Source organism: Stenotrophomonas sp. AG209 (assembly GCF_003550055.1).
Lineage (GTDB): Bacteria > Pseudomonadota > Gammaproteobacteria > Xanthomonadales > Xanthomonadaceae > Stenotrophomonas.
In genome coordinates this window covers 1,994,931-2,220,196 of record NZ_QXDB01000001.1, presented here as the reverse complement: position 1 = coordinate 2,220,196, position 225,266 = coordinate 1,994,931, and the positions used below count along the sequence as shown (strand labels likewise).

The following is a 225,266-nucleotide window of genomic DNA, read 5'->3' as shown; positions in this document are numbered from 1 at the left end:
GCGCGATCAGGAACAGGGTCGAGGCGGTGACGTTGAACACCACGTAATGCAGGCCGATGCGCATGCGCAGGCCGCGGCCGCCACTGAGCAGCAGGCCGTAGGAGGCGATCAGCATCACCTCGAAGAACACGAACAGGTTGAAAATGTCGCCGGTCAGGAACGCACCGTTGAGGCCGACCAGCTGGAACTGGAACAGGGCATGGAAGTGCGGTGCGCGCCGGTCCCAGCCCGAGCAGGCATGCAGCAGGCAGGGAATGGCCAGCAGCAGGGTGGTCAGCAGCATCCATGCCGACAGCCGGTCGGCCACCAGCGCGATGCCCAGCCGCGACGGCCAGTCGCCCAGCAGGTAGACGTTGATGTCACCGCTGGCGGTGGTGGCGAACAGCAGGCCCACCGCCAGCGCCAGCGCCGACAGCGAGGTCCAGGCCACCGCGCGCTGCACCCTGGGGCCATAGCGGCGGTGTTCGACGAACAGCGACAGCGCAGCACCCAGCAGCGGAATCAGGATCGGCAGGATCACCAGGTGGTTCATGCGCGGTCCTCGCCCTGGCGCGGCGGCACACCCTCATCCTGCAGGTCGTCATCCGGCTCGTGGGCGTCCACGTGGTCGCTGTGGTTGTCGCTGCGGCTGCGCATGGCCAGCACGATGCTCACGGCGGTCATCGCGAAGGCGATCACGATCGCGGTCAGCACCAGCGCCTGCGGCAGCGGATCGGTGTAGTTGCCGAGGTGGCTGTCCACGCCCTCCTGCAGCACCGGCGCCTTGCCCAGCACCACGCGGCCACCGGCGAAGATCAGCAGGTTGGTCGCATAGGACAGGAAGGTCATGCCGAGGATCACGTCGAAGCTGCGCGCACGCAGCAGCAGGTAAACGCCGATGGCGGTCAGCACGCCGATCGCGGAGGCCAGGGCCAGTTCCATCAGTGCATCTCCCCGGTGCGTGCCGAGCGGCGTTGCAGGTCGATCTCGCCCTTGCGCGCGGTGCGGGTACGAGAGGGTTTCACGGTGGCCATCATCGACAGCATCAGCATCGCGCCACCGAACACCACCAGATACACGCCGATATCGAAGCCGATCGCGCTGGCCAGCGGCACGTCGCCGATCAGCGGCAGGTGCAGGTCGAGGTGGCCGCTGGTCAGGAACGGCACGCCGAACAGCATCGACGCGCTGCCGCTGAGGATGGCGATCAGCAGGCCCATGCCGATGCAGCGGATGTAGTCGAAGCCGAAGCGCGATTCCACCGATGCGGTGCCCTGGATCACGTACTGGATCAGCAGCGGCACCGCCAGCACCAGGCCGGCGATGAAGCCGCCGCCCGGCGCGTTGTGGCCGCGCAGGAACAGGAAGATCGACACGGTCAGGGTCAGCGGGAACATGATCTGCGCCAGGTCGGCCGGCACCGGCAGCTTGATCGGCGGGCCGGGCATGATCTGCTCAGGTGCCATCCGCGTGCGCCGCAGCAGGGCATGGACCACCAGCGCGGCGATGCCGAACACGGTGATCTCGCCGAAGGTATCGAAGCCGCGGAAGTCGACCAGGATCACGTTGACCACGTTCTGGCCGTAGGCCTCGGGCAGCGCCCGGCCCAGCAGTTCGCCGGCCATCGTGTTCGGCGGAAGGGTCATCGCGGAGTACGCCAGCGCGCCAAGGCCGGCACCGGCGATGATCGCGATCACCGCGTCACGGCGCTTGCGCCAGCGCGGCCGCTCCGGCCCGGACTGCGCAGGCAGGTAGTTCATGCCCAGCAGCATCAGCACCAGGGTCACCATCTCCACCAGCAGCTGGGTCAGGGCCAGGTCCGGCGCGGACAGGAACACGAAGGTCAGCGCCACCATCAGGCCGACGCCGCCGACCAGCAGCACCGCCAGCAGGCGCTGCTTGTAGACGCGCAGGGTGGCGACCGCGCAGGCCATCATCACCAGCCACAGTGCCCAGCCCAGCAGCGGAATCGGCTGCGGTGCGGTCCAGTTCGGCGAGGCCGGGTTGGCCACGAACGGCGCGGCGGCGACCACGATCGCCACCAGCACCAGGCCCAGCAGCATGCGCTGCAGGCTGCCATTGGCGATGCCGTTGGTCAGGCGCATGGCGAGCGCGGAGATCGCATCCAGCTGCGCATGGAACACGTTGCGGCCGGTGGTGCGGGTTTCCACGCCGTGCAGGTTGATCAGCTTGCGCAGGCCGAAGTACAGCGCCACGCCGCCGACCACGCCGATCGCGCTCATCGCCAGCGGCAGGTTGAAGCCGTGCCATACCGCCAGGCTGTACTCGGGCATGGCATTGCCGAGGATCGAGGCCGCGGCGGCATGCAGCACCGGCGCCACGGTCAGCGCCGGGGCCACGCCCACCGCAATGCAGATCACCACCAGCAGTTCCACCGGCACCTTCATCCAGCGCGGCGGCTCATGCGGCACGCGGTCGAGGTCGTGCGGGCCGGGGCCGAAGAAGGTGTCGTGCACGAAGCGGAGGCTGTAGGCCACGCCGAACACACCGGCCAGCAGCGCCGCGATCGATACGGCCGTGCGCATCGCGCCTGGGCCGCCGCCAGCGGTCAGCGCTTCGGCGAACAGCATTTCCTTGGACAGGAAACCGTTGAGCAACGGGATGCCGGCCATCGCCAGCGAGGCGATGATCGCCAGCGCGCTGGTGAACGGCATCAGCCTGCGCAGGCCTCCCAGCTTGCGCATGTCACGGGTGCCGGTCTCGTGGTCGATGATGCCGGCGGCCATGAACAGCGAGGCCTTGAAGGTGGCGTGGTTGAGGATGTGGAACACGCCGGCCACGACTGCCATCGGCGTGGACAGGCCGAACAGCAGGGTGATCAGGCCCAGGTGGGAAATGGTCGAGTACGCCAGCAGGCCTTTCAGGTCGTGCTGGAAGATCGCGTTCCAGGCACCGATCAGCAGGGTCAGCGCGCCGATGCCGCTGACCGTGTAGAAGAACAGGTCGCTGCCGGCCAGTGCCGGATGCAGGCGCGCCAGCAGGAACACGCCGGCCTTCACCATGGTGGCCGAGTGCAGGTAGGCCGAGACCGGGGTCGGCGCCGCCATCGCGTGCGGCAGCCAGAAGTGGAACGGGAACTGCGCGCTCTTGGTGAAGATGCCGGCCAGCACCAGGAACAGGGCGTAGGGGTACAGCGCGCTGGCGCGGATCTGCTCGCCGGCGGCCAGCACCACGTCCAGGTCGAAGCTGCCGACGATGCGGCCGATCAGCAGCACGCCACCGAGCAGGGCCAGGCCACCGCCGCCGGTGATCACCAGCGCCATGCGCGCGCCTTCGCGGGCGTCCTGGCGGTGCGACCAGAAGCCGATCAGCAGGAACGAGCTGATGCTGGTCATTTCCCAGAAGATCATCAGCAACAGCAGGTTGCCCGACAGCACCATGCCCAGCATGGCGCCCATGAACAGCAGCAGGTAGCAGTAGAAGCGGTGCGCGTTGTCCTGCTGGCTCAGATAGTAGCGCGCATACAGCACCACCAGCGCGCCGATGCCGAGCACCAGCCCGGCGAACATCCAGGCCAGGCCGTCCAGGCGCAGGGTGAAGTCCAGGCCGATCTGCGGCAGCCAGGGCACCAGGGTGCGGACCACCTGGCCATCGAGCACCGACGGGGTCAGCCAGCCGAGGATGGCCAGCCCGCCCAACGGCGCCAGCGCCGCCAGCCAGGCAGCAGTCGAGCGCGAACTACGGGGGAAGGCCGCAACAGCCGCTGCCATCAGGAACGGCAGGGCCAGCAGCAGGGGCAGGCTGGGGAGCATGCAGGGAATCCATGATTCACGAGCAGGTCAGGGAGGATAACAGGCTGCGAAATGTCGCCGAAACCCATCGAACAGCGATCAATTGCATGTAACGTTCGCTGATTCATTTTTTCTGCGGCGCAACATCACGTTCCTGCATCACTTCCCTGGTTGCCCTCGGGGGACACCCTACGCCCACGCAGGGAGACCGCAGGCCCTGTCGCACAGGGGCTGCCGTCGACGGGCGGGCGATGGGGAGCGGATCACCGGCGCAGGCTGGCAGGGCTCCCGTGGACTACGGGTGACGGAATCCGCCCGTTCAGGAAACGACGGCCGCTGTCGGCCGCCGCCAGGTCAGTAGCGCCAGTCAAGCTTGCGGTAGAACTTGGCCATCACCCAGGCCGGTCCGATCAGCAGATAGGTCAGGTCGGTCAGGAAGCTGGGCTTGCGGCCCTCGAACTTGTGGCCGATGAACTGCGCGATCCAGGCCACCACGAACACGCCCACTGCCAGCCAGCGCAGGGCATGCAGGCCGATCTCGGCCTCCAGCAGCCGGCACAGGCAGCCGAACACGAAGAACTGGATGAGCATGCCGATGCCCAGCGGGCGCGACAGCTTGTTGTAGAAGCACCAGGCGCTGAACATCGCGAACGCCGACCAGATGCCGTACTGGAACCAGGTGATCAGCGGCGGCAGGCACCACAGCAGGGCCACCACCGACCACAGGATCGCCGGGACCGCCACCACGTGGATGCGCTGGTTGATCACATTGCGGTGGTCGTCGGAGTAGCTGGCGAAATAGCGGTCGATCGGCCGCGCAAGCTCGGTGGATGTCTGCATGCGGCCAGCATACTCCCGCCGGGCCCGTCAGTAGAGCCAGGCCATGCCTGGCTGCAGGTGTTCGCTGAGGTTGCCGGCCAGCGGCCGGCACTACCGCATTCAGAACGCCCCCCGCCTTTCCGGCCGGGGGGCGCAGGCGGATCAGTCGACGCTGATCCCGGCCAGGCGCTGCAGCGCCTCGGCGTACTTGGCGCGGGTGCGCTCGATGATCTCGGCCGGGATGCTCGGGCCCGGGGCGGTCTTGCCCCAGTCCAGCGTCTCCAGGTAATCACGCACGAACTGCTTGTCGTAGCTCGGCGGGCTGGTGCCCACTTCGTACTCGTCGGCCGGCCAGTAACGCGAGGAATCCGGCGTCAGCATCTCGTCCATGATGTACAGGCGGCCATCGGCATCGGTACCGAATTCGAACTTGGTATCGGCCAGGATGATGCCGCGCTCGCGGGCGTAATCGGCGGCGAACTTGTAGATGCGCAGGGTGGCGTCGCGCACGCGCTCGGCCAGGTCCGCACCGACCTGCTTCACCATCGCATCGAAATCGATGTTCTCGTCATGGTCGCCGACGGCGGCCTTGGTCGAGGGGGTGAAGATCGGCTCCGGCAGCTGCTCGGCCTGGCGCAGGCCATCGGGCAGGTCGATGCCGCTGACCTTGCCGGTGCGCTGGTAGTCCTTCCAGCCGCTGCCGATCAGGTAGCCGCGGGCGATCGCTTCCACCGGCACCGGCTTCAGCTTGCGGGTGACCACCGCGCGCTTGGCGTACAGGGCCGGGTCCACGCCTTCGGGCAGAACGCTGGCCACGTCGATGCCGGTCAGGTGGTTGGGCATCAGGTGCGCGGTCTTGGCGAACCAGAAGTTGGAGACCTGGCAGAGCATCTCGCCCTTGCCCGGAATCGGGTCGGGCAGGACCACGTCGAACGCCGACAGGCGATCGGTGGCCACCATCAGCAGGTACTCGCCCGGCGGGGTTCCGGCTGGCAGCCGCTCGCGCGGGATATCGAACACATCACGCACCTTGCCGCGATGGCGCAAGGGCAGGCCGGGGAGATCGGATTGCAACAGCGTGGTTGGCACGGGCACTCCTGGGGCGTTGTCGATACGGCTGCTGCCCAACGGACCCGGCGGGCCCGCTGACCAGCGGGCGGCCTAGTGTAAAGCGGTCCGGGCCCGCTGTGACGTAAAATGAGCGTCCATTTCGTCGGTCGACCCCGGAGCGCCATGCGCTGGTACGGAAAACTGCTCGGATTCATCGCCGGCGCCCTGCTGTTCCGGCCCAATCCGCTGTTTGGCGCGGTGGTCGGCCTGTTGATCGGCCACGCCTTCGACTCGGACTGGTTCCGCCTGAACAAGGAGAACCCGTACCGGGAGCTAGGGCTGACCTCCGAGGCCACCGATGCCGAGGTCGAGCGCGCCTACCGCAAGCTGATCTCGCAGTACCACCCCGACAAGCTTGGCGGCGCCGCCCCCGAGCTGCAGCAGCAGGCCGAGCAGAAGTCGCGGCGGATCAATGCCGCCTACGACCGCATCAAGACCCTGCGCAAGCGCTGATTCCAGAGTCCCGCCTGCGGGCGGGAGAACCTTTTCCCCGTTCCGAAGGCCCCGGCCATGTCCAACTGCCTCATCGCCCCCTCCATCCTGTCCGCCAACTTCGCCCGCCTCGGCGAGGAAGTCGACAACGTCCTCGCCGCCGGTGCCGACTGGGTCCACTTCGACGTGATGGACAACCACTACGTGCCGAACCTGACCATCGGCCCGATGGTCTGCCAGGCGCTGCGCAAGCACGGCGTCACCGCGCCGATCGACGTGCACCTGATGGTCGAGCCGGTGGACCGCATCATCCCGGACTTCGCCGAAGCCGGTGCCACCTACATCAGCTTCCACCCGGAAGCGAGCCGCCACGTGCACCGCACCATCCAGCTGATCCGCTCGCTGGGCTGCAAGCCGGGCATCGTGCTCAATCCGGCCACGCCGGTGGACATCCTCGACTGGGTGCTGGACGACCTTGACCTGGTGCTGCTGATGTCGGTCAACCCGGGCTTCGGCGGACAGGCCTTCATTCCCTCGGCGCTGGACAAGCTGAAGGTGGTGCGCAAGATGATCGATGCCAGCGGCAAGGACATCCGCCTGGAGATCGACGGTGGCGTGAAGGCCGACAACATCGGTGAGATCGCCGCTGCCGGTGCCGATACCTTCGTCGCCGGTTCGGCCATCTTCAACGCCAAGACCAGCTACCAGGACGTGATCGCGCAGATGCGCGCCAACGTCGCCGCGGCACGCTGACAAAAAGGGGGCGGAGGGGATTAAGCTCGCTTGGTCCCCTCCGTCCCCCTTTTCGCCCATGGCTCTGTTGAACATCCGCCCGGCCACCGTCGCCGATGCGGGCCTGATCCTGCACTTCATCCGCGAGCTGGCCATCTACGAGAAGGCCGAGCATTCGGTGCAGACCGATGAGATCGGCATCGCTGAAAGCCTGTTCGGTGCCGATGCCACGGCGCGCGCACTGATCTGCGAAGCCGACGGCGAGGCCATTGGTTACGCCGTGTATTTCTACAACTACTCCACCTGGCTGGGCCGCAAGGGCATCTACCTGGAAGACCTGTATGTCAGCCAGGAAAAGCGTGGTGTGGGCGCCGGCAAGGCACTGCTGAAGTACATCGCACGCCAGGCCGTGGCCGAGGGTTGCGGCCGCTTCGAATGGTCGGTGCTGGACTGGAACACCCCGGCCATCGAGTTCTACACCGCCGTTGGCGCCACGCCGCAGGACGAGTGGACCGTGTACCGGTTGCAGGGCCAGGCATTGCACGATTTCGCCAACGGTTGAGGCGAAGTGCATCCACGCATGGCGTGGATCTACCAACCGGGTGGGTGCGAACCGCAACCCGGTAGGTGCGAACCTTGGTTCGCACTCCCTGCGAACGCCAAAAAAAAGCCACGCCAATCACTGGCGTGGCCTTGCTGCATGCGTGGGAGGCTGATCCTGCCTCCATCCGTCGTCCCTGCTATGGCCTTCCATTCTCCAGCAGCTGAATGACACCTGCGTGACATTCACTGCGGACAAACAGTGCATTGCTAGCCTGTGCCGCCCCCTCCTGGAAGCTCCGCATGACCGCACCGCGCTGGCGCCTGATCCTCAATGGCAAATCCGCAGGCAACGAGGAACTGCGCGAGGCTGTCGGCCATTGGCGCGGGCAGGGCGTGCAGCTGGAAGTGCGGGTGACCTGGGAGGACGGCGATGCCGAGCGCTATGTGGCCGAGGCCATCGATCACGGCGTGGACGTGATCGTTGCCGCCGGTGGCGACGGCACGCTCAGTGCGGTGGCCGAAACCCTGGCGCACCGTGAGGAAGCGGCGGGTGCGTTGCCCTCGCTGGCGCTGATCCCGATGGGGACCGCCAACGATTTCGCCACGGCTGCGGGCATTCCGACCGAGCCAAAGGCGGCATTTGCGTTGATCGGACAGGCCACCCCGCATGCCATCGATCTGCTGCGCGTGGACGCCGATGGCACGCCCTGGTGGTGCGCCAATCTCGCCAGCGGTGGCTTCGGCACGCAGGTGACGGTGGAGACCGATGCCGGCCTGAAGAAGATGCTGGGCGGGCTGGCCTATGTGATCACCGGTATCGCCAAGCTGGGGCGGATCGAGCCGATCCATGCACGCCTGTCGGGTCCGGATTTCGCGTGGGAAGGCGACTTCATCGCGCTCGGCATCGGCAATGGCCGGCAGGCCGGCGGTGGCCAGCAGTTGTGCCCGCAGGCACTGATCGACGATGGGCTGCTGGATGTAACCGTGCTCCCGGAGCTGGAAGGTGAGGTCACCGCCACCCTCGGCCAGATGCTGAAGTCCGGCACCCAGGCGGCGCTCGAACAGCTGGCCACGCGCGCGCGACTGCCGTGGCTGCAGGTGGAATCCGAGCGCCCGTTGACGCTCAACCTGGACGGCGAACCGGTTCAGGCCCGCCAGTTCCGCATCGCGTGCGTGCCGGGCAGGGTGCGGATGCATCTGCCGGCCAGCTGTCCGCTGCTGGGCGGGGTCTCCGCTGCGAACGCCCCGGCGTAGCGCTGGTCTCTGCGGCCGCCTAGGGCGTGCCGTGGTTCAGTTTGGCGGGGTTCCCCTCCCGCCCCGGCTGCGATACAGTCAAGGGGTGTCCAGCCTGACGACCCCGCATACCCTTTCTTCCGCACGCCGTTGGTGGCGATGGTGGCCCGTTGCCGTCGTCCGCCCCCATAACGCTGTGTCCCGGAAGGAAAGTCGTCTTGAACTCGCACGCTCAGTTTCAGCTGCAGGCCGCTGAAGGCCATACCCATATTCCCGTCGTCCGTGAAGTGCTGTCCGACCTGGACACGCCGCTTTCGGTCTATCTGAAGCTCGCCGACGGCCCCAATACCTACCTGTTTGAATCCGTCGAAGGCGGCGAGCGCTTTGGTCGTTACTCGATCATCGGCCTGCCGGCACGCCGCGTGTACGCCTTCCATGGCCACACGCTGACCGTGCGCGAAGACGGTCAGGTGGTGGACACCCGCGAGGTGGCCGACCCGTTCGCCGAAGTCGAGGCGCTGCGCAGCGCCCACTCGGTGCCCAAGCTGGAAGGCCTGCCGGGCTTCACCGGCGGCCTGGTCGGCTGGTTCGGTTTCGAGTGCATCGGCTACATCGAACCGCGCCTGGCGCCGCCGGCCGGCCGCGATGAGCTGGGCACGCCGGACATCCTGCTGCTGGACTCCAACGAGCTGGCGGTGTTCGACAACCTCAAGGGCCGGTTGTACCTGATCGTGCATGCCGACCCGCGTGTCGACGGTGCCTTCGAGCAGGCCCAGGCGCGCCTGGATGCGTTGACCGCCAAGCTGCGCGCACCGGGTGCCGGCTATCCGGCGCCGCTCAACAGCGACGTGCTGGACGAATCCGATTTCGTTTCCGGGTTCACCCGCGAAGGCTTCGTCGATGCGGTCCAGCGCAGCAAGGAATACATCCGTGCCGGCGACATCTTCCAGGTGGTGCTCAGCCAGCGCCTGAGCGTGCCGTTCAAGGCGCGCCCGGTGGATGTGTACCGCGCGCTGCGCGCATTGAATCCCTCGCCGTACATGTATTTCCTCGATGTCGGCGACCTGCAGGTGGTCGGTTCTTCGCCGGAAATCCTGGTGCGCCTGCAGGATGGCGAAGTCACCGTGCGTCCGATCGCCGGCACGCGTCCGCGCGGTGCCACCGTCGAGCAGGACCTGGCGCTGGAAGCCGAGCTGCTGGCCGATCCCAAGGAACGCGCTGAGCACCTGATGCTGATCGACCTCGGCCGCAACGACGCCGGTCGCGTGTCGAAGGCCGGCACCGTGGAAGTGGGCGAGCAGTTCGTGATCGAACGCTACAGCCACGTCATGCACATCGTCAGCGAAGTGACCGGGCAGCTGCAGCCCGGCCTGAGCTATGCCGATGTGCTGCGTGCCACGTTCCCGGCCGGCACCGTCAGCGGCGCGCCGAAGATCCGCGCGCTGGAAGTGATCCGCGAGCTGGAACCGATCAAGCGCAATGTCTACGCCGGCAGCATCGGCTACATCGGCTGGCACGGCGATGCCGATACCGCGATCGCGATCCGCACTGCGGTGATCAAGGATGGCCGCCTGTACGTGCAGGCCGGCGCCGGCATCGTCTACGACTCGGACCCGGACAAGGAATGGGACGAGACGATGAACAAGGGCCGCGCGCTGTTCCGCGCCGTCGCCCAGGCCGCCAAGGGCCTGTGAAGTTCCCCGTGCCGTGGCCTGCGCCGCGGCACCCTCCGCTGTTCCCATTCAAGACAAGGAGTACCGCATGAAGCTGCTGAGCGCATTGCTGTGGTCGTCACTGCTGGCCACGATGGCCCCGTCTGCGTGGGCGCAGGCCAACACCATTCCCTCGCAGCCGCATCTGCTGGTGAAGGGCGAGGCGCGCCGCGAGGTGATGCCTGACCGGTTCGGCCTGCAGTTGAACATCGAAGAGACCGACATGGACGCAGATGCGGCGCGGCGCCGCGTGCAGGACAACGTTGCCCGCGCGCTGGCGCTGTTCAAGCAGAACAAGGCGGTGGAGGGCAGCGTGCGTGCGGACAACCTGCGGATCGGCCCGGCGACGCGCTATGAGCAGAACCGGCAGGTCTTCATCGGCACCCGCGTGTCGCGCCAGTTGCGTGCCAGCTTCGCCAGCGTGAAGGCGATGCAGGACGTGCTGGGCGCGCTGAAGGCCAACGAGAACGTGCAGGTCAGCAGCGTGGCCCCGATCTACTCGGGTGAAGTGGCGCTGCGACGTGAACTCAAGGGCGAGGCCGCGGCCAAGACCCGCGAGTCCGCGCAGGGGCTGGCCAAGGCCTATGGAACGAAAGTGCGTGGCCTGTACAGCATCTCCGACGTGGCGCCGGACTTCGCCTACGGCATCCAGGCCGGGCAATGGCCGCAGCCGGGCGAGGATGGTGAGTATCTGGACAGGATCTCGGTGACCGGCAGCCATGCACCGGCCTCGGCACCTGCGCCCGGTGCACCGGAGTCCATCGAAGCCGGCCCCATCACCTACACCGAAAACGTATACGCCATTTTCCTGATAAGCGACGGAACCTGACCATGTTGTGGATGATCGACAACTACGACAGCTTCACCTACAACCTCGTGCAGTACCTGCAGACGCTGGGCGCCGAGGTGAAGGTGGTGCGCAACGATGCGATGAGCGTGGACGAGATCGCCGCGCAGAAGCCCGAGCGCATCGTCATTTCGCCCGGCCCGTGCACGCCCAACGAAGCGGGCGTGTCGCTGGAGCTGATCCAGCGCCTGGGCCCGACCACGCCGATCCTCGGCGTGTGCCTGGGCCACCAGGGCATCGGCCAGGTCTACGGCGGCACGGTCATCCGTGCCGGCAACATCATGCACGGCAAGACCTCGCCGATCCGCCATGAAGGCAAGGGCGTGTTCGCCGGCCTGCCGGACCGCTACCAGGCCACCCGCTACCACTCGCTGGTGGTGGACAAGAACCGCCTGCCGGACTGCCTGGAAGTGACCGCCTGGACCGAGAACGACGACGGCTCGATCGAAGAGATCATGGGCCTGCGCCACCGCCAGTTCCCGGTGGAAGGCGTGCAGTTCCACCCCGAATCCATCCTCACCGAACACGGCCACGCCCTGCTGCGCAATTTCCTGCAGCGCCCGGCGGCCTGATCCAAGGAGCATTCCCATGAGCTTCTCCCCCCAGGAAGCCCTGCAACGCACCATCGAGCACCGCGAAATCTTCTTCGACGAAATGGTCGACCTGATGCGGCAGATCATGCGCGGCGATGTATCGCCGATGATGACCGCCGCCATCCTCACCGGCCTGCGCGTGAAGAAGGAAACCATCGACGAGATCGCTGCGGCGGCCACGGTCATGCGCGAATTCGCGCTGGCGGTGCCGGTGGCCGACAGCACCCACCTGGTTGACATCGTCGGCACCGGTGGCGACGGTTCGCACACCTTCAACATCTCCACCTGCGCGATGTTCGTCGCCGCCGCGGCCGGTGCGCGCGTGGCCAAGCATGGCAACCGCAGCGTGTCATCCAAGTCCGGCAGCGCCGATGCGGTGGAAGCACTGGGCGCGGCCATCGAGCTGCAGCCGGCCCAGGTGGCCGCGGCGATCGAGCAGACCGGTATCGGCTTCATGTTCGCGCCGATCCATCATCCGTCGATGAAGGTCGTCGCGCCGGTACGCCGCGAGATGGGCGTGCGCACCATCTTCAACATCCTCGGCCCGCTGACCAACCCGGCCAGCGCGCCGTCGGTGCTGATGGGCGTGTTCCATCCCGATCTGGTGGGTATCCAGGCGCGCGTGCTGCGCGAACTGGGCACCGAGCGTGCCATGGTGGTCTGGGGCCGCGACAACATGGACGAAATCTCGCTGGGTGCCGGCACGCTGGTCGGCGAGCTGCGCGACGGCAAGGTGCGCGAGTACGAGATCCACCCGGAAGACTTCGGCATCGCCATGTCGGCCAGCCGCAACCTGCGCGTGGACAGCCCGGAGCAGTCCATCCAGATGCTGCGCGCGGTGCTGGACAACGAGCCCGGCCCGGCGCTGGACATCGTGGCGCTGAACGCCGGTGCCGCGCTGTACGTGGCCGGCGTGGCCAGCGACATCGGCGACGGCCTGGCCCGCGCCCGTGCCGCCATCGCCAACGGCAGCGCCCGCCAGCGCCTGCAGCAGTATGTGGAGACCACCCGCGCGCTGGTTGCCTGAGCGCGCGGTTCAGCCTGACCCCCTTGATGGCCGATAATGGCCGTCCTCACCGCCCCCGCACTGAACCGAAGACGATGAGCGACATCCTGCAGACGATCCTGGCCCACAAGGCCGAAGAAGTGGCCCAGCGCCGCGCCCAGCGCCCGCTCGAGGCGCTGCAGGCCGCCCTGGCCAGTGCCCCGCCGGTACGTGGCTTCGTGCGCGCCTTGCAGGCGGCGGTGGCCAACGGCGACCCGGCGGTGATCGCCGAGGTGAAGAAGGCCAGCCCGTCCAAGGGCGTCATCCGCCCCGACTTCCGCCCGGCCGACATCGCGGTCAGCTACGAATTCGGCGGCGCCAGCTGCCTGTCGGTGCTGACCGACGTGGACTTCTTCCAGGGCGCCGACGCCTACCTGCAGCAGGCGCGCGAGGCGTGCACGCTGCCGGTGCTGCGCAAGGACTTCGTCATCGATGCCTACCAGGTGTACGAGGCACGCGTACTGGGCGCCGACTGCATCCTGCTTATCGTGGCGGCGCTGGACGACACCCAGCTGGCCACCCTGTCCGAACTGGCGTTGTCGCTGGGCATGGACGTGCTGGTGGAAGTGCACGACATCGATGAACTGGAGCGCGCGCTGCAGGTGCCGGCGCCGATGATCGGTATCAACAACCGCAACCTGCGCACCTTCGAGGTGTCGCTGCAGACCACGTTGGACATGCAGAACGCTGTGCCGCGTGACCGCCTGCTGGTCACCGAGAGCGGCATCCTCGGCCCGCAGGACGTGGCGCTGATGCGTGACGCCGGCATCCACGCCTTCCTGGTCGGCGAAGCCTTCATGCGCGTGGAAGAGCCGGGCGAGGGCCTGCGTCAGCTATTCTTCGCGGCATGACAACGCACTATCCAACGCCGCGCGAGGATGCGCCGCTGGTGGTCTTCGACTTCGACCACACCCTCTACGACGGCGATTCGGGCACCCACCTGTTCGCCTCGCTGATCAAGCGCAACCCGCTGCGCATGCTGGCGGCGCTGCTGGTCACGCCGATTGCCGGGCCGATGGTGGCGATGCTGCCGACCCGTCGCGCGGGCATCTCGGTCTATGTGTGGATCGGCAGCTTCGGCCTGCACCGTGCGCGTGACTTCAACAAGGTGATCGACGCCTACGTGCTGCGCAACCAGGCGCAGATGCGCGCCAAGCTGCTGCCGCAGGCGCTGGAGGTGTTCGCCGCGCACCGCGCCAAGGGCGACCGCGTGGTGGTTGCCACGGGTGCGCCGCCGGAGCTGGCCCGCGCGATCCTGGCTTTCGTCGCCCACCAGGACGTGCCGGTGATCGGCACCGAGGTCGGCCCGCGGCTGGGCGGCGTCGGCCCGACCCGCCACTGCCACAACGAAGAGAAGATGCGCATGCTGCGCGAGCGCGGCTACGGCGATATCGACATCGCGTATTCCGACAGTACTGCCGACCTGCCGTTGCTGCTGGCCGCCAAGGCGCCAGTGGTGGTGAACCCGAAGCCGGGCCGCGTGGACTTCTTCCGCCGCGTGCTGCCGGCCGGCACCCGCATCCTCAACTGGGGCTGCGTGGACCGCGGCGGCGACAAGGCGTAGCCCGGGGTCAGATCCCCGTAGGGGCTCTGACCCCATCGCACGGTGATGGATCTGCCGGCCAGCGGCCGGCACTACCCCTTTTCCGTCCAGGTAGTGCCGGCCGCTGGCCGGCAAACGCTCAGCGCGCCAGATACCCGGTCAGTGCATGGCCGATCTGGAACAGGCTGATGCCCAGTACCAGCACGCCGACGGCCACCAGTACCCAACGCTCCTTCAGGCGCTTCACCAGCAGGGCGGCCACCGGTGCGGCCATCATGCCGCCGATCAGCAGGCCGGCCACGATCTGAAGGTGATGCAGCCCCATCGACAGCAGGAACGTTGCTGAAACCGTCAGGGTGACCACGAACTCGGCCGCGTTCACCGTGCCGATGGTGGTGCGCGCCTGGCCGCCGCGGGCGAGCAGGGTGGAGGTGGCCACCGGCCCCCAGCCGCCCCCGCCGCTGGCATCCAGGAAGCCGGCCACGAAGCCCAGCACGGGCACCCGCTTGACCTCGCCCTTGGGCATCAGGCGGCCGGCGGCACGTGCCAGGATGATGATGGCCAGCACCAGCAGGTAGAGATAGATGAGCGGGCGGATCACCTCGCCGGGCAGCTGGGTCAGGCCGTAGGCACCTACGGCGCCGCCCACAGCGCCGGGCAGCGCCAGGCGCAGGAACAGGCGCTTATCGACATTGCCGGCGACCAGATGCGACACGCCGGAGGCGCCGGTGGTGAACACCTCGGCGGTGTGGATGGCGGCGCTGGCCTGCGCGGGCGGAATGCCCATTGCCAGCATCACCGACGACGACACCAGGCCGAACGCCATGCCCAGCGCGCCGTCGACCAGCTGGGCGCCGAGGCCGATGAGGATGAACCACCAGAATGCGCTGCTCAGTTCCATGTACCGAGCCTAGCGCGCGAAGGAGTGCGGACCAAGGTCCGCACCCACCGGGTGCTCAACGGTCAACGGGTGCCGTACAGCACCACGGTCTTGCCGCGGGCATGCAGCAGGCCGTCGGTCTGCAGCTTCTTCAGCACACGGCCGGCCATTTCACGCGAGCAGCCGACCAGGCGTGCCAGCTCCTGGCGGGAGACGCGCAGCTGGCTGCCCTGCGGATGGCTCATCGCCTCCGGTTCCTGCGCCAGGTCGTGCAGGGTGCGCACGATCCGGTCGGTAACGTCCAGGAATGCCAGGCGGCTGGCCTTGCGGCTGGTGTCGAGCAGGCGCTTGGAGATCTGCTGGCCCAGCGCATACAGCAGGCGCGGGGCATCGGCCGACAGCGGGCCGAGGAACAGCTGATGCAGGCGCTCGTAGCTGATTTCAGCCAGCTCGCAGGCGGTGCGGGTCCGCAGGATCACCTCGCGGCGGTCCGATTCGACGAACAGGCCCATCTCGCCGACGAACTCGCCGGCACCGAAGTAGCCCAGCACAAGCTCGCGATCGTCATCTTCCTCGGCCATGATCGAAACCGAGCCGCTGATGACGTAATACAGGGTTCCCGCCGGGTCACCGGGTCGGAAGACGTCGGTACGGGTGGGATATCGCCGCCTGTGGCTGTGCGCCAGGAAACGATCGATTGTGGCGATATCCAGGGCCAGTGGACTGCTAGCTAGGCGCACGGTTGACACGATAGGGGCGCTCCCTCTGCGCATGAACGGATTCACGGGGTCGATAGCGGAGCTTAACCAGCGCAATTGTTAAGGGCAAACAGTGTGCCAGAACTCTTGCGTCTTCACGTTCCCCCCGAGGGCAGTTTGCCCCATAATTCCTCCTTTCCCTTCTTACACAGGAATCGACCGCCGTGGTCAAGCCGTTGCCTCGCCTGAGGCTGCAGGGTTTCAACAACCTCACCAAGGCGCTGAGCTTCAACATCTATGACGTGTGTTACGCGCGCACCGAAGAGGAGCGTCAGCGTTACATTGAATACATCGATGAAGAGTACAACGCCGACAGGCTGACTCAAATCTTGACCGATGTCGCCGAGATCATCGGCGCCAACATCCTGAACGTGGCCCGCCAGGACTACGACCCGCAGGGTGCCTCGGTGACCATCCTGATCTCCGAAGAACCGGTGATCGACAAGAAGCAGGCCGGCAAGGAGCTGATCTCCGACGCCGTGGTCGCGCACATGGACAAGAGCCACATCACCGTCCATACCTACCCGGAAACCCATCCGCAGGAAGGTATCGCGACGTTCCGCGCGGACATCGACGTGGCCACCTGTGGTGTCATTTCGCCGCTGAAGGCCCTGAACTACCTGATCGAAAGCCTGGAATCGGACATCGTGATCATGGACTACCGTGTCCGTGGCTTCACCCGCGATGTGAAGGGCAAGAAGCACTATATCGATCACAAGATCAACTCGATCCAGAACTTCCTGGCCAAGAACATCAAGTCGCGTTACGAGATGTTCGACGTCAACGTCTACCAGGAAAACATCTTCCACACGAAGATGCACCTGAAGGACTTCGACCTGGACCAGTACCTGTTCGAGGAAAAGGCCAAGAACCTGTCGTTCAAGGAACGCATGAAGATCGAAGCGCTGCTGAAGCGCGAGATCGAAGAGCTGTTCCACGGCCGGAACCTGTCCGAGTAAGCCCCATGCGCGATGCCTGCAGGCATCGCCGCCCAGGCGGGACGACCCGCCCCGTGGAACCAGTGCCCCGCACGCGTTACAGTTCCACGGTGATGTACCGACCCACGGCCCGGTGTGAAAACACCGGGCCGTTTCGTTTTTCTCAAAAAAGGTAAGGAGCCCCCACCCATGCCCTGGATCTACCTGCTGCTGGCCGGCCTGTTCGAGATCGGTTTCGCCCTCGGAATGAAGTACTCCGAAGGCTTCAGTAAACCCCTGCCCACCGTTGCCACGGTGGTATCTGCCCTGATCAGCCTGTACCTGATGAGCCAGGCGATGAAGAGCATCCCGGTCGGCACCGCCTATGCGATCTGGACCGGCATCGGTGCCATGGGCGTGGCGGTGCTGGGCATCTACCTGTTCAACGACAGTGCGTCGCCGGCCCGCCTGGCCTGCGTGGGCCTGATCGTGGCCGGCGTGATCGGCCTGAAGCTGGTCTCGCCCAATTAATCGGTAGTGCCGGCCGCTGGCCGGCAACCTCCTGATCTTCTGCGGCGCCCGCGTGGTTGCCGGCCAGCGGCCGGCACTACCTGGCGGTCACAGCCGGTAGGCGATGGTCTTCATCACCTTGGAGGCCAGCGCCATCGCGCCCGGGATCGGGAACGGCAGGCGGCGTGCGCCGGCCTGCTCGGCGTGCTCCGCGTGGCGGGCCTCGTCTTCCTTCATCACCTGGATGACCGCGCGGCTGCGCAGGTCGCCGGCCGGCAGGTCGACCAGGTGCTCGTCCAGGTGGGCTTCCACCTGGCGCTCGGTCTCGACCACGAAGCCCAGGTTCCAGCCATCGCCGCGCAGCCCGGCCAGGGTGCCGATGGTGTAGCTGCCGGCGTACCACAGCGGATTGAACAGGCTGGGGCGGCTGTCCAGTTCACCCAGCCGGGTGGCGCACCAGGCCAGGTGGTCGGTCTCTTCCTGGGCCGCTTCCAGCAGGTGTTCACGGGTGGCCGGGTCGCGGGCCACGGCCGCCTGGCCGAAGTACAGGCCCTGTGCGCAGACTTCGCCGACGTGGTTGATCCGCATGAGGCCCGCCGCGTGGCGGCGCTCGGCGTTGTCCATGCCCGGCTCGCCGGTGTCCGCAGCCGGGTAGGGGCGGGCCGCCGGTGGATTGCCGAACACCGTGTCCAGGGCGCGCTGCGCTTCGGTCAGCAGGTGGTCCAGCGGAGTGGTCTGGCGGAGCACGGTCATGGCGGTACGCGGTGGGGCGGAAGACCCGCCGATTCTCGCCCGCCCCCGTCCCCCTGCCAACCCGGGGCAGGGCCAGCTTGCACCGGGGGCTTGACCTGCGTACAATCCCGCCTCTTACGCTTCACCTTTCACAACGCGTGGCAGAGTTCCGGCGAGTCGTTCGCCGCAATGAGCCCGACCTAACCTAGAGTTCTTCATGAGCACTTTCACTGCCAAGAACGAGACCGTCCAGCGCGACTGGTACCTCGTCGACGCCGAGGGCAAGACCCTGGGCCGTCTCGCCACCGAGCTGGCCCGCCGTCTGCGCGGCAAGCACAAGCCGGTCTACACCCCGCACGTTGATACCGGCGACTACCTGGTCGTCATCAATGCAGAAAAGATTGCCGTCACCGGCAAGAAGCTGCAGGACAAGATGTATCACCGTTTCACCGGCTACATCGGCAACCTGAAGACCGAGTCCCTGGCCCAGGCGCTGGAGCGCCACCCGGAGCGCGTGATCGAGATCGCCGTCAAGGGCATGCTGCCGAAGGGCCCGCTGGGTCGCCAGATGTACCGCAAGCTCAAGGTCTACGCCGGCACTGAGCATCCGCACGCCGCACAGCAGCCGCAGGTTCTGGATATCTAATCATGGCTATCACTCAAAACTACGGCACTGGCCGCCGCAAGTCCTCCACCGCTCGCGTGTTCCTGCGCAAGGGTTCGGGCAACATCACCGTCAATGGTCGTCCGCTGGACGAGTTCTTCGGTCGTGAGACCGCGCGCATGATCGTGCGCCAGCCGCTCGAGCTGACCAAGAACACCGAAAGCTTCGACATCCTGGTCACCGCCGCTGGCGGCGGCACCACCGGCCAGGCCGGTGCGATCCGTCTGGGCATCGCCCGTGCTCTGGTCGAGTACGACGAAACCCTGAAGTCCGAGCTGCGCAAGGCTGGCTTCATGACCCGTGACGCCCGTGAAGTCGAGCGTAAGAAGGTCGGTCTGCACAAGGCCCGCCGCGCCACCCAGTTCTCCAAGCGCTGATTCACCGCGCCTGGTTGTGCTCCTTCGGGAGCCCGCTGGTTGGAAAAGCAAAAGCCCGGCTTCGGCCGGGCTTTTGTCGTTCTGGGGTTGCGCATTTCGAGGTTGCCGGCCAGCGGCCGGCACTACCCGGGGCGTCGCATGTCAGCAGGATGGGATCGTGCAGAAAAGGATCCGACCCCGGGCCCCTCTCTGGAGAAGAGCCCCCTTGTTGTTCAAGGGGGCGCGCCGACAGGCGCGGGGATAAGGTGGAATGCGCGACCAAATTAAAAGCAAAAGGCCAGATCTTTCGATCTGGCCTTTTGCTTTTAATTTGGCTGCCCCGGATGGATTCGAACCACCGAATGCCTGAGTCAGAGTCAGGTGCCTTACCGCTTGGCGACGGGGCAAAACGTGCAACTATTTTCTCACTTTTCACACTGAAAAACAACTTGATTTTCAGCGTGGTGGCTATGGGTGGACTCGAACCACCGACCCCAGCATTATGAGTGCTGTGCTCTAACCGGCTGAGCTACATAGCCTTGGTGAGCCCGCTATTCTGCGGATGTGTATCGCCCCTGTCAACACTTTTGTGTCGTGCTTGTGGGCCGACAGAGGGCATGGGATAGTCCCGACCAGTAGATTTTTTAGGAGTCCGCATCGTGATCGATCCGGACGGCTATCGACCGAACGTCGGCATCGTGCTGATGCGGCAGGATGGCCAGGTGTTCTGGGCACGACGCGTGCGCCGGGACGGCTGGCAGTTCCCGCAGGGTGGCATGAACACCGACGAGACGCCTGTCGAGGCCATGTATCGTGAACTGCAGGAAGAGATCGGCCTGCTGCCTGAGCATGTGGAAGTGCTCGGGGCGACACCCGGCTGGCTGCGCTACAAGCTGCCGGCGCGGGCCATCCGCCGCAACGAGCGGCAGGTCTGCATCGGCCAGAAGCAGGTCTGGTTCCTGCTGCGCCTGACCGGTGACGAATCCCACGTGAAGCTGGACCACACCGACTCGCCCGAGTTCGACCACTGGCGCTGGGTGGACTTCTGGTACCCGGTAGAGCACGTGGTGATGTTCAAACGCGGCGTCTATGCGCGTGCCCTGCGACACCTGGCGCCACTGGCGCGCGGCGTGGCCGGGCAGGGCGTCACCGCCATGCCCAAGAGCGCCGCCGAGGCCTGGATGCCGGGCCACACGGCCGGGCACGACCGCCCGCGCAAGCGCCCGCGGACCCGGGGCTACTGGCCGAAGAAGGCCACGGGCGACGGCCCGGCCAGCTGACCGGCTGAACGGTATCGAGAATGGTTCAGGTCTCTGATTGACAACCATTCTCGTTTCCATTGGAATAGCCAACAGGCCGCTTCTGGCCTGTCAGCCCGGTTCCCGCCTGTGTACGTCTGCATCTGCAACGGAGTCACCGACCACCAGATCCGCGAAGCCGCCAGCCATGGCGTCAGCACGGTGGCCGAACTGACCATGCGTACCGGTTGTGGTGCCACCTGCGGTTCCTGCCTGGACATGGCCGGCGACCTGCTGGCCAAGGCACGTGCGACCCATGATCTGCCGCTGCCGGTATTGGGCCTGGCCCAGGTCGCCTGATCGCTTTTCGCGGCGCGTTGACGCCGCGCTTTCGCATTCTTCACGTGCGGCCGCGCAGGCCAATGCGCACGATTCGCGTTCCTTCACGACCGCACGCAAGGCGTTAAAGTGCCTGCGTTTTCAGCGTGCAGGAGCATCCCCATGAAGGGCGACACCAAGGTCATCGAATTCCTCAACAAGGTCCTCTACAACGAGCTGACCGCGATCAACCAGTACTTCCTGCACGCCAAGATGCTGAAGAACTGGGGCATCAAGGAACTGGCCGAACACGAGTACAAGGAATCGATCGACGAGATGAAGCATGCCGACATGCTCGCCGACCGCATCCTGTTCCTTGAAGGCCTGCCGAACTTCCAGGCGCTGGGCAAGCTGCGCATCGGCGAGAACCCGACCGAGATCCTGCAGTGCGACCTGTCGCTGGAACGCGATGGCGTGGTCACCCTGCGCGAGGCCGTGGCCTATTCCGACTCGGTTGGCGACTACGTCAGCCGCCAGCTGTTCGTGAAGATCCTCGACTCGGAAGAAGAGCACATCGACTGGCTGGAAACCCAGCTGGACCTGATCGAGCGCATCGGCGAGCCGAAGTACCTGCTGAGCAAGCTGGAAGAGTGAGTCAGCCGCCCTGGCCGGCGCGATGCTGTGCCAGGTAGCCCGTCAGCGCCACGCGCGCGCGGGCGAATTCCGCAACCAGCAGCGCCACTGCCACGGCGGGGCGCTGCAGGCTGCCGCTGCGGGCTTCATGCTCGATCCGCTGCGCGATCGCCGACAGCGACAACGCGCCCACGTTCGCACTCGATGATTTCAGGCTGTGCGCAATGGCCTGCAAGCGCGGCTCATCGCCGTTCTGCGCGGCCAGCTGCAACTGCTGCACCATCACCGGCGCATCTTCAAGAAAGACCATGACGATCTGGGTGGCAGCGTCGCCGATCACGGCGTGCAGTTCATCCAGCACGTCGCGGTCGAGCACCGGTTTCGGCATCGCGCCGACCCGGCTGTCATCGCCTGGTAGAGCCGAGCCATGCTCGGCTGGCAGGACCCGACGGGCCACGGGTGTGTCGCCATCGAGCAAGCGTGACGCTGCGACATCGCGCGATCGCTGCACCCAACGCTGCAACAGCGCATGCAACGCGGCGCGCGCGATCGGCTTGGACAGGTAATCGTCCATGCCCGCCTGCAGGCAGCGCTCGCGGTCACCGGCCATGGCGTTGGCGGTCATTGCGATGATCGGCAGCCGCGCGCGCCCGTTCTCTGCTTCTTCGGCGCGCCAGCGGCGCGTGGCGGCATAGCCGTCCAGCACCGGCATCTGGCAATCCATCAGCACGATGTCCACGTCGCCTTCGCGGAGCGCGGCCAGTGCCTGCTCGCCATCGGCGGCGTTGCGCACTTCGCACTGGAACACGCGCAGCAGCTGTTCGGCCACCATCCGGTTGACCGTATTGTCCTCCACCAGCAGCACGCGCAGATGCAACGGCGGCAGCGTGGCAGCGGGTTGCTCGTTGTCCGCGCTGGCCAGCAGCGCAGCGGGGCGGGCGGGGGCAACCGGTGCAGCCAGCAGTGCATGCAGGGCCGCATCGTCGAACTGCGGGGGCAGCTGGCGCTGGCGCGGGCGTTGCGGAAGTGCGCCCTCCTGCAGCCACAGCACCTGCAGTGCATCGTCGTCACCGCGATCATTCAGCGCCAGCTGCAGCGTGGCCTCACCGTTGCGGCGTGCGCGGGCATCGACCAGCAACCATGCCGGTGCCGGTTGCCCGGGCCGCGCGGGAGCGCGCAGGCGCTCGACCACGGCATCCAGCTGCGCCAGCACCTGCACCTGCAGCCCATGGTGGGCGGCGATGCGCTCGATACGTGTCTGCAGCGTTGCGTCGGCACTGAACAGCAGCAGTGGTGCCGGCGCGCGCGCCATCGCCGGCAGGTCGCCAGGGACCTTCAGCAGCGGGATCTCGAACCAGAAGGTCGCGCCCTGACCCGGCGTGGACTGCACGCCGATGTGCCCGTGCATCAGGTCGATGATGCGCTTGCAGATGGCCAGGCCCAGGCCGGTGCCGCCATAGAGGCGGGTGGTGGACGCGTCGGCCTGGCTGAAGGACTGGAACAGGCGTGCCTGCAGCGCGTCGTCGATGCCGATGCCGGTGTCGATGATCTCGAAGCGCAGCTGGTGCTGCGCGGCACCTTCGCCCAGGCGCAGCACGCGCAGCTGCACCTGGCCGCGGGCGGTGAACTTGATGGCGTTCGCCAGCAGGTTGCTCAGCACCTGGCGCAGGCGCACCGGATCGCCGCGCACCGGCAGGCGCACCGATGGATCCAGTTGCAGGCCCAGGGCCAGGCCCTTGGCGTCGGCGGCCCGCTGCATCAGCTGCACCACGCCATCGAGCAGGTCGCGCAGGTTGAAGCTGGTGATCTCCAGTTCCAGCGCCTGCGCTTCCAGCCGGGAGTAGTCGAGGATGTCGTCGACGATGCGCAGCAGCTGTTGCGAACTGGCCGAAGCGGTGGCCAGCATCTGCCGCTGGTCTTCGCCCAGCGGTCCGCGCGCGATCAGCTCCAGCATCGGCAGGATGCCGTTGAGCGGGGTGCGGATCTCGTGGCTCATCGTGGCCAGGAACTCGCCCTTGGCCAGCACGGCCGCCTCGGCGGCCTGCTTGGCCTGCAGCAGTTGCTGTTCCAGCTGGCCCTGGCGTTCGGTGGTACGGCGAAGCTGGTCGCGTTCGGCGGCCAGCGCAGTGTGCGTGCGCTGCAGCTGGGCCAGCGCATGGTTGCGCGCGCGCAGGCGCAGTCCCAACAGCAGCGCGATGGCGGCCGCAGCAAGGGCAACCAGCAGCACGCCCCACAGCGGCACGTCAGAGCACCGCGTTGTGGAAGTCGAAGTTCAGGTCGCTGCCGGCCGACTGCACCATGTTGCCCTGGATGTAGTCGACGCCGCCGACCCACATCGCTGCTGCAGCCTGCGGGTCCTCGATCTGCTGGCCGATGATCTGCAACCCGGCGGTATGGGCCTGTTCGATCGCCTTGCGCAGTTCCTCGCGCGTGGCCGGATTGGAATGGCTGCTGGAGAAGCGCGCAGCCATGCGCACGAACGACAGCGGCAGCTGGGTCAGCAGTGCATCGGCCTCGCCGCTGGGCTCGAACTGGCTCAGGCAGAAGCGCACCCCCGCGCTGGCCATGCGCTGGCAGAACTGCTGCAGCGGCACGGTGTGGATCAGTGCGTCGGGCAGGCGCACGTCGATCACCAGCGCACTGCCGGGCAGGTCACGCTGCTGCAGTGATTCCAGCAGCCAGTCGGCGAAGGCATCGCGCTGCAGGGTACGCAGCGACTGCGAGACGAACAGGTTCAGCGGCTGCGTTGCGTGCCGGTACAGATCCAGCAGGCCCAGTGCGTGGTCCATCACCTGCTGGTCGAGGTCGGCGATGCGTCCGGCGGCTTCTGCGGCCGGGATCACCTGGCCGGCCGCCAGCACCGTGCCATCGGCCTGGCGCAGGCGCAGCAGCAGCTGGTATTGCGCGGTGTTGCCACCTGCCACGGCGACGATCGGCTGGTAGGCCAGTTCCAGCTGGCCTTCCAGCAGCGCCAGGTGTTCCTGTTCGGTGACCGCCTGGCGATGCACGTGGCCCGCCACGCCGGCGCTGAGCAGGCGTGCCTGCAGGGTGGTGCGCTCAACCGCTTCCAGCGCACTGTTGGCATCCTCGAAACCCGGCGACAGCGGCGCATAGCCGACTACGCCGCGCAGGTGCACGGATTCGTCGTCGCGGATCACGAAGGCGCGTGCCGACAGCTGCTCGCGCAGGGTGGCGGCGATGCCTTCGAGGGCGTCCTCGTCGGCGTTGCGGGCCAGCAGCAGGAAGCTGTTGTCGTTCAGGCGAGCCAGCAGGTGCGGATGGCCGGCTTCGGCCAGGCGCTGCCCGGCCTGCACCATCAGCCGTTCAAACGCGGCATAGCCATAGCGTTCGCGCAGGCCCAGCGCACTGGCCACTTCGATGAAGAACACGCCGCCCTGATCGCGGTGGGCGAGTGCGGTGTTGAGCTGCTGCAGCACGTGGTGGCGCGTCGGCAGGCCGGTTTCCGGATTGCTGGTGGCCGGTGCGCCGGTGGCGCCCGGCAGGGTCGCGGCCTGGGCACGTGCGCGGCGGATGCGGTTGGCCACCGCTGCGATCAGGTGGCGGGGCCGGATCGGCTTGCTCAGGTAGTCGTCGGCGCCACTGTCGAGCACCTCGAACTGCCGTTCCGGATCCGGATCGCCGCTGAGGAACACGATCGGCAGCAGCTGCAGGCCAGGCTGCTGGCGGATCAGCGCGGTCAGGCGCATGCCGTCCAGCCCGGGCAGGTGCAGGTCCATCAGGATCAGGTCGGGGCGGTGCTCCTTGATCGCCTGCAGCGCGGCATCGGCATCGCTGTGCACGATCGCCTGCATGCCGGCGCCGTGCAGCACGCTCTGCGCGAACAGCGCCTGGGCGCGATCGTCTTCCACGATCAGCACGCGGTAGGGCGAGTCCGATGGCGCTGGGGCCAGGTCGTTGTTGCCGGCTTCGGCCAGTGCGATCGGGCCGGGCAGTGGCGGCGGCGCGCTGTTGCCCGGCGCCGGGGCATCGGTCGCGATGGGCGGCGGGGTCGCAACCGTCGGTGCCGCCACAGCGAGGCCTGCCGCCTCGGGCGCCCAGCGCTGCCAATGATCGGCCGGAGGGGTTTCAGCGCGTCCCGGGCGGGCGCCCGCGGGGGATTCGTTTGCGGCCATCGGTGCTCCTGGTGTTCGCGTCCATTATGCGACAAGCCCGGCGCTCAACCGGTACCGGCGTGCCCTGGCGGTGGTGCCGATGCACCGCGCGCCAGCCAGCGCACGCCCTTCCACAGTGCGCGCCAGACCAGCCACACCAGCAGTGCGCCGGCCAGGCTGCAGGCCAGCACCACCACCAGCGCGATCCACGGATGCGCCAGGGCCAGCGCCAGTCCGCCGATCACTACGGTGTCTTCGGCGGCGGAGGCGACCCAGTTGCTGGCCGGTTCCGGCGAGGTGTTGAGCAGGGCGCGGGTACCCGCCTTCAGGCCATGGCTGGCGAGGGCGACGCCGGCACCGGCGGCGAGCGCACCGGTGCCCAGCTGGCCATCCGGCGACAGTGTGGCCGCCGCGAGGAATGCGCCGGCAGGTACGCGCGCGAGGGTCTGCACCAGGTCCCAGACCGAGTCCACGCCGGGGATCTTGTCGGCGAAGAACTCGGCGATGGCCAGCGCCGCCGATGTGCCCAGCACCCACCACGATTCAGTGGCCTGCAGGGCGGGCGGCAGGTCGACCCAGCCGAGCAGGCCGGCCAGGCCGACGCCGAACACGGTGAGGTAGACGCGGATGCCGGCCAGCCAGGCCAGCAGGATGCCGATCACGAACAGGTGGGCTTCGGTCATGGCGGTGCTCCGGCGACGGAACTGTGCAGGGGGCCACACTATCGACGATGGCGTGCCTGAACGCCACAGACCGTGGCCGGCCACTGCGCAGGAAACCCACCCGTCCTGTCATACACTAGCCCGTCGTTTGCCACAGGGGCCGTAACGGTGTCGCCCTCGCGATACCCCGGAAACCACCCATGACCAACCGTCCTCCCATGCGCGTGCAGGTGCGCCTGCCCGGCGCGCCGCGACCGCCTGTCGACCGCCGCCGCCTGCTGGTGATCGGCGGCATCTGGCTGCTCAGCCTGGTGCTGGCGGTGCTCGGCGGCTGCTGGATGGCCACGCCGCGTGATGCCCAGGGCCAGCGCCTGCAGGCCGCCGAGAAGCGTGCCGAGACGCTGCAGGCGCAGCTGACCGAACTTCGCCAGAAGCAGGCCACGCTGGAAGCCTCCGACCGCATCAGCCGCGCCGCCAACACCGAGGTGCAATCCTCGCTGGCCGAGCGCGATGAGGAAATCGCCGGCCTGCGCGCCGACGTCGCCTTCTATGAGCGGCTGGTCGGTTCGACCAGCCAGCGCAAGGGCCTGAACACCCACTCGATCGAGTTCAGCCCGGAAGCGGCCGGCACCTGGCAGTACACCGCTGTGCTGACCCAGAACCTCAACCGCGGTGCCATCAGCCAGGGGCAGATGCGCTTCACCGTGGAAGGCGTGAAGAACGGCAAGCTGGCCACGATCAGCTGGGATGATCTGCACCAGCGCAGCAAGGTACCGGGACAGGATTACTCGTTCCGGTACTTCCAGCAGATCACCGGCAGCGTGATGCTGCCGGCTGACTTCACCCCGCAACGCGTGCGGGTGACATTGGGGAGTGGTACGGGGGGTACCACCCAGGTATTCGACTGGAAACAGGCCGGCGCGCCGGCCAGCAAAGGGGAGTAGGCAGATGTTCGGAAGCAGCAAATCCAACCGGGAAGGCCAGCTGGTGGTGGATGCCCTGATCGGCAACCAGGTGGTGATCCGCGGTGATGTGGAATTCAGTGGGGGCCTGTATGTGGAAGGCCGCATCCACGGCAAGGTGATTGCCGCCGAAGGCGCCAGTGGCGCGACCCTGACGGTCGCCGAGCATGGCGTGATCGAGGGTGAGATCCGCGCCCAGGTGGTGGTCATCAGTGGCCGCCTGGACGGCGATGTGCACGCCACCGAGAAGGTCGAGCTGACCCCGAGCGCACGGGTCAATGGCAACGTCCACTACCAGGTGGTGGAGATGAATGCGGGTGCCCAGCTGAACGGCCGCCTGATCCATGCCAGCGCGCCGATGGCGGCCTTGCCGGCGCCGGAAGGCGACGACGCCAATGATGGCAAGGGCGACACCGCCGCACGCCGCAAGCTGGCCGAGGCGATGGCTTGAAAGCCATCGTCGGCACCCCCATGCTGACACCATGAGCACGCTAGTCTCCCTGCCCGGCGCCACCCCGGTTGCCGCGCCCGATTACCAGTCGCTGGAGCGCCCGCTGAACTTCACCGAGTCGGCGGCCGCCAAGGTCAAATCCCTGATCCAGGAAGAGGGCAACCCCGACCTGGCCCTGCGCGTGTACATCGAGGGAGGCGGCTGTTCGGGCTTCCAGTACGGGTTCGAGTTCGACGAGAACCGTGCCGAGGACGACCTGGCGGTACAGACCAGCGGGGTGACCCTGCTGGTCGACCCGCTGAGCCTGCAGTACCTGATGGGCGCCGAGGTGGACTACACCGAGAGCCTGACCGGTGCCCAGTTCGTGATCCGCAACCCGAACGCGAAGACCACCTGCGGCTGCGGCAGCAGCTTCAGCATGTAGTAGATCCACGCCATGCGTGGATGCGCGGTGCCCGCAACCTCGCCCGTGGAGCACACGGGCAAACTGCGCACAGTGCCGACCTTGCCACCCGCATCGATTGGCGGCACGCTTGCCGGATGCCCAATACTCCTTCGCCGCTTTCCGGTTTCGCCTTCGTTGGCGAACCGCTGGAGCGCGCCGATGCCCTGCGCGAGGATGCCGATGCACTGGCGCGCCTGTGGCCGGGTGCGCGCATTCTCGTGCTCGATCAGGACGGCAGCGCCTTCACCGGCGATGACGATCAGCCGCTGGCGCTGAGCGGTGCCGACATCGGCGGCGGCCCGGGTGCCGCGATCTTCCTTGGCCTGCGCGGGGAGCAGGCGTGGTTCTCGGTTGAAGCCGCCAACGTCACCATCAGCGCACCACGCCGGCTTGATCTGCGCCAGGCCGCGTTGCTGTGGTCGATGGCCGATGCGACCGCTTTCAGCTATGCCCGCGGCATGTCCTACTGGCACTCGCGCACCCGCTTCTGCGGCGTGTGCGGCGGCGCCGTGGCGTTTGCCCGTGGTGGCTTCGTCGGCCGCTGCGGGCAATGCGCCACCGAGCACTATCCGCGTGTCGATCCCGCCGTGATCGTGGCCGTGGAGAACCAGGGCCGGTTGCTGCTGGGCCGGCAGTCGAACTGGGCACCGCGTCGCTACTCGGTGCTGGCCGGCTTCGTCGAACCGGGCGAGACCTTCGAGCAGACCGTGGTGCGCGAAGTCCATGAGGAGAGCAAAGTGCGGGTGACCGCCTGCCAGTACCTCGGTTCGCAGCCGTGGCCGTTCCCCGGCGCACTGATGGTCGGCTTCCGTGCACAGGCGCAGGATGACCTGCCGACCGTGGATGGCGAACTGGAGGACGCGCGCTGGTTCAGTGCCGAAGAGGTGGGCGCTGCGTTGGCACGCGATGTCGAGGACGATGGCCAGGGCATCCGCCTGTCGCCGCCGATCTCGATTTCGCGGGGCCTGATCGAACACTGGTACCGCCAGCACGCGGGCTGAACCCGGCCGGCTGCGGCGCCTGTATTGCCGCCACCTGAACACGGCCCGGGTTACAGTGCGGGTCATCGCGGAGGGCGCCGCTGCGACAGGTAAGGTAGCGGCGCCGAGCGTTCTGTTTCGTAGGGAGACCTGCCATGTTCACCACTCTGGCCGCCGTGCTGGTGGCACTGGCCCTGGGCCATGTTGCCCCGGCCGCTGCCGCCTCGCTGCGCCGTTTCGACGGCTTCCGGCGATGGCTGGGCTGGCTGGACGCGCATGGCGGCAAGGCCTGGCAGGGCGCGGCAGGCGTGGCGCTGGCGCTGTTGCCGCCGCTGCTGCTGATGGGCCTGCTGGCCTGGCTGCTGCGCGGGGTGTTGTTTGGCCTGCCGTCGCTGCTGCTGGGCGTGGCGGTGCTGGCCTGGTGCTGGGGGCCGCGCGACCTGGACCGCGATATCGAAGCGATCATCGATGCGGACGACGCCGCGACGCGGCAGGCTGCGGTGCGCAACCTGCAGGCCGCCGGTGGCAGCCTGCGCGAGGACGTGCCGTCGCTGGTCGAGGCGACCGTGCTCAACGCGCTGCGTCGCTGGTTCGCGGTGCTGTTCTGGTTCCTGTTGCTGGGCCCGGCGGGCGCGCTGGGTTACCGGCTGCTGGCATTGATGGCGGAGAGCCCGATGCGTGCACGCGTGCCGGTGGAGCCGCTGGCGCTGGCGCAGCGCCTGCTGGGCTGGATCGAGTGGCCGGTGGCGCAGCTGATGGCGTTTTCGATGGCGCTGGTGGGCAACTTCGATACGGCGTGGAAGGCCTGGCGCCAGGCCCATGGCGAACGCCTGGCGGGCAACATCGGATTCCTGGGCGCGGTGGCGCGGGCCAGCGTCAACGCCGAGCTGCGCGAGGATGCGCACGATTACACCGAGGCGGGGTTGCTGCCGGTGTGGCAGCGGCTGCCGGACCTGCGCGATGCGATGAGCCTGGTGTGGCGGATGTTGCTGCTGTGGCTGGCGATCCTGGCCCTGCTGGTGATTGCAGGCTGGGTGACGTAGTTGTATTGCAGGGCTTGCAGCCCTGCACCTGCAGAGGCAACAGCAACAGCAACAGCAGCTCTGGATTGCTGAGGGTTGGGTGGGGCGGTGTGGGGTTGCAGGACACGCCGTAAACCCGTCCCTGGGGGCTCGATGGCGCCATCCTTGGCGCCAACGGTCCTGCAGCCCCACACCGCCCCACCCGCGACAGATTTCCGGTGACGGTGGGTGAACTGCGATTGCCGGTAGGTGTCGACCTTGGTCGACACGGTAGATCCACGCCATGCGTGGATGCAGAGCGAAGCGATCCGCTTCCGCTTTTGATCTTCTCTTTCTTTTCCGTGGTGGACGCGCACGGAAACTGTCCGTGGCCGGGTGGGATGGGTTTGCGGGGGTGTCCGCGGCATGGATGCCGCGGCCAAGCCTCCATGGACGGATTCACGGCGTCCCCCGCAAATCCATCCCGCCCGGCCAACCCCCAGGCTTCTGCCTTCAGATACGGACCCACCACGAGGGGCCGCGCCGTTGGCTGGAAACCTAGATCGGTGCCAGCGCGGTGAACGGTGCCCACGGCAGGTTGCGCAGCAGCGCATACCCGGGCAGCACCCAGAGCCAGAACGTGGGATTGGCCAGTACCCGCATCAGCGGGTCGAGCACGCGCGGACGGATGCCGGCGACGTTCAGCAGCATCAGCAGCAGGAAGGGCAGGCTGATGACCAGCAGCGGGTTCATCGCCATCGCGCCGGGCAGGTCGAAATGGACCAGCGAATACAGGCAGCGGGTGCTGCCACAGCCCGGGCAGTACAGGCCGGTCAGCGCGTACAGCGGGCAGCTCGGCAAGGGATTGCCGGCGACATACGGATTGACGTTGCGCAGCACCACTGCGGCACCGGCGGCCAGGCCGGTGGCGGCCAGCAGCGGTGCCCAGCGGGCGAATCGGGAGCGGGCGGGAAGCGCGGACATTGCAGCAACGGATCCGGCGCGGGCGCCGGATCCGTCCACGCGGATCAGTAGCCGCTGTTGTTCATCGCACCCATGCCGCCGACAGCGACGATCAGGATGCCGTACAGCACGCCGACCACGACGGCGGCGATGGCCGACCAGATGGCCCACTTCTTGGCCTTGGCGGCGGAGTCCTGGGCACCGGCGATGTCGCCAGCGGCCAGCTTGCCGTTGACCTGGGCGGCGTAGACGATCGACACGATGCCGGCCGGCAGGCAGCAGAACAGGGTGCTCAGGATGGCCCAGACCAGATTGTTCGGGACCTGCGGAGTGGCGGTGTTCATGGGTTCAAGCTCCTTGATGGGTGGTGGTGGTGAATCATTGGTCGGAAAGAGCGCCCAGTACGGCCAAGCCGCCGAACAGCCCGAACCACAACAGCAACAGGACCGGCAGGGCCACGGCCGAAGCCACCGCCCACCAGCCCGCCTTGCGCGACGCGCTGTAGGCCCCCGGCAGGTCGCCGGCCGCGCGGCGGCCATCGACCTGGGAGGCATAGACGATCGACACCACGCCCAACGGCAGGCAGCAGAACAGCGTCGTCAGGATCGCCCAGACCAGATGGTTGGGGATGTAGACCGGACGGCTGAGCGGTGGCGGTTGATTCAAAGCGAGACTCCATTCCTTGGTGGCCGGCCATGTTGAAACGGCCGAACCTCCCCCCTGTGGGTGCGTAATCTACCTCAACCCGCGTTGCATGTATGCGTTTACAGCCACGGCATGCCGTGTTCGCCACTGGACGCTGGCGTATGTGGAGAGGTCACCCGGCCCGCTGGACGGGCCGGTTCCTTCAGGCGTGATCACCACGCAGGGCCCGCACCTGGGCCTCCAGCACCGGGGCGCTGGTGGTGTGGCCATCGACGGCCGGCGCTGCCACCACCTCGACGGTGGCGCGGAAACGGCGCGGCACGCGCATGCGGCCGAGGCGGCTGTCGCGGCGGCTCCACATGCTCGACCACATGCCGCGCAGCGCCATCGGCACCACCGGCACCGGCCGTCGCTCGAGGATCTTCTCGACGCCGGACTTGAACGGCGCCATCTGCCCGTCGCGGGTCAGGGCGCCCTCGGGGAAGATGCAGACCAGTTCGCCCTCGGCCAACGCGGCGTCGATCTCATCGAACGCGCGCTGCATCAGCGCCGGGTCTTCGCGCGCCCCGGCAATCGGGATGGCCTTGGCCGTCCGGAAGATCCAGCGCATCACCGGGATGTTGAAGATCTTGTAGTACATGACGAAGCGCACCGGGCGCGGGATGGTCGCCGACAGGATCAGTGCGTCCATGTAGCTGACGTGGTTGCAGACCAGCAGTGCGGCCCCTTCGTCCGGCACGTTGGCCTCGATGCCGTGCGGGCGCAGCCGGTACAGGGTGCGCACCATCAGCCAGCTAAGGAAGCGCATCAGGAATTCGGGGACGATGGTGAAGATGTAGATCGCCACCAGTGCGTTGGCGATGGCCAGCGCCAGGAACTGCTGCGGAATGGTCCAGTGCAGCAGCTTGTGGGCGGCCAGCGACAGCAGCGCCGCAGCGACGATGAAACCCGAGTTCTGGATGTTCAGTGCGGCGAACACGCGCGACATCTGCGCCTTCGGCGTGCGGCTCTGGATCAGCGCGAACAGCGGCACCACGAAGATGCCAGTGAACAGGCCGATGCCGATCAGGTCGATGACGATGCGGATGCTGCCGGGCTGCTGCAGGAACGGCCCGATGGTCAGCCCGTGCACCGTCGCTTCGCCGCTGCGGGCAAAGTACAGGTCGAGCAGGAACGCAGTCATGCCGAACGCACCCAGCGGTACCAGGCCGATTTCCACCGTGCGGGCCGACAGCTTCTCGCACAACAGCGAGCCGACGCCGGTGCCGACCGAGAACAGGGCCAGCGCAAAGATGTACAGGGTCGGCTGGCCACCCAGGTTGGTCACCGCGTAGGCCGGCAGCTGCGAGGTCAGCACGGTGCCGACGAACCAGAACCAGGACACGCCCAGGATCGAGTTGCGCACGGCCTTCTGCTGGCGCGCCATGCGCAGCACCGCCAGCGATTCCGGCAACGGATTCCAGTTGATCTTCAGGTTCGGGTCGCCGGCATCGACCTTGGGAATCAGGCGGGCGGCGATGTTGCCGCAGATCGCCAGGGCGATGATCGCGCACGCAGCCACCACTGTGCCGTGGCTGCCGGCCACGGTGAACACCAGGCCGCCGACGATCATGCCGGAGAGGATCGACATCGAAGTGCCCATCTCGACCAGGCCATTGCCGCCGGTCAGCTCTTCGGGCCTGAGCACCGACGGCAGCACCGAATACTTCACCGGCCCAAACAGGGTCGACTGCATGCCGGTACAGAACAGTGCGACCAGCAGCACCGGCAGGCTCTGGGTGAGGAAGCCGGTGGCCGCCAGCGACATGATCACGATCTCCATGGTGGTGGTGATCACGATCAGCCGCGATTTTTCCAGTTTGTCGGCGATCTGCCCGGCCAGCGCCGAGAACAGGAAGTACGGCAGGATGAAGATGGCCGGCGCCAGCGTGGCATACAGCCCCAGTTCTTCCTCCGGCACGGCCATGAACAGCAACATGCTGATGATCGCCTGCCGGTACACGTTGTCGTTGAACGCACCGAGCGCCTGGACCACGAAGAACGGCAGGAAACGGCGCTGGCGCAGCAGGGCGAACTGGTTGTGACCGGACATGGAACCTCCTTGACCGGCGCAGCCTAGCATTCCTGCCCACCCGTCGGGACCATGGCGGGATGCATCCACGCATGGCGTGGATCTACTGAAGCCCCACGACTGTGGGTGCGGACGGTTGGTCCGCACACCTGTCGGCACTCTCAGACGATATCGTCGACCACGCCGCCATCCACGCGCAGCGCAGCACCCGAGGTCGCCGAGGCCTGTGGCGAGGCCAGGTACACCACCATGTTGGCCACTTCTTCGACCGTGGCAGTGCGCTGGATCACCGAGGACGGCCGGTGCGCCATCACGAACTCGCGGCCGATCTGCTCCAGCGGCTTGCCGCTGCGCTGGCGTTCATCCTCGAACATCGCCGCGAAACCATCGGACAGGGTCGGGCCGGGCAGCACCGCGTTGACGGTGACGCCACTGCCGGCCACGCGCTTGGCCAGGCCGCGCGACAACGACAGCTGCGCGGTCTTGCTGACCCCGTAATGGATCATGTCGGCGGGGATGTTGCGTGCCGATTCGGAGGAAATGAACAGCACGCGGCCCCAGCCGGCATCGACCATCGCCGGCAGCAGCGCACGCGACAGGCGCACGCCGGACATCACGTTGGTCTGCCAGTAGCGCTCCCAGGTCGCGTCATCGGTTTCGAAGAAGTCCTGTGGGCCGAAGATGCCGGCGTTGTTGACCAGGATGTCGACCTTGGGCAGGCCGGCCAACAGTGTTTCGACACCGGCTCCCTCAGAGAGGTCGGCGGCGATGCCGAGCACGTCGGCTCCCGGCACGGCGGCGAGCAGGTGCTGGCGGCCGCGCTCGACGCTGTCGGTGCTGCGGCCATTGAGAATGACGCGCGCACCTGCGGCAGCCAGGCCCTGGGCGATGGCCAGGCCGATGCCGGCGGTGGAGGCGGTCACCAGCGCGGTGCGACCGCTGAGTTCGATTTTCATGGCGATGATCCGGAGCGGGGGATTGCCCAGTATCCGCGTGGCCGCGTGATCGAACTGCAGCGCTGGATGCAATGCGCCGTTGCACACGGCGCAGCGGATCCACGCCATGCATGGATGGCGTGCCCGATTCAGCGATGAGGGATCAGGTCAGGCTGGTCACCGCTTCATTGGCCGCTGCCCGCACCTTCGGCAGCATCCGCAGCACCAGCGCCATCTGCGTGCGGATCAGCTGCAGCTTCGGCGGCATTGCCTCGTCGATCTGCTCCAGCTCGGCGGCCACTGCGCGGTCGGCGTCATTGTCATCTTCCGCGACCGGTTGCCGCGCGGTCAGGGCCGAAGCCAGCTGCTGCAGTGCCTTGCGCACGCGCTCGCCGGCCGCCAATGCCAGCGGGTCGCCAGCATAGCTGTCCACCTGGTCGCGATGCGCGCCCAATGCCGACAGATGGCCGAGCAGCGTGTTGGACAGCGCCAGGAAGTGGAAGCCGGCATCCAGATTGCGGCGCACATGGCCGGGTTCACGCAGCATGTTCGACAGTGCGGTGGACAGCGCGGCATCCGCGTTGTGCATGTCGCGCCGCGCGATGCGGTAGGCCAGGTCGTCTCGCATGCCGCTGCGGTACTGGCCCAGCACCGAATCCAGGTAGCGAGCCGCAGTGTCCAGCACGCGTGCCAGGACGAGATGCAGCTGCCGGCCCTGCCAGTCAGGCAGGATCAGGAATGCTGCCGCCGCTGCGATCGCGCAGCCCAGCACCGTATCGACCATGCGCGGCACGATCAGCACGAAGCCATCGCCGATCAGGTTGAAGCAGGTCAGTGCCATCACGGTGATCGCCGCCGACGCCACCAGGTAGCGGTCGGTGCGGGTGAAGAAGAACAGCAGCGCAGAGAGCAGGGCGATCAGCAGCTGCACGTGCAGCTGCGGGAACAGCTGCAGCAGCGCCCAGGTCAGTACCAGGCCGGCCAGGGTGCCGACGATGCGTTGTGCCAGGCGCTGGCGGGTCGCGCCGAAGTTGGGCCGGCACACGAACACGATGGTCAGCAGCACCCACGAACCGTTCTGCGCATTGAACAGGCGGATCGCTGCAAAGCCGGCGATCAGCGCCAGCGCCATGCGCAGGCCGTGGCGGAACAGCACCGAACCGGGCGTGAGCTGCTGGCGGATGCGCACGCCCATCTCGCGCAGGGTGTGCGGGTTGCTGTCGCGCAGGCGGGTATCGACGTTGTCCAGGCTGGCTTCGGAGCGTTCGGCATCCAGCAGGCGCCGTTCGATGCTGCGCAGGTTGTGCACCAGCAGGTCCAGCGAGCCCAGCAGGCGCTGCCATTGCGGCCGCTGCTGGTCGCGCAGGTAGGCCAGCGCATCGGCCAGGTCGCGCCCGGCCTGCTGGTTGCTTTCGCCGTATACGAACGGACGGCGCAGGCGGATCGCCTCGCCCAGGCGGGCACAGGCCTGCCCCTGCAGGTCGAGCAGGCGCTGGCAGCGATACAGCACGTCGCTGTGGAAGAACGCGTCCACCAGCGCGCCATACGGGTAGTGCGAAGAACTGGCGCGTTCGTGGAAATCCTGCGCCATGTAGTACAGGCGCAGGTACAGGCCGGAGTTCACGCCGGGGCGGCCGGAGCGGCCGAAGCGGGCCAGGATCGCGGTCTTGGCCTCGTTCAGTGCACCGACCACACGACGGTTCTGTTCGGCAAGATCAAGCTGGCGACGTTGCAGGTCGGCTTCGCGCACCGGCTCGAACAGCGCGGCCTTCAGCTGCAGGTAGCGGCCCAGTTCCTGGTAGAGCCGCGCCACGCGCTCACGTACCGGCCGGTTGGCGAACAGCGCGGTCCACAGGATCGACAGCAGGCCATACCAGACTGCGCCGGCCAGCAGGTGGCTGACCGCGTCCAGCGCGCTGTGCAGGTCGCTGGCACCGTGCTGTTCCAGGCCGATCATGGTGTAGATCGCCAGGGTCACCGTGGCCTGGGCAATGGACGCATAGCGCTCGCCGAGCGCGCCAAGCAGGGTCAGCCCGAAGGTGGACAATGCCAGCGCGCCGATGAAGATCCACGGCCATGGGAACAGCCAGATCACCGAGGCCGCAGCAATGCAGAAGCACAGCAGCGACAGCGCCACGGCCTTGGTCCGGCCCCACCAGTTGTCGTCGGTCTCGGCGATGGCGCTGGCGATGATGCCCAGGAACACACCGGGCAGGGCGGTCAGCGCATCGAACTGCCAGCACACGGCAACGGCCGTGGCCAGCGCGATGAACACGCGCAGGCCGTAGCTGGCCTTTTCGTGGGCCCAGAGGCGGCTGAGGCGGGACTGTCGGGCGGGCATGCAGGCTCGGTGGAAGGGTCCTCCAACATTATTGCGGGTGTGGGGTGAAATATGGAGTGCGGACCAACCGTCCGCACCCACCGTCCATGTGCGGGCCCGTGGTCCGCATGGACGGCGGGGACCGGCACCTTACATCTCCCAGCGCACGCTCACAGCGAACGTGCGCGGCAGGCCGGCGCCGGCGTTGGACCAGTACTTCCGGTTGGCCAGGTTCTCGACGCTGGCGCGCACGGTCACCGGGTGGCCGGAGGCGAGCAGGCGATAGCCGATGCCGGCATTGACCAATGTGTAGTCGGGCAGCTTCAGGGTGTTGTCGGCGTCATACCAGACATCGCCGTAGTAGCGCACGGCGGCGTAGGTCTCCAGCCCATCAACCCATGGCAGTTGGTAGGTGGCATGAAGTACCCCGCTCCAGCGCGCAGCACCGGCGGTACGGTTACCTTCCTGTGCGGCGCTGGTCGGGGACAGCTTGTCGTAGGTCGGGTCAAGCCAGGTGACGCCACCGCCGATGCTCAGTGCATCGTTGAGGTGCAGGTCGGCACTGGCTTCGATGCCTTCGTACAGTGTGATGCCGTCCTGAACCAGGCGCTTGCCGGCAGGTGTGAGTTCATCGATGTTGGCGCCACGCTCCAGCCGGAACGCCGCCACGTTCGCATTCCAGCGTGTCGCCTCGACCTTCGCACCGATCTCGTACTGCTTGCTGATGGTCGGGTCGAGCACGTCGCCGGCGTTGACGTAGCTGTTGCCTACGCGGTTGCCTGCTTCCAGCGATTCGATGTAGCTGGCGTAGAGGGTGACCGCCTCGCTGGGCTTGAACATCACGGCGTAGGTCGGGGTGACCGGGTAGGTGTGGTAGCGGCCCTTGGTCTCATAGTCGTTGTAGCGCCAACCCGCCAGTGCCGACCAGCCGCTGCCGAGACCGACGGTATCGCTTGCGAACACCGCCTGCTGCACGGTCTCGTCGCCACGGGTCATCACCCGTGAACCGACAGCGTCATGGCGGATGGCGTGGCGCTGGTAAAGGTTGGCGCGGCCGATCAGGTTCCATTCGTAGGGGCGGTCCCAGCCCAGTCCGGTCTGGTGGCTGATGCCCGCCACCACCTGATGCTGCAGGGGGCCGGTGCGGAAGCTGCCCTGCAGCATCGCCTGGGCCAGCTTCCACTCGCTCTTGCCGCCCAGCTCGTAGACATTGACGTCATAGTCACCGTTGGGCGAGTCGATGTAGGCGAAGATCTTGTTGACGTCATTCCATGAGGTGGTGACGCCGTAACTCAGGCTGGCTTTCCAGTCGTTGTTGATCTGCCAGTTCAAGCCGGTCGACAGCAGGCTGGATCGGGTGTCGTAGTAGGTGCCGGGAACACTGTTGTCGGCATCCCCGGCAATCGGTCGCGGCAACGATGTCACGCCACGGAAGTAGTACTGCGGCGATTCCTCGCGCAGTTCGCGTGATTGGAACACGCCGTCGAAGGTCCAGATCAATGCATCGCTCAGGCGTGCGTCCAGCGACAGTGCGCCCACCTTGCGATCGACGTGGCCACCATTGAAGGTCTCGCCCTTTTCCTCGAAAGCATTGAAGCGGTAGCCGAACATCTGCTCGTTGCCGAAGCGGCCGCCAACGTCGATGCCGCCGCTGACGATGCCCTGTTCGCGCCAGCCGAGCTGGGCGGAGAACGTGGGTGTGTCGGTCGGCTTCTTGGTGATGTAGTTGACGATGCCGCCTGGAGTGCCGAAGCCATACAGGAAGCCGCCCGGCCCCTTCATCAGATTGACCTGCTCCATCACCTCCAGCGGCCACTCGGTACCCCACGAGGAAACCTGCAGGCCATTGACCCGATAGCTGTCGTAGTTCAGTTCCAGTCCGCGGTTGCGGATCGGCGAGCTCCAGCCGCTGGCATAGGCACTGACCTGGGTGCTGACCGAAGGGTCGAGCAGGAAGGCTTCGCCCAGTGACACCACCTGGCGCTGCTCGATCTGCTCGCGGCCCACGACGGTGATCGCAAACGGGGTATCGCGCAGGGCGCGATCGCCAAGGGCGCCGGTGTCGGCGTGGGTGCGTTCGGCGGTGACCTTGACCGCATCCAGCTCGGTGGTACTGCGGTTGCGATTGGCGCGCTCTGGTGTGGATTGGGCATGCGCGGCACAGGCCAGCGAGAGGGAGACGGCAAGCAGGGCCGGGCGGCAGAGTGGGTGCAGGAGCATGGTTCAGTCATCCTCGGCGAACGGCCACGCGCCATCCGCCCACATGTGGGGGAAAGTTTGATGGCTGGGATCACGCAGGCTTGCCGGAGAGGGCAGCGGGGCGCCGCGAAGGGGCGCAGGACCATGGCTGGATGGGAATTGTTCTCTTTTCGTTATGGCACGTCAAACCCACCAGCGTGCGGACCAACGGTCCGCACCCACCGTCCGCGCCCACGGTAGTGCCGGCCGCTGGCCGGCAGATCCAATCAGGCCCGCTGCGCGCGCTTGAGCAGCTTCGCTTCGCGCTTGCGTGCGCGGCGTGCGCGCCAGCGCTCGGCCAGGCACGAGAAGATCACGTACAGCGCCGGCGTGCTGAGCAGGGTCAGGCTCTGCGAGAACAGCAGGCCGCCGATCATCGCGATACCCAGAGGGCGGCGCAGCTCGGACCCTTCACCCAGGCCGATCGCCAGCGGCACGGCCGCCAGGATCGCGACCATCGTGGTCATCATGATCGGGCGGAAGCGCACGATGCTGGCCTCGCGTGCGGCATCGCGCGGCGCCAGCCCATGCTCGCGCTGCGCCACCAGTGCGAAGTCGATCATCATGATCGCGTTCTTCTTGACGATACCGATCAGCAGCACCAGCGCGATCATCGAAATCACCGACAGCTCGGTGTTGGTGCCGAACAGCGCCAGCAGCGCACCGACGCCTGCCGCCGGCAGCGTGGACAGGATGGTGACCGGGTGGATCAGGCTCTCGTAGAGCATGCCCAGCACCAGGTACACGGTCAGGATCGCCGCCAGCACCAGGATCAGCATGTCGCTGGGGTCGGAGTTGAAGCCGAAGCCCGCATCGTCGGCCAGGCGGATGTCGCCGGGCATGCGCATGCCGGCCACGGTGGCATCGATGATCGCCTTGGCCTCACCCATGCTCACGTTGGGAGCCAGGTTGTAGCTGAGGTCCATCGTCGTGTACTGGTTTTCGTGGGTGATCTGCGAAGGGGCCAGGCCGGGCATCTGGGTAGCCACCGCGGTGATCGGCACCATGTCGCCGTTGCGCGCACGCACGTACACCTCATCCAGCGCCGACGGGGTGGCGGTCTGCGAGGGCAGCGCATTGACCACCACGCTGTATTGGTTGATGTCCGAGTAGATGGTGGAGATCTGGCGCTGGCCGAACGCACCGTACAGCGCGCCGTCGATGGCACCGACGGTGATGCCCAGGCGCGCGGCCTTGGCGCGGTCGATCTGGATGTTCTGGCGCAGGCCGGCATTGTCCACGTCGGTGCCGACGTCGCGCAGCTTCGGGTTCTTCTTCAGTTCCGCCTGCAGCTTGGGCAGCCATTCCTGCAGTGCGGCCAGGTCGTTGCCCTGCAGGGAAATGCGGTACTGCGCGCCCTGGCTGGAACCTCCGCCATCGTTGCTGGGCAGGTCCTGGATCGCACGCAGGCGCAGCTGCAGGTCCGGGTAGCGGTCGGCCTTGGCACTGAGTCGCGCCAATGCATGTGCCGTGGTTTCGCGGCGGCCGTCACTGCGTGACTTCAGCTCGATGTTGAACTGTGCGCTGGAGCCCTGGCGGCCGCTGCCCAGGCGCACACCCACGGTCTTCACTGCCGGGTCGGCCATCAGCATGTCGGTGATGCGGCGCTGGCGGGCGACCATGTCCTCGAAGGACACCGTGGCGCTGGAGTTGGCGCGGCCCCAGATCAGGCCGGTGTCCTGCGGCGGGAATGCACCCTTCTTCACCGCCCCGAACAGGAACACGGTGACGCCGATCAGGATCAACGGGGTCAGCGACATCAGCAGCGCGTGGCGCAGCGAGAAGTCGAGGAACACGGTGTAGATGCGCAGCATGCGCTCGTGGCCGGCATCCAGCCAGCGGCCGAAGCGCGACGGTGGCGCGCTGTGGTCGTGCGCACTGAGGAAGCGGCTGCACAACGCCGGGGTCAGCGTCAGCGAGACGATCATCGAGACCACGATGGCCGCGACCAGGGTGACGGTGAACTCGCGGAAGAACGCGCCCATCATGCCGCTGGCGAACAGCAGCGGGATGAACACCGCCACCAGCGAGGCGGTGATCGAGACGATGGTGAAGCCGATCTCGCGGGCACCGGTCAGCGCCGCCTGCATGCGCGGCATCCCCTCGTCGAGGTGGCGCATGATGTTCTCGATCACCACGATCGCATCGTCCACCACGAAGCCGATCGCGATCACCAGCGCCAGCAGGCTCAGGTTGTTCAGGGTGAAGCCCATCACGTACATCACCAGCGCGGCACCGGCCAGCGACAGCGGCACGGTCACCGCGGCGATCAGCGTCGGTGCCAGCCGGCGCAGGAACAGCGCCATGGTCAGCACCACCATCGCCAGGCTGATCAGCAGGGTGATCTGTACTTCATGCAGCGACGAACGGATGGTCGGCGTACGGTCGAAGTACGGCGTCATCGTGGTGCCCGGCTGCAGGTAGTCGCGCAGGGTCGGGATCTGCGCCTTGACCCGGTCCACGGTCTCCACGATGTTGGCGCCGGCACGGGTGAACACGTACATCACCACCGCCGGCTTGTGGTCGAACCACGCGGCCTGGTAGGCATCCTGCTGGCCGTCGTAGACGTTGGCGATGTCCTTCAGGCGGATCACCCGGCCGTCGCCCTGGGTCTTGACCACCAGGTCGGCGAAGTCGGCGGCACGTGCCACGGAGTCGTTGGCGATGATCGCGGTGGTGGTGTTGCCATCGCTGAGGAAGCCGGTGGGCGAAGTCACGTTGGCCGCGCGCACGGCGTTGCGCAGGTCATCCGCAGTCAGGCCCAGCGCGTTCATCAGGCGCAGATTGACGTCCACGCGCACCGCTGGCGTGGAAGCACCAGCGATGTCGACCGAAGCAACGCCGCTGATCTGGCGGATGCGCTGCGCCAGCAGCGAATCGGCGACGTTGTACAGCTCGTCGGCCGACTGCGTCTGCGAGGTCAGCGCGATGGCGATCACCGGGTCGTCGTTCGGGTTCGCCTTCTGGTACATCGGCGAACCCATGCCCGAGGGCAGGTCGGCCTGTGCCGAGTTGATCGCGGTCTGTACGTCCAGTGCCGCCGAATCGACGTTGTGGCCGCTCTGGAAGATCATGAACACCAGCGAGCTGCCTTCCGAGCTCGACGAGCGCATGCGGTCGATGCCCGGCAGCTGGCCGAGATGGCGTTCCAGCGGCGCGGTGACCGTGGAGGCCATGGTCGCCGCGTCGGCGCCGGACTGGCTGGCATGCACGAAGATCACCGGGATCTCGATGTTCGGCAGTGCCGACACGCCCAGCCGCAGGTAGCAGATCAGGCCGACCATGAACAGGCCGATGGCCAGCAGCGCGGTGCCGATGGGGCGGCGGATGAAGGGGCCGGACAGGTTCATCGTGCGGCCCCCCGCAGCAGCGGGGCGTGGATCATGCCTGCGGCTCCTGCAGCGAACCGTTGCGCAGCGCACGCTGTTCGCGGCGGCGGGCAAGCCACTCGGAGAAGCGTTCCATGTACAGGTAGATCACCGGCGTGGTGTACAGGGTCACCAGCTGCGACAGCAGCAGGCCGCCGACGATGGCGATGCCCAGCGGGCGGCGCAGCTCCGATCCGATGCCGGTGCCCAGTGCCAGCGGCAGCGCACCGAGCATGGCCGCGGCGGTGGTCATCATGATCGGGCGGAAACGCAGCAGGCAGGCACGGCGGATCGCCTCGTGCGCGTTGGCACCGGCGCGGCGCGCCTCGATCGCGAAGTCGACCATCATGATGCCGTTCTTCTTGACGATGCCGATCAGCAGCACGATGCCGACGATGCCGTCCACCGACAGGCTCAGGCCGCACAGCATCAGCGCCAGCAGCGCGCCGACACCGGCCGGCGGCAGCGTGGAGATGATCGTGATCGGGTGGATGTAGCTCTCGTACAGCACGCCCAGCACGATGTAGATCACCACCAGCGAGGCCAGCAGCAGCCACACCACATCGGTCTGGCTGCCGGTGAATTCGGCGGCCTTGCCGATGAACTCGGCATGCAGGTGGGTCGGCATGTCCAGGCTGTCCTTGGTCTCCTGGATCGCACGCACGGCCTCGGACAGCGAATAGCCCGGCGCCACGTTGAACGACACCGTCACCGCCGGCAGCTGCTGCTGGTGGCTGACCACCAGCGGCGCACTGCTGACCTTGCCTTCGGCCAGCGCCGACAGCGGGATGATGTTGCCGGCGCCGACGGTGATGCCGGTGTTCTGCGCGCCGATGCCGGTGGCGGTCGACGAGTTCGACGAGGTGACCTGGCCGAAGCTGGTGGCATTGGTGCCGGTCAGTGCGCCGGCACCGTTGGAGGCCACGGCCAGCTGTTCCATCAGCGCGGTGCTGGTGCGGAACTCCGGCGCCACTTCCAGCACCACGCGATACTGGTTGAGCTCGGTGAAGATGGTCGAGATCTGGCGCTGGCCGAACGCATCGTAGAGCGTGTCATCGATGGTCTGCATCGGCACGCCCAGCACGCTGGCCTTGTCGCGGTCGATGTTCAGCTCCAGGGCGCGGCCCTGGTTGGACAGGTTGTTGTCGACGTCCGCCAGTTCCGGGCGCTTGCGCAGCGCTTCGGTCAGGCGCGTGGCCTGGGTGGCCACCGTCGCCGAATCCACGTCCGACAGCGAGTACTGGTACTCGGTAGCGGCCACGCGGGTATCCAGGGTCACGTCCTGCACCGGCTTCAGGTACAGCGCCACGCCCGGAATGCCGGCCACTGCCCTCTGCAGGCGCGGCAGGATCTCGTCCAGGCCATCGCGCTGGCTGCGCTCCTTCAGCACGATCGACAGCTGGCCCTGGTTGAGCGTGGGGTTCATGCTGCCGGCACCGATGAACGCCGATACGCCGGTCACATCCGGATCGTGCCGCAGTGCCTCGGCCACCTGCTTGGTGCGCTGTTCCATCTGCGGGAAGGCGATGTTCTGGTCGGCCTGGACCACGCCGGTGATCAGGCCGGTGTCCTGCTCGGGCAGCAGGCCCTTGGGAATCAGCACGTACAGCAGGACGGTCAGCACCAGTGCGCCGCCGGCCACCGCCAGGGTCAGGCGCTGGTGGCCCAGCACCCAGTCCAGGCTGTGTTCGTACAGGCCGACGGTGCGCGTCCACAGGTTCTGCTTGCCGGCCGCCGCCGCACGCTCATGCGCGTCCTCGCCCTCGGGCAGGGCGTCTGGCTTGAGCAGGTAGGCGCACATCATCGGGGTGAGCGTCAGCGAGATCAGCATCGACAGCACCACGGCGATGCTCAGCACCCACGCGAACTCGTGGAACAGGCGGCCGGTGACGCCGGGCATCAGCAGCAGCGGCAGGAACACCGCCACCAGCGAGACCGTCAGCGACAGCACAGTGAAGCCGATCTGGCGCGCGCCGATCTCGGCCGCTTCCTTGCCACTCTTGCCCTGCTCGATGTAGCGCACGATGTTCTCGATCATCACGATCGCATCGTCGACCACGAAGCCGGTGGCCACCACCAGCGCCATCAGCGAGAGGTTGTCCAGCGACATGCCGGCGAAGGCCATCACCGCGAAGGTGCCGGCCAGCGACAACGGCACCGCCACTGACGGAATGATCGTGGCCCACAACCGGCGCAGGAACACGAAGATCACCGCCACCACCAGGCCGATGGTGAGGATCAGGGTGAACTGCACTTCATGCACCGACGCGCGGATGGTCTCGGTGCGGTCGTTGAAGATCTCCAGGTGCACGTCGGCCGGCAGCACGCCCTGCAGCTGCGGCAGGATCGCGCGGATGCGCTCGACGGTCTGCACGATGTTGGCACCGGGCTGGCGGCGCACTTCCAGCAGTACCGCCGGCTTGCCGTCGGCCCAGGCGGCCAGCTGGTCATTCTCCACGCCATCGATCACCTCGGCCACGTCCGACAGCCGCACCGGGCGGCCGTTCTTGTAGCTGATGTTGGTGTCGCGGTACTCGGCGGCGCTGGCCAGCTGGTCGTTGGTGCCGATGCTGTAGGACTGCGTCTTGCCGTTCAACGAACCCTTCGGCGCATTGACGTTGGCCTGGGTCAGCGCGCTGCGCAGCTGCTCAAGGGTCAGGCCCATGTTCGACAGCTGCGCCGGGTTGACCTGGATGCGCACGGCCGGTCGCACATTGCCGGCGATCGAGACCAGACCCACGCCCTGCACCTGCGACAGGCGCTGGGCCAGGATGGAATCGGCGTAATTGTTGACGTCGCGCAGCGGGCGCGTGTCAGAGGTCAGTTTCAGGGTGACGATGGCCGCGTCGGCCGGGTTCACCCGGTTGTAGACCGGCTGGTAGGGCAGCGACGAGGGCAGGGTGGCCTGGCGGATCGCCGCCTGCACGTCCTGCGCGGCGATGTCGATGTCGCGGTCCATCGAGAACTGCAGGATGATCGTGGACAACCCGGCCGACGAATCGGAGGTCATCAGCTCCAGCCCGGAAATCTGCCCGAACTGGCGCTCCAGCGGCGTGGTGACCAGCGAGGCCATGGTGGTGGCGTTGGCGCCGGGGTACTGGGTGGTGACCACCAGGCTGGGCGCATCGATTTCCGGCAGTGCCGACACCGGCAGCTTGCGGTAACCGAGGATGCCCAGCAGCAACAGGCCCGCCATCAACAGCGAGGTGGCGATCGGGCGGCGGATGAAGATCGTCGAAAAGCCCACGGACTGATCCTTGCTGGCACTTCAATGTCGGCGCCGGCAGGGTCGCCGGCGCGAGGGAGATCAGTGGCCTGCGCTCAGCGCGGGCCACCACCGCGACGGCCACCGCCGCCTGCGTTCTTCTGCTCGGCCGCCTTCAGTTCGGCCTCGGTCGGTGCGGCAGGGGTCTCGCCCGGCTTCAGCGCGGTGACCTTGCTGCCTGGCTTCAGGCGGAACTGGCCTTCACTGACCACCCGCTCGCCGCCCTTCAGGCCTTCGGCGATCTGCACCTGGCTGTCGCCCACTTCCACGCCGCTGCGCACGGTCTGCATCTTTACCGTGTTGTCGCCCTGCACGATGTAGACGTACTCGCCGTCCGGGCCACGCAGCACCGCCTGGGTGGGGATGACCACGCCACCGCCGATCGTGCGCAGCTGCATGCGCACGTTGACGAACTGGCCCGGCCACAGGCCGTTGTCGGTGTTGTCGAACAGGGCACGCGCCTTGAAGGTGCCGCTGTCGGCACTGATCAGGTTGTCGACCACGTCGAGCTTGCCGTCGCCGGACAACACGTGCGAATCGGCACGGTCCAGCGCGGCCACCGGCACCGTACCGGCGGCCTGCGCCTGGCGCACGTCGCCGAGCTGGCGCTCGGGCAGGTTGAACAGTACGTGGATCGGATGGATCTGGGTCAGCGTGACCAGTGCGGTGCCGGCGTTGACCACGTTGCCCGCATCGACCGCACGGATGCCGGCGATGCCGGTGATCGGTGCGGTGACCTTGGTGTACTGCAGCTGCACCTGTGCCGAGCGCATGCTGGCCTCGTTCGCTGCGACCGCGCTTTCGTACTGTGCCACTTGGTTTCGCTGTGTATCCAGATCGGTCTTGGCGACGTACTGGCGATACTCCGGCGCGTTCGAGCGCTGGAAGTTGGAGCGCGCGGTGGCCAGCAGGGCTTCGTTCTGGCGCTTGGCCGCGGCGGCCTGGTCATAGCTGGCCTGGGCCGTGCGCGGATCGATCACCGCCAGCACATCGCCCTGCTTCACTTCCTGGCCTTCGCGGAAATTCAGGCTCATCAGCTGGCCGCCGACCTGCGGGCTGACGGTAACGGTGTTCATCGCGGTCACCGTGCCCAGCGCGCTGGCATACACCGGCACGTCCTGGCGCGTGGCATCCACCACGGTCACCGGTACGGGACCGGCATTCGGATCCTCGCCGCCCTGGCGCGCCCCCGCAGCCGCACCACCGGCCTTGTCCTTGCCCCCGCCCATGACGCGCAGGCCGACCACGGCCAGCACCAGCACTGCCACGACCAGCAGCACGATCTTCCAAACACGTGACATTACGAGGACTCCGAGAGGGCTGGACCAGGCGGGACGCCGGGGCAATGCGCAAAGCATACCTGTGCCACATCACGTTTCCTGCATGACGGATGGGACGGGCGCTAAGACCGGATCCAGCGCCGGAGGTTCCCGTGGCGGCGGTGTTGCCCTACATTCAGCTGGAACCCTTCTGCTGTGGAGATTGCGATGCGCCGTTCGCTGCTGCTGTCCGCCCTGCTGCTGGCCCTGCCGGCCCTTGCCTACGCCCAGGACGGGCAGCGCCCGGAGGTGACCGCCGCCGCGCAGCGGCTGCAGGCCAAGGTGGTCGAATGGCGCCGGGACTTCCATCAGCATCCTGAGTTGTCCAACCGCGAGGCGCGCACCTCGGCCGAGGTCGCCAAGCGCCTGCGCGCGATGGGCCTGAAGCCGAAGACCGGCATCGCCCATCACGGCGTGGTGGCGATCATCGAGGGCGGCAGGCCAGGCCCGAAGATCGCGCTGCGCGCCGACATGGACGCGTTGCCGGTGACCGAGCAGACCGGCCTGCCGTTCGCCTCGAAGGCCACTGACCAGTACCGCGGTCAGACCGTGGGCGTGATGCATGCCTGCGGCCATGACGCGCATACCGCCACCCTGCTCGGCGTGGCCGAAGCACTGGTGGCGATGAAGAAGGACCTGCCGGGTCAGGTGATGCTGATCTTCCAACCGGCCGAGGAGGGCGCACCGCCGCCGGAGGAGGGTGGTGCCGCGTTGATGCTCAAGGAAGGCCTGTTCGCTGATTTCAAGCCGGAAGCGGTGTTCGGCCTGCACGTGTTCTCCAGCGTGCAGGTAGGGCAGATCGCCGTGCGCGGCGGCCCGTTGATGGCCGCCTCGGACCGGTTCGGGATCAAGGTGATCGGGCGCCAGACGCACGGCTCGGCGCCGTGGAACGGTGTCGATCCGATCGTCGCCACCGCCGATCTGGTCGGCACCGCGCAGACCATCGTCAGCCGCCGCGCCAACCTGTCCAAGCAGCCGGCGGTGCTGACCTTCGGCGCGATCAACGGTGGCATCCGCTACAACATCATTCCCGATGAAGTGGAGATGGTCGGCACCATCCGCACCTTCGACGAAGGCATGCGCCAGCAGATCTTCGCCGACCTGCGCAACGTGGCCGAGCACACCGCTGCCGCGCACGGCGCGAAGGCGGTGACCGAGATCTACGAGGCCGATGGCAACCCGGCCACGGTGAACAACCCGGCACTGACCGCGAAGATGCTGCCGAGCCTGCAGGCGGTGGTGGGCAAGGACAACGTGTACGAGCCGCCGTTGCAGATGGGCGCGGAGGATTTCTCGCTGTACGCGAAGGAAGTGCCGGGCATGTTCTTCTTCGTCGGGTCCACCAGCGTTGGGATCGACCCGGCGACGGCGCCGGCCAACCATTCGCCGAAGTTCCTGCTGGATGAGAAGGCGTTGGATGTTGGATTCCGCGCGCTGCTGCAGGTGAGCCTGGATTACTTGAACGGTGCCGGCACTCCTGCTGGCTGAGGGTTTCCGGCAGGACTGCGCCCTGCACCCGCTTGAATCAACGGCAACGGCAACGTCAAAAGTGGGCATTCCTTGGGATGGCGGGGTGGGTCCGGTTGAGGGGGACGCCGTAAACCCATCCCTGGGGGCTTGGCCGCGGCATCCATGCCGCGGACACCCCCTCAACCGGACCCACCCCGCCTTCGACAGTTTCCCGCGGCTGTTGGTGCCCGCTGCTGTTGGTGGGTGCCGACCGTTGGTCGGCACGGCGGACGTCATGAACGTCTGAAGGATCGGATTCTGATTTTGATTTTCTGATCTTTCCCGTGGTGGCGGCCGCGTGCAGGGAACTGTCAGGGGCCGGGTGGGTAGGCGGGGCGGGGGTGTCCGCGGCATGGATGCCGCGGCCAAGCCCCCAGGGACGGGTTTACGGCGTCCCCCGACCCGCCTACCCACCCGGCCAAGCCGATAGACCGCCTTCCACGACCAACCAACAAAACCACCACGGAGGGGCTCCGCCGTTGGCCGGCCCGGCCGAAGGCCCGCCCTTCGCGCGATACAATGACCCCCATGAACACCCCACAGGATTCCAGCCTCGGTCGCGAGGTCAGTTACCCGTCGCAGTACGATCCCGGCCTGCTGTTCCCCATCCCGCGCATCGGCGCCCGCGCCGAGATCGGCCTCGATGACGCCGCGCTGCCGTTCGTCGGCCACGACCGCTGGCATGCCTTCGAGCTGAGCTGGCTCGACCCGCGTGGCAAGCCGCAGGTGGCCGTCGCCACCGTGCAGGTGCCGTGCACCTCGCCGCGGCTGATCGAGTCGAAGTCGTTCAAGCTGTACCTCAACTCCCTCAACAGCACCCGCATCGACAGCGCCGAGGCACTGCGCGAGCGTCTGGTGGCTGACCTGTCAGCCTGCGCCGGTGCGCCTGTCCAGGTCGAGTTCGGTCTGCCGGGCCTGCGCGAGACGCCGCTCGGTGAATCCGTCGACGGGCTGGATGTGGAGATCGACTGCTACGGTCCGCCGCAGGCGGACTTCCTCACCGCCGATGCGCATGAAGTGGTAGAGGAGACCCTGGTCTCGGCGCTGCTGAAGTCCAACTGCCCGGTCACCGGCCAGCCGGACTGGGCGACGGTCAGCCTGCGTTACCGCGGGCCGAAGATCGACCGTGCGGGCCTGCTGCGCTACCTGGTCAGCTACCGCGAGCACGCCGAGTTCCACGAGCAGTGCGTTGAGCGGATCTTCAGCGAAGTGTCCGCCCGCTGCCAGCCGCAGTGGCTGGAAGTGGAGGCCCGCTATACCCGCCGTGGTGGCCTGGATATCAATCCCTGGCGGGCCAGCCCCGGCATCGTTGCACCGGCTGCGACCTACCGCGAACTGCGGCAATAAATAACCGCCGCAGGCGGTTACGGGCAGTGCCGGCTGCTGGCCGGCAACTGCAGGGAACCCGCATCCAGGGCAAGGGCAGGCCGGCCAGCGGCCGGCACTACCGGGCACCGGCTCTCCCGATTGTTCAGCCGCCCCCGGGGGCGGCTTCACATCTGCACCATCCCCATTTAACAACCGCCATGGCAACGTGCGAACCACGTAGTCATGCAGACGGGAGTTGTGGATGAGTACCGAGAAGAAAGCCGATTTCTCCGGCGTCAGTGGCAGCGTCGACAGTACCGCCGAGCAGGTGCCGAAGGCGGACTTCTCAGGCGTAAGCGCTTCGGTGGACAGCACCGCCGACGTTGTCAGCGGCGGCACCTACACCGTGCAGAAGGGTGACTCGCTGTCGAAGATCGCCAAGCAGCATCTGGGCGACGCCAATGCCTGGAAGAAGATCTTCGAAGCCAACCGCGATGTGCTTGATGACCCGGACAAGATCTTCCCGGGCCAGACCCTGAAACTGCCGCCGAAGTAAGCCGGCGATCGAACGCCGTCCGACAATCCCTGGGAGGAACCCCGAATGATCAAGACCACCCCGCTCCAGACCGCCCTGATCGCCGCCCTGCTGGGCAGCGTTGCCCTGGTCGGTTGCAAGAAGAAGGAAGAGTCGACCGACAGCAACGCCGCACCGGCAGTTACTGCCCCGGCCGAGCCGGCGGCACCGGCCCCGATGACCGGCGCACCGCCGCCGATGGCCGAAGCCGCTGCAGTCAGCGTCTCGGCGGTCACCGTGGGCAAGACCGCAGCCGCCGACAAGTCGGTTGCGACGACAGCATTGTTCGCACCTAAGGATGACGTCATCGTCTCGGTCAAGACCGATGGCGCTGCCAACAACGTCACCGTTGGCGCGAAGCTGACCTACCAGGACGGCCAGGTGGCCGGCGAGCAGAACGCGACCCTGAACACCAGCGGCGCGGAAACCACCAACGTCACGTTCAAGAATGCAAAGGGCTGGCCGGCCGGCAAGTACCGCGCCGAGGTCACCGTCGATGGCAAGGCGGCTGGAACGCCGCAGGAGTTCGAGGTCAAGTAAGTCCTGCCGACTCTCTCCCGGCAGGGCTCACGATGGACGCAGCCGCGAGGCTGCGTCCTTTTTTATTGGGTGGCGGTTGGCCCCATCACGCATGGCGTGGATCTAGTCACAACCGGGCCGCGCTTCATCCACACCGGGCGTGGATGGATCACAGCGTTGCCGGCATGCAGTACCGCCGCGTATGGCGCGGCTTTGCCCCGCGCGGCTGAAAACGCGACAATGCAGGGGTTTCCCCGCCGCGCGCCCACCCTGACGGCGACGGGGGAAAGCGCGGGGCCCGGCCCCGCGCGCGACACGGTTGCACGTGGCCCGGCGTTGGCGCCGGCCTTCCCCTGAGCATCGCTACAGAGTCCAAGTCCCCCATGTCCAAGATCCTCTACACGCTGACCGACGAAGCACCGTTCCTGGCCACCCAGTCGCTGCTGCCGATCGTTGGTGCCTACACCGCCACTGCCGGCATCGTGGTGGAAACCCGTGATATCTCGCTGTCCGGCCGCATCCTGTCGCTGTTCCCGGAACTGCTCAGCGACGCGCAGAAGGTCAGCGACGACCTGGCCGAGCTGGGCCAGCTGGCGACCACCCCGGACGCCAACATCATCAAGCTGCCGAACATCTCCGCCTCGGTGCCGCAGCTGAAGGCGGCCATCAAGGAACTGCAGGACCAGGGCTATCCGCTGCCGGATTACCCGGAAACCCCGGCCGACGACCAGCAGCGCGACTACAAGGCGCGCTATGACAAGGTCAAGGGCAGTGCGGTGAACCCGGTGCTGCGCGAAGGCAACTCCGACCGCCGCGCACCGCTGTCGGTGAAGAACTATGCGCGCAAGCACCCGCACCGCATGGGCGCCTGGGCGTCGGATTCGAAGTCGCACGTCGCGCACATGGCCGCCGGTGATTTCTACGGCAGCGAAAAGTCGGCCACCCTGGCCAACGCCGGTGCGCTGAAGATCACCTTCCACGGCAAGGACGGCAGCACCGTCGTGCTGAAGGAAAAGACCGCAGTGAAGGCCGGCGAGATCGTCGATGCCGCGGTGATGAGCCGCAAGGCACTGGCCGCCTTCATCAGCGAGCAGATCGCCGATGCCAAGGCCCAGGGCGTGCTGTTCTCGCTGCACCTGAAGGCGACCATGATGAAGGTCTCCGACCCGATCATGTTCGGCGTGGCGGTCAACGAGTTCTACAAGGACGTGCTGGCCAAGCACGCCGACGTGCTCAAGCAGGCCGGTTTCGATGCCAACAACGGCATCGGTGACCTGGCCGCACGCCTGCCGTCGCTGCCCGAGGCCACCCGTGCGGCGATCGAAGCCGACCTGGCTGCCGAGTACGCGCAGCGTCCGGGCGTGGCCATGGTCAACTCGGACAAGGGCATCACCAACCTGCACGTGCCGAGCGACGTGATCGTCGATGCCTCGATGCCGGCGATGATCCGTGACTCCGGCAAGATGTGGAACGCCGAAGGCAAGCTGCAGGACACCAAGGCGGTCATTCCGGATCGCTGCTACGCCGGTGTGTACCAGGCCGTCATCGACGACTGCAAGGCGCACGGCGCTTTCGACCCGGCCACCATGGGTTCGGTGCCGAACGTCGGCCTGATGGCGCAGAAGGCCGAAGAGTACGGCTCGCACGACAAGACCTTCCAGATCGCTGCCGATGGCGTGGTCAAGGTCACCGACGATGCCGGCACCGTGGTGTTCGAGCACGCCGTGGAAGCCGGTGACATCTGGCGCATGTGCCAGACCAAGGACGCGCCGATCCAGGACTGGGTGAAGCTGGCCGTCGAACGCGCCCGCCTGAGCAGCACCCCGGCCGTGTTCTGGCTGGATGCCGCCCGCGCCCACGACGCGCAGGTCATCGCCAAGGTCGAAACCTACCTGAAGAACCACGACACCAACGGCCTGGATATCCGCATCCTGCCGCCGGTGGAAGCCACCGCATTCTCGCTGGACCGCATCCGCAAGGGCGAGGACACCATCTCGGTGACCGGCAACGTGCTGCGCGATTATCTGACCGACCTGTTCCCGATCATGGAGCTGGGCACCAGCGCCAAGATGCTGTCGATCGTGCCGCTGATGGCCGGCGGTGGCCTGTTCGAGACCGGCGCCGGTGGTTCGGCCCCGAAGCACGTGCAGCAGTTCGTCGAAGAGGACTACCTGCGTTGGGATTCGCTGGGCGAATTCCTGGCCCTGGCAGCGTCGCTGGAACACCTGGGCAACCGCTACGACAACGCCGCAGCCCGCGTGCTGGCCAAGGCGCTGGATGAGGCCAACGGCCAGTTCCTGGACAACGACAAGTCGCCGTCGCGCAAGCTGGGTGGCATCGACAACCGCGGCAGCCACTTCTACATCGCGCTGTACTGGGCCCAGGCCCTGGCCGCGCAGAATGAAGATGCCGCGCTGAAGGCACGCTTCGCCCCGCTGGCCAAGGCACTGACCGACAACGAGCAGAAGATCGTCGAAGAGCTGATCGCGGTGCAGGGCAAGGCGGTGGACATCGGCGGCTACTACCGCCCGGACGTGGCCAAGGCCAGCAAGGCGATGCGCCCGAGCGCGACCTTCAACGCCGCGCTGGAGCAGCTGCGCGGCTGATCCAGCGCCGCTCGGCCGTGACACCGGAACCCGCGCTTCGGCGCGGGTTTCTTTTTTTGCGGCCTTCGGGGTCAGATCCCTTTTGCATGGCAGAAGGGATCTGACCCCGAAGGATGAAACCGTGACATCCGTCGGCTGTCGGAATGCCGTCAAAGGGGCATGAAACTTGCCCGCGATGGCCGTCGCAGAACCGATAGGAGGCGGACTGCAGCCGCCCTCAATCTGAGCAGTCGATCACGACGGCCCTCGTCGGCAATGCCCTAGCCTTGGCGACGCGAGACCACCGGGGAGGTGGTCGCTCGGGGAACACGGATGGCACGCGTGCTGGTAGTGGGAACCGATATCCAGGGCGAGCAGGCCCTGCTGCAACGGTTGCGCCTGGCCTCGGCACTGCCGGATGGCCAGGTCCGCCGCAGCCAGGATCTGGACGATTGCGATCTGCTGGTCATCCGCGATACCCCGGCGCTGCGCAACGCCGCCCAGCGCATGCGACAGCAACGACCGCGCCTGCAGTGCTGGATCGAGGACATCGGCGGCCAGCTGCGTGATGGCGACGGGCATCAGGACGTGCTTGATGACGGTGCCATCGGTCGCGCGCTGCGCCGCATGCAGTTGGCACCGGAGCCCCTGGCCATGCAGACACCTGCACCGATCCGCCTGGCAGATGGCGCGCACGCCATCACCCGCCTGCTGCGCGAGCGGCTGCCTTTGAGGCAAGGGCAGGCATTGTTGAGCGATGCAGGCGAGCCTCTGCTGCTGATGGATCTGGAGCAAGACCAGGCCGTGCTGTTGCAGGAACCCGCGAGCGCGCTGGTGGAGCGCCTGGCCGATGCCTTCGAACGCCTGCAGCTGGATGCGCTGACACCCGCGCGCCTGCAGGCCCTGGCCGGCGAGCGGCCACGCCAGCCGCTGCGGCCGCTGCTCTGGCAATGGGCGCAACGCAGCCGCCATTGGCAGGCGCTGGACGAGCGCCTGCGCGGCGCCTCGGTGAAGCTGCTGCGCTGGCCGGATTTCCGCGTGCTGGGCCATGACCACGATGGCTTCCGCCTGTGCTCATTGCTGCTCAAGCGCGCGTGCACGGTTGAAGAATGCGCGATGCTGCTCGAACTGCCGGCGGCGGCAGTTCGCGATTTCATCCATGCCGCCTACCTGTGTGGCTACGCGCAGCTGCAGGCCGCCCCGGCGGCGCCGATGATGGCGACAGGTGGCACCCGCACCGACAACGGATTGCTTGCCCGCCTGTGGCGGCACCTGCGCGGGAGCGAGCGCAATGCGTGAGCACAAGGTGGTCGTGCTGGGCGGCATGGGCAGCGGCAAGTCGACCCTGGTACGCAGCATCGCGGCTGGCGCGGTGGTCGACACGGATGTGGCCAACAGTGATCGCCTCGGCGCCGACAAGGCTTCCACCACCGTGGCGCTGGACTACGCAGACATCGACCTGCCCAACGGCGAACGCCTGCGGCTGTACGGAACACCCGGCCAGCAGCGTTTCGATTTCCTGTGGCCGATCCTGCTGCAGGGCGCGCGTGGCGCGGTGCTGTTGCTGGACGCGCGCCGCGCCGGCGTAGCCAGCGAGCTGGAGGGCTACCTGCAGGTGCTGCAGCCGTTCGCATCATCCCTGGCACTGGTCGTGGCGGTCACCCACCTGGACCAGGCGCCACAGGCCGCGCTGGATGACTGGGCCGCCCGTGCCTGCCTCGATGACCAGCCGCTGCCGCTGCTGGCCGTGGATGCCCGTGACCGCGAACAGGGACTGCTGCTGATGGATGTACTGATGAGCGAAATGGAAGCGCACGCACTGGTGGCTGCACATGGCTGACGGGCAGATGGCGGTACTGCCCGATGCCGGTCAGCGTGAGCGCCTGCAGCCCCTGCTGCAGGACCTGCAGCAGCGGGTCGAAGGCGTGCGCACGGTAGTGCTGGCCAGCGTCGATGGCTTTGCCCTGGTCAGTGCCGGCGCCGAAGGGCGTGGCGAACGGCTGGCGGCGATGACCAGCGCGATGCTGGCGCTGGCCGCGGCGGTCGGGCGCGAACTGGTACTGGGCGATCTGCAGACACTGATGCTGGAAGCGGCGGGCGGCAAGGTGCTGATGCTGGCGATCCAGGCCGAAGGGCGCGCACCGCTGCTGCTGATGGCGGCCTGCGACCAGCGCAGCGTGATCGGCCAGGTGCTGTGGCAGAGCAGGGAATGTGGCCAGGCGATCCTGGCCGAACTCGGCGGATCGTGAGCCCGGCCGCAGGGGAACGAGGGGCTCGAACCAACATCGACAAGAGGTGCGACGTGGCTGGATTGAATGAATCGTTGAACGCACTGATGGGCATCGACGGCGCGCAGGCAGTGGCGCTGGTCGACTATGAAAGCGGCATGCTGCTGGGCGAAGCCGGTGCCGGCATGGACATGGAAGTGGCCGCCGCCGGCAACACCGAAGTGATCCGCGCCAAGATGAAGACCGCCGCGTCGTTGAACCTCAACGACAGCATCGAGGACATCCTGATCTCGCTGGGCAAGGCGTACCACATCATGCGCCCGGTGGCGAAGAAGAAGGGCCTGTTCTTCTACATCGTGCTGGACCGTACCAAGTCCAACCTGGCATTGGCCCGGCGCAAGGTACAGGACGTGGAGGCTGAACTGGCGATCTGAGCCATCGGTTCCAGTAGAGCCGAGCCATGCTCGGCTGCTTTCAGCCGAAGCAGCCGAGCACGTTCGGCGCTGCTTTCACTGCGGTGGAAGCAGCAGCGTGGTCACGAACGAAAGCGCTTTGTTGTCGCGCTTGGCGAAGTACGCCGGCGCCTTCTCAGGCAACCACACTTCGTTGAAGTGGCGGCGGAAGTCTTCGTAGAGCTCGTTGGGATACAGCTTGGCTTGCACCGTGCGCCCATCCGGGTAGGAGTGGTCATACGTGGGCAGTGCATCGGTGTTGATACCCCGATGATCCCTCAGCCATTTGCAGAACAGGCGGCCTTCGGAGATGTCCGGCACCAGCGCCTGCGGGAGCGTGTAGCCTGCCTGCTCGAGCGGCGCGATCAGGTTCAGGGTCAGCTCGTTGAGCATCGAAAAGTGGGTATAGGGCACCTTGGCGCGGTTCTGCATGTAGCGGTCGATGTGCGCTGGCATCACCGCGTTGGCGCGACCCTGCTGCCATTCCACCACCCACTGCGAGACCTTCACTGAGAACTTGCGCGACAGCCACTGGCCGAGGTGGATGGCGAGGTACGGGTGGATCCAAGTGCCCTGCATCGCCGGGTTTCCACCGGATACCGCGTGGATCAGCTCATTCTCGGACAGCTTCGTCTGCGCCATGAGCTCCTGCAGGAACTCCTCCGTCGATTTCAACGCCCGGTAATCGGACCAGCGCTTGCCGACGGACTGGCAGAGGGCGGTGGCGCTGATGTAGCCGTCGCGGGCGCGCTGGGGGATTACGTTGCCTTCCTCCACGCGTGGAATAAAGGTCATTTGCTGCATGCGTCACCTCGTGCCGTTGTTGGGCCTGAAAGGGTAGGCAGCGGGGAGGCATCGGGTCTGTAGGAATCGTTGCGTTTGTCGCGGCACGCAGTGGCCCTACACAAGCCACCCCACGCCAGCGTATGGTGAAGCCGGTCCTCCCGGGTGAGTCCTGCATGTCCGAGCCTGACATCGCTGCCGAGCTGGCGTTGCGCATCGCCTGCGCCATCCACGCCGGCTTCGAGCAGTACCACGCCCGCTTTGCGGCGATCACCGCCCGTGCGCGGCAGCGCTTCGAGCAGCGCGACTGGGCGGGCGCGCGCCAGGATGCAGTCGAACGCATCGCGTTGTACGACCTGTGCATCGCCGAACAGATGGATGCGCTGCGGCGTCTCGCCGGCGAAGCGATCGGGGAGCGCGCGCTGTGGCTGCAGGTGCATGCGCGCTACAGCGCACTGCTGCGGGGGCTGATCGACGCCGAACTGTACAAGACCTTCTACAACACGCTGTCGCGGCGCTTGTTCTCCACCCGTGGCGTGGACCCGGAACTGGAGTTCATCGCCTTCGATGTCGAGCCATCCGATGCGATCACCCACCCGGTCGCACGGCATACCTATGCGGTCTCGCCGACGCGGCCGGTGGAGGCCCTGCAGCGTGTGCTGGCCGATTACCGCTTCGACATTCCCTATGCGCACCAGCTGCGCTGCGCGGCGGCCATCGCCGTGCGCCTGCAGGATGATCTGGCCCACTGGGGCGATACGCCGGTACGCAGCATCGAGCTGCTGGACACCGTGTTCTATCGCGAGCGCCGCGCCTACCTGGTGGGTCGCGTGTTCGGCGAGCATCGCTTCTCACCGTGCGTGATTGCCCTGGTCAACGATGGCCAGGGCCTGCGTGCCGATGCGGTGCTGACCCGGCGCCGCGACGTCGCCCACCTGTTCGGCGTGTCGCGCAGCTATTTCCAGGCCGACCTTGCCACGGTCGGCGATGCGGTGGTGTTCCTGCGCAGCCTGCTGCCAGGCAAGCCCATCGATGAGATCTACACCGTTCTGGGCCGGGCCAAGCAGGGCAAGACCGAGCGCTACCGGACCTTCTTCCGCCACTTCAACGAACATCCGCAGGAGCGGCTGGTGCCCGCCGAAGGTACGCCGGGCATGGTCATGGCGGTGTTCACCCTGCCCAGCTATCCGCTGGTGTTCAAGCTGATCCGCGACCGCTTCGCCTGGCCCAAGGCGATGTCGCGGCAGCAGGTGGAAGAGAAGTACGCGCTGGTGTTCAATCTCGACCGGGTCGGCCGCCTGCTGGATGCGCAGCCGTACCGCCATCTGCGTTTCCCACGCGACCGCTTCGCACCGGCCTTGCTGGAAGAGCTGCTCGAGCAGTGCGCGCAGAGCGTGCGCGTCGATGGCGACCAGGTGGAAGTCGCACTGTGCTACGTGCAGCGTCGCTTCCGTCCATTGAACCTGTACCTGCGCGAGCAGGGCGGCGAGGCGGTGCGCGCGGCGGTACTCGACTACGCGCAGGCGATCACCGACATGGCGCGCAACAACATCTTCCCCGGCGACATGCTGCCGAAGAACTTCGGCGTATCGCGGCATGGTCGGGCCGTGTTCTACGACTATGACGAGCTGTGCCTGGTCAGCGACTGCGTGTTCCGCGCCTGGCCGCAGCCGCGTACGCCGGAGGAAGCCATGGCCGACGAACCCTGGTTCCATGTCGGGCCACGCGATGTGTTTCCCGAGCGTTTCGGCCCGTTCATGGGCCTGCCGGCGGGCGAGCTGTCCGCGGTGCGCGAACATTATCGGCACCTGTTCGATCCCGCGTGGTGGCAGGGCCTGCAGGCGCGCTTCGCCGGCGGTGACTATCCGGATACGCCGCCCTACGCGGTGGCCCATCGCCTGGCCTGAACGGATTGGCGTGAACCGCCTGCCGGTCCCGTCCAGACTGGGGTACGCTCTGGGTTCACCTCATCACCATGGATCCGGCAATGATGCGCTCCCCCCTGTTCCTTGCCCTGGCCCTGGCGTTTACCGCCGGCGCTCCCCTGCTGCCGGCCGATGCCGTTGCCCAGAACGCGCGCGCCGTGCGCGCCACTGCCGAGATGAGCATGGCGCTGTCGGGCAGTATCGATGTGGCGGCCGACGGATCGGTCAGCAAGCTGACCCTGGACCAGCAGGCGATGCTCGCACCGGGCATCGCATCGTTCGTGGAAGGCACTATCCGTGGCTGGCAGTTCGAGCCGACGCTGCGCGACGGCAAGCCGGTGGCCACCCACGCGCCGCTGCGGGTACGCCTGCGTGGCAAGGAGCAGGACGACGGCAACTACCAGATCAGCATGACCAGTGTCGATTTCAGTGAATATGATCCGAAGGCTACCGATTCGGTCACCCGGAAGAACATGCCGCCACCGCGCTACCCCGAGGATGCCTTCCGCAATGGTGGGCAGGGTGACGTGCTGCTGCTGGTCCAGGTAGCGCGCGACGGCACCGTCGCCGATGTCGTTGCCGAACAGGTGAACATGACGGTGGTCGCACCGGAACGGACCATGTCCAAGATGCGCGACATCCTCGCCAAGGCCAGTATCAGTGCGGCCCGCAAGTGGACCTTCGTGCCGCCGACCACCGGCGAGGACAGTACGCGTGACTCCTGGACCGTGCGCGTGCCGGTCACCTTCGCCCTGAACAACAGCGACAACGGCCAGCCGGAACGCTATGGCCGCTGGCGTGCCTTCATCCCCGGCCCGCGCCAGGCCGCACCGTGGCGCAAGCCGGACGCTGCCGAGCAGGTGGGCAGTGATCTGCTGCCCGCCGGCGGCGTGTACATGGTCGATGGCACCCAGCGCGGCCTGCGCCTGCTGACGCCGCTGGCCCAGCGCTGAGCCCGGCGCGGTGAGGCGGTTGGCCAGGCCGGCCGCTTCTCAGTCCGCGTACGGGTAGACCACCACCCGGTTGCGGCCCTGTTCCTTGGCCATGTACAGGGCCTTGTCGGCCAGCCGCAGCGCCTGCTCGGCATCGACATGGAAGCTGGGGAAGTGGGCCACGCCCAGCGACACGGTGATGGTGCCCACCGGCTCGAATGGATGACCGGCGATGTGCTGGCGCAGGCGCTCGCCGGCCTGGCGTGCCGAGTCGGTACTGATGCCCGGCAACAGCAGCAGGAACTCCTCGCCACCGGCGCGGCAGAGGATGTCGCTGTCGCGCGAGTAGCGGCGCATCTGGTCGGCGATATGGACGATGGCGGCATCGCCGACGTCATGGCCGTGGCTGTCGTTGATCGATTTGAAGCGATCGATGTCCAGCGCCAGGATCGCGAACGGGATGCCCTGCACCTGCAGCGCATCCAGCGCCTGCTGCAGGCCGCGGCGATTGAGCAGGCCGGTCAGCGGATCGGTGCGGTTGGCGCGGTTGAGCGTACCGATGCGGTCCTGCAGGGCGTTGAAGCTGTGCAGGACCGCCTGCTTCAGCTGGGCAACCTCGAAGTACCACGCACGGATGCCGCTGACGTGGTTGATCGCGTTGCCGGTGTCCTCGCCGCCCTGTACGTTGCGCGCCAGCTGCCACAGCGGCATCGAGATGCGCCGGGCGAACCACCAGGTGATCAGCAGTGACAGCAGGCCGAGCGGGATCGCGTTCCAGATCACCGCAGTCATCAACCGCGACAGCGGCTGCAACGTGGCCTCGGTCGGCCGCTGGGCGATGATGCCCCAGCCGGTGGCCGGTACCGGCGCATAACCGGCCAGCATCGACACGCCCAGGTTGTTGCGGACCTGCTGCGCGCCGCGTTCGCCGCGCACCACCGCCTTCACCGCCGGGTTGCCGACCACGTAGTCGCCGACCCGCTTGCCGTCGGCGTGGTACAGCAGGCGGCCATGGCGGTCGACCACGTACAGGTAGGAGCCGTCGCGATAGTAGTGCTTGCCCAGCAGCGTATGCAGCGCGCTGCGCTGGCGCAGGTACAGGGTGCCGCTGACGTAGCCGCGGTAGCGGCCCTGGCGGTCGAAGATCGGGTGCGACAGCGAGACCAGCAGTTTGCCCGTGGCCGACTGGTAGGGATCGCTGATCATCGGCTGGCGCGCGGCCAGTGCGGCGTTGTTGCCGACGCTGTGCAGGATCTCGCCCTGCAGCTGCAGGGTCTGCGGCGAGGTGGCGATCACCAGGCCGTCGGCGTCGACCACCAGCGAGGAGTTGAAGCTGTTGGTCTGCAGCTGCAGGCGGCTGGCTTCATCCTGGGCCTGCTTCGGATCCAGGTCGCTCTGGCCGAGCCGGGTGGCGGCGTAGGCCAGCTCCTGCTGTGCGGCCAGCAGGAAGTTCTGGGTGGTCTCGGCCAGCTTGGTGGCATAGACGCGGTTGGCTTCCAGGGTATTGCCGACCAGCTGGTCGCGCTGCACGCGGTAGCTGGCCAGCAGGGTATTGGCCAGGGCGATGATGGCGCTGAGCAGGGCCAGGGCGAGGATCAGCTTGCCCAGGTTGAGGCGGGGAGACAGCGTTCGCATGCGTCGACGGATCCGGCAGGAGGCTGGACCCGACCGGTTCTCCGGAAGGGGCGACAGCGGGAGTCGGTGGCCACGCCCGCAGGGCCGGGCAGGGTATCGGGCGAATTATCGCCAAAAGTCGGCGGCGGCAAAGTGAAGTGGGTCGCCCTGCAGGCAAAAAAAAACCTGCCGCAGCGAGCGGCAGGTTCTTTTCGATGCAATGCCGTGGATCAGCGCTTCATCGAACCGAAGAACTCGTCGTTGGACTTGGTGTTCTTCATCTTGTCCAGCAGGAACTCCATCGCGGCCATTTCATCCATCGGATGCAGCAGCTTGCGCAGGATCCAGATCTTCTGCAGCAGCTCCGGCTCGATCAGCAGGTCTTCGCGGCGGGTGCCGGAACGGTTGATGTCGATGGCCGGGAACACGCGCTTTTCAGCGATACGACGGCTCAGGTGCACTTCGCTGTTGCCGGTGCCCTTGAACTCTTCGTAGATCACCTCGTCCATCTTCGAGCCGGTGTCGACCAGCGCGGTGGCGATGATGGTCAGGCTGCCGCCTTCTTCCACGTTGCGCGCGGCACCGAAGAAGCGCTTCGGGCGGTGCAGGGCGTTGGCGTCCACACCACCGGTCAGCACCTTGCCCGAGCTCGGCACCACGTTGTTGTAGGCGCGGGCCAGGCGGGTGATCGAGTCCAGCAGGATCACCACGTCCTTCTTGTGCTCGACCAGGCGCTTGGCGCGCTCGATGACCATTTCGGCCACCTGCACGTGGCGCGCGGCGGGCTCGTCGAAGGTCGAGCTGATGACCTCGCCGCGCACGGTGCGCTGCATTTCGGTCACTTCTTCCGGGCGCTCATCGATCAGCAGCACGATCAGGTGCACGTCCGGGTGGTTGGTGGTGATGGCCGTGGCGACCTGCTGCATCATCATCGTCTTGCCGGCCTTCGGCTGGGACACGATGAGCGAACGCTGGCCCTTGCCCTGCGGCGCCATCAGATCGAGGATGCGGCCGGTGATGTCTTCCGACGAACCGTTGCCACGCTCCAGGGTGAAGCGGCGGCGCGGGAACAGCGCGGTCAGGTTCTCGAACAGCACCTTGTTCTTCGACGCTTCGATCGGCTCGCCGTTGATGGTGTCGACGATGTTCAGCGCGAAGTAGCGCTCGCCGTCCTTCGGGAAGCGGATGCGGCCGGAGATGTGGTCGCCGGTGCGCAGGTTGAAGCGGCGGATCTGGCTGGGCGAGATGTAGGTGTCGTCCGGGCCGGCCAGGTAGCTGGCTTCGGCCGCGCGCAGGAAGCCGAAGCCGTCCGGCAGGATTTCCAGCACGCCATCGGCGGCAACGCCGTCGCCGTGGCGGGTCAGCACCTTCAGCAGGGCGAAGATCACGTCCTGCTTGCGGGCACGGGCCACGCCTTCGGAGATCTGCAGCTGCTCGGCGATTTCCAGCAGCTTCTGTGCCGGCATGCGCTTGAGGTCGCTCAGCGAGTAGACCGGGAAGCCTTCCGGCACGTTGGCGTGCGGGCGCGGCACGAAGGGCTGCTGCTCGCCGCCGTCCTGCGGCATGCCGTCATCACGGCCACCGCGGTTGCGGTCACGGTCGCGACGGTTGCGGAAACGGTCGCGGCGATTGCCCTGGCCCTGCTGGCCGTTCTGGTTGTAGGGGTTGTTGTTCTGACCCTGGCCCTGGTTCTGGCCACCGCCCTGGTGGTTCTGCTGGCGCTGTCCGGATTCGCGGCCTTCGCCACCCTCACCGCCGCCGGAGGCGGGGGCTTCAGTGGCAGGCGCGCTCGGCGCGGGGGCGGCTGCAGCCGGTGCCGGCGCTTCGGGCGCGGCTGCCAGCGGCAGGGTCGGTTGCGCCGGAGCGGCGCTGGTTTCGGCGGCTGCCGGGGCGGCGGCCTTGCTCACGCGGGGCTTGCGCACGCGCTTTTCGGCGGGCGCATCGGCGCTGCCGGTTTCGGAAGTGTTATCGGACAAGAGCGTTATTCCTCGCTTGAAGGTGCGAGCGCCCGGCTGGGGCGGCGAACGTTGGGAATGGGTCTGGAAGAAACTGCGTCCAGAGGGTGCGGCACGCGAACGCGGCCGGATATGCCGACACTATCATCGGCCTGCGGCGGCTTGCAAGGGTCGCCGGGAACAGCATTCATGATGGACGCGGGGCGCCCGCCGGCAGCCGCGGGGCGGCGGCTGCCGGGAACAACGGGATCAGGCCAGGGCCTTGTCCAGCAGGCCGGCCAGCTGGGCCTTGCCCACCGCACCGATCTGCTCGCCGACCTTCTCGCCGTCCTTGAACACGACCAGGTACGGAATCGAACGCACGTGGTACTTGGCGGCCAGCGCGCGGTTGTGGTCGACGTTGACCTTGGCGATCTTGGCGCGGCCCTGGTAGGCATCGGCCAGTTCGTCCAGCGCCGGGGCGATCATCTTGCAGGGGCCACACCACTCGGCCCAGAAATCGACCAGCACCGGTTCCTTGGAGTTCAGCACTGCGCTATCAAAGTCGGCGTCGCCGACATGTACAACCTTGTCGCTCATCTTGGTTTCTCGTCTTGGATTGCACCCGGCGATGCCGGAGGTGGGTGAACTGGGCCATGCCCGGTGGCGCGACCCTCGTCGTTGCCTCGCGGCGCACTGCCGCGGTGCGTTCGGCGGGATGCCTGGACGCTCACGGCCGGCAGTGTACCCCTATCGCAGGGCAGGGACAGGCGCCGGCTGGAACCCAGCGTATCGTGATCGCTTCGATGGCCGGTATGTGTCGGATTTCACTGTCTTCCTGTACATGGGGCTGGCAGTGGGCGACACCAGCGACTCCGGGCAGGCCGTTCAAGTCCGGTGTGGCTGGGTGAAGGGCGCCGTCTCTTGACTTTATGAGACAGGTCATTCCGGTTTGCTGGCCCGAGTGCGTTAAACTGGGGCATTGTGCGGCGCGCGGACCGGGTGGTCCCAGCCTGCCAACCCGCCGCAGGGGCCGCAGTTTGCGACGGTGCCCCTAGACGATGAAGTGCCAGCCGCCCCACGGGCCGGCGGCCATACCAAGACGGACTCATGAGCGACAAACCGCTGACCGATTTGACCTTCTCCTCCTTCGAGCTGCATCCGGCCCTGCAGGCCGGCCTTGAAGGAGCCGGATTCACCCGCTGCACCCCGATCCAGGCGCTGACCCTGCCGGTCGCGCTGCCCGGTGGTGATGTTGCCGGCCAGGCCCAGACCGGCACCGGCAAGACCCTGGCCTTCCTGGTCGCTGTCGTGAACCGCCTGCTGACCCGCCCGGCCCTGGCCGACCGCAAGCCGGAAGATCCGCGCGCGCTGATCCTTGCCCCGACCCGCGAACTGGCCATCCAGATCCACAAGGATGCGGTGAAGTTCGGTTCCGACCTGGGCCTGCGTTTCGCGCTGGTCTACGGCGGCGTGGATTACGACAAGCAGCGCGAGCTGCTGCAGCAGGGCGTGGACGTGATCATCGCCACCCCGGGCCGCCTGATCGACTACGTCAAGCAGCACAAGGTGGTTTCGCTGCACGCCTGCGAGATCTGCGTGCTGGACGAAGCCGACCGCATGTTCGATCTGGGCTTCATCAAGGACATCCGCTTCCTGCTGCGCCGCATGCCGGAACGCACCATCCGCCAGACGCTGCTGTTCAGCGCCACCCTCAGCCATCGCGTGCTGGAGCTGGCCTACGAGCACATGAACGAGCCGCAGAAGCTGGTGGTCGAAGCCGAGACCATCACCGCCGCCCGCGTGCGCCAGCGCATCTACTTCCCGGCCGACGACGAGAAGATCCCGCTGCTGCTGGGCCTGCTGTCGCGCAGCGAAGGCGCGCGCACCATGGTGTTCGTCAATACCAAGGTGTTCGTCGAGCGCGTCGCCCGTTCGCTGGAAAAGGCCGGCTACCGCGTCGGCGTGCTGTCCGGCGACGTGCCGCAGAAGAAGCGCGAGAGCCTGCTCAACCGCTTCCAGAAGGGCCAGCTGGAGATCCTGGTGGCCACCGACGTCGCCGCGCGCGGCCTGCATATCGACGGCATCAAGTACGTCTACAACTACGACCTGCCGTTCGACGCCGAAGACTACGTGCACCGCATCGGTCGTACCGCGCGCCTGGGCGAAGAGGGTGATGCGATCAGCTTCGCCTGCGAACGCTACGCCATGGGCCTGCCGGACATCGAGGCCTACATCGAGCAGAAGATCCCGTCCGAGCCGGTCACCAAGGAACTGCTGACCCCGCTGCCGCGTCCGGAACGCCCGGCCCCGGCCGCTGGCGAGGAAGGTGAGGAGAACGAGAGCGTCGGCCAGATCTTCCGTGAAGCGCGCGAAGCCCGCGCCGCCGAAGAAGAGCGTCGTGGTGGTGGTCGCAGTGGCGGCCGCTCCGGCGGTGGCCGTGGCGAGCGTCGCGACGGTGAGCGCAGCGGCGAGCGCCGTTCGCGTGGCCCGCGCAAGCCGCGCGTGGAAGGCGAGCAGGCCGCAGCTGCGCCGGCCGAAGGTGCCGAAGCCGCTGTCGCCCAGGCCCCGCGTCCGCCGCGCCCGCCGCGTGCCGAGGGTGCACCGGAAGGGGCCGTGGATGGCGAGCGCAAGCCGCGCAAGCGCCGTCGTCGTCGCCACGGCCGTCCGGTCGAGGGTGGCGAGGGCGTGCAGGCCAACGCCGGCAACGGCGCCAGCCCGGTGACCCCGGTGCAGGTGGTGGCCAAGCCGGTCCGTACCGCGGCCGATACCGGTGATTCGTTCCTGACCCGCATCGGCCGCAAGATCCGCCGGATGCTGTCGGGCAACTAAGCCGCCGATGGTGGGTGCGGACCTTGGTCCGCACTGCCCCATGGGGTGGGGTAGTGCCGGCCGCTGGCCGGCAACCCACACAGCTGCCGGCCAGCGGCCGGCACTACCGATCGCGCGACCGTCTCCACGACGTCGCGCCGCTCCTGCATAATCGGGGCATGAGTGTCCTGCGCTTCGACAATGTCAGCAAACAGTACGCCGGTGGCCACGAGGCACTGACCGATGTCAGCTTCGAGGTCGCGCCGGGCGAGATGCTGTTCGTCACCGGCCATTCCGGTGCGGGCAAGAGCACCCTGCTCAAGTTGATCCACCTGGACGAGCGGCCCAGCCGCGGCGCGGTGGTGTTCGACGAGCGCAACCTGCTGAAGGTGCGCGGTGGCGACGTGCCCCGCCACCGACGCGCGGTGGGGGCGGTCTACCAGGACCACCGCCTGCTGATGGACCGTTCGATCGCCGAGAACGTGGCGCTGCCGCTGATCCTGCGCGGTACCCGCCGTGGCGACATCAACAAGCGCGTGCGCTCGGTGCTGGAACGGATGGGCCTGGGCCACCGCGAGAAGGCGCTGCCTTCGCAGCTGTCGGCCGGCGAGCAGCAGCGCGTCGGCATCGCGCGCGCGATCGTTGGTGAGCCCAAGCTGCTGGTGGCCGATGAGCCGACCGGCAACCTCGACCCTACCCTGGCGGCGGAGATCATGGCCCTGTTCGCCGAGCTGCCCTCGCGCGGCACCAGCGTGCTGGTGGTCAGTCACGACCTGCCGCTGCTGCGCCGCATGCGCAAGCGCGTGCTGATCCTCGACCACGGCCGGCTGGTGGATGACATCTCGCCGCAGGACCTGGCGGAGTAACCGATGGCGAAGAACGAAAACAGCGAAGCCGCCGCCCCCTCGCGTGTGGGTGTCTGGTTCCAGCACCACGTGCACAGCGTGGTGTTCAGCCTGGGCCGCGCCTGCCGCAAGCCGTGGGCGACCCTGCTGACGGTGATGGTCATGGCGCTGGCACTGGCCCTGCCGCTGGGGCTGTCGATCGCGCTGGACAACCTCAAGCAGTTCGCCGGCAGCGTGCAGCAGTCGCGCGACATCAACGTGTTCCTAAAGGGCAACGTGGATGGGCCCGGCGCGCTGCGCCTGGCGGGCCAGCTGCGCGACCGCGACGACGTGGCCGAAGTGAACGTGCGCACGCCGGAGCAGGGCCTGCAGGAACTGCGCGATGCCGGCCTCGGTGAGGCCATCGACGCACTCAACGACAATCCGCTGCCCTCGCTGCTGGTGATCACCCCCGGCCAGGGCAAGGATGACGCACGCCTGGCGCGCGCGCTGGAAAGCCTGCCCGAGGCCGACCTGGTGCAGCACGATGCGCTGTGGCGCCAGCGCCTGGATGCCTGGCTGGCCTTCGGCGCGCGGCTGGTGCAGGTGCTGTCGGTACTGCTCGGCGTGGGTGCCGCGCTGGTGGTCGGCAACACCGTGCGCCTGGACATCCAGGCCCGCCGCGAAGAGATCGGCGTGCTGCAGCTGCTCGGCGCCAGCGATGGCTTCATCCGTCGCCCGTTCCTGTACCTGGGTGCGTGGTACGGCCTGGGCGCCGGCGCGGTGGCGCTGGCCCTGATCGGCGCCGCCGGTGCCGCCCTGCGCATGCCGCTGGCCGAACTCTCGCGCAGTTATGGCAGCCCGTTCGTGCTGCACGGCCTGGACCTGCTGCACGGCGGCCTGGTCCTGCTCGGCACGCTGCTGCTGGGTTGGCTGGGCGCCTGGCTGGTCACCGGCCACTTCCTCCGCCAGACCCGCCCGACCGACACCTGAGACCGGCATGCAACCGCAAGCGCTGAAGCACCTTGAAGGGCCCGCGACGCGGGTGATGGTGGTCGATGGTTCGAAGCTGGTGCGCAAGCTGATCGCCGACGTCCTGCAGCGTGACCTGCCGGGCGTGGAGGTGATCGGCTGCGACAGCATCGAGGATGCGCAGCAGGCGCTGGCGCAGGGCCCGGTGGACCTGGTGACGACCTCGCTGACCCTGCGCGATGGCGACGGCCTGGCGCTGGCGCGGATGGTGCGCGAAGCGGCCGGCCAGGCCTATGTGCCGGTGATCGTGGTCTCCGGCGATGCCCAGCAGCACCTGGAGCAGCGCCGCTTCACCGAGTACGTCACCGACTATTTCGACAAGGCGCTGGGCCACGAGGCACTGGCGACCTTCATCCGCGGCTACGTGCAGCCGCAGACCATTCCCGGCGCCACCATCCTCTATATCGAGGACAGCCGCGTGGTGGCCGAGGCCACCAAGCGCATGCTGGAACGCCAGCAGTTGAACGTGCTGCACGTGGTCAGCGCCGAAGAAGCGTTCACCCTGCTCACCGCCGAGTCGCTGGGCCGCAGTCGCCACCGCATCGACCTGGTGCTGACCGACGTCACCCTGAAGGGCGAACTGAGCGGTCGCGACGTGGTGCAGCGCGTGCGCGTGGACTTCGGCTACGGCAAGCGCCGCCTGCCGGTGCTGGTGATGACCGGCGATGGCAATCCGCACAACCAGACCGGGCTGCTGCAGTCCGGTGCCAACGACCTGGTGCTCAAGCCGATCGAAGAACGGCTGCTGGTCACCAAGGTGCTGTTCCAGCTGCGGCTGGCCCGATTGAACGATGGACCTCTGTTGCGATGATGGATGAAGTAGCCGACACCCCGACGATCCAGCTGGAACCGAGCTGGAAGCAGCATGTCGGCGATTACCTGTTGCAGCCGCAGATGCGCGAGCTGTCCAGCTTCCTGCGCCAGCGCAAGGCCAGTGGCGCGGCGGTGTTCCCGCCCGGCCCGCAGATCTTCGCCGCGTTCGACGCCACGCCTTTCGAGCAGGTGAAGGTGGTCATCCTCGGGCAGGACCCGTACCACGGCCGCGGGCAGGCGCACGGCCTGAGTTTCTCGGTGCCGCCGGGCGTGCCGGTGCCGCCGTCGCTGCTGAACATCTACAAGGAGATCGAGAGCGATCTCGGTATCCCGCGTCCGGACCACGGCTGCCTGATCCCGTGGGCGCAGCGTGGCGTGCTGCTGCTCAATGCGGTGCTGACGGTGGAGGAGGGCAAGGCCGGTGCGCACCAGGGGCGTGGCTGGGAAGGCTTCACCGACCACGTGGTGGACGTGCTCAACCGCGAGCGCGAAGGGCTGGTGTTCATGCTCTGGGGCGCCTATGCGCAGCAGAAGGGCAAGGTCATCGATACCCGCCGCCACCGCGTGCTGAAGTCGCCGCATCCGTCGCCGCTGTCGGCCCACCGTGGCTTCCTCGGCTGCCGGCATTTCTCGATGGCCAACGAGTACCTGCAGCGCCGCGGCCAGGCCCCGATCGACTGGTCGCTGCCGCCACGCTCGGCGCTCTGACCGCCGGTGGGTGACCGGGGCTGAACGCCGGGCAACGTTTCCGGGCCTGAATGGGTCCTGCGGACGGCCCGTTCAGCTCCGCTTGACCGGAATTGGCCGGTTTCCAGTAGGTAATTGCTTGAATTCCAAGGGATTGTGAATCCCGAAAAGCATGCTCGCCACTGTCATCAAATCGCGCTACGGTAGGGCTCTGTTTGGGACCAGTGTTGCATCAATGGGACGCTGGAACTTTTTCCTCCTTTAGCAGTCCAAATGCCGGACTGCTAAGATGGGTGCCTATGAGCCAGAACACCTCTACTGCCCTTGTGGCAAACAATCTCCCGATTCCCAGTGCGCTCGGTTCGCTGGACGCCTACATCGGTGCCGTGCACCAGATCCCGGTGCTGTCGGTCGATGACGAACAGGACCTGGCCCGTCGCTTCCGCGACGGTAACGATCTGGACGCCGCCCGCGAGCTGGTGCATTCGCACCTGCGCTTCGTGGTGCACGTGGCCCGCGGCTACAACGGCTACGGCCTTGCGCTGGGCGATCTGATCCAGGAAGGCAACATCGGCCTGATGAAGGCGGTCAAGCGCTTCGACCCGGACATGGGCGTGCGCCTGGTCTCCTTCGCCGTGCACTGGATCCGTGCCGAGATGCACGAGTTCATCCTGAAGAACTGGCGCATCGTGAAGGTCGCCACCACCAAGGCGCAGCGCAAGCTGTTCTTCAACCTGCGCAAGTCGAAGACGCGCCTGGGCTGGATGAACGCGGCTGAGGTGAGCGCGGTGGCCAAGGACCTGAACGTGTCCGAGCGCGAGGTCATGGAAATGGAGTCGCGCCTGTCCGGTCGCGATATCGGTTTCGATGCGCCGACCGACGAGGACAACGAGCACGCGCCGCCGTCGCCGGCTGCGTTCCTGGTCGCCAACGATGAAGACCCGTCGATGGCCTACGAACGTGCCGACAGCGAAGACAACCAGATGCAGCTGCTGCGCGAAGGCCTGGCCGAGCTGGACGCCCGCTCGCGCGACATCATCCGCCGTCGCTGGCTGGACGCGGACAGCAAGGTGACGCTGCAGGAGCTGGCCGACGAGTACGGCGTGTCGGCCGAGCGCATCCGCCAGGTTGAAGCGAATGCGCTGAAGAAGATGAAGGCGCTGTTCACCGCGTAAGCGGGGTGGCGTTGAAGCGATGAAAAGGCCCGGCATTGCCGGGCTTTTTCTTTTTGGTGGCGTTCTCATCCACGCATGGCGTGGCTCTAGTCTGACGCCAAAGCGGTGATTGCGCCGACCGGATCATGTGCTGGATGCTGATGTTCACGCCGTACCACGCAGTGGCACGGTATGATCATGCCACGCGTCTTCCGCACACGAAGTTTCAATCGCAGCATGCGCAGGACCACCCTGTCCGACGCTGCGCTGTACCGGTCGGTACGTGAAATGGAAGGGGGTCTGGTGGATGCTGATCTTGGCGGCGGAATCTTCAAGAAGCGCGTTGCCTTGCCGGGGCGAGGAAAGCGTGGGAGCGTCCGAACCATCGTCGCCACACAGCGAGGCGGGCATTGGTTCTTCCTTTTCGGCTACGAGAAGAATGAACGTGCTGCAATCACGAATGCGGAACGCGATGCGCTGCAGCTGTACGCATCGGAGTTCTTGAAAATGAGTACGGCGCAGCTGAATCGTGCCGTGCAGTACGGGGATCTACAGGAGATCAGCCATGACGAAGACCCCTGAGCGACGGCGCGCGAAAAGTGCGCTTCTTGAGGCGGTGCATGATGCGGCTGTGAGTCTGCACGCACATGGCTTCATCGATAAACGTCGATTGAGCAGCTACGAAGCGCTTTGCCTTGAGCCGGTCCCTGAATACAGCAGTGCCCAGATCCGTGCCCTGCGTGCGTCATTGCAGCTCAGTCAGCCGGTCTTTGCTGGAGTTCTCAATACCAGCGTTTCCACCGTACGCAGCTGGGAACAGGGCGAGAAGAAGCCCAGCGGACCATCACTGAAGTTGCTGAACCTGATTGATCGGAAGGGACTCGAAGCAGTCCTGTAAAGCAAAGGCCCGGTTCTGCCGGGCCTTTGCTTTTCCGAGGTGTTCAATCCACGCGTGGCGTGGATCTACCCCGGCGGTGTGGCGCCTGTAGAGCCACGCCATGCGTGGCTGCGGCGCCGGACCTCAGCCCTCGCGTGCGATCGCGCGCCAGCCGATGTCGGTGCGGTGGAATTCGTTGGCCCAGGTCACCTTGGCCACGCCGGCATAGGCCTTTGCCTGCGCATCGCGCACGCTGTAGCCAAGCGCCGCCACGCACAGCACGCGGCCGCCGGCACTGACCACCTGGCCCTGCGCGTCCAGCGCGGTGCCGGCATGGAACACCTTGGCACTGGCCGGCACGTCGTCCAGGCCGGAAATCACGTCGCCGGTGATCGGCGCTTCCGGGTAGGGCTTCGCGGCCAGCACCACGCCCAGCGACGGGCGTGCATCCCACTGTGCTTCTACCTGGTCCAGGCGGCCGTCGATGGCGGCTTCCACCAGCTCCACCAGGTCCGACTGCAGGCGCAGCATCACCGGCTGGGTTTCCGGGTCGCCGAAGCGCACGTTGAACTCGATGACCTTCGGTGCGCCGCTGGCGTCGATCATCAGGCCGGCATAGAGGAAGCCGGTGAACGGGATGCCGTCGGCGATCATGCCCTGCACGGTGGGGTTCACCACCTCACGCATCACGCGTGCATGCACCTCCGGCGTCACCACCGGGGCCGGCGAATAGGCGCCCATGCCGCCGGTGTTCGGGCCGGTATCGCCGTCGCTGACGCGCTTGTGGTCCTGCGAGGTGGCCATCGGCAGCGCATGCACACCGTCCACCATCGAAATGAAGCTGGCTTCCTCGCCGTCGAGGAATTCCTCGATCACCACGCGTGCGCCGGCATCGCCGAACGCGTTGCCGGAGAGCATGTCTCGCACCGCGTCTTCGGCTTCGGTCAACGTCATTGCGACGATCACGCCCTTGCCGGCGGCGAGGCCATCGGCCTTGACCACGATCGGTGCGCCCTTCTCGCGCACGTAGGCCAGCGCAGCGTCCACGTCGCTGTGCACGGCGTAGAACGCGGTAGGGATGTTGTGGCGGGCCAGGAAGTCCTTGGCGTAGGCCTTGCTGCCTTCCAGCTGCGCGGCAGCGGCGGTCGGCCCGAAGATGCGCAGGCCGGCGGCGCGGAAGCGGTCGACCACGCCGGCCACCAGCGGTACTTCCGGGCCGACCACGGTCAGCGCCACGCCTTCAGCCTGGGCCAGCGCCAGCAGACCGTCGATATCGGTGACCTTGACCGCCACGTTGCGGCACTTGTCTTCGCTGGCGGTGCCGGCGTTGCCGGGCGCCACGATCACTTCGGTGACACGGGAGGACTGGGCCAGCTTCCATGCCAGGGCGTGTTCGCGGCCGCCAGAGCCGATGACAAGTACGTTCATCACGAGATTCCAGATTGCGTGGGAAGGGAGGATCGATATCCCCGGCGGCGCGCGTGGTTCACTCGCAGCCTTCGCGTCGCAGCGATTCGGGGAAGGAGTAGGCCCAGGTCTTCGGGTCCAGGGTAAAGCGGTGCTGCTGCCGGACCTGCTTGCCACCACAGGTGATTCCGGTTTCCTCGATCAGCAGTGGCCAGACGCGCGCGCTGCGGTCGCTGTCGTCGAAACGCAGGGCGAAATCGATGCTGAAGCGGCGGGTGCGGCAGTCGTTGGTCGTGTCGGGGTCGGTGCTGGCATCGACCGTGTCGCACTCGTACTGGGCGTCATTGTCGATATGGCTACGCACGCTGCCACTGGCCACCAGGCCGTTCGGGCCCGGCAGGATCAGCGACTGCGAGAGCAACGAGAAACCCTGCCCGAACCAGCCGTCCTCGACGCGGAAACCATAGAAGTCGCTGCCGGCGCGGATGATGCTGGCGGTGCCGGGCTGGCCGCCGCTGCCGAAGCGCTGGCCGGTCAGTTCGCTGGCCACTTCAAAGCCCTCGCCATTCGGGCGCAGCACGAAGAACTCGATGGTTCCCGGGTCGATGTGCGCGCCATCGACCAGCGCACCGCACACGGCCAGCAGCTGTTGCCAGCTGTCACCGCTCACCACCGGTTGTTCCGCGCAGACCTGCCAGTCCATCGCATGGGTGTCGCCATCGTCGGTCCAGCTGCCGCGCCATTCACCGGAGAGCTTGGCGTTGCTGCCGTAGCGCTGGACCAGGAAGGCCTGCAGCCGTGCGGTGCGGCTGACATGCTGCGCCGGTGAGGCGGGGGCCACCGGCGGCGCATCTGCCTTCGGGCCCGTGCTGGGCTCGGCAGCAGGCTTGCAGCCCGCCAGCACGGCCGCACCCGCGAGGGCGAGGGCGGCCAGCGATTTCATCGAAACTGTGGACATCCGTGTCGCTCCAGGATCAATGGCGGAAGTGGCGCACGCCGGTGAACACCATGGCCAGACCATGTTCGTCGGCGGCGGCAATCACTTCGGCATCGCGCATCGAACCGCCCGGCTGGATGACCGCCTTGATGCCGGCGGCAGCGGCGGCGTCGATGCCGTCGCGGAACGGGAAGAACGCGTCGGAGGCCATCACCGAGCCCTCGACTACCAGGTTCGCATCGGCGGCCTTGATGCCGGCGATGCGGGCCGAGTACACGCGGCTCATCTGGCCGGCACCGACACCGATGGTGCGGTTGTCCTTGGCATAGACGATCGCGTTGGACTTCACGAACTTGGCCACCTTCCAGGCGAACAGCAGGTCGGTGAACTGCTTGTCGGTCGGCGCCAGCTTGCTGACCACCTTCAGTTCATCACGGGTCATGCCGCGGTTGTCCGACGACTGCAGCAGCAGGCCCGAGCCGACGCGCTTGCTGTCGAAGTTGTTCAGGCCATCGCCGTGCGGGATGCGCAGCACGCGCACGTTGGCCTTCTTCTGCGCGTATTCCAGCGCAGCCGGCTCGTAGTCCGGGGCAATCAGCACTTCGACGAACTGGCGGTCCAGGATCACCTTGGCAGTGGCGGCGTCCAGCGGTTTGTTGAAGGCGATGATGCCGCCGAAGGCGCTGGTCGGGTCGGTGGCGTAGGCCAGCTCGTAGGCATCGCCGTTGCCAGCACCGACGGCCACGCCGCATGGGTTGGCGTGCTTGACGATGACGCAGGCCGGCGCATCGAACTGGCGTACGCATTCCCACGCCGCATCGGCATCGGCCAGGTTGTTGTAGCTCAGTTCCTTGCCCTGCAGCTGCTGGAAGGTGGCCAGCGTGCCCGGCACCGGGTACAGGTCGCGGTAGAACGCGCCGCTCTGGTGCGGGTTCTCGCCGTAGCGCAGGTCCATCACCTTCACGAAGGTGGAATTCATCTGCGCCGGGTACTCGGCACGGGCCGGCACCGCGGCGTCGGTGGCGGTGACCGCCGACAGGTAGTTGCTGATCGCCGCATCGTACTGGGCGACGCGGTTGAACGCGGCCACCGAGAACGCGAAGCGGGTGGCAGCCGTCAGCTGGCCGTTGTTGGCCTCCAGCGAGGCCAGCAGCTCGGCGTACTGCGACGGGTCGGTGGCCACTGCCACGCGGGCAAAGTTCTTGGCCGCCGAGCGCAGCATGGCCGGGCCGCCGATGTCGATGTTCTCGACCGCGTCGGCCAGGGTGCAGTCGGCCTTGGCGGTGACCGACTCGAACGGGTACAGGTTCAGCACCAGCAGGTCGATGGCACCGATGCCGTGCTCGGCCATCACTGCATCATCCAGGCCCGAACGGCCCAGCAGGCCGCCATGCACCATCGGGTGCAGGGTCTTGACCCGGCCGTCCATCATTTCCGGGAATCCGGTGACCTCGGCCACGTCCTTCACGGCCAGGCCCGCATCGCGGATCGCCTTGGCGGTGCCGCCGGTGGACAGCAGCTCCACGCCGCGTGCCGCCAGCGCAGTGGCCAGCTCGACCAGGCCGGTCTTGTCGGAAACGGAGAGGAGGGCCCGGCGGACGGGCAACAGATCAGCAGTCATGGGACAGAATCGGCAGCGGAGCGGGGCCGATATTGTAGGCGGTGGGGGCCGGTGGCGGGCGCTGGAAGGGGTAATTGGCCTCGGCAATCGGTGCATGGCCGCGTCAGGCACATCGATCCGACCGGATCCGGTGGCGGGGCTGCGGGCCGGAGCCGGGTTGCCGGAATCTGTCGACGATGGGGTAGGCTGTGCCCGCACTGCCAAGGATTAGCGGGTACAGATCGTGTCGATCTATGCATTGAAAGGACGTTTCCAGGACCTGTTGCGTCCGGCCGTACGCGGTCTGTACCGCATGGGAATCACCGCCAACGCGGTGACCGTGGCCGCCGCCGTGGTCTCGCTGCTGGTGGCCGCCGCCGTCTGGTGCTGCGCGCCGGCCCAGCCCCTGCTGTACCTGCTGCTGCCGCTGTGGATGCTGCTGCGCATGGCGCTCAACGCCGTGGACGGCATGCTGGCCCGCGAGTTCGGCCAGCAGTCGCGGCTGGGCGCCTACCTGAACGAGCTGTGCGATGTGATCGCCGACGCGGCGCTGTACCTGAGCCTGCTCAGCGTGCCGGGCGTACGCCCGGAGGCGCTGTGGCTGCTGGCCTGGACGGCGGCCCTGAGCGAGTACGCCGGCGTGCTGGGGCTGATGGTCGCTGCCAGCCGCCGCTATGACGGCCCGATGGGCAAGAGCGACCGCGCGTTCGTGATCGGTGCGCTGGGCCTGCTGCTGGCGTTTGAGTGGGTTGGCGCGATGACGGTCACTGGCGTGGCCGCGGCCATGGCGGCGATGTGCATGCTGACCATGATCAACCGGGTCCGTCGCGGACTGCGGGAATCGGCGGTTTCGCCGAATTAATCAAGCAGATACAAAAAGACAATCAGGAGATTGCATGCGTCAGGCGCAGGAACGGGAATTCCACAGCTTCGACCAGGTACCGCTGTTCTACCGGTACTGGGCGGGCACCACCGCAACGCCGGCCACCAAGGCCATCGTGCTGCTGCACCGCGGCCACGAGCACTCCGGGCGTGTCACCCACCTGGTCGATGAGCTGGACCTGCCCGACACCGCCTTCTTCGCCTGGGATGCGCGCGGCAATGGCCGTTCGCCGGGTGCGCGTGGCGATGCACCGGGCTTCCCGGCGCTGGTGCGCGACCTGGACAGCTTCATCGCCCATATCGGCGCCGAGCATGGCATCGCGGTGGAAGACATCGTGGTGATCGCGCAGAGCGTGGGGGCGGTGGTCGCCGCGACCTGGGTGCACGATTACGCGCCGCGCCTGCGTGCGCTGGTGATGGCTTCGCCGGCGTTCAAGGTGAAGCTGTACGTGCCGTTCGCGCGGCCGGGCCTGGCCTTGATGCAGAAGCTGCGTGGCAACTTCTTCGTCAACAGCTACGTCAAGCCGCAGTGGCTGACCCATGACCCGGCGCGGGTGGAAAGCTACCGCACCGATCCGCTGATCACCCGGCCGATCTCGGTGCGCGTGCTGCTGGGCCTGTACGAAGCGGCCGACCGCATCGTGGCCGATGCGCAGGCGATCAGCGTACCGGTGCAGCTGCTGGTGTCCGGCTCCGACTTCGTCGTGCACCGTGGCCCGCAGGACCGCTTCTACGAGCGCCTGTCCAGCCCGATCAAGGAGCGCGTGCACCTGCCGGGCTTCTTCCACGACACGCTGGGCGAGCGCGATCGGGCGCCTGCGCTGGCACGCATCCGCAGTTTCATCCAGGCGCGTTTCGCCGAGCCGCTGCGCGAGCTGTCACGGCGCGACGCGCATCGCCATGGGCCGACCTTCGAGGAATCGGAGATCCTGGCGTGGCCACCGGAGCGTAACAGCCTGGCCGACCTGCGCTGGCGCGTGGTACGTGGCGGCCTGCGTTTCGGCGGTACGTTGTCCGAAGGCATCGCGCTGGGACTGCAGACCGGTTTCGATTCGGGCAGCACGCTGGACTACATCTATCGCGACGAAGCGCGTGGCAAGGGCCCGCTGGGGCGGATGGTCGACCGCAACTATCTGGATGCGATCGGCTGGCGCGGCATCCGCATTCGCGGCCAGCACCTGCAGGAACTGCTGCGCGACGCTGCCCAGCGCCTACGCGGGCAGGGCACGCCGGTGCGCGTGCTGGATGTGGCTGCCGGCCATGGCCGCTACGTGCTGGAAGCGCTGGGCCAGGGCGAACAGCGCGCCGAGCGCATCGTGCTGCGCGACTTCAGCGATCTGAACGTGACCCAGGGCCAGGCGTTGATCGAGCGCCTCGGTGCGGCCGACATCGCACGCTTCGAGCAGGGCGATGCGTTCGATCCGTCGCAGTTGGCCAAGGTCGATCCGTCGCCCACGCTGGCGGTGGTGTCCGGCCTGTACGAACTGTTCCCCGACAACGACGCCGTGCTGCGCTCGCTGCAGGGCATCGCCGCAACGGTGCCGGTGGGTGGCTACCTGGCCTACACCGGCCAGCCCTGGCACCCGCAGCTGGAGTTCATCGCACGCGCATTGACCAGCCACCGGGGTGGCGCAGCGTGGGTGATGCGCCGCCGTACCCAGCAGGAAATGGATGAGCTGGTGCGCCTGGCCGGGTTCGAGAAGGTGGCGCAGCGCATCGATGACTTCGGCATCTTCACCGTGTCGCTGGCTCGCCGGACCGCGTGATGGCGACGCTCGCTGCAACCCCGCTGGCCGCGGAAGGGCGCCCCTGGCGGCGCGCCCTGCTGTGGCTGGCGCTGCTGGGCCCGTTCTTCTTCGCCAGCTATGGCTTCGCCAACTGGATGGCCGGCCGCCATGCCGAACTGCCGGTGATGGCGTTCGGATGGGAAACGCAGATTCCGTTCGTGCCCTGGACGATCGTGCCGTACTGGTCGATCGACCTGTTCTACGCGATCTCGTTCTTCCTGTGCCGGCGTCGGCTGGAACTGGACCGGCACGCGCTGCGGCTGTTCAGTGCACAGCTGATCGCCGTGAGCTGCTTCCTGCTGTGGCCGTTGCGCTTCAGCTTCGAGCGGCCGGAGATCGGCGGCGTGTTCGGTTGGCTGTTCGATGTGCTGCTGGGCTTCGACAAGCCGTTCAATCAGGTGCCGTCGCTGCACATCGTGCTGCTGATCGTGTTGTGGGTGAAATTCGCGCAGTACCTGCAGGGTGCCTGGCGTTGGGTGCTGCATGTGTGGGCGCTGCTGATCGGTGTCTCGGTGCTGACCACGTTCCAGCATCATTTCATTGATATCCCGACCGGCCTGCTGGCCGGTTGGCTGTGCGTCTGGCTGTGGCCGGAGCAGGGCACGCCGCCATTGCGCGCCTGGCGCACCGTGCGTGATGCCAAACGTTGGCGATTGGCAGCGCTGTACCTGCTGGGGGCCGCTGTATTGCTGGTACCGGTGGTGCTTCTGCGTGGCGCGGCGTTGTGGCTGCTGTGGCCGGTGGTGTCGCTGCTGCTGGTAGCGCTGGCCTATGCCGGGCTGGGCACGGTGGTGTTCCAGAAGCGCGCTGATGGGCGCCTGACCATGGCGGCGCGCTGGTTGCTGGCGCCGTACCTGGGCGCGGCCTGGATCAATTCGCGGCTGTGGACGCGGCGTGCGCCGCAGCCGGTGCCGGTGATGGATGGCGTGTGGCTGGGGCGCATTCCCTGTGCTGCGTTGCCAGCCCCCTTGGTCGGCGTGGTCGATGCCTGTGCTGAACTGTCCTGTCGTGCACCGGGCGCGGCGTATGCCAGCGTGCCGATGCTGGACCTGGTGGTGCCCACGCCGGAACAGCTGCGCGCGGCGGCCGAGGCCATCGAGCGCCTGCACGTGCAGGGGCCGCTGCTGGTGTGTTGCGCGCTGGGCTATTCGCGCAGTGCTGCCAGTGTGGCGGCCTGGCTGTTGCGCAGTGGTCGTGCCGCCGATACCGATGCTGCGGTGGCGACCGTGCGCGCGGCACGTTCCGGCATCGTGCTGGGCACGGCGCATCTGCGTGCCATCACCGCCGCAGCGGGGCCACGCACGTGAGTACGGTTCCCGATCTGGCGACCATGCAGCTGCTGCTGCGGCAGGGCCGTTGGCCGGCGTTGCTGTCGTTGGGCCTGTTGCTGGTGGCGTTGCTGCTGCTTGGCACCGAGCCGGGCCTGGCGATGGTTGCTGCCGGCCTGCTGCTGGCCAGCGTCGTCGTCGGGCTCGCACAGGCCTACCACGCATGCCGGGTCGGGCTGGATGCCAGCCTGCTGCAGCTGCTGCGCGATGAAGCCCTGGAGGGTGACGCCGCTGCGCGCCGTACCGACCAGCTGCTGCACGACAGCGGCCTGCGCCGCGCCGCGCCCGACGCGCCGCTGCGCGGGTGGGACCTGCGCTGGGCCGGCATGCGCCGCCTGCTGCTGTGCCAGTACCTGCTGACAGGGGTGCAGGTGGTGTTGCTGGTGCTGGCCGTGGTGTGGCCGCAGACGTGAACGGGAGGAGCTGATGTTCGCCGAACTGATTGCCCGCGCCTGCAGTGGCGCGATCCACGTGGTGACCGGTGCCCGCGCGCTGTGGATCGGCTGTGCGCCGTCCAGCGAACGCCGCGTGTACTACGGCAACCACGCCAGCCATGGTGACTTCGTACTGATCTGGTCGTCGATGCCACCGGCATTGCGGCGCCAGGTGCGCCCGGTGGCCGCAGCCGAGTACTGGCAGCGCGACGGCCTGCGCCGCTACCTGATCGATGCGGTGTTCAACGGTGTGCTGGTCGAGCGCGAGGCCGGCCATCGCCAGCAGGATCCGCTGCAGGTACTGCGCGATGCGGTGGACGAAGACTGCTCGCTGATCCTGTTTCCGGAAGGCACGCGCAACGTCGGCGATGAACCGTTGTTGCCGTTCAAGAGCGGCATCTACCACCTGGCGCGGCAACGGCCGGAGCTGGAGTTCGTGCCGGTGTGGATCGACAACCTGAAGCGGGTGATGCCGAAGGGCCGGTTCCTGCCGCTGCCGCTGCTGTGCACGGCCACCTTCGGCACGCCGCTGCGGTTGCAGGCCGACGAGGATAAGGCTGCGTTCCTTGCGCGCAGCCGGCAGGCGCTGCTGGACCTGGCGCCTAATGGAGGGCGCGCATGAGTTATCTGATGGATGTGTCCGGCGACCTGGCAGCGCGCAGCGTGGGCCAGCAGACCGGCCTGCTGTTCGCCGGTGTCGGCGCGGTGCTGGTGCTGGCCACGCTGGTGGCCGAGACCCTGCGCTGGCGCCAGCGTGGGCGGCCCAGCGCGGTGATCGCAAACCTGGTCTCGCGCATCCGCGCGTGGTGGGTGATGGCGATCGTGGTCGGGCTGGCGCTGTTCTTCGGCCGTGCCGGGGTGATCGTGCTGTTTGCGATCATCTCGCTGTTCGCGCTGCGCGAGTTCATCACCCTGGCGCCGACCCGTTCCGGCGACTACTACGCGCTGCTGGCCGCGTTCTACATCGTGCTGCCCTGGCAGTACTACCTGGTGTGGATCGACTGGTACGGCATGTACACGCTGCTGATCCCGGTCTATGCGTTCCTGTTCCTGCCGATCCTGTCGACCATTGGTGGCGATACCACGCACTACCTGGAGCGCACGGCGAAGGTGCAGTGGGGGTTGATGATCTGCGTGTTCTGCATCTCGCACGTGCCGCTGCTGCTGAACCTGCACGTGCCCGGCCATGACCCGTCGCGCAACGTGTTGCTGTTCGCCTTCCTGGTGATCGTGGTGCAGTCCTCGGACGTGCTGCAGTACATCTGGGGCAAGCTGCTGGGCAAGCACCTGATCGCGCCGAAGCTGTCGCCGTCGAAGACGGTGGAGGGCTTCGTGGGGGGCGTGCTGAGCGCCAGCGCGCTGGGGGCGGCGCTGTGGTGGATCACCCCGTTCACGCCGCTGCAGGCGTTCGGCCTGTCGCTGCTGATCAACCTGATGGGATTCTGGGGCGGCCTGGTGATGTCGGCGATCAAGCGCGACCGCGGCATCAAGGACTGGGGCCACATGATCGAGGGGCATGGCGGCATGCTCGACCGGCTGGATTCGGTGTGCTTCGCCGCGCCGGTGTTCTTCCACGTGGTGCGGTACTACTGGAAGGCGGGCGGCGGCGGCTGATTCCGCGGGGGCTGCATCCACGCATGGCGTGGATCTACTGGACGGGCTGGGGGCGGTTGATCGCCGGGGCTGCATCCACGCATGGCGTGGATCTACTGGACGGGCTGGGGGCGGTTGATCGCCGGGGCTGCATCCACGCATGGCGTGGATCTACTGGACGGGGCGGGGCGGTTGATCGCCGGGGTGGCATCCACGCATGGCGTGGATCTACTGGAGCCGGTAGTGCCGGCCGCTGGCCGGCAACGGCAACATCCTGCCATCGTTCATGGGGTTGCCGGCCAGCGGCCGGCACTACCCGCGCGCGCTTACGCGCTGATGCCGTATTCCTTCAGCTTCTTGCGCAGGGTGGCGCGGTGGATGCCCAGCATCGCGGCGGCACGGCTCTGGTTGCCTTCGCAGTGGTTGAGCACTTCCACGAACAACGGGATTTCCATCTCGCGCAGCACGATCTCGTAGACATCGTCCGCGTCGCAGCCATCGAGGTCACGCAGGTAGCGGCGCACGGACTGGGCGACGTGTTCACGCAGCGGTGGCCGGGGAGCGCCACGACTGTTGTCAGGACGAGAGAGGACAGCGTTCAAGGGGGTTCCCGATCTGGTTGGCCCGTGCGCGCGGAGCGCGCGGCCGGACGAGGTGGTGGCGGCCAGTCTAGCGCGAGCGTGCCCGACCTGCCACGGCTGGTCGCCTCTACCCTGGTCAGAGGAAGTCGAAGGTGAATGCGACGGTGGACGCGGCAGGCTCCTGCACGCGGAACGCGATGCGCGCACTCTGGCCCGGTTCCAGCAGGGCCGCGCCGGGGGCTTCGCCGAGGTACTGCGCCGGTGCGAACACGCCGCTGCCGATCACCCGGCCATCGGCATCGGACAGCGACAGGCGCAGGTCCGGCCAGGCCTGTGCCCAGCGCGCATCGTTGCGGATGCTGGCCTGCACCTGCAGCACGCCGGCCTGGCCCGGCAGCGGTCGGATTTCGCGGCTGGTCATGGTGAACGCGGTGGGCTCGTGCCAGGCCGGCAGGTTGCAGCGCAGTGCGCCGCACAACGCGCCCAGCCAGGCGCGGTTGCCGGCGTCGGCGGCCAGTCGCGCACGATCGGCCAGCACGCTCTGCAGTACCAGCAACAGTGCCAGCCCGGCGATCAGCACCCAGTGCCAGCGCGGCGTCGGCAGCGTGCGCGGCCGCGAAGTGCCCAGGAAGCTCGGCGCATCGCCGGCCACGGCCTGCGCGGCCGGGACGGCAAGGGCGGGTTCGATCACGGCCGCTTTGTCGAGGATGACGGTGTCATCGATCTGTCGCGTCTCCGCCATTGGCGGCAACGCCGCGTCGATCGGATCGCCCGGATCGCCGCTCTCCGCGGCAGGGATGTCATGCACCGCCGGGTCGGGCGTGCGCGCATCGGTCGCAGGTGCGGCCTCGCCTTCCGACGCGGGGCGCAGGAAGGTGGCCAAAGGGCGGCGCGGCGGGTTCGGCTCGGACATGCTCAGGGCGCGGGCTCGGATCCAGCGGTCATTCAATCACGATCAGGCGCGGCGTACGCCGGTGATGCGCATCCAGTCGCCATCCTGGGTGGCCTGCAGATCGTCGAACCACGCGGCATAGCGCTGCAGCAGTTCGCCTTCCTGGCCATGCAGGATGCCCGACAGGGCGATGCGACCGCCGGCGGCGACGCGTGCGGCCAGCAGTTCGGCCAGCGCATCCAGCGCCGAGGCGAGGATGTTGGCGACCACGATCGGATAGGTGGCGACCGGTTCGTCCTGCGGCAGGTACACATGCATGCGGGCCTGCTCGCCATTGCGCTCGGCATTGTCGGCGGTGGCGACCAACGCTTGCGGGTCGTTGTCCACGCCGATCGCTTCGGCGGCGCCCAGCTTCAGTGCGGCCAGCGCGAGGATGCCCGAGCCGCAGCCGAAGTCGAGCACGCGCTGGCCCTGCAGTTGGCCCTCCACGGCCAGCTGGTCCAGCCAGCGCAGGCACAGGGCGGTGGTCGGGTGGGTGCCCGAGCCGAAGGCCAGGCCCGGGTCCAGCCGCACCACGGCGGCATCGGCGGCCTGCGCGGCGTCCGGCAGTTCATGGTTCCACGGCACGATCCAGGTACGGCTGCCGAAATCCATCGGCTGGAACTGGTCCAGCCAGGCGCGTTCCCAGTCTTCGTCTTCGACCGCGCGGAAGCTGCCATTGCTCCAGTCCAGCTCCGGGTCGAAGGATTCCAGTGCGGCCAGCAGCAGCAGCGCATTGCTGTCGGCGGGGAACAGCGCGCTCAGCACCAGAGTGTCCCACAGCGGCGTTTCACCCACGCCGGGTTCGAGGATGGCCTGTTCGTTGCTGGTGTCGGCTTCGGCATCGAGCAGGGTCACGGCCAGTGCGCCGACGTCCTCCAGCGCATTTTCATAGCGGGGCTGGGTGGCTTCGGTGCAGCGCAGGGTCAGTTCCAGGAACGGCATGGCGGTGGGGACAGTCGCGGGAAAGGGGGCCATGCTAGACCATCGGGGCGTCTCCGTATTGCCTGAGATGCTGCCTTGAGATGAACGGGGGCAGTTCAGACAGGCCTGTCAGGCCTTGCTAAACTCGGCGCTTTCCTGTGTGCCGTGAACGCTCACACCCGCCGATGGCCTTCGCTCCGACCCTGAAAACCTGGTTGCTCGTACTGCCGGCGGTGGCCGTGCTGGGCGTGGCCGGGTATCGGGCCAGCGGCCATGCTGCGGGCGAGGCATCGCCGTCGGCGTCGCCGGACCTGCCGCTGGCCGTGGCCAGCCATGACAGCGGAGCGCCGCTGCCGGTGGTGCCGGAAGCACTGGCGCGGCGGCTTGCGGCCTTCGAGCGCGGCAACACGCTGCCGTCGGGCCTGCCGCTGGACCTGCGCGCCGACATCGAAGATGCCAGCGACCTGTATGCCTACGCCCAGCGCCTGCGCGCACAGGCCGACAACGGCAATCACGAGGCGCGCTGGATGCTCAGCCGCGTCTATGACTATTGCGCGCAGTACGCACTCGATCCGGGCGGCTACCGCCTGGACAACAACGTACTGAGTGGGTTGGGCCTGACGGCGGCGCCGGCGATGATCGAGGCGCGTGAGCGCGTGGCGCAGCGCTGCGGCGGATTCGTGCCGGGCGACAAGCTGGGTGCGGCGCTGGTGCTGTCCGAGCGCCGCAAAGCGGCCGCACAGGGCAACCTGGCCGCGGAAGCAGCGCTGTTCGCCGAAGGTGAGCCGCTGAAAGACAGTGCCGAATACCGTCGCGACCTGGTCGAGCGCGTGCGTACCTCGCGCGACCCGGAGGCCTACATGGCCATCGCGCCGGCCATGGGCGTGCGTGCTGCCGGTGACCGCGCGCTTGACGGCCTGGTGGCGGGCGAGCAGCTCAGTGAACTTGCATGGCGGCTTGCGGCCTGTGAACTCGGTCTGGCCTGTGGAGCGGACAGCGTGCTGGTCAACAATTTTTGTGCGAACGGAGGGATCTGTTCGCAGGATGGAGCGCAGGATTTCCGGGATTTCGTGTATGACGCTGCGGTATCGCGGCAAGGTGCTGGGAAAATGAAGGAATGGATCAAGCGATTGGTTGGAAAGAGGGACGGGCGATGAATTACCGTCGATTCCTGCATGGGGCCAAGTTCTGGTTCTGGGTGGCGCTGTTCGTGGCCTACTCGGCCGGCGCGGTCGGCCTGTTGATGATCGATACCTACGAGGACCGCTACCGGCATCTGTCGAAGGTGGAGCTGACCACGGTGAAGGCGCAGGAAGACGTGCGCCGTGCCGGTGCCAGCCAGGTCGCTGCGGTCTATCGCGCGCAGAGTGGCATGCCATTCGCTTCACTGCCGGCCGGCAGCACCTTCCAGGTGGTGTGGCCCGATGGTTCCACCGAAACCATGGTGATCGTCGACCCCACTTCGCCCAATGGCGTGCGGCCGCTGGCCAACTCGCAGATCCCGGCGACGGCGGCGGACGCGCGCTGAGCCTGCCTGGGTAGAGCCGGGCAGGCCCCGGCTGTGCTTTCCGGCAAGCCGAGCATGGGCTCGGCTCTACAGAAACAGAAAAGGGCGGGGAGATCCCCGCCCTTTTCATGTCCAGCACCTGGCGCCGATCAGGTCAGTGCGATCGGCTTGTTCTTGCGCTCGGCAAGGCGCTTTTCCAGGTAGTGGATGTTCTGGCCACCGGCCTGGAAGCCCTTGTCACGCATGATCCGCTGCTGCAGGGCGATGTTGGTCTTGATGCCATCGACCACCATTTCGCTCAGTGCCACCCGCATGCGGGCGATGGCGGTTTCGCGGTCCGGGCCGTGCACGATCAGCTTGCCGATCATCGAGTCGTAGTTCGACGGCACGCGGTAGCCACTGTAGATGTGGGTATCCACGCGCACGCCGGGGCCACCCGGCGGATGGAAGCCGGTGATGGTGCCCGGGCTCGGCACGAAGGTCTCGGCGTCTTCGGCGTTGATGCGGCATTCGATGGCATGGCCGGTCAGCACCACGTCGCTCTGCTTGATCGACAGCTTCTGGCCGGCGGCGATCTTCAGCTGCTCGGCCACCAGGTCGATGCCGGTGACCATTTCGGTGACCGGATGCTCCACCTGGATGCGGGTGTTCATTTCGATGAAGTAGAAGCGGCCGTCCTCGTACAGGAACTCGAACGTGCCGGCACCGCGGTAACCGATGCGCACGCAGGCTTCGGTGCACACCTTGCCGATCTGCTCGCGCTGCTCGGCGCTGATGCCCGGTGCCGGTGCTTCTTCCACCACCTTCTGGTGGCGGCGCTGCATCGAGCAGTCACGCTCACCCAGGTGGATGGCGTTGCCCTGGCCGTCGGCCAGCACCTGGATCTCCACGTGGCGCGGATTTTCCAGGAACTTCTCCATGTAGACCTCGCCATTGCCGAACGCGGCCTTGGCCTCGCTCTTGGTGGTTTCGATCGAGGTCTTCAGCGAGGCTTCGGCGTGCACCACGCGCATGCCGCGGCCACCGCCGCCACCGGCCGCCTTGATGATGACCGGGTAGCCGATCTCACGGGCGATCTTGGTGTTGGCGACGATGTCCTCGCCCAGCGGGCCGCCCGAGCCGGGCACGCACGGTACGCCGGCGGACTTCATCGCGCGGATGGCTTCGACCTTGTCACCCATCATGCGGATGGTGTCGGCCTTGGGGCCGATGAAGATGAAGCCGGACTCTTCCACACGCTCGGCGAAGTCGGCGTTCTCCGACAGGAAGCCGTAACCCGGGTGGATGGCCTGGGCGTCGGTGACTTCCGCCGCGGCGATCAGTGCCGGGATGTTGAGGTAGCTCTGCGGCGACGGCGCCGGACCGATGCAGACCGACTCATCGGCCATGGCCACGTGCTTGAGGTTGCGGTCGACCGTGGAGTGCACGGCCACCGTGCGGATGCCGAGGGTATGGCACGCGCGCAGGATGCGCAGCGCGATTTCCCCTCGGTTGGCGATGACGACTTTGTCGAGCATGGCGTGCCCCTCAGCCGATCACGAACAGCGGCTGGTCGAATTCCACCGGCTGGCCGTTCTCGCCGAGGATGGCGACGATGGTGCCGGACTTGTCGGCTTCGATCGGGTTGAACATCTTCATCGCTTCGATGATGGCCAGGGTTTCGCCTTCCTTGACCTGCTGGCCAACGGTGACGAAGGCCGGCTTGTCCGGGGCGGACGAGGCGTAGAAGGTGCCGACCATCGGCGAGCGCAGCACGTGGCCTTCCGGCAGCGCCGGGCCCGGCTTGGCGGTGCCGCCGGTGGAGGCTTCGGTCGGCGACTGCATCGGCATCGCCTGCGGCGCCGGAGCGGCCGGAGCGGCATACACCGGGGCCGCAATCGGGGCGGCATAGCCGGCCACCGGGGCGCGCGACAGGCGCACCGACTCTTCGCCTTCCTTGATTTCGATTTCAGCCAGGTTCGACTCTTCCAGCAGGTCGATCAGCTTCTTGATTTTGCGGAGATCCATGGTGGCCTCTTTGCTCGTGATGTCAGTGTGGTGGGAAGCGCATCGCGCTCGGGTCAAAGCAGTTCGTAGAACTCGCGCAGCTGCCGCGTACGGTCGCGCGCGAGGGTGGTCAGGCAGCGCATCTGTGCGCCGTTGCGTGCCGTGCCATCGGAATTGAGGGCATAGACCGCGTTGCAGTCGTGGTCGCGCAGCTGGATCCAGGCACGCTGGGCCAGTACCAGCTCCTGCTCGGCATCGCCGCAATAGCTGCAGGTGCCACCGCGGGCCGGGGTACGCAGCTGGCGACGCGCCTGTGCATAGACGGTATTGAGTTCGGCATCAGCGGCGGCGGCCACGTCCGAGGCGCACAGGTCGCTCTCCATCGTGGTACCCGGATGGGCGCAGTCGATGCCTTCGTCCTTGCGGTCGAACGCGGCGGCGGCACCGTAGATGCCGGCCCACGCCACAACGCCGGCGAGCACGCGCGGCAGCATCTTCACGCGCTGGCCGCCTGCACGCGCAGCAGTGCCGCGTCCATCGCGTAGCGGTAGCTGTCGGCACCGAAGCCGCATACCACGCCCACGGCCTTGTCACTGAAGTAGCTGTGCTGGCGGAACGGCTCGCGGGTATGCGGGTTGGACAGGTGGATCTCGATGAACGGCACCGCCACCGCCGCCAGCGCATCGCGCAGGGCCACCGAGGTGTGGGTGAAGGCGGCGGGGTTGATCAGGATGAAAGCGGTTCCGTCACTGCGCGCGGCCTGCACGCGGTCCACCAGCACATGCTCGGCGTTGGACTGCAGGCTGTCCACGGTGTGCCCGGCGGCCGATGCCTGGGCAGCCAGGGCCTGGTCGATGTCGGCCAGCGTGGTGTGGCCGTAGACCTCCGGCTCGCGGGTGCCGAGCAGGTTGAGGTTGGGGCCGTGCAGGACCAGCAGCTTCGCCATGGGATCCGGAAGACGGGAAAGGGCGGCAGTCTGGCGGAACCGGCGGATGCTGTCCAGTTCGGCGAAGTTTGCAGCGTTTCAATCGATCGTTTGAAATCTGCCGGAGGGCTTGTGGCCGTATGGCGGGCGCTGGATCAAGGCGCGCTGAACGTGGTGCTGGCCGGGGATGCTGGCACGTAGGCCGACGATGCCGGCAAGGCTGGGCGCTGACCGATGCCGCAATGGGCCGTGATGCGGCGGATCCACGCCATGCGTGGATGAAGGAAGTTCGGTGCGCAGCAAGCTACGCACCCACCGAGGGGCAGCCCGAGGCGCGCTGCACGCCACCCACCGCCCCCGCCACGCACCCGCTCAGGTCTCCAGCGGCACCGTCGGCACCACGTTCGGGAACACCTCCTCCAGCGGCTCCCGTTCCCCCGGCTTCGGCGTCGGCCAGTTGTAGGCGTTCACCGGCTGCGCGCGATTCACCCATAACGCGTAATACAGATGGTCGGCGCGGCCATCACCGGTGTTGGGGTGGATCAGGATGGTCAGCCCCAGGCTGTTGAGCTGCAGCCAGGGCACCAGCACCGGCAGCAGGTCGTTGGTGAAGCCGAAATAGAACGAGGGAGTGACGTGCGGTCCGCGCGGCTCAAGGTTCCAGTTGCCCAGCTCGACCGGGAAGCGCTCGGCGGCCCAGCGCCGCAGCAGCGCGGCCTTCTCGAAGCTGTCCTCGTCGAAGTAGATATGCGCGTGGTAGCTCTTGATGGCGGTGTAGGCGCGTGGCCGGGTGGGCAGCGTGGCCTCGCCGGGGCGCACGCTGGCCGGGCGCGGGGTCGGTTCGCTGGCGGTGGCCTGGCCCCAGGGGCTGCGGCCCTCCGGCGCCGGCGGGATGATGGTGCGGAAGCCAGGGCGCCCGGGTTCGGTGGTGTTCACCGTGCTGTCGCTGCGCGCGGCTGCGGTGGCGGTCGACGCGCTGGCCAGCCCACCGGCGGCCAGTCCGGCCGAGGCGATCAGGCGACGCCGTGCGGGCGAGAGCAGGTCGGCCCAGTGGGCGTCATCGTCGCCGGCGTCGATGAGGGTCGGCGGGTCCGGGTGCATGAAGGGCTCCGTGGCGGCATTGTGTGGGCAGGCAAGCACGCTCGGGCACCTGCATCCACAGCGTCCAATAAGCAGGCGGCATCACCTCATGCACGGCTGCCTTCATCGCCATTGAGCGCGACCGGGCGGCGGGCTAGGGTGCAGGTCTGCCGCCCCGGAGCCCGCCATGACCTCGTCCGATGCCGATACCCAACGCAAGCGCGCGGCCTTCCGCCAGCTGCATGCAGCAGGGTGCTTCGTCCTGCCCAATCCGTGGGACGTGGGCAGTGCACGCTACCTGCAGCGGCAGGGCTTCCAGGCACTGGCCACGACCAGTGCCGGCTGCGCCTGGAGTGAAGGGCGGCCGGATGGGGCGGTTTCGCTGCAGGCCACGCTGGAACATCTGCGGCTGATGGCGGCAGCGACACCGCTGCCGTTGAACGCCGATTTCGGTGATGGCTTCGGCGCCACGCCACAGGCAGTGGGGGAGGCGGTGGCGGCGGCGATCGATACCGGCATCGCGGCGTTGTCGATCGAGGATGCCAGTGGCGTAGCTGATGCGCCGCTGCGGCCGATCGGGCAGGCGGTCGAGCGACTGCGCGCGGCACGTGCGGCCATCGACCACGCGGGTGGCGATGTGCTGCTGGTCGGGCGGGCCGAGAACTTCTTCGTCGGCGTGCCGGATCTGCAGGACACCCTGCAGCGCCTGCGCGCCTACGCCGAGGCCGGCGCCGATGTGCTGTATGCACCGGGCATCAGCACGCGTGAACAGATCAGCGCGGTGGTCGCCGCTGCGGGGCCGAAGCCGGTGAACCTGCTGGTCGGTGGACCGACACCGCTGAGCCTGCAGGACATCGCCGCACTCGGCGTGCGCCGGGTCAGCCTGGGCGGTGCGCTGGCGCGTGCGGCGTGGGGTGGGCTGATGCAGGCGACCCAGCCGATCGCGCAGGACGGCCGCTTCGATGGCCTGCAGCAGGCGGCCTCGGGTGCGGCGTTGAACGCGCTGTTCCGTTGACGGAAACCCCGGTGCGGACTCTGGCCAGCAGGGACAGTGGATCCACGCCATGCGTGGATGGATGCGCCTACGCCTACAGCGCTTCCGTCTCACTCTCCGGCAGGACCACGCCCGGTTCCAGGTCGGGCAGCAGCTGCTGCAACAGCCCGGGGTTGTCCGGCAGCGCGGCGCCATCCAGATAGCGCCATTGCGTGGTACCGACGCTCCGCACAGCGACCATGAATGACGTGCTGCGCATCGGCGCCTCGCGCACGCGCAGCAGCGACTGGCGCGGTACGAAGCAGACTTCCTCGTCACCGGCCGCATAGGTGCGGCCTGGCACGCCCGCCTCGTCGCTGATGATGGTGACGCCGGCCTTGCGCAGCGCCTTCACCGTGTCGCGGGTCGCCCGCGCAAAGGCCTCGTCGCCGCCAGCCAGCTGCTTCAGGCTGGGATGGGTGCGCGCGATGATCAGCTCGGTATCGCCCCGGGCGAAGGCGTCCATCATCGCCTGCACCTCCTTGCGCAATGCAGCCGAGTCTTCCGGACTGAGTTCACCGGCCAGCGCTGGCGCAACGGCCATTGCCATGGGCAGGGCCAGCAGAAGGGCAAGCAGATATCGGTGCATCGTCGGGTATCTCAGCGGGAACCGCCGCACTATACGGTGGATGCGGAAACAGCGTCCCACGCATGGTGCTGGTATCCCGGGCGTCACTACTTACTATTGGTAGTTAGTGAATTCCGGACATCCCCCATGCACACCCTCATCGTTACCGCCCATCCTGAATCCGCCGCGTTGACCCATGCCATCGCCAGGTGCATCGGCGAAGCCATCATCGCGTCGGACGCCGCCAACCGCGTGACCCACGCCGATCTGATGGCCGAAGGCTTCGATCCGCGCTTCAACATGCAGGACCACGCGCTGTTCCGTGGCACCGGCGCAACGCCGGCCGACGTCGCCGCCGAGCAGGCGCGGCTGGAGGCTGCCGACACGTTGGTACTGGTCTACCCGTTGTACTGGTGGTCGTTCCCCGCGCTGCTGAAGGGCTGGATCGATCGTGTGTTCACCCAGGGCTGGGCCTACCAGGACGGTGCCGATGGCAAGGTGCAGAAAAAGCTGCAGCGGTTGCGCGTGCACCTGGTCGGCATCGGCGGGGCCGGCGCGGACATGATCGAACGGCGCGGCTACGGTGCGGCGATGAAGACCCAGATCGACATGGGCATCTTCGACTACTGCGGCGCGCGCGTGCTGTCGTCCGACCTGCTGCTGGACGCCGATTCCGGTACAGCCGAAGCGCATCTGCAGACCGCGCTGGCGATCGGCCGTAAAATCGGTACTCCGATGCGCTGACCGCCGTGCTCCACCGATGCCTGCCAACGCCGCACCCACGCGCCGCCGATTGACCCGTGAGCAACGCGCCCGCCAGTTGCTGGACGTGGCCTGGGCGCTGGTCGGCGACGAAGGTACCGATGCGCTGACGCTGGGGCGGCTGGCCGAGGCTGCGGGTGTGACCAAGCCGGTGGCCTACGATCACTTCGTGACCCGCAATGGGCTGCTGGCCGCGCTCTACGATGACTACGACGGTCGCCAGACGATGGTCTTCAACGAGCGCATCGGCCGCGCCCGGGCGCAGTTGGCCGATCGTGCGGCGGCAATCGCCTCCGGCTACATCGACTGCATCCTCAGCCAGGGCAGCGAAGTGCAGGGCATCCTTGCCGCGCTGGTCGGTGCACCCGAACTGCGCGAGGTGAGGCGGCGCTACCAGCAGGATTTCATCGACAACTGCGACATCTGGCTGGGCCCATTTGCGGCCGACGGCACGGTGCCACTGGCCGGGTGCTGGGCGATTCTCGGTGCGGCCGAGGCCCTGTCCGAAGCCGTGGCAGCAGGCGCGCTGGACAAGGCCGACGCCGAGGCCGAGCTGCAGCGCTTGATCGTGGCGACGGTCAAGCGGCGCTGAGCCGCTCAGGCGTCGGCGGTGTTGCCGGCCAGCGCTGTGAACCCGGCGGCCAGACGCTCGCGCACAAGGGCATCGCGTGCGTCACGGCTTTCAGAACCCAGCACCACGGTGATCAGGCGTACCGGCTGATCCCGCCCGGGCACTGACCGGCATGCGGTGGCGGCCAGGCAGAAGCCTGCTGCCTGGGTGTAGCCGGTCTTCAATCCATCCACGCCGTTTTCGCCAAGCAGGGCGTTCTGGTTGCTGCGGCTGAAGCTGCCATGCGCGAACGCGCGCTGCGCGGTGATTGCCAGTATCTGCGGATGGTCATTCAGCAGGCAGGCGGCGAGTACCGCCATGTCGCGCGCGCTGGAGGCATGGTGCGCGGTGGTGATGCCGGACACGCTGGCGAACCACGTGCTGCGCAGGCCGAGCTGGCGCGCGTGCCGGTTCATGCGGTCCAGGAATGCGGGTTGTGATCCGTCCAGATGGCGCGCGATGGCCAGCGCCGCATCATTGCCGGAGACGATCATCAACCCTTCCAGCAGGCGTGCCAGGCTGACCGTTTCGCCGGGCGCCAGGCCCATGCGCGTTTCATCCTCGGCCACCGCGTGCACATCTTCGGCGGCGATGGTTACCACTTCGTCCCACGCACGAGCGTTCTCTTCGACGCATTCGTAAGCGGCGTAGGCGGCCATCAGCTTGGTCAGCGAGGCCGGTTGCCGCGCGATGTCCGCGTTGTGCTGGTGGATCACCGCGAAGGTTGCCGCATCGAGAGTGATCGAGGACAGCGACGCGCGCGCAGGAGCAGGAGACGGCATGGATGCGGCGATGGAGGAGGGCCTGCAGGATAGCCCGCGGTGGCTGCATGAAGCTGCAATATTGAAACGATATAACGTACCGTCATTGTGGGCCGCCGCTGGCCCGACGGGATCTCTGATGACTGCACGCCTGCCACGCCGCTGGCTCCATTCCTCGCTGCTGCTTGCGCTGGCCGCGCTGGACGGCTGCCAGCCCAACCTACGCGCCGAGGCTGCTGCTTCCGCCGAAGCGCGCCCGCACAACGTGATCGTGATGATCAACGACGGTGCCGGTTGGGGTACCTGGGATGCCGCCGCCTACTGGCAATACGGCAGCCGCGAAGGCGCGCCATATGCGGATTTCCCGCAGCGTCTGGCGGTCACCACCTTCCCGTTGAACGCCAGCAGCCAGCCGACCCGCGACAACGCACAGACCCTGGGCTACGACGCGGGCAAGGCCTGGGACAGCGAACCGGTGCCGGCGCAGGACCTGCCGTTCGTCGGCTACCAGTATCTGGCGGCGGTCGCAACCGACAGTGCTGCGGCCGGTACGGCGTTGTCCTCGGGCATCAAGACCTACAACAACGCCATCAATTACAACAACGATGGCAATCCGGTCGAGTTCAATACGCTGCGCGCCAAGCGCCTGGGCATGGCGACCGGCGTGGTGACCTCGGTACCGTTCGCGCATGCAACGCCGGCTGCGTTCGCGGCGCAGAACGAATCGCGCAACAACTATCACGCCATTGCGCACCAGATGCTGGCACAGGGCCACATGGACCTGGTGATGGGCACCGGCGGTCCCGGCTACAGCGTTGATGGTCGCGCCTGTGACGAGGGTGCCGGCGTGGCGAAGGCCGAGGGCTGCGCGAACCCGTGGGAATGGGTCTCCCCGCAGGACTGGCAGCAGCTGGAAGCGGGCAGCACCATTGCCGGCAACCCGGCGGGGCCGTGGCGCCTGATCCGCAGCAAGGATGAGTTCGCCGCGCTGGCGCAGGGACGGATGCCGGCCGACCGGCCGCTGATCGGCGTGCCGCGCGTGGCCAATACGCTCCAGCAGGCGCGCCAGCTGCAGGTGCTGGACAAGGATGCGGCCACGCCTTCCGGTGTGAGGAAGATCGACAGCGTGCCCGATCTTGCGACCATGACGCGTGGCGCGCTGCGGTTCCTGCAGCAGCGTTCGGCCAAGGGCCTGTTCCTGATGGTGGAAGGCGGTGCCACCGACTGGGCCGCGCACACCAGCGCCTGCGGCACCGAATGGCACTACGGCCAATGCAGCGACCAGCCGCAGTACGGCCGCCTGATCGAGGAAACCGTGGAGTTCAACGACGCAGTGGCAGCAGTGGTTGAATGGATCGAGCGCAACGGCGGTTGGGAGCGCAACCTGCTGATCGTCACCACTGACCATGACAACAGCATGCCGATGGGCCCGGATGCACAGAACGTTGCCTTCGCGCCGGTACGCAACAACGGCCGTGGACGCATGCCGGGGATGAGCTTCCGGCCCACCGGCAACCACTCCAATGCGCTGGTGCCGCTGTGGGCCAAGGGCGCAGGTGCGGAGCTGCTTGGAAAGCGCGTACGGGGCGTCGATGCCGGTTACCGCCAGCACGTGCGCTGGAATGACGGCAGCTACATCGACAACACCGACGTGGCTGCGGCGGTGCAGGAGGCACTGCAGCGTCCACGGTAACGCCCGGTTGCACCCGGGCTGTCGTCGAGGCAGCCTGCGCACATGCAGTCGGATATCCGCATCGACGGTCGTGTCTTCGCCTACGTCTTCCCCTGTGCGTGGGAAGACTACGCGAAGATCGGTTTCTCGCGTGATCCGCTCGGACGCATCAGCGCATTGCACCGGCGTTGGTTCGAGTTCTTCGATCTCGACGCCGGTGCACTGGTGGAAGCGGAAAGCGAGCGCGATGCAAGAGATCTGGAACTGCAGCTGCGTTCGCCGTTCAAGGCGCACCGCGCGCCGGCGCCGATGACGGTCCAGGACAAGGCTGGGGGGCGCACCGAATGGGTACGTGGTGCCAACCAGGCTTTGTCGCTTGCGATTGCCGCGTTGGGCGAACAAGGCTATCGCTGTTATCCATTGAAGGCGTGGCTGCGGGCCGCCCTGCGCCTGCGCCTGGATCGGCTGCACGACTGGGCTGCGGTGCAGCTTCCGGAAGAGGAGGGCCTGCGGATGCCCGGTGGCCCCGGCGAGGGCGTGCTGCGTGACACCCTCGACGGTTGTCGGGCATTGGATATCGATCCGACCCCGTGGCTGCCTGAACACGTCCAGCGCTGGTATGCAGGCTGAGGGGCGCTCAACGGGCTCGCGGCGGCTGAACCGGCGCAGCCGGTTGCCGCGGGCACTGCGGGGCAGGTGTGGACGGGCTGGCAAGCTGCCGTGCCAGCTCGGCGCTGGCCACGTGGCCGTGCAGGAACAACAGGCTGCCGTAGATGTTCATGAGCGTGCCTCCACTTGAGTGGATTGCACGATACGGGCAGCATGGAAGGGCAAAAAGCGACATTTCCGCAAGCATGCCTTGAGAGGAATTCAAGCCTTATGTCCCGTCCGCCCCTTCATGCCCTGCAGGGTTTCGTGGCTGCCGCCCGGCTCGGCAACCTGTCGCGCGCGGCGGCGTCGATGAACCTGACCGTCAGTGCGCTCAGCCATCAGATGCGCCAGCTGGAAGAGCGGCTGGGGCAGCCGTTGCTGGTCCGCCAGCCGCGTGGCGTCACCCTCACGCTGGAGGGGCAGCGCCTGCTCGACCAGGTCGGCCCGCATCTGGATGCGATCAACGAGGCCTTCCAGCCCTATGCCGCACGCGCCGAGCACGTGCTGACGATCAGCGCGGTACCGTCGATGGCGTCGGCGTGGCTGGTGCCGCGGCTGGGGCACTTCGTGGCCGAGCACCCGCAGATCGAGATCAACCTGCAGTCAAGTGAGCGCCTGGTTGATTTCGAGCGGCAGCGCCAGTTCGATGCCGCGCTGCGGCTGGGCAGCGGGCAGTGGCCGGGCCTGGTGGTGGAGCCGCTGTTCGACGAGTGGCTGCTGCCGATGGCCAGCCCGGCGCTGATCGAACGCATGGGAGGGATCGACCGCGTGCCGCTGAACCAGTGGCCGCTGTTGGGGGATCCCGATGGAGCGTGGGGCGCCTGGTTCGCGCTGAGTGGACAGAACCCGCCGCCGCGCTTCGTGGCGGTGCTGGATGATTCGGAGGCGCACCACCGCGCGGCGCTGGACGGGGTAGGCGTGGCGCTGGGACGGGTGACGCGGGCGCGCCTGCTGCTGGATTCCGGCCAACTGGTGGCGCTGTCCAGCCTGCGACTGAAAACCGCCTGGCCGCATTGGCTGGTCTACCCGCAGCGCTCGGCCCGCCATCGTGGCTTCCTCGCGTTCCGCGACTGGCTGCATGCGCAGGCCGCCGAGCACGTGCGGCACATGGCAGACGCACATCTTTAGCGTTGGGCCATGCTCGACTGCGTGTGCGCGGCATTCACCGTACCAACGTAACCGCCTGCCCGGCACGGGCGAAGGCTTCGCCCAGCAACGAGCCTGCCTTGATCGCCTCCACGTCCTCGAACAGCGCCTGCAATGCATCGGCCGGGCGCGAGGCCGGCGCCGCGACCGCCTGCTGGATCGCGGTGAAGCGGTCGGCCAGTACGCGGTGGCCGGGATGGGCCTGTGCCCATGCCGCCAACGGTTGGCGCACGCCGGCGGCGGCATCCAGGCGCTGCTGCTCGAACAGGGTGATCGCCGCCGCCGACGTCTCGGCCCGCTCGATCTTGGCGTGGCGCAGTTCGCGGCTGAGGAACAGGTCGTAGGCCGCGCCACGACCGACCGCGATGCGCAGGCCATCGCGGTCCAGGTCGGCCACCTGCTGCGCAGGGCTGTCCTCGCGCACCAGGTAGGTGCCTTCGATCTCCACATAGGCGGCACTGAAGGCGATGCGGTCGGCACGCGCCGGATCGATGGCCAGGAAGGCCAGGTCCCAGGCATCCTCGCTGGCCGCAGCGACCACCGAGGCCGCTGAGTCGTGGCAGGTGAAGCGTGCCTGCACGCCCATGCGCTGCGCCAATGCCGTGGCCAGTTCCAGCGACGGCCCGCGCGGGGAGCGCGCATCGCCCTGTGCCAGCACCGGGTTGCCCAGGTTGATGGCCACGCGCAGGTAGCCCAGCGGTGCCAGCGCACTACGATGATCGGCCAGGGACATGCAGGACTCCGCGGGGAAAGGGCGCCCCAGCATGCCAGTGCCGCCCTGCAAGGCCGTGTCAGTATCCGGTTATCCTGCGGCGATGAACCCCATCCTGCACGTTGAGATACCGGTCACTGACCTGGTCCGGGCCATCACGTTCTACCAGCAATGGCTGCAGGTGGCGGTGGACGAACCGATCCTGCTGCATGACTGCAGGATGGCGTACCTGCCGTTTGCCGATGAGGCCGCCGGCGCCAGCATGTCGCTGGTGCAGGGTGCGGACTACCGGCCCTCCGAACAGGGCGCGCGCATCTATATCGGCGTCGATGACCTGGATGCCAGCCTCGAGCGTGCGCTGCAGGCAGGGGCCGAGCTGCGCTTCGGCCCGGCCGATGCCGGCGACTGGCGCGTGGCCGAGATCCGCGACAGCGAAGGCAACCGGATCGCATTGCAGGCGCGCGCGGTTCTGTAGCGTCGAGCGATGCTCGACTGACGCGTTCCCCGCGCCGCCAACAGCAGTCGAGCATGGCTCGACGCTACACGTGGGTCGCGGCACGCGAGCGCTGCAGCCAGTCGTTGATCGCCGGATCCAGCCGTGGATCGTCCGGCAACTGCATGCCGAAGCGTTGCTGCAACACTTCGCGCACGTCGCCAACATCATGCAGCGGGCGCTTGTCCGGTGCCTGGCCAGGGCGGTACTCGGTGTAGTTGCCGCTGCCGATGGTGCGTCGCCAGTCCGGCCCGGTCAGTGACGCGCGCAGCTGGCCGGGGAAACTGGAATCGGGATGGGTGCACACGTACCAGTTGCCCACCACGTTGTCGATCGGTGCCGGCGCGTGCAGGTCGAAGCGATACATCGCCCGCCAGCCATCGCTGGACTCGGCGGACAGCACGAAATCCCCCTCGCCGGGCAGGCGCTGCAGCAGGAAGCGCTCGTGAGGCGTGGCCTGCGGCTGTGGATCACGCAGGCGCAGCGGCACGGTCGGGGTCAGGCTGCCGAAACCGGCATCCACCAGCCAGTCATCGCCGTCCACCTGCACGCGCAGCAGCAGGTGGGTCCGTGCGGTCAGTTCGCCGTCCTGGGCGGCCAGCAGCACGCGCGCGCTCAACGGCTGCGCATCGAAGCCCAGCGCCTGCAGCAGCGCCAGCAGGCCGCCATTGAGTTCGAAGCAGTAGCCGCCACGGTGGTCGTCGAGCAGCTTGCGCTGCACGCTGTCCAGGTCGATCGGCACTGCATCGCGCAGCAGGCAGCTGAGGGTTTCGAACGGCAGCAGTGCGTTGTGGCGCTGCTGCAGCAGCGTCAGGCCCGCCAGCGTCAGCGGTGGCGGTGCATCCAGCTGCAGGCGTTGCAGGTAGCGGGGGACATCGAGCGTCGTCATGGGGGCACCGGGCGGGGAGGGAGGTCCACTGTGCTCCCCCAACCGGGGTTGAGGTCAAGCACTGCGCGGGTGTCATCCCCCCGTCGCCTGTGCCGGGTACAAAGGCCGCGTCCGCCAGCAATCGGTGGAACTGCACCAAGAACGCCCTAAAGTTGCTCCATTTCCAGCCGATACAGGTGCGTCCTTCCGCCTGGAGTCTGTCATGTCGGCCGTTGCCCCCCACCTCCGGTCCCTGCGCATGCGGCTTGCCGCGCTGCGCTCGGCGTCCCCCGGCCTGCTGCTGTGGCTGCAGCCGCACCGGCTCAGCGTAGCCAACAAGCTCAAGGCGACCCTGTGGGTCTGTGGCCTGGGCCTGATCGCGATCGCTGCGGTCTACGCCTGGACCGGCCATGCCAGCACGCAGGCGGCACGCAGCCAGGCCAGCTACCAGCACGGCAGCGATCTGGCCGCGAGCCTGGCGACACGGGTGGCCGAGGCGCGTCGTCTGCAGACCCAGTATGCACGCAGTTTCGACGATGCCGACCGCGCGCAGCTGCTGGCGACGCAGAAGGCGCTGCAGGCCGATCTTCAGGCGCTGCGCGCGATGCCGATGGATGCCGGCCGGCGCAAGGCGCTGCAGGCGCTGACCGAAGCTGCCGGTGCATTCTCGCAGGGTGTGGCCGCCCTGTTCGAACGCGTCGATGAGATGGGTCGTGGCGATGCCGGCCTCGCCGCGCAGCTGCAGCAGGCCGCCGACACCCTGCAGGCGCAGGTGGATGCGCTGCAGCGGCCTTCGTTGGCGTTGTCCCTGCAGAAGATGCGCCGACAGGAGGCGCTGCTGCTGCTCGATGGCGATTCCACCCATGCCGACCGTGCGAGCGAAGAGAAACTGCCGTTCGATCTCGCGCTGGTGGGCCTGCCGACCGATGCGCAGGATGCCCTTCGCAACGGCATGGAGGCCTATCAGGTCGCGTTGCTGGGCTATACCGCCGCCCGCGTTGGCCTGGATGTGGAGGCGCAATCGTTGCTGGATACCGCCGCAGGCGTGGCGCCGGCGCTGGCCGCCTTCCAGCAGGCCCAGATGGCGGTGCTGGCCGAGGCACAGGCGCGCCAGCAGGCCGGCACGCGCACCATGAGCGTGCTGTTCGCAGTGACCCTGCTGCTGGTCGCCGGCGTGTTGATCACCAGCCTGGTGCTGGTGCTGCGTGCGGTGCGCCAGCCGATCCAGGACACCCTGCGTTTCGCCAGCGATATCGCCGACGACCGCCTGGATACCACCCTGCGCGTGTACAACGCCAACGACGAGATCGGACAGCTGGCACAGCGCCTGGTCGACATGCAGCAGCGCCTGCGTGCGCGCATCGAGACCGAGCGTGCCGGTGCGCGCGGCAATACCCGCGTGCGCCAGGCGCTGGACAGCGCGCAGACCGGGCTGATGGTGATCGATGCCGAGGGCCAGGTGGCCTACGTCAATCCGGCACTGCTGCAGCAACTCGAACGCCAGCTCGAAGACCTGGTGGGCAGCGATGCAGTGCGCCTGCATCCGGCGTTGGCCAGCCTGGCCGGCGTGCGTCAGCGCGAGGAGCGCGAGATCGGTCATGTCGGTGTGCGCTACCAGCTGATTGCCAACCCCATCATCGACGAAGGGCAGTTCCTCGGCGTAGCGGTGGAATGGCGCAGTCGTGCGCTGGAGACGCTGCTGGAAACCGAAGTGGCTGCCCTGGTCGATGCGGCGGCACACGGTGACCTGCATGGCCGTATCGCGCTGGAGGGCAAGCAGGGCTTCGTGCGCACGTTGTCGACCAGCATCAATCGCCTGCTGGCCACCTTTGAAACCAACCTCGGTGACCTGCAGGCACTGCTCGCTGCACTGGCCCGCGGCGACCTCAGCGTGCGCATGGAGGGGGACCTGCAGGGCGTGTTCGCGCGCATGCGGGACGATGCCAATGCCACCGTCGCGCAGCTGGGCCGCATCGTCACCCGCATCCAGCAGGCCACGTCCAGCCTCGATACCGGTGTCGGTGAGATCGTTGCCGGTCATCACGATCTGTCGCAGCGCACCGAGCAACAGGCCGCCAACCTGGAAGAGACCGCAGCGTCGATGCATGAGCTGACCGACACCGTTGGCCGCAACGCCGATGCCGCCGGTCGCGCCGATGCCCTGGTGCAGGGCGCGGCAGCAGTGGCGCAGCGCGGCGGTGAGGCTGTTGGCCAGGTGGTGGCAACCATGCATGGCATCAGTGAAGCGTCACGGCGGATCGGTGACATCACCCAGCTGATTGATGGCATCGCCTTCCAGACCAACATCCTTGCGCTCAACGCGGCGGTGGAAGCGGCGCGCGCCGGCGAGCAGGGCCGCAGCTTCGCCGTGGTGGCTGCCGAAGTACGCCTGCTGGCGCAGCGCAGTGCCGAGGCGGCCAAGCAGATCAAGGGCCTGATCGAGGATTCGGTGGCGCGCGTCGGGCAGGGCAACCGGCAGGCCGAGCAGGCCGGCACCACGATGGGCGAGATCGTCGGCAGCGTGCAGCAGCTGGCCGACCTGCTGGCTGGCATCCGCAGTGCGTCGCAGGACCAGCATGCCGGCATCGCCCAGGTGAACCAGACCATCGTGCAGATGGAAGCCAGCACCCAGCGCAACGCCAGCCTGGTGGAAGAGGCCGGTGCCTCGACTGCGCAGATGCAGGCGCAGGTACATGCCCTGGCCGAAGCAGTGGGCGCGTTCCGTCTGCAGTCGATACCGCAGGCGCGTGCGGCGGCCTGAAGCTGCCCCGGTAGTGCCGGCCGCTGGCCGGCACCACCCTTGTGGCTCAATACACGTCGCGGCGGTAGCGCCCGTTTTCCAGCAGCGTTTCCACCACTTCATCACCCAGCGCGGTACGCAGCACCTGGTCCACGCCTTCGGCCATGCCCTGCAGCGAGCCGCAGACATGGATCACCGCATCGCGCTGCATCCACTCGCGCAGCGCATCGGTGGCCGCCCGCAGGTAATCCTGCACGTAACTACCCTTGCCATCGCGTGAGAACGCCAGGTCCACCCGCGTGAGATGGCCCTGGGCCCGCCAGGCCTCGATCTCGTCGGCGAACAGGAAGTCGTGTGCGCGCTGGCGCTCACCGAACAGCAGCCAGTGCCCGTGCTCGCCTGCGTGGGCGGCTTCGCGCAACAGGCTGCGCAGCCCAGCGATGCCGGTGCCATTGCCGATCAGCACCATCGGGGCGCCACTGACACGATGGAAACCGGGGTTGCGATGCACACGGGCAACGATGCTGGCACCGATCGGCGCATGCAACGACAGCCAGCCCGAGCCCAGCCCGGCTCGACCGGAGGCGTCATGCACCAGCCGCACCACCAGCTCCACCACGCCATCATCCGTGCAGGAGGCGACCGAATACTCGCGGCTGGGCAGCAGCGGCAGCCCGGCCAGCCACAGGCAGGCATCCTGCACCGCCAGCGCAGCATCGGCCTCGGGCAGCTCGCGTTCGCTGGCCAGCGCCAGCAGCGTGCGCGGATGGCCGTCGACCAGCAGTGGCTGCAGCGGGTCCAGCCCATGGGCCTTCAACACGGCACCGGCATGCCGCGCGTTGTGGCGGGGCGCGATGTGCAGGATGTCACCCGCCTGCCACTGCATGTCGGCCGGTGCGGCAAGACGGATACGCCAGATGGCTCCGCCGATGCTGCCCGGGTTGAGGCGGTCGCGGCCGAGCAGCCGCCACTCATGCATCTGCGTTGCCGCAGGCAGCACGCTGTCATCGGTGGTGATGCCGGTCAGCGCACCCAGCTGCTGCTGCCACTGGCGCAGCGCCGGCACCGAAGCGGCATCGACATCGATGCGCTCGAACAGCGGACACGCGCCGTTGTCGATCAGCCAGCCATCGAACTGGCGGCCGAAGCCGCAGTAATGAGGGTACTGGCGGTCGCCCAGCGCAAGCAGGCCGAACTGCAGGCACGACAGGTCCAGGCGTTGTGCGAGCAGCAGCCGCGCGGCGCGGCGCGCCGCATCCGGCGGCTCGCCATCGCCGAACGTGCTCAGCACCAGCAATGCCTGGGAGGTGGCCTGCAGCTTCGCGGCATCGACGCGGGCCAGCGGCAGCACCTGCACCGCATGACCGGACGCCTGCAGCTGCGCGGCCGCACGCCACGCCAGTTGTTCGCCCAGTCCGCTCTGGCTGGCATGCACCACCAGCCATGGCGAACCACCGCCATCGGTGGTCGTTGTCGGCAGCGACCGGCGCAGCCCTCGCGCCGCACGTTGGCTGCGGCGGCGGTCCAGATACAGCATCCAGCCGGTGATGAAGAACAGGCTCATGCCCAGGCTGCTGAGCATCACCACCACCCGCCCGGGCACACCGAAGTAGCTGCCCGAATGCAGCGCGAACACGCTGGTGGCCAGCTGCCCGCCCGCACCCTGGCGTGCGTACGGACGGGCATCGAGAATCGCGCCGCTGGCCGGATCGAGCTGCAGCAGGTCATGCGCACGATCGTGGTGGCCGCCGCGCTGCGACGGATCGCCGGCCATCACCCGCACGTTCAGCGCCTGCCCCGGCTTCTCCGGCAGGCGCAGGTCGATGAAGCCGGTGCGCACGCCGGGCAGCGCGTACAGCGTGGCCTCGATGCGATCCAGGTCCAGTGCCGCGTCGGCGGCCACCTTGTGCTTTGCCGCCGGCGCCACGCCCAGCAGCGTGTTGGCCGCGGTGCGGTACCAGTCGAACGACCACCACAGGCCGGTCAGTGCACTCATCAGGTAGATCAGCAGCACCCAGGTGCCGATCACCGAGTGCAGGCTCCACAGGAAGCCACGGCCGCTGCGCGTCCACTCCACCGCCAGCCAGCTGCGCCAGTGCCACCAGCGCCGTGGCCAGCGCAGGTAAAGACCGGACAGGGTGAAGAACAGCAGCGCGATCGCACAGCTGCCGGTGATCCACTTGCCGCGCTCACCGGCGGCGAGGTGGCGATGCAGGTCTTCGACGAAGTCGAAGAACGCCTGCCCGCGCAGGGCGCTGAAGCGCTCGCCGCTGTACGGATCGAAGTACACCCAGTGGTCCTTGCCGCCGGCAAATCGCGCAACCGACGGCCGCTGTCCAGTGGCGTCCACGCGCAGGCGTTGCAGGGGCCGCTCGCTGCCGGCCTGCAGCAACGGCACCAGTTCACTGAGTGCAAGGGGATGCTGGCCGTCCGCATGGTGCTCGGCGATTTCGGCGAAGCCGGGATTGGCCGCGCGCAGCAGCTCGTCCTCGAAGGACAGCACGGCGCCGCTGAGGCCCATCACGGCCAGGACGGCACCGGCGGTGATGCCCAGCAGCCAATGCAGTTGGAACAGGACGTTCTTGAACATCGAAGGAGAGGGGCCCGGGAGGCTGCCGCCCGCATCCTGCGCAACAGCAAATGAGAATTAGTCGCGGAATTCTCCGTGGCGCCCTGCCTGCGGTCAAGCGGAGGGATCGGCCGGGCGGCGCCCGGCACCCGCCGAGGCAACGTCAACGTCAACGTCAAAAGCGGGCTATCCGTGGGTTGGCGGGGTGGGTCCGGTTGAGGGGGGCGCTGCAAGTACCCCTCCGGGGCCCGGCCCAGCCGCTGGCGGCTGTGCCGGACCGCGGAGCGGGGTTTACGGCGTGTCCTGACCACCTACAGTGCCCCGCCATCCCACGGAATGCCCGCTTTGGCTTTGGCTGTTGCCGTTGCATTGAGCAGGGTGCAGGGCTGCAAGCCCTGCAAAAAAACACCCTCACTTCACCCAGCGGTCGATCTCGCCGTGTTCGAAAGGTCCCACCTTCGCCTTCACCAGCCGCCCCTGTGCATCGAACAGCGCGCTGTAGGGCAGCAGGCCCTGCATATTGCCCAACTGCACGCTGGCATCGCGTGGCCCCGGCGTCTCGACCACGATCGGGTAGTCCACCGGCACCCGCAGCAGGAAAGCGCGCACGTCGTCCGGGGTATCGAGCGCAATGCCCAGCACCTGCACGCCGTTGTCGCCCTGGGCATCGGCGAAGCGCGCCAGTTCGGGCATCTCTTCCACACAGGGCGCACACCAGCTGGCCCAGACGTTGATCAGCAGCGGGCGGCCGGCGAAGCGAGCGCGCAGGTCCAGCGGCTGTCCCGCCAGGTCCGGCAGCGTCAGCGCCGGCAAGGGATCACCCACCTGCAGCGGGGGCGTCACGGCCGTCGCCGTGGAAGCCGTCGCTGGCGCGGCCGGTGCAGACGGGCCAGGTGACAATCGATGCCCGGCCCACAGGCCGAGGCCGGCGGCCAGCACCGCTGTCCACAGCAGCGCTGGCCGTTGCCACTTCATCGTGCGGTGCGCAGCAGCGCTTCCTCGACCACCGCCTGGGTCAACAGGGTCGGCAGCACGGTCGGCGGCGCGCCGGGGCCATACACCACGTACAGCGGCACGCCCACGGCCTTGTGTTCTTCCAGGAACGTGGTGATCTGCGGGTCGACATTGGTGTAGTCACCGCGCATGTACACCGCGTTGGTGCGCTTGAGCAGTTCCTTGAACTCCGGCCGCGACAGCACGGCGCGTTCATTGGCCTTGCAGCTCACGCACCAGTCGGCGGTCATGTTGACGAACACCACGCGGTTGTCGGCGCGCAGGCGGTCCAGCAACTGCGGCGAATACTCGACCACGTTCTCGCTGGCCGCCTGTGCGGCCCGTGCCGGCGGTGCCAGCTGGGTCACGCCCCAGGCAGGAACCAGCGCACCAATCGCCAGCAGCACGCCGAGCAGGGTCACCGCGCGCGAGCCGGTCCAGCGGTTGCGTTCAAACAGCCACAGGCCGAAGGCGAACAGCAGCAGGCCGCCCAGCACCAGCGCCATGCCGTCCACGCCGCGCTGCTTGCCCAGTACCCACAGCAGCCACAGCGCGGTGGCATACATCGGGAAGGCCAGCACGTGCTTGAGCGTTTCCATCCACGGGCCGGGCTTGGGCAGGCGGCGTGCCAGCGCCGGCACGAAGCCGATCAGCAGGAACGGCAGTGCCAGGCCCAGGCCGAGGAACAGGAACACGGTCATCGCCTTCAGCGGCGGGGCAATGAAGGCATAGGCAATCGCCCCGCCCATGAACGGGCCGACACAGGCGCTGCCGACCAGGCAGGCCAGCGCACCGGTGAAGAAATCACCGGCCGGGCCGCTGCGGCTGGCCAGCGACTGGCCGAGGTTGCCGATGCCACCGCCGAGGGTGAACACGCCCGACAGGCTCAGGCCCACCGCGAACATGATGTACGCCAGCGCCGCCACCACGCCCGGGTGCTGCAGCTGGAAGCCGATGCCGACGGCGTTGCCGATCGCGCGCAGGCCCACCATCAGCGCACCGATCACCGCGAAGGCGACCAGCACGCCCAGCGTGTACCAGAGGGCATGGCTGCGCGCACGCTCGGGGCTTTCGCCACTCTGCGCCAGGCTCAGCACCTTCAGCGACAGGATCGGCAGCACGCAGGGCATCAGGTTCAGCACCAGGCCGCCGGCCAGCGCCAGCAGCAGCACCCAGACGAACGAGCGGTCCGGATTCGGCGTGGTCACCGGTGGCCGCGTGCGCAGGGCGTTGCCATCGCGCGCGTCGGCGGCGAACTCATTGCGTGCGCCCTCACTGCCGCTGGCGGCGGGAGCGGCGCTGCCGTCGTTGGGCACGGTCGGCAGCAGGCGCAGCGGTGCGCCGTTGGCGGATTCACGTGGCGCGCCGGCGGCGCGCAGCGGGCTGATCACCTCGTTGCGTGCTGGCGCCTGGTCAGTGCTGGCGGAGAGCTTGCCCGCCGGAATCGACAGCTTCACCCGGCGGGTCATCGGCGGGTAGCAGATGCCATCGGTCTGGCAGCCCTGGAAGGTCACCACCAGGGTGCTGTCGACCGCATCAGTGACAGTGCGGCGCAGCGGCAGCGGCACTTCCACCTGGTTGAAGTAGACCGAGACATCGCCGAAGTGCTCGTCGCGATGCGATTGCGCGGCTGGCCAGCGCGGCTTGTCGGCCAGCACGCCTGCGCTGCCTTCCAGCTTCAGCGAAGTGCGGTCGCGATACAGGTAATAGCCGGGCGCTGGGCTGAAGCGCAGCAGCAGGGTGTTGCCGTCACTGGCGATGGCATCGAAGCCGAACGCCTGTTCCGACGGCAGCGGCAGGGCCTGGCTGTTGTTGGCCGCGCCCGGCAGGCGCAGGCCACCGCTGTTGCCGGCACCGGCCAGCGGGTTGTTGAACGGGCTTGCCGCACCGGCACGCGCGGCAGGCACCGCGGCCGCCGCACCGGCGCCCGGCAGGGTGACCTGCACCACGCGCTTCTGCGGCGGGTAGCAGACACCGGCATCGGCGCAGCCCTGGTAACGCACTTCCAGGCTGATGGTGCCGGCGGCGTCGGTCGGCGTGCCGGGCAGGGTGGCCTGCAGACGCTCGCGATAGGTCTCGACCTCGCCGAAGAAATCGTCGTGGTGCCTGTCGCCCTTGGGCATCTGCAGCGCGCCGGCGTTGAAGGCCGGGTCGGCCTTGACGCTGGTGCGGTGGCGATACAGGTAATAGCCCGGTGCGATCTTGAACTGCAGTTGCACCTGGCCCCGTTCGGGGGCACTGGCGGTCAGCGCGAACGCCTGGTCCACCGGCAGCAGGTCCTTCTCATCCAGCGCGAAGGCCGGCAGCGAGAGCCACAACAGGGCGCACAAGGCGGCGCCGCGCGCAAACAGAGTCTTCAATCAGTGTCCTCCCGGGTCTGTGCCCGGATCCAGTCCAGATACGCCGGCAGGCCGGCCCGGGTTTCGACCGCGATGCACTCCGGGAGTTCATACGGATGCAGTGCGACGATCCGGGCAATCGCGTCATCGACGCGGCTCGCGGTGGTTTTCACCAGCAGCTGCAGTTCGGCGTCGGTGGTCACCTCGCCCTGCCAGCGGTAGGTCGACTGCGCGCCATCGAGGCGGGTCACGCACGCCGCCAGGCGCTCGCCGACCAGCGCGTGCGCGATGCGCTCGGCACTGGCCCGGTCCGGGCAGGTGGTCAACAGCAGCAGGACGGGATCGACGGTCGACATGACCGTCGAGTATAGGGCCGCCGCCGGGTCAGGGCCCGGCGGCGGCAGTGGACCGCTGCGTTGCGCGGTCAGTTGGCCAGCTGGCAGGTGGCCGGCTTGGCCGAGGTGAACAGGGCCGGGGTTGCCCACTCGGGGTGGTCGATGAACGGATTGCGGTTGCCCTGGAAGCTGTAGACCACGTCATTGCGCGCACGCTCGGCATCATCCGGCGGATCGGACAGGTGCCAGTCGATCAGCGTCGACAGCAGGCCCATGTAGGCGGGCGAACTGCTGGTCTTGACGATCTTGCTGCGGTCGTCGGTCAGCTCCAGATCCGGCTCGGACTGGCCGGTGGCCGCATCCTTGCCGCCCTCGTAGCGGATCGCCATGTACATCACCGCACGCGCCATGTCGCCCTTGCGCTTGCCCCACACCTCGAAGGTGCCGGTGTTGCCGTCCGGCGTGCGCACCCAGTTGGAGTTGCCCGGATAGCCACCGCTGCCGCCGCCCTGACCGTTGTTGGCCTCGGTGGCGCGCTCGCCGCAATTGGCGTCGCACTTGCCGAACGGCTTGTTGCCACGGTCGGCGTTCCACTGCGCGTCGGTCAGGTACAGCATGTGGGTGTCGGTGTACGGCGCGTAGGGCAGGCCCTTGTCGCCGGTGGTGCTGGCAAAGCCCAGCGAGTTCGGCCAGGTGTGCTCGCGGTTGTACTTCAGGCCACTGCCGCTGCCGGCGCGATCGGTCACCTTGGCGTAGCTGTGGTTGCGATACGCATCCAGGATCCTGCCGGAATTGTTCGGATCCTCGTCGGCGATTTCCAGGATGGTCCAGGTACTGGTGCCCGAGCCACTGTACGGATAGGCGGTGTGGCCCTTGATGGTGGCGTGCAGCGAGCAGCGCAGCTGGCTGGGGCTGCTGGTGTTGACCTTGGAGTAGTAGCCGGCCGGCACGCCCGGGTTGCCCGGGTCCGGATTGCCGCCGGTGCTGGCCACGGTGAAGGCGATGCGGCTGTCGGCGGCCGGGTGCGCGCCCTGCAGGTCGGTGATGCGCGCGGCACGGATATCGAAGCGGCAGGCTTCACCGGCCACCAGCGCGGTGTTGGTGGACAGCTTCACGCTGCGGCCGCTGGCCGGGAAAGTCAGCGGCACGCTGCCGGAGGTGCCGCAGCTCAGGGCGAAGGCGCCACTGGCCAGGTTCACCGTCTCGCTGAACACCACTTCCAGGTCGGCGGCGGCCGGGAAGGTGCTGCTGCCCTGCGCCGGGGTGGTGGTGGAGACCGACGGCGGCGTGTTCGGGCCCGGGGTGCCACCGCCGCTGAAGGTCTGGCCGTTGTTGCAGCTGCCAAACGTCTGCTTGGCCGACTCGGCCCAGGTGAAGTGGGCGTACTGGCTGCCGCTGCCGGTCAGCTGCAGCGAGGTGCCCGGCGCCGTGCTGTTGGTCTCGGCCACCGGGATGTTCTGGCTGGTCATGCCGGCGGCAGGGCCGCCGGAGGCGGTGATGGCGCCCTCGTAGCTGAGGAACTGGACCACCTTGCCGCTGGCATCGACCAGGGCGATGCCGTCGTTGGGGCCGTTCTGGATGCCGTTGGTCGGGTAGTTGACCACGGCGATCGTGGCGCTGCCGCAGCCGGCGGCGCTGCCAGCCGGCACCGGCTTGTTGTCGTACACCACGGCGGCCGAGGCGTTGGCGCCGTTGTACAGGTACAGGCGGTAGCCGGACAGGTCCTCACCGGCGGTGGCCACGACCTCGATCGCTTCGCCGACGTCACCGGCGGCGGTGCTGTCGTCGTAGTGCAGTTCATTGATGAAGACCTCGGCCTGGGCCGGCGCGGCGGCCAGGGCCAGCAGGCAGGCGGCGGCAAGCGGGGACAGCAATCGCATCGACTACTCCTTGTGATTGGGAATGCGTGGCCGAGCCTAAGGCCGATCCAGTGACACTTTGTCGTAAATGAACGTCAGATATCTGACAGTGCGACGCGGGTCACCAAATGTCGAGGGTTTTGGGCACGGGGTTGTCGCGTTGCACCGGCCTGAATGCCTTCACGCAGGGCGGGAATCCGCGCATCCCGGGGCGGCGAAAATTTTTCCTCGCCCGGCCTTGAAAGGTCCGGGCGCAGCTCCATCTCTGTCCTGCTCCCGATTCATCGGGCTTTTTCGCGAGCAATGCTGGCAGTCACCTGGGGTGAGTGCTAACATCGCCAGACTTTTTCAGACCAATCAATAACTTAAGAGGTCTCTCATGAGCATCAAGCCGCTGCACGACCGCGTTGTGGTCAAGCCGATCGAAGCCGACGAAATCTCCGCCGGTGGCATCGTCATTCCGGATTCGGCCAAGGAAAAGTCCACCAAGGGTGAAGTCGTGGCCGTCGGCCCGGGCAAGCCGCTGGACAACGGCAGCGTGCGCGCTCCGTCGCTGAAGGTCGGCGACAAGGTCATCTACGGCCAGTACGCCGGCAGCTCGTACAAGAGCGAAGGCGTCGAGTACAAGGTCCTGCGCGAAGACGACGTGCTCGCCGTCATCGGCTGAGCCCCGGCGCGACCTGTTTCAACCTGATCCCCAAATCCCAGCCGCCGGGCCTCGTCCGGCGCTACCAATGAGGTAAATGCAATGGCTGCCAAGGATATTCGTTTCGGTGAAGACGCCCGTTCGCGCATGGTGCGCGGCGTCAACGTTCTCGCCAATGCCGTCAAGGCCACCCTGGGCCCGAAGGGCCGCAACGTCGTGCTGGAAAAGAGCTTCGGCGCGCCGACCATCACCAAGGACGGCGTCTCCGTCGCCAAGGAAATCGAACTGGCTGACAAGTTCGAGAACATGGGCGCGCAGATGGTGAAGGAAGTTGCTTCGCGCACCAACGATGACGCGGGCGACGGCACCACCACCGCCACCGTGCTGGCCCAGGCCCTGATCCGCGAAGGTGCCAAGGCGGTTGCCGCCGGCATGAACCCGATGGACCTGAAGCGTGGTATCGACAAGGCCGTCGTGGCCGCCGTTGCCGAACTGAAGACCATCTCCAAGCCGACCGCCGACGACAAGGCGATTGCCCAGGTCGGTACCATCTCGGCCAACTCGGACGAGTCGATCGGCCAGATCATCGCCGACGCGATGAAGGAAGTCGGCAAGGAAGGCGTGATCACCGTTGAAGAAGGCTCGGGCCTGGACAACGAGCTGGACGTGGTCAAGGGCATGCAGTTCGACCGCGGCTACCTGTCCCCGTACTTCATCAACAACCAGCAGTCGCAGACCGCTGATCTGGATGACCCGTTCATCCTGCTGCACGACAAGAAGATCTCCAACGTCCGTGACCTGCTGCCGGTGCTGGAAGGCGTCGCCAAGGCCGGCAAGCCGCTGCTGATCGTGGCCGAAGAAGTTGAAGGCGAAGCGCTGGCGACCCTGGTGGTCAACACCATCCGTGGCATCGTCAAGGTCGTGGCCGTCAAGGCTCCGGGCTTCGGCGACCGTCGCAAGGCGATGCTGGAAGACATGGCCGTGCTGACCGGCGGCACCGTGATCTCCGAAGAAGTCGGCCTGTCGCTGGAAAAGGCCACCATCAAGGACCTGGGCCGCGCCAAGAAGGTGCAGGTTTCCAAGGAAAACACCACCATCATCGATGGCGTGGGTGACAAGGCTGCCGTCGATGCACGCGTCGGCCAGATCAAGACCCAGATCCAGGACACCTCCTCGGATTACGACCGCGAGAAGCTGCAGGAACGCGTGGCCAAGCTGGCCGGCGGCGTTGCCGTGATCAAGGTCGGCGCGTCGACCGAAATCGAAATGAAGGAAAAGAAGGATCGCGTCGACGACGCCCTGCACGCCACCCGTGCAGCCGTTGAAGAAGGCGTGGTCCCGGGCGGCGGCGTGGCCCTGGTTCGTGCGGTCACCGCACTGGCCGGCCTGAAGGGTGCCAACGAAGACCAGAACCACGGCATCCAGATCGCCCTGCGCGCGATGGAAGCCCCGCTGCGCGAAATCGTGGCCAACGCCGGCGAAGAGCCGTCGGTCATCATCAACAAGGTCAAGGAAGGCACCGGCAGCTTCGGCTACAACGCCGCCACCGGCGAGTTCGGCGACATGCTGCAGTTCGGCATCCTGGACCCGACCAAGGTGACCCGTTCGGCGCTGCAGAACGCCGCTTCGATTGCTGGCCTGATGATCACCACCGAAGCCATGGTTGCCGAAGCTCCGAAGAAGGACGAGCCGGCCATGGGTGGCGCCGGTGGCATGGGCGGCATGGGTGGCATGGGCGGCATGGACTTCTAAGTCCACGTCCCCGGCAGTCGTTGCCGACCCTGGTCGGCACGCCTTCCCGATGCAAGGAAGAACCCCGCCGCGAGGCGGGGTTTTTCGTTGCCCGGTTGCTGCCGCCGCAGCGCATCGCTACGCTCGGTGGCCATGCCTACCTCGTTCATCATCGTTGACGACTTCCTTTCTCCTGCCGATGCGCAGGGGTTGCGCCAGGCGGCGCTGGGCCTGACCTATCCCGTGCAGGAGGGCGCGTTTCCCGGCCGCAATTCGCAGCAGCGGCTGGATCTGGATGGACTGTCCGGCGCGGTCTCGCGGCTGGTCAACGAACCGCTGCGGCCGGTCAACCCGCTGCAGTCGCACGGCAAGTTCCGGATCACCCTGGCCGGTGATACCGGCCGCGCCAAGGTGCACGCCGACCACTCGCACTGGTCGGGCATCCTCTACCTGAGTGCACCGGAGCACTGCGAGGGCGGCACCGAGTTCTTCCGCCACCGCCGCACCGGCACCGAGCGCATGGCCCTGGATGCAGCGGAGCTGGCCGCATTAGGCTATGCCAACGGCGGCGACATGCATCGCGACATCATCGAGCGCGACAGCAACGACGACAGCCAGTGGGAAATGACCATGCGCATCCCGATGCGCTTCAACCGGCTGGTGCTGCTGCGCCCCTGGTTCTGGCACACCGCCGGGCCCGCGTTCGGCGACTGCCTGGAGAATGGCCGGCTGGTGTACCTGATGTTCTTCGAACAGGCGCGCTGAGCGGGGCAGGCATCCACGCATGGCGTGGATCTACAGGTGCACGGTTTCGCTGGTAGATCCGCGCCATGCGTGGATGCACCCGTCCAGCCGCACTTGCCATGCAGGCGTCAACGCGCCCTCATTCGACGAATGCCTTCGCCACGCCGTACTCCCACTGCCATGGCACGCCGGTATCGCCCAGCACGAACGCCACCAGTGCCGGGAACGTAGCCTCCGCCCGTACATCGTTGCCCAGGATCACCACGCAGCGTTTGTGCCGCTCGATGCACACCAGGGTGTTGCCGACCGCATCGTCGTGGCCGCCCTTGTAGAAGCCTGCACCCTGGGGACCACGGAAGGTCACTACGCCCAGGCCCGCGGCCAGATCCCTGTGCTGCTGCGCAACGGGCAGCTCCGGCTGCAGTGTTGGGAACTGGCTGGCGGTGGTGATCGGTAGCTGTGGCCGCACCAGCTCCCTGCGCATTGCCGGGGACAGCCCATCGCCGCGCACATAGCCGGCGGCGAAGTGGGCCATGTCGGTGATGGTGGTATCCATCGACCCCGCCGCCCGCACACGGCTGCGTTCATCGTGCGGCTCTGAATTGCCTTCGGCCGTCCAGCCATCGGCCAGGTTGCCGGCGAAATCCGCGCGCCACACCATGCTGGTGCGCGCCATGCCGAAGCGATCGAACACGCACTGCTGCATCAACGCACCCACATCCTCGCCCAGTCGCCCGCGTTCGATCACGAACTGCAGCAGGATCAGGCCCTCACCGGAATAGGCGTAGCGGCTGCCGGGCTCGAAGTGGAACTTCAACCGGCCATCCGGTTCGAGAAAGCCGAAATTGGCAAAGCCGCTGGCGTGGTTGAGCAGCAGGCGTGGCGTGAGCTGGCGCCAGCGGGCATCGCTGGCCAGCACGCTGTAGTCGGCGTACTTCTTCGGTTCCGGTGGATAGTCCGGCAGCGGTTTGTCCAGGGCGGTAGCAATGCTGGCGTCCAGATCGATACGCGCGTCCTGCACCAGTTGTGCGACCAGGTACCCGAACGCCATCTTGGTCAGCGATGCGGCGTACATCACAGTGTCGGTGCGCAGCGGCTCGCCCGCGGCGTTGCGTTCACCGTAGGCGGCCACGTGCACCACCTTGCCGTCGTCGATCACCGCCAGCGCCATCCCGCGCGCATGGGCCGCCTGCATCAGCCGCTGTGCTTCGGCATCGATGCGAGCCGGCGTGGGCACGGGTGGCGGCGCGGCCAGTACCGCCAGCGGGAGCAGCGTCAGCAACATCAGGGTGGCACGGCACATGCGTGGAACTCCTGGTGGGGCGCACGGCGATGCTACGCCAGGCTGCCGCTGGCGTCATTGCCAGATGTCAGCTGGCCTGCGGCCGGCGCAGGCAGATCCGGGCCGCGCCGGCACCGAAGTCCACCTGGCCTCCGCGCATTGCATCGGCACCGAGGATCAGCGCCGGCCGCGCCTCCAGGCCGATCGCCTTGAACACCGGTAGTTCGCTGATGCGGACCTCCATCGACGGGTGCTTCCAGCCGCTGCCGGTCATCCCGGGCAGGGTGTACAGCCAGGTGGCCTGCGCGCCGCCGCCCAGCCCCTCGGTGCCCTTTTCGCGCATGCTTACCCGTGCGTCGCTGCCGTCGGTGCGCAACCCCAGTGCGCGGGCCGCTTCAGCGTTGAGAACAGTCTGCGCCGCGCCGGTGTCGACCACGGCAATGGCCTCCACACCCGGCGTGCCCAGTGCCAGTGTGATGAAGCCGAACTGGCGCAGGCTGGCAGTGCGCTCGGGCAGCGCATTGGGCTGGCAACCCGGTCCTTCCAGGTTCAATCGGCCAGGCGTCCATAGCGCCAGGCGATTGCCGCCGAAGTCCCAGCGCGTGTCCCAGCGTCCGGTCAGGTCATTGCCGATCAAACCGTCGATGGCCGGATCATCGTCCTTGGCCAGGGAGGACAGGTCGACCTGCATGCCACGGGCCTGCAGCTGCCAGCTGCCCAGCTGCCAGGACGTGCTGCGCGTGCGCTGCAACCGGGCCGCCTTCGCACTTGCGCCCTGGGCGTGCGATACCACCGCATCCGCATCCTCCAGGCCATAGCGCCTCGCCACACGGGCATCGACCAGCGTTGCCCCGGCGGCACTGTCGACCACGAAGCGCAGCGGTTCGGCGCGTCCGTCCAGCAGGACGGCCACCGCCGGATGACCACCCTGCATCCACATTGGCAGCACGTGTTCGGGGGCATCGGACGCCAGCGCAGGCAGCGGCGCAGCAAGCAGGGACAGGAGGATGAGGCGCAAGGGAAATCTCCGCAGTGATCATGGGCGCCCATTGGCGCGCAGCGGCGTATCGCGGGAATATCGCTGTTGATACCGTCCTGATACAGACCGGCCCGATACTGCCCGCATGACGACTCCCGCCCGTGTCATCGTTGTCGATGACGACGCCAGCATCCGCGATGCCATCGCCGATTGCCTGTTGCTGCATGGCTACCAGGTGCGGGTGGCCGCGGACGCGACGGCGCTCGACATGGTGCTGCAGAGCGAACGGCCCGACCTGATCATCCTTGACTGGATGATGCCCGGCGAGGACGGGCTTTCGGTCTGCCGCCGGCTGCAGGCACGCGCCATCCCGATCCTGATGCTGTCGGCGATGGGCAGCGCGCCGGATCGGGTGATCGGACTGGAGATGGGTGCGGACGACTACCTGGCCAAGCCGTTCGATCCGCGGGAGCTGCTGGCACGGGTACGCGCGCTGCTGCGCCGCCAGCACAAGCTGCGCGCGCAGGTGGCCAGCGAACTGCGCTTTGCCGGTTGGCGGCTGCTGCCTGATCAACGTCGCCTGTTCGCGCCGGACGGAAACGAACTGATGCTCAGCCGCGGTGAGTTCAGCCTGCTGCTGGCGCTGGCCGAACGTCCCGGGCGGGTGCTGGGGCGTGAGCAGCTGCTGCAGCTGAGCCGCGGTGAACCCACCGACAGCGTCGATCGTGCGGTCGACCTGGCGATCAGTCGGCTGCGACGCAAGCTGGGGCAGGCCTCACCCGGTGCTGAAGCCCTGGTGCAGACCTTGCGCGGTGAAGGCTACCGCTTCGACGCCGAGGTACAGGTGTTGTGAGCAGCCGGTGGCCGACCGCGCGCTGGATCGCGATGCTGGCCCTGGCCAGCCTGCTGCTGGCGACATTGGTCAGCGTGGCCGTGGTTGGCTGGATGCCCCGGCCCGCGCCTCCGCCGATGCGGTTGGACCAGGCCGTGCAGGTGCTGCGCGGCGAACAGGCCGCAGCGCCATTGGGCCTGCATCTGGCGACACAGGACGCACCACCACAGGGCAGCGCCAGCGACTGGCTCACCCAGTTGGCGGCGCTGCAGATGGGTTTGCCGGCGAAGGAGGTACGCCTGGTCTGGAGTGGGCAGGGCAAGGCGCCGGACGTGCAGGTCATCGAGGGGGGTACCGTGCTCGATGCCACGGCGCGGGCCGGTGTACTGAAGGCGCAGGCGGCGGTACTGACCGCCATGCAATGGCCGCCGTTTGAACTGGGCGTACGCCAGGCCGATGGCCGTTGGCAGGTGGTCGGCAGCGATCACAGCGATCTGGCGGCCTGGCGCCGCCAGGTGGTGCTTGCGCTGCTGGGTGGTGCGGTCCTGCTGGCGCCGCTGGCGGCGTGGGCATCGATCCGGCTGGGACGCCCGCTGCACCGCCTGGCCGAAGCCAGCGCACGGGTGGACCTGCAGGCCGCAGCGCCCTTGCCGGATGACGGCCCACGCGAGGTACAGATGCTGGCCGCTGCGATCAGCACCGGTCGCGATCGCCTGCATGCGCAGGCACAGGACATGACCCACATGCTGGCCGCAGTGGCGCATGATCTGCGCACGCCGTTGACCGGCCTGCGCCTACGCGCCGAGTTTGCGCCTGCGCCACAGGCGGCACGGATGGTGGCGGACATCGAACGCATGGATACGATGATCGAGCAGGTGCTCGACTACGCACGTGGTGAACTGCAGTCGTTGCAGATGCACTCGCTGGATCTGGCTGCGCTGCTGGAGGAGTGCGTGCAGGCGGCGCTGCTGCGCGGAGCCGGCATCTCCATCCAGGGGCCGGACACGCTGCGCTGGAACGGCGATGCGCTGCTGATCCGGCGCGCGGTCGACAATCTCATCGACAACGCCGAGCGCTACGCCGGGGCCGTGGAGCTGCAGCTCGCCATGGCCGGCCACAGGGTGCAGCTGGATGTGATGGACCGCGGCCCGGGCATCGCCGAGGCCGACCGTGCACGCCTGCTGCAACCGTTCCAGCGCAGCGAGAGCTCGCGCAGCCGCGCCACCGGTGGCGCCGGGTTGGGGTTGGCTGTGGCCGCCAATGTGGCCAGGCGGCACGCAGGCGAACTGCAGCTGCTGCACCGTGAGGGCGGCGGGCTGATCGCACGCCTGTTGCTGGGGACGTTCTCCTGAAAATCGGTGTAGTTCATGGATGACTTATTTTTATAATATGATTAGGCGGCTAATCATATTGGAGGGGTGCCATGATCGAAGCCAAGCACCATGCCCTGATGGATGAGGCGCAGCGACGCGGCCACGCCAACGTCGCGCAGCTGCGCCTGTGTTTCCAGCTGCTCTCGCTGGCCTCGTCGATCGATCGCGACTGCGCTGCCCGGCTTGCACCGCACGGGCTCAGCGAGGGCCGCTTCATCGTGCTGTTCCTGCTACACGGGGCGGGCGGCACGCTGCCGCCCCATGAACTGGCAGAGCGTGCCGGCGTGACCCGTGCCACCATCAGCGGCCTGCTCGACGGCATGCAACGCGAAGGCCTGCTGCAGCGTCGCAGCGATGCCGAGGATGGCCGCCGCCTGCAGATCGTGTTGACCGCAAAGGGGGCGCGCCTGGCCGAAGCGCTGTTCGAGCAGCACACACAGTGGATCGGCGGCCTGTTCAACGGCCTGGATGCGGATGAACAGCAACAGCTGTCACGGCTGCTGCACAAGGTCTGGCAGCACACGGACGCCGGGCGGGAATCCGCAGCATGAGCACGCCCATTCCAGCGGAACGGCGGCGCGCACTCAACAGCGGCAACGCCGCCGCTACCCATCTGGCCGAATGCCTGGCAGTGGATTTCGCCGAGCTGTTGCAAGGGGTAGCGCCTGCGCTTGAACCCGAAGCGCTGCACCGCATGCACGAAGCCTCAGGCAAGGGCATCACCCAGCGCATGGCCTTGGCCGCGCAGTTGCTGCGCGGGGCGGGGCAGGGCGCGCCTGCACTCTGGCAGCATCACAGCTCCGATACCGTGCGCGGCTGGGCCTGTTATCTGATCGGCAGCGATGCTCGCGCAACGTTGGCAGAGAAGCTGCAGCAGATGCGCACGCTGGCCGACGACCCACACTTCGGAGTGCGCGAATGGGCGTGGCTGGCGCTACGCACGGACATTGTTTCCGCGCCGGTGCAGGCGCTCGGGTACCTGCAACCGTGGACACAGGAAACATCGCCGTACCTGCGCCGCTTCGCCTGCGAAGCACTGCGCCCGCGTGGTGTCTGGGCCACGCACATCGCCCTGTTCAAGCAACATCCGGAACATGCAGTGGCGCTGCTGGAAGCACTGGCCGATGACCCGGAACGCTATGTGCAGGATTCCGTCGGCAACTGGCTCAATGATGCCGGAAAGACAAAGCCGCAGTGGCTGCGCGAAGTCTGCGCGCGCTGGCAGCGCGAGCACGACAGCACCGCCAACGCCTACATCCGCAAACGCGCGATGCGCTCGCTTCGGTAGTGCCGGCCGCTGGCCGGCAACCCCAGGCCATTCAAGCGAGCATGGCACATGCGCCTGTCACCCGGACGCGGTAAACAGTGCATTGCCCATGTCCATCCGCAGGGAAGTTGATCATGCAGAGCACGCTCCAGGTCACGCTGTTCGGCCCGCTTGGCGACAGCCCGGCATTGCAGTTGCCGGGGCTGGAAGGGCCGTCGGTCGCCATCCCGGAAGCGGCCCTGCGGCGGTTGGTCTCCGACCTCTACACCGCCCGTTCCCTGCTCAACCCCGAGCAGCTGGACGAGGCCAGGCAGGAGCTGGATCGCGTGCTGGAACGCTGGGCCGACATCCACGAAGGCCTGCTGCTGGACGTGGAAGTGCATGGCAAATGAGCGACTCTGCGTGGCTGCTGCCAGGTAGGCAGCGCTGGCGCGCACCTCGCTGAACCGGGTCCCCAGTTGCGGATGAAACATTTTGCACTGCGCAAAAGCTGTGCTATCAATACACCCCATGAACGCAGCCGCTACCCGCTTTTACTGGTATTACTTTCCGAAGCCACTGGCGGAGGAAGGACTGCGCTCACCCTGAAGAAAGCTTCAGACGCATTCCCGAAAGCCGCCAGCGAACCTGGCGGCTTTTTTCATGCCGCCACGCTGGGGACCCCCAACGTTCCGGAGATCTCCTGCAATGCCCCCGCACACCGACGACCTGCGTATCCGCACCATCGAACCGCTGACACCGCCCGCCCAGCTGCTGGCGATGCTGCCCTGTGACGATGAAGCCTCCGACACCGTCAGCGCCTCGCGCGCGGCCCTGCACCAGATCCTGCATGGCCGTGACGATCGCCTTGCGGTGGTGGTGGGCCCGTGCTCGATCCACGACCCGAAGGCCGCCATCGAATACGCCCAGCGCCTCAAGCCGCTGCGCGACGCGCTGGCCGGCGAACTGGAAATCGTCATGCGCGTGTACTTCGAGAAGCCGCGCACCACGGTGGGCTGGAAGGGCCTGATCAACGATCCGGACCTGGATGGCAGCTTCAGGATCGACAAGGGCCTGCGCATCGCCCGCGGCCTGCTGCGCGACATCAACAAGCTCGGCCTGCCAGCCGGTGTCGAGTTCCTTGACGTGATCTCGCCGCAGTACATCGCCGACCTGGTGGCGTGGGGCGCGATCGGTGCACGCACCACCGAAAGCCAGGTGCATCGCGAGCTGGCGTCGGGGCTGTCGTGCCCGGTCGGCTTCAAGAACGGCACCGATGGCAACGTGAAGATCGCCGCCGACGCGGTGGGTGCAGCGTCCAATCCGCACCACTTCCTGTCGGTCACCAAGCAGGGCGGTACCGCCATCGTATCGACCGCCGGCAATCCGGATTGCCATGTGATCCTGCGCGGCGGCAAGCAGCCGAACTACGACGCAGGCAGCGTCGCCGACGCCTGCCAGGTGCTGGCCAAGGCCAGGCTGCCGACGCGCCTGATGATCGACGCCAGCCATGCCAACAGCCTGAAGAATCCGGAAAACCAGCCGAAGGTGATCGAGGACATCGCCGTTCAGTTGGAAGACGGCGAACAGCGCATCGTTGGTGTGATGATCGAGAGCCATCTGGTTGGTGGCCGCCAGGAACTGGTGGAAGGCCAGCCGCTGGTCTACGGGCAGAGCATCACCGATGGCTGCATCGACTGGGACACCACCGTGACGGTGTTGCAGCGACTGGCTGCGGCCGTGCGCGCCCGTCGCGACGTGAAGGTGTCCGAAGCCGCTTGAGTGCGGCACGTGTGTGGATGGCGGCCAGCGCCTGCGGGGGTGCGGCCGCGATCAGGGCCGGCCGGAGTTGGAGACCGGCCCATCTGCACCGGCGATGCGCCTGGCGCTGCGCATGAGCGACAGCGCCAGGTACATCGCCGGGGTGGTGCAGTAGATCCGCGCCAAGCCTGGAACCCCATGCTCGGCGAACGCGAACCTCAATGCACTTCGTCGTGGTACACGAACTTCGGCATTTCCCAGCGGTAGTGGATCGCCAGCAGGCGCAGCGCGAAGCCGCCGCCCAGGCAGCACAGGATCGCAGTGGCATCGGCCACGCCCCAATGCAGCAGCAACAGATAGGCCGCGCCGGTCAGCAGCGCGATGATCGCGTACAGCTCCTTCTGGAAGATCAGCGGCACCTCGTTGCAGAGGATGTCGCGCAGCACGCCGCCGAACGCGCCGGTCAGCATGCCGGCGATCAGCACGATCGGCATCGCATGGCCGGCCTCGCGCGCGATCGAGCAGCCGATCAGGGTGAAGGCGATCAGGCCCAGGCCATCGAGCACCAGGAAGGTGCGGCGGAAGTGGTGCATCCAGCGTGCGACCCAGGTGGCGATCAGCGCCGCGCATACGGTGAAGCCCAGGTACTCGGGATGCTTCACCCAGCCCAGCGGGTAATGGCCGAGCAGGATGTCGCGCAGCGAGCCGCCGCCGAGGGCGGTGACGCAGGCGATCATGACCACGCCGAACAGGTCCATGCGGCGGCGGCCGGCGGACAGCGCGCCGGTCATGGCTTCGGCGGAAATGGCGATCAGGTAGATGATGGACAGCAGCATGGGGCAGGCTCCGGGCGCGGTAGGGCCGGCCATGCGCGTATACCGCCACTGCCTGCGCAATGACGGGATGACGATGACCGGTGCCGCTCCCGCTGTCCTTTTGCCTGAGAGTTCAGCGGCGTGGGCCGCGTGCCCCTTCGGCGGATCGTCCCGGGCGTGCCCGGTGACCTCTCTCCAGCTCGGCGAGTCGAATGCATGGTTGGTGGGATTCCAGCCCACCGGCCTGAGCGATCATGGGAGCCTGCGCCTTCGGCGGGCGCCAGCGCGGCGCCTCTCTCCTGCATTCGGGCGCCAGTATATCCGCTGCAGTGCAGCACGGCATAATCCGGGCATGGCCCCGTCCCTCCGCCCGTGGTTCCTGTACCTGCTCGAATGCCGCGATGGCAGCTATTACGCCGGCATCAGCACCGATGTGGAGGCGCGTTTCGCCGCCCACCAGGCCGGCAAGGGCGCGCGCTACACCCGGGCACGGCCACCGCTGCGCGTGCTGGCCGTGCGCGAGTACCCGGACCGGGCCGCCGCCTCACGCGCCGAGTGGCAACTCAAGCAGCAGCCGCGCGAACGCAAGCTGGCCTGGCTGCAGGCACCAGCCGAGACGCTTCTGTAGATCCACGCCCACGCTCGGCTCCGGCCTGCCGACATCGCCGGTCCCAGTAGAGCCACGCCATGCGTGGATGGGCTGCCCGGCCCATGCGATGATCGCCCCGCGCCCAGCCCTGGAGACCCGGATGTCCACGATCGCCCTGCTGTTCGCTCTCTCCGCATCAACAAGTCCCGCCGCAGACCCGGCCACCATCGCGGCCATCGAAGCTACCTGCCACGATTACGTCGACGGCCAGCTGGAGGCCGACCCGCAGCGCGTCGCCCGCTCCCTGCATCCGGATCTGGCCAAGCGCGCGGTCCTCGGCGATACACCCGATGAACGCCTGGGCCTGCGCCGGATGTCGAAGGAAGAGCTGGTCTCGCTGACGAAGCAGGGCGCGTTGAAGACGCCGAAGGATCAATGGGACCGCCGCTGCACGGTGCTGGACGTGACCGGCAACGCGGCCTCGGTGCGGCTGGAAACCCCGTGGTTCGTCGACTACTTCCACATGGGGCGCTTCGACCAGCGCTGGGTCATCGTCAACGCACTGTGGTATCCAAAACCAAAGGCGAAGTGAGCGCGATGCGCGCTGCTGGCAAGGCATTGATCTCCGTCGTCGTAGTGGTCGCCGGTATCGCGCTGCTGCCTGGCCTGCTGTACCTGCTCGGACTGGCGCTGGTGGAAGGCCGGCCGAAGCCGGCGGACCGCGCGCCCAGTGGTGTGGCTGCGTGCAGTAGTGAACCACGGGCGGGATACCAGCCGATGAACCCCTGGCGCTTCGCCGCGCAGTTCTTCGACAAGGACGTGATGCAGAAGAAGGTGCCGGAAGTGGAGCGGGAGGCCTTCTGGATTGCCCGACGCCATCTGTGGCGACAGCCTCGGCACGGCATGCTGCGCTGGCATCTGAGCAGCACCGCGTTGACGATCTGGATCACCCGGCATTGGAGTACCGCGCAGATTGCCGATACCGCAAGGAAGGAGGACTTCTGCCGCACCTGGTCGAAACGGCGGGTGCCAGGTGGCCCGATGAGGCAGTAGAGCCACGCCATGCGTGGCTGAGCTCGATGCGTCCTGCACAGACATTCATCCACGCATGGCGTGGATCTACTCCCAGGCAGAGAACCCGTGTCCGTCTTCGGCCCTAGCGCTTCGGCCGCCGGTCATCCTGGTCATCACCGAAGATGATGCGCGCGCTGCGCTGGTAACTCCAGTACGCGACCGCCCAGTTCAGCAGCACCACGATGCGGTTGCGGAAGCCGATCAGGAAGAACACGTGCGCGGCCAGCCAGAACCACCAGGCCAGGATGCCCGACAGCTGCAGCCGGCCCAGGTGCACGATCGCGGCCATGCGGCCGATGGTGGCCAGGTTGCCGTAGTCGGCGTACTTGAACGGCCCCGGTGCCGCCTTGGCATGCAGCCGCGCGCGGATCACCTCGGCCACGTACTTGCCCATCTGCTTGGCGGCAGGCGCCACGCCGGGCACCGGCTTGCCGTTGGCCTGGTTCAGTGCGGCCAGATCGCCGGCCACGAACAGCTCCGGGTGGTCGGGCAGGGTCAGGTCCGGTTGCACCTGCACGCGGCCGGCGCGGTCCAGCGGCACGTCCAGCGTGCGCGCCAGCGGCGAAGCAGCCACGCCGGCGGCCCACACCACGGTGCGTGCCGGCACGAACTGGTCACCGAGCTTGAAGCCCTGGCTGTCGATGTCGCTCACCGGGGTACCGGTCAGCACTTCCACGCCCAGCTTTTCAAGCTGCCGGCGCGCCTTCAGCGAAAGCACTTCCGGGAACGAGGACAGCACGCGCGGGCCGGCCTCGACCAGCCGCACCTTGGCGCTGGCCGGGTCGATGTGGCGGAATTCGTTGCGCAGCGTATGCCGCGCGATCTCGGCCAGGGTGCCGGCCAGTTCGACGCCGGTGGGACCGCCGCCGACCACCGCGAAGCTCAGCCATGCCGCCTTCTTCGCCGGGTCCGGTTCGGCCTCGGCGCGCTCGAATGCCAGCAGCAGCTTGCGGCGCAGCGCGATGGCATCGTCCAGCGTCTTCAGGCCGGGTGCATCATCGGCCCACTGGTCGTTGCCGAAGTAGGCGTGGGTGGCGCCGGTGGCCAACAGCAGGCTGTCGTAGTCCAGCGTGCTGCCATCGGCCATGCGGATCTGCCGGGCCTGCTTGTCGATGGCGACCACTTCGCCGAGGCGTACTTCCACGTTGCGCTGGTGGCCGAGGATGTGGCGCAGCGGCGCGGCGATATCCGGCGCGGACAGGCCGGCGGTGGCCACCTGGTACAGCAGCGGCTGGAACAGGTGATGGTTGCGGCGGTCGACCAGGGTGATGCGTATGCGCTCGCGGGCCAGGGCACGGGTGGCCCAGAGGCCGGCAAAACCGCCGCCGACAACAACCAGGTGGGGAACGCGCTCGCGACTCATCGACTCACTCCAGTGGGGGCATTGGGGGAAGCGCCTGGCATCTTCGCACGGCGGCTGCCTGTCACGTCAGCGCCCGCGTGGATCGGCGATACTCGGGTTCAGGCAACGGCCCCTGAGGAGCCCATGAGCGAACCGGAAAAGCGCATCGCCCTGTTGATCGACGCCGACAACGCGCCGGCCTCGAAGATCGACGAGGTCCTGGCCGAAGTCGCCCGCTACGGCGTGGCCAACGTGCGCCGTGCCTATGGCAACTGGAAGAGCCCGCGGTTGAAGGGCTGGGAAGCGGTGCTGCACGAATATGCGATCCGCCCGATCCAGCAGTTCGCCTACAGCAAGGGCAAGAATGCCTCCGACATGGCGATGGTGATCGATGCCATGGACCTGCTGTACGCGCGCAATCTTGATGGGTTCGCCATCGTGTCCAGCGATGCCGATTTCACCCCGATGGTGATGCGCCTGCTGACCGATGGCGTGAAGGTGTATGGCTTCGGCGAAAAGAAGACGCCCGAACCGTTCGTCAACGCGTGCTCGAAGTTCACCTACCTGGAAGCGCTGGGCCAGACCCATGCCAGCGTGCCGGATGCCGAGCAGGCATCGAGCGAGCAGGCGTCGAGCGAGCCCGTCGCCAATGATGATGCACGCCCGCGCAAGAGCGGGGCGGAGATGCGCAGCGATACGCGGCTAGTGAAGATGCTGCGCCGCGCGGTGTCCTCGGCCGAGGGCGAGGATGGCTGGTCGCACCTGGGGCCGGTCGGCAGCCAGATCGGCAACCAGGCCTCGTTCGATCCGCGCAACTACGGCTACGGCAAGCTCAGTGATCTGCTGGCAGCAATCGGGCTGTTCGAGCTGAAGAAGGACGGCAAGTCGTCCTACGTGCGCGCGCTGCCAAAAAAGAACAGGTAGTGCCGGCCGCTGGCCGAAAAGGAACCGGTAGTGCCGGCCGCTGGCCGGCAAGCCCCAGATGCCTGATCCCGCATCCGGCACGCACATCTCCACTCCGATCAGGCGTATCGTTGCCGCTCGCATTGCCCGCAAGGAAAACCCGCATGTTGAAGATCTGGGGCCGCCGCAATTCCAGCAACGTCCGCAAGGTACTGTGGTGCGCCGAAGAGATCGGCCTGCCGTATGAGTCCATCGAAGTCGGTGGCAGCCACGGCGGCACGCAGACGCCGGAGTACCAGGCGATGAATCCCAACAGCCTGGTGCCGGTGATCGAAGACCACGGCCTGCCGCTGTGGGAATCGAATGCCATCGTGCGCTACCTCAGTGCGCGCTACGCGCTGGGTACCCTGTACGCCGAAGATCCGATGGAACGCGCCCAGGCCGAGAAGTGGATGGACTGGAGCACGTCGCGGATGGCGCCGCTGTACAGCGACCTGGTCTGGGGCATCATGCGCACCGCGCCGGCCGACCGCGACGAAGCGCGCATCAGCGCCGCCATCGTCCGCGCCGGTGACTACCTGGCAATGGCCGATGCCACCCTGGCGAAACAGCCATGGCTGTCGGGCGAGAAATTCGCGATGGGTGACATTCCACTGGGCTCGCTGATCTACGCCTGGTTCGAACTGCCGATCCAGCGCCCGGAGCTGCCGCATCTGGCTGACTGGTATGCGCGGCTGCGGGAGCGGCCGGCCTACCAGCGCGGCGTGATGTCGCCGCTGACGTAAGCGGTGGCGTTCGGGGTCAGAGCCCTTTTCTGCGAAAAGGGATCCGACCCCCTGGCCATCGGGGTCGGATCCCACCCAGCGGGTGGGCTCCGACCCCTCAATACAGATCCGTCGGATCCACATCCAGCGACCAGCGCACCTTGCGTGCTTCCGGCAGTGCATACAGCTGCGGCACCAACTGCGAAAGCACACCATGCAGCGGCGGCCGCTGCATGGCCGACAGCAGCAGCTGCGTGCGCTGGTAGCCAGCACGCCGTGGCATCGGTGCCGGCATCGGGCCGTAGGCTTCGACCACGTTCTGCTCGCCCAGCAACTGCCGAGCGGCCAGCAGGAACGCGTTGGCATGCTCCACCTGCTGCGCTTCGGCGCGCATCAGCGCCAGATGCGCGAACGGCGGGAATCCGGCCGCCTGGCGCTGGTTCAACTCGGCCTGCGCGAACGGCTGGTAGCCACCGCTCACCAGGGTTTCCAGCAGCGGGTGCCCGGGGTGATGAGTCTGCAGCCAGACCTCGCCGGGGTCACGTGCACGTCCGGCGCGACCGGCCACCTGGATCAGCTGCTGGGCCAGTTTCTCGCTGGCGCGGAAGTCGGCGGAGAACAGACCTTCGTCGATGCCGACCACCACCACCAGCGTCAGCTTGGGCAGGTCGTGGCCCTTGGCCAGGATCTGCGTGCCGACCAGGATGCCGGGCTGGTCGCCCAGTTTCGCCAGCTGCTGTTCCAGCGCGTCGCGCCGTGAGGTGGTGCCGCGGTCGATGCGTACCACGGGGAAGTCGGCGAAGGCGGCGGTGAGGTGTTCTTCCAGGCGTTCGGTGCCGATGCCCTGCGGCTGCAGCGCCAGGCTGCCGCAGGCCGGGCACGCGAGCGGCGCCGGTTGCCGCGCACCGCAGTGGTGGCACTGCAGGCGACGACCGCCACCATGCACCGTCATCGGCGCATCGCAGCGCTGGCATGGCGCGGTCCAGCCGCAGTCGTGGCAAAGCAGCACCGGCGCATAGCCGCGGCGGTTCTTGAAGACCAGTACCTGCTGGCCGCGCTGCAGGTGCTCGCCGATGCCGGCCAGCACATCGGCGGAGAGGCCGTCATGCAGCGGGCGCTTGCGTACGTCCAGGATGCGCACGCGCGGTGGCCGCGCATCGCCGGCGCGCTGTTTCAGGCGCAGGTGGGTGTAACGCCCGGCGTAGGCGTTGTGCAGGGTTTCCAGCGAGGGCGTGGCACTGCCCAGCAGAACCGGAATGCCCAGCGACTTGGCCCGGACCAGGGCGAAATCGCGCGCGTGGTAACGGATGCCGTCCTGCTGCTTGTAGCTGCCGTCGTGTTCCTCGTCGACGATCAGCAGGCCGGCCTGGGGCAGCGGCGTGAACACTGCCGAGCGGGTGCCGACGATGACGCGTGCTTCGCCGCGTGAGGCCGCTGCCCAGACGCGCGCGCGCTCGTTGTCGTTCAACCCCGAATGCAGCGCATGCACGGCGATGCCGAGGCGGCCGCGGAAGCGTGCCAGGGTCTGCGGGGTCAGGCCGATTTCCGGCACCAGCACCAGCGCCTGCTTGCCCTGTGCCAGGCAATGGATGATCGCCTGCAGATAGACCTCGGTCTTGCCGCTGCCGGTCACGCCATCCAGCAGGAACGGCTGGAAGCCGTCGGCGGCGTTGATCGCCGCCACGGCCTCGGCCTGGTCCGGGTTGAGCGTGGGGCCGGGCAGTGGCTGCGCGTGTTGGGGGGCCACGCTCAGCGCAACGCGCTCGGCCAGCCCGCGCTTGGCCAGGCTGCGTGCGGCGGTGCGCCAGTCCTCCATGCGTTCGCCCAGCACGTCCTCATCCACGATGGCTTCGGCCAGCAGTTCGGCCAGTTGCCGTGGGCGGCTGCCGGCGCGCAGCCTGTCGCGCTGATCGCGGCCTTCCGGGGTCAGCTGCCAGCCCCAGTGGTGGGTGTCCGGCAGGGGCTCGCCATGGCGCAGCGGGCCGGGAAGGGCGGTGCTCAGCACCTCGCCCAGGGGGGCGTGGGTGTAGCGCGCCAGCCATTGCAGGCTCTGCCACAGCTCACCCTGCAGCAGCGGCTGCGGGTCGCACCAGGCCAGGGCCTGGCGCAGTCCCTGGCCGTCGTCGATCTGGCCGTGACCGACCACCACACCGACCAGCTCCCGGTTGCCGAATGGCACCTTCAGGCGGCAGCCGACCGCGACCGCCGGGCCATCACCCTCAGGCGACAGGTAGTCGAACAGGCGGGGCAGGGGGACGGGCAGGGCGACCTGCAGGGTCGGAATCGGTGAAAGCATCGGGCCAGTGTAACGGGCCATGCGCGCGCGAATGGCAGAAGAGGGAGCGGCCGGGCGGCGCCCGTTGAATCATAAATGTCACCTAAATATCGGTGTCCATTGGAGATTCAGTCTTATCCACATGTTCTGTGGATAACGTTGTGCGTTAACGGTCAGCGGAAACGCAGAAGGCCGATGGCGACGGCCTCACGCTTGGGTTGGTCAAAAAATCGCCACATAGTAGAAACATTCAAAATCAACAACTTAAGTGTGAAACAATGCTGAAACAGAGTGAATTCAGCTGGATGCCCCAGTTTTCCGCTGCGGGGGCGTGGTGCTGTGCACAACCTGCAGCACGAAGTGCCTGTGGGCGCAAGTCCTACGGGCGTCGATGGCCTGCCGCTATCATGCCGGCAGACCTTTGGAGTGACCGATGACGGCTGTGCCCGCCCCTGTTTCCTCGACCGCGGCCGGCGCGCTGTCGGCGTTCCTGCGTGGCGTCGAGCGCCGTGCCCTGGTGGTCGCTGAACTGCAGTGCGGCGATGCCGCGCGCGCCGAGCAGACCCTGGTGGCGGTGATGCGCGCCTTTGCCGCCGTCGCCAGCGATCTGCCGATGGCGCAGTGGCCGACCCGCTTCTGGACCCTGCTGGGCCAGCGCCAGGCGTTGCGCGAGCCGGCGGGCGGGCAGTGGGGGCCGCCGTTGGCCGCGCTGGGCGCGATGCCACCGCTGCCGCGCCTGGCATTGCTGCTGCGGGTGGGCGGCAGCCTGGATGAGGGCATCGCCATGCGCGTGCTCGACCAGGACGAGGCCGGCTACCAGCACCTGCTGGCCGACGCCTGCCCGCGTGATGCCCACGGCCAGCCGGATGCCTCGGCCTGGCGCCAGCTGGCCGAACAGGTGCAGGCGCGCATCCGTGAGCTGCCGGCCGCGCGCCTGCAGCAGCTGCAGCAACCCGCCGCACCGGCCGCCCACAACGAAGCCCCGACCTCGAGCTGGCGCGCACCGCAGCGCGATGAGCGTGCGGCCGCCCATGGCAAGCGCCGTCGCACGAACGCCAAGCCGCGCTGGCGCGGTCCGCTGATCCTGCTGGTGACCGTGGCGGTGCTGTTGGCCGCAGCGCTGGGCTGGCGCTACTGGCAGGGGCATTCCTTCGGCAGTGATGCACCGCTGCCGGAGGGTGTGGTGGGCGAAGCCGGTCCGGTGACGGTGGAAGCCCTGCCACCAAGCAAGGTCAACGCCACCCCGGATGCGACCACGGCCCAGGCCACGGACGACGCCACGATGCTGGCCGACCGCGACTACCCGCTGGTGGCCGATGCCGACCTGTACGCGTGGACTGCCGCGGGCGGTCCGCTGCCGGTAGACGAATCGCAATCCAAGCCGAGCCGGCCGGAGCCGGCCAGCGCCACGCTGGAAACCGCTGCTGCCGATGAATAAGTCCTGGTTCGCCAGCCTGTTGCTGGCCCTGCCGTTGTCGCTGTCTGCGGCACCGCAATCGTTGAACGTGCCGTTGCCGCCACCGTCGTCGCCGGCCACGCCGGTGGCTTCGCCGGCATCGACGACGGCAGCACCCGCTGCCTTCGCCCAGCTCGATGCGCAGCAACAGCGCCAACGCCGCGCCGACTACGCCGCGTGGCGCGCGTTGCCTGAAGGAGAGCGCGAGCGTATCCGCCAGGCGGCTGCGCGATTCAATGCGCTGCCTGCGGACCAGCAGCAGCGCCTGCGCCAACAGTTCCGCGACCAGGACCAGGCGTTCCGCGACGGGTGGCGGCTGGGCCCGCAACTGGGCCTGGAATTCCCCAAGCTGCATGGCTTGTTCGGCTTCGTGCCCCCGGAACAGCGCGAGACCGCGCTGGCCGTACTGCGCCAGCTCAGCCCGGCGCAGCTGGCCCAGCTGACCCTGGTCGCGCAGCGCACGCCACCGCAGGAACGCGACACCGTGCGCAGCGCCTTCCTCGCCGTGCCCGCCGCCGAGCGCGACAGCTGGCTCAAGCGCCAGGCCGGCCAGTAAAAAAGGGGACGGAGGGGATTAAGTCGTTTCAGGCCCGCTAGTGCCGGATGCGACTTAATCCCCTCCGTCCCCTTTTTGTGTGGGGCGGCTGAAACCCAGCATTCACGCCATGTCATGGGAATGCACGCGCCGCCCGCGTAAGATGGGCGCCCGCAACCCGGTGCCTGTGCCCTTCGCGCGCAACCGCAGTTCGCGTCAAGCACCTTATGTCTACTGCAACCTCCACGCCGCGCTTCAGCAAGGAAGTCGGCGCCACCGGTCTGCTCGCCCTGCCGCTCGTGCTGGGTCATGTGTCCACCGGTCTGATCTCCTTCGTCGACAACGTGATTGCCGGCCACCACGCCACGGCCACGCTGGCCGCCGTCACCATCGGTACGGCGCTGCTGTGGCTGCCGATGCTGATTCCGATCGGCACCCTGATCTCGCTCACCGCCTCGGTGTCGCAGCTGCATGGCGCCGGCCGCGAGCGCGAGATCGGCCCGCTGTTCCGCCAGGCACTGTGGCTGGCGCTGGGGCTGGGGCTGATCATGTTCACCTTCCTCACCGTGGTGCCACCGCTGCTGCCGGCATTCGGCATTGCGCCGGACATCGTGCCGGGGGCCACCGCGTTCCTGCATGCGGTGCGCTGGGGCGGACCTGCGCTGACCCTGTATTTCTGCATGCGCTATCTCAGCGAGGGCATGCACTGGACGCTGCCGACCATGCTGCTCGGCTTCGGTGGCCTGCTGGTGCTGGCACCGATGGGCTATGTGCTGGCCAACGGCAAGCTCGGCTTCCCGGAAATGGGCGCCGAAGGCCTGGGCATCGCCTCGGCGGTGATGATGTGGCTGCAGGCGATCGCCTTCGCCACCTACCTGTGGTTCACCAAGCGCTTCGCCCGCCTGCAGCTGTTCTCGCACTTCGAAGGACCGCGCTGGAAGGCGATCTGGGAGCTGCTGCGCACCGGCCTGCCGATCGGCATCACCGTGCTGATGGAAGGCGGCCTGTTCATCGTCACCGCGCTGCTGATCGGCCGCCTCGGTGCCAATGAAGCGGCCGCGCACCAGATCGCGATCAATGTCGCCCAGCTGTGCTTCATGATCCCGATGGGCGTGGCCGAGGCCACCACCGTGCGCGTCGGCCATGCGGTCGGCCGTGGTGACGGCTTCGGCGTGCGGCGCGCGGCCTGGGCCGGTTACGCGATCATCATGGGCACGCAGACGTTGTCGGCGGCGGTGCTGCTGTTCGGCCACGATGCCATCGTCGGTGTATACACCAACGACCTGGCGGTGGCCGGGCTGGCCTCGACCCTGCTGCTGTACGCGGCCACCTTCCAGTTCCCGGACGGCATCCAGGTGCTGTCGGCCGGCGCGCTGCGCGGGCTGAAGGACACCCGCGTGCCGATGTTCATCGCCATGTTCGCGTACTGGGGCCTGGGCATGCCGCTCGGCGCCGGCCTCGGCCTGGGGCTGGGCATGGGCCCGCAGGGCATGTGGATCGGCCTGATCGTCGGCCTGACCGCCGCTGCCATCCTGATGGGCTGGCGCCTGCGCCGCAGCAGCCTGCGCATCGGCCAGTCGATGTTGTCCTGATCGTCCCGCCCGCCCTGCCGACCCATGGCGGGCGATCCCCTGACTTGTGTCCGATGCCGCATCACGCGGCACCGGCTATGCTGGTACCACGGCAAGAAGCCATCCGGAGCGTTCCATGAATCAACCCGTGCCCCCGCTGCCCCCGGCGCGTCGCAATCCCGTCGCCAGCTTCTTCATCGGGCTGTGGGACGTCATGAACTTCACCCGCCGGTTGATCCTCAACCTGGTGTTCTTCGGCCTGCTGTTCCTGCTGCTGGTGATGTTCGTCATCGCCGCCGGCATGGGCGCCGGTGCCAGCAAGTCGCTGCAGGACCGCACGACGCTCGTGATCGCGCCGGAAGGCCGCCTGGTCGAGCAGTTCAGTGCCGATCCGGTCAGCCGCGCGCTGGCCAAGGCAGTGGGTGACAACGGTGCCGAAGAGATCCAGCTGCGCGACCTGCTGCGGGTGATCGAGTCGGCCAAGGAAGACAAGAAGATCGAACGCGTGGTGCTGGAGCTGGACAAGCTGCAGCCGTCCGGCTTCGCCTCGCTGCGTGAAGTGGCCGCCGCGCTGCAGGACCTGCGCGCCTCCGGCAAGCAGCTGGTGGCCTACAGCGAGAGCATGGGCCAGTCGCAGTACCTGCTGGCCGCGCAGGCCGACGAGGTCTACCTGGACCCGATGGGTTCGGTCGTGCTCGAAGGCCTGGGCCGCTACCGCCAGTACTTCCGCACCGGCCTGCAGGACAAGCTGGGCGTGGACGTGCACCTGTTCAAGGTGGGCGAGTACAAGTCCGCGGCCGAGCCGTACGTGCTCGATGCTGCGTCGCCGGCCTCCAAGGAAGCCGACCTGTTCTGGATGAATGATGTGTGGCAGCGCTATCTGGGCGACATCGCCAAGGCCCGCCGCCTGGATCCGGCGCAGCTGGCCGCCGGCATCGACACGCTGCCGGAAGGCATCGCTGCCGCCGGTGGCGACCTGGCCAAGTTCGCCCTGCAGCAGAAGCTGGTGACCGCGCTGAAGACCCGCGAGGAATTCGAGGATCTGATGATCGAGCGCGGCGTGGCCGACGAGGATGCCGATGGCGGTTTCCGCAACGTCGACTTCGGCCGCTACCTGGCCCTGCTCGACGCGCGCCGCAACCCGGTGGACTCGCGTCCGCAGGTGGCCGTGGTGGTGGCCGCCGGCGAAATCAGTGGCGGTGACCTGCCGGCCGGTCGCATCGGTGGCGAGTCGACCTCGGCGCTGCTGCGCGCCGCGCGCGACGACGACAACGTGAAGTCGGTGGTGCTGCGCGTGGATTCGCCGGGCGGTGAAGTGTTCGCCTCCGAGCAGATCCGCCGCGAAGTGGTGGCGCTGCAGGCCGCCGGCAAGCCGGTGGTGGTGTCGATGGGTGACCTGGCCGCCTCCGGTGGCTACTGGATCAGCATGAATGCCGATCGCATCTATGCCGATCCGTCGACCATCACCGGTTCGATCGGCATCTTCGGCATGGTGCCGAACTTCAGCCGCGCGCTGGACAAGATCGGCGTGCACACCGACGGCGTCGGCACCACCCGTTTTGCCGGTGCCTTCGACGTCACCCGCCCGATGGACCCGGCCGTGGGCCAGGTCATCCAGACGGTGATCAACAAGGGCTACGCCGACTTCACCGGTCACGTCGCCGACGCCCGCAAGAAGCCGGTCGAGGCCGTGGACGAGGTGGCCCGCGGCCGCGTGTGGAGCGGTGCACAGGCCAAGGAACGCGGCCTGGTCGATGCCTTCGGTGGCCTGAAGGATGCGGTGGCCGATGCGGCCAGCCGCGCCAAGCTGGGCAAGGCCGATGCCTATCGCGTGCGCTACATCGAGAAGGCAGCCACGCCGTTCGCGCAGTTCGTCAGCGGTTTCGCCGGCAGTCGCGCCGGTGCCTGGATGCTGTCCGATTCGGGCATGGCGCGGATGATGCTGGCGCGCACGATGCCGGAAGTGGATACGCAGCTGCGCTTCGTCGAGAACGCGGCCCGCGAGAAGGGCAATGGCGCACCGGTGAAGGCGCTGGCGTACTGCTTCTGCGGGTTCTGACCGGCAACGGTATCGAATGAAAACGCCCGGCTCAGGCCGGGCGTTTTCGTTCATGGGGCCGGATCCCTTTGCAGCGCAAAGGGCTCTGACCCCACCGGTCATTGCGTCGCGTCGGCCTCGGCCTTGCGCTCACGCGCGGCGGCATCATCGACGGTTTTCTGCACGTCCTTGGCGCGGTCCAGCGGTTCGTTGATCGCACGCGACATCGCTCGTGGCACCGGTGGCTTCTCCGGGTTCGGCGTCGGCGGACGCTGGCAGGCCGCCAGCAGCAGGCTGGCCAGCAGCGACGTGGACAGGATCAGGATGCGCATGGCAGCTCTCCGCGGTGGGCGTATGGGCAAGTGTCGCATCCCCGGCCGAGCGCCGCCGTGAGCGCGTATCCTTGCGGCATTGAAATGCAGTGGGCACGGCCCCGGAGGACACATGACCCAGCAACGGTGGCGCCTGGACGGCCAGACGGCCCTGATCACCGGCGCCAGCGCCGGCATCGGCCTGGCCATCGCGCATGAACTGGCGGGGCTCGGCGCCGATCTGATGATCGTCGGCCGCGATATCGACATGCTGGAGACCGCGCGCGACGAACTGCTGGATGTGTATCCGCAGCACCAGGTGCATGCGCTGGCCGCCGACGTCTCCGATGACGAGGACCGCCGCCAGATCCTGGACTGGGTGGAAGACCACAGTGATGGCCTGCACATCCTGGTCAACAATGCCGGTGGCAACGTCACCAAGGCGGCCACGGAGTATTCCGAGGACGAGTGGCGCAAGATCTTCGAGACCAACCTGTTCTCGGCCTTCGAGCTGTCGCGCTACGCGCATCCGCTGCTGGCCCGGCACGCGTCGTCGTCGATCGTCAATGTCGGCAGCGTGTCCGGGCTGACCCACGTACGCAGTGGTGTGGTCTACGGCATGACCAAGGCCGCGATGCACCAGATGACCCGCAACCTGGCCGTCGAGTGGGCCGAGGATGGCATCCGGGTCAACGCGGTGGCGCCCTGGTACATCCGCACGCGGCGCACGTCCGGTCCATTGTCGGACCCGGACTACTACGAAGAAGTGATCAACCGCACGCCGATGCGCCGCATCGGCGAGCCGGAGGAAGTGGCCGCGGCCGTGGGCTTCCTGTGCCTGCCGGCGGCCAGCTATGTCACCGGCGAATGCATCGCAGTGGATGGCGGTTTCCTGCGTTACGGCTTCTGATCATGCGGTGGTAGTGCCGGCCGCTGGCCGGCAACCACAGGATCTTCAGATGATTGCAGTTGCCGGCCAGCGGCCGGCACTACCGGTGGCTGTCACCCCGGTACCGGGCAGTTGCTGGCCTCCAGCACGCCCTGCAGCCGTTCGCGTTCCCCACGGGCGTTGTCGCGGTTTTCCGGCGAGGCGAACCGTTCACGGCCGCGCGCGTCGCGGAAGCGTTGCTGCCAGCTGCTGCAGCGCTGCGCCTCCGGCAGTTCCTCGCAGCGGTCGCGCACCACTTCGCAGCCGGCGGCGTTGACCGGGGTGGCGCCGCCCAGACCCTGCACGGTCATCAGTTCGCAGCGGCCGGGAGCAGCTTCGTATTCGTGCAGATAGCCCCCGCCCTGGCTGTCGGTGCACTGGAAGATCGGTGGCAGCGGCGGTTTCGGCGGCGCATTGCTGTCCGGCGCGGCATCGGCCTGGCGTGGCAGCGATGCACTGTCGAGTATCAGATCGCCGCCTTCGCGTTCGACCATGCCGGCTTCCATGATCGTGCGTCCTTCGCCGGGGCGGCGGGGGCTGGGCGCCGAAGCGGGCGATGTACCCGCCGTCGCCGGTTCGGGTGGCGGCGGCACCGGGGCTGGTGTGGCCGGCGCAGGTGGCGCACTGGTGGCCGCCGGAATCCGCACCACCTGCTGCTTGCTGCCGGCAGGGCAGGGCGTACGTTGCAGGGTGGGCACATCGCTGCTGCTGGAAGTACAGCGGTAGATCACCCCGTCGTCGGCCACTGCGTTGCCGGCGAACAGGCCCATGGCCAGCCAGATCAGGTTCTTCATGTGCACAGCGTACATGCCACGGCAGGCGCTGCGCTCAGCGTTCGCAGTCCCGCGACAGTCGTGCGTCGATGCCACGCTGTTCGTTGCTGATGGCAGTGCGCTCGCTCTGCAGCGCACTGTTGTAGCGACGATCGAGTTCCCAGCGGCGGTCACGCAGGCGCGCACAGACTTCCTGCGGCGGCAGGGCATGACAGCTGTCGCGGACCAGCACGCTGCCGGCCGGGACCTGCACACCGACACCCACCGCGGGCGGCCGGTAGCCGGTTCCTTCACCGATGGGGGTGCCGACCGGCGTGCCGAAGGCCGGGCGTGGGCCGGGATGGACCGGGCCGTGGTGCCCGTGCGGAAGCCAGACGCTGGTCCACAACGGTACCCAGCGCGGATTGCCCTCGTTGTTGTCGCTGGTGTAGCGACGACCGTCGTCGCTCACGCACTCGTACAACGGCTGCGGCGGCTGGATGTAGACGTGACGGACCTCGCGATCACGCATCACCGGCGCCTCATCCGGCGGCGCGGCTGTCGCGTCGCTGCGCACCACCCGTGGTGCCGGGTCGCGCGGGCGCTGCAGGTCACGCACTTCCTGCCGACCACTGCTGCATGGCTTGTCCTGCAGGGCCACGGCGCCGTTGCTGGCGACACAGCGGTACACGCGCACGTCCTCGGCGGCCGGTGCGGTCCATGGCAGCAACAGGCACAGGCCCAGGGCGGTGCGCAGCAGGTTCATGGCGGCAGGGTGCGCGATTGTACGCGGCAGTGCAATCGTCGGTTCAGGAGCGCAGCACGTTGCCGCTGAGCGCGTCGCGGATCGGGGTTGGCTGGGCCAGGCCGCCGGTCTCGCCATCAAGGATGCCATCGAGCAGGCGCAACAGGCGCGGATCCAGCTCGGCACGGCTGCGTGCCGGTGGTTCACCGGCCAGGTTGGCGCTGGTGGAGACCAGGGGGCCACCCCAGGCGCGGCACAGGGCGGCGACCAGTGGGTGGGCGCTGATGCGTACGGCGATGCCGCTGTGTTCACCGGTGACCCACGGTTGGGCGCGCGGACCGGCCGGCAGGATCCAGGTGTTGGCGCCCGGCCAGCTGGCCAGAACCGCACGCTGGCGGGCGTCGGGCAGCGCCTGCAGGCGCACCCAGCCCTCCAGCTGCGACAGTTCGGCGGCGACCAGGATCATGCCCTTCTCGATCGGGCGCTGCTTCAGCCGCAGCACCATGTGCACCGCCGCCTCATGCGACGGATCGCAGCCCAGGCCCCAGACCGCTTCGGTCGGATAGGCGATCACGCCGCCGGCGCGGAGCGTGGCGACAGCAGAGTCCAGGGTGAGTTCTTTCATGGCGGCGACCGGCCCGACGTGGGCCTTCATTATCCCCCTGCCGCGTGCAGAAGGGGTGGTGGGTGCGGACGGTAGGTGCGGACCGTAGGTGCGGACCGTTGGTCCGCACACCTTGACCCTCATCCACGCATGGCGTGGATCTACTTCTTGGCAGCGGCCTTCTTCGCCGGGGCCTTCTTTGCGGCCGCCTTCTTTACTGCTTTCTTGGCCGGGGCCTTCTTGGCAGGCGCTTTCTTTGCGGCGGCCTTCTTCGGCGCGGCTTCCTTCTTCACCGCCGCCTTCTTGGCCGGTGCCTTCTTCGCAGCGGCCTTCTTGGCGCCGAAGCCCTTGCGCACCGGCTTGCCGGTCTCTTCCATCAGCTGCTGCACTTCGGCCAGGGTCAGCGAGGCCGGCTCACGATCCTTGGGGATCTTGCCGTTCATCCTGCCGTCGCTGATGTACGGGCCGAAGCGGCCGTTCAGCACCTGGATGTCGCTGCCCTCGAACTCCTTGATGATCCGGTTGCGCGCGATCTCTTCCTTCTCTTCGATCAGGAACACGGCGCGGGCCAGGTCGATGGTGTACGGGTCGTCTTCCTTCTTCAGCGAGGCATAGGTGCTGCCGCGCTTGGCGAACGGGCCGAAGCGGCCGATGCCGACGCTGACCGGCTCGCCGTTGTCCTCGCCCAGCGCGCGTGGCATCAGGAACAGTTCCAGCGCGTCTTCCAGCGAGATGGTGTGCATCGACTGGCCGGGGCGCAGCGAGGCGAACTTCGGCTTCTCCTCGGCGTCCTCGGCGGTGCTGCCGATGGCGGCGTAAGGCCCGAAGCGGCCCAGCCGCACGCTGACCGGCTTGCCGGTCTTCGGGTCGGTGCCGAGCTCGCGCGCGCCACTGGCCTGGGCACGGTCCACCGATTCCTTCTTGTCTTCCACCAGCTCCTTGAACGGCTCCCAGAAGCGGGCCATCAGCGGGATCCACTCTTCTTCGCCACGCGAGACGGCGTCGAGCTCGTCTTCGAGCTTGGCGGTGAAGTCGTAGTCCACGTACCGGGTGAAGTGGCTGGACAGGAACTTGGACACCGCGCGGCCGACGTCGGACGGACGGAAGCTGCGGCCTTCCATTTCCACGTACTTGCGGAACAGCAGGGTCTGGATGATCGAGGCGTAGGTCGAGGGACGGCCGATGCCGTACTCTTCCAGCGCCTTCACCAGCGCCGCTTCGGTGTAGCGCGGCGGCGGCTGGGTGAAATGCTGCTCGGCCTGGATGCGTTCCAGCGGCACGCGGTCGCCAGGCTTCATCGCCGGCAGCTTGCGGCCTTCGTCTTCGTCTTCGGCGCTCTTGTTGTCCTTGCCTTCCTCGTATACGGCGAGGAAGCCGGGCACCACCACGGTGGTGCCGCTGGCACGGAACACGTGCTCGCTGCCAGCCGACAGGTCGACGCTGACCGTGTTGAGCGTGGCCGGAATCATCTGGCAGGCGACTGCGCGCTTCCAGATCAGTTCGTACAGGCGGCGCTCGTCTTCGGTCAGGAAGCGCGCCACCTGGGCCGGGGTGCGCAGGGCCGAGGTCGGGCGCACCGCTTCGTGCGCTTCCTGGGCGTTCTTCGACTTGGTCTGGTAGGTGTTCGGCTGGTCAGGCAGCGAGGCGATGCCGTAATCACGGGCGATCACGTCGCGGATTTCGGCCAGCGCGTCCTGCGACAGGTTCACCGAGTCGGTACGCATGTACGAGATCAGGCCGACGGTGCCTTCGTCACCGATCGCCACGCCTTCGTACAGCTTCTGCGCCACCTGCATGGTCTTGCGGGTGGTGAAGCCGAGCTTGCGCGAGGCTTCCTGCTGCAGGGTGGAGGTGGTGAACGGCGGTGCCGGGCGGCGCTTGCGCTCCTTGCTGGCCACGTCGGTGACATGCAGCGAGCCCTGCGCGGCCTGCTGGATGCGCAGGCGGGCGGCCTCGGCGGTGTCGCCGTCGGTGATGGTGAACTGTTCGAACTTCTGCCCGTCCAGCTTGATCAGCTTGGCGTTGAAGTGCTGCGACGGGTGTGCGCACTCGGCGGCGATCGACCAGTACTCGCGGGCGATGAAGGCTTCGATCTCTTCCTCGCGCTCGACGATCATGCGCAGCGCCGGGCTCTGCACGCGGCCGGCGGACAGGCCGCGCTGGACCTTGCGCCACAGCACCGGCGACAGGTTGAAGCCGACCAGGTAGTCCAGCGCGCGGCGCGCCTGCTGGGCATCGACCAGGTCGCTGGCGATCGCGCGCGGCTGGCTGATCGCTTCCTTGATGGCGCGCGGGGTGATCTCGGTGAACACCACGCGCTGCATCGGCTTGTCCTTGACCAGCCCGCGTTCCTTCAGGATCTCGGCGATATGCCAGCTGATCGCTTCACCCTCGCGATCCGGGTCGGTTGCCAGCAGGATGTCGTCGGCGCCCTTGGCGGCCTTGGCGATCGCGTCGACATGCTTTTCGTTCTTGTCGATCACGTCGTAGTGCATGGCGAACCCGTTGTCCGGGTCGACCGCGCCTTCCTTCGGAATCAGGTCACGCACATGCCCATACGAGGCCAGGACGGTGTAGTCCTTGCCGAGGTATTTGTTGATCGTCTTGGCCTTGGCCGGCGATTCGACGATGAGCAGGTGCTTGGGCATGGCAGCAGTGTCTGTGGGGCGAGCCGCAGGGGAGGGGCCGCTAGGGTGGAGCAAACGGCCGCATTAGTGAAGCGGCCACGGACAAATCAATACGCTGAACGCCCGGTAGTGTGCCGGGCGTTCAGGTTTCACCTTATTAGAGGAATCACGCCCGGCCAGCCCGTGTCAAGCAGCCAGACGTGAGGATGGCCGTTCATGAGGCCATCTTGGCGATGAAGCCGACCGCGGCCACCAGCAGCACCAGGCCCGCCAGCGACAGCAGGCCGGTCAGCACCAGGATCACGATGGTGACCGTACCCAGCTCATGGCGCTGCAGGTGCGGCTGGTCGGTGTAGGCCCAGCGATCGACCACCAGGGTGTCGCAGATCATGTCGTGCAGGCCCTGCTTGCGCTCGGTGAAGGCGGCCATCAGGAAGCCGATGCCGAGGGTGAAGCTGCTCAGCAGCATGGCCCAGTAGCGACCGAAGGCGCGGCCCTTGGTCAGGCGGTCACCGTTGCTGCGCACGACCTTGATGCCGACCGCCATCTTGCCCAGCGTGGCGCCACCCTGCGAGGAATGGAACCAGGTGTAGTAGGCAACGCCGATGGCCATGTTGATCAGCGCGCTGGCCACCTGCGCGACGATTTCGATGGAGGTCTCGCCACTGCCCACCGCGCCCATGCTGGCGCCAAGCACCACGCCGATGATGGCGCCGATGATGCCGCCCGGAATGGCCAGCACGAAGTAGTCGATCATGTACGCCGCTACGCGCTTCCAGAAGCCGGCATAGACCACCTCGCCGCCGATCACCGGCTGCGGGCCACCGGCACCGGCAGCGGCCGGCGCGCTGTAGGGCGAGCTGCTGAGCGCACCCGTGCCAGGCAGCGGTGCGGTGCCGTTGTCGATGGCGGCGTAGTCGCTGCGCAGGTCGAAGCCGCCACTGGCGGTGGCCGTGCTGGCGTCGGCCAGCGTCTGCAGGCCAAGCTCATCGACCACCTGGCGCAGTGCAGCCCACTGGGCCATGCCTTCGCGCCAGACCAGGGTGTCCAGGTTCAGTTCGCCGCGCTGGAAGCGCTGGCGGATTTCCTGGACCGGCAGCGGGCCCTGGCGTTGCTGTCCTTCGGCGTAGTACCACTCAGTCATTGCATGTTCCCTGTTGGATCGTCCTTGGAGGTGCTGCCGTGCGCGTGGCTCAGCCGCGGCACGACGGCGGCAGGTACTTGTCGTCGCTTTCACCGCTGCATTCCCAGCGGCCGCTGTCGCGATCATATTCCAGCCACAGCAGGTCGCCATCGAGGCTCTTGCCAGGCACGGCCAGCGTTGCTTCGATGCCACAGTGGCCGTTGTTGAAGCGGCCGATGTTCACCGCCGACAGGCCGGCCTGGGTGAAATCACCCGGGGCCGGGAAACCGGCATCGTTGGCACCGGGGCAGCGGCCTTCGTCGTCGGCGAAGTGCTGCACCTGCTGTTTCAGCGGCTGCAGGGCATTGACCGCGGTGGCGACCTTGGCACGCACGGTGTAGTCGTTGTACGCGGGCAGGGCGATCGCCGCGAGGATGGCCACGATCGGCACCAGCACCAGCAGCAGGCCGCCGCCGATGATCGCGGTCAGGGCGCAACCGGAGAGCTTCTTTTTCGGGGGCGGTAGCACCCCGGCCGGGGTCTGCGTGGCATAGGGCGTGGACGGTGGCAGCACCGGTGGCTGCGGCGGAGGCGGCGCCACCGGTTCCGGTTCGGGTTCCGGCTCGGGTTCCACGGCCGGCGCGGCGACGTCCAGTGCCGGCACGATCAGGCCCAGCTCGTCGACGACGCTGCGCAACGGCTGCCATTGCGGCAGGCCGTCGCGCCAGACCAGGGTGTCCAGGGAGATCTGGTTGTTGCGGAACAACTCGACCAACTGTTCCGCCGGCAGCGGGCCTTGCTGCCGGTTGCCTTCTGCGTGGAACCACTCGCTCACGGGGACGCTCCTGAATGCGCTATGCCCCCAAGTGTACGGTCAGTGCAGGGGTTCTGGCTCGTCCATGAACATCTGCGTCTCCATCCAGGCATAGGCCGCTTCGGAGCCGGGCTGGTTGAACAGCACCATCAGCACGACCCACTTCAGGTCGTCCAGGTCCAGTTCGTCCTGGTCCAGGGCCATCGCCCGGTCCAGCACCAGCTCGCGCTGATCGGCGTCGAGGATGCCGTGCTGTTCCAGGTACAGCAGGAAGCCGCGGCATTCCACGTCCAGCTTGTCCAGCTCGGGGCCATGGTAGATGCGCACGGGGCCATCGACCCGCGCCTGGGCCACGCTCGGCCGCTGCGCAGCCAGGGCATCGAGCCAGTCGAACGCCTTGTTGATCTCGGTGGGGCTGAAACCGGCCTGGATCAGGCCGTTCTGGAGCGAATCGCGGTCACGGATCAGGTCCGCATCTTCGCTGAAATAGTGTTCAAACAGGTACAGCAGTACGTCCAGGATGCTCTCTTTCATTGCCCCTCGGCCTGCGTCGCGCGACGCTGTGGAGGTGAAGAAACTAGGGAGTTCGACAGTAGCGGCCGTGTACGCACACCACGATTCCCGCCAGTTCCATGGCCAGCAGCATGGAGGACACCTGTGACGCCGTCAATCCACAGCGCGTGATCAGTGAATCCATACCGCTTGGGTTGTGGTCCAGGGCCCGCCACAAGCACTGGTAGTCAGGGTCGTCGGCCCAGCGCGCCGGCAGGAGCGCCGGCGGTGCCTGTTCAGTGGGGGTGGCCAACCGCGATTGCAAGCCCGGCAGTTGCTGGCGAAGGGCGGGGGCGAGCAGTTCCAGGACCTCCTCGGGACGCTCGACCAGCGCCGCGCCCTCACGGATCAGGCGGTGGCAGCCGGCCGCACGTGGGTTGAGCACCGACCCGGGCAGGGCACAGACCTCGCGGCCCGCCTCGGCGGCCAGGCGCGCGGTGATCAGCGCGCCCGAGCGCTGGGCGGCCTCGACCACCACCGTGGCCAGCGCCAGCCCGGCCACCAGCCGGTTGCGCGCGGGGAAGTGGCCGGGGCGGGCAGCCGTGCCCGGCAGGTACTCGCTGAGCACCACGCCTTCGGCGGCGATCCGCGCCTGCAGCCGGGCGTGGCTGTCCGGATAGGCCCGGTCAGGGCCGGTGCCGATCACCGCCACGGTGCAGCCGCCGGCCTCCAGCGTGGCCTGGTGCGCGGCCGCATCGATGCCTGCGGCCAGGCCACTGGTCACCGCCAGGCCCGCCTCGACGAAGCAGCCGGCAAAACGTGCGGCCAGTGCGCGCCCGCCCGGGGTGGGTGAGCGGCTGCCGACCAGCGCCACCGAGGGGCGCCAGGCCAGGCTGGGGTCGCCGGCCACGAACAGGGCCAGCGGCGGATTGGGTACCTCCAGCAGTGATGGCGGAAAGGCCGGATCGGTGCAGGGCAGCAGGTGATGGTTGTCCTGTTCCAGCCAGCGCCGGGCGGCTGTCCAGGCCCGGGTATCGGGGCGGTCCAGCGCGGCGCACTGCTCCGGCGTGCAACCGTGCGCGCGCCAGGTCGCAGTGCCTTGCGCGATGGCGGCTTCCGCATCGCCCGCGGCCTGCAGCAGGGCCCGTCGGGGCGCCAGTGCACCTCCCGCCATCAGCAGGCGCAGCAGCGCCTCATATGCATGCGTGGTCATCCCCCACTATCGGCCGCACGCAACAAAGGCGCCCTAGGGCGCCTTCGCGCGTGGCTGTCAGGTTTTGCCGGAGGTGCCTGCCGGTCCGCGGCCGGCACTCCCTGCGGTGGCCGGGGCAGCCCGGCAACCGTTACTTCGCGTCCGGGTGCAGCGCGTTGTAGCCCACCCGCACCGGCTTCACGCCCTGCATCACCAGCGCGTAGCTGACGTTGTCGAAGGTGCGGAACACCATCGCATGCGCGGCGTATTCGTCCGGCAGCGAGACCCGGCCCGCGCCGGTGCTGAGCGAGTCGTCCATGCGCGAGGAGGTCGGATACTTCATGCGGTGCGCCACATGGCGGCCCGGGCGCCACAGCGAGAACACGGTGCCGTTGTCCACGCCCTGGGCGCGGCCGGCCGAGATCGCGATCACGTCGCGCGGACCACCGGCGGTGAACATGTCGGTGACGGCCAGCACGCGCACGTCCACGCCCTCGACACCCGCGGCGGGCACGTGGGGCACGAACTGCAGGTCGTACGGCCTGGCTTCGACCGGCACCAGGCGGTCGCCGGCGCGCACTTCGCGGCCGCCGACGTTCTTGTCCAGCACCAGCGTGGAGGCCTCGACCTTGCCGCCGGCGATCTGGGTGATGGTGCCGGTGGCGACCTGGGCCAGCTCGTAGCCGAGCACGCCACGGCGGGCGTTGGGCGCGTTGTAGGCCTTCCACAGGTTGCCGCTGCCCGGGGTGACGTCGCCATTGGCGGTCAGGTCCTCGGTCGGCTTGGGCTGGGCGTAACGCACGGTCGGGCGTACCACGGCCCAGCGCTGGCCCACCTGGGCATCAGCCAGGCGCACGTAGACGGTGTCGCCGCCGGACACGCGCAGGCGGCTGTCCTCCAGGCCGACCACGTAGGGCAGCTGCTTGACGCTGTCGACAACGCTCAGCTGCTTCAGGAACGGCTCGACCTGGGCCAGCGGAATGGCGTCGATCGGGGCCTCCTGGCGCGGACCGGCCTGGGACACGGTCACCCGGTCCAGGTAGGCCAGGCTCAGCACGTCACCTGGATAGATCAGGTGCGGGTTGGCGATCTGCGGATTGGCTTGCCAGATCTCCGGCCACAGCCAAGGCTTCTGCAGGAAACGTGCGGCGATATCCCACAACGTATCCCCTTTTCGGACCACATAGGTGTCCGGGTGCCCGCCATTCACTTCCACGGCGGTAGCATAGGCAGCCACGGTCAGCATCGCCGCGGCGACGACCGTACGAAAACGAAGCAACATAGGTGTGAAGCCCTGATTCCCCAACAGGTCCGCGCACTATAGTCCAGAAACCGGGGCGCAAGGCAAGCGTTGGAGCTAGAATCTGCGACGTATGCCGGCGTGCCGGCCCCCTATCCGGAAACAGCTATGGCCCTTCTCCCCATTCTCGAGTTCCCCGATCCGCGCCTGCGTACCAAGGCTGCGTTGATCGAAGCCGCCGAAGTCACCACGCCGGCCTTCCAGGAACTGATCGACAACATGTTCCTGACCATGTACGACGCCCCGGGCATCGGCCTGGCCGCCACCCAGGTGGACGTGCACAAGCGCTTCATGGTCATCGATGTCAGCGAAGAGAAGAATGAACCGCATGTGTTCATCAACCCGGAAATCGTCGCCAAGGACGGGGGGCGGGTGTACCAGGAGGGCTGCCTGTCGGTCCCGGGCATCTTCGCCGACGTGACCCGCGCCGATACCATCACCGTGAAGTACCTGGACCGCAACGGCCAGGAGCAGCAGCTGGAGGCCGGCGAAGTGCTGGCCACCTGCATCCAGCACGAGATGGACCACCTGGACGGCAAGCTGTTCATCGACTATCTGTCGCCGCTCAAGCGCGAGATGGTCCGCAAGAAGCTGGCCAAGCAGCGCAAGCACGTGGCGTGATCGCCAATCCGGGCCGCCCTTCGGGTGGCCCGTGCCTGCGCGACGCGCGCGGGCTGTACGGCGCCGGCCGACGGCGCCGTTTTCTTTCCTGCACGAATCCATCCTGCAAGTGGGGTAGCCATGAGGATTGTCTTTGCCGGTACGCCGGAATTCGCGGTGTCGTCGCTGCGCGCTGCGGCGCGCCACCATGAGGTCGTGGCCGTCTATACCCAGCCTGATCGCCCGGCCGGCCGCGGCCGTGGCCTGGCGCCGTCGCCGGTCAAGCTCGAGGCCGTGGCCCGTGGCATTCCGGTCTACCAGCCCGAATCGCTGAAGGATGAGGCTGCCCAGCAGCAGCTGCGCGACCTGCAGCCGGACCTGATGGTGGTGGTGGCCTACGGTCTGATCCTGCCCAAGGCGGTACTGGCGATCCCGACCCACGGCTGCTGGAACGTGCATGCCTCGCTGCTGCCGCGCTGGCGCGGTGCCGCGCCGATCCAGCGCGCGATCCAGGCCGGTGATGCAAAGACCGGCGTGTGCCTGATGCAGATGGAAGCCGGCCTGGATACCGGCCCGGTGCTGCTGCACCAGGAGCTGCCGATCGCGGCCACCGATACCGGCGGCCAGCTGCATGACAAGCTGGCCGAACTGGGCGCACAGGTGCTGTCCGACGGCCTGGGCCTGCTGCGTGCCGGCATCAAGCCGATCGCGCGGCCGCAGCCCGAGCAGGGCGTGACCTACGCGCACAAGCTGGACAAGGCCGAAGCCCGCCTGGACTGGGCGCAGGACGCCGATGCACTGGCGCGCACCGTGCGTGCCTTCAATCCGTGGCCGATCGCCGAGGCCACGCTGGCCGGCGAGCGCGTGCGCATCCACGGCGCGGTCGCCCTTGACCTGGCCCATGGCCAGGCGCCGGGGACGGTGCTGGCGGCCAGCCGCGATGGCATCGACATCGCCTGCGGCCAGGGCGCGCTGCGCCTGCGCACGCTGCAGCGCGAAGGCGGCAAGGCGATCACCGCCGCCGACTACCTCAATGCCCGCCGCGACCTGCACGTGGGGGCATAAGCGGTGTCGAAGCAGAATGATTTCTCCGTCGCCAAGGCGGCGCCGGGCGCGGCCACCCGCATGCTGGCCGCACGCGTGCTGGCGCAGGTGTTCACCCGTGGCCGCTCGCTGAAGGCGGAACTGGCCTGGGCGCTGCCCAAGCTGGCCGACAGCCGCGATCGTGCGCTGCTGGAAGCGCTGTGCTTTGCAGTCCTGCGCCGTCGTAGTACCTATGACGCGGCCTTGCAGTCGTGGATGCAGAAGCCGCTGTCGGCACGCGACGCCGACCTGCGCACCCTGTTGATGGTGGGCTTCGCCCAGCTGGACGTGCTGGAACTGCCGGCGCATGCGGCGCTGTCGGCCACGGTCGACGCCGCCCGCGCGCTGGGCCGTGAGCGCCAGGCCGGCCTGGTCAACGCGATCCTGCGCCGCGCGCAGCGTGAGGGATTCCCGGAACAGCCGGCGCGCGATGCCTTCCCGGAGTGGCTGGCCGATGCCGTCGAGCGCGACTGGCCGGCCCAGGCCGAGGCGATCTTCGCCGCCAGCCTGCAGCCGGCGCCGTTGTGGCTGCGGGCCAACCGCCAACAGGGGGGGCGTGACAAGGCGCTGGCCACGCTGGCCGAGGCCGGCATTGCCGCCGAAGCCAGCCCGCTCAGCGCCGACGCGCTGCGCCTGGCGGCGCCGATCGCGGTGAACCAGCTGCCGGGGTTCGCCGACGGTGCGCTGTCGGTGCAGGACCTGTCGGCGCAATGTGCGGCGGACGCGCTGGCACCGGCGTCCGGCGCCCGCGTGCTGGACGCCTGCGCGGCACCGGGTGGCAAGTCGGCGCACCTGCTGGAACGTGACCCGAGCCTGCGCCTGCTGGCGCTGGATATCGATGCGCGCCGCCTGGCGCGTGCCCGCGATACCTACACCCGCACCGGTGTGGGTGACGGGGCGCAGACCCGGGTGGCCGATGCCAGCGACCCCGGTGCCTGGTGGGATGGCACCCCGTTCGACGCCATCCTGCTGGATGCGCCGTGTTCGGCCACCGGCGTGATCCGCCGCCAGCCGGACGTGATGTTCCACCGCCGCGCCGAGGATATCGATGCGCTGGTCGGCGTGCAGGCCCGCCTGCTGGAGGCCTGCTGGTCGATGCTGCGCCCGGGCGGCGTGCTTTTGTACGCCACCTGTTCGATCCTGCGCGCCGAGAACGTCGATCAGGTGCGGGCCTTCCTGAAGTGGCATCCGGACGCGGTGGCACAGCCTCTGGATGACACATTCGGCCTGGACTGCGAGGGGATCGCGCGCCAGCGACTGCCGGGTGACAGCGATGCTGACGGTTTCTTTTACGCGCGTCTGCTAAAAACAGCCTGACCCCCGCTGACGTTCCGAGTCCCATGCTGAAATCCCGCGCGTCGCGCGAGACGTGGTTGTTCGTGGTGATGGCCCTGCTGGTGCTGGGGGCCGGGCTGGGCCTTCGTGATCCGTGGCCGTCGGACGAACCGCGCTTCGCGCTGGTGGCCAAGCAGATGTTCGACAGCGGCCATTGGCTGTTCCCGCACCGCGGGACCGAGCTGTACTCGGACAAGCCGCCGATGCTGATGTGGTGGCAGGCCACGCTGTACAGCCTGATCGGGCAGTGGCGCGTGGCCTTCCTGCTGCCCTCGCTGCTGGCGGCACTGGGCACGCTGTGGTGCGTGGTCGACCTGGGGCGGCGGCTGTGGACGCGGCGGGTGGGACTGTATGCCGGCTGGGCGCTGCTGTTCGCGCTGCAGTTCACCTTCCAGGCGAAGAAGGCGCAGATCGATCCACTGCTGCTGCTGTTCATCACCCTGGCCAACTACGGCCTGCTGCGTCACCTGCTGCTGGGGCCCGCCTGGCGCTGGTGGTGGCTGGGCTGGTTCTTCGCCGGCATCGGCGTGATCACCAAGGGCGTGGGCATGCTGGCGCTGCTGATGATCGTACCCGCGGCAATCGCCGCGGCACTGCAGTGGCCACGGGTGGGCCTGCACGCGCGCGATGCGCGCTTCTGGCTGGCGCCGCTGGCCTTCCTGCTGGCGGTGTCGTTGTGGCTGGCGCCGATGCTGCTGGCCGGCTTTGCCACCGGCTCGGACGAGTACCGCGCCTACATGGACGACATCCTGTTCCAGCAGACGGCGCAGCGCTACACCCATTCCTGGGACCACCACCAGCCCGCCTGGTACTTCCTGGCGACGATGCCGCTGATGTGGATCCCGGCGTTTCTGGCCCTGCCCTGGGCGATTCCGGCCTGGCGCCGCCGGCTGCAACGCCGCGACCCGCGCTATCTGCTGCCGCTGGCCTGGTGGCTGATGGTGGTGCTGTTCTTCTCGATTCCCGCCGGCAAGCGCGACGTCTACATCCTGCCGGCGCTGCCGATGTTCTGCCTGGTGCTGGCACCGCTGTTGCCGGGGTTGCTGAAGCGGCGCGATGTGCAGGCCGTGGTGGGGCTGTTCACCGGCCTGCTGTCACTGGGCCTGGCGGTGGCCGGCGCGATGGCGGTGCTGGGTGACCCGGCCTTCGAGCTGCGCCTGACCCACAGCCGCGGGCTGGCCCCCGGGGCCGTCGACGCGCTGGCGTGGACGATCCTGGCGATGGGCCTGTGGGGCGGATTGAGTCTGCTGGCCTGCGGCCGTCGCCGACAGCTTGCGCTGGTGTCGACCCTGGCGATGGTCTGGGTGCTGTACAGCCTGGTCGGCTACCCGCTGCTGAACGATTCCAGTTCCGCCCGTGGCCTGATGCGCACGGTCGGTACCCGTCTGGGCCCCGATGCCGAGCTGGGGCTGGTGGCCTGGAAGGAGCAGCACCTGCTGCTGGCCGACCGACCCGCGGCGACCTTCGGTTTCGAGACTGACTGGGACGAGCAGCTGGTGGCGGCCACGCGCTGGCAGCGGCTGGTGCCCGGACGTCGTTGGCTGCTGGTCCACGAGTACGCGATGCTGTCGTGCGTCGACCGCAACCGCTCTGAACTGGCCGGCGTGGCCAACCGGCGGCGCTGGTGGCTGGTGCCGGCGGCGGCGGTGACGGTGCCCTGCGTGGTCACTGCCGAGGAGCGGGAACGTGAACGGCGTTTGCAGGAACATGACTAGCCAGCACGATTTCCGCTTGTCCAGTCTGCCCAAGCGGGCCCAAAGGCAGTAAAACAGCAGGCTGGGACGGCCCCCGTTGGTCCTTCCCGTTCTTCCAGCAGATTGCAGCGATACTTCCCGACGTGCCAGCTTCACCGGACAACCTGAACTTCATGGCCGGCGACCCGCTGGGCGTTCCCGTCGGTGGGCGCCAGGGGGTTGCACACGGGCTGGCCCAGCTGGGCCTGTTCTGCCTGCCGGCACTGGTGCTGACCGTGCCGATCAACCTGTTGCCGTACGGTCTCCTGCTGCTGCTCAGCACCCTGCTGGCGCCGGAGCTGCTGTGGCGCGCGCGCGGCATGGCCGGCCAGCCAGTGAAGGTACTGGCCTGGCTGATGCTGGCGGTGCTGGCGCTCGGCGTACTGTCGGTGGTGCTGTTCGAACAGGGCCTGCGTGACGTCGACAACCGTTCGCGGTTCGTGGTGATCCCATGGATCGCGCTGTGGGTCTGCGCGCTGCGTCCCAACCTGCGGTGGCTCTGGTACGGATCATTGACCGGCCTGCTCGCCACCTTTGCGATGTCGCTGTGGCAGGTGCTGGGCGGCGCCCCGCGCGCGGAGCTGTTCACCAACGCCATCGTGCTGGCCGACATCGTGATGGTGTTGATGGTGCTGCTGGTGTTCTGCCGCCCATCGCGGCGCTGGTCGCTGGTGATCCTCGGCATGGCCGCCGGCTGCGGCACCATCGTGCTGACCGGCAGCCGCGGTGTGTTCGCCGCCTTGCTGGCGCTGCTGGTGGTGCTGGCGCTGAGCCTGCGCTGGCGCACCGGTGCGGCGCGCCTGTCGGTGCTGGCCGGCATGCTGGCGATCGGTGCGACGCTGCTGCTGTCGGTACCGGAGCTGCGCCACCAGGTCCGCCTGAGCGAGCTGCACAGCGACGTGCAGCGGATGGAGCTGGGCGACAGTGATTCTTCCGCCGGCGCCCGCGTCGAGCGCCTGCAGGTGGCCTGGCAGACCTTCCTCGATCATCCGCTGGTGGGTGTTGGCATCGGTCATTTCGACAGTGCGATGCAGCGCGTGCCGGTCTGCCGGGAGAACCCGGCAGAATTGCGCTGCCACCTGGGGCATGCACACAACGACGTGGCCGAATGGGCGGCGACCCAGGGCGTACCGGGCCTGCTGCTGTTGCTGGCGGTGTATGGCATCCCGCTGTGGTTGTTCGTGCGCCTGCATCGCCGCAGTGGACGGGCGACCTTCCGGGGGCCGGCCGCAGCCGGCGTCATGCTGGTGATCACCTACGCGCTGTGCGGGCTGACCCAGTCGATGTTCGCGCACCAGATGACGGCCAGTTTCTACGTGACCCTGGTCGGCCTGCTGACCGGCCTGTCGATCGTCGAAGGCACGCGCCACCGGGCGATCACCGGGTCGTGATGCCGCGTCGCGCCGGGCAGGGCCCGGCGATCAGCGGTTCGGCGGGTCGGCCACGGCCTGGCCGTTGCCCAGCATCCACAGCATGATGGTCTTCTGGCGCACGTAGTTGGCGCGCACATAGGCGTAGACCAGACCGTGCCAGCCGTCGCGGAAGCCACCGCGGAACACGAAGCCGCGCCAGAACCGCCAGGCCGGGGCCAGCACCAGCTTGCTCAGCGTGGCCCGCTTGCCGCGTGCGAACTCGTGCTCGGCCATCATCCGCGCGTACTTCTCGGTCTTGGCCAGCTGCTGCTGCAGGGAGCGGTACGGGTAATGGACCAGATCGCCGCGCAGGGTGCCGACACTGCCGTCGACGCTGGCCGCCTCGTGGATCTCGCGCTTGCCGCGCCAGCCGCCGCGGCGGCGGTCGAACAGGCGCATCACCCGGTCCGGGTAGGCGTTGCCATGGCGCAGGAACTTGCCGAAGTACTCCGACAGGCGCGCGAAGCGATAGCCGGCATGGCCGGCGAAGCCACCGTCGCGGGCCTGTTCGATGGCCGCGCGCAGTTCCGGGCTGATCCGCTCATCGGCATCCAGGCACAGCACCCAGTCGTGGCGGGCCTGCTCCACACAGAATGCCTTCTGGCTGCGGAAACCATCGAACGCGCGCTGCAGCACGCGGGCGCCTGCGGCCTCGGCGATGGCCACGGTGGCATCGGTGGAGCACGAGTCCACGACGATGATCTCGTCGCAGAAGGCCAGCGAGGCCAGGCAGTCGCCGATGCGGCCGGCCTCGTTGAACGCGATAATGCAGGCCGAGATGCGAGGCCGTTCGATGGGAGCGGTCGTGGAGGACATGATGGCCGGGTACCTGTTGTTTGCGACGGAGCGCTATGCGCTGCCTATTCTCGCCCCGTTGGCGCAGGCCTTGCACGCCTCCGGGCAGGAGGTGGCGGCCTGGTTCGAGGACGGCGCGGCCGGCAGCAGCCTGCCGGGTGTGCCCAACATCGGCCTGAAACAGGCCCTGGCGATGCGGCCGCGTGCCGTGTTCAGCGCCGCCAACTGGGTGCCGACCTTCCTGTCCGGCGCCAAGGTGCAGCTGTTCCATGGCTTCAACGTGGAGAAGCGGGACAGTGCGCGCGGCCACTTCCGGGTGCGCGGCATGTTCGACCTGTACTGCACGCAGGGGCCGGCCACCACCGGGCCGTTCCGTGAGATCGCCGCCCTGCAGGGCCACTTCGCGGTGGCCGAGACCGGCTGGCCGAAGCTGGACCCGTTGTTCCGCGACGACGGTGGCGAGAGCGCCGCGTTGCGCGCAGCGGCGGGCGGGCGTCCGGTGATCCTGTTCGGTTCGACCTTCACCGAGCGCCTGAGTGCAGCGCCACACCTGCATGCGCAGATCGCCGCTGACATCGCCGAGGGCAACCGCTACTGGCTGCTGACCCTGCACCCGAAGTGCCCACCGGAACTGTTCGAGCGCTACCGCGCGCTGGCCGGTGCCAATGCCCGCTTCATCGAGCCCGAGCAGGTGATGGCCGCGCAACGCGCCGCCGATGTGCTGGTGTCGGACACCTCGTCGATCGTTTCGGAGTTCATCGTCCAGCACAAGCCGGTGGTGACCTTCCGCAACCGCGTGCCCAAGCCGCACATGATCGACTTCGACGACCCGGCGCAGCTGCCGGTGATGCTGCAGCGTGCGCTGCATCCGGACGCCGCGCTGCAGGCGGAGATCGTGCGCTACGCCGACGCCATCCATCCATACCGCGATGGCCTGTCCAGCGAGCGGGTGATCGCGGCCACCGAGGATTTCCTGTCCGGTGAAATGGGTGTGTTGCGGCGCAAGCCATTCGGCAGCTGGGTGCGCGACCTGCAGATCCGCAAGGACCTGGGGTACTGGGGCCCGTCGCAGCGCTGATCGGGTTGATGTGGATCCACGCCATGCGTGGATGCACGGCCCCGCTCGCGGTAGTGCCGGCCGCTGGCCGGCAACCTCGGGAATGTCTCCGGTTGCCGGCCAGCGGCCGGCACTACCTGTATTGCTTACCAGCGCAGCTTGCGCCGTGCCAGCGCCGCCGCCAGCTGCTCCATCACGTGTTGCGCCTGCGCCTGCGGCAGGTAGTGAAGGGTCAACGCCACATCACCGTGTGCACCGGCGGTATCCAGCTGCAGGCTGCTGGTGCCGAGCAGCTTGTCCAGCGGTGAACGCTGCAGGCGCAGGCCCTGCACCTTGTCCAGCTCGGCCCAGCGCCACCAGCGCTTCCACCAGCCGCCGCGCACGGCCACGTAGTGGTCATCCAGGTACCAGCCCATGCGCGCCATCTGCCGATGTGCCACCAGCAGCGCCACCGGCAGCCATGCGAGCACGACCAGCCCCCACGATCCCCAGCGCCAGTACGCGGCCGCTGCCAGCAACGGCACCAGCACCAGCGCGCCCAGGCACAGCCGCCACCAGCCACGCTGCGGGATGGACTGCCACTGCGCCGGTGGCCACTGCAGTTGTGGCAGCAGGTGCTGCACCAGCTGCGTGCAGCGCTCCTGGGTTGCCAGCGGCGCCAGCTCGCGCAGGGCGCGATCCTCATCGCGCGAAGGGCCGCCGGCAGCGCTGTCGATGCGCAGCTGGCGCAGGCCGAACCAGCGATGCAGGGTGCTTTCGCGCAGCGTCCAGGCCTGGATGCGGCGACGCGCGACACTACTCCGGGTGCGGCTGAGCAGGCCGGCCGACACGGTCAGGCGGCGATCCTGCTCGCTGAGGGTGAAGCCGTGATAGCGCAGCAGGGTCAGCACCACCGACAGCGCTCGCAGCGCCAGCCAGCCCAGCAGCAGTGCGGCAGCCAGCAGCAGGAAGGCGCCGGCCACGCCGGGATGCAGGTGGCTGGCATAGCCGAAGGCTTCCTGGCCGCCACGCTGGATGGCCGCGTCCATCACCGGCCGCGGCACGGTCTGGAACAGCACACCGAAGGCGGCGATCGCCAGTGCCCAACCGCGGTTGGAGAGCAGGCCCATGCGCACCACGTCCCAGCTCGACAGGCGCAGCAGCACCTGTTCGGTGTCGGCGTCGGTGAACGAGGGGGCGGCGACAACGTCAGCGGCCTGCGGTGCCTGCCCACGCTGGCGCACCAGTCGTTCCAGCGCCAGCGCCTGGTCCAGCTTCAGCACGCGCATCTCCGCTTCCGGGCGCACGCCGCCGGCCGATTCCAGGCGCAGCTCGGCCACGCCGAACAGACGGTGCAGCGGGTTCTGCCGCACTTCCACGTTGTGGATGCGGGCGAATGGGATCTCGCGGCGGTTGCGCGCCAGCAGCCCGCTGCGCACGGTGATCGCATCGCTGCCGATGCGGTAGCGGTAGCTGAGGTACTGCAGCACCGAGACCAGCACCAGCGCGGCAATCGCAGACAGCGGAATCAGCTGCGCCCACATCGGGTCGCGATCGCCGCGCTGGCCGAACACCAGCAGCGCCACCAGTGGCAGGAAGTAGTGGCGCAGCTGCATCAGCAGCACGAACAGCCACGACCACGGGTGCAGGCGATGGTCCTCGCCACCGGCAGGCAGCGATGCGGGCAAGGGCGGCGGCAGGCTCACAGGGCGTCGGCGTCCTGGTCCAGCTGGTGCGAGAGGGTGTCGCGCAGGCGCTCGGCGTCGGCTTCATCCAGGCCGCTTACGGTCACCGCGCTCATGCGGGTACCGGCGGTGTGCACGATCAGCGTGGCCAGGCCGGCGCGGCGTTCCAGCGGGCCGCGACGCAGGTCCAGGTGCTGCACGCGCGAAATGGGGATGCGCGTTTCCAGCTGCCACATCAGGTCGCGGCGCAGGCCCAGCCCCTGGGCATCCAGCCGCCAGCGGGTGCGGGTCAAGCGCCGGCGGCCGAGCCAGGCGCCGAAGACGATGCCGATCAGCAGCCCAAGGGCGGCCGTCCACAGGCCGCCGGGCAGATCGAAGAACCATGCGGCCGCGGCCAGCGGCAGGCCCGGCACGAACAGGCCGCCGAAGGCGCCTTCCAGTGCAGCGAGGCGGGCAGCGCGTTGCGGCAGCGACTGCCAGGCATCGGTGGGCGGGGAGGGCAGGAGGACGTCGGTCACGCGGGCTCCGTCAGGCGGCAGGGCGGGCGATGGCGGCCGAGACCGCACCGCGCAGACGGTAGCAGGTCGGCTGCGTTACTGCGCAGCCTGGATCAGCGCGTCGACATCCAGCATGTGGCCTGCGCGATCGGCCTTGGTGCGCAGGTAATGCTCGTTCTCGGCGGTGATCTCGCCGGTGACCGGAATGCAGTCCAGCACCTCGATGCCGGCGTTGCGCAGGCGCTGTGCCTTGATCGGGTTGTTGCTGAGCAGGGCCACGCGCGAAATGCCCAGGCCATGCAGCATCGCCACCGCACTGCCGTAGCGGCGCTCGTCGGCACCGAAGCCCAGCTGTGCATCGGCATCGATGGTGTCCAGGCCGTCGTGCTGGTAGCCGTAGGCGCGCATCTTGGCGGCGATGCCGGTGCCGCGGCCTTCCTGGTCCAGGTACAGCAGCACACCGCCGCCCAGTTCCTTCAGCTTGCGCAGGCCGCGCCGCAGCTGGTCGCCGCAGTCGCACTTGAGTGAGCCGAACAGGTCGCCGGTCAGGCACGAGGAGTGCACGCGTACAGGCACCACCGCCGACAGGTCTGGTTCGCCGACGATGATCGCGACCTGGTCGCGCTGGGCCACGCCGCCGCGGAACACCGCGAAGGTGGTCATGCCGACGTCGCGCAGCGGCACCGGCGAGCGCGCCACCAGTTCGTAGTCGTGGGTGGCGTGGGCCGCGCCCTCGGCCAGATCGCAAAGCGCCACTTCAGCAGCGCCATTGAAGGTGCTGTCATCTGCATCCAGGCGCACAGCCACCATTGCCGGCAGCAGCAGGCCCAGCCGGGCCAGCTCCACCGCGCCGGCATCGAAGGCGTCACCAGCGCTCCAGCCATCCGGCATCGGGCCGGGCTCGCGCAGGTAGCCCAGCGAGGGCAGGGCATCGAAGGCGACACCGGCCAGCGGCAGGCGCGCGCCTTCCGGGGCCTCCACGCCGAGCACGCGGGCGCGGGTGGCGGTCAGGAACAGGTAGTGGCGTTCGCGCGCGGCAGCGGCGAAGGCAGCGAAGCTGCTGGCGGTGGCACTGTCCAAGGCGATCACCGCCAGGCGCTGGCCCTGGCCATCGTGGAGCAGCACCGGGCGGCCGGCACGCAGTTCGGCCACCGCGCGTTCGCAGCGGATCGCGGCGGGATCGCCGAACAGGGAAGAGGCAGCAGGCATGGCAGGACCGGGGGAGGCGGACATCGCAGTCTCTATGGGGGCGCCGGCGTCGTATTCAACGTGGTGCGGCCGCCGGTCGCAGGTGACCGGACAGCCGTCAGTGCGGATGCTCTTCGGTCGCGTATGGGTCTTCCTCGCCGCTGCCCGGTGGCCGCAGCGTATAGCGCTTGTAGGTCCACTGGTACTGCGTCGGGTCGCGGCGGGCGATGCGCTCGATGCCAGCATTGAGCGCGGTGGCCGCCACCTGCGGGTCCGGATCAGCAACAGCCGGGTCGGTCGGCTCGATGTGCAGGGCGAATTCCATGTCCGGCCCGATGCGTTCGCACCAGCCATACAGCACGGTGGCGCCGGTGCGCTCGGCCAGCCGGTTGACCAGGGTCATGGTCAGTGCCTGCACGCCGAAGAACGGCACGAACACGCCGTCGCCGGCCTTGGGCTGCTGGTCGGGCAGGATGCCGGTGGCACCGCCGTCCTTGAGTACCTTGAACAGCTGGCGCACGGCCGGACCCTCGGCGCGCACCTGCTGCACGTTCTGGCCGCCCCGCACCAGCTGCAGGAAGGCATCGCTGGCCTCGTCTTCCGGTGGCTTGTAGACGATGGCGATCTGCCCGCGCGAGGCCAGCCACTGGTTCAGCAGCTCCCAGTTGCCGAAGTGCGGCGCGGCCACGATCACGCCCTTGCCGCTGGCCAGGGCCGCGTCGTACAGGGCTTCGCCGTGGCGCTGCTTCAGGTGCAGGCGCAGGTTGTCGGCCGGTTGCTGGCTCCACAGGCGCAGGGTCTCGATGGCCTGCAGCGCGGTGGAGCGCAGCAGTTCGCGGTGCAGGCGGTCGCGTGCAGGACCGTCCAGCTCCGGGTAGGCCAGTTCGAGGTTACGCCGGGTGACGCGGCTCTCACGAGCGTTGAGACGGACCCACGTCCACGCCAGGGCGTACGCGAACCCCCGCAGCAGCGGCCAGGGCAGGCGGGCGAACAGGGTGGTGGCGCGGTAGACCAGCCGGGCTTTGCGTTGCGGATTCATCGGCGCCAGTTTAGCCAAGGGCGCTGCTATCGTGGCCGGCCCCGTTCATTGGAAGCCCACGATGCTCGTCCTGATCCAGCGTGTCAGCCAGGCCGCCGTCCATGTCGACGAGGAGGTGGTGGGGCAGATCGGCCCCGGCCTGCTGGCCCTGGTCGGCATGGAACCGGGCGATACCGAGGCCCAGCTGCAGCGGATGGCCGAGCGCCTGCTGGGCTACCGGGTGTTCGCCGACGAGGCCGGAAAGATGAACCGGTCGCTGCGCGATACCGGCGGCGGGCTGCTGCTGGTCAGCCAGTTCACCCTGGCGGCCGATACCCGTTCGGGCATGCGGCCCAGCTTCACCAGCGCCGCGCCGCCGGACGAGGCTGAACGCGGGTTCAATCGATTTGTCGACATCTGCCGTGAAAATCACGCGCCAGGGGTGGAAACGGGCCGGTTTGGTGCCCATATGGTCGTCAGCCTGGTCAATGACGGTCCCGTGACCTTCCTTCTCAGGCCCTGAGCCTGCGGGACCACCGCCCGGCAGGCAGGGCCCCGGGCTGGTATAATGCTACGTTCCCTATTTCTCCCTAGCCGGTGGCGCGAGCACTACATGGCCAACGAACGTCCTGCCCAATCCGAAATCAAGCAACTGATCAGCAAGGGCCTGGAACAGGGCTACCTGACCTACGCCGAAGTCAATGACCATCTGCCGGACGACATGGTCGACCCGGAACAGATCGAAGACATCATCGGCATGATCAACGGCATGGGCATCGATGTCCATGAAGTTGCGCCGGATGTGGAAACCCTGCTTCTCAACGACGGCAACACCGGTAACCGCGAAGTCGATGACACCGCGGCCGAAGAAGCCGCCGCTGCGCTGAGCGCGCTCGACACCGAAGGTGGCCGTACCACCGACCCGGTGCGCATGTACATGCGCGAAATGGGCACCGTCGAGCTGCTGACCCGCGAAGGCGAAATCGCCATCGCCAAGCGCATCGAGGAAGGCCTTTCGCAGGTCCAGGCCGCCCTCGGCCAGTTCCCGGTCTCGGTCGAGTCGCTGCTGACCGACTACGAAGCCCACAAGGAAGGCAAGAAGCGCCTGGCCGAAGTGATCGTTGGCTTCAACGACCTGGCCGACGAAGAGCCGGCGCCGCCGGCGGCTGCTGCCGATGACAGCAGCGATGCCGACGCCGAAGGCGACGAGGACGAGGACGATGATGTCGAGGGTGGCGAGGAAGAAGCCGCACCGACCGGTCCGGATCCGGAGGAAGTCGCTGCGCGCATGCAGGCGCTGAGCGATGCCTTCAATGCCTTCAAGAAGGCGGCGACCAAGGGCGACAAGAAGAACCTGCCGCGCCTGCGCGAAGAGATGTCCGCGGTGTTCGTCACCCTGAAGCTGCCGCTGCCGCTGACCGACGTGCTGACCAAGCAGCTGCGCGACACCATGGCGTCGATCAAGGCCCATGAGCGCCGCGTGCTGAACCTGGCGACCGTTACTGCCCGCATGCCGCGCAAGGACTTCATCCGCTCCTGGGAAGGCAACCAGACCAACCTGGAGTGGGTGGAAGACGCACTGAAGCGCAAGCAGAAGTGGTCTTCGGCCCTGCGCGAAGTGAAGGACCAGATCATCGCCGAACAGCAGGCGACGATCGACATCGAGAAGCTGACCCAGCTGGACCTGGAAGAGCTGAAGGAAATCAGCCGTGCCATGGCCTACGGTGAAGCCAAGGCGCGCAAGGCCAAGAAGGAAATGGTCGAGGCCAACCTGCGCCTGGTGATCTCGATCGCCAAGAAGTACACCAACCGCGGCCTGCAGTTCCTCGACCTGATCCAGGAAGGCAACATCGGCCTGATGAAGGCCGTGGACAAGTTCGAGTACCGCCGCGGTTACAAGTTCTCGACCTACGCCACCTGGTGGATCCGCCAGGCGATCACCCGCTCGATCGCCGACCAGGCGCGCACCATCCGTATTCCGGTGCACATGATCGAGACGATCAACAAGTTGAACCGCATTTCCCGCCAGATGCTCCAGCAGTACGGCCGCGAGGCTACGCCGGAGGAGCTGGCCAAGGAAATGGACATGCCGGAAGACAAGATCCGCAAGGTGATGAAGATCGCCAAGGAGCCGATCTCGATGGAAACCCCGATCGGCGACGACGAGGATTCCCATCTGGGCGACTTCATCGAGGACACCAACGTGGAGTCCCCGATCGAGAACACCACCAACATCAACCTGTCTGAAACCGTGCGCGACGTGCTGGCCGGCCTCACCCCGAGGGAAGCCAAGGTGCTGCGCATGCGCTTCGGCATCGACATGAACACCGACCACACGCTGGAAGAGGTCGGCAAGCAGTTCGACGTGACCCGCGAGCGCATCCGCCAGATCGAAGCGAAGGCCCTGCGCAAGCTGCGTCACCCGAGCCGCTCGGAGCAGCTGCGCAGCTTCCTGGATATCGATTGACGCGTATCCGCTGCACATGAAGCACCTGACAGACCCCGCGCAAGCGGGGTTTGTTTTTTGCCTGCGATCATCCGCGTTGCAGGCGACGGGATAGGATACGTGTCCTGTTTTCGCCCTGGTCAATGGAATGCCGATGAAACTGCCGATCCTGCTGCTCTCGCTGTCACCGCTGGTTGCCTGGGCGGATACTCCGCAACCACCGCCATGCAATGCCGAGAGTTTCTTCAGCAGCCAGTTCGACTATGCCGTGGGCCGCGTGGTCGACGCCGGGCAGGTGCTGCTGCTGGGCGAGGCAGAAGGCTGCCTGGACGAGGAACGGGACGGGTGCCGCAGTGGCGAGGAGATGGAACCGGGCACCGGCCTGGTGATCGGCGACCGCTGGAACAGCTACTACTGCGTGAAAGCACGTTCGCCGAGCAAGGAAGTGGTGGGCTGGGCGCCGGAATCGCGCGTGATGAAAACCAGCAACTACGTCGAGACCAGCCTGACCGACTGGGTCGCCCATTGGGAACGCAGCGACGGAAATGCCATCGACATCGCAGCCAAGGGCGACGCATTCGAACTGAGCGTGCCCGGTAGCGACGAGGGAGCGGCGCCGCGGGTTCTGGGCCGTGCTGCAGCAGAGGAGGATGAGGACGTGCTGCATCTGCATCAGGGGCGCTGCACGACGCGGGTACTGCTGCGCGGCACCGACCTGGTGGTGGCCGACAACGGACAGTGCGACGAGCGCGAGCGCAGCCTGCGCGGGGAATACCACAACCGTGCGCCGTTGGAGCGGTTGATGCAGCGCCTGGGGCAGTAATGGCGTGAGGGCCTGGGGTGGCGCGCAGTGGAATCCCGATGGCGGCCTCACTACACTGTGAGGCTGCGCAGGGCCTATAGCTCAACGGTTAGAGCAGGGGACTCATAATCCCTTGGTTCCAGGTTCGAATCCTGGTGGGCCCACCAACTCATCCAGTGGCTTACATCATTTCAAAGGCACCGCTATGCGGTGCCTTTTGCGTTCGATGCCTATGCAGTGTCTACATTTCAGTTGATACCGATGCCGGTGCCTGGGAAGGGTCATTCGTTGCGCATCCACTGCTGCACATCCGGGGCGCCTCGATGCGGGATCCGGTCGTCGCGCTTCCACTACTTCTCGCCGTTGCAGGATCAATGCTGATGTTCATGCAAGCGGGAGGTGCTGTTCCCGCTTGCCTGATCTGTTCTGCGCTTCCAATGCTACTTCGGGCGAATAGGAGTAATCGGTTTGATCGTTACCTTTCCGCTGCCGCTGCCTCCGCAGTTGCCGTGGCAGCCTCCACCCAGGTTGGCTCCGCCCGTGCCACCACTACCTCCTCCGCTGCCGCCGCCAGCGCTGCCGCGACTGGAGGGCGGACGCGTGATGGGCTCCTGGTTGGTTCCGTTCCAGTCATTGCTGTCTGTCAACTCGTAGGTGGCGCAGTGCGTCGCGTTGCAGACGATGACTTTGGAACCTGCCTGAATTGAGAATTCGAATCCCCCCTTTCTCTGCTCGTTCGTTACATCTCTGTATCTATTCAGGAACGCCTTCGTGGCGTTGTCTGGAATTCGAGCCTGCAACTGACACGTACTACAGTTGACTGGGCCAAAGACGGTGGGGGCAGGATCAAAGGGCCAAATCGCATAAGCCATGGGAAGGGCTGCAATTGCGACCACCAGGGAAGTTGCAATCAACCATTTCTTCGAAATCATTGCTTTCATCGTGCGCCATGTTGGGTGAGTAGGAAACTTTTGTTGGATTACAAGCAGCAGGATCTGTATATAGCCTCAGACATCTCGTTGGATCGCTCTATCTGGTTGGGCTGTAACAGTTTGGAGAGCCTCGCAATGGACGCCGCCGATCGGCTGTTGGGTTGCGCGCGCTGATATGCGAGCCAGTATGCAAGGCTCTTTTCAGGGGATTTATCGGCAATGATCCCTCGGTCATGGATGTCAGTAAGGGCTTCAATCGAGTCGACGCTTCCCAGTGATACCGACTCACTAAGATAATCAATCGCATCCCTTCGATAATTGGTTATCCGCTCCGGATCCTTGAGCGCCTCAGTCAAGTCGCCAATGATGGCTTTCGGGTCTTTGGCGAAAATCAGTCTCGCTTCGACCGATCCTTGGGCGGCAGCAAGAGAGAGCCAATTCTCATCTCCGATTTCCGTTCGCCCTATCAGTCCTTGGCAGTGGTCAATCTCCTGTTCGATCTTCCTTGAGTACTGCTCCCCCAGGCCCACTGATGCGTAGGCCTTGTACTCATCGGCATCACCTGAGTTAAGCGCCCGCTTGCAGCTGGCAATGCGGTTGTGGATCTCATAGCTCGACTGGGCATCGCCCGCCCGTGCAGCCGCGATGCGCCTGTCAATGTATTCCGAGGCATCGCCTTCGTAGTGAGGTGCTTCGATCTTGAGCAGAAATGCCTTCCCACTCAAAGCCACTTTTGATTCGATGGATTGGGGTGGAGAACGCAAGGATTGATGAATGCTTGATTCAGATGCGACATCCGTTGGCGAAGTGCTTTTTTCACTGCGAGGAGCCTCATGCCCTTTGCTTCCTGTGACATCGGATGGTCTGCAGGCCAGCCAGGAAATGGTTGCGACTACGCCGATGACGACCATTCCATATCCGAGACTTCTACTCATCTTCACCTGATTCCTTTCCCTTGTCGTGGCAGAGCTTTGCGATGGGCTGGACCTCGGGCCGTGGTGATAAAGGATTTTGGCGCTGATCCCCTGCCTCTCGATTCCCGGGGTTTCATATTGCGGGTTGATATTCACTGTCAACCAGAAATTTGTTGTGGCTGGCTACACTTGCTTCTTGCGTGTTCTCAGTCACGCATCACTGGACGTAAAGCGACAAATGCCCTTCTTCGGGAGGCGAGTGCATGAGTGGCAAAATGGCCATTCCGTGCCGCGGTAGCACTTGGCTTCGTTCGCTCGTTCGCCCGGCGGCGGCCGCCGCCGTTTCGATCTCATCGCGAAGGTTGCACCCTCCCTCCTGGTGCGGCCGCGACGCGATCGCGTTGACCGTTGGCCTTGGTGTATCTGTAGCGGAACTTCAGCCCACCGCCGGCGAGCTTCCGCACATCCGGGCAGCCCACACCATGCGACGCTGGATCCGAGGCCCATTTGACGATCGGCAAGGTGGCTAGTCCGTTCTCTCTGAGCATTCCCTTCATTGCGCCCATTGGCGATCGCTCGGCGGCCTTCTGTCAGCGGAAAGAGGTAGACAATGATGAGCGAAGATGGTCGCGCGGCCTGGGAAAATCAGCCGCTTGGTTTACAGCCGGAACGTCTGTGGTGACGCGTGGAGGCCCTGTAGAATCCTCAAAATGCTTCGGTTCCAGGTTCCAATCCTGGTGCGACCAGAAAATGGAAGGCACTTGGGCTTCGGTCTCAGTGCCTTTTTTGTGCCGCCGGCAGAATTCACGTGGCGCAGAAGCGCGTGGCTGCCAGTGGTGTAGTCGAACATGATCGTCGATAACGCCATGAGGAATGGCTCAATCACTATGGCAACGATTCACCTGGTCGAAGGGCCCGTCGGTGCGGGCAAATCCACGTTTGTTGCCGAGCTGCGAAGTCTGCACACGGCGGCAGGATTCATTCTGGACGCGTGGTTCGTACGGCTGTACAGCCCGGACCGTCCCGCCGCCAACCTGATGGAATGGTATGCCGCAAGGAAGGCGCGTTGCATGGCGCAGATATGGATCACAGCCTGCGAAGTGCTCGATACGGGTCGCGACGTTGTACTCGAGCTGGGCCTGGTGGAGAGAGCCAGCCGCGAGAGCTTCTACGCGCAGGTCAGGGAGGCGGGCTACGATCTGGCCGTGTATCTCCTGGATGCCCCACGTGACGTTCGTCGTGATCGCGTCCGCCAGCGCAATCGGGAGAAAGGCCCAACGTTTTCCATGGATGTGCCGGATGCCTTCTTTGAGTTGGCGAGCGACCATTGGGAGCCCATGGACCAAACCGAATGCGAGATCTACGACGTCCAGGTAGTCACCTGGAATCCAGGGTCTGCTTCTGGTGGATGAGGGATATCAAGGCTGCCGGGCGCTTCAGGAGCGATGTGATGGCGTGTCATCTGCCCCGCAGCCGCGATTCTGGTTCAAGGAGGGCGACAGCGGCAGCCGCTACGCGACTGCCGCTCATGTGGACGTCCTGCTGCGTGCAGCTACTTCGGCATCAACACGGTGTCGATCACGTGGATCACGCCATTGGACTGGCCGACATCGGCAATGCTGATGCCCGCCTTGCCGCCCTTGGCATCGATGACCCACAGCTTGCCATCGTGCAGAGCGACGGTGAGCGATTCACCTTCAACGGTCTTCAGCATGGCCTTGCCGCCGTGCTTCCTGGCATCGGCCATCAGCTGCGCGGAACTGTAGTTGCCCGGCACTACGTGGTAGGTCAGGATCTTGGTCAGTTGTGCCTTGTTTTCAGGCTTCACCAGCGTATCGACCGTGCCGGCAGGCAGCTTGTTGAAGGCCGCATTGGTGGGCGCGAAAACGGTGAAGGGGCCGGCTCCATTGAGTGTATCGACCAGGCCTGCGGCCTTGACTGCCGCAACCAGGGTCGTGTGGTCCTTGGAGTTGATGGCGTTCTGGACGATGGTCCTGGTGGGATACATCTCCGCTCCGCCGACCATCACGGTGTTGGCGGCGAAGCTGGCTGAAGTGGCTGAAACGAGTACGGCGAAGCTTACGGTGGCGGCTATCCGCTGAAGAGCTTTCACGGCGCGTTCCTCTATGGGAGGCCCGCAAGGCGCGGGCATCCTACATACGCGCTGGCGCGGCCGTTGGATGCAGGTAGATGCGTCCGGGGCTTCCTGGCCTGGAGTGGCGATGCATTGTAAAAGCCGAGTGAACGTCTGCTTCTGCCGGTTCGCTACGCAGTACGAGCCCGGTGTCCTTCAGCGGCGCGGATGGCGGATGTCCGATGGGCAGATCGAAAGGCGCGCGTTGCTGATGGCCTGGCGGACACCACAGGTGCGGCATGAGAGCACGGTTCCACCGGCAACGTGTTCCATCTCATGCTCGCCCCAGATGCTCGTGGATCCGCACGCAGTGCAGGTGGCGACGATCTGCAGTGCGCGGGCCAGCGTGCCCTGCTCTCCAGGTGTGTAGGTGAGATCGGTGATCTGAAAAATGCCGGTATGACTCATGGGAATGCCGGGATGGTGCCTGTTGACGAACGATAGAGCCAACCAGGTATCGGTCGTGTCGGTGCCGCGTTGATGGATGGTTGAAGTGCAGGCTATTCGTCGTTGCGTCGGTTGAGCTCTTCAAGCCGTGCGCGGCTGACTGACTGGTGATTGCCGCAGGTGGGGCAGCTGAGGGCCGCCGCACCGTCGAGATCGACCAGGCCATGGTTGGGAATGGCCCTGAATTGCCAGGAACACTTGATGCAGGAGCAATCGATCCGGGTGACCTGCAGCAGGGTGCCGTCCGCCCGCGTCACTCCCTCGACGCTGATTACGTAGAACTGTCCGATGTCACGCATGAAGATGAACGAAGCCCCTGAATCCGTAGGGCGCCCATCATGCTGTTTTGAGGGCCATCTGGGACAAAGGTGGTTTGATCGAATTCTGAAGAATTAAGAATTCGAGTGGCGGTGCGGACTTGTTCCCGGTGCTAGGGTATGAATAGGTGCCGTCCCGGCACATCCTTCAAGGCAGAAGCCATGCCCCTTCGGGCTGTTGTTTACGCAAGTCAGGTTGCCGCGGATCTCTCCGCGGAACGTTTGGAGTCGTTGGTAGCAGATGCCGCCAGGTTCAACAGGATGGCCGGGGTTACCGGTGTCCTGCTGCACGACGGAGATCGATTCGTGCAGTACTTCGAAGGGCCTGAAGACGGCGTTGCGAGTGTCTACGAGCGTGTGATGCAGTCGACGAGTCACACCGGCATCGTTGAGCTGGCGCGAGGTCGTGTGTCTTCGCGACAGTTCCCCTATTGGGCGATGCATCGGCTGCCCGCAGATCAACTGCTGGTGGGGAAGCTGGCGAGGGCGGATTGGTCGCGCTTCAAGAAGAGCGGGCCAGACGACATCGCCGGCTCAATGCGGGGAATCGACGTGCTGGCCGTTGCAGTAGCACCGTACGTTGAGGCCGCGTAGGGACTGAGCTGGTTCCAGAGATGGGAAGGCTCACGTCGCAGTGGGACAAGCAATCCAACGCCGCCCGAGTGAGAGTTGGGATACGAGGACTGAGCGCCTTCCGCACGGCGTTCCAGGGCGTTATCAGCATGTCCCCGTCCGCTTGCCGGGATCATTTCCGTATCCGGCGGCGTGCGCAGGAGTGAATACAGACCGCGGGGGGGCGTGGTTGACGGCATGGTGTCGATCCATCGCCAGCACGCCCGTGTCACCGCGAGGGGGGGCGTCGACCACAGGTATGCTGGGCGTGCAGATGTTGATTCCGATCCCGACAGGAGACCGCATGATGCACAGTACTTGTACGTTCTTCCTTCTGGTTGCATTGCAATGCGTTCCGGCATTCGCGTCCGACGCTGGCGAATCACCCAAGCGCCCGTCTGTTGAAACCTTGAAACGCCTGATTGTCGACAAGGCACCGCAGACGCGCGTGCAGACACCGGACCATGAGCGGATCACTGCACGGCGCATCGACATCATCGATGACACGGGCGTGATCCGCATGACGCTGTCCGGCAAGACGCCGGCGCCGATCATCGATGGCCTGCAGTACAAGCGCGCCTTCAACGTGGCCGGCATGGTGCTGTATGACGATAAGGGCAGCGAGCGCGGTGGCTTCGGTACTGCCGATGTCGACGGTGGAATGGCGGTGCTGGCACTGGATCATCCGGCGATGGATGCGATCGGCTGGCGGGTCTCGCCGGACGGGGCGGTGAGTTTTTCGATCAACCAGGCGCCAAAGCTGATCCGCGAGCCTGCGCTGGGCAACAAGCTGATTCCCGGCGTGCAGGCACCGACCCGAATCGGCCTGGTGGTCGGCTCTGACGGCACGCCGGCCATTGCGTTGAATGACAAGGCCGACCGTACGCGGTTGCGGCTGACCGTCACTGCGGAAGGCTATGGTGCGATCGAGTTTCTGGATGCGCAGGGCAAGGTGATCCACACGCTGGCGCCAGAGGCCGAACTTCGCCGCTAGCGCGTGCCGACCACGGATCGACGCTTACCCGCGCCGCCCTCTGCCATCAACGCTGTAGCGCCCGGCCCCGGTGCAGGCCAGCAGCAGGAACCCACCGGCCAGCCCCAGGTTCTTCAGGAACATGATCTGCTGGGTCTGGTCGGCGAGGTTGTGGTGGAAGATGAAAGCGGTGACCAGGCTGAATCCCACCAGCACGATCGACACCAGCCGGGTCTGAAAGCCAAGCAGGATGCACAGGCCGCTGCCGATCTCGAAGGCGATGGTCGGCCACAGCAGGATGCCGGGCACGCCCATCGCTTCCATGTAGCCCTGGGTGCCGCTGAGATCGCCGAGCTTGCCCAGCCCGGAGACCAGGAACAGCGCCATCAGCAGGATGCGTGCAAGCAGGTAGGCGAGCGAATGCGATGAAGTGCTCAAAGGGATGTCCTCGGGGATGGCCGACGCAGGCGATCGGAGCCCACCGGCGGTGAAGCCCGTGTCTACGCGGAGGCAAGCCGCCTTGACACGGGCCGCGCGGCAGTAGACCTTTCCAGCATGACGATCGATATTGAATCGCTCAGCCTTCGGGAGCTGGGCGCCTTGGTGGTTGCCGCTGAACAGCGGAAACAGCTCATTTCCAACCGCCGTCCAGCCAGCGCGGTGCGGCGGATGTTGAAGGCCGCCGCGGCCGAAGCGGGGTATACCCTCGAAGAGCTGTTCGGTGGAGAGGCCATCGAAGCGGACGCACCCAGCCGGAAACCGGCACGGCGCAGAACCGGGAAAGTAGCCGCCAAATACCGTGATCCGGAGTACAAGCGACTGACCTGGTCCGGCCGTGGGCGCATGCCGCGCTGGCTGGCCTCCAAGGTCCAGAAGGGCTACAAGGTCACCGACTTCCTGATTCCCGGCCTGGCCCGGCCCACGGCGCGCAAGAGCAGTCCGATCGGCAAGCGTACGGTCTTCAAGAAGGATTGAGCCTGCCACGCTGCTACCCTGCCGGGGTCTTTGAACGAAGGAGCACGGGATGGCACACGATGGCAGCATGATGGTCTCGCCCAGAGTCCTCTACATCGCGGCAGGCGCTGCGGTGCTGGTCAGCGTGCTGGCCTGGGCGGTGGAATGGAGCGGAATGGCCTATGTCTGCCCGTACTGCCGCGTGCAGCGCACGGTCATCGGCGTGCTGGGTCTGCTGACGCTGTTCGCGCGCCCGGGCGGTCTCATCGTGCCCTGGTTGTCGTACACCGCAGGTGGCTTCGCGTTCGTGGTCGCGGCGATGCAGCACTTCAACGGCTGGAAGCGCATATCGGCGGGCGACTTCAGTTTCAACGATCAGTGGTACATCGATCCCTGGCTGTTGTCGGGCTGTGCGATGCTGATCCTGGTGGCACAGCTGACGCTGGTGCAGGCCGCCTGCCGGCGCAGGCGGCACTGAAGACCCCGCGCGGGGCGGAGCGCTAGGCGTTCTGGAATACCGCCAGCTGCGCGGCGAAGGCGCGCTGGTAGGCGGGCCGCTGCGTGGCCCGGGCCACATAGGCGGCCACCTGCGGGTACTCGTCGAGCAGGCCGCTGCTCTTCAGGCGCAGCAGTACCGAGACCATCATCAGGTCGCCGACGCTGAACTCGCCGTCCAGCCATTCCGCCCTGGCCAGCCACGTCGACAGCTGTGCCAGCCGCGTCCGGACCCGCTCATCGAGCATCACCTGCCGCTGCCCATACCAGGGTTGCTCGCGCTCAAGCACCCAGGCCATGGAGCGCTCGACGATGGGGGGCTCTACCGTGCTCAGTGCAGCGAACAGCCACATGATCGCGCGCATGCGGGCGTCCGGGTCGCGCGGCAGCAGGCCGGCATGCTGCTCAGCCAGATGCAGGACGATGGCGCCGGATTCGAACAGGGTCCGGTCGCCCTCCTGCCAGGTGGGAATCTGCCCGAACGGATTCCGTGCCAGGTGCGCGGGCTGCTTCAGCTCGGCGAAGCTGAGCAGTTGCACGTCATAGGCTACGGCCAGTTCCTCCAGTGCCCAGCGCACGCGCATGTCGCGGGCCAGGCCCTGGCCGCGGTCGGGGGAAGTAGCGAAGGCGGTGAGGATCGGGGGCATTGGAGCGCTCCTGCAGGCAGAGGGGCCTGCTTTTCCTGTTCCGACGAACAACGGGGCGGGAATTCGACACTCGAGTCTGTGCCCGTGTGCAGGTCACGCCTACAATTGCCAGCTTCCTTCCCCGGCAGGATGCCATGCGCGGTCATTCCCGTTTACCACCCTTCTGGATGCTGGCCTCGGCGCAACTGCTGATCGCGGTGATCCTGGCCTCATCGTGGTTCTACGTGAATGCGAAGGCTGTCCTGGCGGGTCCGCCGAACCCCGATCAGTACGTGAACACCTGGGACTTTCAGATTGCGGTGTTCCTGTTCTACTGGCTACCCGCAGTGCTTCTGTTCATGGGCATTCTGCTGGGCATCGAACGGTTGGCGCTGGCGCCTCGGTATGCACGCCAGAAGGCCGCTGCCAGGCAGGATGCCAACTGACGCCACCTCTACCCGGCCCGATGTTGCTTCCGATACTGGTCGGGTGTGCACTGCGCGTGCCGCTTGAACATTTCGGCAAACGCGCTGACGCCTGAATAGCCCAGCTCCTCGGCGATGCGGCTGATCGGTTTGCGTGTGCACAGCGCCTCGGTGGCGCGCACGAACTTCACCCGCCCACGCCAGTCGCCGAGTGACATGCCCAGTTCACTGCGCGCCATGCGCTCCAGCTTGCGCACGCTCATGTGATGCCGCTGCGCGATCTCGGCCACGGATTCGGCCGTGGACAGGTGTTTCTCCACGTATGCCATCACCTGCTTCAGTGCATCACTGCTGGCGATCGGCAGGAAGCTGGGCAGAACGGCGGCGTTGATGATCTGGTCGATCACCACCGCGGCCATGCGCCGTTGGCCAGGCGTCTGCGGATCGGTCACGCCCTGGCGCGCCAGTTCGTGCAGCAGTTCACGCAGAAGGGGCGTGACCTCCAGCGCCCGGCAGCGCGTGGGCAAGCGGCGCGACAACGCTGGCGACAGGTAAGCCGATCGATAGGCCAGCACCGATCGGTTGCGCGAGTAGTGGGCCACGCCAGGCGGAATCCAGAGCGCATAGTGCGGCGGGGACACCATCCACTCGCCCTCGATCTTCATTTCCATCACGCCCTGCGCAACGAAGTTGAACTGTCCCCAGGGATGGCTGTGCGTGCCCCAGTCGGTGGGTTCCATCGCACCCTGCCGGAAGTAGATCGGGCCGGGCAGCTGGCGGAAGGTGGGGATGGGTTCCAACGGTTGCCGCAAGCCTGGGTCGGAGTGGCGCATTTTCGGGATGTCCTTGATATGCGCCAAGCGTACGCTGGCCATTCCCCCGCGTACACCTGCCGTCTTGAACTATCTCTTCCCGATCCTCGCCTGCCTGCTGTGGGGCGCCAACACGATTGTCACCAAGCTGGCCTCCGGCTCGGTCGGTCCCATCGACATCGGCTTCTTCCGCTGGCTGGTGGCCGCGATCATCCTGCTGCCCTTCGCATGGCCACGGCTGCGCGGCCATCTACCGATCGTGCGCGCCAATCTGGGGCGCTTCCTGGTGCTGGGCTGCCTGGGCGGGGTGATGTACCAGTGCCTGGCGTACTATGCGGCGCACTTCACCTCGGCCACCAACATGGGCGTGATCCAGGCGCTGATTCCGTTGATCGCGCTGGCGCTGTCACGTCTTTTCATGGGCCATCCGGTGCGCGGTGCCGCCATCGTCGGTGCGGTGATCTCCACGGTCGGTGTGGTGGCTGTGGTGTCGCAGGGCGACCTGGCGCGGCTGGCGGTGCACGGCCTGAACCGCGGTGATGCGATCATGCTGATCGGCGCGTTGGCATTTGCCGCCTACAACGTGCTCATGCAGCGCTGGAAGATTCCGCTGTCGGTGCTGGAGTCACTGTTCCTGCAGGCCACGGCCGCATCGCTGATCCTGTTGCCACTGCAGCTGCTGGTCGGCAGCGGGGTGAACAACCTGACCGCTGTGGGCTGTATCGGTTTCGCTGCCGTATGTGCGTCGATCCTTGCACCCCTGACCTGGATGACCGGTCTTTCGCGGTTGGGTGCGGCGCGCGTTTCGGGCTTCTTCAACCTGGTGCCGATCGTGACGGCCGCACTGGCGGTGCTGCTGCTGGGCGAGTCACTCAGCGGATGGGTGCTGGGTGGCGGCCTGCTGGCGGTGTCGGGTGTGGTATTTGCTGAGTTCAGTGCCAAGCGCGCGACGCAGGCCACGGCGGAATCGCAGGCGTAGGCTGAAATGGGCGATCAGGCGTGCTGCGCGGTCGCCAGTGCCTGTTCGATCCGCAATTCCAGGGTATCGCTGTCGTGGCCGCGCTTGCCCTGCAGGCTGAGGTACAGCGACAGCGGGTCGATCACCGCGCCGACGCCGGTGAACGCCGGTGGATAGGCCCATATCTGCAACCGCACCTGCTGCGCGCAACCGGGGGCGACCGCCGGCTGCGCAGCAAGCGCGCGCCAGGCATCGATATGCAGTGCACGGGTGGTCACCACCGCTGGCGATCCGTCCGCGTCCAGTGCATCCCGACCTGCACGCGGCGCGGGTTGGCGCGCATCGGCCAGCAGGGTACCTACCAGGTCCCAGCAGACATCGACTTCTTTCAGTACCGGTGAGCGCAGGAAGGGTTGCGCCCTGGCCCAGACATCACGGCGATCGCCTGCCAGGCGCAGGAAACGTTCGCGGCCGCCCGTGGAGCGTTCGGCCAGGCCGCGCCCGACCAGCTCGGCGGACAACCGCGATGCGGTCATCGAGGTATAGCCTGCGGTGGCACTGATCTCGCGGGGCGACCACCAGCGCGGCTGCCCGGACAACAGTACGTGGATCAGCACGGCCTGCGCCGAAGGCAGCAGCGAGATCGCCTTCTTCTCGTGGTCGGGCGCGTCGCGGAACTCGATGGCCAGGCTCGGTGCGAACAGCTGTGCGTGCGGCACCACGAAGTCGATGTGGTTCTCGACCAGGAAGCGTCGCTGTGTCGGGGTGAGGTAGGGCGAGACATACAGCACCAATGCGTTTGCTGCCGAGCGCAGGCTGCGTACGTCCTGGATGACGCGGCTGCTGGACTCGCCCGGCTCGCGGGCCACGGCGAGCATGGCAGGGGTTTCACCGTACAGGGTCAGCTCGGCGATGTGGTAGCGCGACGCCATCGCGCGCGGAATGGCGTGTGCCACCGTGACCGGATGCACCGCCGAGGCAAGCCCCGGCAGGACCCTGCGCAGGTAGCGCTGCGCGTCAGCGACCAGGTCGGCCAGGCCGGTGCGAACTGCCGTTGTCATCTCGTACTTCCCTAGCAACGGTCTGACCGGCATTGACGCACCGGGCCGTACCATTGCATGCAGTGGTGAACCTGGAGACGGGCATGCAGCATCGGTGCGCGTGGCCATCCATGCGGTCCAGCTCCCTTGCCGTCATGACATCAGTGTTGCCGGAAACCTTGGAGATTCCGTCGAAGAACGATGGAGATTGGGTGGAGGAAGTGTGCAGCGTGGCCGGTGGACTCCCCTTCCGCCGGCCACGCGCACGGCCCGTTCAGGTCAGAAGCGCTGCGAGTACTTCACGTACACGGTGCGGCCGATATCGAACCCTCCGTAGTAGGGGAAGGAGCTGGACGGCTTGGAGAACATGATCGGTCCCTGGTGGTTGAACACGTTGTTCGAACCCAGCGCCACGGTGCCGTCCCACGGCAGCTTGTAGCTGACCTGGATGTCATGGAAGGCGTTGCCACCCACCCTGCGCTGCGCATCCGGTTCGCCATAGGCGTAGCGGTCGGGCAGGGTGCAGGGGCGATTCGGCACGCAGCTCTCCACCATGCCGGAGTAGTAGCGCAGGGTGTACTGGGTAGTGAAGTTGCCCAGCTGCCAGTTCACGCCGAGATTGGAGCGCAGGCGGAAGATGCCCGGCTGGCCGACGCGGCCCATCATGATCGTTTCGCCGGCCGAGTTCTGGTTCTGCTCGTCGTAGCTGGAGACGTAGCTGTTCTGGAGGTCGAGGGTGAAACGGCCGAACGAGAATTCCGGCAGCCGGTAGCGGATGCCCAGGTCCCAGCCTTCGGTTTCCATGGCGCCGAGATTGGCCAGGCCATAGAACATGCTGGTGATATGACCGTCGCCCGCGCGCTTGACGCTGCCGCAGCGCGGCGCATTGCCGAGCACGTAGCAGTCACGCAGGATGCGGTCGACGCTGTCCTGGATGATCATGTTGGTGATCTTGTAGCTGTACCAGTCCAGGTTGATGTCCAGCCCGTCGACCCAGCGCGGGCTCCAGACCACACCCACCGTCTTGCTCTTGGACTCTTCCGGGCGCAGCTTCGGGTTGGAGCCGGTGGTGAACTCGTCGGGGGTGGCACACGGGTAGCTGGCGCAGGGCTTGAGACTCTGGTTCAGCTGCTGGTAGCCCAGCGGAACGCCGGCCGCATTGCATGCCGCATTGCCGTTGACGCTGTTGGTGGCTCCCGTGCCACAGGGATCGACGTAGGTCTGGAAGCTGGTACCCAGCCCACCGTAGAGGTCGGAGATGCTCGGTGCACGGAAGCCCTCGGCGAAGGTGCCGCGGATCATCAGCTCCTCGATCGGGCGCCAGGCAAAGCTCGCCTTGGAGTTGGTGGTGCTGCCGAAGTTGCTGTAGTCGGAATAGCGCGTGGCCAGGTTCACGGTCAGCTCCCTGGCGAACGGCAGGTCGCGCAGCACCGGCACGTTCACTTCGGCAAAGAATTCATTGAGGCTGTAGTCGCCGGCGGTGGTTGATGCGCCCAGCGCGGTGCTCTGGCGCGACTGTGCGAAGGCGTCGGGCACGAAGCGCCCTTCTTCCTTGCGGTACTGGTAGCCCAGCGCCACCGACAGCTCGCCGGCGGGCAGGTCGATCACCGGGCCGGAGATGTTGGCGAAGTAGCTGCGGGTCTTGGTGATGCCGGTATCGGTGAAGGTGGGGAACAAGAAGCGCTGCAATTCGGGGTCGGAGAGAGAGCCTGCCCCCGCGACACCGAATGGCAGCAAAGGATTCCAGGCCAGGCAGCCGGAGACCGGCGATGCCGCCGTGCCACACCGTGCCACGCCGTTGGCATCGAGGTAGGAAGCCCCCAATGCCTGCCGGGAAGCGATCAGGCTCATGTCGCCACGGCCTGTTTTTGTGACTTCATTGCGGTTGAACAGAGCGCCCACTTCCCAGTCGTAGGCCTTGGTCGCCAGCTCGAAATAGCCGGACAGGCTGGGGGCGATGCGCAGTGACTTCAGCTTGCTTTCGGTGGTGCGCGGCAGCTCCCACAGGCGGCGGTTGAACTCGACGTTGCGCCCGACCGGGTTGAACACGCTGCCGGACGACAGCGGTGTGCCGAACTTGGTGGACTGGTACGGGTAGCCTGCGATCTGCTGATCGGTGATGCGCTCGTTGTAGCCGATGTCGGTGCTGAACTTGATCTGGTCGGTCAGCGCATAGTCGGTACTGAGGAACAACGAGCGGCGCTCGATGCCGGTCTGCAGGTGCATCTGATCGTTGCCATTGGCGAACTCGGCCGGGGTGATCGGGTGGTAGTCGCTGGGGTTCTTCGGGTTGCCGCCACGGTTGAGCGTCTTGAACACGGCATCGCCGGTGTTGCACTTGTAGAGCGCGGGGTCGCACCAGGAACCGTTCTGGCTGATGTTGCTCCAGTCCGCGCCGGGATAGCCGGGGCCGGCACCGCCATACTTCGAGAATGAACGGTCGCGCGCGAACACGGGATCGGACTTCTGGTACTCCAGGGCCAGCGTGTAGCCACCGCGCTCGCCGCGTGCGCCGGTAACCAGCGAGAACGTGCTGTCCTTGCCGTCGCCCTGGCTGAACTGGCCGTGCTGCACGGAGACTTCCAGGCCGTCGTAGTCCTTGCGGGTGATGATGTTGACCACGCCGGCGATGGCATCGGAGCCGTACAGTGCGGAGGCGCCGTCCTTCAGGACATCGATGCGCTCGACCGCACTCATCGGGATCTGGCTCAGGTCCTGCAGGCCGCCGGTGGTTGCCCCCAATCGCTTGCCGTTGACCAGTACCAGCGTGCGTGTGGCGCCGAGGTTGCGGATGTCGGCGTAGTAGCCGCCGACGTTCTCGCCGGACGCCAGCGCACGCGCGCGGGAGATGGCCGGTGAGCCGGTGGAGGTCAGGTTCTGCAGCAGGTCGGCGATGGTGGTGAAGCCCTGGTGCTCGATCATCGAACGGGTGATGGCGATGATCGGCTGTTGGGTTTCGATGTCCACGCTGCGGATGGCCGAGCCGGTGACCTGGATGCGGTCGAGGTTCTTCGGTGTCTTGTCGCCGTCGGTCTGTGCGTGCGCGGCCGGTGCCCAGGCAGCGGCCAGCGCGGTGCCCACTGCCAGCGAAAGCAGGGTGTACGAGTGATGCATTTGGCTCTCTCCAAATCCAGTTGTATGGGCTCCGCACATCGCTGTGTCGAAACCGATCTGAAACTCCGCTATGCGGAATCGAGAGGAACCTAACATTCCGTTTACACGTCAATTACGTTATGGACGCGTTATCGTCAGCGCGCCGCGCCGTTGGTCGTGCACGAGGCATCCACGCTCCGTCCACGGGACGGGATGCTGCTCTGCATCAGTCTGCCTCTGCACCCATAAACGATGAAGGAGAGGTTGCATGAATACCCCGGGAAAGCCGAAGCCCAGCTGGCGGCAGTGGCACGTTCTGCTTCTCGTTCTGGCGATAGTGCTGGTGATCGCATTGCTCGTCGTCACCGCGCCCTGGTGAATGCCGGACTGTTTGCTCAGTCCCCGTGAACGTTGTCGGGTCCGGGCATGAAGAAGTCAGTACGTGTTGTGGATGGTGACGCGCGGATCAATCGGTGCTCACCCTGGGCCTACATCCCCAACGCCACAGTGGACACGCAGGCAACGCAGATGCGTTTGCCGGTTTCCCACAGACTTTCAAGCGAACAGGAGTGATTTCCATGAGCACCCAGTCCACCATCGAGCATCGCCTCAACGACCTGATTGAAATCGCCCGCGATGGCAAGTCCTTCTATGAAGAAGCTGCCACCAAGGTCAAGGATGCCGAGCTGTCGGCACTGTTCACCCGCATTGCTGGCGTCAAGGGCCGCATCGTGGCGGCGCTGAGCGGCTCGGTGGCCGCCAGCGGTGGCAAGCCGGCCGAGCATGGCACCGTGGTCGGTTCGATGCAGCAGTTCTATGGCAAGGTGCGTGCTGCCTTCGGTGACACCAACTATGGCTACGTGGCCGAGCTGGAAGAATCGGAGGACCGCCTGCTGGGCGCGTTCAAGGACGTGTTGAAGGACAACGAGCTTCCGCCGGCGGTACGCCAGGAAGTGACCCAGTTGCTGCCCGAAGTGCAGGAGTGCCACAACGTCATGCGTGCGCGGAAGCATGCGATGAAGGCTGCCTGACGGTTGAAGGCGGCCTTCTCCCCGGGGCCGCCGCGGCCGGGGCAGTACGCTGCCCCGGCCACCTTTCCCGGTGTGGCATAAAAAAGGGGCGGCCGTGAGGCCGCCCCAACGCTTCAAGCGCACACTGCTTCGGAATCAGAAGCGCACGGACCAGCGTGCGTTTGCACCGTGGTCGCGGCTTTCGCTGCCGAACTGGCCGCTGTAGCCCAGCTCCAGCTGCTGTCGCGGTGTCAGCCAGGCTGACAGGCCGAGCTCTGCCACCACCGCGTTGTCGGCGATCGGTGCGCCGCTGACGGCGAAGGTGGTGCCGCCGTTGGCGAAGGCAAGGTTGGCAACCTGGCTGCGATCCCCCGAGGCACGGCGATAGCCGACGCCACCGCGCAGGTGCAGCCAGCTGTCCTGCTGGAACGAAGCCTTCAGCCCCTTGTCGAAGCGCACGCCGGCGGTGGCGATCGTGGTTCCGGTGTCGTCCACCTTGCCCTGCAGCGCCGCCGCTCCGCCGCGTTCGTTGATGCGCTTGAGGTCCACTTCCACGCGCGCCACCTGCAGGTACGGTTCCAGCCCCGCTTCCGGGCCACCGAAGCGGTAACCGGCTTCGATGAAGGCCTGGCGGGTACGGGCGTCGTAGCGCGCGCTCAGGCTGTCACTGAAACCTGCGAAGGCGACATCACGCGTACTCTTCACCTCGTGCTTGCTCCACGCCACACCACCGCGCAAGCCGAAGCCGCCCCAGTTGTGGCTGGCATAGGCACCGAAGTGCGTGTTGTCGATCTTGGACTTGGCGCGGCGGTCCTGCTGCTTCACGTCGGTACGGCCGGTGCCGGCCAGAACGCCAACCTGCCAGCCGGAGAACTCGCGGTCGATGCCGACCAGCAGGCCGTTGCTGTTGGCTTCGGTGCGGGCGGTATTGAAGTCACCGTCCAGCTTGCTGTTGCCACCGATGGCCTGCACCCATGCACCCGTCGCATCACCCGCGTCGGTGCCGGGGGCCGCAGCGCCGGCACGGCGTGACAACGCGGCATCGCGCACGTAGCGGCTGCCCTCGACCAGGGCGATGGCCGTGGCCGGATGCAGCTCGCCGCTGAGACCGTCGAGCACGCCACCCACCTGCTGCGGGAACAGCTGGGTCAGCGGCTTGGGCAGGCCCTGGGCGATCGGCAGCAGGTCAGCCGCCGCCGCCACTGCACGCTGGTTGGGCGTATTGGCAGCCGTGGTCAGCGAGGCGCCACGGGCGACATCGATACGCGTGCCATTGGCCCCGTAGGCCAGGCTGAACTGCAGGAAGGGCGAGAACGCGCTGAAGTCGGTCTTGGCGAACTGGCCGCTGATGCCGCCGTCGGCACGCAGGAAGTTGAACTGTTCGCCGAGGTAGTACACGCCCGGTTCCGGCAGCGCGACCAGGGTGCCGCCGAGAGTGGCGGTGCCGGTCACATGCAGCTGGTCACTGCGGCCACCCGGTGCCAGCTCCGCTGCATAGACGCCGGTGGCGCCCTGCACGTAGTTGCCGTTGATGGTCAGCGTGCCGATCGAGTTGCCCGGCGCGATGATGCCGTCCACGCGGGTGTTGCCGAGCGTGCCGACGCCCTTCAACAGGCCATTGGCGCCGACCGTGGTGGTGCCACCGGTCTGGGTGCCGTTGAAGGACACCACGCCGCCGTTGACCACCAGGTTGCTGTTGTTCAGTACGCCGCTGGCGCTGACCGTGCTGACGCCACCGGTGCTGGTCAGGGCGGTGGAGACCAGGCTGCCGTTGAGCAGGAACCGGCCACCCTGGACCTCGACCGCCGACGTGAGCGTGTTGGCGCCGTTCAACTCCAGCGTACCGTCCTGCACCACGGCGCCGTTGAAGCTGTTGTTGCCGCTCAGACGCAGCCAGCCGATGCCGGATTTGGTCAGTTTGCCGGGGCCGCCGATATCATTGGTCCAGTTGTCCCAGGCATCACCTTCCCAGACCTTCAGGCCGCCGGCCTTCTGGTTCATCACCACGTTGGTATCCACGCGCAGCGAGCCATAGCCTTCGATGGCCTTGCGCAGGTCGACCATGCCCCAGCCGTAGATCGCGTCGATACCCGGCGCGCCGAGATCGCGTGCGGTGGTCAGCAGCACGTCGCGGACCTGGGCGTTGTCCAGGTACGGGAAGCGCTCCATCAGCAGGCCGAGAGCGCCGGTGATGTGGGGCGCGGCCATCGACGTGCCGGTCTTGGTGCCGTAGACGTAGTTGGTGTTCTCGCTGTCGATGATCAGCCGCACGTAGGCGGAGGTGTTCTCGATGCGGCCCTGGATATCGCCGGAGACGATAGTGCTGACGATGTCGGTGCCGGGGGCCGAGATGCACCAGTTGGCGGCAACGCCGCAGATGCTGGAACTGCCATCGATCACGTAGTCGGTTTCACCTGCGGCGGCATTGGGCCTGCGGACGTTGGCGACCGCCAGCCAGTACGGTTCCAGTTCGGGCTTCCAGCGCGGCATCGAGGCGGTGATGCCGGCAACCGCACCGCTGCCGTTGCCGGCCGACCACACCTGGATGAGGGTGGAAGCCGGGGTATCGCCGTTGCTGGTGTAGATGCTGCCGTACACGCCGTAGTCGGCACCGATGCTGGCGTACTGCTGGTCCAGCGCGGCGGCGGTCATGTTGCGGGTGGAAATGCCCCAGCTGTGGTTGATGGCGCGTACACCCTGCGCCTGGATCTGCGCATACATGTCCAACGTGGCGGCGTCATCCGGATCGGTGCGGTACACCGCGCGCGGGCGATAGAAATTGTCGGGGTCCAGGCGCCACTCGTAGTAGGTGTCACCGAACACGCGGGCGGCGGTGAGGTCCGCACCAAAGGCCACGCCATGCATGCCGGTGCCATTGCGGTTGGCGCCGATGGTGCCAAGCACATGCGTTCCATGGTCGGCGTAGCTGAAGCCATAGGGCTGGCCGGCGGCGATCAGGCGTGCCGCGAGTGCGGCCGGAACGCCAGCGCCGAGGCCGTAGTAGTTGTAGCCGGGCTGTTCGCCGCGGGTCTGCCCGCAGGCGCCGGTACCTGCGACCACACCCGGCGTCGCACAGTCGGCACCGATGGTGATGCTGGATGTATTGCGTCCTGCAAATTCCGGATGCGCCAGTGCGGAGCCCGAGTCGAACAGCGCCAGGCGCACGCCCTTGCCGGTCAGCCCGCGTGCATAGGCGTAGTCGGCGCCCATCGCACCCAGGCCCCAATCGGCGTTGAATTCATCGCTGCGCCAGCTGGCCGGATCGCCCGGGTTGCCGAGGACGGCGGTGCTGCTGGCGGCAGGTGCAGTGGCCGTGGCTGCAGGTGCCGTGCTGGCAGCGGGCTGCGCCCACGCAGCCTGCAGCTGGCGTTGCTGCTGCCAGGCATCAAGTGATTCGCTGGCCATGGCCGGCAATGCGGCGGCCAGCAGCAGCGAACTGGCGACGGCAAGCGCCAGCGGGCGGTGCGACAGGGAGCGGGACGAACGGCCGTACAGCGGGTGATTCATCGGACAACTTCCTTGGTTGACGGACAACAAGGCCGTTAACGCCAAGGCATGGCGAGATCCCCCAGTAATGTGAAGGGATTTTTATGAACGTGTTAATGTTTTGTGATTGGTGCGTGGCGTGGCTCCGCCATACAGAGCACCGTGATCTTTCCTTCCGAGGCCCTGGAACCGTCCATGCGTACTGAATTCCGTAAACCACAGTTGGCGATATTGGGTAGTGCCGATCCTGGCAGCGACGCGTTCCAACGGGCAGCTGAAGCAGGGCGTTTCCTGGCCATCCAGGGCATCACGGTCGTCAGTGGCTGTGGCAGCGCCGCTACGCGCGTGGCTGCCGAGCAGGCGATCGCCGCCGGTGGCCAGGTGCTCAGCGTCATTCCGGAAGGCAGCATGCCGCCGGCCGATTGGCCGGCCACGGTGGTGGTGCCCTGTGGCATGGGGGATGCGCGCAACCTCATCATGGCCCTGGCCGGTGATGCCTGCATCGTGATCGGCGGGCGTGCCGGCACGATCTCGGAGGTTTGCCTGGCCTGGCTGCACAAGCGGCCGCTGCTGCCGCTTGTGGGGGCGGGTGGCTGGTCCGACGCGCTGCCGGACAACCCACCGGACGAGCGTGGCAATTCGCCGATCCTGCCGTGGCGCAACATTGATGAGCTGGCCGAGCAACTGCGTGTCCTGGGGTTGCTGCAACGCTGAGTCGAGCCGCATCTGCCTTCACCCAACGCCCCGTGTGCAGCGCTAAGGTGGCCGGGCCTGGGCTCACCAGGCTTATCAAGGAGCGATGTCGATGCGTACTTTCAGGAAAGTGATCGCCGGTGCCGTGTTCGCGTTGGCCTGCAGCGGCTCGGTGGCCGTGGCCGGACCGATTCCGCCCTGCGATCTGCCCTGCTGGAAGGCCTATCAGGCGTGTGTATCCGGCGGTGGTGATGCCATGGAATGCCAGTACGAATACGATCGATGTGTCATGGAGCGCTGCGGCGCGGTGTAAGCCCAGCCATGATCGGCTGATGACGGGCCCCGTCGGTGACGGGGCTCTTCTGTTTGCGCGCAGGGTCGGGCACTCTCGACGCATTCTTCATGGTGGAATGGAACATGGCCGTCAAGCGCGTCGTCGCCAACATCGCCACCCCCGACCCCGTGCGTGCCGCTGCGTTCTACGGCGAACTGCTTGGCATGCCGGTGGTGATGGACCATGGCTGGATCGTCACCCATGGCGGGCAGGGCAGTGCGCTGGCGCAGGTCAGCTTCGCCAGCGAAGGGGGTTCCGGCACACCGGTGCCGGATCTGTCGATCGAAGTGGACAACCTGCAGGAGGTGCTGGAGCGCATGCGCGCGGCCGGCATCGGGCTGGAATATGGCCCGGCCGACGAGCCTTGGGGCGTGCGGCGCTTCTTCGTCCGCGACCCGTTTGGTCGGTTGTTGAACATCCTCGCCCACGCCTGAGCGACGGCCAGCGCTTCAGCGCCGCGTGCCGCCACGCTTCGGGGCCGGCGACACGCCGACCATGCGCAGGCAATCGGCCACCACCGCCGCAATGAAGGTGTCGGCGTCCTGTGCTGGTGCAGCGATCAGATCGTCGGTGGCGCCGTGCACGCCGGCATAGATCAGCGAGGCTGTGACCTGCGGTGCCGGCAGCTGCCAAAGGCCTGCACGAGTGCCCGCCTCGAGGATGTCGAGCAGCTGCTGCTGGATGGCGTTGCGCTCGGCATTGCCGCGCTGGTGGTGGTGATGGTTGGCGTAGACGACGTCGTGCAGCGCGTGCGTGCGCACGTAGGTCACGATGTTGGCGCGGATCCAGGCGCGCAGGCGCGCCACGCCATCGTGGGCAGGCTGCTGCTGCACGGCGTGGTCGACCTCGGCCATGAACTGCTGCGTGTAGCGCTGTGCCAGCGCCTGCAGGATCTCGGTGCGCGAGGCGAAGTAGGTATAGAACGTGCCCTTGGCCACGTCGGCGGCGGCCACGATGTCGCTGATGGTGGTCGCTTCCACGCCCTGTGACAGGAACAGCGCCTGCGCGGCGTCCATCAGCTCTTCCTGGCGGGTTTCAGCGGGTTTGGTACGGGGCCTGGCGGCAGCGGGGATCTGCATGGGGCGGGGTCCGGGTGCGACGGTGCTCATTCTAGCCGTCCTCCCGCATTGACTGACCGCCAGTCATTGACCGACGGTCAGTCAGTCAACTACGATGCGCCCACATCCTCCCCCGGGATCTGTACATGCAACGCTTCCGACGGCCGGCTTTGGTGCTGGCGGCCTATCTGGGCACCTTCCTTGCTTCGCTGGACATCAGCATCGTCAACGTCGCGCTGCCGACACTGCAGCAGGCACTGCACACCGACATGGCGGGGCTGCAGTGGGTGATCAATGCGTATGCCATCGCCCTGTCGGCGGTGATGCTGTCGGCGGGACCACTGGGTGACCGCTACGGCCACCGCCGCATGTGGTTGCTCAGCGTGGCGACCTTCATCGCAGGCTCGCTGCTGTGTGCCTGCGCTGGCAGCCTGCCGGCACTGGTGGCGGGGCGGGCGGTGCAGGGTGTGGCCGGTGCCCTGCTGATTCCCAGTGCGATGCCGATCCTCAGCCATGCATTTCCCGAAGCACGCCCGCGTGCACGCGCGATCGGTGGCTGGTCGGCGTTCAGCGCGCTGGCGCTGGTGCTGGGGCCGCTGCTGGGCGGTGAACTGGTGCAGCGCGCCGGTTGGCCCAGCATCTTCCTGATCAACCTGCCGCTGGGCCTGCTTGCATTGGCGTTGGGGGCCTGGGGCATTCCGGAGCGGCGGCATCCGCAGCACGCCGCGCTGGACCCGGTCGGGCAGCTGCTCAGCATTGTCGCGCTGGGTGCGCTCAGCTATGGCCTGATCGCGATCGGCGAGCACGGGCCGCTGGCGCTTGCGACGCTGCTGGCACTCGGCATCGCGGTATTGGGCCTGGCGCTGTTTGCGTCGGTCGAGCGTCGCGTGATGCGGCCGCTGCTGCCGCTGGACCTGTTGGCGATGCCTGGCTTTGGCATGCTCAACCTGGCCTCGTTCGTCCTTGGATTCACCGCCTATGCCAGCCTGTTCTTCCTGTCGCTGTTCTTCCAGCAGGCGCAGGGCCACGATGCGGCGCAGGCGGGCTCGCAGCTGGTACCGCAGTTCCTGCTGATGGGCGTGGTGTCATTGTTGTTCGGCCGTCTGGTGGCACGCATCGGGCTGCATACCGCGCTGGTGTCGGGGTATGTACTGACCGGCGTGGCCCTGTGTGCGATCGCCACGTTTGCGCCGGGCACGGGACGTGGCCACGCCAGCGCCCTGCTGATGCTGCTCGGCGTTGGCATGGGCCTGGCGGTGCCGGCGACCGGTATGGCGGTGATGGCCTGTGTCCCTGTGGAGCGGGCTGGCATTGCGTCGGCCACGATGAACGCGCTGCGCCAGGCGGGCATGAGCCTGGGCATTGCACTGCTGGGCAGCCTGATGGGCCTGCGCGCGGTGCGACAGTTCGCTGCGGCCGCGCAGGCGGCAGGGCAACCCGCAGTGGCCGCACAGGCGCGCGCGCTGATCCTGCAGCCGTCGTCATTGCTGCCAGGGGCGCAGACGCTGGCCTGGTACCGCGGCGCCATGGCCAGCGGTTTCGGCTGGGCGATGGCCGTCGCCGGCGTGCTGGCCCTGCTGGCGGCGCTGGGTCTGTACCGCCAGCGCCAGCGCGCTTGAGCCCGCCGCAGTCAGCCCTGCTGGCGTTGCGCCCCCTCCTCCGTGGTTGGCGAAGGTTCGGCCACGTGCTGCTGTTGCTGCTGCCGTGCATTGGCGTGGCGCGCGTGCCCGCCTTCGCGGCCGATCGCTGCCATGTGCTGGCGATTGCGGCTGATCGCCTCGCCGCCCTTGCGGCCTGCCACGCGTGCCTCGGCCGGGCTGAACTCATGTGCATTGCCGGACGCATGCGCGGCGCGTCCACCCTTTGCGGCGATCGCGCGCTGCTTGTCCTGGTCCATCGAAGCGAAGCCGCGATGGGAGGTGCCGTGATGCTGGTCAGCCATGTGAAGGCTCCCGGTGCATGGAAGGGAAGCTCATCCTTGCGCGTGCCCGGCTAAGGGAGTGTCCGCGCCGGCGGCGCGGGCTTCACGCCACACCGCACTGCCTTTCACGGCGCAGCTACGCTGCTGCGAGGCGGGCGCGGCTTGGCTAGGATGGGCCGGCATGCCGGATGGCAACCCAGACAGGAAAGGACACCATGAACAGATTCGGATGGCTCGCACTGCTGGCCTGCGCTGCGCCGGCCCATGCGGACAACGTATTGCTGAGCGGTAGTTTCGTCCACTTCGGTTACTCGTCCACCGATGAGCAGTTGCCGGCGGCACAGTTGCCGATGTTCCTCGATGAACTGCAGGACCTGGGCAACGACACGCTCATCATCGGCCAGACCCGCGCCACGCGTGCCGGCGCGGGCTGCGCCAGCAGCGCGCAGGATTTCGAATGGATCGCCGGCTTCCCGGCCAAGCTGGGAACGGTACTGGACGCCGCCGCGGCGCGCGGGATGAAGGTCGTGGTCGGCACCACCTACAGTTCGGGCCAGTGCGCGACGTTCTGGCAGGGGGCGAACGCCGCAGCGGTGGCGCAGGATGCAGCACAGTCAATGGCGCTGCTGGCCCAGCACTACGCAGCGCATCCGGCATTCGGCGGCTGGTACATCACCGATGAGCCCGCGCAGGTGCCGGCCGATCGTGTGTCCTTCTACCGCGCGATCGTCTCAACACTGAAAGCGGCGACGCCGTCCAGGCCGGTGATGGTGGCGCCCTATCTGGCGTCGTCCAGCGTCGACCCGGCCAGTGTGGCCAGCGCTGCAGCGCGGTTCCGCACCGCCACGGGGGTCGACGTGCAGATCTGGCAGGACGGCATCGGCGCGGCGTCGCACGCGAAACTGTTCCAGTGGGATCGACCGGGCTACTCCACCGAGCAGTACTACCAGGCGTTGTCGGCGCAGCTGGGCGCCAGCGCCGTGTGGGCCGACATCGAGCTGTTCAACCATGGCAGCCCGCTGTTCCTGGACACCGGCAACGGCCTGTCCGGTGCATACCGGTCGGCGTCGGTGCAGCGCATCAACCAGCAGTTGTGGAGTGCGCGTTCGGCTGGCAAGCGCGTTGCCTGGCTCAACCAGTACCACATGTCCGAAGTGGTCGGCCCCGGCCAGGGCTACGGCGAGGCGCCGCGGATGATGAACACCTATCGCGGGTTGTACGGGTTGGGTGCCTCGTACCTCGTCGATCCGGTGCAGACCACCTATCGCTACAGCGTGGCGCCGGCAGCCAGCTATCCCGACAGCAGCGGCCATGAGTTGTTCGACCGCCGTGTAGGCGACCCGCGCAATCCGATGGACGCGGGCTGGGTAGGCGTGCACGGCAACGTCAGCATCACCATCGACCTCGGCCAGCGCCGACGGGTCGACTGGATCGGCCTGCACACGATGACCCGCCCGGCCTGGGGCATCGTCACGCCGACGTCGGTGCAGGTGATGTGCGCCGAGCCGGGAACTGCCGCCGTCCCGATCGGCACGCTGTCGGCACCCTTCACCCAGTCCGGCGTGATGGGCTCGACCGAAGAGGAGTACGTGCTCGGCAATGCAGCCCCCCTGGCTGCGCAATGCCGCACGCTGGAGCTGCGCGTGGCCAACGGCAGCTGGACCTTCCTCAGCGAGATCGAGATGGCCGCAGAGCAGTAGCGCTTCAGCGCCGGCGGGCGTCCTGCAGGCGCTGTGCGAAGGGCCGTTGTTCGAGCGCCACCAGTGCTTCGCGCAGCACCTGCTCCAGCGACTGGCCCAGATCGGCATCGAGGCTGCGTGCCGCCACTGCGGTGGCCTGCCATTGCGCCTGCAGCACAGGCATCGCGCGCTGCGCGCGTGGGCTCAACTGCAGGATGCGTTCGCGCCCGTCGTCACCGTTGGCAGTGTGTAGCCAACCATCGCGCACCATCGCCGCCACGGTCTGGCTGAGCGCCGAATGGCTGAGCCCGCAGGCCAGCGCGAGGTCCTTGATCCGGCAGGGGCCCTGCGCCATCAGCGTGCGCAGCACCGGCGTGTAGCGCGGCCGGTAGTCCAGGCGCAGGTCCTGGTAGGCCTGCTCGACGGCCGGGTCCAGCTGGTCGAGCAGGGCGCGCAGCAGGGTACCCAGCGTGGCGTGTTGGAGATCCATGACCGGGATGATATATAAGCACTTATATATCTTCAATGCGGGGTGGATGATGGCGCTCTCCTGGATGCTCGGCGCGTTGCTGGCGGCGGCCTGCCCCGCGCAGGACGGGGTCCTGCAGGCGGCCGCCAGCGCCGTGCAGGCGCAGTACCTGGACGAGGCGCAGGGCGCCCGCATCGCCGACGCCCTGCGCAGCTGGTCGACGCAGCAGCGCTATGCGGACAGCTGCTCGGATCCTGCTGCGTTCAGCGCACGCCTGAACCAGGACCTGGACATGTTCGATGGCCACTTCCACGTTGAACGCGTGGACGCGGCGGCCGGCCAGGACGACTGGTTGATGGCCTGGCGCGCCGATGCCCGCAGCAACGGCGCCGGCGTGCGCGAGGTGCGGGTGCTGGAGGGCAACGTTGGCTACCTGCGGTTGAGTACCTTCTATCCGCTGGATCTGGCGCGGCCGAAGCTTGCTGCGGCCTTCATGCTGCTGGCCGACACCGATGGCCTGGTGCTGGACCTGCGCCAGAACGGCGGCGGCGACGATGCAAGTGCCGATCTGCTGGTACGGACGCTGCTGGACGCGAAGATCGGCACGGTGCAGCAGCTGGACCAGCGCGGCCGGCGCACGCCGGTACCGCTGCCGCCGGCGAGCCTGCCCGCCTACCTGAAACCGCTGGTGGTGCTGATCGACCGCCGCACCGGTTCGGCCGCCGAGTTCGTCGCCTACTCGCTGCAGGCCTTGGGTCGCGCGCGGATTGTCGGCACGCGCAGTGGCGGCGCAGCGCATATGTTTAGTGATCCTGTGCTGCTGCCCGATGGCTATCAGATCAGCATTCCCGACCGGCAACCCATCAATCTGCGCACCGGTGGCAACTGGGAAGGCACCGGCGTGAGGCCTGATGTGGCCGGCGGCGACGATCCGCTGTTCATCGCGCGGCAACTGCTGGCGCCTGCGAAGTCGTCAAGATGAACGCACGATTGCATGGCTGTCCTATCGCAGATGCGCGAATGCATGCCTAGAATCGAGGCATCCCGGTAGTTCCCGGGCGCTTCGAGTGAATGGACTCAATGAAGATTCTGTTGACCGGCAGTTCCGGGCGCATCGGGCGCGCGATCTTCGGTGCATTGGCGGCCGCCCACGAAGTGGTGGGGCTGGACCGCAGCCCGTTCGCCACCACGCGCATCATTGCCGATGTCACCGACCGCCAGGCCGTCGCACGCGCGGTAAAGGGCGTGGACGCGGTCATCCATACCGCGGCCCTGCATGCCCCGCATGTTGGCCTGGTGCCGGACGCGGTGTTCCAGCAGATCAACGTGGAGGCAACCGCGCACCTGCTGCAGGCCGCACGCGAAGCCGGCGCACGGCGTTTCGTGCTGACCAGCACCACGGCGCTGTACGGCCATGCCGTGGTAGCCGGTGGCTGCCGCTGGATCGACGAAGACACCGAGCCGCTGCCGCGCACGATCTACCACCGCACCAAGCTGCAGGCCGAGACCCTGGCTGAAGCTGCCGCCACGCCGGGCTTCAGCGTTCGCGTGCTGCGCATGGGCCGGTGCTTCCCGGAACCGCCCGAACGGATGGCGATGTTCCGCCTGCATCGCGGCATCGACGCCCGCGATGTGGCCAGCGCACATGCTGCACTGCTGCTCGACGAAGGCGCCCGTTTCGCCCGCTACCTCGCCTGCGCGCCGACGCCGTTCCGGCGCGAGGACTGCCTGGAACTGGCCACCCACCCGCGCAGCGTGCTGGCCCGCCGCGCGCCGCAGCTGCTGGCCGAGTTCGAACGCCGTGGCTGGCCGCTGCCATTGAGCATCGACCGTGTCTACGACAGTGCCCGCCTGCGCAGCGAGCTGGGCTGGCAACCGTGCTTCGGGCCGGACGACGTGCTGCAGCAGTACGCCGTCGGCAGCATCGAGGTACTGCCGCGCGCGCAGTGGATCAAGGACCGCGTGGCCGAGTGAGGTCATCGCGACGGGCGGGTAGCTGACCCGACCCTGAGCAGATTCAGGAATGTGCAGGCCGGTCGCCTCAACCTCGTTGGCGGGCGGCCGCTAACCCGGTGCGCTTCCAGCGCCGGGACCACCCCGGCGGCCGGTGGCCTGCGCGACGGATCGCGCGCCTGCGCGGTGCCTTCGTGGTGCCGGTCGTCCTGAACTGCCTTGCGGACCCTCCCATGTCTTCTTCCCGCTCCGCCGCTGCCCGCCGCCCGGGTAGCATCGCCCACAAGCTGATGCTGGGCACCGCCGCGATCGCGCTGCTGTGCTTCGGCCTGACCGCGTTCCTGATCTACCGACAGGCCAGCGCCAGCCTGATCAGCGCTTCGCGCCAGACCATGACCAGCGAGGCCACCGCCGAAGCGCGCCAGGTCTCGGCCGATCTGGGCACCGCCTTCGCCAGCAATGACGCCATGGTCGAGACCGTGCTGGCCCAGCGCGCCCGTGGCGATGTGCCCGATCGCGCCAGCCTGGCCGCCGTGCTGGGTGAGCAGCTGCGCACCCATCCGGAATGGCTGGGCAAGAGCACCATGTGGGAGGCCGACGCCTTCGACGGCAAGGATGCCGCGTTCGTCAACACCGAAGCGCACGACGCCACCGGCCGCTACATGAGCTACTGGGCCTGGCATGACGGCAAGCCGCAGCAGTCGCAGATGACCGACTACACCGAGACTGCCAGTGGTTCCGGTGACTGGTACATCGTGCCCAGCCGCGACAAGCTTCCCAAGGTCAGCGAGCCCTATGCCTATGACATCGCCGGGCAGCAGGTGCTGATGAGTACGCTGAGCACGCCGATCATCGAGAACGACAAGTTCCTCGGTGTATTCACCGTCGACTTCTCGCTGGCGGCACTGCAGAGGCACCTGGCCACGCTGAAGCCGATGGGGGCCGGCCGGATCGAACTGCTGTCGCCGAAGGGCGTGGTGCTGGCCTCGGCCAACGCCGCCGAAATCGGCAAGCCGCGTAACGATGCACTGACCCGCAGCATGCTGACCGAGATCGCCGCCGACCGCCCGTTCGAGGCCTTCAGCCCCGATGCGGCCGGCAACGTGCGCGTGTATGTGCCGCTGCGCGTGGGCGATGCCCCGCAGCGCTTCGCGCTGGGCGTGGTGATGCCGCATGCGGTGATCGTGGCCGAAGCGCGCCAGCTGCTGTGGCTGACCCTGCTGGTCGGCGTGATCGCCGCGCTGACCCTCAGCGCCGGTGTCTATGTACTGCTGCGCCGCCTGGCGATCCGCCCGCTGGCCGAAGCGGTGCGCGTGGCCGGCGACGTCGCCGCCGGCAAGCTGGACAGCACGTTGCCGGCGCGCAGCAATGACGAAGTGGGGCGCCTGCTGGACGCGATGCAGGGCATGCGCGGCCAGCTGCAAGCGGTGATGGCCGCGCAGGCCGAAATGGCGCGCCGCCACGATGCCGGTGAACTCAGCTACCGCATGGATGCCGCGGCGTTCCCGGGCGAGTACGGCCGCATGGTGGCCGACAGCAACCAGCTGGTGGCGTCCAGCAATGCGGTCACCCAGCGCCTGGTTGAAGTGATGCAGCGTTATGCCGTGGGCGACCTCAGCGTGGACATGGAAGCGCTGCCGGGCGAGAAGGCGGTGTTCACCGCCGCGATGGCGACCACCAAGAGCAACCTGGCCGCGATCAACGAGCAGATCCAGCAGCTGGCCGCCGCTGCCGCCGCCGGTGATTTCGCCGTGCGCGGTGATGCACTGCGCTTCGACCACGATTTCCGCCGCATGGTGGAGACCCTGAACACGATGATGCAGGTCAGCGACCACAACCTGGCGGCGCTGTCGACGCTGCTGCGCGCGATCGCCGCCGGTGACCTCAGCGCCCGCATGCAGGGCGACTTCCACGGGGTGTTCGCAGTGATGCGCGACGATGCCAACAGCACCGTGCAGCAGCTGACCCAGATCGTCGGCCAGATCCAGCAGTCGGCGGCCAGCATCCGCCTGGCCGCCGGCGAGATCGCCGCCGGCAACAGCGATCTGTCGCGGCGCACCGAACAGCAGGCCGCCAACCTGGAAGAAACGGCCGCGTCGATGGAAGAGCTGACGTCCACCGTGCGCCAGAATGCCGATCACGCGCTGCAGGCCAACACGCTGGCCGGTTCCGCGGCGGGCGTGGCCAGCGAAGGTGGCCAGGTGGTCAGCCAGGTGGTGCACACCATGGAGCAGATCGAAGCGTCGTCGCAGCGCATCGCCGAGATCATCTCGGTGATCGATGGCATCGCCTTCCAGACCAATATCCTTGCGCTGAACGCGGCAGTGGAAGCGGCGCGCGCCGGTGAGCAGGGCCGCGGCTTCGCCGTGGTCGCCAGCGAAGTGCGCGCACTGGCGCAGCGCTCGGCCGGTGCGGCCAAGGAGATCAAGGAGCTGATCGACGCCTCGGTGGCGCAGGTGGGTGCCGGTGCGCAGCTGGTGCACGGCGCGGGCCGCACCATGCAGGAAATCGTCGGCCAGGTCGGCCGGGTCAACGAGATCATGGCCGAGATCTCGGCGGCCTCGCGCGAGCAGTCGGCCGGCATCGAGCAGGTCAACCAGACCGTGGTGCAGATGGACGAAACCACCCAGCAGAACGCCGCGCTGGTGGAGGAAGCCAGCGCCGCCGCGCGGGCGATGGAAGAGCAGGCCGAGCAGCTGGCGGTGGCGGTATCGCGCTTCCGCCTGCAGGCCGAGCCGCAGGTGCCGTCACGCCGCGCAGCCTGAGGCACTGCATGAACGATGACGCCCGGCCAAGGCCGGGCGTCATCGTTGCTCTCGCTGGTGCACCGGACCGCGTCCGGTGACTGCGGTGGCTTAGAACATGCCTTCGAACGGGTTCCAGCTGGCCTTGCCCTTCACCTGTTCCAGGTAGTAGCTGTAGTTGGTGCTGGAGGCGACCAGGAAGTTCATGGCGATGAACAGTGCGCGGGCAACGATTTCCGGCAGGAACAGAGTGACGATGACCAGCACGATGTTGATGCCGATCACCACCAGCGCCTTGCGCCACATGCCCAGGATGAACAGGTAGATGGCGCCGAAGAAGAAGGCGAAGAAGTTGATGTTGACCTTCAGGCGGTCGCCGAAGGACAGCGCCTTCCAGGCCTGCTTGAAACCCGGCTCCTTGGGAGCGCCGTGCTGCTGGAAGAAGTTGAAGCGGAACTGCCACTTCGGGCTGAAGCGGGAGAGGTCGACTGCGTTCATTGACGAATACGTCCTTGTAGGAAAACGGTTACATGATACGGGGCGATCGGTTCAGGAAACCAGCCTCGGGCGTCAAAAATGTGACGGGTGGGCCGGTGTGGGGCTGCGGCAGGGCGCCGCACCGTCACCCACCCGCCTTGTTTTTAGGATAGGGTGCGCAGTTCCGCTGCCGCCCCGGCTGGACCCGTGCGGCGGCGGGATGTCCATGGAGGTTGCATGACCACACCTGCTACACCGGAAAACGCACCGGGACCGGTGCTCCTGCCGACACCTGAAGTGGTGCAGGCACAACAACTGCTCGCACGCCAGCAACTGGCGGTGGCGATGGACCGTGCACGCACGGCCGCCACGCGGGATGCGGCACCGGCCGCGCTGGAAAGCGAGTAACCCGCAACACCGTCGATCGCGCTGGCATGTCGCCAGCGCGATCACGGCGCGCGCCGCCGGTCAGAACCGTGCGGTCATGCTCAGGAAGTAGCTGCGCCCGGCCACGAAGTAGTCGGTGGAGCCTTCGGCATACAGCTTCTTGTCCGCCAGGTTGCTGACGCCACCGCGCAGGGTCAGTACCTCGTTGACGTTCCATGCAGCGGTCAGGTCATACAGCGTGTAGGCCTTGAGGAAGGTCGTGGCGGTGCCGGTCTGCTTGCCGGTGTACTGCGCCGACAGGCTGCTGGAGAACACCGTGTTCGGCGTCCAGTCCAGCGACGAATAGCCTGAGAATTCCGGCGTATCGATCAGGTTGCGGCCGGTGGTCAGGTTCTTGGCTTCCTTCATCCACGTGGCCGAGGTGCGCCAGCGCCACTGCTCGCCGAAGCGGACATTGAAGTTGCCTTCCATGCCGCTGGTGCGCGCGCGCTGCACGTTGCTCATGCGCGTCCACCAGATGCCGTTGAAACGGCCCAGCGGCGCGTACTCGATCTTGTTCCGGAAGTCGGTATGGAAGTAGGTCACGCCGACATCGATCAGGTCATTGTCGAAGCTGATGCCGATCTCGCGGTTGGTGCTGGTTTCCGGATCCAAGTCCGGGTTGCCGGCCATGTAGCAGCCGCCGCGGGTATAGCCCAGCGGGATCAGCGAGGTGCAGCCGCGGCCGCCGGACTGGGTGGCCGCGGTGGCCGAATTCTCGGTCAGGCTGGGCGCCCGGAAGCCCTTGGAGACGCCACCGCGGATCGTCCACTGTTCGGCCGGATGCCAGACCAGGTACGCACGCGGGCTGACGTGGCCGCCGAACTTCTCATGGTGGTCCAGGCGCGCGCCCACGGTCAGGGCCAGGGTGCGGTGCAGCTTCAGTTCGTCTTCGACGAACAGCGCCCACGTATCCACTTCCAGGTTGGAGCCGCTGACGGCGTTGCCGGCGTAGTCGATCGGCGCGCGGCCGATGGTGTCGGTGTTGGTCAGCTCCTGGCGCTTCCATTGCCCACCCACGGCGAACTGGTGTTCAACGCCCAGCGTGAACGGCGTGGTCAGGCTGCCTTCGATGATCGTGTCGGTGGCCTCGGAACGTCCGGTGGCGCCGATGTCGTTCTTGTATTCGGTCCAGTACGCGCTGAGCTTGGAGGTGCCGAAGCTCCACGTGCCATCATGGTTGAGCGCCAGCGAACTGCGCTTGAGCTCACTGGCACCCCAGGCGCCTTCGTCCTGCTTTTCCAGCGACGCATCGATGAAGGCCTGCTGCACGCCATGGCCGGCTTCCAGCGACAGTTCCTGTGCATCGCTCAGCTTCCACTGCAGCAGCGCATCGACATTGCGGTCCTTCTCGCCGGCGTAGGCATTGCCGTAGACACCGTTGTTGGACTGGTCCGAATCACGGCGCATGCTGTTGGCACCGATGCGCAGGCCGAAGCGTTCGCCCAGCGGGCCGGAGATGGTGGCGCCGATCTGCTGGGTATCGCCGCGCTTGCCATCACCGGGACGGGTATAGCTGTGGGTGGCGCTGCCATTCCATTCGTCGCCGATGCGCCGGGTAATGATGTTGATCACGCCGCCCATCGCGTCAGAGCCGTACAGCGACGACATCGGGCCGCGCACCACTTCGATGCGTTCGATCTGGTCGGGCGAGATCCAGTTCAGGTCCTGGCGGCCGAGGTCGGGGCGATAGTTGGTCGCGGCCGAGCTGCCCATGCGCTTGCCGTCCACCAGCACCAGCGTGTAGTTGGAAGGCATGCCACGCAGCTTGATCTTGGACTGTTCGCCGACCGCGCTGAGGCCGCCGGTCACGCCCGGCACGCGGCTGAGCAGGGTGGCCAGGTCGGGCACCGGCTGGCGCTCGATGTCCTCACGGCTGATCACGCTGATGCTGGCCGGGGCATCCTTGATCCATTGCTGGCTGCCCGAGGCGGTGACCACCACGGTATCCAGGTCCTTGGTGGAGGCATCGGCGCTGGCCTCTGCAGCGGCCAGGCCGGGCAGGGCGACCAGGCAGGCGGTGGCCAGAGCGCTGGCCAGGCGGGTGCGCGGCAGGCGCGCGGAACGGGAACGGGAACGGGACGACGGGGACATGACGGCTTCCATGGGAGGTGGGGAGACCCTGTGGAAGCAGCAGGCGCAGGCAGACAGCAGGCAGCCACCCTTCCGTGGGTCGTCGGGCGCGCGGTGTGGACCGGCGCAGCTGGGTGGGTCGCGGCCGTGCGGAAGACGGTGACCTGCCTGGTTAATGAAATGATAACCGTTCGCGTTTGTTACGATCCAGTACCGGGGGCGATGTAATGACATCTGGCCATTCCCCGGCGTGATCGCCTGCTATTTGCTGAATGGGGATAAATCCCGGCGTAGACCTTCGCGCTCGGCTTACATTCGGCGCCCTAGACTGGGCCGCATTTTCGATTCCGCCCCGTTGGAGATCGTGTGGGTTCCGGTAGTGACAGACATCGACTGTGCGGCCTGAGGCCGACACAGCCAGGACAAGTGCGGGCGCCGGGAAAGCGCGCCGCGAACCATGGTGCATGCAGCCCGGCCGGGATGGCCGGCCGTGCCGACGGCGCGGAGTAGGCGGCGATGGGGGTGCAGACCATCCATGCGGAAGCAGAAACGCCCCGGCTCGATGCCGGCTGGGCGCTGCTGCCCGCTGAATCTCCCTTGCAGATGCCCGAACAGACCCTGCGCGAAGGCGCGCTGAAGGTCCGGCGGCACCGCACGTCGCCGCGCCTGATCGGCCTGCGCCGGCTGTACATCTTCGGTGGCACGCTCGGCATGACCGCCGTGGCCACGCGGATGATGTGGCGGGTGCTGTCGGCCAATGGCATCAGCGTGCTTGAAGCCTGTCTGCTGGTACTGTTCGTCGGCCTGTTTGCCTGGATCGCGCTGTCTTTCGCCAGCGCCCTGGCCGGCTTCCTGACCGCCGTGTTCGACCGTGGCTACCGCCTCGGCATCGACCCGGACAAGCCGCTGCCGACCGTGCACAGCCGCACCGCACTGCTGATGCCGACCTACAACGAAGATCCGCGCCGCCTGCTGGCGGGCCTGCAGGCGATCTACGAGTCGGTGGCGGCCACCGGCCAGCTCGACCGCTTCGATTTCTTCGTGCTCAGCGATACCCGTCGCGAGGATATCGCCGCTGCCGAGGAGCAGGTGTTCGCCGAGCTGCGCGAGCGGGTGCCGGACGGGCAGACCCGCCTGTTCTACCGTCGCCGTGGTGACAACAGCGGGCGCAAGGCCGGCAACATCGCCGACTGGGTCCGCCGCTTCGGCGGTGCCTACCCGCAGATGCTGATCCTCGACGCCGACAGCCTGATGACCGGCGACAGCATCGTGCGCCTGGTGGCCGGCATGGAGCACAACGCCGACGTCGGCCTGATCCAGACCCTGCCGTCGGTGATCGGCGGCCGTACCCTGTTCGCGCGCATGCAGCAGTTCGGCGGCCGCGTGTACGGGCCGGTGATCGCCCGCGGCGTGGCCTGGTGGCATGGCGCCGAGAGCAACTACTGGGGCCACAACGCCATCATCCGCACCCGCGCCTTCGCCGACCACGCCGGCCTGCCGGCGCTGCCGGGGCGCAAGCCGTTCGGCGGCCACGTGCTCAGCCATGACTTCGTCGAAGCGGCGTTGATGCGGCGTGGCGGCTGGGCCGCGCACATGGTGCCCTACCTCGGTGGCAGCTATGAAGAGGGCCCGCCGACCCTGACCGACCTGCTGGTGCGCGACCGTCGCTGGTGCCAGGGCAACCTGCAGCACGGCAAGGTGGTCGGCAGCCGCGGCCTGCACTGGATCAGCCGCACGCACATGCTGATCGGCATCGGCCACTATTTCACCGCGCCGATGTGGGCAATGCTGATGCTGATCGGCATCGCCATCCCGCTGTTCCAGGAGGGCATCGATTTCAACGCCCTGCTGCACCTGTCGCCCAGCGTCTACTGGCGCGCACAGGACGAAGAGCAGGTGGTGCGCCTGTTCGCCGCCACCATGGCGGTGCTGCTGCTGCCCAAGGTGCTCGGCTACCTGGCGATGCTGCTGGACCCGGTCGACCGCCGTGGCTGCGGCGGTGCGATCCGTGCCTTCGTGTCGATGCTGGTGGAAACCGTGTTGGCCGCACTGATGGCGCCGGTGGTGATGTACGTGCAGTCGCGGGGCGTGGCCGAAGTGTTGTCCGGCCGCGATTCCGGCTGGGACGCGCAGCAGCGTGACGACGGTGGCATCTCGTGGCTGGCACTGATCCGCGGCTACGGTGGCCTGGGTGTGTTCGGCGCCTTCATGGGCGTGCTGGCCTGGGCGGTGTCGCCATCGCTGGCGGCGTGGATGGCGCCGGTGGTGATCGGCATGGTGCTGGCGGTCCCGGTGGTGGCGTTGACGTCCTCGCGTGGCCCCGGCGCCTTCCTGCACCGTCTTGGCCTGCTCGATATCCCCGAGGAGAACATCCCGCCGCCGGTGCTGGTACGCGCCGCGCAGCTGCGCCGGGAAGCGGCCGCGCAACCGCCGCTGTACTGATTGCCCCGCGCCAGCGGCATAATGCGGCTCGAACTTGAAGGAGCCGCATCATGCTGCAAACGGTGGAACAGGAAACCGGCGCCTCGCCGCAGTGGTCGGTGATCTGGCTGCACGGCCTCGGCGCCGATGGCCATGATTTCGCGCCGATCGTGCCGGAGCTGGTGCGGCCGCATTGGCCGGCGCTGCGCTTCGTGTTCCCGCACGCACCGGTGCGGCCGATCACGATCAACAACGGCGTGCCGATGCGCGGCTGGTACGACATCGTCGGCATGGACTTCCGTTCGCGCGCCGACATGGCCGGCGTGCAGGAATCGGTGGCGCAGCTGGACGCGCTGATCGCGCGTGAGATCGAGCGCGGCATTCCGGCGGAGAAGATCTTCCTGGCCGGCTTCTCGCAGGGTGGCGCGATCATCCTGACCGCTGCGCTGTCGCGCACCGCGCCGCTGGCCGGCCTGATCGCGCTGTCCACCTACCTGCCCGAAGCTGAAAGCGCCACGCGTGTTGACGGTGCCGTGCAGGTGCCGGTGTTCATGGCCCATGGCAGCAGCGACCCGGTGATTCCGCAGGCGGTGGCCGTACACAGCGCGCAGGCGCTGCAGGCGCTGGGCCTGGAGGTGGAATGGCACAGCTACCCGATGGCCCACCAGGTCTGTGCCGAAGAGATCCAGGCACTGGGTGACTGGCTGCAGGAACGCCTGGGCGCGGGCTGAGCCATGTCCCCGGCCAGCACACCGCCATGGATGCCGGAACTGTGCCGCCTGCCGCGGCTGGCGGCGATGCTGGGCCTGGCCGAACTGGTGGTGGTGGTGCTGGCCCTGGCCCCGGATGGCAGCCGCCACTGGACCTTCGGCGAACTGCTGTCGGCCAGTGGATTCGCGCTATGGCTGGCGTTGGCGGTGACCGCCTGCCTGTGCCTGCTGCGGCAGGCGCTGTCCAGGCTGCCGCAGGTGCTGGGGGCGGTCGCCGCCATCGCACTGGCGACCCTGATCGCGGTGGTCTGTGCCGGCATCGTGCACGCCTTGTACGCGGTGCTGGGTGACAGCTTCGCCAGCGGCATCAGCTTCTGGCGCTTCACCCTTGGGAGTGCAGCAACCACGGCGCTGATCACCGCGCTGGCGCTGCGCTACTTCTATGTCAGCGACCGCTGGGCCGCGCAGGTGCAGGCCAATGCACGCGCCCAGGCCGACGCGCTGCAGGCGCGGATCCGCCCGCACTTCCTGTTCAACAGCATGAACCTGATCGCCAGCCTGCTGCATCGCGATCCCGCGGTGGCCGAACGTGCGGTGCTCGATCTGTCCGATCTGTTCCGTGCTGCGCTCGGTGCAGGCGAGGGCGATTCCACCCTGCGCGACGAATGCGAACTGGCCGAGCGCTACCTGTCGATCGAATCGCTGCGCCTGGGCGAACGCCTGCAGGTGCGCTGGCAGCGCGACGAGCCGCTGCCGTGGGACCTGCCATTGCCGAGGCTGGTACTGCAGCCGCTGGTGGAAAACGCCGTGCTGCACGGCATCTCGCGCCTGCCCGACGGCGGCACCATCGAGCTGCAGCTGCTGTGCGAGGGCAACGAGCTGCAGATCCGCGTGCGCAATCCCGCGCCTGATCCGCAGGCGCCCGGGCTGGCCTTGGCGCGGGGGGCCGGCCATGCCCAGCACAGCATCGGCCATCGGCTGGCCTGGCGCTTCGGCAGCGCCGCGCGGATGACGGCTGGCTGGAGCGAAGGCTACTATGCCTGCCAGGTGACAGTGCCGATCCAGTGAGGGAACGATCGTGAGGGTAGTCATCGCCGATGACGAACCACTGGCGCGCGAGCGCCTGCGCAGCCTGTTGGCGGCGCAGGACGGCGTGGACGTGGTGGCCGAGGCCGGCAACGGCGAGCAGGCCCTGCACGCGTGCGCGGAGCTGCAGCCCGACCTGGTCCTGCTGGACATCGCAATGCCTGGGCTGGACGGCCTGGAAGCAGCCCGCCACCTGGCCAGCTTCGAACCGCGGCCGGCGGTGGTGTTCTGCACTGCCTACGATGCGCATGCGCTGTCGGCGTTCGAGGCCGCAGCGATCGACTACCTGATGAAGCCAGTGCGCGCCGAACGACTGGCAGCGGCGATTGCACGTGCACGCACATTCCTGGCCGGCCGCGATGGCCAGCCGCAGGAACATGGCGGGCAGCAGGCACGCAGCGTGCTGTGCGCACGCCTGCGCGGCAGCCTGCGGCTGATTCCGCTGGACGACATCCACTACCTGCAGGCCGAAGAGAAGTACGTGGTAGTGCACCACGCGCGCGGCGAGGACCTGATCGAGGAATCGCTGAAGTCGCTGGAAGAAGAGTTCGCCAGCCGTTTCATCCGCATCCATCGCAACTGCCTGGTGGCGCGCCACGAGCTGGTGGAACTGCGCCGCGGCTCGGGTGGGCAGGTGCAGGCGGTGCTGCGGCATGGCAGGCAGCCGCTGGAAGTCAGCCGCCGCTGCGTGGCGACGCTGAAGCAGGAACTGCGGCATCTGTGAGTGTTCCGCGCGGCCTGCGGCCGCGACTGCTTACAGATCAACATCAAGATCAACAGCAGGTTGGTCGGCTCATTGTTCTTACGTGCTGGGTCGGGTCGGGGTGGGGTGACGGGACACGCCGTAAACCCATCCATGGGGGCTCGATGGCGCCATCCATGGCGCCAACGGTCCCGTCACCCCACCCCGGCCCAACCCTCTCGTTCTTCACTGCATCGGACAGCAAGAGCATTGGTGTTATCGGCTTGGAAAGAGGGGTCAGATCCCTTTTCCTGCGGAAAAGGGATCTGACCCCGGAAGCCGTCGGCTGTTGCTTTTGCTTCTGCTTTTTTTTCTTTTGATCTTCCGTGGCTGACGCGCACGGAAACTGTCAGAGGCCGGGGCGGTGGGGGCAGGCGGGGTGTCCGCGGCATGGATGCCGCGGCCAAGCCCCCAAGGACGGGTTTACGGCGTCCCCGCGTGACCCCACCGCCCCGGCCAAGCGCCATAGATCCAGCCGATGCAGCAGCCACGAGGGGCTCCGCCGTTGGCCGTATCCGCGCCGAAGGCGCGATAATGACCGGATGGAAACCGTCCGCATCGCCACCCGCAAGAGCCCGCTCGCCCTCTGGCAGAGCGAACACGTCGCCGACCGCCTGCGCCAGGCCCATCCCGGCCTGCATGTGGAACTGGTGCCGATGAGCACCCGCGGTGACGAGGTGCTGGACCGCTCGCTGGCCGCCATCGGTGGCAAGGGCCTGTTCCTGAAGGAGCTGGAGCTGGCCATGCTGCGCGGTGAGGCCGACTGCGCCGTGCACTCGCTGAAGGATGTGCCGATGGAACTGGATGAACCCTTCGCGCTGCCGGCGATGCTGACCCGCCACGATCCGGCCGATGGTTTCGTCTCCAACCTGTACGCCTCGCTGGACGCGCTGCCGATCGGTGCGCGGGTCGGCACCTCGTCGCTGCGCCGCCAGGCCCAGCTGCGCGCGCTGCGCCCGGATCTGGAATTGCTGGACCTGCGCGGCAACGTCAACACCCGCCTGGCCAAGCTCGACAATGGTGGCTACGACGCCATCGTGCTGGCCGTGGCCGGCCTGGAGCGTCTGGGCCTGGGCGAGCGCATCGTCGCGCGCCTGCAACCGCCGCAGTGGCTGCCGGCACCGGCGCAGGGCGCGGTGGCGGTGGAGTGCGACGGTGGCAATACGCGCCTGATGGCGCTGTTCGCCACGCTTGATGACGCAGCTACGCGCGCCTGCGTGGAAGCCGAGCGGGCGATGAACCGTGCGCTGCACGGCAGCTGCCACGTGCCGGTGGCGGCGATCGCGCAGTGGCAGGGCGACGACCTGCACCTGCAGGGCCTGGTCGGCAGTGCCAGCGATGGTCGTGCGGTGCGCGCCGAGGCGGTGGGCCCGGCCCGGGATCCGGAGGCGCTGGGCCAGCGCGTGGCGAAGATGCTGCTGGACGCCGGTGCCGGCGAACTGCTGAACGTCTGATCCATCGCAGGTAGTGCCGGCCATCGGCCGGCAACCTCGTGCCCCAGTTGAATGCAGTTGCCGGCCAGCGGCCGGCACTACCGGAAGCAGAACGGGCGCCCTCGGCGCCCGTTCTGCTTATTTGAACTTGTAGACCACGTTCATCGTGGTCAGCGTATCGGTCTTGCGCTTGTCCACAGCAACGTCACTGTTGTAACGCGCCTGCCAGCCGGCCTTCAGTGCCAGGTGCTCGTTCATGCTGACAGAGACACCGAAGTCGTTCTGGCCGAAGGTGTTGTACGAACCGGATTCGACCAGCAGCGTGTTGACCAGGTCGGTGTTGTCGGTCAGCGAGTACTTCATGTCGAACAGGCCACGGCCGATCAGGCCGGTGCGGGTGCGGTCGTCCTCGGTGCTGTGGGTACGGCGCACACCGGGGCCGATCTGCGCGTCGAACGAGAAGCGCTCGGTGTTCCACAGGCGGGTGCCGTAACCCAGACCGAACGAGCTCTGGCGGTCGTAGGTGGCGAAGTCGTCGCGCTCGGTACGCACCGTGGCGGTCAGCTGGCGGTGCTCGCCCAGCTGCAGCGCGCTGCCGGCACTGCCCGTGTAGCGGTTGGCGGTGGTGTTGTTGCGGCGGGTGGTGGTGCCGTCGTCGTTGGTCTCGGTCACCTTGGAGCTGGAGCGCAGGCCGAACAGGTCCATGCTGTGCACCCAGTCGCCGTCGGTGTAGCGCAGGCGAAGGCGGCCGTTGAAGCTCTCGGTGCTGCTGTTGCCGCGTGCCGAGGCAAAGCCGAGCTCGCCACCACTGCCGCTCCACGGCGAGGACATCGCCGCCAGCTCGGAGGCATCCTGTGCGTATGCGAGCGGCGCACACAGCAGCAGGGGGATCAGCAGGGACACGCGCAGGGACATCGAGGCTTCTCCGAAACGGTTAACAGCCGGTGATGATACTGGAAGCGTGATGGCGGTCCGAATCGATCCAATGCGCGCTTCAGCGAACGTTGCCGCGATCGCCTATTCAGGGCAGATCGACACGCAGTGCGGGGTCGTTGAAGCGCGAATAGCGCAGGCGCAGCTGGAAGCTGCGGCCATTGCTGCTGCCGCTGCGCACGATCTGGCGTGGCAGGCCCTGGGTATCCACCCAGTACTCCAGGCGTTCGCCGGGCTGCGCATCACGCAGCCGGTAGTGCCGGGTCTCGACCCCGTCCAGCGCCTGGCTGCCGAGGTCTTCGGCCTTCAGGTCGGCGGGCAGGGCATCGGCCGGCAGCGGGTTGCGCCACTGCTCGAGCAGGCCGGGCGGGGTCGGCACCTGGCGGATCGCGCCGTCGGCCTGCAGGAACATGGTGTCGCCGATGATGGTCTGCGGCCCCGCCGGCGTCTCCACCCGGAAACGATCGGGCGCGACGAAGTCCATGGCGCTGCGCACCGGCTGCGGTGCGCCCAGCACCTCCAGTTCGGCGTGGAAGCTGCGCAGGGCCGCGAAACGCTGGCTGGCGCCCAGCACCGCCTGCGCCGGATCGGCGACGGGTACCGGGGTCCCGGTGCTGGCCGGCGCCGGCGCGCGATCACAGGCGGCCAGCAGCAGGCAGGCCAGCAGGGACAGGGCAGGCAACCGGCGCATCGGGTATTCCATGGGGGTGGGGGCGACCACGATAGCCCAAACGTCCCACACAAGACCCGCGACTCGGACATAATCGGGGGTATGGACCGATACGAACGCATCACCGCCCTGCATCGTCTGCTCAAGTCCGCGCGCTATCCGGTGACGGTGGCGACCCTGCAGGACAAGCTCGGTTGTTCCCGCGCCACCGTCTACCGCGACCTGGCCTTCCTGCGCGATGCGCTGATGGCACCGATCGAGGGCGACGGCGAGGCGGGCTTCCGCTACCAGGCTGACGAGAGCGACCGTTTCGAGCTGCCCGGCCTGTGGCTCAGCTCGGAGGAGCTGCATGCCCTGCTGGCCTCGCAGCACCTGCTGGCGCGGACCGGCGGTGGTGTGCTGTCGTCGGTGCTGGCACCGCTGCAGCAACGCATCGAGAGCCTGCTGGCGGCCCAGGCCGGCGTGTCCAGCTGGCCGGTCGACCGCGTGCGGGTGATTCCGCACCGAGGCCGCAAGTTCGACGAAGGCAGCTTCCGCAGCGTCGCGTCGGCCGTGCTGGAGCGCCGCCAGCTGGCGTTCGAGTACCGCGCCCGTTCCACCGACGAGCCGACCAAGCGCACCGTCTCACCGCAGCGCCTGACCCACTATCGCGACAACTGGTACCTGGATGCCTGGGACCATGACCGCGACGCCCTGCGCAGTTTCGCGGTGGACCGCATCCACAAGGCGCGGGTGGTCGACAGCACCGCGCGCGATGTCGCCGACAGCGAGCTGGACGAGCAGCTCGGCGCCAGCTACGGCATCTTCTCTGGCGCGCCGAAGGGGTGGGCGACCATCCTGTTCAGCGCCAAGGCCGCGCGCTGGGTGGCCGACGAGCACTGGCATTCCAAGCAGCAGGGCCGCTTCCTGGCCGACGGCCGCTATGAGCTGAAGGTGCCGTACAGCGTCTCGCGCGAGCTGCTGATGGATGTGCTGCATTACGGCTCGGATGCCGAGATCGTCGAGCCGATGATGCTGCGCGAGCAGGCCAAGGCGTTGCTTGAGCTGGCCCTGAGCAACTACGAAAAATCCTGACATTCCCCCCGAGAATCCAATCCCCCATGAAGAAGACCCTGTTGCTGCCCCTGCTCGCCGCTGCGCTGGCCCTGACCGCCTGCGGCAAGTCCGGCGAGCCCTCGCAGAAGCTGGTGGTGGCCGCCACGGCCGTGCCGCATGCCGAGATCCTCGAGGTGGTCAAGCCGATCCTCAAGCAGGAAGGCGTGGACCTGGACGTGCGCGTGTTCAATGACTACGTGCAGCCCAACGACCAGCTGGTGCAGAAGCAGGTGGATGCCAACTACTTCCAGACCGAGCCGTACCTGGATGCCTACAACCGTGACCGCAAGACCGACCTGGTGAAGGTGATCGGCGTGCACATCGAGCCGTTCGGTGCGTACTCGCGCAAGGTCAAGTCGCTGGCCGAGCTGCGCGAAGGCGCCGACGTGGTGATCCCGAACGACCCCAGCAACAACAGCCGCGCGCTGATCCTGCTGCACAAGGCCGGCGTGATCGAGCTGAAGGACCCGACCAACGCACTGTCGACCCAGCGCGACATCATCGCCAACCCGAAGAACCTGAAGTTCCGCGAGCTGGACTCGGCGATGCTGCCGCGCGTGCTGGACCAGGTCGATCTGGCCCTGATCAATACCAACTACGCGCTGGATGCCGGCCTCAACCCGACCAAGGATGCGCTGGCGATCGAGAGCAAGGACTCGCCGTACGTGAACTTCCTGGTCGCGCGCCCGGACAACAAGGACGATGCCCGCGTGCAGAAGCTGGCCAAGGCCCTGACCAGCCCACAGGTGAAGGCCTTCATCGAGACCAAGTACAAGGGCGCGGTGCTGCCGGCGTTCTGACTGCATCTGGCCATGTGGTAGAGCCGGCCGCTGGCCGGCAATCTCCAGGCGCTCCCCCAGACATCATGGGGTTGCCGGCCAGCGGCCGGCACTACCCTCAATCGACGTGGAAGGCGAGGGTGGCGGCCACCGCCTGCTGCCATCCCGCATACAGCTTCTCGCGCCGGGCCACCTCCATCTGTGGCTCGAAACGCCGGTCCAGGCCCCACTGCGCGGCGATCTGTTCGCGGCTGGTCCAGAACCCCACCGCCAGACCGGCCAGGTAGGCCGCACCCAGCGCGGTGGTCTCGGTCAGTCGCGGCCGCAGCAGCGGCACACCGAGGATGTCGGCCTGGAAACCGGCCAGGAAGTCATTGCCGATCGCACCGCCATCGGCGCGCAGCTCGGTCAGCGCGATACCGGCATCGGACTGCATCGCATCAAGCACGTCCCGGGTCTGGTAGGCCATCGCTTCCAGCGCGGCGCGCACGAAGTGCGCCTTGCGGGTGCCGCGGGTCAACCCGAACATCGCACCGCGTACGTCACTGCGCCAATAGGGCGCGCCGAGGCCGACGAACGCCGGTACCAGGTAAGCGCCGCCACTGTCGGGCACCTGCGCAGCCAGTGCCTGGCTGTCACTTGCACGTTCGATCATGCGCAGCCCATCGCGCAGCCATTGCACCACCGAGCCGGCGATGAAGATCGAGCCTTCCAGCGCGTACTCCACGCGTCCGTCCAGGCCCCAGGCAATGGTGGTCAGCAGGCCGTTGCGCGACCGCACCGCCTGCGCACCGGTATGCATCAGCATGAAACAGCCGGTGCCATAGGTGTTCTTGACCATGCCCGGCTGGAAGCAGGCCTGGCCGAACAGCGCCGCCTGCTGGTCACCGGCGATGCCGGCGATCGGGATCGGGTGGTCGAAGAAGAACTGCGGCCGGGTATGCGCGTATACCGCGCTGGAGTCGCGTACCTGCGGCAGCATCGCGCGTGGGATGTCGAGCAGGGCCAGCAGCTCGTCATCCCAGTCCAGCGTGTGGATGTTGAACAACAGCGTTCGCGCAGCATTGCTGTAGTCGGTCACATGCGCCTGGCCACCGCTCAGGTTCCACACCAGCCAGCTGTCGATGGTGCCGAACAGGAGCTCGCCACGTTCGGCGCGCTGCTGCGCACCTTCCACGTGGTCGAGGATCCAGCGCACCTTGGTGGCGGAGAAATAGGCATCGATCAGCAGGCCGGTCCGTTCGCGGATCAGCGCTTCATGCCCGTCGGACTTCAGCCGCTCGCAGATGGCGTGGCTCTGCCGCGATTGCCAGACGATGGCATTGTGGATCGGCTGGCCGGTGGCACGGTCCCAGACCACGGTGGTTTCGCGCTGGTTGGTGATGCCCAGTGCGGCGATATGACGCGGGTCGATCTGCCCGCGGCTGAGCAGTTCGGTCAACGTGGCATAGACGCTGGTAAGGATCTCGCGCGGGTCATGCTCGACCCAGCCGGGGTGCGGGAAGATCTGCGCGAACTCGCGCTGCGCGCTGCCGACGATGTCGCCGGCACGATCGAACAGGATCGCGCGGGAACTGGTGGTGCCCTGGTCGATGGCCAGCACGTAGCGGGGCGTCATGCAGCGTCTCCGGTAGCGATGGGGAAATCCTAATGCATCGGTCGCGTCGCTCGCGGCCGCCCAGGTAGCTGCCAACCTTGGTTGGCACACGTTGAAACACTGGGGTCAGAGCCCATTCCGTGGGAAAGGGATCCGACCTCGCATCCACGCCTGTAGCCGTGCCACCTGTGCAGCATCCAGCCGCAACCCCAGCTTGCTCCGGTGCCACAGGATATCGTCGCTGTCGCACGCCCACTCGCGTTCGCGCAGGAAGTCCACTTCGCGCGCATGCAGGCCGCCGCCAAAGTCCTCGCCCAGATCGTGCAGGCCCTGTACACCCTGCAGCAGTTCCGCGCTGCGACTGCCATAGGCCCCGGCCCAGCGTCGCGCGATACCGGCGGGCAACCAGGGTGCCAGCGCCAGCAGGTGCGAGCCTGCCTGTGCGGCGTCGCCCCAGTCGCTGCCCGGCAGCGGGTCTCCGCGCGCCGTCCAGGCCGGTCCCATCTGTGGCAGGGCAGGGCGCAGCAGGTCCAGTGCCTCCTCGGCCAGCACCCGGTAGGTGGTCAGCTTGCCGCCCAGTACGTGCAGCGCTGGTGCCGGGTCCACCTGCACCTGAAGGCGGTAGTCGCGGCTCAGCTTCGCTGCGCGTGGATCCGGGTCAGCCAGCAATGGACGGACACCGGCGAACGCCCAGACCACCTCCTCCGGGGCGATGGGGTTACGCAGGTAGCGATTGGCCGCTTCGCACAGGTAGGTCACCTCGGAGGGCAGCACGCTGCAGCGCGCCGGGTCACCGCGATAGTCGGTATCGGTGGTGCCCACCAGCAGGTGGTCGTGGGCGAAGGGCAGCAGGAACACCACGCGTCCGTCGGGCTGCTGCAGCAGGCAGGCGCTGTCATCGGGCCAGGGCCGGCGCAGCACGATGTGGCTGCCCTGCACCAGGCGCAGCGCGGGGCCGCCGCTGCGCGCCTGCATCCGTTCCAGCAGGCCCCCGGCCCACGGGCCCGCCGCGTTGACCACGGCGCGTGCATTCACGGGGTGCGGCTGGCCATCGGCGGATTCCACAACGGCCCGCCACCGGCCCTGCACGGGGTGCAGGTCGGTGCAGCGGCTGCGCACCCGCACCTGTGCGCCCCGCTGCGCGGCATCCAGGGCGTTGAGCAGTACCAGTCGCGCGTCATCGACCTGCGCATCGGCGTAGCTGAAGGCCTGCCGCAGCGTTGGGGAGAGCCACTGGCCGAGCGGATCGCGTTGCAGTTCCAGTGCGCGTGACGCGGGGAAGGCGGGGCCGCGCCGGCCCAGATGGTCGTACAGCCACAGCCCCACGCGCAGCATCCAGCGCGGGCGCAGGTGCGGTTCCCACGGCAGCACGAAGCGCAGCGGATGGACCAGATGGGGGGCCTGCCGGCGGACCACCTCACGTTCGCCCAGCGCCTTGCGCACCAGGCCGAACTCGCCCTGTTCCAGGTAGCGCAGGCCGCCGTGGATCAGTTTGCTGCTGGCACTGGAGGTGTGCGCGGCCAGGTCGTGCTGTTCGCACAGCAGCACGCGCAGGCCACGGCCACTGGCGTCACGGGCGATGCCGGCGCCATTGATGCCGCCACCGATCACCAGCAGGTCGACATCGTCCATCGTGTCTCCGCGCCCCGTGTCTGTACAGTCGAGCATGGCTCGACCCTACAAAGGGCAGTCGAGCAAGCTCGACTCTACAGAACGCAGGTGACGGAAACGACGACGGGCCCCGAAGGGCCCGTCGCGTTGCATCAGTGAAGCGGTGCTGCCTGGATCAGAAGCGGGCGCCGATGCCGAAGCCGACGGTCCACGGATCCATCTTGGCTTCGCCGATCTTCTCGCCGCCAACCTTGATGTCCGGGCGGGCGCGCATGTAGCGGGCGTCAGCACGGGCGAACCAGGTGGAGTTGATGTTCATGTCGACGCCGACGGTGCCGATCACGCCCTTGGCATCCTTGAAGCGGATGTCGGTGTCAGCGCCGTTGCCCAGCTTCTCGTTGCTGAAGCTCGACTGGTAGTAGCCGACGCCCACGAACGGGCGGAACACGTTGTCAGCCTGGCCGAAGTGGTACTGGCCGCTCAGCGCGACCGGCTGCTGCTCGACCGAACCCAGGCGGGCGTTGTTCGGGCCCTTGAACTTGTTGTCGAACTTGTCGGCAGCGCCCCACAGCTCAACGGCCCAGTTGTCGTTGATGTAGTAGCTGAAGCTGACGGTCGGCGCCGGGCCACCGTCGGTCTTCTTCACGCCGGTGATCGGGTCGTTCTTCGGCTGCAGCAGCGAGATGCCGCCAACAACGGCAAAATGCTTGCCCGAAGCGGTATCGGTGGTGCTGCTGTCCTGGGCGAAAGCGGCCGGCGCGAAGGCGGCGGAGGTCAGCAGGGCGAGACTCAGGATACGGATGGAGCGCATGGGGGTATCTCCTAATGTTTCTTGTTTTGGGCCCCCGGTTGCGGGGCGAGCACACCGTAGTCGCCCCAACATGAATCGAATCCGACGCACGTTAAAAAATAGTTTTCCTTGTTCAGCGACGGGTGCGGAATGCCTGTATTCATGGGGTTTTTGGCCGTCGCTGACATTCATGCAGTTGGAGAAGATGTGAGCACAGCAACGTTGTGCATTGGCCTGCAAGCGCAGGTGAACGTGGCATGCCGGGTACTGCTGCTGGGCTCGATGCCAGGCGTGGCATCCCTGCAGGAGCAGCGCTACTACGCGCATCCGCGCAACCGCTTCTGGCCGCTGATGGCCGATATCTGCGGTTTCGACGCGGGTCTGCCCTATGCGCAACGGCTGCAGGCGTTGAACGCCGCGGGCATCGGCCTGTGGGATGTGATCGGGCGCTGCGAGCGACGCGGCAGCCTGGATGCCGACATCGTGCGTGGTACGGAAGTGGCCAATGCACTGCCAGAACTGATCGCCACGCTGCCTGAGCTGACGCTGATCGGCTGCAATGGCGGTGCGTCACTGCAGGCATTCCAGCGCTGGGTGCTGCCGCGGCTGGAGGCCCCGCCGAAGGTGCTCGCGTTGCCGTCGACCAGCCCGGCCAATGCGGCGTGGTCGTTGCCGCGCCTGCGCCAGGCGTGGCAGCCGGTGGCCGACGCGCGGGCGACATGAAGCGGACATCGTCCGGACAATACGCTACCGACTGGTCGCAGCCACGACCCATGGGCAACAGCCTGTCCCGGCTGCGTGCGTACTGAAAACACCTGTAACGGTTGGCGCTGGACCCCGCTGGCCGCACAATAGACGTTTCCCTACACCAGATTGCCGGAGTTATCCCCATGGCCGAAATCAAGGAAGCACTTGTCCCCGATATCGGTGACTACAGCGATATCCCGGTAATCGAGGTGCTTGTCGCCGTCGGCGACACGGTCAAGAAGGACCAGGGCCTGGTGACGCTGGAAAGCGACAAGGCGACCATGGAAGTGCCGTCCTCGGTGGCCGGCGTGGTCAAGGAGCTCAAGGTCAAGGTGGGCGACAGCCTGTCCGAAGGCAAGGTCGTGGCACTGATCGAAGTGGCCGAAGGCGAAGCCGAAGCTGCCAAGCCGGCCGCTGCCGCACCGGCACCGGCCAAGGCCGCTGCACCGGCTGCCGCCACCCAGAGCGCGCCGGCCCCGGCCGCAGCTGCACCGGCCGCCCCGGCTGCCAGCGGTGGCGCGGTTGAAGCGCTGGTGCCGGACATCGGCGACTACGCCGGCATTCCGGTCATCGAAGTGCTGGTCGCCGTGGGCGACACGGTCAAGAAGGACCAGGGCCTGGTCACGCTGGAAAGCGACAAGGCCACCATGGAAGTGCCGTCCTCGGTGGCCGGCGTGGTCAAGGAGATCAAGGTCAAGGTCGGCGACAACCTGTCGCAGGGCAACGTGGTTGCCATCATCGAAGCCGAGGGCGCTGCCGCGCCGGCACCGGCCAAGGCCGCTGCGCCCGCTCCGGCGGTTGCAACGCAGGCCCCGCAGGCCGCTGCTCCGGTTGCCGCCGCCGCTCCGGTTGCTGCCGCGCCGTCGGCCGGTACGCCGAGCAGCCCGCCGGTGCAGTTCAACGCCGATGGCGTGCTGCCGGCCAAGGTGCCGTACGCCACCCCGGCGGTGCGCGTGTTCGCCCGCGAGCTGGGCGTGGACCTGCTGCAGATCAACGGCACCGAGAAGGGTGGCCGCATCACCAAGGGTGACGTGCAGAAGTTCGTCAAGGCCGCGCTCAGCGGTGGCGTGCCGGCAGCTGCCGGTGGCGCCGTCGCCGCCGGTGGTGGCCTGAACCTGCTGCCGTGGCCGAAGGTCGACTTCAGCAAGTTCGGCGAGACCGAAGTCCAGCCGCTGTCGCGCATCAAGAAGATCTCGGGTGCGAACCTGGCCCGCAACTGGGCCATGATCCCGCACGTCACCCAGTTCGAGCAGGCCGACATCACCGACCTGGAAGGCCTGCGCGTGGCGCTGAACAAGGAGAACGAGAAGGCCGGCATCAAGCTGACCATGCTTGCCTTCCTGATCAAGGCCAGCGCCGCGGCGCTGAAGAAGTTCCCGGAATTCAACGCCTCGCTCGATGCCAGCGGTGAAAACCTGACCCTGAAGAAGTACTTCCACATCGGCTTTGCCGCCGACACGCCGAACGGTCTGGTCGTGCCGGTCATCCGCGACGTGGACAAGAAGGGCGTGGTGCAGATCGCGCAGGAAACCGGCGAACTGGCCAAGAAGGCACGCGACGGCAAGCTGGGCCCGGCCGACATGAGCGGCGGCTGCTTCTCGATCAGCTCGCTGGGCGGCATCGGCGGCACCGCGTTCACCCCGATCGTCAACGCACCGGAAGTGGCCATCCTCGGCGTCTCCAAGTCGTCCATCCAGCCGGTCTGGAACGGCAAGGAATTCGCACCGAAGCTGATGCTGCCGCTGTCGCTGAGCTACGACCACCGCGTCATCGACGGCGCCCTGGCCGCACGCTTCACCACGTACCTGTCGCAGGTACTGGCCGACATGCGCCGCGTGCTGCTGTAAGGCACCGCTTCGCCCCCACCGTGCGGCCGCAGCCCCTGGCGCGGCCGCGTGAACAGATGCAGTGACAGCCCACCGGCACCGCCGGGCGGGCACGAGGAAAACCCACCATGGCCACGATTGAAGTCAAGGTTCCCGACATCGGCGATTACAGCGATGTGCCGGTGATCGAAGTGTTGGTCGCCGTCGGCGATACGGTGAAGAAGGATCAGGGTCTGGTGACCCTGGAGTCGGACAAGGCCACCCTGGAAGTGCCGTCTTCGGCCGCCGGTGTGGTCAAGGAAATCAAGGTCAAGCTGGGCGACACCCTGTCCGAAGGCGCCGTGGTCGTGGTGCTGGACGCTGAAGGCGCCGCCGAAGCCCCGGCCAAGGCCGCCGCGCCGGCCAGCAAGCCGCCAGTGACTCCGTCGCACCGCGCCCCGGCCGAACCGGCTGCGCCGAAGCCGGCGCTGTCCAGTGGCAAGCCGGCCGACATCGAATGCGAGATGGTCGTGCTGGGCTCCGGCCCGGGCGGCTACACCGCCGCCTTCCGCGCCGCCGACGTCGGCCTGGATACGGTGCTGGTCGAGCGCTACGCCAGCCTCGGCGGCGTCTGCCTCAACGTGGGCTGCATTCCGTCCAAGGCCCTGCTGCACGCCGCAGCGGTGATCGACGAAGTGGCCCATGCCGGTGATTTCGGCGTCGAGTTCGGCAAGCCGACCATCACCCTGGACAAGCTGCGCGAGTACAAGGAAAAAGTCGTCAACCAGCTGACCAAGGGCCTGGCCGGCATGGCAAAGCAGCGCAAGGTCCGCAACGTGCAGGGCGTCGGCAGGTTTGTTTCGGCCAACGAGCTGGAAATCACTGCTGCTGACGGCAGCACCCAGCTGCTGCGCTTCCAGAAGTGCATCATCGCCGCCGGTTCGCAGGCGGTGAAGCTGCCGAACTTCCCGTGGGACGACAAGCGCGTGATGGATTCCACCGACGCGCTGGAGCTGGCCGAAGTGCCGGGCTCGCTGCTGGTTGTCGGCGGCGGCATCATCGGCCTGGAAATGGCCACCGTGTACGGTGCGCTGGGCAGCAAGGTCACCGTGGTCGAGTTCATGGACCAGCTGATGCCGGGCGCCGACAAGGACCTGGTCAAGCCGCTGGCCGACCGCCTGAAGAAGCAGGGCATCGACGTGCACCTGAAGACCAAGGCCTCGGGCGTCACCGCCGATGCCAAGGGCATCACCGTGACCTTCGAAGCCGCCGAGGAAGGCCAGGCGCCTGCGCTGGCGCAGGGCACCTTCGACCGCGTGCTGGTGGCCGTGGGCCGCTCGCCGAACGGCAAGAAGATTGATGCAGAAAAGGCCGGCGTGCAGGTCACCGAGCGTGGCTTCATCCCGGTCGATCGCCAGATGCGCACCAACGTGCCGCACATCTTTGCCATCGGCGACATCGTCGGCAACCCGATGCTGGCGCACAAGGCCACGCACGAAGGCAAGCTGGCTGCTGAAGTGGCCGCTGGCCACAAGAAGGAATGGGTTGCCCGTGTGATTCCGTCGGTGGCCTACACCAACCCGGAAATCGCCTGGGTCGGTGTGACCGAGACCGAAGCCAAGGCCAAGGGCCTGAAGGTCGGCGTGGCCAAGTTCCCGTGGGCCGCCAGTGGACGCGCGATCGGCATCGGCCGCACCGAGGGCTTCACCAAGCTGATCTTCGACGAAGAGACCCACCGCATCATCGGTGGTGCGATCGTCGGCGTGCATGCCGGTGACCTGCTGGCCGAGATCGGCCTGGCGATCGAGATGGGTGCGGAAGCCGAGGACATCGGCCACACCATCCACGCCCACCCGACGCTGAGCGAATCGGTGGCGATGGCCTCGGAAATCTACGACGGCACGATCACCGATCTGTACATGCCGAAGAAGAAGTAAGGCGCCCGCGCCGTTCCGAACGAAAAGCCCTGGCCTCTGCCGGGGCTTTTTTTCTTCGATCAGTGCTGCAGCAAAGGGTGGGGCCGCTGCGCGGGTGGCGGGCATTTCGACAAATGTCCCCCGTCGCCCGCCTGTGGCGGTCGCCTCCTCCTTTACTTTGTCGAAATGCCCGCCACCCACGCAGCGACTCGGCTTGCGGATAGTCGAGAGCCATTGCCTGGGCCGCGTGGACGCCTGACACGCGGAGGGAGCGGGGGCTGTGTGCGAAGTAAAGGAGGAGGTGTCGGCCGCAGGCCGGCGCCGGGGGACATTCGCACGCAGCCCCCGCTCTCTCCAGCGCTCGACCAACCCGCTTCTGCTCTCCTGTCAGGAACCCACAAAAAACGCGGCCCCGATGTTCCGGAGGCCGCGCCAGGAGAGAGGATGCCGTGGAAGGGGCGGGGGATCAGAACACGAAGCTGATACCGGCCACCGGGCCCTTGAATTCCTGCTTCAGGCCGACAGTGCCGTCGCTGCCCTTCTTGTCCACGTCCAGCTTGAACCAGTCGTAGCCGGCGAACACACCGAAGTTCTTGGTGAAGCGGTAATCGACGATGGCATTGGCGCGGCTCAGGTCGCCCTTGTAGTCATCGAAGCTGCCCCAACGCGTGTTCAGGTACTGGCCCTGCAGCGTGATCATCCAGCGCTCGCCCGGGGTGAAGGTCATGCGCGCACCCACCACCGGCGCGATGCCGTCAGCCTTCTCGTTGAGGAACTGGCCTTCGTAGACGGTGCCCAGGTCGGCGTAGCCCTTGGTGCTGACCTTGGCGTACTCGCCACCGATCTGCAGGCCGAGGTCGAAGGTGTCGGTATCGACGACCGAGTAATCGTAGACCAGGCTGGCCACCTGGTACTTCAGTTCACCCTTCACGAAGCTGCCGGCCGGCACGTTCTCACCGCCGAAGGAAATGCCCTGGTCGAGGGTCTCGCGGCGGTCCTTGTCGTACTTGAAGTAGTTGAACAGCAGGCGCTGGCGATTGCTGATGCGGAACATGCCATCGATGCGCGGCTCCCATTCCTTGCCCCCCAGCTTGAAGTCCTGGTTCAGGGAGACATCCTGGCCAGCCACATTGGTCTTGCCGCGGATCGTGTTGTCCGAATCGATGTTCATCGCACCCAGGCGGATGGCGAAGCGGTCATCGCCTTCGGCGGCATGGGCGGCAGTGGCGAACGAAGCACCGGCGGCGAGCAGGGAGAGGGCGAGCAGGGTGGGTACGGAGCGCATCGAAGAGTCCTTGCAGTGGTTCATCAGAATGAAAACCACTGTGCCGGACAGGCACGTCCACCATCCGTGAACGTATGGTCCACGAGGTGTGCACGGTTCAGCGCTGTCGCGACGATGCAAAAAGATGGCCCCGGAGCCGGGCTTCGGGGCCATCGTGGGACCTGCGGGGCGGAGCGTCGACGAGGTTGCTGCAGGCAGGTCGCAAGATCGGACCGGCGCATCCGGCGAAAGTTCCGCGCCTGCGACCAAAGTTCAATACTGCGGTGCAGCATCACGCGGACGTCATTGTCCCCTGGGTGGCACGCAAAAATGTAACCGTTACCGCAACTTGCGGCTTCCCGGGATGAACAGGCAGCGGTTGTCTCGCAAATTGTCCCATTGCTATAATTTGGCGGCTCGATGAGGCCCCCCTGCTGTAGCCGCCTCAGCCCTCCACTTGCAACCACGCGGGACGTCCTGTGCTGAACTCCGTTGATGCGGGTCGGCGACTGATGCTGCGCGCCGCGGTCTACCCGCTGGCCGCGGTCGCTGTCCTGGCCCTGGCCTTCCTGCTGGTGGGTCCGAAATATGCCCTCGGCGCGCTGGCGTCCGGTGTGGCCATTTCGGCCGGTGGCTGGGTTGCGGCACGGATGGCACTGGGTGGTGGTGCGGTGGCCGCAGGATCGGCGATGGCTCGCCTGATCATTGCGATCGTAGCCAAGTGGGTCGTGGTTTTCGGCGTCCTGCTGGTGGGGTTCCTGGTCTTCAAGCTGCCTGCATTGGCGCTGTTGGCCGGTATCGCCGTCGGCTTGATGTTCCAGGTCCTGGCCATGGCCAGGCGTTGACAGAATTCAATTAACTGAAGGTTCCGGACACATGGCGGGCGAGGCTCTAACCCCTACCAGCTACATCCAGCATCACCTGCACAACCTGACCGCACCGGTCGGCAAGGGTGAGGGTATGTTCTGGCATATCCACGTCGATACCTTCCTCACCGCTGTCCTGATGGGCCTGGTGATCGTTGTCGCGTTCTGGCTGGGGACCCGCAAGGCCACTGCTGGCGTGCCGGGCAAGTGGCAGGCCTTCGTCGAGATCTGCCTGGAGTTCGTCGACCGCCAGGCCAAGGACACCTACCACGGCAAGAGCAAGCTGGTCACGCCGATCGCCATCACGATCTTCTTCTGGATCCTGTTGATGAATCTGCTGAAGATGATCCCGGCTGATTTCATCGCCAAGCCGCTGGAATGGGTGGGCGTTCACTACTGGAAGCCGGTCCCGACCGCTGACGTCAACGCCACCCTCGGCATGGCCATCAGCGTGTTCTTCCTGATGCTGTTCTTCGCGCTCAAGTCCAAGGGCCTGGTCGGCTTCGTCAAGGAATTCCTGACGGCCCCGTTCGGCAAGTGGATGATGCCGTTCAACCTGATCCTCAACATCGTCGAGTGGCTGAGCAAGCCGATCTCGCTGGCGATGCGACTGTTCGGCAACATGTTCGGCGGCGAAATCGTGTTCCTGCTGATCTGGGTGCTGGGTGGTGCCGGTTTCTTCGGTGCCATCGCAGGTGGTGTGTTCGGCCTTGGCTGGATGCTGTTCCACCTGCTGGTGATCCCGCTGCAGGCCTTCATCTTCATGATGCTGTCGATCGTGTACCTGAGCCTGTCGGAAGACGCTCACTGAGTTTCAAGCTTCAACGCGTTTCAACCTTCATCCGTTTCATCACCCTTAGCAACTTAAGTTCCTGGAGATAACCATGTACTTCGCCGTCCTGACCAACTTCGCGCAGATTCAGAGCTCCACCGCCCTTGCCGTCGGCATCATGATCGGCCTGGCCGCGCTGGGCGCCGGTCTGGGTCTGGCCATCATGGCTGGTAAGTTCCTGGAGTCGGCCGCCCGCCAGCCGGAACTGATCCCGGTCCTGCAGGTCCGCATGTTCATCACCGCCGGCCTGATCGACGCCGCGTTCATCATCTCGGTCGCCGTTGGCCTGCTGCTGGCCTTCGCCAACCCGCTGTCGGCTGCCTTTGCTGGCGCCGTCACCAAGGCTCTGGCCGGCTGATACAGCGGTTTGAGACGACCGGGTGCTGATGCACCCGGTTTCGGATGAAGGCCGGATGCGCCGCTACGGCGGCGCGTCCACCCCGAAACCAGCGATCGAGCTAACCATGAATATCAATTTCACCCTTCTTGCGCAGGCGCTGGCCTTCGCTGGTCTGATCTGGATCATCGCGACCAAGATCTGGCCGCCGCTGATGAACGCGATCGAAGAGCGCCAGCAGAAGATTGCTGAAGGCCTCGCTGCTGCTGACCGCAGCCAGAAAGATCTGGCCCAGGCGCAGGAGAAGGTCAACGAAGCGCTGAAGGAAGCCCGCACCAAGGCTAACGAGATCATCGATCAGGCCCACGCGCGTGCCAACCAGATCGTTGATGCTGCCCGTAACGAAGCGATCACCGAAGCCACCCGTCAGAAGGAACTGGCCCAGGCTGAAATCGACGCCGCCGCCAACCGTGCCCGTGAAGATCTGCGCAAGCAGGTGTCCGCGCTGGCCGTGACCGGTGCCGAAAAGCTGCTCAAGCGCGAAATCGACGCCAACGCCCACAAGGCGCTGCTCGACGAGCTGGCCTCGGAGATCTAAGGATGAGCCAGGCCCTCACGCTTGCCCGCCCGTACGCCCGCGCCGCGTTCGCGACCGCGCGCGACGAAGGCGCGTTCGCGCCGTGGTCGGACGCCCTGGCGTTCTCCGCCCACGTCGCCGCCGACCCGCGCGTGGCGGCCCTGCTCGCCAACCCGGAGCTGGGTCGTGACGACGCCGTCGCCCTGCTGGCGCCGGTGTCCCACGGCGAGACCTACTCGCGCTTCCTGGCCATCCTGGCCGAATCGCATCGTCTGCCGCTGCTGCCGGAAATCTCCGGCATGTTCGACGCCCTGCGCGCCGAAGCCGAGCACGTGGTCAAGGCCACGGTGACCTCGGCTTCCGAGCTGTCGGCCGGCGAGCTGGACGCGATCAAGGTTGCGCTGCGCAAGCGCTTCAACCGCGAGGTCGACGTGACCACCGCGGTCGATGCTTCGCTGATCGGCGGCGCCGTGATCGACGCCGGCGACGTGGTCATCGATGGTTCGCTGAAGGGCAAGCTGGCCCGTCTGCAGACCGCGCTCGCTAACTGAATTCATTTAACGTCCGGCCCCGCTGCCGGCACTAGGACTTGACGATGGCAACCACGCTCAACCCCTCCGAAATCAGCGAACTGATCAAGAACCGCATCGAGAAGGTCAAGCTGGCCGCGGAATCGCGCAACGAAGGCACCGTGACCAGCGTGTCCGACGGCATCGTGCGCATCTTCGGTCTGGCCGACGTGATGCAGGGCGAAATGATCGAACTGCCGAACAACACCTTCGCACTTGCCCTGAACCTGGAGCGCGACTCGGTCGGCGCCGTGGTCCTGGGTGACTACGAGAACCTGCGCGAAGGCGACGTCGCCAAGACCACCGGCCGCATCCTGGAAGTGCCGGTCGGTCCGGAACTGCTGGGCCGCGTCGTGAACGCGCTGGGCGAGCCGATCGACGGCAAGGGCCCGCTGGGCACCGACCTGACCGCTCCGGTGGAGCGCGTTGCTCCGGGCGTGATCTGGCGCAAGTCGGTCGACCAGCCGGTGCAGACCGGTTACAAGTCGGTCGACTCGATGATCCCGATCGGCCGTGGCCAGCGCGAGCTGATCATCGGTGACCGCCAGACCGGCAAGACCGCCATGGCGATCGATGCGGTGATCAACCAGAAGGGCACCGGCATCAAGTGCGTGTACGTTGCGATTGGCCAGAAGGCCTCGACCATCGCCAACATCGTGCGCAAGCTGGAAGAGAACGGCGCGCTGGCCCACACCATCGTGGTGGCCGCGACCGCTTCCGAATCGGCTGCCATGCAGTACATCAGCGCCTACTCGGGCTGCACCATGGGTGAGTACTTCATGGACCGCGGCGAAGACGCGCTGATCGTGTACGACGATCTGTCCAAGCAGGCCGTCGCCTACCGCCAGATCTCGCTGCTGCTGAAGCGTCCGCCGGGCCGTGAAGCCTACCCGGGTGACGTGTTCTACCTGCACTCGCGTCTGCTGGAACGCGCTGCCCGCGTGTCCGAGGAATACGTCGAGAAGTTCACCGAAGGCAAGGTCACCGGCAAGACCGGTTCGCTGACCGCGCTGCCGATCATCGAAACCCAGGCCGGCGACGTGTCCGCCTTCGTTCCGACCAACGTGATCTCGATCACCGACGGCCAGATCTTCCTGGAAACCGACCTGTTCAACGCCGGCATCCGCCCGGCCGTGAACGCCGGTATCTCGGTGTCGCGCGTCGGTGGCTCGGCCCAGACCAAGATCATCAAGAAGCTGTCGGGCGGCATCCGTATCTCGCTGGCCCAGTACCGCGAGCTGGCTGCGTTCGCGCAGTTCGCCTCGGACCTGGACGAAGCGACCCGCAAGCAGCTGGAGCGTGGCCAGCGCGTCACCGAGCTGATGAAGCAGAAGCAGTACGCGCCGATGTCGATCGCCAACCAGGCGCTGTCGATCTACGCCGTCAACGAGGGTTACCTCGACGACGTGCCGGTCAACAAGCTGCTGGCGTTCGAAGAAGGCCTGCACGCCCACTTCGCCAACACCCAGGGCGAGCTGATCAGCAAGGTCAACGCCACCGGCGGTTGGGACAACGACATCGAAGGTGCCTTCAAGAAGGGCATCGCCGAGTTCAAGACCACCGGCAGCTGGTAATCCAGCGCTCGTAGAGCGGGGCTCGCCCCGCTCAAACGGTTGAACAACGCGGGGCATCAGCCCCGCGCCACGGGAAACAAGAGATGGCAAGCGGACGCGAAATCAAAACCAAGATCAAGAGCGTGCAGAACACCCGCAAGGTGACGCGCGCCCTGGAAATGGTCTCGGCCTCCAAGATCCGCAAGGCGCAGGATCGGATGAAGACCTCGCGTCCGTACGCGCAGGCGATGAAGCAGGTGATCGGCCACCTGGCCCAGGCCAGTACCGATTACCAGCATCCGTTCCTGGTCGAGCGCGAACAGGTCAAGCGGGTCGGTTTCATCGTGATCTCCTCCGATCGCGGCCTGGCCGGCGGCCTGAACAACAACCTGTTCCGCAAGATGCTGGGCGAAGCCAATGCATGGCAGGACAAGGGTGCCGAAGTGGACCTGGTGACCATCGGCCAGAAGGCTTCGACCTTCTTCCGCCGCGTGAAGGTCAACATGGTCGGCAGCGTGACCCACATCGGCGACGTGCCGAAGCTGGAATCGCTGATCGGTGTGATCAAGGTCATGCTCGACGCCTTCACCGAAGGCAAGATCGACCGCGTGTACCTGGTCTACAACCGCTTCGTGAACACCATGGTGCAGAAGGCCAGCTTCGATCAGCTGCTGCCGCTGCCGCCGGCTGAGAAGCAGGTCGCTCACCACGACTGGGACTACCTGTACGAACCCGATGCCGCGACCGTGCTCGAGCACGTGATGACGCGTTACATCGAGTCGCTGGTGTACCAGGCACTGCTGGAAAACGTCGCCTCCGAGCATGCGGCACGCATGGTTGCGATGAAGGCGGCGAGCGACAACGCCAACAAGCTGATCGGCACCCTGCAGCTCGTCTACAACAAGGCGCGCCAGGCAGCGATCACCCAGGAAATCTCCGAAATCGTCGGCGGCGCGGCAGCAGTCTGACCGCGTTCGTTCAAAGCACACATTAGAGGATGCAGCAATGAGTCAGGGCAAGATCGTTCAGATCATCGGCGCGGTCGTCGACGTCGAATTCCCGCGTGAGTCGGTGCCGAAGGTGTACGACGCACTGAAGGTCGACAACACCGAAATCACCCTCGAAGTCCAGCAGCAGCTGGGCGACGGCGTGGTGCGTACCATCGCCCTCGGTTCCACCGACGGCCTGAAGCGCAACCTGGTTGCCACCAACACCAACCGCGGCATCTCCGTGCCGGTCGGTGCTGGCACCCTGGGCCGCATCATGGACGTGCTCGGCCGTCCGATCGACGAAGCCGGCCCGGTGGCGGCCAGCGACAGCTGGGAAATCCACCGTGCGGCCCCGTCGTACGAAGACCAGTCCCCGGCCACCGAGCTGCTGGAAACCGGCATCAAGGTCATCGACCTGATGTGCCCGTTCGCCAAGGGCGGCAAGGTCGGCCTGTTCGGCGGCGCCGGCGTCGGCAAGACCGTCAACATGATGGAACTGATCAACAACATCGCCAAGGCGCACAGCGGTCTGTCCGTGTTCGCCGGCGTGGGTGAGCGTACCCGTGAGGGCAACGACTTCTACCACGAAATGAAGGACTCCAACGTCCTGGACAAGGTGGCGATGGTGTACGGCCAGATGAACGAGCCGCCGGGCAACCGTCTGCGCGTCGCCCTGACCGGCCTGACCATGGCCGAGTACTTCCGCGACGAGAAGGACGAAAACGGCAAGGGTAAGGACGTCCTGCTGTTCGTCGACAACATCTACCGCTACACCCTGGCCGGTACCGAAGTGTCGGCACTGCTGGGCCGCATGCCGTCCGCCGTGGGTTACCAGCCGACCCTGGCCGAGGAAATGGGCGTTCTGCAGGAGCGCATCACCTCGACCAAGAACGGTTCGATCACCTCGATCCAGGCCGTCTACGTTCCCGCGGACGACCTGACCGACCCGTCGCCGGCGACCACCTTCGCCCACCTGGACTCGACCGTGACCCTGTCGCGTTCGATCGCCTCGCTGGGTATCTACCCGGCCGTCGATCCGCTGGACTCCACCAGCCGCCAGATGGACCCGCTGGTCATCGGCCACGAGCACTACGACACCGCCCAGCGCGTCCAGCAGACCCTGCAGAAGTACAAGGAACTGAAGGACATCATCGCGATCCTGGGCATGGACGAGCTGTCCGAAGAGGACAAGCAGGCCGTGTCGCGCGCCCGTAAGATCGAGCGCTTCTTCAGCCAGCCGTTCCACGTGGCCGAAGTGTTCACCGGTTCGCCGGGCAAGTACGTGCCGCTGAAGGACACCATCCGTGGCTTCAAGGCCATCGTCGATGGCGAGTACGACCACCTGCCGGAGCAGGCGTTCTACATGGTCGGCGGCATCGAAGAAGCGGTCGAGAAGGCCAAGAAGATGGCCGAGAAGGCCTGATCCGGGACGGGCGGGAGCGATCCTGCCCGACCTGACGCCGGCGCCGGGCAACCGCCCGCGCCGGTGGACCCCCACGGTGGCATTGCGCCGCCGCGAACAGCGAAGAGATTTGCATGAGCACGATCCGTTGCGACATCGTCAGCGCCGAGCAGGAAATCTTCCGTGGCGAAGCGACCCTGGTCGTGGCCACCGGTGAGCTGGGCGAACTGGGCATCGCGCCCAAGCACGCGCCGCTGATCACCCGCCTGAAGCCGGGCAAGGTGGTGGTGACCACGCCGAACGGCGAGCAGCTGGATTTCGCCATTTCCGGCGGTATCCTGGAAGTGCAGCCGCAGGTAGTGACCGTGCTGGCCGACACCGCGATCCGCGCGCAGGACATCGACGAAGCCTCGGTCCGCAAGGCCAAGGAAGAAGCCGAGCGCATCCTGGCCAACCGCGGCGAAGCGATGGAAGTGGCCGAAGCCCAGCAGAAGCTGGCTGAAGCCGTCGTCCAGCTGCAGGCGCTGGAGCGCCTGCGCAAGAATCTCAAGCACTGAGGTTCGCGCTGCACCCACGAGAACGCCGGCCCTGTGCCGGCGTTTTTGTTTGGAGAGTGTGGCTGGGCCGATCGGGTAGCGTCGACCTTCAGCCGACGCTACCGGTCCCGATCCCGACGTCGTATCAGCGGTACACCACGTAGCGCATCAACAGGAACGACACGCACGCCAGCCCGCCTTCCACCAGCGGCTTGGCCAGCCACGTGTACTGCAGGCCCAGCGCCTGGTCGACCAGGCTGACCAGCAGCGTGCTAGCCGCCGTCAGCAGCAGCCACAGCCCGAAGAAGCGTGCAAAGCGCTTCCATCCAAGCTTGCGGGTGCCGGCCTCGGCAAAGGTGTAGCGGCCGTTGAGCCAGAAGCCCAGCAGCATGCCGGCCAGGCGACCGGCGATGTTGGCTGGCGCCACCGGCATGCCCAGCGCGGTGGTGACCACGAACACCAGCCAATCGACCAGCAGCTGCACGAGCCCGATCGCGAGATAGGCGCTTCCCTGGCGGACGAGGCTCATCGGCATGGTGAAGGAGGAGGGATGCCCATGTTAACGGCCCACGCTCTAGAATCATCGGCAACGAACCACGGACTGCCGCTCCCATGACCCAAGCCCTGCACGTCATCATCCTCGCCGCCGGCGCCGGCAAGCGCATGAAGTCGGTGCTGCCGAAGGTGCTGCAGCCGATCGCCGGCCAACCGATGCTGGCGCACGTGATCGATGCGGCCCGCGAGCTGCAGCCGGCGGCCATCCACGTGGTTTACGGCCATGGTGGCGAGGCGGTGCGTCAGTACTTCGCCGACCAGCCCGATCTGCAATGGGCCGAGCAGGCACAGCAGCTCGGTACCGGGCACGCCGTCGCACAGGCGATGCCGCAGGTTCCCGATGCTGCGCAGGTACTGGTGCTGTACGGCGATGTGCCGCTGATCCGCGCGCAGACCCTGCGCGACCTGCTGGCGCAGCCGGGGCGATTGGCGGTGCTGGTGGCCGACGTCGATGACCCGACCGGTTACGGCCGCGTGCTGCGTGATGCGGAGGGCAAGGTGGGCTCGATCGTCGAGCAGAAGGACGCCACCGATGACCAGCTGCGCGTGCGCACGATCAACACCGGCATCATCGCCGCAGAATCGACCGCGCTGCGCCGCTGGCTGTCGCAGCTCTCCAACAGCAACGCGCAGGGCGAGTACTACCTCACCGATGTGTTCGCGTTCGCCGCGCACGAGTACACCCCGGCCGAGATGGCGCTGGTGGCCGACGCGCAGGAAGCCGAGGGGGCAAACGATCCCTGGCAGCTGTCGCAGCTGGAGCGCGCCTGGCAGCGCCGTGCGGTGCGTGCGCTGTGCGCACAGGGCGCACGCGTGCGCGACCCGGCACGACTGGATATCCGTGGCACCGTTACCGTGGGCAGCGACGTGCTGATCGATGTCGATGTCGTCCTTGAAGGCAACATCGTGCTCGGTGACGGCGTCACCATTGGTCCGTTCAACCGGCTGAAGGACGTCACTCTCGGCCCGGGCACCGAAGTACGCGCGCATTGTGATCTGGAAGGCGTGGTCACCGAAGGCGCGGCACTGGTCGGTCCGTTCGCGCGCCTGCGCCCAGGTACCGTGCTGGCCGATGGCGTGCACGTCGGCAACTTCGTCGAGACCAAGAAGGTCACCCTCGGTGTCGGCAGCAAGGCCAATCACCTCACCTATCTGGGTGATGCGGTGATCGGCAGCAGGGTGAACATCGGTGCCGGCACCATCACCTGCAACTACGACGGCGTGAACAAGTCGACCACCACCATCGGCGACAACGCGTTCATCGGCTCCAACAGCTCGCTGGTGGCACCGCTGACGATCGGCGAGGGCGCGACCATCGCCGCCGGCTCGGTCATCACCCGCACCGCTCCGGACGGCAAGTTGACACTGGCACGTGCACGACAGGAAACCATCGATGGCTGGAAGCGCCCGGTCAAGAAGCCCTGAACCACGCCTTCCGCACGCCGACGAGCTTGGCGTGCTGCCGGCGATCGAACAGCGTGCCGGTGAGCTGCTGAAGGGCCACGAAGCCTATCCGGTGTTCGCCGGCCACGGCCTGGACCTGCTGACCCTGCAGGACGGCCTTCAGCGTGGCCAGCTGTGGGTAGTCGATGCCGCTGATGGTGGCGTTGCGGGTTACCTGCTGGCTGGCGAACTGTGCGGTGAGTTCCATGTGCTGCAGATGGACGTGGACCCGGCGCATGCGCGTCGTGGCCACGGCCGTGCATTGCTGCGCCATGCCTTGGCGCAGGCCAGGGCTGCCGGCTTTGCTGCAGCGGTGCTGACCACCTTGAGCGATGTGCCGTGGAATGCAGCCTTCTATGCCAGCGAAGGGTTCGACGTAGTGCCTGAGGCGGAGTGGAACGACGGTCTGCGCGCAGTCATGGCCGAAGAGGCCGCGCTCGGCTTTCCGATGCACCTGCGGGTAGTGATGCGGCGCGTCTGGTAGGTGCCGACCTTGGTCGGCACAGCCACGCATGGCGTGGCTCTACCCGATCGGCCCGCTCAGCCCACCGGCAACAGGATCGACACGCACAACCCGCCATCACCGCGGTTCTGCAGCGACACGCGGCCACCGTGCGCTTCCACGATCTCGCGGGTCAGTGCCAGTCCCAGGCCGGTGCCATTGCGCTTGGTCGAATAGAACGGCATCAGTGCGTTCTGCAGCACCTGCTCGTTCATGCCCTTGCCGCGGTCCAGTACATCCAGGCGCAGCCACTGCGGCAGCCGCGTCAGTTGCACCTGCACGTCATCGTTGGGCGGATCGGCCTCGGCGCAGGCTTCATGCGCGTTCTTCAGAAGATTCAGCAGTGCCTGCCCGAACTGCGCGATGTCGATGCGGCTGCTCAGTTCCTCGTCCGGTTCGCGATCCATGGTGAACGGGATCTGCTGGCGCAGGCTGGACAGGAAGGGTGCCCAGTGCACGGTCTGCAGTTGCGGCTGCGGCAGCTTGGCAAAGCGCGCATAGCCACGGATGAAGCCTTCCAGGTGGCGTGCGCGGTCTTCGATGGTGGTGAAGATCTCGGGCAGCCGATCGAAGCGCTCGCGCTGCACCAGCACGCCACCGGAGTGGGCCAGCGAGGCGATCGGCGCCAGTGAGTTGTTGAGCTCGTGGCTGATCACCCGGATCACCTTCTTCCACGTCTGCACTTCCTGGCGGCGCAGTTCGGCGGTGAGCAGGCGTACCAGCAGCAGGTCGTGCGGACGGCCGTTGAGCTGGAAGGCGCGGCGCGACAGGTGATAGACCTGCTCGTCATCCTCGTCGCCGTCCTCGCCCTCGGCATGCACCGCGAACAGGCTGTCGCCGCCACGGGCGATGGCATCGCGCAGCTCCACCGGCACCTGTTCCAGCACCTCTTCCAGGCGCTGGCCCTCCAGCTTCCAGCCACCATGCAGCAGCTTGCGTGCGGCCAGGTTGGAGAACACCACGCGGGCGATGCCATCGCCGCCGGAAGCAATCAGCAGCATCGCCACCGGTGTGTTCTGCACCATGGTGTCCAGCAGCAGTTCGCGCTGCACCAGGCCCTGCCGCTGCTCGCGCAGTACATCGCCCAGTTCGCGGTGCGCCTGCACCAGGTCGCCCAGTTCGTCGTTGCCCGGCCAGTACACGCCGAAGTTGTACTCGCCGTCGCGGTAGCTGCTGGTGGTGCCGGACAGTGCACGCATCAGCGAGCGCACCGGTGCGGTGGCGCGGAGCAGGGTCCACCACATCAGTGCCAGCAGGATCACCGCCGACACCGTGGTCACCACCCAGCCATGGTCCATCCAGTACGCCAGCAGCCACGGCAAGGCGGCGGCCAGCGCCAGCACCGGCAGCAGGCGCAGGAACAGGCGGAAGGTGAACGAGCGCCGCTTCATTCGCGTGGGATGCCGTGCCGGTCCATGCGCCGGTACAGCGCCTGGCGGCTCAGGCCGAGTTCGGCGGCGGCCTGGGCGATGACGCCGTGGTTGCGCGCCAGCACATCCTCGATGCGCGCACGGTCTGGATCATTGCCGGCGCTCGGTGCCGGGCGCGGTGCAGGTGAAGCACGCGGCAGGTTCAGATCGGCCACTTCGATGTGGTTGCCGGTCGCCAGCAGCTCGGCACGCTGGATCACGTTGCGCAGTTCGCGCACGTTGCCCGGCCACGGGTGCCGTTGCAGGGCCGCGGTTGCAGCATTGGAAAGTGGCTTGCCGGCCGTCAGGAAGCGCTCGGCCAGCGGCACGATGTCGCCCGGGCGCTCGGCCAACGGTGGCAGTACCAGTTCCACCGTATTGAGGCGGTAATACAGGTCTTCGCGGAAGGTGCCGTCGCGGATCATCGCCGGCAGGTCGGCATTGGTCGCGCTGACCACGCGGACTTTGACCTGGCGTTCGCGATTGGAGCCCAGGCGCTCGAAACGACCGGTTTCCAGCACGCGCAACAGCTTCATCTGACCGCCCAGCGACAGGTTGCCGATCTCATCCAGGAACAGCGTGCCTCCGTCGGCAGCTTCGAATTTGCCCTCGCGCGCCTTGCTGGCGCCGGTATACGCGCCTGCTTCGGCACCGAACAGTTCGGCCTCGATCAGTTCCGAGGGCAGGGCGCCACAATTGACTGTGATGAACGAACCCTTGGCCACCAGCGAGTTGGCCTGGATGATCTGCGCGATCTTCTCCTTGCCAGCACCGTTGGGGCCGGTGATCAGCACCGGCAGTTCGGAGCGCGCGACCTGGCAGGCGAGTGCGATGACGCGCTCGCTGGCCGGATCGGCGAACACCGCACCGCACAGCTCGTACTTCTCTTCCAGCGCATTGCGCTGGCGCAG

Annotated in this window: 214 protein-coding genes, 3 tRNA genes and 2 riboswitches (2 of these 219 cut by a window edge); of the genes, 124 read left to right on the top strand and 93 right to left on the bottom strand. The window is 67.1% G+C overall.

Annotated features, from left to right (window positions below):
* From DFO63_RS10340 to DFO63_RS10320, 5 genes are all read right to left on the bottom strand, one after another.
* Positions 1-532 carry the start of a monovalent cation/H+ antiporter subunit D gene (locus tag DFO63_RS10340; RefSeq protein WP_119006844.1) on the bottom strand. The gene continues 1,004 nt to the left of window position 1, outside the view, so only the first 532 of its 1,536 coding nucleotides appear in the window; the start codon lies at positions 530-532; the stop codon falls past the left edge of the window.
* On the bottom strand, positions 529-921 hold the full coding sequence (locus DFO63_RS10335; RefSeq protein ID WP_014038749.1) for a Na+/H+ antiporter subunit C: 393 nt from the start codon (positions 919-921) through the stop codon (positions 529-531). Before DFO63_RS10335 ends, DFO63_RS10340 begins: the two co-directional genes overlap by 4 nt.
* Complete coding sequence (locus DFO63_RS10330; protein WP_049443920.1) at positions 921-3,752, bottom strand: monovalent cation/H+ antiporter subunit A; 2,832 nt, start codon at positions 3,750-3,752, stop codon at positions 921-923. The genes DFO63_RS10335 and DFO63_RS10330 overlap by 1 nt, the downstream gene beginning before the upstream one ends.
* A 333-nt stretch (positions 3,753-4,085) precedes the next feature.
* Positions 4,086-4,571 (bottom strand): Mpo1-like protein, encoded by a 486-nt coding sequence (locus DFO63_RS10325; RefSeq protein ID WP_101766200.1) that lies wholly within the window; start codon positions 4,569-4,571, stop codon positions 4,086-4,088.
* Positions 4,572-4,712: 141 nt separating this feature from the next.
* Complete coding sequence (locus tag DFO63_RS10320) at positions 4,713-5,639, bottom strand: phosphoribosylaminoimidazolesuccinocarboxamide synthase (protein ID WP_014038746.1); 927 nt, start codon at positions 5,637-5,639, stop codon at positions 4,713-4,715.
* Positions 5,640-5,783: 144 nt separating this feature from the next.
* Here DFO63_RS10320 and DFO63_RS10315 point away from each other — a divergent pair, with 144 nt between their 5' ends.
* From DFO63_RS10315 to DFO63_RS10270, 10 genes are all read left to right on the top strand, one after another.
* Positions 5,784-6,113, top strand: coding sequence for a DnaJ domain-containing protein (locus DFO63_RS10315; protein ID WP_005411327.1), 330 nt, complete (start codon positions 5,784-5,786; stop codon positions 6,111-6,113).
* A gap of 57 nt (positions 6,114-6,170) precedes the next feature.
* Entirely contained in the window at positions 6,171-6,845 is a 675-nt protein-coding gene (rpe, locus tag DFO63_RS10310) for a ribulose-phosphate 3-epimerase (protein ID WP_014038744.1), read from the top strand.
* 58 nt (positions 6,846-6,903) lie between these two features.
* On the top strand, positions 6,904-7,386 hold the full coding sequence (locus tag DFO63_RS10305) for a GNAT family N-acetyltransferase (protein WP_119006843.1): 483 nt from the start codon (positions 6,904-6,906) through the stop codon (positions 7,384-7,386).
* A gap of 281 nt (positions 7,387-7,667) precedes the next feature.
* Complete coding sequence (gene yegS, locus DFO63_RS10300) at positions 7,668-8,621, top strand: lipid kinase YegS (protein ID WP_119006842.1); 954 nt, start codon at positions 7,668-7,670, stop codon at positions 8,619-8,621.
* Between the two features lie 197 nt (positions 8,622-8,818).
* Positions 8,819-10,294 (top strand): anthranilate synthase component I, encoded by a 1,476-nt coding sequence (gene trpE / locus DFO63_RS10295; protein WP_049443910.1) that lies wholly within the window; start codon positions 8,819-8,821, stop codon positions 10,292-10,294.
* 67 nt (positions 10,295-10,361) lie between these two features.
* Positions 10,362-11,141: an SIMPL domain-containing protein gene (locus tag DFO63_RS10290; RefSeq protein WP_119006841.1), complete on the top strand. Its 780-nt coding sequence runs from the start codon at positions 10,362-10,364 to the stop codon at positions 11,139-11,141.
* A gap of 2 nt (positions 11,142-11,143) precedes the next feature.
* Positions 11,144-11,731 carry an aminodeoxychorismate/anthranilate synthase component II gene (locus DFO63_RS10285; protein WP_100474204.1) on the top strand — a complete coding sequence of 196 codons (588 nt, stop codon included), beginning with the start codon at positions 11,144-11,146 and terminating at the stop codon, positions 11,729-11,731.
* A 16-nt stretch (positions 11,732-11,747) separates the two neighbouring features.
* Positions 11,748-12,779, top strand: a complete 1,032-nt coding sequence (trpD, locus tag DFO63_RS10280; protein WP_049443905.1) for an anthranilate phosphoribosyltransferase — start codon at positions 11,748-11,750, stop codon at positions 12,777-12,779.
* A gap of 74 nt (positions 12,780-12,853) precedes the next feature.
* Positions 12,854-13,648, top strand: coding sequence for an indole-3-glycerol phosphate synthase TrpC (trpC, locus tag DFO63_RS10275; RefSeq protein WP_119006840.1), 795 nt, complete (start codon positions 12,854-12,856; stop codon positions 13,646-13,648).
* Complete coding sequence (locus tag DFO63_RS10270; protein WP_075676001.1) at positions 13,645-14,361, top strand: haloacid dehalogenase-like hydrolase; 717 nt, start codon at positions 13,645-13,647, stop codon at positions 14,359-14,361. The genes trpC and DFO63_RS10270 overlap by 4 nt, the downstream gene beginning before the upstream one ends.
* Positions 14,362-14,479: 118 nt before the next feature.
* Here the strand turns inward: DFO63_RS10270 and DFO63_RS10265 are convergent, their stop codons facing one another.
* Both DFO63_RS10265 and crp read right to left on the bottom strand, forming a co-directional pair.
* A complete protein-coding gene (locus DFO63_RS10265) occupies positions 14,480-15,241 on the bottom strand; it encodes a sulfite exporter TauE/SafE family protein (RefSeq protein WP_014038735.1) in 762 nt (253 codons plus the stop codon).
* Between the two features lie 62 nt (positions 15,242-15,303).
* Positions 15,304-15,993, bottom strand: coding sequence for a cAMP-activated global transcriptional regulator CRP (gene crp, locus DFO63_RS10260; protein ID WP_010482649.1), 690 nt, complete (start codon positions 15,991-15,993; stop codon positions 15,304-15,306).
* A gap of 149 nt (positions 15,994-16,142) precedes the next feature.
* On the opposite strand from crp, the gene speD reads away from it, so the two are divergent.
* Both speD and sugE read left to right on the top strand, forming a co-directional pair.
* Complete coding sequence (speD, locus tag DFO63_RS10255) at positions 16,143-16,937, top strand: adenosylmethionine decarboxylase (RefSeq protein ID WP_006473908.1); 795 nt, start codon at positions 16,143-16,145, stop codon at positions 16,935-16,937.
* Between the two features lie 168 nt (positions 16,938-17,105).
* Positions 17,106-17,426, top strand: coding sequence for a quaternary ammonium compound efflux SMR transporter SugE (gene sugE / locus DFO63_RS10250; protein WP_005419816.1), 321 nt, complete (start codon positions 17,106-17,108; stop codon positions 17,424-17,426).
* 87 nt (positions 17,427-17,513) lie between these two features.
* Here sugE and coq7 read toward each other — a convergent pair whose 3' ends face one another.
* Positions 17,514-18,158 (bottom strand): 2-polyprenyl-3-methyl-6-methoxy-1,4-benzoquinone monooxygenase, encoded by a 645-nt coding sequence (gene coq7, locus DFO63_RS10245; protein WP_049447257.1) that lies wholly within the window; start codon positions 18,156-18,158, stop codon positions 17,514-17,516.
* A gap of 196 nt (positions 18,159-18,354) precedes the next feature.
* On the opposite strand from coq7, the gene rplM reads away from it, so the two are divergent.
* Together rplM and rpsI are read left to right on the top strand one after the other, a co-directional pair.
* Positions 18,355-18,783, top strand: a complete 429-nt coding sequence (rplM, locus tag DFO63_RS10240; protein ID WP_005414692.1) for a 50S ribosomal protein L13 — start codon at positions 18,355-18,357, stop codon at positions 18,781-18,783.
* Positions 18,784-18,785: 2 nt separating this feature from the next.
* On the top strand, positions 18,786-19,178 hold the full coding sequence (gene rpsI / locus DFO63_RS10235) for a 30S ribosomal protein S9 (RefSeq protein ID WP_005411311.1): 393 nt from the start codon (positions 18,786-18,788) through the stop codon (positions 19,176-19,178).
* Between the two features lie 311 nt (positions 19,179-19,489).
* Here rpsI and DFO63_RS10230 read toward each other — a convergent pair.
* Both DFO63_RS10230 and DFO63_RS10225 read right to left on the bottom strand, forming a co-directional pair.
* Positions 19,490-19,564: transfer RNA gene (locus tag DFO63_RS10230), tRNA-Gln, on the bottom strand.
* A 55-nt stretch (positions 19,565-19,619) separates the two neighbouring features.
* Positions 19,620-19,696: transfer RNA gene (locus tag DFO63_RS10225), tRNA-Met, on the bottom strand.
* 120 nt (positions 19,697-19,816) lie between these two features.
* Here DFO63_RS10225 and DFO63_RS10220 point away from each other — a divergent pair.
* From DFO63_RS10220 to bfr, 3 genes are all read left to right on the top strand, one after another.
* The gene (locus tag DFO63_RS10220; protein ID WP_119006839.1) at positions 19,817-20,437 is read left to right on the top strand and encodes an RNA pyrophosphohydrolase; all 621 of its coding nucleotides are present in this window, start codon (positions 19,817-19,819) and stop codon (positions 20,435-20,437) included.
* 108 nt (positions 20,438-20,545) lie between these two features.
* Entirely contained in the window at positions 20,546-20,755 is a 210-nt protein-coding gene (locus DFO63_RS10215) for a bacterioferritin-associated ferredoxin (protein WP_005411309.1), read from the top strand.
* Positions 20,756-20,896: 141 nt separating this feature from the next.
* Complete coding sequence (gene bfr, locus DFO63_RS10210) at positions 20,897-21,367, top strand: bacterioferritin (protein WP_005419804.1); 471 nt, start codon at positions 20,897-20,899, stop codon at positions 21,365-21,367.
* A gap of 1 nt (position 21,368) precedes the next feature.
* Here the strand turns inward: bfr and DFO63_RS10205 are convergent, their stop codons facing one another.
* Genes DFO63_RS10205 through DFO63_RS10195 form a run of 3 tightly spaced genes read right to left on the bottom strand, consistent with a single transcriptional unit; the run spans position 21,369 to position 26,141 of the window.
* Positions 21,369-23,588: an ATP-binding protein gene (locus tag DFO63_RS10205; protein ID WP_101766191.1), complete on the bottom strand. Its 2,220-nt coding sequence runs from the start codon at positions 23,586-23,588 to the stop codon at positions 21,369-21,371.
* Between the two features lies 1 nt (position 23,589).
* On the bottom strand, positions 23,590-25,479 hold the full coding sequence (locus tag DFO63_RS10200) for an EAL domain-containing protein (RefSeq protein ID WP_101766190.1): 1,890 nt from the start codon (positions 25,477-25,479) through the stop codon (positions 23,590-23,592).
* A gap of 44 nt (positions 25,480-25,523) precedes the next feature.
* Positions 25,524-26,141 (bottom strand): DUF4126 domain-containing protein, encoded by a 618-nt coding sequence (locus DFO63_RS10195; RefSeq protein WP_101766189.1) that lies wholly within the window; start codon positions 26,139-26,141, stop codon positions 25,524-25,526.
* Between the two features lie 179 nt (positions 26,142-26,320).
* Here DFO63_RS10195 and DFO63_RS10190 point away from each other — a divergent pair, with 179 nt between their 5' ends.
* The 5 genes from DFO63_RS10190 (at position 26,321) to ampE (ending at position 30,001) form a co-directional block, all read left to right on the top strand.
* Positions 26,321-27,064, top strand: a complete 744-nt coding sequence (locus tag DFO63_RS10190; RefSeq protein WP_049447264.1) for a DUF6776 family protein — start codon at positions 26,321-26,323, stop codon at positions 27,062-27,064.
* 4 nt (positions 27,065-27,068) lie between these two features.
* On the top strand, positions 27,069-27,533 hold the full coding sequence (locus DFO63_RS10185) for a polymer-forming cytoskeletal protein (RefSeq protein WP_014038728.1): 465 nt from the start codon (positions 27,069-27,071) through the stop codon (positions 27,531-27,533).
* Positions 27,534-27,564: 31 nt separating this feature from the next.
* Positions 27,565-27,957, top strand: coding sequence for an iron-sulfur cluster insertion protein ErpA (gene erpA, locus DFO63_RS10180; RefSeq protein ID WP_005419789.1), 393 nt, complete (start codon positions 27,565-27,567; stop codon positions 27,955-27,957).
* Positions 27,958-28,073: 116 nt separating this feature from the next.
* Entirely contained in the window at positions 28,074-28,979 is a 906-nt protein-coding gene (gene nudC / locus DFO63_RS10175) for an NAD(+) diphosphatase (protein WP_101766188.1), read from the top strand.
* 134 nt (positions 28,980-29,113) lie between these two features.
* Positions 29,114-30,001: a regulatory signaling modulator protein AmpE gene (ampE, locus tag DFO63_RS10170; RefSeq protein ID WP_049447267.1), complete on the top strand. Its 888-nt coding sequence runs from the start codon at positions 29,114-29,116 to the stop codon at positions 29,999-30,001.
* Between the two features lie 516 nt (positions 30,002-30,517).
* Here the strand turns inward: ampE and DFO63_RS10165 are convergent.
* The 10 genes from DFO63_RS10165 to DFO63_RS10120 all read right to left on the bottom strand — a co-directional run bounded on the left by DFO63_RS10165 (position 30,518) and on the right by DFO63_RS10120 (position 47,065).
* On the bottom strand, positions 30,518-30,943 hold the full coding sequence (locus DFO63_RS10165) for a DUF2752 domain-containing protein (RefSeq protein ID WP_014038725.1): 426 nt from the start codon (positions 30,941-30,943) through the stop codon (positions 30,518-30,520).
* A 44-nt stretch (positions 30,944-30,987) separates the two neighbouring features.
* Positions 30,988-31,266 carry a CD225/dispanin family protein gene (locus DFO63_RS10160; protein WP_014648653.1) on the bottom strand — a complete coding sequence of 93 codons (279 nt, stop codon included), beginning with the start codon at positions 31,264-31,266 and terminating at the stop codon, positions 30,988-30,990.
* Positions 31,267-31,300: 34 nt separating this feature from the next.
* Positions 31,301-31,588: a CD225/dispanin family protein gene (locus DFO63_RS10155; RefSeq protein ID WP_005419784.1), complete on the bottom strand. Its 288-nt coding sequence runs from the start codon at positions 31,586-31,588 to the stop codon at positions 31,301-31,303.
* A gap of 181 nt (positions 31,589-31,769) precedes the next feature.
* Complete coding sequence (locus tag DFO63_RS10150; protein WP_049447270.1) at positions 31,770-33,659, bottom strand: MFS transporter; 1,890 nt, start codon at positions 33,657-33,659, stop codon at positions 31,770-31,772.
* A gap of 140 nt (positions 33,660-33,799) precedes the next feature.
* Positions 33,800-34,594 carry an SDR family oxidoreductase gene (locus DFO63_RS10145; RefSeq protein ID WP_101766452.1) on the bottom strand — a complete coding sequence of 265 codons (795 nt, stop codon included), beginning with the start codon at positions 34,592-34,594 and terminating at the stop codon, positions 33,800-33,802.
* Between the two features lie 142 nt (positions 34,595-34,736).
* Positions 34,737-36,914: a YccS family putative transporter gene (gene yccS, locus DFO63_RS10140; RefSeq protein WP_101766185.1), complete on the bottom strand. Its 2,178-nt coding sequence runs from the start codon at positions 36,912-36,914 to the stop codon at positions 34,737-34,739.
* A 129-nt stretch (positions 36,915-37,043) separates the two neighbouring features.
* Positions 37,044-39,113: a TonB-dependent receptor gene (locus DFO63_RS10135; protein WP_119006838.1), complete on the bottom strand. Its 2,070-nt coding sequence runs from the start codon at positions 39,111-39,113 to the stop codon at positions 37,044-37,046.
* Between the two features lie 245 nt (positions 39,114-39,358).
* Positions 39,359-42,481 (bottom strand): efflux RND transporter permease subunit, encoded by a 3,123-nt coding sequence (locus tag DFO63_RS10130; RefSeq protein ID WP_119006837.1) that lies wholly within the window; start codon positions 42,479-42,481, stop codon positions 39,359-39,361.
* Between the two features lie 31 nt (positions 42,482-42,512).
* Positions 42,513-45,746 (bottom strand): efflux RND transporter permease subunit, encoded by a 3,234-nt coding sequence (locus tag DFO63_RS10125; protein WP_119006836.1) that lies wholly within the window; start codon positions 45,744-45,746, stop codon positions 42,513-42,515.
* Positions 45,747-45,820: 74 nt separating this feature from the next.
* On the bottom strand, positions 45,821-47,065 hold the full coding sequence (locus DFO63_RS10120; protein ID WP_049447277.1) for an efflux RND transporter periplasmic adaptor subunit: 1,245 nt from the start codon (positions 47,063-47,065) through the stop codon (positions 45,821-45,823).
* Positions 47,066-47,251: 186 nt separating this feature from the next.
* Between DFO63_RS10120 and DFO63_RS10115 the strand changes: the two genes are divergently transcribed.
* From DFO63_RS10115 to DFO63_RS10070, 9 genes are all read left to right on the top strand, one after another.
* Positions 47,252-48,571: a M20 family metallopeptidase gene (locus DFO63_RS10115; RefSeq protein ID WP_049447280.1), complete on the top strand. Its 1,320-nt coding sequence runs from the start codon at positions 47,252-47,254 to the stop codon at positions 48,569-48,571.
* A gap of 549 nt (positions 48,572-49,120) precedes the next feature.
* Entirely contained in the window at positions 49,121-49,939 is an 819-nt protein-coding gene (gene queF, locus DFO63_RS10105; protein WP_049447282.1) for an NADPH-dependent 7-cyano-7-deazaguanine reductase QueF, read from the top strand.
* A 223-nt stretch (positions 49,940-50,162) separates the two neighbouring features.
* A complete protein-coding gene (locus tag DFO63_RS10100; RefSeq protein WP_005419771.1) occupies positions 50,163-50,456 on the top strand; it encodes a LysM peptidoglycan-binding domain-containing protein in 294 nt (97 codons plus the stop codon).
* Between the two features lie 45 nt (positions 50,457-50,501).
* Positions 50,502-51,014: a hypothetical protein gene (locus DFO63_RS10095; protein WP_119006835.1), complete on the top strand. Its 513-nt coding sequence runs from the start codon at positions 50,502-50,504 to the stop codon at positions 51,012-51,014.
* 362 nt (positions 51,015-51,376) lie between these two features.
* On the top strand, positions 51,377-53,599 hold the full coding sequence (locus tag DFO63_RS10090; protein ID WP_049447286.1) for an NADP-dependent isocitrate dehydrogenase: 2,223 nt from the start codon (positions 51,377-51,379) through the stop codon (positions 53,597-53,599).
* 312 nt (positions 53,600-53,911) lie between these two features.
* Positions 53,912-54,877, top strand: coding sequence for a hypothetical protein (locus tag DFO63_RS10085; protein ID WP_049447288.1), 966 nt, complete (start codon positions 53,912-53,914; stop codon positions 54,875-54,877).
* The gene (locus tag DFO63_RS10080) at positions 54,870-55,418 is read left to right on the top strand and encodes an ATP/GTP-binding protein (RefSeq protein ID WP_049447290.1); all 549 of its coding nucleotides are present in this window, start codon (positions 54,870-54,872) and stop codon (positions 55,416-55,418) included. Before DFO63_RS10085 ends, DFO63_RS10080 begins: the two co-directional genes overlap by 8 nt.
* Positions 55,411-55,827: a roadblock/LC7 domain-containing protein gene (locus DFO63_RS10075; protein ID WP_019336717.1), complete on the top strand. Its 417-nt coding sequence runs from the start codon at positions 55,411-55,413 to the stop codon at positions 55,825-55,827. The genes DFO63_RS10080 and DFO63_RS10075 overlap by 8 nt, the downstream gene beginning before the upstream one ends.
* 53 nt (positions 55,828-55,880) lie before the next feature.
* Positions 55,881-56,240 carry a hypothetical protein gene (locus DFO63_RS10070; protein ID WP_005419760.1) on the top strand — a complete coding sequence of 120 codons (360 nt, stop codon included), beginning with the start codon at positions 55,881-55,883 and terminating at the stop codon, positions 56,238-56,240.
* 75 nt (positions 56,241-56,315) lie between these two features.
* Here DFO63_RS10070 and DFO63_RS10065 read toward each other — a convergent pair whose 3' ends face one another.
* A complete protein-coding gene (locus tag DFO63_RS10065; protein ID WP_259337413.1) occupies positions 56,316-57,053 on the bottom strand; it encodes a KilA-N domain-containing protein in 738 nt (245 codons plus the stop codon).
* 164 nt (positions 57,054-57,217) lie between these two features.
* Here DFO63_RS10065 and aceK point away from each other — a divergent pair, with 164 nt between their 5' ends.
* Both aceK and DFO63_RS10055 read left to right on the top strand, forming a co-directional pair.
* A complete protein-coding gene (gene aceK / locus DFO63_RS10060) occupies positions 57,218-58,948 on the top strand; it encodes a bifunctional isocitrate dehydrogenase kinase/phosphatase (protein WP_049447342.1) in 1,731 nt (576 codons plus the stop codon).
* An 80-nt stretch (positions 58,949-59,028) separates the two neighbouring features.
* The gene (locus tag DFO63_RS10055) at positions 59,029-59,919 is read left to right on the top strand and encodes an energy transducer TonB (protein WP_049447295.1); all 891 of its coding nucleotides are present in this window, start codon (positions 59,029-59,031) and stop codon (positions 59,917-59,919) included.
* Positions 59,920-59,958: 39 nt separating this feature from the next.
* On the opposite strand, the gene DFO63_RS10050 is transcribed toward DFO63_RS10055, so the two are convergent.
* From DFO63_RS10050 to trxA, 3 genes are all read right to left on the bottom strand, one after another.
* Positions 59,959-61,533 carry a sensor domain-containing diguanylate cyclase gene (locus tag DFO63_RS10050; protein ID WP_049447297.1) on the bottom strand — a complete coding sequence of 525 codons (1,575 nt, stop codon included), beginning with the start codon at positions 61,531-61,533 and terminating at the stop codon, positions 59,959-59,961.
* 209 nt (positions 61,534-61,742) lie between these two features.
* The gene (gene rho / locus DFO63_RS10045; protein ID WP_119006834.1) at positions 61,743-63,488 is read right to left on the bottom strand and encodes a transcription termination factor Rho; all 1,746 of its coding nucleotides are present in this window, start codon (positions 63,486-63,488) and stop codon (positions 61,743-61,745) included.
* A 228-nt stretch (positions 63,489-63,716) separates the two neighbouring features.
* The gene (trxA, locus tag DFO63_RS10040; protein WP_005411275.1) at positions 63,717-64,046 is read right to left on the bottom strand and encodes a thioredoxin; all 330 of its coding nucleotides are present in this window, start codon (positions 64,044-64,046) and stop codon (positions 63,717-63,719) included.
* A gap of 510 nt (positions 64,047-64,556) precedes the next feature.
* On the opposite strand from trxA, the gene rhlB reads away from it, so the two are divergent.
* From rhlB to DFO63_RS09995, 8 genes are all read left to right on the top strand, one after another.
* Positions 64,557-66,278 (top strand): ATP-dependent RNA helicase RhlB, encoded by a 1,722-nt coding sequence (gene rhlB / locus DFO63_RS10030; RefSeq protein ID WP_049447301.1) that lies wholly within the window; start codon positions 64,557-64,559, stop codon positions 66,276-66,278.
* 158 nt (positions 66,279-66,436) lie between these two features.
* On the top strand, positions 66,437-67,123 hold the full coding sequence (gene ftsE, locus DFO63_RS10025) for a cell division ATP-binding protein FtsE (RefSeq protein ID WP_005419728.1): 687 nt from the start codon (positions 66,437-66,439) through the stop codon (positions 67,121-67,123).
* Between the two features lie 3 nt (positions 67,124-67,126).
* Positions 67,127-68,074 (top strand): permease-like cell division protein FtsX, encoded by a 948-nt coding sequence (gene ftsX, locus DFO63_RS10020; RefSeq protein ID WP_014038703.1) that lies wholly within the window; start codon positions 67,127-67,129, stop codon positions 68,072-68,074.
* 7 nt (positions 68,075-68,081) lie between these two features.
* Complete coding sequence (locus tag DFO63_RS10015; protein WP_049424094.1) at positions 68,082-68,924, top strand: response regulator; 843 nt, start codon at positions 68,082-68,084, stop codon at positions 68,922-68,924.
* Positions 68,921-69,634 (top strand): uracil-DNA glycosylase, encoded by a 714-nt coding sequence (gene ung / locus DFO63_RS10010; RefSeq protein ID WP_005419723.1) that lies wholly within the window; start codon positions 68,921-68,923, stop codon positions 69,632-69,634. Before DFO63_RS10015 ends, ung begins: the two co-directional genes overlap by 4 nt.
* A 278-nt stretch (positions 69,635-69,912) precedes the next feature.
* The gene (gene rpoH, locus DFO63_RS10005) at positions 69,913-70,788 is read left to right on the top strand and encodes an RNA polymerase sigma factor RpoH (RefSeq protein WP_006473441.1); all 876 of its coding nucleotides are present in this window, start codon (positions 69,913-69,915) and stop codon (positions 70,786-70,788) included.
* A 171-nt stretch (positions 70,789-70,959) separates the two neighbouring features.
* Entirely contained in the window at positions 70,960-71,349 is a 390-nt protein-coding gene (locus tag DFO63_RS10000; protein ID WP_110713939.1) for a type II toxin-antitoxin system RelE/ParE family toxin, read from the top strand.
* Positions 71,333-71,665 (top strand): DNA-binding transcriptional regulator, encoded by a 333-nt coding sequence (locus tag DFO63_RS09995; protein WP_014038700.1) that lies wholly within the window; start codon positions 71,333-71,335, stop codon positions 71,663-71,665. The genes DFO63_RS10000 and DFO63_RS09995 overlap by 17 nt, the downstream gene beginning before the upstream one ends.
* Positions 71,666-71,788: 123 nt before the next feature.
* Here the strand turns inward: DFO63_RS09995 and purD are convergent, their stop codons facing one another.
* From purD to purH, 3 genes are read right to left on the bottom strand one after another with little or no spacing between them, the layout of a single operon-like run.
* Positions 71,789-73,072 (bottom strand): phosphoribosylamine--glycine ligase, encoded by a 1,284-nt coding sequence (gene purD / locus DFO63_RS09990; RefSeq protein ID WP_049446501.1) that lies wholly within the window; start codon positions 73,070-73,072, stop codon positions 71,789-71,791.
* A 58-nt stretch (positions 73,073-73,130) separates the two neighbouring features.
* Positions 73,131-74,009, bottom strand: a complete 879-nt coding sequence (locus tag DFO63_RS09985; protein WP_049446503.1) for a hypothetical protein — start codon at positions 74,007-74,009, stop codon at positions 73,131-73,133.
* Positions 74,010-74,025: 16 nt separating this feature from the next.
* Complete coding sequence (gene purH, locus DFO63_RS09980; protein ID WP_049446506.1) at positions 74,026-75,609, bottom strand: bifunctional phosphoribosylaminoimidazolecarboxamide formyltransferase/IMP cyclohydrolase; 1,584 nt, start codon at positions 75,607-75,609, stop codon at positions 74,026-74,028.
* 223 nt (positions 75,610-75,832) lie between these two features.
* Between purH and DFO63_RS09975 the strand changes: the two genes are divergently transcribed.
* The 6 genes from DFO63_RS09975 to DFO63_RS09950 are packed head-to-tail and all read left to right on the top strand — an operon-like array spanning position 75,833 to position 81,633.
* Positions 75,833-76,450 carry a CDP-alcohol phosphatidyltransferase family protein gene (locus tag DFO63_RS09975; protein ID WP_119006833.1) on the top strand — a complete coding sequence of 206 codons (618 nt, stop codon included), beginning with the start codon at positions 75,833-75,835 and terminating at the stop codon, positions 76,448-76,450.
* 34 nt (positions 76,451-76,484) lie between these two features.
* Positions 76,485-78,236 carry a bifunctional alpha/beta hydrolase/class I SAM-dependent methyltransferase gene (locus DFO63_RS09970; RefSeq protein ID WP_049446511.1) on the top strand — a complete coding sequence of 584 codons (1,752 nt, stop codon included), beginning with the start codon at positions 76,485-76,487 and terminating at the stop codon, positions 78,234-78,236.
* A gap of 23 nt (positions 78,237-78,259) precedes the next feature.
* Positions 78,260-79,564, top strand: coding sequence for a phosphatase PAP2/dual specificity phosphatase family protein (locus tag DFO63_RS09965; protein WP_182474417.1), 1,305 nt, complete (start codon positions 78,260-78,262; stop codon positions 79,562-79,564).
* Positions 79,561-79,998, top strand: coding sequence for a hypothetical protein (locus DFO63_RS09960; protein ID WP_119006832.1), 438 nt, complete (start codon positions 79,561-79,563; stop codon positions 79,996-79,998). The genes DFO63_RS09965 and DFO63_RS09960 overlap by 4 nt, the downstream gene beginning before the upstream one ends.
* Before the next feature lie 13 nt (positions 79,999-80,011).
* The gene (locus tag DFO63_RS09955; RefSeq protein ID WP_014038692.1) at positions 80,012-80,641 is read left to right on the top strand and encodes a lysophospholipid acyltransferase family protein; all 630 of its coding nucleotides are present in this window, start codon (positions 80,012-80,014) and stop codon (positions 80,639-80,641) included.
* Complete coding sequence (locus DFO63_RS09950) at positions 80,638-81,633, top strand: phosphatidate cytidylyltransferase (protein WP_049446524.1); 996 nt, start codon at positions 80,638-80,640, stop codon at positions 81,631-81,633. Before DFO63_RS09955 ends, DFO63_RS09950 begins: the two co-directional genes overlap by 4 nt.
* A gap of 305 nt (positions 81,634-81,938) precedes the next feature.
* Here the strand turns inward: DFO63_RS09950 and fis are convergent, their stop codons facing one another.
* The 3 genes from fis to prmA form a co-directional block, all read right to left on the bottom strand.
* Positions 81,939-82,214, bottom strand: coding sequence for a DNA-binding transcriptional regulator Fis (gene fis / locus DFO63_RS09945; RefSeq protein ID WP_005419706.1), 276 nt, complete (start codon positions 82,212-82,214; stop codon positions 81,939-81,941).
* 115 nt (positions 82,215-82,329) lie between these two features.
* Positions 82,330-83,106 carry a DUF3426 domain-containing protein gene (locus DFO63_RS09940; RefSeq protein WP_119006831.1) on the bottom strand — a complete coding sequence of 259 codons (777 nt, stop codon included), beginning with the start codon at positions 83,104-83,106 and terminating at the stop codon, positions 82,330-82,332.
* Between the two features lie 42 nt (positions 83,107-83,148).
* Positions 83,149-84,069, bottom strand: coding sequence for a 50S ribosomal protein L11 methyltransferase (gene prmA / locus DFO63_RS09935; RefSeq protein ID WP_049443246.1), 921 nt, complete (start codon positions 84,067-84,069; stop codon positions 83,149-83,151).
* A 164-nt stretch (positions 84,070-84,233) separates the two neighbouring features.
* Between prmA and DFO63_RS09930 the strand changes: the two genes are divergently transcribed.
* Entirely contained in the window at positions 84,234-85,205 is a 972-nt protein-coding gene (locus DFO63_RS09930) for a hypothetical protein (RefSeq protein WP_119006830.1), read from the top strand.
* Positions 85,202-85,576, top strand: a complete 375-nt coding sequence (locus DFO63_RS09925) for a hypothetical protein (protein ID WP_014038687.1) — start codon at positions 85,202-85,204, stop codon at positions 85,574-85,576. The genes DFO63_RS09930 and DFO63_RS09925 overlap by 4 nt, the downstream gene beginning before the upstream one ends.
* 128 nt (positions 85,577-85,704) lie before the next feature.
* On the opposite strand, the gene accC is transcribed toward DFO63_RS09925, so the two are convergent.
* From accC to DFO63_RS09900, 5 genes are all read right to left on the bottom strand, one after another.
* On the bottom strand, positions 85,705-87,072 hold the full coding sequence (accC, locus tag DFO63_RS09920; RefSeq protein ID WP_006473295.1) for an acetyl-CoA carboxylase biotin carboxylase subunit: 1,368 nt from the start codon (positions 87,070-87,072) through the stop codon (positions 85,705-85,707).
* A gap of 10 nt (positions 87,073-87,082) precedes the next feature.
* The gene (gene accB, locus DFO63_RS09915; protein WP_049443248.1) at positions 87,083-87,562 is read right to left on the bottom strand and encodes an acetyl-CoA carboxylase biotin carboxyl carrier protein; all 480 of its coding nucleotides are present in this window, start codon (positions 87,560-87,562) and stop codon (positions 87,083-87,085) included.
* A gap of 53 nt (positions 87,563-87,615) precedes the next feature.
* A complete protein-coding gene (locus tag DFO63_RS09910) occupies positions 87,616-88,035 on the bottom strand; it encodes a lysozyme inhibitor LprI family protein (RefSeq protein WP_049443320.1) in 420 nt (139 codons plus the stop codon).
* 2 nt (positions 88,036-88,037) lie between these two features.
* A complete protein-coding gene (gene aroQ / locus DFO63_RS09905) occupies positions 88,038-88,487 on the bottom strand; it encodes a type II 3-dehydroquinate dehydratase (RefSeq protein WP_014038684.1) in 450 nt (149 codons plus the stop codon).
* A 351-nt stretch (positions 88,488-88,838) separates the two neighbouring features.
* A complete protein-coding gene (locus DFO63_RS09900) occupies positions 88,839-89,567 on the bottom strand; it encodes a DOPA 4,5-dioxygenase family protein (RefSeq protein WP_049443249.1) in 729 nt (242 codons plus the stop codon).
* 166 nt (positions 89,568-89,733) lie between these two features.
* Here DFO63_RS09900 and DFO63_RS09895 point away from each other — a divergent pair, with 166 nt between their 5' ends.
* Positions 89,734-90,561 carry an isocitrate lyase/phosphoenolpyruvate mutase family protein gene (locus DFO63_RS09895; RefSeq protein WP_049443250.1) on the top strand — a complete coding sequence of 276 codons (828 nt, stop codon included), beginning with the start codon at positions 89,734-89,736 and terminating at the stop codon, positions 90,559-90,561.
* Between the two features lie 73 nt (positions 90,562-90,634).
* Here DFO63_RS09895 and DFO63_RS09890 read toward each other — a convergent pair whose 3' ends face one another.
* Positions 90,635-91,168 (bottom strand): hypothetical protein, encoded by a 534-nt coding sequence (locus DFO63_RS09890; RefSeq protein ID WP_101766173.1) that lies wholly within the window; start codon positions 91,166-91,168, stop codon positions 90,635-90,637.
* A 126-nt stretch (positions 91,169-91,294) separates the two neighbouring features.
* Between DFO63_RS09890 and DFO63_RS09885 the strand changes: the two genes are divergently transcribed.
* Positions 91,295-91,891 carry an NAD(P)H-dependent oxidoreductase gene (locus DFO63_RS09885; protein ID WP_101766172.1) on the top strand — a complete coding sequence of 199 codons (597 nt, stop codon included), beginning with the start codon at positions 91,295-91,297 and terminating at the stop codon, positions 91,889-91,891.
* Between the two features lie 16 nt (positions 91,892-91,907).
* Positions 91,908-92,501: a TetR/AcrR family transcriptional regulator gene (locus DFO63_RS09880; RefSeq protein WP_101766171.1), complete on the top strand. Its 594-nt coding sequence runs from the start codon at positions 91,908-91,910 to the stop codon at positions 92,499-92,501.
* A gap of 5 nt (positions 92,502-92,506) precedes the next feature.
* Here DFO63_RS09880 and DFO63_RS09875 read toward each other — a convergent pair whose 3' ends face one another.
* The gene (locus DFO63_RS09875; protein WP_119006829.1) at positions 92,507-93,301 is read right to left on the bottom strand and encodes a D-alanyl-D-alanine carboxypeptidase family protein; all 795 of its coding nucleotides are present in this window, start codon (positions 93,299-93,301) and stop codon (positions 92,507-92,509) included.
* A gap of 118 nt (positions 93,302-93,419) precedes the next feature.
* Between DFO63_RS09875 and DFO63_RS09870 the strand changes: the two genes are divergently transcribed.
* Entirely contained in the window at positions 93,420-94,973 is a 1,554-nt protein-coding gene (locus tag DFO63_RS09870; RefSeq protein ID WP_119006828.1) for an alkaline phosphatase, read from the top strand.
* A 42-nt stretch (positions 94,974-95,015) separates the two neighbouring features.
* Positions 95,016-95,582, top strand: a complete 567-nt coding sequence (locus DFO63_RS09865; RefSeq protein ID WP_101766168.1) for a GIY-YIG nuclease family protein — start codon at positions 95,016-95,018, stop codon at positions 95,580-95,582.
* A 7-nt stretch (positions 95,583-95,589) separates the two neighbouring features.
* Here DFO63_RS09865 and DFO63_RS22115 read toward each other — a convergent pair whose 3' ends face one another.
* Positions 95,590-95,733 carry a hypothetical protein gene (locus DFO63_RS22115; RefSeq protein WP_182474401.1) on the bottom strand — a complete coding sequence of 48 codons (144 nt, stop codon included), beginning with the start codon at positions 95,731-95,733 and terminating at the stop codon, positions 95,590-95,592.
* Positions 95,734-95,831: 98 nt separating this feature from the next.
* Between DFO63_RS22115 and DFO63_RS09860 the strand changes: the two genes are divergently transcribed.
* A complete protein-coding gene (locus DFO63_RS09860; protein ID WP_101766167.1) occupies positions 95,832-96,731 on the top strand; it encodes a LysR substrate-binding domain-containing protein in 900 nt (299 codons plus the stop codon).
* A gap of 34 nt (positions 96,732-96,765) precedes the next feature.
* Here DFO63_RS09860 and DFO63_RS09855 read toward each other — a convergent pair whose 3' ends face one another.
* Positions 96,766-97,482, bottom strand: coding sequence for a transporter substrate-binding domain-containing protein (locus DFO63_RS09855; RefSeq protein WP_101766166.1), 717 nt, complete (start codon positions 97,480-97,482; stop codon positions 96,766-96,768).
* A gap of 82 nt (positions 97,483-97,564) precedes the next feature.
* Here DFO63_RS09855 and DFO63_RS09850 point away from each other — a divergent pair, with 82 nt between their 5' ends.
* A complete protein-coding gene (locus DFO63_RS09850; RefSeq protein ID WP_101766165.1) occupies positions 97,565-97,936 on the top strand; it encodes a VOC family protein in 372 nt (123 codons plus the stop codon).
* A 64-nt stretch (positions 97,937-98,000) separates the two neighbouring features.
* On the opposite strand, the gene DFO63_RS09845 is transcribed toward DFO63_RS09850, so the two are convergent.
* Positions 98,001-98,843, bottom strand: a complete 843-nt coding sequence (locus DFO63_RS09845; protein ID WP_101766164.1) for an arylamine N-acetyltransferase — start codon at positions 98,841-98,843, stop codon at positions 98,001-98,003.
* Between the two features lie 202 nt (positions 98,844-99,045).
* Between DFO63_RS09845 and DFO63_RS09840 the strand changes: the two genes are divergently transcribed.
* On the top strand, positions 99,046-101,583 hold the full coding sequence (locus DFO63_RS09840; RefSeq protein WP_101766163.1) for a methyl-accepting chemotaxis protein: 2,538 nt from the start codon (positions 99,046-99,048) through the stop codon (positions 101,581-101,583).
* 46 nt (positions 101,584-101,629) lie between these two features.
* Here DFO63_RS09840 and DFO63_RS09835 read toward each other — a convergent pair whose 3' ends face one another.
* The 5 genes from DFO63_RS09835 to DFO63_RS09815 form a co-directional block, all read right to left on the bottom strand.
* Positions 101,630-104,152 carry a sulfite reductase flavoprotein subunit alpha gene (locus DFO63_RS09835; RefSeq protein WP_119006827.1) on the bottom strand — a complete coding sequence of 841 codons (2,523 nt, stop codon included), beginning with the start codon at positions 104,150-104,152 and terminating at the stop codon, positions 101,630-101,632.
* Between the two features lie 390 nt (positions 104,153-104,542).
* Positions 104,543-105,106: a TlpA disulfide reductase family protein gene (locus DFO63_RS09830; RefSeq protein ID WP_119006826.1), complete on the bottom strand. Its 564-nt coding sequence runs from the start codon at positions 105,104-105,106 to the stop codon at positions 104,543-104,545.
* Positions 105,103-107,484 carry a protein-disulfide reductase DsbD gene (locus DFO63_RS09825; RefSeq protein ID WP_049443264.1) on the bottom strand — a complete coding sequence of 794 codons (2,382 nt, stop codon included), beginning with the start codon at positions 107,482-107,484 and terminating at the stop codon, positions 105,103-105,105. Before DFO63_RS09825 ends, DFO63_RS09830 begins: the two co-directional genes overlap by 4 nt.
* A complete protein-coding gene (cutA, locus tag DFO63_RS09820) occupies positions 107,481-107,819 on the bottom strand; it encodes a divalent-cation tolerance protein CutA (protein ID WP_014648595.1) in 339 nt (112 codons plus the stop codon). Before cutA ends, DFO63_RS09825 begins: the two co-directional genes overlap by 4 nt.
* Before the next feature lie 68 nt (positions 107,820-107,887).
* On the bottom strand, positions 107,888-109,678 hold the full coding sequence (locus DFO63_RS09815) for an endonuclease (RefSeq protein WP_049443265.1): 1,791 nt from the start codon (positions 109,676-109,678) through the stop codon (positions 107,888-107,890).
* A 358-nt stretch (positions 109,679-110,036) separates the two neighbouring features.
* Between DFO63_RS09815 and DFO63_RS09810 the strand changes: the two genes are divergently transcribed.
* The 3 genes from DFO63_RS09810 (at position 110,037) to DFO63_RS09800 (ending at position 112,799) form a co-directional block, all read left to right on the top strand.
* Positions 110,037-110,324 carry a co-chaperone GroES gene (locus DFO63_RS09810; protein WP_006396661.1) on the top strand — a complete coding sequence of 96 codons (288 nt, stop codon included), beginning with the start codon at positions 110,037-110,039 and terminating at the stop codon, positions 110,322-110,324.
* An 81-nt stretch (positions 110,325-110,405) separates the two neighbouring features.
* Positions 110,406-112,055 (top strand): chaperonin GroEL, encoded by a 1,650-nt coding sequence (gene groL / locus DFO63_RS09805; protein ID WP_014038666.1) that lies wholly within the window; start codon positions 110,406-110,408, stop codon positions 112,053-112,055.
* A 132-nt stretch (positions 112,056-112,187) separates the two neighbouring features.
* Positions 112,188-112,799 (top strand): DUF6445 family protein, encoded by a 612-nt coding sequence (locus DFO63_RS09800; protein WP_014038665.1) that lies wholly within the window; start codon positions 112,188-112,190, stop codon positions 112,797-112,799.
* 118 nt (positions 112,800-112,917) lie between these two features.
* On the opposite strand, the gene DFO63_RS09795 is transcribed toward DFO63_RS09800, so the two are convergent.
* Positions 112,918-114,081 (bottom strand): serine hydrolase domain-containing protein, encoded by a 1,164-nt coding sequence (locus DFO63_RS09795; RefSeq protein ID WP_119006825.1) that lies wholly within the window; start codon positions 114,079-114,081, stop codon positions 112,918-112,920.
* Between the two features lie 67 nt (positions 114,082-114,148).
* The gene (locus DFO63_RS09790; RefSeq protein WP_119006824.1) at positions 114,149-115,078 is read right to left on the bottom strand and encodes a pepsin/retropepsin-like aspartic protease family protein; all 930 of its coding nucleotides are present in this window, start codon (positions 115,076-115,078) and stop codon (positions 114,149-114,151) included.
* Positions 115,079-115,184: 106 nt separating this feature from the next.
* On the opposite strand from DFO63_RS09790, the gene DFO63_RS09785 reads away from it, so the two are divergent.
* From DFO63_RS09785 to DFO63_RS09760, 6 genes are all read left to right on the top strand, one after another.
* Positions 115,185-115,892: a response regulator transcription factor gene (locus DFO63_RS09785; RefSeq protein WP_049443268.1), complete on the top strand. Its 708-nt coding sequence runs from the start codon at positions 115,185-115,187 to the stop codon at positions 115,890-115,892.
* A 32-nt stretch (positions 115,893-115,924) separates the two neighbouring features.
* Positions 115,925-117,223: an ATP-binding protein gene (locus DFO63_RS09780; protein ID WP_119007005.1), complete on the top strand. Its 1,299-nt coding sequence runs from the start codon at positions 115,925-115,927 to the stop codon at positions 117,221-117,223.
* 71 nt (positions 117,224-117,294) lie between these two features.
* Complete coding sequence (locus DFO63_RS09775) at positions 117,295-117,795, top strand: MarR family transcriptional regulator (protein WP_119006823.1); 501 nt, start codon at positions 117,295-117,297, stop codon at positions 117,793-117,795.
* Positions 117,792-118,532, top strand: coding sequence for a DNA alkylation repair protein (locus DFO63_RS09770; RefSeq protein ID WP_119006822.1), 741 nt, complete (start codon positions 117,792-117,794; stop codon positions 118,530-118,532). Before DFO63_RS09775 ends, DFO63_RS09770 begins: the two co-directional genes overlap by 4 nt.
* A gap of 113 nt (positions 118,533-118,645) precedes the next feature.
* Complete coding sequence (locus DFO63_RS09765; RefSeq protein WP_049443322.1) at positions 118,646-118,903, top strand: hypothetical protein; 258 nt, start codon at positions 118,646-118,648, stop codon at positions 118,901-118,903.
* 295 nt (positions 118,904-119,198) lie between these two features.
* Positions 119,199-120,272 (top strand): 3-deoxy-7-phosphoheptulonate synthase, encoded by a 1,074-nt coding sequence (locus DFO63_RS09760; protein WP_101766156.1) that lies wholly within the window; start codon positions 119,199-119,201, stop codon positions 120,270-120,272.
* 197 nt (positions 120,273-120,469) lie between these two features.
* Here the strand turns inward: DFO63_RS09760 and DFO63_RS09755 are convergent, their stop codons facing one another.
* Positions 120,470-121,087 (bottom strand): trimeric intracellular cation channel family protein, encoded by a 618-nt coding sequence (locus DFO63_RS09755; RefSeq protein ID WP_005411215.1) that lies wholly within the window; start codon positions 121,085-121,087, stop codon positions 120,470-120,472.
* A gap of 84 nt (positions 121,088-121,171) precedes the next feature.
* Positions 121,172-121,275, bottom strand: a riboswitch (glycine riboswitch).
* Between the two features lie 13 nt (positions 121,276-121,288).
* Positions 121,289-121,378: riboswitch (glycine riboswitch) on the bottom strand.
* 40 nt (positions 121,379-121,418) lie between these two features.
* Here DFO63_RS09755 and DFO63_RS09750 point away from each other — a divergent pair.
* From DFO63_RS09750 to DFO63_RS09740, 3 genes are all read left to right on the top strand, one after another.
* Positions 121,419-121,694, top strand: a complete 276-nt coding sequence (locus DFO63_RS09750) for a GIY-YIG nuclease family protein (protein WP_049443272.1) — start codon at positions 121,419-121,421, stop codon at positions 121,692-121,694.
* 121 nt (positions 121,695-121,815) lie between these two features.
* On the top strand, positions 121,816-122,247 hold the full coding sequence (locus DFO63_RS09745; RefSeq protein ID WP_075676067.1) for a nuclear transport factor 2 family protein: 432 nt from the start codon (positions 121,816-121,818) through the stop codon (positions 122,245-122,247).
* A 5-nt stretch (positions 122,248-122,252) separates the two neighbouring features.
* Complete coding sequence (locus DFO63_RS09740; protein ID WP_101766155.1) at positions 122,253-122,708, top strand: hypothetical protein; 456 nt, start codon at positions 122,253-122,255, stop codon at positions 122,706-122,708.
* Between the two features lie 103 nt (positions 122,709-122,811).
* Here the strand turns inward: DFO63_RS09740 and DFO63_RS09735 are convergent, their stop codons facing one another.
* The gene (locus DFO63_RS09735) at positions 122,812-124,092 is read right to left on the bottom strand and encodes an NAD(P)/FAD-dependent oxidoreductase (RefSeq protein ID WP_119006821.1); all 1,281 of its coding nucleotides are present in this window, start codon (positions 124,090-124,092) and stop codon (positions 122,812-122,814) included.
* 123 nt (positions 124,093-124,215) lie between these two features.
* On the opposite strand from DFO63_RS09735, the gene DFO63_RS09730 reads away from it, so the two are divergent.
* Complete coding sequence (locus tag DFO63_RS09730) at positions 124,216-124,995, top strand: NYN domain-containing protein (protein ID WP_075676070.1); 780 nt, start codon at positions 124,216-124,218, stop codon at positions 124,993-124,995.
* Positions 124,996-125,138: 143 nt separating this feature from the next.
* Positions 125,139-125,759: a glutathione S-transferase gene (locus DFO63_RS09725; RefSeq protein ID WP_014038651.1), complete on the top strand. Its 621-nt coding sequence runs from the start codon at positions 125,139-125,141 to the stop codon at positions 125,757-125,759.
* Between the two features lie 97 nt (positions 125,760-125,856).
* On the opposite strand, the gene DFO63_RS09720 is transcribed toward DFO63_RS09725, so the two are convergent.
* Complete coding sequence (locus tag DFO63_RS09720; protein ID WP_101766151.1) at positions 125,857-128,034, bottom strand: primosomal protein N'; 2,178 nt, start codon at positions 128,032-128,034, stop codon at positions 125,857-125,859.
* A 412-nt stretch (positions 128,035-128,446) separates the two neighbouring features.
* Here DFO63_RS09720 and DFO63_RS09715 point away from each other — a divergent pair, with 412 nt between their 5' ends.
* The 4 genes from DFO63_RS09715 to sppA all read left to right on the top strand — a co-directional run bounded on the left by DFO63_RS09715 (position 128,447) and on the right by sppA (position 133,634).
* Positions 128,447-129,451 (top strand): hypothetical protein, encoded by a 1,005-nt coding sequence (locus DFO63_RS09715; protein WP_049443276.1) that lies wholly within the window; start codon positions 128,447-128,449, stop codon positions 129,449-129,451.
* A complete protein-coding gene (locus DFO63_RS09710) occupies positions 129,444-130,025 on the top strand; it encodes a DUF3106 domain-containing protein (protein WP_049443277.1) in 582 nt (193 codons plus the stop codon). Before DFO63_RS09715 ends, DFO63_RS09710 begins: the two co-directional genes overlap by 8 nt.
* A gap of 206 nt (positions 130,026-130,231) precedes the next feature.
* Positions 130,232-131,596 carry an MATE family efflux transporter gene (locus tag DFO63_RS09705; protein ID WP_119006820.1) on the top strand — a complete coding sequence of 455 codons (1,365 nt, stop codon included), beginning with the start codon at positions 130,232-130,234 and terminating at the stop codon, positions 131,594-131,596.
* Between the two features lie 115 nt (positions 131,597-131,711).
* On the top strand, positions 131,712-133,634 hold the full coding sequence (gene sppA, locus DFO63_RS09700; RefSeq protein ID WP_119006819.1) for a signal peptide peptidase SppA: 1,923 nt from the start codon (positions 131,712-131,714) through the stop codon (positions 133,632-133,634).
* Positions 133,635-133,732: 98 nt separating this feature from the next.
* Here sppA and DFO63_RS09695 read toward each other — a convergent pair whose 3' ends face one another.
* Positions 133,733-133,945: a hypothetical protein gene (locus DFO63_RS09695; RefSeq protein ID WP_014038644.1), complete on the bottom strand. Its 213-nt coding sequence runs from the start codon at positions 133,943-133,945 to the stop codon at positions 133,733-133,735.
* A 112-nt stretch (positions 133,946-134,057) separates the two neighbouring features.
* Between DFO63_RS09695 and DFO63_RS09690 the strand changes: the two genes are divergently transcribed.
* Positions 134,058-134,834, top strand: a complete 777-nt coding sequence (locus tag DFO63_RS09690; RefSeq protein WP_014038643.1) for an SDR family oxidoreductase — start codon at positions 134,058-134,060, stop codon at positions 134,832-134,834.
* 92 nt (positions 134,835-134,926) lie between these two features.
* Here DFO63_RS09690 and DFO63_RS09685 read toward each other — a convergent pair whose 3' ends face one another.
* The 9 genes from DFO63_RS09685 to DFO63_RS09645 form a co-directional block, all read right to left on the bottom strand.
* Positions 134,927-135,646 (bottom strand): hypothetical protein, encoded by a 720-nt coding sequence (locus tag DFO63_RS09685; protein ID WP_049443325.1) that lies wholly within the window; start codon positions 135,644-135,646, stop codon positions 134,927-134,929.
* A 34-nt stretch (positions 135,647-135,680) separates the two neighbouring features.
* Entirely contained in the window at positions 135,681-136,370 is a 690-nt protein-coding gene (locus DFO63_RS09680) for a hypothetical protein (protein WP_049443278.1), read from the bottom strand.
* 43 nt (positions 136,371-136,413) lie between these two features.
* Positions 136,414-137,004 (bottom strand): Sua5/YciO/YrdC/YwlC family protein, encoded by a 591-nt coding sequence (locus tag DFO63_RS09675; protein ID WP_080347457.1) that lies wholly within the window; start codon positions 137,002-137,004, stop codon positions 136,414-136,416.
* Between the two features lie 110 nt (positions 137,005-137,114).
* Positions 137,115-139,601 carry a DNA topoisomerase I gene (locus tag DFO63_RS09670; protein WP_119006818.1) on the bottom strand — a complete coding sequence of 829 codons (2,487 nt, stop codon included), beginning with the start codon at positions 139,599-139,601 and terminating at the stop codon, positions 137,115-137,117.
* 193 nt (positions 139,602-139,794) lie between these two features.
* Entirely contained in the window at positions 139,795-140,724 is a 930-nt protein-coding gene (locus DFO63_RS09665; protein WP_014038638.1) for an RDD family protein, read from the bottom strand.
* A gap of 49 nt (positions 140,725-140,773) precedes the next feature.
* Positions 140,774-141,538, bottom strand: coding sequence for a pilin (locus DFO63_RS22435; RefSeq protein ID WP_119006817.1), 765 nt, complete (start codon positions 141,536-141,538; stop codon positions 140,774-140,776).
* Between the two features lie 39 nt (positions 141,539-141,577).
* Positions 141,578-142,051 (bottom strand): DUF494 family protein, encoded by a 474-nt coding sequence (locus DFO63_RS09655; RefSeq protein WP_005419622.1) that lies wholly within the window; start codon positions 142,049-142,051, stop codon positions 141,578-141,580.
* A gap of 43 nt (positions 142,052-142,094) precedes the next feature.
* Complete coding sequence (dprA, locus tag DFO63_RS09650; RefSeq protein WP_119006816.1) at positions 142,095-143,222, bottom strand: DNA-processing protein DprA; 1,128 nt, start codon at positions 143,220-143,222, stop codon at positions 142,095-142,097.
* A 130-nt stretch (positions 143,223-143,352) separates the two neighbouring features.
* Positions 143,353-144,483: a LysM peptidoglycan-binding domain-containing protein gene (locus DFO63_RS09645; protein WP_014038635.1), complete on the bottom strand. Its 1,131-nt coding sequence runs from the start codon at positions 144,481-144,483 to the stop codon at positions 143,353-143,355.
* A gap of 126 nt (positions 144,484-144,609) precedes the next feature.
* Between DFO63_RS09645 and def the strand changes: the two genes are divergently transcribed.
* From def to DFO63_RS09620, 5 genes are all read left to right on the top strand, one after another.
* Positions 144,610-145,122, top strand: a complete 513-nt coding sequence (gene def, locus DFO63_RS09640) for a peptide deformylase (protein WP_008267110.1) — start codon at positions 144,610-144,612, stop codon at positions 145,120-145,122.
* A gap of 120 nt (positions 145,123-145,242) precedes the next feature.
* Positions 145,243-146,166, top strand: coding sequence for a methionyl-tRNA formyltransferase (fmt, locus tag DFO63_RS09635; RefSeq protein WP_075676082.1), 924 nt, complete (start codon positions 145,243-145,245; stop codon positions 146,164-146,166).
* Between the two features lie 3 nt (positions 146,167-146,169).
* Positions 146,170-147,501 (top strand): 16S rRNA (cytosine(967)-C(5))-methyltransferase RsmB, encoded by a 1,332-nt coding sequence (rsmB, locus tag DFO63_RS09630; RefSeq protein WP_049443285.1) that lies wholly within the window; start codon positions 146,170-146,172, stop codon positions 147,499-147,501.
* A 23-nt stretch (positions 147,502-147,524) separates the two neighbouring features.
* A complete protein-coding gene (locus DFO63_RS09625) occupies positions 147,525-149,234 on the top strand; it encodes a glycosyltransferase family 39 protein (RefSeq protein WP_049443286.1) in 1,710 nt (569 codons plus the stop codon).
* Between the two features lie 152 nt (positions 149,235-149,386).
* The gene (locus tag DFO63_RS09620) at positions 149,387-150,643 is read left to right on the top strand and encodes an O-antigen ligase (protein ID WP_101766143.1); all 1,257 of its coding nucleotides are present in this window, start codon (positions 149,387-149,389) and stop codon (positions 150,641-150,643) included.
* A gap of 30 nt (positions 150,644-150,673) precedes the next feature.
* On the opposite strand, the gene DFO63_RS09615 is transcribed toward DFO63_RS09620, so the two are convergent.
* Complete coding sequence (locus tag DFO63_RS09615) at positions 150,674-151,480, bottom strand: glycosyltransferase family 2 protein (RefSeq protein ID WP_119006815.1); 807 nt, start codon at positions 151,478-151,480, stop codon at positions 150,674-150,676.
* Between DFO63_RS09615 and DFO63_RS09610 the strand changes: the two genes are divergently transcribed.
* The gene (locus DFO63_RS09610) at positions 151,479-152,537 is read left to right on the top strand and encodes a CDP-glycerol glycerophosphotransferase family protein (RefSeq protein WP_101766141.1); all 1,059 of its coding nucleotides are present in this window, start codon (positions 151,479-151,481) and stop codon (positions 152,535-152,537) included. The two genes, DFO63_RS09615 and DFO63_RS09610, sit on opposite strands and share 2 nt — an antisense overlap.
* 125 nt (positions 152,538-152,662) lie before the next feature.
* Here DFO63_RS09610 and DFO63_RS09605 read toward each other — a convergent pair whose 3' ends face one another.
* The 4 genes from DFO63_RS09605 to DFO63_RS09590 all read right to left on the bottom strand — a co-directional run bounded on the left by DFO63_RS09605 (position 152,663) and on the right by DFO63_RS09590 (position 156,904).
* Positions 152,663-154,201, bottom strand: a complete 1,539-nt coding sequence (locus DFO63_RS09605; RefSeq protein WP_119006814.1) for a PH domain-containing protein — start codon at positions 154,199-154,201, stop codon at positions 152,663-152,665.
* Complete coding sequence (locus tag DFO63_RS09600) at positions 154,198-154,698, bottom strand: PH domain-containing protein (RefSeq protein ID WP_119006813.1); 501 nt, start codon at positions 154,696-154,698, stop codon at positions 154,198-154,200. Before DFO63_RS09600 ends, DFO63_RS09605 begins: the two co-directional genes overlap by 4 nt.
* Before the next feature lie 75 nt (positions 154,699-154,773).
* A complete protein-coding gene (gene ribA / locus DFO63_RS09595; RefSeq protein WP_119006812.1) occupies positions 154,774-155,910 on the bottom strand; it encodes a GTP cyclohydrolase II RibA in 1,137 nt (378 codons plus the stop codon).
* 73 nt (positions 155,911-155,983) lie between these two features.
* A complete protein-coding gene (locus tag DFO63_RS09590) occupies positions 155,984-156,904 on the bottom strand; it encodes a lauroyl acyltransferase (protein ID WP_049443290.1) in 921 nt (306 codons plus the stop codon).
* Between the two features lie 61 nt (positions 156,905-156,965).
* On the opposite strand from DFO63_RS09590, the gene dtd reads away from it, so the two are divergent.
* From dtd to DFO63_RS09570, 4 genes are all read left to right on the top strand, one after another.
* Positions 156,966-157,406 (top strand): D-aminoacyl-tRNA deacylase, encoded by a 441-nt coding sequence (dtd, locus tag DFO63_RS09585; protein WP_014038624.1) that lies wholly within the window; start codon positions 156,966-156,968, stop codon positions 157,404-157,406.
* 90 nt (positions 157,407-157,496) lie between these two features.
* On the top strand, positions 157,497-159,350 hold the full coding sequence (gene rpoD, locus DFO63_RS09580) for an RNA polymerase sigma factor RpoD (protein ID WP_014038623.1): 1,854 nt from the start codon (positions 157,497-157,499) through the stop codon (positions 159,348-159,350).
* Positions 159,351-159,483: 133 nt separating this feature from the next.
* Positions 159,484-160,152 carry a hypothetical protein gene (locus tag DFO63_RS09575; protein WP_030002860.1) on the top strand — a complete coding sequence of 223 codons (669 nt, stop codon included), beginning with the start codon at positions 159,484-159,486 and terminating at the stop codon, positions 160,150-160,152.
* 70 nt (positions 160,153-160,222) lie between these two features.
* A tRNA-Ile gene (locus tag DFO63_RS09570) sits at positions 160,223-160,298 on the top strand.
* A 273-nt stretch (positions 160,299-160,571) separates the two neighbouring features.
* On the opposite strand, the gene DFO63_RS21985 is transcribed toward DFO63_RS09570, so the two are convergent.
* Both DFO63_RS21985 and DFO63_RS09565 read right to left on the bottom strand, forming a co-directional pair.
* Entirely contained in the window at positions 160,572-161,072 is a 501-nt protein-coding gene (locus tag DFO63_RS21985) for a hypothetical protein (RefSeq protein ID WP_147416426.1), read from the bottom strand.
* Between the two features lie 38 nt (positions 161,073-161,110).
* Positions 161,111-161,998 carry a hypothetical protein gene (locus tag DFO63_RS09565; RefSeq protein ID WP_147416423.1) on the bottom strand — a complete coding sequence of 296 codons (888 nt, stop codon included), beginning with the start codon at positions 161,996-161,998 and terminating at the stop codon, positions 161,111-161,113.
* A gap of 827 nt (positions 161,999-162,825) precedes the next feature.
* Between DFO63_RS09565 and DFO63_RS09560 the strand changes: the two genes are divergently transcribed.
* Complete coding sequence (locus DFO63_RS09560; protein ID WP_233490802.1) at positions 162,826-163,389, top strand: AAA family ATPase; 564 nt, start codon at positions 162,826-162,828, stop codon at positions 163,387-163,389.
* Positions 163,390-163,529: 140 nt separating this feature from the next.
* Here DFO63_RS09560 and DFO63_RS09555 read toward each other — a convergent pair whose 3' ends face one another.
* The 3 genes from DFO63_RS09555 to DFO63_RS09545 all read right to left on the bottom strand — a co-directional run bounded on the left by DFO63_RS09555 (position 163,530) and on the right by DFO63_RS09545 (position 164,857).
* Positions 163,530-164,003 carry a fasciclin domain-containing protein gene (locus DFO63_RS09555; RefSeq protein ID WP_233490881.1) on the bottom strand — a complete coding sequence of 158 codons (474 nt, stop codon included), beginning with the start codon at positions 164,001-164,003 and terminating at the stop codon, positions 163,530-163,532.
* A gap of 264 nt (positions 164,004-164,267) precedes the next feature.
* Positions 164,268-164,519 carry a hypothetical protein gene (locus tag DFO63_RS09550; protein ID WP_030002865.1) on the bottom strand — a complete coding sequence of 84 codons (252 nt, stop codon included), beginning with the start codon at positions 164,517-164,519 and terminating at the stop codon, positions 164,268-164,270.
* Positions 164,520-164,611: 92 nt separating this feature from the next.
* A complete protein-coding gene (locus tag DFO63_RS09545) occupies positions 164,612-164,857 on the bottom strand; it encodes a hypothetical protein (RefSeq protein ID WP_030002866.1) in 246 nt (81 codons plus the stop codon).
* A gap of 180 nt (positions 164,858-165,037) precedes the next feature.
* On the opposite strand from DFO63_RS09545, the gene DFO63_RS09540 reads away from it, so the two are divergent.
* Together DFO63_RS09540 and DFO63_RS09535 are read left to right on the top strand one after the other, a co-directional pair.
* Positions 165,038-165,469, top strand: coding sequence for a BLUF domain-containing protein (locus DFO63_RS09540; RefSeq protein ID WP_030002867.1), 432 nt, complete (start codon positions 165,038-165,040; stop codon positions 165,467-165,469).
* Positions 165,470-165,896: 427 nt separating this feature from the next.
* Positions 165,897-166,481, top strand: a complete 585-nt coding sequence (locus tag DFO63_RS09535) for a hypothetical protein (RefSeq protein WP_236251792.1) — start codon at positions 165,897-165,899, stop codon at positions 166,479-166,481.
* Between the two features lie 24 nt (positions 166,482-166,505).
* On the opposite strand, the gene DFO63_RS09530 is transcribed toward DFO63_RS09535, so the two are convergent.
* Positions 166,506-166,898 (bottom strand): DoxX family protein, encoded by a 393-nt coding sequence (locus tag DFO63_RS09530; protein WP_030002869.1) that lies wholly within the window; start codon positions 166,896-166,898, stop codon positions 166,506-166,508.
* A gap of 117 nt (positions 166,899-167,015) precedes the next feature.
* Here DFO63_RS09530 and DFO63_RS09525 point away from each other — a divergent pair, with 117 nt between their 5' ends.
* Both DFO63_RS09525 and DFO63_RS09520 read left to right on the top strand, forming a co-directional pair.
* A complete protein-coding gene (locus tag DFO63_RS09525) occupies positions 167,016-167,435 on the top strand; it encodes an H-NS histone family protein (RefSeq protein WP_030002870.1) in 420 nt (139 codons plus the stop codon).
* Positions 167,436-167,484: 49 nt separating this feature from the next.
* Complete coding sequence (locus DFO63_RS09520) at positions 167,485-167,892, top strand: hypothetical protein (protein ID WP_049443294.1); 408 nt, start codon at positions 167,485-167,487, stop codon at positions 167,890-167,892.
* A gap of 22 nt (positions 167,893-167,914) precedes the next feature.
* Here the strand turns inward: DFO63_RS09520 and DFO63_RS09515 are convergent, their stop codons facing one another.
* Complete coding sequence (locus tag DFO63_RS09515) at positions 167,915-168,556, bottom strand: glutathione S-transferase family protein (RefSeq protein WP_049443295.1); 642 nt, start codon at positions 168,554-168,556, stop codon at positions 167,915-167,917.
* A gap of 134 nt (positions 168,557-168,690) precedes the next feature.
* Here DFO63_RS09515 and DFO63_RS09510 point away from each other — a divergent pair, with 134 nt between their 5' ends.
* Positions 168,691-168,981, top strand: a complete 291-nt coding sequence (locus tag DFO63_RS09510; RefSeq protein WP_049443296.1) for a hypothetical protein — start codon at positions 168,691-168,693, stop codon at positions 168,979-168,981.
* A gap of 8 nt (positions 168,982-168,989) precedes the next feature.
* Here DFO63_RS09510 and DFO63_RS09505 read toward each other — a convergent pair whose 3' ends face one another.
* Positions 168,990-169,793, bottom strand: a complete 804-nt coding sequence (locus tag DFO63_RS09505; RefSeq protein WP_101766451.1) for a helix-turn-helix transcriptional regulator — start codon at positions 169,791-169,793, stop codon at positions 168,990-168,992.
* A gap of 7 nt (positions 169,794-169,800) precedes the next feature.
* Here DFO63_RS09505 and DFO63_RS09500 point away from each other — a divergent pair, with 7 nt between their 5' ends.
* Positions 169,801-170,751, top strand: a complete 951-nt coding sequence (locus DFO63_RS09500) for a DMT family transporter (RefSeq protein ID WP_182474400.1) — start codon at positions 169,801-169,803, stop codon at positions 170,749-170,751.
* A gap of 14 nt (positions 170,752-170,765) precedes the next feature.
* Here DFO63_RS09500 and DFO63_RS09495 read toward each other — a convergent pair whose 3' ends face one another.
* Together DFO63_RS09495 and DFO63_RS09490 are read right to left on the bottom strand one after the other, a co-directional pair.
* A complete protein-coding gene (locus DFO63_RS09495) occupies positions 170,766-171,791 on the bottom strand; it encodes a hypothetical protein (RefSeq protein ID WP_101766136.1) in 1,026 nt (341 codons plus the stop codon).
* 258 nt (positions 171,792-172,049) lie between these two features.
* Positions 172,050-174,884 (bottom strand): TonB-dependent receptor, encoded by a 2,835-nt coding sequence (locus tag DFO63_RS09490; RefSeq protein WP_119006810.1) that lies wholly within the window; start codon positions 174,882-174,884, stop codon positions 172,050-172,052.
* A 557-nt stretch (positions 174,885-175,441) separates the two neighbouring features.
* Here DFO63_RS09490 and DFO63_RS09485 point away from each other — a divergent pair.
* Positions 175,442-175,894, top strand: a complete 453-nt coding sequence (locus tag DFO63_RS09485) for a PA2169 family four-helix-bundle protein (protein WP_005419568.1) — start codon at positions 175,442-175,444, stop codon at positions 175,892-175,894.
* 135 nt (positions 175,895-176,029) lie between these two features.
* Here DFO63_RS09485 and DFO63_RS09480 read toward each other — a convergent pair whose 3' ends face one another.
* Entirely contained in the window at positions 176,030-179,380 is a 3,351-nt protein-coding gene (locus DFO63_RS09480; protein ID WP_119006809.1) for an autotransporter serine protease, read from the bottom strand.
* Between the two features lie 174 nt (positions 179,381-179,554).
* On the opposite strand from DFO63_RS09480, the gene DFO63_RS09475 reads away from it, so the two are divergent.
* The 3 genes from DFO63_RS09475 to DFO63_RS09465 all read left to right on the top strand — a co-directional run bounded on the left by DFO63_RS09475 (position 179,555) and on the right by DFO63_RS09465 (position 180,820).
* Positions 179,555-180,073: a Rossmann fold nucleotide-binding protein gene (locus DFO63_RS09475; RefSeq protein WP_119006808.1), complete on the top strand. Its 519-nt coding sequence runs from the start codon at positions 179,555-179,557 to the stop codon at positions 180,071-180,073.
* Between the two features lie 91 nt (positions 180,074-180,164).
* The gene (locus DFO63_RS09470) at positions 180,165-180,365 is read left to right on the top strand and encodes a hypothetical protein (protein ID WP_049443328.1); all 201 of its coding nucleotides are present in this window, start codon (positions 180,165-180,167) and stop codon (positions 180,363-180,365) included.
* Between the two features lie 104 nt (positions 180,366-180,469).
* On the top strand, positions 180,470-180,820 hold the full coding sequence (locus DFO63_RS09465; RefSeq protein ID WP_049443329.1) for a VOC family protein: 351 nt from the start codon (positions 180,470-180,472) through the stop codon (positions 180,818-180,820).
* Between the two features lie 15 nt (positions 180,821-180,835).
* Here DFO63_RS09465 and DFO63_RS09460 read toward each other — a convergent pair whose 3' ends face one another.
* Positions 180,836-181,465: a TetR/AcrR family transcriptional regulator gene (locus DFO63_RS09460; protein ID WP_119006807.1), complete on the bottom strand. Its 630-nt coding sequence runs from the start codon at positions 181,463-181,465 to the stop codon at positions 180,836-180,838.
* Between the two features lie 125 nt (positions 181,466-181,590).
* Between DFO63_RS09460 and DFO63_RS09455 the strand changes: the two genes are divergently transcribed.
* Positions 181,591-183,063 (top strand): MFS transporter, encoded by a 1,473-nt coding sequence (locus DFO63_RS09455; RefSeq protein ID WP_049443303.1) that lies wholly within the window; start codon positions 181,591-181,593, stop codon positions 183,061-183,063.
* 11 nt (positions 183,064-183,074) lie between these two features.
* On the opposite strand, the gene DFO63_RS09450 is transcribed toward DFO63_RS09455, so the two are convergent.
* Positions 183,075-183,386 (bottom strand): KGG domain-containing protein, encoded by a 312-nt coding sequence (locus DFO63_RS09450; protein ID WP_049443304.1) that lies wholly within the window; start codon positions 183,384-183,386, stop codon positions 183,075-183,077.
* Between the two features lie 194 nt (positions 183,387-183,580).
* Here DFO63_RS09450 and DFO63_RS09445 point away from each other — a divergent pair, with 194 nt between their 5' ends.
* Positions 183,581-185,065 (top strand): DUF4434 domain-containing protein, encoded by a 1,485-nt coding sequence (locus tag DFO63_RS09445; RefSeq protein WP_049443305.1) that lies wholly within the window; start codon positions 183,581-183,583, stop codon positions 185,063-185,065.
* A gap of 4 nt (positions 185,066-185,069) precedes the next feature.
* On the opposite strand, the gene DFO63_RS09440 is transcribed toward DFO63_RS09445, so the two are convergent.
* Positions 185,070-185,534, bottom strand: a complete 465-nt coding sequence (locus DFO63_RS09440; RefSeq protein ID WP_049443306.1) for a MarR family transcriptional regulator — start codon at positions 185,532-185,534, stop codon at positions 185,070-185,072.
* A 49-nt stretch (positions 185,535-185,583) separates the two neighbouring features.
* Here DFO63_RS09440 and DFO63_RS09435 point away from each other — a divergent pair, with 49 nt between their 5' ends.
* From DFO63_RS09435 to DFO63_RS09425, 3 genes are all read left to right on the top strand, one after another.
* Complete coding sequence (locus DFO63_RS09435; protein ID WP_119007004.1) at positions 185,584-186,495, top strand: S41 family peptidase; 912 nt, start codon at positions 185,584-185,586, stop codon at positions 186,493-186,495.
* A gap of 98 nt (positions 186,496-186,593) precedes the next feature.
* A complete protein-coding gene (locus DFO63_RS09430; RefSeq protein ID WP_014038589.1) occupies positions 186,594-187,487 on the top strand; it encodes an NAD(P)-dependent oxidoreductase in 894 nt (297 codons plus the stop codon).
* Positions 187,488-187,699: 212 nt separating this feature from the next.
* Positions 187,700-190,231, top strand: coding sequence for a methyl-accepting chemotaxis protein (locus DFO63_RS09425; RefSeq protein WP_119006806.1), 2,532 nt, complete (start codon positions 187,700-187,702; stop codon positions 190,229-190,231).
* 90 nt (positions 190,232-190,321) lie between these two features.
* Here the strand turns inward: DFO63_RS09425 and DFO63_RS09420 are convergent, their stop codons facing one another.
* The gene (locus DFO63_RS09420) at positions 190,322-190,708 is read right to left on the bottom strand and encodes a DUF2628 domain-containing protein (protein WP_119006805.1); all 387 of its coding nucleotides are present in this window, start codon (positions 190,706-190,708) and stop codon (positions 190,322-190,324) included.
* Between the two features lie 216 nt (positions 190,709-190,924).
* Here DFO63_RS09420 and DFO63_RS22110 point away from each other — a divergent pair, with 216 nt between their 5' ends.
* Positions 190,925-191,095 carry a hypothetical protein gene (locus DFO63_RS22110; RefSeq protein WP_005419553.1) on the top strand — a complete coding sequence of 57 codons (171 nt, stop codon included), beginning with the start codon at positions 190,925-190,927 and terminating at the stop codon, positions 191,093-191,095.
* 60 nt (positions 191,096-191,155) lie between these two features.
* Here DFO63_RS22110 and DFO63_RS09415 read toward each other — a convergent pair whose 3' ends face one another.
* Positions 191,156-193,207, bottom strand: coding sequence for a TonB-dependent receptor (locus DFO63_RS09415; RefSeq protein ID WP_119006804.1), 2,052 nt, complete (start codon positions 193,205-193,207; stop codon positions 191,156-191,158).
* Between the two features lie 495 nt (positions 193,208-193,702).
* Between DFO63_RS09415 and mdoH the strand changes: the two genes are divergently transcribed.
* The 5 genes from mdoH to hemC all read left to right on the top strand — a co-directional run bounded on the left by mdoH (position 193,703) and on the right by hemC (position 199,599).
* Entirely contained in the window at positions 193,703-195,628 is a 1,926-nt protein-coding gene (gene mdoH, locus DFO63_RS09405) for a glucans biosynthesis glucosyltransferase MdoH (protein WP_049443309.1), read from the top strand.
* 50 nt (positions 195,629-195,678) lie between these two features.
* Complete coding sequence (locus DFO63_RS09400) at positions 195,679-196,338, top strand: alpha/beta hydrolase (protein WP_101766126.1); 660 nt, start codon at positions 195,679-195,681, stop codon at positions 196,336-196,338.
* 3 nt (positions 196,339-196,341) lie between these two features.
* On the top strand, positions 196,342-197,385 hold the full coding sequence (locus DFO63_RS09395) for a sensor histidine kinase (RefSeq protein ID WP_049443311.1): 1,044 nt from the start codon (positions 196,342-196,344) through the stop codon (positions 197,383-197,385).
* Positions 197,386-197,395: 10 nt separating this feature from the next.
* Positions 197,396-198,127, top strand: a complete 732-nt coding sequence (locus DFO63_RS09390) for a LytTR family DNA-binding domain-containing protein (RefSeq protein WP_049443312.1) — start codon at positions 197,396-197,398, stop codon at positions 198,125-198,127.
* Positions 198,128-198,687: 560 nt separating this feature from the next.
* Complete coding sequence (gene hemC, locus DFO63_RS09385; protein WP_101766125.1) at positions 198,688-199,599, top strand: hydroxymethylbilane synthase; 912 nt, start codon at positions 198,688-198,690, stop codon at positions 199,597-199,599.
* Positions 199,600-199,716: 117 nt separating this feature from the next.
* Here hemC and DFO63_RS09380 read toward each other — a convergent pair whose 3' ends face one another.
* Both DFO63_RS09380 and DFO63_RS09375 read right to left on the bottom strand, forming a co-directional pair.
* Complete coding sequence (locus DFO63_RS09380; protein ID WP_049445907.1) at positions 199,717-200,493, bottom strand: DUF481 domain-containing protein; 777 nt, start codon at positions 200,491-200,493, stop codon at positions 199,717-199,719.
* A 106-nt stretch (positions 200,494-200,599) separates the two neighbouring features.
* Entirely contained in the window at positions 200,600-201,202 is a 603-nt protein-coding gene (locus tag DFO63_RS09375; RefSeq protein ID WP_049445987.1) for a hypothetical protein, read from the bottom strand.
* A gap of 81 nt (positions 201,203-201,283) precedes the next feature.
* Between DFO63_RS09375 and DFO63_RS09370 the strand changes: the two genes are divergently transcribed.
* Together DFO63_RS09370 and DFO63_RS09365 are read left to right on the top strand one after the other, a co-directional pair.
* Positions 201,284-202,255, top strand: coding sequence for a YafY family protein (locus DFO63_RS09370; protein ID WP_014038578.1), 972 nt, complete (start codon positions 201,284-201,286; stop codon positions 202,253-202,255).
* Positions 202,256-202,281: 26 nt separating this feature from the next.
* Complete coding sequence (locus DFO63_RS09365; protein WP_014038577.1) at positions 202,282-203,076, top strand: MetQ/NlpA family ABC transporter substrate-binding protein; 795 nt, start codon at positions 202,282-202,284, stop codon at positions 203,074-203,076.
* 97 nt (positions 203,077-203,173) lie between these two features.
* Here DFO63_RS09365 and glpK read toward each other — a convergent pair whose 3' ends face one another.
* From glpK to DFO63_RS09350, 3 genes are all read right to left on the bottom strand, one after another.
* Positions 203,174-204,673: a glycerol kinase GlpK gene (gene glpK, locus DFO63_RS09360; protein WP_101766124.1), complete on the bottom strand. Its 1,500-nt coding sequence runs from the start codon at positions 204,671-204,673 to the stop codon at positions 203,174-203,176.
* Between the two features lie 105 nt (positions 204,674-204,778).
* Positions 204,779-206,284, bottom strand: coding sequence for a glycerol-3-phosphate dehydrogenase (gene glpD, locus DFO63_RS09355; RefSeq protein ID WP_119006802.1), 1,506 nt, complete (start codon positions 206,282-206,284; stop codon positions 204,779-204,781).
* Between the two features lie 154 nt (positions 206,285-206,438).
* Positions 206,439-207,074 (bottom strand): OmpW family outer membrane protein, encoded by a 636-nt coding sequence (locus tag DFO63_RS09350; RefSeq protein WP_014038574.1) that lies wholly within the window; start codon positions 207,072-207,074, stop codon positions 206,439-206,441.
* A 186-nt stretch (positions 207,075-207,260) separates the two neighbouring features.
* Between DFO63_RS09350 and DFO63_RS09345 the strand changes: the two genes are divergently transcribed.
* From DFO63_RS09345 to lpdA, 3 genes are all read left to right on the top strand, one after another.
* Complete coding sequence (locus DFO63_RS09345; RefSeq protein ID WP_101766122.1) at positions 207,261-207,776, top strand: DNA-deoxyinosine glycosylase; 516 nt, start codon at positions 207,261-207,263, stop codon at positions 207,774-207,776.
* Positions 207,777-207,943: 167 nt separating this feature from the next.
* A complete protein-coding gene (gene aceF, locus DFO63_RS09340) occupies positions 207,944-209,647 on the top strand; it encodes a dihydrolipoyllysine-residue acetyltransferase (RefSeq protein ID WP_101766121.1) in 1,704 nt (567 codons plus the stop codon).
* A gap of 107 nt (positions 209,648-209,754) precedes the next feature.
* On the top strand, positions 209,755-211,542 hold the full coding sequence (gene lpdA / locus DFO63_RS09335; RefSeq protein WP_119006801.1) for a dihydrolipoyl dehydrogenase: 1,788 nt from the start codon (positions 209,755-209,757) through the stop codon (positions 211,540-211,542).
* A gap of 445 nt (positions 211,543-211,987) precedes the next feature.
* Here the strand turns inward: lpdA and DFO63_RS09330 are convergent, their stop codons facing one another.
* Positions 211,988-212,806, bottom strand: coding sequence for a hypothetical protein (locus tag DFO63_RS09330; protein ID WP_049445989.1), 819 nt, complete (start codon positions 212,804-212,806; stop codon positions 211,988-211,990).
* 458 nt (positions 212,807-213,264) lie between these two features.
* Here DFO63_RS09330 and DFO63_RS09325 point away from each other — a divergent pair, with 458 nt between their 5' ends.
* From DFO63_RS09325 to DFO63_RS09285, 9 genes are all read left to right on the top strand, one after another.
* A complete protein-coding gene (locus DFO63_RS09325) occupies positions 213,265-213,630 on the top strand; it encodes a hypothetical protein (protein WP_014648497.1) in 366 nt (121 codons plus the stop codon).
* Between the two features lie 31 nt (positions 213,631-213,661).
* Positions 213,662-214,462 (top strand): F0F1 ATP synthase subunit A, encoded by an 801-nt coding sequence (gene atpB, locus DFO63_RS09320; protein WP_014038569.1) that lies wholly within the window; start codon positions 213,662-213,664, stop codon positions 214,460-214,462.
* Positions 214,463-214,535: 73 nt separating this feature from the next.
* Positions 214,536-214,841, top strand: a complete 306-nt coding sequence (gene atpE, locus DFO63_RS09315; protein ID WP_005411133.1) for a F0F1 ATP synthase subunit C — start codon at positions 214,536-214,538, stop codon at positions 214,839-214,841.
* A 106-nt stretch (positions 214,842-214,947) separates the two neighbouring features.
* Entirely contained in the window at positions 214,948-215,418 is a 471-nt protein-coding gene (locus DFO63_RS09310) for a F0F1 ATP synthase subunit B (RefSeq protein ID WP_005419512.1), read from the top strand.
* Between the two features lie 2 nt (positions 215,419-215,420).
* Positions 215,421-215,948, top strand: coding sequence for a F0F1 ATP synthase subunit delta (locus tag DFO63_RS09305; RefSeq protein WP_032129048.1), 528 nt, complete (start codon positions 215,421-215,423; stop codon positions 215,946-215,948).
* Positions 215,949-215,992: 44 nt separating this feature from the next.
* On the top strand, positions 215,993-217,540 hold the full coding sequence (atpA, locus tag DFO63_RS09300; protein ID WP_014038567.1) for a F0F1 ATP synthase subunit alpha: 1,548 nt from the start codon (positions 215,993-215,995) through the stop codon (positions 217,538-217,540).
* Positions 217,541-217,623: 83 nt separating this feature from the next.
* Positions 217,624-218,487: a F0F1 ATP synthase subunit gamma gene (gene atpG / locus DFO63_RS09295; RefSeq protein WP_119006800.1), complete on the top strand. Its 864-nt coding sequence runs from the start codon at positions 217,624-217,626 to the stop codon at positions 218,485-218,487.
* Between the two features lie 37 nt (positions 218,488-218,524).
* Positions 218,525-219,931 carry a F0F1 ATP synthase subunit beta gene (gene atpD / locus DFO63_RS09290; protein ID WP_010481327.1) on the top strand — a complete coding sequence of 469 codons (1,407 nt, stop codon included), beginning with the start codon at positions 218,525-218,527 and terminating at the stop codon, positions 219,929-219,931.
* A gap of 113 nt (positions 219,932-220,044) precedes the next feature.
* Positions 220,045-220,467 carry a F0F1 ATP synthase subunit epsilon gene (locus DFO63_RS09285; RefSeq protein ID WP_005419509.1) on the top strand — a complete coding sequence of 141 codons (423 nt, stop codon included), beginning with the start codon at positions 220,045-220,047 and terminating at the stop codon, positions 220,465-220,467.
* A 124-nt stretch (positions 220,468-220,591) separates the two neighbouring features.
* Here the strand turns inward: DFO63_RS09285 and DFO63_RS09280 are convergent, their stop codons facing one another.
* Positions 220,592-220,975, bottom strand: coding sequence for a GtrA family protein (locus tag DFO63_RS09280; protein ID WP_119006799.1), 384 nt, complete (start codon positions 220,973-220,975; stop codon positions 220,592-220,594).
* 83 nt (positions 220,976-221,058) lie between these two features.
* Between DFO63_RS09280 and glmU the strand changes: the two genes are divergently transcribed.
* Both glmU and DFO63_RS09270 read left to right on the top strand, forming a co-directional pair.
* A complete protein-coding gene (gene glmU, locus DFO63_RS09275; protein WP_049445924.1) occupies positions 221,059-222,426 on the top strand; it encodes a bifunctional UDP-N-acetylglucosamine diphosphorylase/glucosamine-1-phosphate N-acetyltransferase GlmU in 1,368 nt (455 codons plus the stop codon).
* Positions 222,395-222,928, top strand: a complete 534-nt coding sequence (locus DFO63_RS09270; RefSeq protein ID WP_049445926.1) for a GNAT family N-acetyltransferase — start codon at positions 222,395-222,397, stop codon at positions 222,926-222,928. The genes glmU and DFO63_RS09270 overlap by 32 nt, the downstream gene beginning before the upstream one ends.
* Positions 222,929-222,984: 56 nt before the next feature.
* On the opposite strand, the gene DFO63_RS09265 is transcribed toward DFO63_RS09270, so the two are convergent.
* Both DFO63_RS09265 and DFO63_RS09260 read right to left on the bottom strand, forming a co-directional pair.
* Positions 222,985-224,337 carry a HAMP domain-containing sensor histidine kinase gene (locus tag DFO63_RS09265; RefSeq protein WP_119006798.1) on the bottom strand — a complete coding sequence of 451 codons (1,353 nt, stop codon included), beginning with the start codon at positions 224,335-224,337 and terminating at the stop codon, positions 222,985-222,987.
* A protein-coding gene (locus DFO63_RS09260; RefSeq protein WP_101766117.1) for a sigma-54 dependent transcriptional regulator crosses the window boundary here: on the bottom strand, positions 224,334-225,266 show its 3' portion. Its footprint extends 414 nt past the window's final position; the window shows 933 of its 1,347 coding nt (coding positions 415-1,347); the start codon falls outside the window, past its right edge; its stop codon occupies positions 224,334-224,336. The genes DFO63_RS09265 and DFO63_RS09260 overlap by 4 nt, the downstream gene beginning before the upstream one ends.

Coding starts and splice junctions, on each gene's coding strand:
- DFO63_RS09470 (WP_049443328.1), top strand. CDS start 180,165: ATGCGTACTTTCAGGAAAGTGATCGCCGGTGCCGTGTTCGCGTTGGCC.
- DFO63_RS09815 (WP_049443265.1), bottom strand. CDS start 109,678: ATGCGATTGCTGTCCCCGCTTGCCGCCGCCTGCCTGCTGGCCCTGGCC.
- atpE (WP_005411133.1), top strand. CDS start 214,536: ATGTACTTCGCCGTCCTGACCAACTTCGCGCAGATTCAGAGCTCCACC.
- DFO63_RS09435 (WP_119007004.1), top strand. CDS start 185,584: ATGGCGCTCTCCTGGATGCTCGGCGCGTTGCTGGCGGCGGCCTGCCCC.
- DFO63_RS09525 (WP_030002870.1), top strand. CDS start 167,016: ATGACGATCGATATTGAATCGCTCAGCCTTCGGGAGCTGGGCGCCTTG.
- groL (WP_014038666.1), top strand. CDS start 110,406: ATGGCTGCCAAGGATATTCGTTTCGGTGAAGACGCCCGTTCGCGCATG.
- DFO63_RS09440 (WP_049443306.1), bottom strand. CDS start 185,534: ATGGATCTCCAACACGCCACGCTGGGTACCCTGCTGCGCGCCCTGCTC.
- DFO63_RS09465 (WP_049443329.1), top strand. CDS start 180,470: ATGGCCGTCAAGCGCGTCGTCGCCAACATCGCCACCCCCGACCCCGTG.
- coq7 (WP_049447257.1), bottom strand. CDS start 18,158: ATGACCGTGCTCCGCCAGACCACTCCGCTGGACCACCTGCTGACCGAA.
- DFO63_RS09495 (WP_101766136.1), bottom strand. CDS start 171,791: ATGACAACGGCAGTTCGCACCGGCCTGGCCGACCTGGTCGCTGACGCG.
- DFO63_RS09280 (WP_119006799.1), bottom strand. CDS start 220,975: ATGAGCCTCGTCCGCCAGGGAAGCGCCTATCTCGCGATCGGGCTCGTG.
- DFO63_RS09710 (WP_049443277.1), top strand. CDS start 129,444: ATGAATAAGTCCTGGTTCGCCAGCCTGTTGCTGGCCCTGCCGTTGTCG.
- DFO63_RS09555 (WP_233490881.1), bottom strand. CDS start 164,003: ATGGTCGGCGGAGCGGAGATGTATCCCACCAGGACCATCGTCCAGAAC.
- DFO63_RS10330 (WP_049443920.1), bottom strand. CDS start 3,752: ATGCTCCCCAGCCTGCCCCTGCTGCTGGCCCTGCCGTTCCTGATGGCA.
- crp (WP_010482649.1), bottom strand. CDS start 15,993: ATGCGCAGAGGGAGCGCCCCTATCGTGTCAACCGTGCGCCTAGCTAGC.
- ung (WP_005419723.1), top strand. CDS start 68,921: ATGATGGATGAAGTAGCCGACACCCCGACGATCCAGCTGGAACCGAGC.
- DFO63_RS09565 (WP_147416423.1), bottom strand. CDS start 161,998: ATGAGTAGAAGTCTCGGATATGGAATGGTCGTCATCGGCGTAGTCGCA.
- DFO63_RS22115 (WP_182474401.1), bottom strand. CDS start 95,733: ATGAACATCTACGGCAGCCTGTTGTTCCTGCACGGCCACGTGGCCAGC.
- rpoH (WP_006473441.1), top strand. CDS start 69,913: ATGAGCCAGAACACCTCTACTGCCCTTGTGGCAAACAATCTCCCGATT.
- DFO63_RS09910 (WP_049443320.1), bottom strand. CDS start 88,035: ATGCTGCCGCGCGTGCTCGCCGGCGTTGTGGCGTGGGCCGGCATCTAC.
- DFO63_RS09730 (WP_075676070.1), top strand. CDS start 124,216: ATGAGCGAACCGGAAAAGCGCATCGCCCTGTTGATCGACGCCGACAAC.
- DFO63_RS10200 (WP_101766190.1), bottom strand. CDS start 25,479: ATGGCCGCAAACGAATCCCCCGCGGGCGCCCGCCCGGGACGCGCTGAA.
- DFO63_RS09515 (WP_049443295.1), bottom strand. CDS start 168,556: ATGCCCCCGATCCTCACCGCCTTCGCTACTTCCCCCGACCGCGGCCAG.
- DFO63_RS09430 (WP_014038589.1), top strand. CDS start 186,594: ATGAAGATTCTGTTGACCGGCAGTTCCGGGCGCATCGGGCGCGCGATC.
- DFO63_RS10015 (WP_049424094.1), top strand. CDS start 68,082: ATGCAACCGCAAGCGCTGAAGCACCTTGAAGGGCCCGCGACGCGGGTG.
- DFO63_RS09575 (WP_030002860.1), top strand. CDS start 159,484: ATGAAACTGCCGATCCTGCTGCTCTCGCTGTCACCGCTGGTTGCCTGG.
- DFO63_RS10165 (WP_014038725.1), bottom strand. CDS start 30,943: ATGTCCGCGCTTCCCGCCCGCTCCCGATTCGCCCGCTGGGCACCGCTG.
- DFO63_RS09885 (WP_101766172.1), top strand. CDS start 91,295: ATGCACACCCTCATCGTTACCGCCCATCCTGAATCCGCCGCGTTGACC.
- DFO63_RS09450 (WP_049443304.1), bottom strand. CDS start 183,386: ATGGCTGACCAGCATCACGGCACCTCCCATCGCGGCTTCGCTTCGATG.
- DFO63_RS09460 (WP_119006807.1), bottom strand. CDS start 181,465: ATGCAGATCCCCGCTGCCGCCAGGCCCCGTACCAAACCCGCTGAAACC.
- DFO63_RS09615 (WP_119006815.1), bottom strand. CDS start 151,480: ATGTCCTCCACGACCGCTCCCATCGAACGGCCTCGCATCTCGGCCTGC.
- DFO63_RS09475 (WP_119006808.1), top strand. CDS start 179,555: ATGCGTACTGAATTCCGTAAACCACAGTTGGCGATATTGGGTAGTGCC.
- yegS (WP_119006842.1), top strand. CDS start 7,668: ATGACCGCACCGCGCTGGCGCCTGATCCTCAATGGCAAATCCGCAGGC.
- rhlB (WP_049447301.1), top strand. CDS start 64,557: ATGAGCGACAAACCGCTGACCGATTTGACCTTCTCCTCCTTCGAGCTG.
- DFO63_RS09830 (WP_119006826.1), bottom strand. CDS start 105,106: ATGAAGTGGCAACGGCCAGCGCTGCTGTGGACAGCGGTGCTGGCCGCC.
- trpC (WP_119006840.1), top strand. CDS start 12,854: ATGAGCGACATCCTGCAGACGATCCTGGCCCACAAGGCCGAAGAAGTG.
- DFO63_RS10265 (WP_014038735.1), bottom strand. CDS start 15,241: ATGGAACTGAGCAGCGCATTCTGGTGGTTCATCCTCATCGGCCTCGGC.
- DFO63_RS09725 (WP_014038651.1), top strand. CDS start 125,139: ATGTTGAAGATCTGGGGCCGCCGCAATTCCAGCAACGTCCGCAAGGTA.
- ftsX (WP_014038703.1), top strand. CDS start 67,127: ATGGCGAAGAACGAAAACAGCGAAGCCGCCGCCCCCTCGCGTGTGGGT.
- DFO63_RS09995 (WP_014038700.1), top strand. CDS start 71,333: ATGACGAAGACCCCTGAGCGACGGCGCGCGAAAAGTGCGCTTCTTGAG.
- DFO63_RS09755 (WP_005411215.1), bottom strand. CDS start 121,087: ATGCTGCTGTCCATCATCTACCTGATCGCCATTTCCGCCGAAGCCATG.
- DFO63_RS09505 (WP_101766451.1), bottom strand. CDS start 169,793: ATGCGCCACTCCGACCCAGGCTTGCGGCAACCGTTGGAACCCATCCCC.
- DFO63_RS10270 (WP_075676001.1), top strand. CDS start 13,645: ATGACAACGCACTATCCAACGCCGCGCGAGGATGCGCCGCTGGTGGTC.
- DFO63_RS09930 (WP_119006830.1), top strand. CDS start 84,234: ATGGCCTTCGCTCCGACCCTGAAAACCTGGTTGCTCGTACTGCCGGCG.
- DFO63_RS10090 (WP_049447286.1), top strand. CDS start 51,377: ATGTCCAAGATCCTCTACACGCTGACCGACGAAGCACCGTTCCTGGCC.
- DFO63_RS09810 (WP_006396661.1), top strand. CDS start 110,037: ATGAGCATCAAGCCGCTGCACGACCGCGTTGTGGTCAAGCCGATCGAA.
- DFO63_RS10190 (WP_049447264.1), top strand. CDS start 26,321: ATGACCAACCGTCCTCCCATGCGCGTGCAGGTGCGCCTGCCCGGCGCG.
- DFO63_RS09310 (WP_005419512.1), top strand. CDS start 214,948: ATGAATATCAATTTCACCCTTCTTGCGCAGGCGCTGGCCTTCGCTGGT.
- DFO63_RS09480 (WP_119006809.1), bottom strand. CDS start 179,380: ATGAATCACCCGCTGTACGGCCGTTCGTCCCGCTCCCTGTCGCACCGC.
- DFO63_RS09780 (WP_119007005.1), top strand. CDS start 115,925: ATGCTGGCCCTGGCCAGCCTGCTGCTGGCGACATTGGTCAGCGTGGCC.
- DFO63_RS09375 (WP_049445987.1), bottom strand. CDS start 201,202: ATGCGCCGGTTGCCTGCCCTGTCCCTGCTGGCCTGCCTGCTGCTGGCC.
- DFO63_RS09855 (WP_101766166.1), bottom strand. CDS start 97,482: ATGTCCCTGGCCGATCATCGTAGTGCGCTGGCACCGCTGGGCTACCTG.
- DFO63_RS09590 (WP_049443290.1), bottom strand. CDS start 156,904: ATGAATCCGCAACGCAAAGCCCGGCTGGTCTACCGCGCCACCACCCTG.
- glpD (WP_119006802.1), bottom strand. CDS start 206,284: ATGGACGATGTCGACCTGCTGGTGATCGGTGGCGGCATCAATGGCGCC.
- DFO63_RS09550 (WP_030002865.1), bottom strand. CDS start 164,519: ATGAGTCATACCGGCATTTTTCAGATCACCGATCTCACCTACACACCT.
- DFO63_RS09560 (WP_233490802.1), top strand. CDS start 162,826: ATGATCGTCGATAACGCCATGAGGAATGGCTCAATCACTATGGCAACG.
- def (WP_008267110.1), top strand. CDS start 144,610: ATGGCCCTTCTCCCCATTCTCGAGTTCCCCGATCCGCGCCTGCGTACC.
- DFO63_RS09490 (WP_119006810.1), bottom strand. CDS start 174,884: ATGCATCACTCGTACACCCTGCTTTCGCTGGCAGTGGGCACCGCGCTG.
- glpK (WP_101766124.1), bottom strand. CDS start 204,673: ATGACGCCCCGCTACGTGCTGGCCATCGACCAGGGCACCACCAGTTCC.
- DFO63_RS10000 (WP_110713939.1), top strand. CDS start 70,960: ATGATCATGCCACGCGTCTTCCGCACACGAAGTTTCAATCGCAGCATG.
- DFO63_RS09270 (WP_049445926.1), top strand. CDS start 222,395: ATGGCTGGAAGCGCCCGGTCAAGAAGCCCTGAACCACGCCTTCCGCAC.
- DFO63_RS09510 (WP_049443296.1), top strand. CDS start 168,691: ATGCGCGGTCATTCCCGTTTACCACCCTTCTGGATGCTGGCCTCGGCG.
- DFO63_RS10315 (WP_005411327.1), top strand. CDS start 5,784: ATGCGCTGGTACGGAAAACTGCTCGGATTCATCGCCGGCGCCCTGCTG.
- DFO63_RS09695 (WP_014038644.1), bottom strand. CDS start 133,945: ATGCGCATCCTGATCCTGTCCACGTCGCTGCTGGCCAGCCTGCTGCTG.
- DFO63_RS10095 (WP_119006835.1), top strand. CDS start 50,502: ATGATCAAGACCACCCCGCTCCAGACCGCCCTGATCGCCGCCCTGCTG.
- DFO63_RS10135 (WP_119006838.1), bottom strand. CDS start 39,113: ATGCTCCTGCACCCACTCTGCCGCCCGGCCCTGCTTGCCGTCTCCCTC.
- DFO63_RS09950 (WP_049446524.1), top strand. CDS start 80,638: ATGAGTTATCTGATGGATGTGTCCGGCGACCTGGCAGCGCGCAGCGTG.
- DFO63_RS09665 (WP_014038638.1), bottom strand. CDS start 140,724: ATGACTGAGTGGTACTACGCCGAAGGACAGCAACGCCAGGGCCCGCTG.
- trxA (WP_005411275.1), bottom strand. CDS start 64,046: ATGAGCGACAAGGTTGTACATGTCGGCGACGCCGACTTTGATAGCGCA.
- DFO63_RS09625 (WP_049443286.1), top strand. CDS start 147,525: ATGCTGAAATCCCGCGCGTCGCGCGAGACGTGGTTGTTCGTGGTGATG.
- DFO63_RS10195 (WP_101766189.1), bottom strand. CDS start 26,141: ATGACCGAAGCCCACCTGTTCGTGATCGGCATCCTGCTGGCCTGGCTG.
- purH (WP_049446506.1), bottom strand. CDS start 75,609: ATGACTGCTGATCTGTTGCCCGTCCGCCGGGCCCTCCTCTCCGTTTCC.
- DFO63_RS09370 (WP_014038578.1), top strand. CDS start 201,284: ATGGACCGATACGAACGCATCACCGCCCTGCATCGTCTGCTCAAGTCC.
- erpA (WP_005419789.1), top strand. CDS start 27,565: ATGAGCACGCTAGTCTCCCTGCCCGGCGCCACCCCGGTTGCCGCGCCC.
- DFO63_RS10050 (WP_049447297.1), bottom strand. CDS start 61,533: ATGCGAACGCTGTCTCCCCGCCTCAACCTGGGCAAGCTGATCCTCGCC.
- DFO63_RS09735 (WP_119006821.1), bottom strand. CDS start 124,092: ATGAGTCGCGAGCGCGTTCCCCACCTGGTTGTTGTCGGCGGCGGTTTT.
- DFO63_RS10335 (WP_014038749.1), bottom strand. CDS start 921: ATGGAACTGGCCCTGGCCTCCGCGATCGGCGTGCTGACCGCCATCGGC.
- DFO63_RS09645 (WP_014038635.1), bottom strand. CDS start 144,483: ATGTTGCTTCGTTTTCGTACGGTCGTCGCCGCGGCGATGCTGACCGTG.
- DFO63_RS09500 (WP_182474400.1), top strand. CDS start 169,801: ATGTCCTTGATATGCGCCAAGCGTACGCTGGCCATTCCCCCGCGTACA.
- atpG (WP_119006800.1), top strand. CDS start 217,624: ATGGCAAGCGGACGCGAAATCAAAACCAAGATCAAGAGCGTGCAGAAC.
- DFO63_RS09870 (WP_119006828.1), top strand. CDS start 93,420: ATGACTGCACGCCTGCCACGCCGCTGGCTCCATTCCTCGCTGCTGCTT.
- DFO63_RS09265 (WP_119006798.1), bottom strand. CDS start 224,337: ATGAAGCGGCGCTCGTTCACCTTCCGCCTGTTCCTGCGCCTGCTGCCG.
- DFO63_RS09670 (WP_119006818.1), bottom strand. CDS start 139,601: ATGCCCAAGCACCTGCTCATCGTCGAATCGCCGGCCAAGGCCAAGACG.
- DFO63_RS09875 (WP_119006829.1), bottom strand. CDS start 93,301: ATGCCGTCTCCTGCTCCTGCGCGCGCGTCGCTGTCCTCGATCACTCTC.
- DFO63_RS10290 (WP_119006841.1), top strand. CDS start 10,362: ATGAAGCTGCTGAGCGCATTGCTGTGGTCGTCACTGCTGGCCACGATG.
- DFO63_RS09415 (WP_119006804.1), bottom strand. CDS start 193,207: ATGTCCCCGTCGTCCCGTTCCCGTTCCCGTTCCGCGCGCCTGCCGCGC.
- DFO63_RS09745 (WP_075676067.1), top strand. CDS start 121,816: ATGTCCACGATCGCCCTGCTGTTCGCTCTCTCCGCATCAACAAGTCCC.
- DFO63_RS09445 (WP_049443305.1), top strand. CDS start 183,581: ATGAACAGATTCGGATGGCTCGCACTGCTGGCCTGCGCTGCGCCGGCC.
- rpsI (WP_005411311.1), top strand. CDS start 18,786: ATGGCTATCACTCAAAACTACGGCACTGGCCGCCGCAAGTCCTCCACC.
- aceF (WP_101766121.1), top strand. CDS start 207,944: ATGGCCGAAATCAAGGAAGCACTTGTCCCCGATATCGGTGACTACAGC.
- DFO63_RS10305 (WP_119006843.1), top strand. CDS start 6,904: ATGGCTCTGTTGAACATCCGCCCGGCCACCGTCGCCGATGCGGGCCTG.
- DFO63_RS09845 (WP_101766164.1), bottom strand. CDS start 98,843: ATGACGACGCTCGATGTCCCCCGCTACCTGCAACGCCTGCAGCTGGAT.
- DFO63_RS10160 (WP_014648653.1), bottom strand. CDS start 31,266: ATGAACACCGCCACTCCGCAGGTCCCGAACAATCTGGTCTGGGCCATC.
- DFO63_RS10080 (WP_049447290.1), top strand. CDS start 54,870: ATGCGTGAGCACAAGGTGGTCGTGCTGGGCGGCATGGGCAGCGGCAAG.
- DFO63_RS09835 (WP_119006827.1), bottom strand. CDS start 104,152: ATGTTCAAGAACGTCCTGTTCCAACTGCATTGGCTGCTGGGCATCACC.
- DFO63_RS09740 (WP_101766155.1), top strand. CDS start 122,253: ATGCGCGCTGCTGGCAAGGCATTGATCTCCGTCGTCGTAGTGGTCGCC.
- glmU (WP_049445924.1), top strand. CDS start 221,059: ATGACCCAAGCCCTGCACGTCATCATCCTCGCCGCCGGCGCCGGCAAG.
- bfr (WP_005419804.1), top strand. CDS start 20,897: ATGAAGGGCGACACCAAGGTCATCGAATTCCTCAACAAGGTCCTCTAC.
- DFO63_RS09860 (WP_101766167.1), top strand. CDS start 95,832: ATGTCCCGTCCGCCCCTTCATGCCCTGCAGGGTTTCGTGGCTGCCGCC.
- yccS (WP_101766185.1), bottom strand. CDS start 36,914: ATGCCCGCCCGACAGTCCCGCCTCAGCCGCCTCTGGGCCCACGAAAAG.
- aroQ (WP_014038684.1), bottom strand. CDS start 88,487: ATGGCGAAGCTGCTGGTCCTGCACGGCCCCAACCTCAACCTGCTCGGC.
- DFO63_RS09900 (WP_049443249.1), bottom strand. CDS start 89,567: ATGCACCCGGACCCGCCGACCCTCATCGACGCCGGCGACGATGACGCC.
- DFO63_RS10185 (WP_014038728.1), top strand. CDS start 27,069: ATGTTCGGAAGCAGCAAATCCAACCGGGAAGGCCAGCTGGTGGTGGAT.
- DFO63_RS09620 (WP_101766143.1), top strand. CDS start 149,387: ATGGCCGGCGACCCGCTGGGCGTTCCCGTCGGTGGGCGCCAGGGGGTT.
- dprA (WP_119006816.1), bottom strand. CDS start 143,222: ATGACCACGCATGCATATGAGGCGCTGCTGCGCCTGCTGATGGCGGGA.
- DFO63_RS09985 (WP_049446503.1), bottom strand. CDS start 74,009: ATGTCCACAGTTTCGATGAAATCGCTGGCCGCCCTCGCCCTCGCGGGT.
- DFO63_RS09795 (WP_119006825.1), bottom strand. CDS start 114,081: ATGTGCCGTGCCACCCTGATGTTGCTGACGCTGCTCCCGCTGGCGGTA.
- DFO63_RS09285 (WP_005419509.1), top strand. CDS start 220,045: ATGAGCACGATCCGTTGCGACATCGTCAGCGCCGAGCAGGAAATCTTC.
- DFO63_RS09425 (WP_119006806.1), top strand. CDS start 187,700: ATGTCTTCTTCCCGCTCCGCCGCTGCCCGCCGCCCGGGTAGCATCGCC.
- DFO63_RS09455 (WP_049443303.1), top strand. CDS start 181,591: ATGCAACGCTTCCGACGGCCGGCTTTGGTGCTGGCGGCCTATCTGGGC.
- DFO63_RS09655 (WP_005419622.1), bottom strand. CDS start 142,051: ATGAAAGAGAGCATCCTGGACGTACTGCTGTACCTGTTTGAACACTAT.
- DFO63_RS09840 (WP_101766163.1), top strand. CDS start 99,046: ATGTCGGCCGTTGCCCCCCACCTCCGGTCCCTGCGCATGCGGCTTGCC.
- accB (WP_049443248.1), bottom strand. CDS start 87,562: ATGGATCTCCGCAAAATCAAGAAGCTGATCGACCTGCTGGAAGAGTCG.
- DFO63_RS10085 (WP_049447288.1), top strand. CDS start 53,912: ATGGCACGCGTGCTGGTAGTGGGAACCGATATCCAGGGCGAGCAGGCC.
- DFO63_RS09540 (WP_030002867.1), top strand. CDS start 165,038: ATGCCCCTTCGGGCTGTTGTTTACGCAAGTCAGGTTGCCGCGGATCTC.
- lpdA (WP_119006801.1), top strand. CDS start 209,755: ATGGCCACGATTGAAGTCAAGGTTCCCGACATCGGCGATTACAGCGAT.
- cutA (WP_014648595.1), bottom strand. CDS start 107,819: ATGTCGACCGTCGATCCCGTCCTGCTGCTGTTGACCACCTGCCCGGAC.
- DFO63_RS09420 (WP_119006805.1), bottom strand. CDS start 190,708: ATGAACGCAGTCGACCTCTCCCGCTTCAGCCCGAAGTGGCAGTTCCGC.
- ribA (WP_119006812.1), bottom strand. CDS start 155,910: ATGTCCGCCTCCCCCGGTCCTGCCATGCCTGCTGCCTCTTCCCTGTTC.
- nudC (WP_101766188.1), top strand. CDS start 28,074: ATGCCCAATACTCCTTCGCCGCTTTCCGGTTTCGCCTTCGTTGGCGAA.
- sugE (WP_005419816.1), top strand. CDS start 17,106: ATGCCCTGGATCTACCTGCTGCTGGCCGGCCTGTTCGAGATCGGTTTC.
- atpA (WP_014038567.1), top strand. CDS start 215,993: ATGGCAACCACGCTCAACCCCTCCGAAATCAGCGAACTGATCAAGAAC.
- DFO63_RS09380 (WP_049445907.1), bottom strand. CDS start 200,493: ATGTCCCTGCGCGTGTCCCTGCTGATCCCCCTGCTGCTGTGTGCGCCG.
- DFO63_RS09955 (WP_014038692.1), top strand. CDS start 80,012: ATGTTCGCCGAACTGATTGCCCGCGCCTGCAGTGGCGCGATCCACGTG.
- DFO63_RS09925 (WP_014038687.1), top strand. CDS start 85,202: ATGAATTACCGTCGATTCCTGCATGGGGCCAAGTTCTGGTTCTGGGTG.
- ampE (WP_049447267.1), top strand. CDS start 29,114: ATGTTCACCACTCTGGCCGCCGTGCTGGTGGCACTGGCCCTGGGCCAT.
- trpD (WP_049443905.1), top strand. CDS start 11,748: ATGAGCTTCTCCCCCCAGGAAGCCCTGCAACGCACCATCGAGCACCGC.
- DFO63_RS09485 (WP_005419568.1), top strand. CDS start 175,442: ATGAGCACCCAGTCCACCATCGAGCATCGCCTCAACGACCTGATTGAA.
- DFO63_RS09785 (WP_049443268.1), top strand. CDS start 115,185: ATGACGACTCCCGCCCGTGTCATCGTTGTCGATGACGACGCCAGCATC.
- DFO63_RS09775 (WP_119006823.1), top strand. CDS start 117,295: ATGATCGAAGCCAAGCACCATGCCCTGATGGATGAGGCGCAGCGACGC.
- fmt (WP_075676082.1), top strand. CDS start 145,243: ATGAGGATTGTCTTTGCCGGTACGCCGGAATTCGCGGTGTCGTCGCTG.
- DFO63_RS09880 (WP_101766171.1), top strand. CDS start 91,908: ATGCCTGCCAACGCCGCACCCACGCGCCGCCGATTGACCCGTGAGCAA.
- DFO63_RS10145 (WP_101766452.1), bottom strand. CDS start 34,594: ATGAAAATCGAACTCAGCGGTCGCACCGCGCTGGTGACCGCCTCCACC.
- DFO63_RS10100 (WP_005419771.1), top strand. CDS start 50,163: ATGAGTACCGAGAAGAAAGCCGATTTCTCCGGCGTCAGTGGCAGCGTC.
- DFO63_RS10115 (WP_049447280.1), top strand. CDS start 47,252: ATGCGCCGTTCGCTGCTGCTGTCCGCCCTGCTGCTGGCCCTGCCGGCC.
- DFO63_RS09720 (WP_101766151.1), bottom strand. CDS start 128,034: ATGCTTTCACCGATTCCGACCCTGCAGGTCGCCCTGCCCGTCCCCCTG.
- DFO63_RS09305 (WP_032129048.1), top strand. CDS start 215,421: ATGAGCCAGGCCCTCACGCTTGCCCGCCCGTACGCCCGCGCCGCGTTC.
- DFO63_RS09680 (WP_049443278.1), bottom strand. CDS start 136,370: ATGAACCTGCTGCGCACCGCCCTGGGCCTGTGCCTGTTGCTGCCATGG.
- DFO63_RS09770 (WP_119006822.1), top strand. CDS start 117,792: ATGAGCACGCCCATTCCAGCGGAACGGCGGCGCGCACTCAACAGCGGC.
- DFO63_RS09685 (WP_049443325.1), bottom strand. CDS start 135,646: ATGAAGAACCTGATCTGGCTGGCCATGGGCCTGTTCGCCGGCAACGCA.
- DFO63_RS09890 (WP_101766173.1), bottom strand. CDS start 91,168: ATGCACCGATATCTGCTTGCCCTTCTGCTGGCCCTGCCCATGGCAATG.
- DFO63_RS22110 (WP_005419553.1), top strand. CDS start 190,925: ATGACCACACCTGCTACACCGGAAAACGCACCGGGACCGGTGCTCCTG.
- DFO63_RS10055 (WP_049447295.1), top strand. CDS start 59,029: ATGATGCGCTCCCCCCTGTTCCTTGCCCTGGCCCTGGCGTTTACCGCC.
- DFO63_RS09705 (WP_119006820.1), top strand. CDS start 130,232: ATGTCTACTGCAACCTCCACGCCGCGCTTCAGCAAGGAAGTCGGCGCC.
- rpe (WP_014038744.1), top strand. CDS start 6,171: ATGTCCAACTGCCTCATCGCCCCCTCCATCCTGTCCGCCAACTTCGCC.
- queF (WP_049447282.1), top strand. CDS start 49,121: ATGAACACCCCACAGGATTCCAGCCTCGGTCGCGAGGTCAGTTACCCG.
- DFO63_RS09365 (WP_014038577.1), top strand. CDS start 202,282: ATGAAGAAGACCCTGTTGCTGCCCCTGCTCGCCGCTGCGCTGGCCCTG.
- atpB (WP_014038569.1), top strand. CDS start 213,662: ATGGCGGGCGAGGCTCTAACCCCTACCAGCTACATCCAGCATCACCTG.
- DFO63_RS10075 (WP_019336717.1), top strand. CDS start 55,411: ATGGCTGACGGGCAGATGGCGGTACTGCCCGATGCCGGTCAGCGTGAG.
- DFO63_RS09610 (WP_101766141.1), top strand. CDS start 151,479: ATGATGGCCGGGTACCTGTTGTTTGCGACGGAGCGCTATGCGCTGCCT.
- DFO63_RS09715 (WP_049443276.1), top strand. CDS start 128,447: ATGACGGCTGTGCCCGCCCCTGTTTCCTCGACCGCGGCCGGCGCGCTG.
- DFO63_RS10065 (WP_259337413.1), bottom strand. CDS start 57,053: ATGACCTTTATTCCACGCGTGGAGGAAGGCAACGTAATCCCCCAGCGC.
- DFO63_RS09750 (WP_049443272.1), top strand. CDS start 121,419: ATGGCCCCGTCCCTCCGCCCGTGGTTCCTGTACCTGCTCGAATGCCGC.
- DFO63_RS21985 (WP_147416426.1), bottom strand. CDS start 161,072: ATGAAAGCAATGATTTCGAAGAAATGGTTGATTGCAACTTCCCTGGTG.
- sppA (WP_119006819.1), top strand. CDS start 131,712: ATGAATCAACCCGTGCCCCCGCTGCCCCCGGCGCGTCGCAATCCCGTC.
- mdoH (WP_049443309.1), top strand. CDS start 193,703: ATGGGGGTGCAGACCATCCATGCGGAAGCAGAAACGCCCCGGCTCGAT.
- aceK (WP_049447342.1), top strand. CDS start 57,218: ATGTCCGAGCCTGACATCGCTGCCGAGCTGGCGTTGCGCATCGCCTGC.
- DFO63_RS09895 (WP_049443250.1), top strand. CDS start 89,734: ATGACCTCGTCCGATGCCGATACCCAACGCAAGCGCGCGGCCTTCCGC.
- DFO63_RS10150 (WP_049447270.1), bottom strand. CDS start 33,659: ATGTCCGGTCACAACCAGTTCGCCCTGCTGCGCCAGCGCCGTTTCCTG.
- purD (WP_049446501.1), bottom strand. CDS start 73,072: ATGAACGTACTTGTCATCGGCTCTGGCGGCCGCGAACACGCCCTGGCA.
- DFO63_RS09350 (WP_014038574.1), bottom strand. CDS start 207,074: ATGCGCTCCATCCGTATCCTGAGTCTCGCCCTGCTGACCTCCGCCGCC.
- DFO63_RS09400 (WP_101766126.1), top strand. CDS start 195,679: ATGCTGCAAACGGTGGAACAGGAAACCGGCGCCTCGCCGCAGTGGTCG.
- dtd (WP_014038624.1), top strand. CDS start 156,966: ATGCTCGTCCTGATCCAGCGTGTCAGCCAGGCCGCCGTCCATGTCGAC.
- DFO63_RS09850 (WP_101766165.1), top strand. CDS start 97,565: ATGAACCCCATCCTGCACGTTGAGATACCGGTCACTGACCTGGTCCGG.
- DFO63_RS09330 (WP_049445989.1), bottom strand. CDS start 212,806: ATGCGCTCCGTACCCACCCTGCTCGCCCTCTCCCTGCTCGCCGCCGGT.
- DFO63_RS10285 (WP_100474204.1), top strand. CDS start 11,144: ATGTTGTGGATGATCGACAACTACGACAGCTTCACCTACAACCTCGTG.
- DFO63_RS10130 (WP_119006837.1), bottom strand. CDS start 42,481: ATGAACCTGTCCGGCCCCTTCATCCGCCGCCCCATCGGCACCGCGCTG.
- DFO63_RS09675 (WP_080347457.1), bottom strand. CDS start 137,004: ATGAAGGCCCACGTCGGGCCGGTCGCCGCCATGAAAGAACTCACCCTG.
- hemC (WP_101766125.1), top strand. CDS start 198,688: ATGGAAACCGTCCGCATCGCCACCCGCAAGAGCCCGCTCGCCCTCTGG.
- atpD (WP_010481327.1), top strand. CDS start 218,525: ATGAGTCAGGGCAAGATCGTTCAGATCATCGGCGCGGTCGTCGACGTC.
- DFO63_RS09800 (WP_014038665.1), top strand. CDS start 112,188: ATGCCTACCTCGTTCATCATCGTTGACGACTTCCTTTCTCCTGCCGAT.
- DFO63_RS09545 (WP_030002866.1), bottom strand. CDS start 164,857: ATGCGTGACATCGGACAGTTCTACGTAATCAGCGTCGAGGGAGTGACG.
- rpoD (WP_014038623.1), top strand. CDS start 157,497: ATGGCCAACGAACGTCCTGCCCAATCCGAAATCAAGCAACTGATCAGC.
- DFO63_RS09760 (WP_101766156.1), top strand. CDS start 119,199: ATGCCCCCGCACACCGACGACCTGCGTATCCGCACCATCGAACCGCTG.
- DFO63_RS09765 (WP_049443322.1), top strand. CDS start 118,646: ATGCAGAGCACGCTCCAGGTCACGCTGTTCGGCCCGCTTGGCGACAGC.
- prmA (WP_049443246.1), bottom strand. CDS start 84,069: ATGCCGTTCCTGGAACTGACCCTGCGCTGCACCGAAGCCACCCAGCCC.
- DFO63_RS09940 (WP_119006831.1), bottom strand. CDS start 83,106: ATGTCCGAGCCGAACCCGCCGCGCCGCCCTTTGGCCACCTTCCTGCGC.
- DFO63_RS09970 (WP_049446511.1), top strand. CDS start 76,485: ATGCGTCAGGCGCAGGAACGGGAATTCCACAGCTTCGACCAGGTACCG.
- ftsE (WP_005419728.1), top strand. CDS start 66,437: ATGAGTGTCCTGCGCTTCGACAATGTCAGCAAACAGTACGCCGGTGGC.
- DFO63_RS10120 (WP_049447277.1), bottom strand. CDS start 47,065: ATGTCACGTGTTTGGAAGATCGTGCTGCTGGTCGTGGCAGTGCTGGTG.
- accC (WP_006473295.1), bottom strand. CDS start 87,072: ATGCTCGACAAAGTCGTCATCGCCAACCGAGGGGAAATCGCGCTGCGC.
- DFO63_RS09520 (WP_049443294.1), top strand. CDS start 167,485: ATGGCACACGATGGCAGCATGATGGTCTCGCCCAGAGTCCTCTACATC.
- DFO63_RS09690 (WP_014038643.1), top strand. CDS start 134,058: ATGACCCAGCAACGGTGGCGCCTGGACGGCCAGACGGCCCTGATCACC.
- DFO63_RS09395 (WP_049443311.1), top strand. CDS start 196,342: ATGTCCCCGGCCAGCACACCGCCATGGATGCCGGAACTGTGCCGCCTG.
- DFO63_RS10325 (WP_101766200.1), bottom strand. CDS start 4,571: ATGCAGACATCCACCGAGCTTGCGCGGCCGATCGACCGCTATTTCGCC.
- DFO63_RS09865 (WP_101766168.1), top strand. CDS start 95,016: ATGCAGTCGGATATCCGCATCGACGGTCGTGTCTTCGCCTACGTCTTC.
- rplM (WP_005414692.1), top strand. CDS start 18,355: ATGAGCACTTTCACTGCCAAGAACGAGACCGTCCAGCGCGACTGGTAC.